Consider the following 230,686-nt stretch of genomic DNA (forward strand, 5'->3'; position numbering starts at 1 on the left):
TCTGGAATGACGATACGTGCGGTATCGGTGCCCAGCTGTTTCGCTTTTTCAACCGATTGCTTGGCAATCGCTTCTGTCATTTTCACCAAATCTTTAACGGTTCCGTTGGTTTCGGTTGTACGTGTGATCGGTGTTTTGGTCAGATTTGTGCCGTCAACACCATTCACATCCACGACAATCTGCTCTTGCTTGGTTGTTGGTGCAGGGGTTGACGTTACTGGTGTAGAAGTGGATGATCCACCCCCAGTGTTGTTGCCCGGGTTAGGTGTGGAGCCGCCATTGCTGCTGTCACCATTAGCTGTAAAGACAATTTTCACGGCACGCCCTGGCAACTGATCACTGATCGCTTTATATCGCACCCATACGGTCTTGTCTCCACTCAAATCCAATTTCTGAATGGACGCAAGATCAATCCAGCTTAATTTGCCATCGAAGGAAATTTCCATCGTGTCGTTCAAACCCGTAATTTTGTTGTTAATGTCATCCCCTTGAATCTTGGGAGCGGTAAAGAATCGATTGATTACATACTGAAGATTTCCAATATCCTCATAGCTGTCTTGTTCATTAAGTACCCACTCAGCTAATTCCATTCGTACTTCAGGGCTGAGCTCTACTCTTTTGGATAGATCGAGGGCACCTGTACGATCAAATTTATATTTGTTAAAGAAGGCTTCACCCTCAAGCTGATCGTTCATCGCTTTATCCAGCCATTGATTCATTAGAGGCGTAGAGTTAGATTCTCCAAAGGAAGTATAAGGCATCGAGAAAAGGCTAAGCACAATATCCGGATTTACGATATCTCCTGCAAATTCCCCTTCCAGTCTTTCAAAGGCAATTGCATGCAGGTAGTTGTATGAAAAAACACCTTTATCTACTTTACTGCGCTCCAGATACTTTTGACCAATGCTGCGGAGTCCATATGTCTGTTGATCATTAAAATGAAGAGTACCATTTACCAACTGTTGAGCCAGCAGATCAAGCTTGGTTTTCAGTGTACTTAGTTGATTTTGCTCCCATACGGACTGGGCCAAGTACCCGAGTTCAATCATATATTGAACCTGACCTTTGTTATCAAAATCATTCTTCACGTTCTTGATCAGGAAGTCTGCAATGAATTTTCTAACCTCCAAGGACACCGCACCATACCCTTCAGGGAAAGTAATGCCCAGATCAGGGTCTTCCATCGCTGTACGCATAGCTGCTGTACTTCCACTTTTCTTCGCAGCATTCAAGACAGACAAAGCATCTGTACCGTTATCATCTGTGAAGAATTTGTCAAAAGCAGCCTGGATTTGAACAAATGTTGCGTATCCTCCAGATGGACGTTCCGCTATCATATGATTGGCAAGTTTCTGCCAATCTTCATTTGTCTCTAATTCGTTTATCTTACTCACATCAAGAGGAAAGTTGTTAATTGGTTCTTGTGATGAATTTGCATTATGTTCTTCTACCTTCTCCTGAAGGTCCTGTAGCTTTTCCAGCACGAACATCATTTCATCGGTCGACTGTCCTGTACTGTTAATTGAAGGAGTATCCTGTACCGCGCTATCGATATAAGACAGTACTCCCTTCACAGCATTATTTCTTTTTGATCTCAGGCCCAAGATATCTGCTGTCATTTCTTTTTCAATGTTTGAAAATTGAAGGTATGTCTCAATATTTTTATAAAACATGCTTTCAGCAGCAGGGTAATCAAAATAAAGCTTACGGTCAAACTGATTCAAATACAGCGCATCCAATGAGGATATAGCATTTTGCCCACCGTATGCACGAATAAACTCCAATGCTTTTTGTGCTGACTGAACTAAAAACTGAACTTGTCCCTTATTTGCATATCCATCACTTGTCGGCGGATCTAAATTAAGCATATATATGACGATTGCCTTCTGATCCTCTGTTGAAAGCTGTTCAAAATCAGGCGTAGTTATGAAATTTTTATCGCTCAGCAATTCGATTGCTTCCTCGATGAAGTCTTCCGCGTTGCCTTGATCCGCTGCCTTCTTCAATTGGTTATACTTGGTGAGCCCTGGTTCAAAAAAGGCATCAAATGCTTTTTGAACGTCGGATACCGTTTCATAACCATCATCCTTGTGATCAAGCATCCATTGAGCGAGTTCATTTCTAGCTTCTTCATTCTGAAGCGTAGACATCTTGTCCATATTAAATACAAATGGTCGGACACCTTCGGTCTGCCCCACTTGTAGAAGGAACATCATATATATTCCATAAAGCGAGTCGATCGCCCCATTCATACTGTCGAGGTCAGTTGCTTTATTTATCTCTATATACTCATCAAGTTTTTCATGCATCATTTTGAGCTGACTATTATGGTAGATCGTAGCGCCACTATTCTTGAAAACAATATTGTATAGCAGTATATTATCAAGAAACATTGTCCGATCCGCACCTGTCAGCTGCATGTAACGAGATGCATCTTGTGTCCATTCCGTTTTGTCGACACCTGAGAAGTAGGAATTCCACTTCCCTAGCGAACTGTATACCTGATCCATTTTTTCGCCTAATGCATCAATCTCAAATTGTCCGGGTATTACACTGAGATTATAAATCAGTTTAAATGCATATACAGCGTGATTATCACTCTCATATTGCACATCTGATGGAATCAGCATAATCATATCTCTGGCAATCTCATTCTTTTGATCTTCGCTTAATGCTGCGTAACCTTCAGGCAGTTCTAACAGTTCTCCTTCTTCGAGCACATTACGAACATTAGCTATTTTTTCGCCCGGGTTGGAATCATCATATCCTTGTCTCTCCATGTTTATAAGTTCGAATGGGTAAGATCGGGCGCTCACCACACCTCCAGGACTTACAATCTGAAGCAACATCACCGCCACCAACAAAAAACTTACTATCTTTCTGAACAAGGCTTCGCTCTCCTCTCATTTCATGTTTGATTCTTGTGCCTATATCTTTGGACCTAGTTTAGAACACAACAATAAACAGAATCTAAACAGGAAATGATAATAAAAGGAAAAAAATCCACTCCATAGTTGAAAACAGAGTGGATTTCTTCATATTTTTCGTCAAAATTCATCATTTCAAAAAAATTTTCAAGTGAATTCCTTGTTAATGGTCCGTCCTTGCCTGATACTCCCTTAGTCTCCCCTCATACACCAGCTTCAGCCGCTCGCATTGGCGAAAATCATCCGGGGTCACAAGCGCGGGCAGCTTGTTCCACAGCTTGATGCCGGAGCGCTGCAAAATTTCGGCGACAAACTGGGAACAAAAATAAGAGTTGCTGAATTCCACCGGTTCCTTGAGGGTAATGCCAATGACACCTAGCAGATTGTACATATATTTCTGACGGCTGCGAATGAAAATATGCAGCACACGCTTCATTTTTTCCACTTCACGCTCTGATACCTGAAGCTCATATATCACACATGTCGTGTTCGGATATTTGCTATATGTACCTGTCTGGATATCCTCCTTCACAAACCCGCCGTTCAGCGGATTGCTCGGATGCTTGCGGCCAAAGCTGTACAGCTCCGTTAATTCCCGGTCGAATGAGATTGATGCATGATTATACGGTGCTCGGGTATAGCTCTGAATTACTCTTGTAAACAACGTCCCCGTGTTGGTCAGCAAAATATATATTGAACGTTCATCCGTCATTCCATATTTCCCCTTATCATTTTGGCACTGTTCCTTCATAATAACATAGGTACCCTATAATGGAATCTTACTTCAACCAAGCAGGTGATCCTTCGACATGAACAGCTCCCTATTTACACTAACCCTGATCTTTGCTGCCTTACTTGTTATTCATATCGTATACAAAATCATTGCCAGGCTTCAGCCGGACAAGGATTATTCGGGCATTGGCTACAAGATCAAAACCTGGTGGGGCATGCTTGTAATTTTCTGCCTGGCCACTTTATTTAACCCGATCGTTTCCCTGATCTCCCTTATGGTGCTTACGTTCTTTTCCCTTAAAGAATATTTCTCCATGATTCGCAACACACGCAAAGCGGACCGCCGCCTGTTTCTATGGGCATATCTCGCGATTCCGGTTCAGTTTTACTGGATTTACATCGGATGGTATGGCATGTTTATCATATTCATTCCGCTCTATGTGTTTCTTGTCCTGCCGCTGCCGCGTTTGATTAACAAAGGCACTGTCGGCTTCCTTCGCAGTGTCAGCTCCACGCAGTGGGGACTGATGCTGATGGTATTCGGATTAAGCCATCTGGCTTATTTTCCGTTTGCTACACCGGAATATGGATCGAAGCTTGTGCTTTTCCTCGTTGTATTAACACAGCTGAATGATGTGGTGCATTATCTGGTATCTCTGTATCTTGGCAAACGAAAAGTAGTGCCCACCGCCAATCCATTTATTACTTGGGAAGGGTTCGTGTGTGCATTTGTAGTGACAACAGCTACTTCCTATTTCATTCATCCGTACCTGACACCTTTTAATTGGGAATTCTCGCTGTTCATTGCGGCACTAATAAGCCTCGCAGGCTTCTTCGGCAGTCTGACGGTATCGGTACTGAAGCGTGATCTGCTGATCGGAGACGACACCAAGTTCGATGCGCTCAAAAAAAGCTATCTCAGCCGGGTGGATAGTCTCACCTACACCTCCCCGGTGATGTTCCATGTCGTTCGATATTTCTTTGATTTTATGTAGAAACAGCAGGCTCACAAGGTTGGAAAAAGGCCAGGAATCATATCCCCGGCCTTTTTCCCTTTTGCTTTTTTAATTCAGCAGTGCGTATTTGCTCTTTACTTGCTGCCATGACGTTACTTCTGCGCTGCCGCTTCAATATCGGCATAGGCCCAATGTGTGGCAGGCACATCATTAAAGGATGGTTCAGCTTCCCCGGTCAGCGGTGTGCGCTTGAACAATACGTTCAGCACTTTAACCGCTTCGGCACGAGTCAGCTTGCCTTCCGGCTTGAACGTACCATCCTGGTAACCTGCCATGAGCCCCGCAGACTGCACATATGCAATTGCGTCGGCTGCCCACAGATCAGCAGGTACGTCGGTAAAGGCTGCTGATGCAGCAGTGCTAGTTGCAGGTGTTGCTGATGCCGTTTCCGTCGCTCCTGCATTCGCCTCTTGCTTTTGCAACCAGCGATAGGCGATCGTTGCCATCTGCGCACGTGTGATTGAACCTTCTGGCCCAAACACGGAGCTGCTCAAGCCATTCATGATACCTGCAGCCTGCGCTTCTTCAATTTCTTTCGCTGCCCAGTGTGTTGCGGCTACATCCGCAAAGCTTGCCGCTGTTGAAGACGCCGTTGCTGCCTCACCCGATAGATTACGAGCAAGCATCGCTGCCATCTGAGCACGTGTTACGAATGCATCTGGACGGAAGTCTGCTCCGAAACCTTGAATGTACGGATGGTTTGCTGTTTGAGCAGCGTTCAGCCCGTCTACAGATACCAGTGTAAATGTACTGAACTTCGTTACCGTAAACTCAATAGCCTCACTGCTATCTGTCAGCTTCACCAGTTTTCCTCGCACCAGTTCCTTCGTACCATCGCTGTGTTCAATGTACACAGCCAGGTTACTCAAAGCTTGCTGACGAGCAGCAGTCTCTGTTGGCAAGCTGTTCCCCAGCGGCAACGTGAGTGTGACTTCACGACCCTGCATATTCGTTTCGATCTCTACTGGGCGGGCCAGCACCCGTACGTTTGCGTTCGGTGCCGCTTGCTGAATGATCTGTTCTTTCTTCGCACGGTCCTCTATTTCCTTACGCTCGGATTCCTTTTTCAGCGGAACGATGCGGAAGTACAATTCCTGATCGAATCCGGCAATGGACTTCGCAGGTACAGAAATAACTGCATTCGCTGTTGAAATCTCCAGCTTGAGCGAGCCGTCGCTCAGCTCTTTGACGGCTGTTTTCGGAACTTCAACCCGCGTCTCGGACACAGCATCCTTCGTATCTGGAATGACGATGCGTGCCGTATCGGTGCCCAGCTGTTTTGCTTTTTCAACCGATTGCTTGGCAATCATATCTGTCATTTTCACCAAATCTTTAACGACACCATTGGCTTCGGTTGTACGTGTGATCGGTGTTTTGGTCAGGTTTGTACCGTTCACCCCGTTCACATCCACGACAATCTGCTCTTGCTTGGTTGTTGCCACAGGGGTGGATGACCCGCCCCCACCACTAACACTTCCTGTAGAAGAACCAGGGGTAGTCGGGTCACTCGGTGGAGCGAAGAAAGCGTTAAATGCCTTCTGAATTTCTTCATAGCTTGTATACCCGCCGACTGGTTTCTTGGCTATCATCCATTTCGCAAGCTGCTCTCGCTTGGTTTCATTTTCTGTAATCGTATCCAGCTTGCTAAAATCGAGAGGGAACTTTTCGTAAGGTTTTAATTCCTCTGACGAATTCTGATATCCGTAGATCATTTGCAGTGCCCCCAGCATTTCCTCGGGGGTAGCAGGCTCATTAATAGGCGGATACTGTAAAAGCAACATGAGATAACCGACATAAGCATCCTTCATTGCAAAATCATCGTCTTGAGAGAAACGCTGTGCAATATACGAGATTAATTGCTTGTCCACGCTGGAAAGCTTGGCATACTTCTGGCTCACGATTTGTACGCCGCCAGTATCTGGATATGAGATGTACTGATTAGCTTGACTAACAAGACTATAGAAGCTGATCAAATGCTGTTGAAATAATAGCGGGTCTGTTTGCAACGCCGCCATAACCCCTTCGAAACCCATTTTCAGCGCATATTGCACTTCTGCCTTGGATTGATAATCATAGTCCGAAGGTATAAATGTCATGACAATCTGGGCAACAATTTCCTGTTCTTCCGACTGAAGGCTTTCGAACCCCTCCGGAAGGTCTAGCCATTCGGACTGCTTGATTAATCGAAGAACTGTCTTCAGATTCTGTTCACTCTTGGCTGTGTTTAGTTCTTTGAGTGGATCTTTTACCGGATTAAAAAAGGCATCAAATGTTTCTTGTATCGCTTGGTAGTCTGCATAACCCGTTTCTGGACGGTGGTCTATCATCCATTGAGCAAGTTCTTGTTCAGTTTCATATTCAATGGGGTCCATCTTATCCAAATCGAGCGAAAATGTGGTCATCTTCTCTATTGTATCAGGATCATTGTTGTAATCCGTTGACTCCTTCTGGATTAATCGAAGATCTATCAGTACGTTATGCATATCTCCTGAATCAATTACACGGTTAATAGAGGAATATGTGGACAAAATGGCATCCAGTTGCTCTCGAATTTTATGAGAGGGGAGGCCGTCGCGCTTCGCATAAAACATGATACGATAAGCGAAAATTTGTTTTTCCACTGATGACAGATTTATATACTTTTCTCCCAGCTCATATAAAGCCTGGATACTTTCGTCCGTATTTGCACCGAATACCTGAGGTAAATAAGCTAAATTCTCGAAATAGGCCGTGATGTTTTGCTCAACAGTCAATAAATCGTTTGAATCAAAAAGGCTTCTTGGCTCTATAGCTATATCCAGTGCATATTGAATCTGACTTTTGCTCACATAACCTGTCGAACCGTTTATCAGAGTAACAAATTCGGCCACAGATTGCTTTTCATCGTCACTCCAGAGATTAAAACCTTGAGGAAGCAAGATTCCCAAGTTGGGGTTCTGGAGCACAGCCAACACGCCTGAAATATCTCCCTTACTTTTAGCCAGGTTCAATGCATCAAGCGGGCTTGTTTCCTTATTCTCTGTAAAAGTTAATACCGTGTGCTGACTGGCGGGTTCACTGTTAGTTGCCTTCACCCGTACCCATACCGATACATCGCCATTGAAGCTTGGTGGCTCTGTGGTATCGTAATCCAGCCAGTTAGCACCTTCGTTTTCACTATATTCCATGGTGGCATCCGCACCCTTTATGACATTCGCTTCATCATCTGCCGTCACTGATGGCGCTGGGGCTGGGGCCGGGGCTGAGAGAGTGCTTACTTCCTTCATTGAATAAGCAGCATCATCGTCATCATTAGAAGAAATTTCATACCCCACAACGATGTTAAAATAATATTTGGTATCTGGTGTTAAATTGGTGACGACATAAGAAGAACCCTCGGTGTTATAAACGAATCTTCCGTTTTTTCTAATGTTTGATAACGTATCAATATTGGGTTGATCGGATACGTAAATACTATAACTAATATCATTGCCATAAGGGTTAACATTGGACCCGATGAGAGCTTCCGTCCAACTTAACTTAATTTTATTCGCTTCGGCTTGTACAGTGATTTTACCATCTCCTACATTCAGCCCTGTTGATGCTGCATGTACTGAAGTTACCGCAAAAACCTGCATTACCAAAACAAACACAAGTAACATACTAATCGACTTGCGAACCTGTTTACTCATAACTACCCCCTCAGAATATTAAAAACCTATCAATCCTATTTGATATCATCATTCTATTACTTGGGTCTTAACAAACACTGAACATTGGAGCGAGCAGTAAAAGTGGATTCACTCTTCTTGAGCTTTTATTTTCTTGAAGCCTTGTAAAATACAAAAAAAGATCGACAGCAGGTTCAGCAAGGCTGGCCTTATGTCGATCTTCACCTAACTTATAATTGAACTATCTTTGCGCTTATTTTATGAGCCACAGTGTCAAAAGTTGGAGTGCTCATGACACTACTTCAAATGAATTTCCTTCTCGGACATCAGTATGTTGCCCTTTTCATTGGTAAATACAAATATGGCCTTTCCGCGTTCACCCTTCATCTCGTCTGAATAGATAAAACCGGAATACTGCCCGTCACCACTTAAATAAAAACCGTCCTCCCCGTTCTTGCCATGCTCAATGGCTTCCTCCAGAGAGTTTACAATCGTGACCGTGTTGGAGGTCCAGCGCATCTCCGTTAAGGAGTAACCCTTCGGTACCTGCTTGATTGCAAAATCAAAGCTGTTGCCCTTCATCGGCTTATTAGACTGGTCAATGACAATCCGGATTTCATCCGAGGATGCCTCGGCTTCAGACTGTGTCCTGATCTTGCCTTCTTGACCTTCGGCACTGTTCTCGTTTGTTTTGTTCTTGGCCTCTGCATTCGGTACAGCCGTCTGTCCCGCTTCCTCAATCGGTTGTTTGGACTGCGGGTAGGCATGCTCTTGAACAGACTCTTTATTATTTTTAGCACCACATGCACTAACGACAAGGACTACACACAATACGGCTGTGTATAACACCATTCTGTTAAGCATTTGATTCATACTCCACTCTTCTCCCTTCGTTCCTACGCATGCCTGAACATACATGACTTCGAATATGAACCCTATTCATCACTACACCATATCGTTCCTCATGAAGCTCCATATTATGTAAATGAGATCAAAAAATCAGGATGATACGGTTCATGTGAAGATCATGTATAAATAAGTATGCGTAAAAAGAAGAAGAGACTCACTAAAGCCACTGCTTATAGTTATCGTTGAAATTGTGGCAAAACCAGCACTTGTCCACTTTGAATGGTTCCCTGCTGTAACCGATTGGTGGCTTTCAGTGCTTCGACATATATCCGCGTATCCATCTGTTCCGGTTTGTGTTCAACCGCAATGCTCCATAACGTATCCCCTGAAGTTACGACAACCTTCTGATTCAGCAGAACGGGCTCATCCCCAGCCGACACAGTAAACACAACACCGCAACCCGCGATAAACACACTAATGGTAATCAGCATCTTGATTAAGGCTCCATGCGTCATCTGGTGCAAAGAATGGGACTTCACATAAGAAATACTTGATTTGGCAGGTAAGGACTGCCCGTGTTCGTGAATGCTTTTGTACGTGGAATATCTCATCTTTCATCGACCCCCGATCTTCATCTTCCTTGATTCGCTAATCCCAAGCTTGATTACCTATATCCATTTCGTTTAACAGCGCGAATTTTTTCTCTATTTCTACATGAACTAGGCAATTAATACTATCTTTTAATTATTTTTATAGGTCTATATTATCACTTGATTCTAAACAAATTCTGAACAATCTCTTTATTTTGAAATAAACCGCAGTGTACAGCAGAATTAATGCCTGATTTTCGGCGATGGTATCGGTTAACCTGACCTATAATAAGGGAAAGATTGTGATTCTAATGAAGTAAGGACGTGCAGTTGATGATCTCTGCGGAGCTGAAGAAACAATACTATACGGCGCTGGTCGCCAAAGATTCAGAATATGAAGGTTTGTTTTATGTCGGAGTCAAAACAACAGGGGTATTCTGTCGTCCTACCTGTCCAGCCCGGAAACCGAAGTTTGAGAACTGTGAATTTTACGAAACTGCGGAGCAGGCCTTGCTTGCATCCTTCCGTCCATGTCAACGCTGCCGCCCCTTGTCTCATCCCAACCACGTGTCGGATGTAGTACGCATGCTGGTAGAGGCTGTAGAGAAGGAGCCTGAGAAGCGCTGGAAGGCACAGGATTTCAGAGCATTGTCTATTGATGAATCAACAGCCCGCCGACAGTTCAAAAAAAGATTCGGCATGACCTTTGTTGCATATGCACGTGCGAGGCGAATGGGACTGGCTCTCAAGCATATTCGCTCGGGACGCACAGTCATTGATAGTCAGCTCTCCACCGGATATGAATCCAGCAGCGGATTCCGAGACGCCTTCTCACGAATCATGGGCGCTGCCCCGACCCAGATCGATGAAGAGCGGGTACTGAAGGCGGCCTGGATTGATACAAGACTTGGCCCAATGATGGCTGTCGCTGACGAACATGCGCTGTATCTGCTTGAATTCGTTGACCGCAGAGGACTGGAACGTGAGGTGGAACGTTTGCGCAAACGGACCCGCTCTGCTATCGTGCCTGGCACAACAGCGCCCATTCAATCCATTGAACGGGAATTAACGGAGTATTTCGACGGCCAAAGGACAACGTTCGACACAGCGTTGTTCTGTTTAGGAACACTATTTCAGAAGCGGGTATGGGATGCGTTACTGGCGATTCCAGCCGGGGAAACAAGGTCATACCAGGAGATTGCTAATGCCGTCGGGAAGCCGGGGGCATACCGGGCGGTAGCACAGGCGAATGGAGCCAATCAGCTGGCCATTGTAATTCCGTGCCATCGTGTCATTAATTCAAGCGGAGAGCTGGGCGGATACGGTGGAGGGCTGACACGCAAGGACTGGCTGCTCAAGCATGAGAAACAAAACAAAGATAGTTCATCATCCATTACGGAATAGTCCATAGCATCGCGAAACGTTGAGAATGAAAAGGAAGTGAATACAGATGAGCGTTGTAAAGAGCACGTTACGAGAGAAGGCAGAACAATTTCATCAATATCATGTAAAAGGAAATCCTCTCATCCTGGTTAATGTATGGGATGCGGGAAGTGCACAGACCATTCAATCTGCCGGGGCCGCGGCTATTGCTACGGGCAGCTGGTCCGTTGCTGCTGCACACGGGGAGCAGGATGGAGAAGCTTTGCCTTTCCCTTTGGTGCTGGCTAACCTGGCACGTATCACAAGCAGCATTGATCTGCCTGTAACGATCGATATAGAGGGAGGGTATGGCAGGTCTGTGTCAGAAGTGAAGCAAAATGTGATACTCGTTATTGAACATGGAGCGGTTGGCATCAATATTGAAGATCAACTGAATGCTGATGAAGGGATGTACAGTGTAGAAGAGCAAGTTCTGAGATTAGGGGCTGCCCGGGAAGCAGCAGAGCAGACAGGCATTCCGCTTTTTATCAATGCTCGAACCGATTTATTTCTACAGCATGCTGCCGAACAGCATAATGATGCGTTGGTTCACGAAGCACTCACAAGATCCAAGGCTTATGGAGAAGCTGGCGCAAGTGGTCTCTTCGTTCCAGGACTCCAGGATCAACGTCTGATTCAAGAACTGTGCGAACATTCGCCGCTTCCTGTCAACGTGATGGTAACCGCCCAGGAGCCTTCTCCCGGGCAGCTCGCCGCACTGGGCGTAGCACGGATAAGCTATGGACCCTATCCTTATCTGCAAGTGATGGAGCATCTGAGAGTGCTTGGACGCAGCATTTTAACAGCTCTATAGCAGGATAAGCTCATAAAGCTTCACCTCGCACACCCCGCCCAGGAGCAGAAGATGTTTCCCGCCTCCACCTGTGGTATAATCCCTCTACCTAACATTAACAGGAGGCAACTATGCTTAACGTTGAACAAAAGCTCGAAATTCTAGAGTCGTATCCCCAGCTGCAGCGCAAAGAGGTTTCCCTGGGACGTGTGAACTTCCACTACGAAGACAGCGCGTATGAGAAAAAGATTGTAGCACTCCATATTCATCCTAACGGTAATGGTTATATTTATGCAGGGCTGCTGCCGGAATACGAGACCGATGCCAAAGGCTTCGTTAATATTCGTGATTACTCCGAAGCGGAACTGCGTTCGTTGCTGGATGCAACTCTCAAGGCGATGTCCTACAACCCGGACGCACCAGCCCCAGCAGAATCATCAAAAGAAAAAACTGACATGCAGGGATCAGCAGCACCCAAACTCTCGACCGGCGGCGGAATCTGGATCGATGAGCACGGGAACACCCTTACGCTGAAATACGATAACGACATGTGGTGTGTGTATGCCGGCCACGATCTGGAGATGGCCTTCGAGTCCCGCAGCGAAGCTGGCGAATATCTTCAGGAGGAAGGCTTCAAACCACAGGCGCAGGCTTAACGAAAATAAAGCAAACACGAGGTGAGCAGAGGCTCCCTCGTGTTTTTTTACTTATATGCGCCCAGTTATGGATACACTGATGACGTGTGTTCATATTTGGCATATTTCAGATGAATCATGTTTATCACAAACCTTTGCGCTGCACCCTTAGCGTTTAAGCTCATGCTTGATCAATCCTTACTGCTTTTGCGCACCAACGGAGCATGCTTCATCATGGGATAGGTAGACAGAAGCAGCGCGCCACCGATTACACCCAGCACCGTGAATACGAGCATTCGATTTTGATAGGCAATCCAGAGCGTGAATTGTCTCATATCTCCAAATGCAACCACCAACGACATCACCAGGCCCAAGCCGAACAACAGAAACAGAAAGTTACGCATTCCCAGCCTGATCCAACACACCGTCATGAAAACGGACAAGCCAAGTACCAGAAAACCAAGCATCAGGTCCATCCATAGATATGGAAGCACAAGGTAACGGGAAGAGTAGAGCATCCCTGGTTGAAACAATGTAACCTCCAGCCATCCTGCGGTGTTCAGCAGATGAACGATCAAGTAGATTACATGTAGAATGACCATTGTACCTGCAACCATCCCGGCTCCCATGATATAAAAGGATTTCATAAATTGAATCCGTGTACTGCCCATACCAATGGCTACCGGATAGAGTGTGATCAGACCTGCTATCGCGAAGGTACAGATTCCTCCGTACATCGGCCCGAATAACTGCGAGGTATAGCTGACATGAAACAGAAAACCAATAGCCACATAGATGGCTGTCAGTCCAAGTGCAATCGAGGTAAAGATGGTCAGATACAAACGCATATCATCCCAGATCATTCGGTTGGTTCCTTTGATCGCATTCATACCTTCATCCCCTCCTGCTGCCGGGTCACGTGAACCAGATATTCCTGAAGTGATGCTTTTTCAATTGAAAGTCCGTACTGCTGAGCCTTGGCCTTCCAATCCTTCGAATACACGTCATCAATCATCACTTTGCTGTTCGTACCTAATCGGGCAGATTCAATAACCGTAGCACCTTGAACCGCCTCTTCAACATCTCGAAATAACCCTGTTAGAAGAACTCCACGCTCGCGCATCTGCTCCATAGGCTGATGAATGATTATGTTCCCTTGATGTACCACAATCAGACTCTCACATAATGGCTGTACCTCTTCGATATGATGTGTCGATATCAGAATGAGCCTTGGATTTTCTTCATAGGTTTCCAGAAGTGCTTCATAGAACAGTTTCCGTTTCTCTGCATCCAGCCCGTTGGTCGGCTCATCCATAATTGTCACACTCGCATGACTGCACAGTCCGAGTATGATCTGTGCCGCAGTCTTCATGCCCTTCGAAAATTTACTGATCTTCTGTTTGGAAGGCAGCTCGAAGGCCTCAATTAGCCGCTGGGCCAGCTGCTCATCCCACTGTGCATGAAAATACGAGCCGATGGTCAGCAGATCATGTATCGTCCAGTTTTTCCCGAGCGGATGATTCTCCTGAATATAACAGAGGTGCCCTTGTGCAGACAGATTATTGTACGGATTCTGACCCATCACCTGAATCGTTCCACGGTCAGGGCGATTGTGCCCGGCGAGCAGGCTCATCAGCGTTGTTTTGCCAGCCCCGTTTCTTCCCCAGATCGCCCCGATCACGGGTTCATGCTCTTGCAGAGTGATGTTGTTCAGAATAGGGGGTTTATTCTTTTGATAGCTGTAACATACCTGCTCCATATGAATCATAACTCACGCTCCTTATCCTTCTTGCCACGAATCAGATCAATGATCATGTCCTCATCCATACGTATGCGTCTTGCTTCCTCAAGTAAAGGTTTGATGTACTCTTCGTAAAAATGCTGTTTCCGCTCAACGAGCAGCGCTTCTCTCGCTCCCTTGGCCACAAACATGCCTACACCTCGCTGTTTATATATAATGCCTTTGTCTACCAACTCCTGCAGCCCCTTCCGTGCCGTGGCCGGATTAATATTGTAGAAACGGGATAGCTCATTCGTCGAGGGTACCTGTTCTTCCACCTTCAATCTGCCTTCCACAATATCATCCATGATCATCATGGCGATCTGATGAAAAATAGGCTGGGATTCATCCAAAGTCGATTTCATCTGTTTCCAACTTTCATTCGAATTAATAATTGGCGAGCCTTCATTCTGTATCTGCCATCTGTAATCAAACGGCATCACCTGCTTTACTTCTTCATTCCGTATGATCATCTAGTTAGTTAGTCGGTTAGTTACTCATGTAACTAACTATAGTATACAAAAACCATATTGTAAATAGGCCATACTTAATTCATCCATTTCTCCACACACATTCGATTGTATTGATTCAGCAGGGCATCGAGCACTACGGACTGTCTGATCACTTCAGGATGAAGCAAGCTCCCGTATTGCAAATGCACCTGATGCAGTTGTTGTCTCGCTTCTTCAATCTGTGATTTTAATTCCATACGATCCATAGTCCCCCCTCCTTTTGTCATATTTTAGATTATTATGCCAATCAATAGATTGATGGGGGTATGACAGATGTTTTTTATTGGTTGTTATTACACCTTGATCTGTTCATTGGCACACACAAAAAGAACGCATCTGCACGATGTCAGATACGCTCTGGCGGCTCAGGCTTATGTCCCTAAACCATGATCGAATGTTCGGTTAATTGGAGGGTTAGGGTTACCCTGAATCGGGGATGTTCCCAAGATGGGCGGGAAAACGCTCACCAGTATACTACAAGTAACTATCAGCAAAGCCAGCTTTTTCTTCATTGATTTTCTGCACCTCACCAATCAAGATTTTGTATTGCTGTATAGCTGTATCGGACGCATAATCCCTATATTGCTCAAATAGTCCGATACTTCTAAGCATACCTCGTCCATCGCTAATTTCAATAGAGAACTTCAAGCTATCCAGAACAAAATTCAAACCCTCCGCATAGCGGTTCTTCTTAAGATAGTACCTGCCTAACCCAGCCAAAAGACGGACATAACGATCATCCGTTACCTGCTTGCTAACCTTCCCAATCCTGTTGCTTTGCTCCTGATAAGCGAAATGTGGGGCGTACTCCTCTAACACCTCATCAATATCCATATCATAGCGATTGGCAGCCGTGACAATATCACATAATGCAGGAAATATCTCATTCTCTTTCGTTGAGATGTAGGCCAGATAATGGGGTAATATCTCAAATTGACCAGCCATTAATTGATATATATAACGATTCCCCTCTGCCCATTCCTGAAATTGCTGAATTACAACCAATTCTTCTTGATCAGGGTTCTTCACCCAACTCGAATCGGTGTATAATGCCACATATTTCAAGGCCATCTCATAGTTATCCAAATGGAAATAAGCACTGCCTGAGGCCAAATACGCATACATAACATAAAAAATAACAGGTCGCTTTGTTTCTTCCGCTTTTCTTCTTCCATTCAATTCATAGTGAATCGTGGCCTTTACTCGTAACTTCTCGGATAATTCCAGCACTTTACTCCATCTGTGAAGTGAGGCAAAAGCATTAATTAATTCATTCAATGCATCCAACTGATAGCGTTCATCCAGCCGGTCCACGTAATATTCAAACTGGGCGGCAATGATGACATTCCGCTGCTGGTCATTGGTCAGCCCCAGCTTAAAAAGGCGGTACTGACAAAGCGCAAGCCGCTCGGAATGCTGCATCTTCTCACTTTCGGCAATCGTTTCATATAAAAGAGTTGCAGGTTTCCTTTTGCCATCATGATAGAATTCCTCTGCCAATTCAAATAACAACGGGATATATGACAAATTATCCATCATCAAACGAACAACCTCTTCGATACAGTCCAGTTTATCCAGCTCAGCACATCGATGCAGGAAAGGCCCAAGTCTGCGCCAATCCGGTGTAGCATGCACAAAGCATTCATCAATATACAGCTCATAGAAATAACCTGCCTCAAGCTTCATAGCCATCGTAATACGATCCAGCTGCTGCATGGAGATCGGTCGGTTTTTATTCAAAATATTGCTGAGTGTGCCTGAATTAATTCCAGACAGCTCTGAAAAAAGACTGATCGACATCTGTTCACGCTTCAGATAACGTTCTAAATGATCGCGTATCGTGGTTGTCGGCTCCAATGGAACACCACCCTCCAAAATAAAAACACCAAAAACGAGATTGTCGGTATGCAAAAGTAATTATATGTAATTTGTGTGTGCTTTTCAATAAAATAATTTCAACTAATTTGTATTAATTACAATTTAATCCTTTAACATCATAAAAGTACGTACCCATATTTTATATCAAAAAGGGCTCCTCTTCAAAGCCCTAAAGTACGCACGAAAAAACACGAGCCGCCAGGGCTCGTGTCGAATGCAGTTTAAGGCAGCACATTTCCTGCCGCACGGTAGATTTCATACCATTCTGGACGAGTGAGATGAATTTCACTCGCTTTCACACAATCCAGCAGACGCCCAATGTTCATTGTGCCTGTCACCGGCTGCATCTTAGCCGGATGACGAAGCAGCCAGGCAATCGCAATCGTTGTGTTGCTAACATCATACTTTGCGGCAATTTCATCAATTTTGGCGTTCAGTTCCGGGAACTTCTCATTGCCCAGGAAAACACCCTCAAAGAAACCATACTGGAATGGTGACCATGGCTGAATCGTAATGTCGTGCAGACGGCAGTAGTCGAGAATGCTGCCATCGCGATTCACCGCAGCATCATTCTCCATATTCACGTTGATGCCGCTGTCGATCATCGTTGTATTGGTAATACTCATCTGCAGCTGGTTGGCTACCAGCGGCTGTTTCACGTATTTTTTCAGCAGTGCAATCTGGTTCGGGTTCTGGTTGGATACACCAAAGTGACGTACTTTCCCCTCACGCTCCAGTTGGTCGAAGGCTTCGGCAACTTCCTCCGGCTCAACGAGCGCATCCGGGCGGTGCAGCAACAACACGTCCAAATATTCCGTTCTAAGACGCTGCAAAATACCATCAACCGAATTCAGGATATGTTCTTTGGAGAAATCGAACATACCTTTGCGAATACCGCATTTGGATTGAAGAATCAAATTTTCACGAACTTGGGGATTCATCTGCACAGCGTCGGCAAAAATCTCCTCACATGTTCCTGTGCCATAAATATCGGCGTGATCAAAGAAATTTGCACCTGCTTCCATCGCAGAACGTACAAAATGCTCCGCGTCCTTACTATCCAATGAATTGATTCGCATACAACCTACAGCAACTACAGGCACATCGAGTGTGCTGCTGCCCAGCTTCATGGTTCTCAAGATGTTTCCCCTCCAGATTCAAAAATAGTTAAATGCATGTGACACAGATACATATATGCATGTCCATATGTCCATACCCGTCTTCCGTCTATGATTGTGACACATATATGCAATCGGTTTCAATAGATTTTCCCCAGAATTATATGGAGAAATGCTCTGTACTTGCGTTCGCTCTACGTTTCTTCAGGCACAATGACCTGAATATATTGCGGCAACACCCGAAGATGAATCGGCAAGGCCGGCCCTTCTTCGCCGTCTACATTGGTACGAATCATGTCTCCCGAGTGTACACGCACTTCTTTTGCCGTAAAATAATGCACGTCCTTATGATGCTTCAAATTGCCGAAGAACAATGACGTACCTAAGGTCACGCTGTTCAGCACGCCGATGTTACGAATCACAAAGCAGTGAATCAGCCCGTCATCCACCTCGGCATTGGGTGACATCTTCTCAAACCCGCCGACCGAGTTCGTCAGTGCCGCTACCAGTAAAGGTGCCTCTCCTTCCCATCGCTGTCCGTCATATTCGATGGTCATCACACTTGCGGGTGTGTTCACCAGATCCTTCAGCCCTTCCTTCATATAAGCAAAGGAGCCCAGCTTCGACTTCTCTTCTGATGATACGGAGAACAAAGCCTCTGCCAGCGAACCGGCAGCCACCACATTGGCAAAGAGCCGATCATTGACCATGCCAAGGTCTACAGATCGAATCCGTTCCGAGCGCAGCTGCTCAAGCGCTTCATCCGGGTCAAGAGATATATGTAATGCTCGTGCAAAATCATTGACCGTGCCTAGCGGAATGATCCCTAATGTTGGGCGGTGCTCCTGATCCATCATTCCGTTAATCGTTTCATGCAGTGTGCCATCTCCTCCGATAGAGACCACCAGATCACAGCCGCCCTTACAGGCATCCGCTCCGTACTTCGTAGCATCCCCTTCCCCTGACGTTTCATTAACCGATACAGCGTAGCCCCTCGATTCCAGAATGGTCTGCACCTGCGACACGTAATGCTCCGCCTTTTCTTGACCTGAAGACGGATTGCTGATAATCATCGCTTTTTTCATAGGCTCCCTCTCCCCCTCTGCATATGGCATCTGTACATGTATACCCGCTTTCCCGGGAGGTTGAATAGGCGGCTGAATATAATAGGTTTGATTGGCTGCAAATTTATGTTGAAAAAGTGCAGGGCTAAAGCCCGATCATATCGAATAAAAGTATATAGAGGTACTTGTTCATAAATGAGTTGTTCCTTTTTGCTCAAGATAGGTTAATAACTAGATGAGTTAAACTAAAGATTTTACACCATCCACTCCGATGACAGAACAACCTTCCAATCGCTGTTATCCCCAGATTTTTTGGATTCCCCTTTCCAAAGGGAAAAATCCGGTGATAAAGGCGACCGCTCCGCTTTTTCAGGTTTTTTCTGTCCTCTCCGTTCACGTGTAAATGAATAGTTCAACTTATACAGATGAATTAAACTATAGTCTTCAAGAAACTGCTGAGGCAGTTTTAGATATCGTTCGAATGCTGCGTTTTGAAAAGGTACGGTCTCCACTACTATGTACATGATTTGGAGGGAAGGCATGTAATGAGAAGATTCACGCTGTTTTTGCTCATCTGTATTCTAAGCATCAGCTCCGCAGGACAAGCGCTGGCCTATACCGTCTCTGATACGGAGGAGCATCTCGTCAAAGACCCGGCACTGGAGGAAGGACTGAAGCTGATATTAAATATTCCTGTGGGGGAGCCGCTGACTTCTGCCGCTCTGAAACAGCTGCGTGTAGTCGATCTGAGCAACGCAGGCATTCAAAGTCTGTCCGGGCTGGAACACGCTGTTAATTTGACCCATCTGCGCCTCTACGGTAATGAAATTTCGGACCTTACACCGCTGGAGCACCTCACCCAGCTAAGGGAGATCGACGTTCGCAACAATTACATAACATCGATCCAACCGCTGGCCGCACTGCAGCAGCTCGGGCGATTGTATGTCAGCAACAACTCTATCCGCTCTATTGACGTTGTGCGTTCATTCCCAAGATTACATACACTGCATGCCAGCGGTAACAAGATTGCCAGTCTCGATGCTTTGACAGAGCTGCATTCGCTGCAATGGCTGGAGATTGCGAACAATGTCATTACAGACCTTGCACCACTGGCGACTCAAACCAAGCTGGAGCAGTTAAATATAGCCAACAACCATATCGCTTTACTTGATGTTTTCACAGATATGCCTGATTCGTTGCGAGAGCTGAATGTGTCCAATAACCACATATCCCGTCTTAAACCGCTAAGCCACATGACACATCTGCGCACACTGGACATTTCGGGCAATCAGATTCAGCATCTGAACGATATTTCAGCACTGAAAGGCTTGAAGGAGCTGAATGCGGAATCCAATCAGATTTATGATCTGGAACCTCTGCGCACCTTCACCAGCCTGAGTGTACTCAAGCTGTCCAACAACCGGATATGGGACCTGACGCCGATCTCGGACTTATCGTTCACGCTCGAGAGTGAAGAACCACAGAGCATTGACAACATCTCTGCCTCCACTTCAGTGTCCGTAGGAACGCAGCAAGCGGCGGCGCCCGAGTCCTCCGGACTCACCGTTCAACATAATTATCTGGATGTGAGCAGCGGAAGCTATACGATGAGTCTGCTTAATCAGATGAATGTACGAGAGCAGAAGCGGACACCGCAGGGGCGTTTTCAGCGCCTGATCGAAGGCTCCACCACGGCATATGTGGGTGATGATGCCTATTCACTAGATGCCGCTCCTTTTATTAGCGAAGGCCGGACGTACGTGCCTCTCCGCTTTGTATCCGAGCATCTGAATGCTCGTGTGAATTGGGACAGCAGCACTAACGAAGCCACTATCGTCCATGACGATGGGACGATCCGCTGGAGTGTAGGAAGTAAGCAGGTTGCCGTCGGTGATGAGCTTGTCATGAATGATGCCCCGCTGTTGATGAAGGATGGCATTACCTATGTTCCGATCCGTTTTATCTCAGAGCAGCTTCATACCACGGTTGGATATATTGCCAGCAGTAAAACCATTCTGATCTTTGAAAATAAACCGGAGCCTGAGGATATGATGCCTTAGATGACACCGTAGTAAAGCAACACCAGAACAGCAGAGAGTAGCTAAGCTATAGATTTAGTTACTTCCGCCCATCTCACAACCCCGCCTGAACCCTCAGCGGGGTTTTCGGGTTTTGTCTTGGTGAGGAACAGGGTATATCACGCAGTATGCTCTCCAAAGCTCTTTTGGACCAGCATCAGCAGGTTAGATGGGTGTAGGGGGTTATTTTCCCATCTCATCTCACTCAGTCATTCCATCCATATCATCTTGGATTTGGGTAAATATTGCGCGGTTTAGCATATCTGCTTTTGCAACGCAAGTTGGTATACTGAACGTAATTACACGGTTACTGAGGAACAGATGAGGAGGAGCATCATATGACATATACGTTTAGAGGTTATTCCACGACCCCTGACAATCCATGGAACGAGTTATCTGCTGGACTCACAAGTGAAAGCGCTAACCTGAAGTTAACAGGCGAGCAGCATCAGCTTGTGGAAGGGTTTGGCGGCTGTTTTAACGAGCTGGGGTATCTCGCCTTGGCGCACTTGAGTGATGAGCAGCGTCACGAGGTATTTCATTCCCTCTTCCACCCGGAAGGAGAGCATCGGTTTACAATCTGCCGCCTGCCTATTGGCGCGAGTGATTATGCAGAGCAGTGGTATAGCCATAATGAGGTAGACGGAGATGTGGATATGGACCATTTTTCCATTGAACGAGATTTCAAATATCTCATCCCTTATATCAAGGAAGCTTTGCGTTATAACCCGGATCTTCAGCTCTTCGCGTCGCCATGGAGCCCGCCAACCTGGATGAAATTTCCGAAAGCCTACAACTACGGCACGTTGCGCTGGGAGAAGGAAATTTTGGAGGCATACGCCCTTTATTTTGTAAAGTTTGTTGAGGCGTACCGCGAAGCTGGCATTACTATTCATCAGGTGCATGTGCAGAATGAAGTGATCGCAGATCAGAAGTTCCCTTCCTGCATGTGGACAGGCGAGCAGCTGCGCGAATTCATCGCGGATTATCTGGGACCTGCCTTTGACAAACATGGTCTGGATACGGAAATTTGGCTTGGAACCATTAACGCTCCCGACCCATGGGAGGAACTGATGAAGAAGAAAACAACCGGCTTTGACGAGTACGCCGGACTGGTGCTCAGTGATCCGAAAGCTTACTCCTATATTAAAGGAGTCGGATATCAATGGGCAGGCAAACATGCCATTCAACGCACTGTGGCGAGTTATCCCGAGCTGCGCTACATGCAAACGGAGAACGAGTGCGGCGATGGCAGCAATTCCTGGAACTATGCCAAGCATGTATATAACCTGTACCAGCATTATTTCAGCAACGGTGTCAACGCCTACATCTACTGGAATATGGTGCTGGAGCCAAGGGGCCGCAGTACATGGGGCTGGGAGCAGAATTCCATGATCACGGTTGATCCAGAGAGCAAGAATGTCATTCGGAATCCGGAGTATTATGTAATGAAACATTTTGCCCATCATATCGTTAACGGTGCCCGTCGGCTAGGGCTTTCGGGAGCCTGGAGCGGCAAAGCAGTTGCTTTCCGCAACCCGGACAACAGTCTCGTTGTAGTTGTTAACAATCCGTTCCCGGATCGACGTGACCTTCACCTGAACCTTGCCGAAGGACAGACCATTCATGTGCAGCTGGAAGCCGATTCATTTAACAGCATGGTCATTACAGCAAATTAAACTGGCATGTGTAGATGAAGTCGTGCGTATGCGTTTATGGGTGATTTGCTGAGTGAATCTCGGAGTGATTTTCTTCATGATGACATGCATGCCAATACAGAAGAGCCTGTCCCACAAGATAATGGGACAGGCTTCTTTCGGGGATAAGGCTGTTGATTCATACTTCAGATCGAGATCAAGTGGTAGAGTTTCTTGAAGTCGTTTGAAGCCGCTGAATTGCATAAAGCCGTTGATGCGTTATGCTGTTGAAAACATCGATACTTTTGCTGGTATCATTAAAGTCATGGCAGGTGTTAAGCCTCGGTCGGTTTAAGGATTGTTTGCCATGTAGGATTTCAGCCACTGCATGGCAGGACGCTCTGTGCCGTTGCTTCTTACCAGGTGGGAACCACTAGTCCAAGTTTGGTTTTCGTTGTAACCCCACAGCGTAACACCTTTAACAGCCGGGTGCTTCCAGAGCACTGGGAATTTTTGTTGGTAACGTTGCAGCTGGGTATTGTCATCGCCAGTCATGTCCAGCTCGGATACATACACTGGAAGGCCAGTCGCTTGCAGTTTGTTCAGAACGGTGTTCATCGTGTTCACAGACACGTTGTCCATGTTGAAGTAGTGCGCTTGAATACCGATGCCATCAACAAGGCCTCTGTTTTTCAGCAAGTTGATAATCTGGATATATTGATCTGCTTTCGGAGGGTCACCGATGATGCCATATTCATTGATCAACAATTTGGAGTTAGGGAAGGCCTGTCTTGCTTGCTCGAATGACCAGATTACCCAATCCCAGCCCGTCTGTCCATCTCCACCAATGGCATTGCGGAAGGCTGGCTTCGCATGTAATGGCTCATTGACCACATCAACAAACTCTGCTTGAGAATAGCGCTGCCCGGCCGCTCTGATCCATTGGAGCACCTCTGCTCTCTGATCCGCAGCTGAAAGATTGTTAATCCAGTTAGGTGCCTGACTACCCCACACAAGCGTATGGAATTTGAAAGGGAAACCATTCTGTTTGGCATAGTTATAAGCCATATCCGCCTGGCCCCAGTTCATCACATTACGCGTGCCTTCTACAGCTCCCCACTTGGTGGAGTTCTCTGGCGTCACCTGATTCCAGTATGGACTGAAATTGGATGGAACCTGACCAGCAATAATGTTCCCCAGGAACTTGCTGCCCTTAGCGAGTCCGGCACTGACACTGCCCACCGCGACTGACGCAGCCAGCACACCTGCCAGAGCAAGCGTACCTACCGTCTTAAACCATTTGGACTTCAACATAATATTCCTCCTTGGCTTGGTTTATTTTTAAAGCGCTTACAAAAACATCATAATGGATAATTTTGGTTTTATACACAAATAAATCATACCATTTACTTTGAAAAATATACTTTTTTTTATTCTTGGTACTACACACAATTCATTCAGAGGGAACATAAACGTTACATGAGCGTTTACATTCCGTTGATGTTTCTCTAGTATGAAATGATACATATAAAATACACACACTACATAAGTCGAGCTATTTATTTACACCGGAACGGAGAGGACAGAAAAAACCTGAAGAAGCGAAGCGGTCGCCTTTATCACCAGATTTTCCCCTTGCAAAAAGGGAATCCAAAAAATCTGGGGATAACAGAGATTGGAAGGTTATTCTGTCATCGAAGTGTATAGGTAAATATCTTTGGTTCAACTTATGTACATCACAAGGGAGATTACACATGCGTACACATGGTTTGAAACGTTTCGCCAGTTGGTCTTTATCCATTCTCTTAGGCACATCACTTCTGCTCACACCGCTCGCTTCAGAAAGCGCTCACGCGGCTGAGGCAGATCAGGAAACCACCATTACTCTGCTGGGTACCTCTGACATTCACGGTCGGTTTATGCCATGGGACTATGCACTCGATGGGCCTAATCCGTCTGGCAGCATGACTCAGCTCTACACGATGGTGAAAAAAGTCCGCTCCGAAAATCCAAACATGATTCTGCTGGATGCCGGAGATATGATTCAGGATAACTCCGCCGAGCTGTTCAATGATCAGCCGCAGTCTCCTATGATGGTAGCGATGAATGAAATGAATTATGATGCCTGGGTTATGGGTAACCATGAGTTTAACTTTGGTCTGGACGTGCTGGAGAAGATTTCTTCCCAGTTCAAGGGCCAGGCGCTTGTCGGTAACATTTTCAAAGAAAACGGTGACCGTTACATGCCTGCATACACGATTATTGAGCGGGATGGAATCAAAGTAGGTGTCATTGGCATGAACACCCCGATGATTACCGAGTTTGAGAAAGGAACCAATCATCTGGATGGTGTAACCGTCAAGGACCCGGTCGAGGAGACCCGCAAAGCGATAGCAGAGCTGAAAGGCAAAGTGGACGTGATGGTTGGACTCATGCATATGGGGCTGGATAACGAGAATGGCAAACCGGGAACCGGGGTGACGGATATCGCCAAGGCCAATCCGGAGCTGGCTGCTATTTTTGCAGGACACATGCATCAACTAATTGAATCGCAGACGGTAAACGGGGTGCTGATCTCCGAGCCGAACAAATATGGTACACATCTGTCTCGCATCGACCTGAAATTTGCCAAAGAGGACGGCAAGATCGTGCTCAAGAGCAAGGAAGCCAAGGCACTCGCTGTCAAAAAAGCAGATGGCACGTATGAAATATCCGATCCTGCCTTGGAACAAACCTTACATCCATTTCACGAGTTCGCTCGTGCGGATGCCAACATTGAGGTAGCTGAGCTGAAAGGAACCAATCTGGTTCCCGCAGATGAGATTAAGGGCATTCCAGCGGTACAGATTCAGGAGACCCCCCTTTCCGACTTTTTCACAGAAGTCATGCTGCATTACAGTAAAGCCGATGTGGTTGCACATCAGATTGATAATGACAAGGCCAAGCTCGATGTAGGCCCGATCAAGAAAAAGGATATTGCGTTCAACTACCAGTACACTTTTGGTGAAGTGACCGTATATGAAGTGACCGGACGTGATCTGAAGGATTACATGGAATGGTCTGCGGGATACTTTAATTCTACACGCCCTGGAGACGTCACGATCAGTTTCGATCCGAAGCGCCGTGCCTCCAAGTACAGTACGGATGATTTCTTCGGCGGTGTAACCTATGAGATTGACCTGACCAAGCCGTATGGCAGCCGGATTACGAACCTGAAATATAGCAATGGTAAAGCCGTTCAGGCAGTGGACAACATCAAACTCGGTATGAATGCATACCGGATGGAAGCGTTGATTGCCAAAGGCGGGGCGCTCGAAGGACGTAAGTTCACACAGTTCTGGTCGTCCAAGGATGCTAAGGCGTTCGGTGAGATCCAAGGGACCATCCGCAACCTTTCGATTGCCTATCTGAAGGATGTCATGGAAGGAGTCTATGAGCCAAAGATTCAGCATAATTGGAAAATCACCGGCGTAGACCTGACTGCACCAGAACGTGCAGATGTTGTTGAGCTGATTAACGATGGTGTGATGTCCGTGCCAACAACGGAAGACGGCAAATATACGAACATTGCCTCCATTAATATTTTGGACGCTGTAACTGCGGATGAGATTGAAGCCCTGTCTTCCAAAGCCGGAGTCGATGCAGCGCAGTTCAAAGGTGTGAAAACAAAGGGCGCATTCTATCAGCAGCTGAACAAAGCTCGCAAAGCCGTAGCTAGCAAGCCCGGTGAAGGCAGCGAAGGCGGCAAAAACGAAGCAGCAGCTCCTGCACCGGAGAAACCGATGACTACAGCGAAGCCAAAGCCTGCACCAACACCGGGAGCATCGAAGCCGGATGGAGCTCAACCAGGCAAGCCATCAACGTCCACCGGAAACAGCAAGCCTGCTCCATCTGTCTCAAGCAAAACAGCAAGGGTAACAGCGGATTATCTGAACGTACGTGCTGACGCATCCTCCAAAGCCAAAGTGATTACTTCTGTACCGAAGGGTACGATGCTTGAAGTCATCAGCACAGACCATGCTTACGGATGGGTTAAAGTGAAGGTGGCTGGACGGACAGCATATGTATATGGCAAGTATGTGACCATTCTAAAATAATCACTACACTACTGAAATTCGGGGCGATGCATCCCATGTCATTATGGGGCGGCATCGCCCCTTTTTGATACGGACTATGATCCAGCCCACCACCCCCCACTACAAAGCATCAAGCCTTAATGCTACAAATCGTTTCACGTGGAACGTTGCGCACTGGGTAACTCGGCGCTGCTTAAAGTTTATTGGGTGACTCCTGGTTTGAAAGAATGCTGCGTGGAAGGCCTCAATTCCCCGCGCCTGGACTATCGTTCATATGGATTACGTTATAATACTTACGTTGAAAACGGTGGCTGAAACCACGTAGCTGAAACTGAACTGACCAGAGCAGATTGATTCGGATTACCCTGGTCCTGCAGTCAAAGTATCCGATAAAAGGATCAGACAATGGAAGCTGCAAACGGCATTACAATCAGATTGCTAATGGAATCACTAACGATCTCAGGAAACGCTATTTGGGCTATATTTTGCGTTTTTATTTTCTAACGAATTCAGGAAAGCTTATTCAATGAGATTCATATAAAAAATAGTGTTTATCGTGGATTTTCAGCGAAATAAGGTTTCTGGAGATCGTTACAATTATAGAAGCCCTTATATTCCCCAAATAAGCTCATCTGAAATCGTTACAATATACACGGTATCCGGATTGTGCTTCAAATTCGCGATTTCAGCCTTCATAAGTAGCAGTTAACCGATAAAAAGGGCGATTGATAGATCATCATTAGAGGTCTACGGATCTACCGATCTACGGATGCACCAATAAACCTGACACACGGATACACTGGTGGTGCACTCCTACACTAGCTAATACACAATATAGAGAATTGATATACCCCTGTAATGTGAAGCCTTTTTATTTACCACCCTTCATTACTTGCACATAGGGTATAATAAGGCGAGTATACGGTACATGTACGGAGCAATACTTATAAGTAAAATCATGGGGATGTGGTATAGGCCAACGTCACATGAGTACACTGTCCGCATCCCAAACTATAACGCAAAAGAGGTAAACGATGATTAAACCGCATTTTAAAGATTACGGACTGAGTGATGAAATCGTGAGAGCATTGGACAGTCTGGGCTATGAGCAGCCTACCGAGGTTCAGACACAGGTTATTCCTGTTGCACTGGAGAAGCAGGATCTGGTCGTTAAATCCCAGACGGGCAGTGGCAAAACAGCCGCATATGGCATCCCGCTCTGTGAGCTGGTTGACTGGAACGAAAATAAACCTCAGGCCTTGATTTTGACGCCTACACGAGAGCTGGCCTTGCAGGTCAATGAAGATATCACGAACATCGGACGTTTTAAACGCATTAAAGCAACCGCGCTGTACGGACAATCCCCTTTTCATATTCAGAAAGCCGAGCTGAAACAACGAACCCACGTTGCCGTTGGTACACCGGGCCGGGTTCTCGATCATATTGAACGGGGCACGCTGCCGCTGGAGCGCATAGCTTATCTGGTCATTGACGAAGCCGATGAGATGCTGAACATGGGCTTTATCGAGACGGTACAGGCCATAATCCAGGCGCTGCCGCAGGATCGCACAACGATGCTGTTCTCCGCAACGTTTCCGGAAGACGTAGCCAAGCTGTCCCGTCAGTATATGAACACCCCTGTAGAGATCGAGATCAAAGCCAGCGGACTCACCACAGCCACGATTGAGCATGCCGTGATTCATACATCGGAAGTGAATAAAACCGCTCTGTTGCAGGACTTGTTTATTATGGAGAACCCGGATAGCTGCATCGTATTCTGCCGTACACAGGAGAATGTGGATAAGCTGTTTCGGGTCATGGCTGACCTGGACTACCCGGTGGACCGTATTCATGGCGGTATGGAGCAGGATGAACGGATTGAAGTCATGAACGCCTTCAGGCGCGGACAATTCCGCTATCTGGTGGCAACCGATGTAGCCGCTCGAGGTATTGATATTACGAATATCACTCACGTGATCAACTATGATATCCCGCTGGAAAAAGAAAGCTACGTGCACCGTACAGGCCGTACGGGTCGCGCAGGGCAAACCGGCAGAGCCTTCACGCTGTTGACACCGAAGGACGGCAGACGTCTTGCCGAGATTGAAGCCTATATCGGATTTAAAATTCCTGTTGTGAAAGCTGCTTCTGAAGAAGAAGTAGATCGCCATAGGGAAGCCTTTGAGCAGCGGCTTCGAATTGTACCCGAACGCAAAAAGGACAAGCGTGAGCAGCTGAACCAGCAGATTATGAAGCTGAACTTCAACGGTGGCAAGAAGAAAAAGCTGCGGGCTGTTGATTTTGTAGGCACAATTGCCAAGATTGAAGGCGTCAGCGCAGACGATATCGGCATCATTACTATCCTGGATAACGTGACCGACGTAGAGATTCTGAACGGCAAAGGTCCACTCGTGCTGGAGGTTATGCAACATACGACGATCAAACGCATGCAGCTCAAGGTGCGCAAAGGCCGCAAATAACAATATCCCATCGCATAATCAAACCAAAGGTAGGTATGCCGCAATCTCAATACGAGGATAAATACACAAACTCTGGAGACAGATAGACAGATCATACCCAGTAGTGGAAGTACCTCATCATCCAGTTATAGAGCAAGGGATAACAGGTCTCCAGTGGCCCGTTATCCCTTGTCTGCTCTTTACGTTGAGAATCATTATCAATATAATATAAGAAATGCCCTCATGGTAGGAGGATGGTACAGATGACCCTTACACTAGACGATCACATCTATTGGTGGAATTATGCTTCAATCCAGGTCATGGATATTCGGCTTGCCGTGCTGGAGCCAGGAGAGAACCTGCAACGTTATCAACTCCCGGCACATGCATTTGTATATGTGCTGGATGGTCATGCCACATTACAGCTAGACCACAACGTGTATAATCTGAGACGATTCCATGTCCTTCAAGGAGGCCGGGGAGCTTTATTAAATATTACCGCAGAAGAGCGATTTGAATATTATTTAATTCTGTACAGAGCTATTCTAATGTTACCCGCTTCTCATCCTCTGAAGAAACGACCGCTGCCCGATAGTCCCTTCCTGCATCAGTGTGTGTTCCTCCCGGAATATCCCATTTCACTGCTGCGCAAGCTGGAAGATATGTACGAGCACTGGACGATACAGGACAGACTCCATCAGTTACAGGCACGAGCGCTGTTCTATTCGTTTGTTCACGCCCTTCTCTCACAGATGAAGCAGCAAGGTATCAACCCCGTCCCTCCTGATCTGCCAGCCCAAGTGATACATTATATGGAACAGCATTACATGGAACCCATCACGTTGCAATCTCTGGCAGACCTGTTCGATTGCAGCATCAGCTATCTGACCAAACTATTCAAATCTCGTGTAAAGGAAAGCCCCATCCGGCTTCTAGCAATTATTCGCATACAACAGGCTGCCCGAATGCTAACACACGCAGACACGCCACTTCAGGAGATCGCTGAACTCGTTGGATACCCGGATGCCCATACGTTGAGCCGCAGTTTCAAAAAAGTATATGGCGTAACTCCCACGCAGTACCGGGCAGTTATTGCTCAGAACGGAAGCTACATACCGGATTTGCCCAAGGTGCGTACCCGATCTGCCCTTGTTGCCACTGGAACCCAATGCTATAGTTTCATTGATTACGATTCTCATTTACATCCAAGCGGAGGTTTATCCATGGTTAAGACAAAACGATCATCATCCATCGCCACAGCGGCATTGCTCTTGTGCTTCACCCTGATTCTCTCGGCATGTGCCGGCGGATCAACAGCCACGAACAACGCTGGAACAGGAACGGCAACGGAAGCAGGAGTAACTCAGCAGAAACAGCCAGCATCGACCGATACTTCCACCCCAGCGACTCAGACCTATACAGATAGTAGAGGAACGATCACCATTCCCGCCCATCCGCAGCGAATTGTCGATCTGACGGGCAGTGCCATCGGTAATTTACTGGTGCTGGGTGTCAAGCCCGTAGCATCGACTTATGATGCCATGCAAAACCCTTATCATAAAGGCATGCTGGAAGGCATCGTCGATCTGGGAGAAGGCAGCAATGTGGAAGCCATACTGAATCTGGAACCCGATCTGATCATCGCGTATGACTATCTGGTGGACAACCAGTATGAAGCTTTGTCCCAAATTGCTCCTGTCGTGAGTCTGAAATATGGTGCGGCAAATCCCCAGGAATTATTGTTAGAATTCGGCAAGTTAACGGGCAAAGAGAAGGAAGCTCAAGCTTGGATAGACCAGTGGAATCAGAAAATTGCCAAAGTTAAACCACAGATTCAGGCGGTCGTAGGCGATCAGACCGTGTCCATCCTTCAGCCCTACTCCAAAGGAATCTATGCATGGGGTAACAAAGGTGCACGCGGCGGGGAGATTCTATATGGAGAATTTGGCTTGAAAGCTCCTCCTCTGATTCAGAAGGAACTAATTGACGGGGAAGGCACAGGTGCAAGCTTATCCTTGGAGCAACTACATGAATATGCGGGCGATTATGTTTTTACAAGCAACTGGGGCTGGGATGAAGGCAATCCTGATGTGGTCTATGAAAGCAATGTCTGGAAGGCGCTTCCTGCTGTCAAAAACAAACAGGTGTATTTCATCAACGCAGAAGGCTCATTCTATAATGACCCGATTTCTCTGGAGGCACAGCTGCAATTTATTGAGGAGAGCCTCCTGAACACATCCAAATAACTGCCAGCTAATAGCTGAGCATTCGCGCACCTAGCTCACCTAAATTAGCGTCTGCACCTGTTATACTCATAAGCAGGCACATTCATTGTGCGGATAACGCTGAATAAATCCCCTCCTCCATCACTATGGAATCGGAGGGGATTTTTTGTTGCCAAGTTAATGAATCATCATGTGATTTCACCTTTTTTTCTTACGTGCTACTCCAGAAGAACATCTGAGCATTCCCCTCAATTACAAATTGATTCATAGATCCGTTCTTCCCCAATCCCGCATACACTTCACATGTTATAGATGCGATCCACCGCTGGCATCAAGACACTGCCCGGTAACCCAGCGGCTGTCCGCCGAAGCAAGAAATGCAGCCACATCTGCGACATCCTCCGGCTCTCCCCAGCGGTTCAAGACAGACAAGCCTGCTGCATATGCCTGTCCTTGCGAGTTCGTGAGTGTTCCTGCATTCATCTCTGTATTAATAATGCCCGGCTGGATTGCATTGACCGTAATCTGGCGGCTTCCCAGCTCTTTCGCCAGCAGCTTCGTGAAGGTATCCACCGCTCCCTTCGTCATGCTATAGGCAAACACTCCTGGGGAAGCCACTCGTGTAACAAAAGAAGAAATATTGATGATTCGCCCTCCATCCCGCAGACGCGGAACTGCCTGCTGCGTTACAAACAGGGGAGCTTTTACATTTATGTTCATCACTTCGTTGAAGGAAGCCTCTGTCGTCTGCTCCAGATCGAGAATCTGCCCGATCCCTGCGTTATTTACCAGAATGTCCAGCCTGCTGTCCCGTCCATGCTTCTGAACAGCATCATCAACCTTGGCAAATAATGTATGAATGCCACCCAGCGTGCGTAAATCAGCTCCAATGGCTTGGGCCTGTCCGCCATGATCTGTAATATGCCGCACAACCTGCTCTGCTTCGGCTTGCCGCGTCCCGAAGTGCACAAGCACATACGCGCCCTCCTGTGCCAGACGGATTGCAATACTGCGTCCAATACCTCTGCTCGCTCCTGTGACCAGAGCCAATTGTCCTTCCAGTCTTCTGCATGTCTCGTTCATAACGTTATCCCCCTACTGAATTAAGTAGCACCCGTCACGGGTACAGGACAGTTATATCATGAGACGACATACACAATGTTGCTCTCATATTCGGCACGGACAATCCGATCAGCATATGTAGATCATATCCGTATATCCTCTGAGCGAAGCTGGAGCTCCCGCTGAATCCGATCGGCTTCAGTCACCTTAAAGACCACTGCGGGCGTATATCGCTGCGTTATGAGATCATAGGGCGATTCAGAATCTGACGCAGACTTCAGCTGGAACAATTGATAGAAATACAGACTGCTCGGTTGATGTGAGCTTCTATGTCTGGGTGGCACCTCATAGGTCAAGTAGGGGAATTGGGATAAATCCGGCGACGATTTTTTTGGAATAGCTTTGTCAGTATGGGCACCCTCAACTAGGCGGTTCCACCGGGGATCATCGTTCATATCCTCAAGCAGGTTATAACGGGTTGAAGGCATTTTTGTATTTTCAAGGATCAAAGGGGTTGCATCCACCGTATTCGTCCTCGCGTATCCATATACATATATCTCCTGGCCTCGCTCCAGACTTCCATCCGTTCGATACAAGCTGGCATAGAATAAAGCCTGCAGCGGAGAGGTTGTCAGCTCCAGCAGGTTCGTTGGCTGGCCCTCCTGATGACACCAGGCCAGTACATGCTCCTGTTCCCATATACCCGTTTCATCCGCCATATCGTGCATATAATCATTCACGACATCGACATAGTATTGCGGGTTATCGCGAAGTAATCGAGAGAAGGTGTGGCGCAATAAACGGGAATTCTGACAGGAAAAACGCCTGTTTTCTCCGCGAAAATAATAACCGTCCTTCCCGTAAGGAAGCCTCTCGATCGTTGATAAGTAGTCTTCTATTGAATTTACCTCACACCACAAGGGATTCATCATAACAACCAGCCCTCCCGCACCCTTTACCAGATTTTTTAAAATAAAACACGCTAACAGAAGTATACGGCATCCGATCTACCTTGGCTTCATTTCCGTTTCATTTGCATTCGGACCCTCGCTCTTGCTGCTCTTGCCTTCTGGCCTGCTGCTTTGTTCATCTCTCATCGAAATGTTCACTTGCCAAAGATTGTAAATCAATTACAATATAAATGAAAGCGCTATTATTTATTCCTATCATTGTGGAGGTGTACGTAATGGGGAAACGAAAGACGGTCTGGCTTCTGGTTTTCGCGCTCGCATTCACCTTGTACGGCCTGCATCCTGAACGAGCAGGTGCGGCTAGTGTGACAATTACCAATGGCACCGATTGGCTTGATACGGCAGGCAATCCCATTCACGCAAACAGCGGTAACATCCTGCAGGTTGGCTCCACGTATTATCTGTATGGCGAACATGCAGTAGGCGGCAAATTTGACAGCGTCAACGTCTACACCTCAACCGATTTGAAAAACTGGACCTTCAGCAATGCTATTCTGACCAAAGACTCCGCCACCGAATTGGCCTCCAGCAAGATTGAACGCCCCAAAGTGATCTATAATGCCTCAACCGGGCAATATGTGCTATGGGCACATTATGAGAATGGCACAGACTATAACCTCGGCCGCGTAGCGGTCGCGACAAGTAGTACACCCAACGGCAAATTCACGTATGAGGGCAGCTTCCGACCGCTCGATTATGAGTCTAGAGACATGACTGTTTTTGTGGACACAGACGGCACGGGTTATCTGGTTACAGCCTCCCGTAAAAATGGCGGGGCTAACGATACGATGGCTATTTTCAAAATGAATGCAAGCTATACGGGGATACAGTCATTTGAAGGATGGCTGTTCGAGAATGCCTACCGTGAAGCCCCAGCCGTTGTGAAAAAAGGAAACCGCTACTACCTCTTCACCTCTCAGGCTGCCGGCTGGTATCCAAATCAGGGTGCATACGCCACGGCCACATCCATGACCGGTCCTTGGACTGCACTCACGCCATATGGCAATCCATCTGCCTTTGGTACGCAGATTCATGATATCGCCACGATTCAGGGCAGCAGCACAACCTCCTATATTTATATGGCTGATCGCTGGAATCCGATGAATCTCGGTGAGCATAAGCACATCTGGCTGCCGCTCACGCTGAATGATGCAAATGGAACAGCTTCGCTGGAATGGTATACAACATGGAATATAGATGCAGCAACAGGCCAGATTACGCTGCCCGCACTCGTCAATCATGCCCAAGGCAAAGCGGCTTCGGCCAGCTCCACTGCGTCCGGGTCATCGCCTTCGCTCGTCAATGACGGAAATTATCAGACCTCATGGGTTGCTTCCTCCAATAGTTGGCCGGCATGGTGGCAGGTCGATTTTGGTGCACCAAAGACGATTACCGAGGTCGACATTTCTTGGTTTATGTATAAAGGCTCCGAGGGGTATTACAAATACAAGATCGAGATTAGCAATGATGGCGTGAACTACGCTGCGCTGGATCGCACCAACAATCTGACATATGGCTTTACCACGGATGCTGTGCATTTTACTGCCCGCTATGTACGGATCAATATGGTCAATGCTGTCTTGTGGAACAATCCCGGCAACTGGTACACCCCAACGCTGCATGAAGTCAAAATGCTGGGTCCATCTAACCCTGAAGCCACAAGCTACAGTCAGTTTGTTTCACACAACGTACCTGATCGTATGATCCGTCACGCCAATTATGTCGCTCGCATTGATGCCAATGTCTCCCCTGCGCTTGACGCTCAGTTCCGTGTTGTGCCAGGTCTCGCCAGCTCCAGCGGCATTTCATTAGAGTCCATCAACTATCCGGGTTATTTCCTGAAACGAAACACCAGCAACAAAATTGTACTCGAGGCCTTCGCCAACACCACGGCTTATAAAGGAGATGCCACGTTCCTCATTAGCCCTGGCTGGGCCGACAGCAGCAAAGTCTCCCTGCAATCCTTCAGCCAGCCCGGATATTACATCCGGCATTATGATTACGTACTGCAGTTGGATACGGTGAATGCCTCCAGCAGCACCACAGTGAAAGGTGATGCTACATTTGCACGCATGAATTTCTAGTGTGAATCTGTTTAAATCTTATCTGCACAGCCTTGATTCAGCATCTCCAAAGGCTCACCCTGCATCTGATGAGATTCAGGGTGAGCCTGATTCATGAGAGGGTGAACATCATGGAAATCCTGCACCCCATTCTTCTAACTCTCCACCGCATGATTTGAGAATTGAAAAACGAGCTTTGGCCCATCCTCACAGCCTGTTTCCGCAGTAATCTCTTCATACACCCCACGGGTGTAATTGGATACTGTCTTGCGCCAGAAATGCTGACCTACTTTGTTTTTCTCCGCTACATTGGTGAATAGCGCCCATTTGCCCCGAAACCTCTCAAAGATCGCTGCTGCCGCCTGCTCTGCAAGTCCCAACCCGCGGAACGGCTGTAGCAGGAAAAATTCATGCATGAAATAATCGATGTCCTGCCGGCAATAAGGCGGCGTGGCAACAAAGGCAAACCCCGCAGGCATACCCGATACCTTGATAAGAAAAGGATAGAGATGTTCCGGGTCTCCCCACCATATGTTTTGCACATCGTATTGATCCTGCAATGTCCTGTACTCTGAGCCGACTTCAAATATGCCATGCTCGTTCGGCCTGTGTTCTTCTTGTAATCCGTAATGACCGGACAGGTCGTGCAGGTATAACGGGTACATGTTTTTGATGATATAAGCCTGCTTCTGATCCGTTAGTTCAACTTGAATGTTCACTGGATTCACCCTTTCCGCTTAGCTTTGCAGCACCAAGCTGCTCCGCATTTGCAACACTCGCTCTTGGCTCTATTGTAAAGTGTGCTTCTATAGACGAATATGGAGCATTCTTTTGTTAATCATTTTCTACATGCCAAAAAGCCACATCCGATCGCTCGAATGTGGCTTGAATAGGAATCTTTTGTTCATCAGTTTTCACGGTTTTTCCTGCAGTACACAATCTTTTTGATGCTGTCGATGGATAAGCAAAACCGCGCTGCCAGCTGGTCAATTGTCTCACCCTGCGTATAACGGTTACACATCTCGCGGTTGCGTTCCTGTATCCACTCGCGGCTGCCGGAACGTTCTCCCCACTTGATACGTGCTTCCTTGGGCTTGGGAATATAGATCAATCCACCGGGAAACCGGCGCTGAATTTCCTTGATCAAAGCCTCCGGAAGGACGGCATCGGCATTTGTATATTTCACATTGCTCCACTCCTTAAATGATTTCTTTAAGGCAGCAGAGTCGTGCGAGAAACTTCAGACGTTACGTTATTACTCCAAGTCAATGATGGCGGTAAAATAATTCCGGCTCTATGCAAACAACCGCCGTTGTTCCTCACATGGACTCTGCACAGAGCAAGTGGTTAAACTTGTTATGAATCGACTCATGGTAGCCCCCCTTTCAAAATTATATGTTCTAGTTGGAATGTCGATTTCCTTTATTCTTGCCCGTACTGTTTTACACTTTGCTCCAGCATGCTGCGGACCTGCTCCTGCAATTCCGGGGGAGATATCACCTTCACCTCGGGTCCATAGGAAAGCAGTCTGCGTGCTGTAAAAGAAAACTCCGATCGCGGCACAAGCCCGCGCCACTCCTGATCAACCACCGCTCTGAACAACACATCCGATGCAGCCATTCTGGCCCCGAATGCTGTGAAGAGCAGCACGACCTCTTCGCCTGCTCGATCCTCTGTCTGCTTCAGCCATGCCTTCAACGCAGGCACCGAATCATCCGTCTGATCCAGCACGGTAAGCTCACGCATCCGGTCAACACGGTATAACAGTACACGATCTTTATTCCGTGCAGGCATGTACCAGTATCCTTGCTCATAATAAATGCCGAAGGGATAGACGTTTACCCTCTTCCATCCACTCTGGGCGTGATACATAAACGTAATGGCCCTCTTGTCGGAAGCGGCTGTTAATAGCTCTGATGTCAAGGCATTCACATGTTCGCCGGGATGCTGAATAAATGCAATGTGATCCCGCATGCTTGTGATCCGTTCCTGCACATCGGCAGGAAGTGTGGAGAAATACTGCTCGGCCAGATGCTCACGGACTGAACCGTATGGAAAATCCGGCACCTGCTCCAAATATTCAAGCATCATAAACAGCCCCAGCGCCTCCTGCTGACTCAGCTGTAAAGGCGGCAAAATGCGGTTGGGCAGCACCCGGTATCCACCGTTAGCACCCACCTCGGTGTACAGCGGGAAGCCAAGCGCCTGCAATGCATCCAGATCACGCTGAATGGTGCGTACCGACACCTCGAACCGCTCTGCCAGTTCACGTGCTGTGAACTTCTGTCTGGAATCCATGAGGCGCATCATTGCAAGCCTGCGTTGATTCATCCTATCCCCATCCTAACTACGCCAAACTTTGTCATAGATGGATTGTAACATAGCGAAACGTCCCATTCCATAATTATGTAAAATACAGCATGGCAAAATGACAAGTTTATGCCTTGAGCAAGCAGGCCTCTGCATCAGACATGTAGAAATATACGGCATCTAACACGTATGGTGGGAGCCGAATACAAAAATGAGTCACATCCTTATTTCGAAGCTATGTTTGAGATTTATAAAAATCAGGGACTGCCTGTAGGCTGGTCCAGGGGCGAGTCTGCCAGTGAGGGGCAATTTATCATCTATTCCCGCCCTTCAACTGCGGGCACATCCATATCAACTGCTGGTTGAGATTTCACTTGCGCCTCCATACACGAGATGATGACCGCAAGTTATGCTATAGAAAACATTTCGAAGGAGGCTTTCTGAATGAACAATCTGGAGCATACAGGTACTAAAATTGCGAAGCTTCGCCGATCCAGCGGCATGACCCAGGAAGAGTTAGGAAGGCATTTATCCATATCTGCACAGGCCGTGTCCAAGTGGGAGAACGGCGACTCCCTGCCGGATCTACCCTTAATTGTAAAGTTAGCCAATCTCTATGACTGCTCAACCGATTATCTATTAGGGCGAGAGGGTGGACTCACCTCATTGATCCCTCAAATCCGTGAGGCATTTCATCAGATGGAATTGACAGAACGTATTGGATTTCTTGAAAAAATGATTACCCTGGCCGAGGGACCTGTATCCACAACGCCAGTTCATTCGGAAGGGCACGCCTCCCTTGTACATATCCACCTTGGCCCGACAGGGCTGGGTCTTTGGGCAAAGGATCGCCTCGTGTGTATCGCCTCGCCAACCTTTCTTGAGGAAGCGGTTGAAACGTTAAGTACAGAAGCGGAGTTCCCATTCACCCTGCTATCGGATGAGGTACGGCATGTTTTGCTCATCCTGCTGCGAAATATAGATGATTTGAAGCCGTATTACGCAGTAGATGAAGAGACATTGCGTACACAGCTTCCGGCATCCGTCGATCTGGAGCGTGTTCTTACGGAATGCATTGAACTCGGATTCGTCGATCGTGTACGCGGTGGATATCGGCTGAATTTCAGAGCTGATCTTACAGTTCGCCTGCTTGCCATGATTCATCAGATGATCAACAAGCAGGGGTCCATGAATGTGACGGTAGGCAAGTAGATTTCAATAGAAAGCGATTATATTCAGGATTGAATTATTTTCCATATTGAGTTATGTTTTAGATAGCTTAGCGATAAGCGAGTTCCTTACACGAAGGGAGAGGTTTTTAATGGCAGCTACTACTACTATGGTTATGGTGGTTTGTTCTTAAAACTGAATAGTCGGCATTTCTGAAAAAGCGGGATAAATCCCGGCTTCTTTGTTATGCCATCCAAAGTAACCTTTCGTGAATATTGCTGTTTGAAGATACGATCAAGGTCGTATCTTTTTTGCGTCCTGATGCCGCAGAACAGCAGCTTCTTTAGAGGCTGCTTGTTTGCGGCATTTTTGCGTCCAAAAAACAACTTTAAAGGAGCTAAAACAATACAAATGATTAATTTGAAAGCCTATGGCTATATAGAAACAGAAGCGATTCCTGATGGATGGTTACCCGGCAGAATCACAGAGATTCAGCGGGAACGCTTTATGGTCATGACCGGGCAAGGCGAAGTCACCGCGGTACTGAAGGGCTCATTTTATCATCATGCAGCGCTGCGCGCAGAATTCCCGTGCGTTGGCGATTTTGTACTGCTGCACTACAGCGATGCAGGTGATTCCCTGATCGTTAAGGTGCTTCCCCGTCGTTCCAAGTTCTCGCGTGCAGATTATGCAGGTCACGCTGCCGGTTATGCCAAAACGATATTGGAGCAGGTTGTCGCATCCAATTTTGATACAGTCTTTATCTTGTCTTCACTAAACGGTGATCTGAGTGTGAATCGTATGCTTCGATACCTGACACAAGCCAGGCAGAGCGGTGGTACACCCGTCATTATTTTGACCAAAGCAGACCTGATTACAGATGTTCACCCCATGCTTGCCGAAGTGAAGAGACGTATCTCCGATGTACCTGTTCACGTCATCAGCAGCCACACCGGTATGGGGATGAGCGAGCTTCATCCTTATCTGACACCCGGGCAAACGGTTGTTTTCCTTGGGATGTCCGGTGTGGGAAAATCCTCCCTGCTGAACGCTTTAATGGAACAGGACGTTATGAAGGTTCAAGCTATTCGAGAGCAGGACAGCCGGGGGAGACATACCACAACCCATCGGCAGCTATTCATGCTTCCCTCCGGGGCAATGGTAATGGATACCCCTGGGATGCGGGAGCTGGGACTCTTTCATGCCGAGGAGGGCATTCGTGCGAGCTTTGCCGATGTTGAAGAGCTGTTTGCACAATGCCGATTCACCGATTGCTGCCATCAGACCGAGCCGGGATGTGCAGTCCTCGCCGCAATAAATGACGGTTCACTGCCAAGCGAACGTTGGGAGAGTTATGTTTCCCAGCAGCAGGAGAACAGGTTTGTGCAACATAGAACATGCTACCTCATCGACAAAAGAGCAAAAGACAAAACAAACGCCATGTGGAATAAACAAAAGAAGAAAAACGGGGGCTGGAAAAAATGAATAGAACAATGAACACGTTACATCAAGCGCTGTCTAACTACTTCAAGAAGGAGATTGTCGGAGCTGACACTTCTACCGTCAAACTGCATGGCGGAACTGTCGGCAATGTCAGTCTCGTAACGGGAACAGCCGAAACGGCTGATGGTCAAAAGCTGCCGTACCGGGTCGTGCTGAAAATTTCTTCTAAATGGGAGCGTTACAATGACCCGAACTCCTGGCGCCGCGAATATGATCTCTATCAATCTGAGCTCGAAATCACTTTCACGGACACCCTGCGCTGGCCTACCTGTTACCACGCTGAGATGAATGCCGAAGAAACGGAATTTCAGCTCTGGCTGGAATATATTGATGGCGTGTCCGGTTTGGAGCTGACCGGGGATATGTATGAGCAGACCGCACTGGAGCTGGGACGTTATCAAGGCAAGCTGTATGCGGAACAGCCGGAAGTGCTGCAGCGTCTGGATAATCTTAGCCAAGCTGATCTGATGAAAAATACGTATCTGCACTATCGTTCATGGCCTCTCGTCTATGATTACATCCGTTCCGAAGCTTGTGATTTCCCGCCTCATATACGGCAGATGCTTATAGACATTGATGAGAACTCGGACGCCATCTTCGCCCGGATTGAGCAGTTGCCTCTTGTGCTGAACCATCGGGATTTCTGGGTGACCAATATCTTCTATGCAGACGGGAAAATAAATCTTATCGACTGGGACACCTCAGGGTGGGGTTATTTCGGAGAAGATCTGGCCAGCCTGATTGCAGATGAAGCCGATATGGATCATATGGTGGAATATTACCAGCGCTGTGTGCCTGCATATTACAAAGGCTTTGCAGCTTATGCAGAGGCACCGCCATTGGAAGAGCACTGTGTGTATGAGATGATTCTGATCGTATTCGGATACAGGATGGTAGAGGGATATCTTCATGCCGATTCTGATGAGGAGAAGGAACAGCAGATCCGCACACTCCAGAAAATCTATGAAATAAAAGGCAGCCCGCTGCACGGATAAGTTTAATCCGCAGGCAGTGAGCCCATCTAAGCCTTAAGCCTGACTAACACTCCAACCCGTCATGACCATGTCATCGGCTTCCATCCTTAACATGTCTTATCTTGGACGACTTCATATAACTACGACATGTTTTGTCATAGTTAAGGTGTATGCTGTAGCTATCATAAGAAAGGGAGCGATGATCATGACGGCTTCAAAAACAATTTTATACATTGCTATTAGTCTGGATGGTTATATTGCACGCCTCGATGGCTCCGTAGATTGGCTGTTCGATGTCGAAGGGGATGGAGGAGATAACGGCTATGCCGCTTTCTATCAAACGATTGGAAGTGTCGTCATGGGGCGTTCCACATATGAGGAGGTACTGACCTTGTCCGAGGATTTCCCTTATGCGGATCGTCCGACATACGTGCTCTCCCGCTCGGAGCAGCCCCCTGCGCCACATGTGCAGTTCACAGCCGAGAGCCTGGAAACGCTCATTCCACGTCTGAAACAGACCTCGGAGGGAGATGTATGGATTGTCGGTGGGGGCTTGCTTGTTCAGTCGGTAATGGACGCACAGCTGCTGGATGAAATAGAGGTAGCCGTGATCCCGAAGGTGCTGGGTGAAGGCATCCCGTTATTCCCCAAAGGCACCGTACCTACGCTGCTGAAAATGATAAGCACCCAAACCCTTGGACAGATCGTATCCATTCGTTACGAGGTACAGCCCGACCAGGCAGCAGGTACACCAGCAGACGAATCTACTCGTTAGAAAAGAAACCAAAGACCGCGCGGCAATCTGCTGTGCGGTCTTTGTGTACAATGCATCGTCATGAAGCAGGGCTCCACGGGCTGGAAGCTGTGTGGTTGTCGGCTATGCTACTTGCATTCGTGTTTTAGCTTCGATTTATTTCAAAATCTTACGAATATACGCCGTCAGAACCTCTGCCGCCCTGCGATGGGATAGCTCACCCGGATGTGTCCTCGCCCCCATAGTCTCTTCCGTTGTATCCGGAAGCTGCAGGATCGAAACAAGGCGATCCCCGGTTTGCTTGCTATATCCGTCCACGGCACGATAAATAGCTGGAAGCAGGGAGGCCCCAAGCATGCCATAAGCCCAGACAATATGCGCTTGCGGGTTATTTTTTCGCAGCTTGGTCAGGAACTGCTGCACCGCTTGCTCGAACTTGGCAAGGTCCGCTTCATGATAGGTTCCATCCTCGTTCAAACGCTGCTTATACACCTGTCCGGTGACAGGATCGGTCCATGCCGGTGACTGGAATGCACCATCATCGTTGCTGCCCAGATTAACCACAACGACATCTGGCTGCCAGGTGCTGAAATCATGGGGTTCAAGCGCACCAAGCTGCTCGTTCCGTTCTCCGTTCAGCAGGCCGCAGACCTGTTCATAATACGCAGGTATATTGCCTTGCGGATTGTTATCCCAGCTGCTCAGTACTCCCCAGCCGCTTTGAGAGATCACACGATACTCTGCATTCAAAGCTTTGGCAGTCATATACGTATAATTGTGCAACGCACTGAACCACATCGGCACCCAGTCTTCCTCCGTCTTCGCACCGATTGCACCCTCGCCTGAAGTAATGCTATCGCCAATAAACTCGATTCGATATGGCTTCTCCTCAACAGGCAGCATTACACCATCCGTTCGCACCGCATGAAATTGTAAAAGACAGCCCGGGTCTGCACTCATCGCTTGTACATCCTTGATGATGCGCACATTTTTCACCGCATCAGGGTTCATACCGCGAAAAATACAGAGCCAGCCTCTGCCTGAGGTTAACATCTGCCGACTGACCGGAACACCGTTAACTACAACGCTGATCCAGGGCTCCAGGTGATCATATGCCGACTCGACCTCCACCCATAATTCAGCACCCTGAACGTTAAGTTCCACCGCACTTCCCGTCCAGAACAGAGTTACAGGGGTGCGATTAGCCGTTGTTCTGCCATGGATTTTGAGATGAGCAAGGTCTGTTATCGCAATGGTCTGTAACTCCTCATTGGTATGCTTAGTCATATGTATCCTCCTGTTCTGATTAACACGTTATATCCTCACCGAGCACTACTCCACCTAGACGCTGCGCCTCGATCCTGACACCCGCTATGTCACCCGGAACGGGGCATGCCCTGTCTCCGCATGCAGAAGCTGGGTTGGTTTACGCAAACGCGGGCTGCACCTCAGCTTGAATACGGCTCGCTTCCTGTCCTGTTCCACGCCCTCCAAAGACACATCAATCCAGAGCGGCACTAGCGGCACATGCCAGCAGAGCAGCTCCACCGCCTCTTCTACAGTGAAATGACGATGCGCCACATTCTCCGGGGCAAGCACCACCAGCCGCATCATCTCATCTGCTCCATTCAGGGATTTGTCCGGCTCGGGCACAGGTTCAATGAGCAGTTGAATGTCTTCATATTGCAGCTGATCCCGCGTTCGAATCTCTTCCAGTGCCTGCAGCAGATTTGTTCGGAAAATCCCTTTATCCATCCGGGTTATTCGCTCCATAGACAATGCCCTCCCTGGCAATTGATGCGTACGATGTCAGTTCTGATGAATCCATTCTAATATGTATTACGCACAACAGCAAAAATCCCCTGCAAGCAAGCCTTGTCCAAGAGCATTCATTCAGATGCACTCATTCAAGGCTCACCCGGAGGGGATAAATCCTGTGATCTGTTTAAGAATCAGCAGACAGCCCTAAGGATCACTGCGTTCATACTGTCCTGTTACAGCACCTTGCCCAGAAATGCCTTCGTCCGTTCATGCTGCGTATGTTGAAAAATAGCCTCCGGCGTGCCTTCCTCGACGATATAACCACCGTCCATGAAAATCACCCGATCTGCCACCTCGCGGGCAAAGCCCATCTCATGTGTTACCACAATCATCGTGATTCCCTCATGGGCGAGGTCTTTCATCACCTGCAGCACTTCACCGACCATCTCGGGGTCCAGTGCCGAGGTTGGTTCATCAAATAACATGACACTCGGGTTCATGGCGAGTGCACGGGCAATCGCTACACGCTGCTGCTGTCCGCCGGACAGCTGCTCAGGATAGGCATCTTTTTTCTGGGACAGACCGACCTTGCCGAGCAGCTCCATCGCCTTGCTCTCATTCTCGGCTTTGCTCAGCTTGCGGATATGCTTGGGTGCCAGCATGATATTCTCCAGCACCGTCAGATGAGGAAACAGGTTGAACTGCTGGAACACCATGCCCACATTGGTGCGCAGCTCGTCAATGTTCGTCTTGGGCGAGGTGACCTCCACTTCGCCAATGGTGATCTTGCCTGACGTGACTTCCTCCAGCAGGTTGAGGCAGCGCAAGAAGGTGCTTTTGCCAGAGCCCGAAGGGCCGATGACACATACCACCTCCTGCTCCCGGATCGTTGTGGAGATATCCTTCAGGACTTCATTGGCGCCAAATTGCTTTCTCAGATTCTCTACCGTAATCATCGGATTGCATACCTCCTTTCGATGAACCGGGAAGCCCGGGACAGAAGAACAATGATAATCAGATAAAAGATGCCGACAACACCCCAGATTTCAAATGCCCGGAAATTGGAGGAAATAATAATCTCCCCGGTCTGTGTCAGCTCTGCAATGCCTATGGCCGACAACAGCGATGTGTCCTTAATCGTAATGATGGACTGGTTCACAAACGTAGGAATCATACGCCGGGTTGCCTGCGGCAGCACCACCAGCCACATCGTCTTGAACCGGCTGAGGCCCAGTGATCTTGCGGCTTCATGCTGGCCTTTGCCTATGGACTCGATACCTGCCCGGAAAATCTCCGAGACATAAGCCCCGGCATTCAGACTTACTGCAATGATGCCTGCGGTCATGGCCGGGATTCGCATATCCAGGAACACGGGCAGACCGAAGTAGATGAAATATACCTGCACCAGAAGAGGTGTGCCGCGGATGATATCCACATAAAGCGAAGCCACCAGCCGCAGCAGCCGATTCAGGGAGGTGCTCATCAGCCCGGAGATCAGACCGATCACCATGGCAAAGATGAGCGAGATTACAACAATTTTCAACGTAACAACCGTTCCCTCTAACAGAAGAGGCAGTGCGTCCAGTATGACTTGCAATGAGGATTCCATCCGTATCACGTTCCCTTCTACTTCGCCGCTGATCCTAAATAAGTTTCGACAATTTTGTCGTATTCGCCGTTTTCCTGTAACTTCTTCAACCCATCGTTAATTTTTTTCTGCAATGTGGTATCCCCTTTGGCAACGGCAATGCCGTAGAAGTCTCCGTTCAAGCGATCACCGACAATTTTGAGCTTGGCATTCGGGTCAATCGCAATTTTGTACGAAATTACCGGAAAGTCCTCAAGTGTGGCGTCCGCGTTTTTGTTCGCTACTTCCTGATACATGGACGGACTGTCGTCAAAATATTTAATAGTTGCGCCATAGGTTTTGGCATATTCATCCGCAAGGTTGGCGCCAGATGTACCTTTTTTAATCGCAATCGTTTTGCCTTTCAAATCCTGAGGGCTCTTAATATCGTTGTTATCTTCATTCACAATTAAGGACAGTCCGGCTTGATAATACGGGTCCGAGAAATCGACCACTTTTTTGCGCTCATCCGTAATGCTGATGCCGGCAATGGCCCCATCCAATTGATTGGCTGTAATGGCCGGGATGATGCCCTTGAAATCCATCGGTTTGATCTCGACTTCAAAGCCTTCCTCTTTCGCAATTGCGTTCATGAGGTCAATGTCGATCCCTACATATTTTCCGTCCTTCTGAAACTCAAACGGGGGATATGTCGCATCGGTACCAAACGTATATTTCTCTACGGCCGATCCGCTTGCAGACTGGGCTTTACCGTCCTCACCCGATTTTGCTGCGCCGCAAGCACTTAGTGCCAATGCAAGAAATGCTGCCATTACGATAGATGCTGCCTTTTTCATGGAAAAACCCCTTTTCCGAATGTAATTGGGATCGACCGAATCGATCATTTGTATTTATGTACGTATTGTATTTCTACACCTACGAAAACTTACGCAATCCTACATAAAATATCTACAAACTATGTTAATTAAATTAACACAATGGTGTTTTTAGATAAAAATATGCACTATATCGTGAAAATTAGCATAGGTAAAACAATTTAATGTAATTTTATATAACACAAAAAAAGAATTCCCGAAAATACTGTTCGAGAATTCCCTTTTGTGATCGTTTTATGCTCCTTATCTTACTCTCTCTTGGTTGTCCTACTCAGGTTACCCGCATTTCAACCGTTCATTTTCTCTACGATTTCCATGTAAAATACCTGCAGGAACTTCTTAATGTTCACCTTGCTCTTGTCCGCTGCCTGCTCTTCTTCCATAGCCCTCATCTTCATGCGTACATCCTGAAAATCAAAATATAGCGGCGCATAATGCTCGAATTTAGGATTACTGTAATCTGTCAGTCCAATAGAAGCCATATTCGTCAGTGCCGTCAGAACCGTCCTGCGAATGCGCTGCTCCATCGCCTTGCATTCCTTCTCCACATCCTTGGCAGTCGGCTTGTACGCCCGGGCCACCGCTTCATAGGTTTCCTTCAGTGGCGGCAGCTCCGAAGCTTGCCTTTGCTCAATCGCATATTCCATCAAGGCCACTATATCTTTACTTCCACTCTCACCGATAATTCCGAGGTCCATCAGTATGCTGCGCGCTACCTCTCGTACGGTTCGGGTCTTCGCAGGAGCTGGAGCCTCGACCAGATTCAACCGGGCCATGGACTGTTTGACTTCCTGCACGTATCGTTCATACTTCCACTGCTCGTTCACCTTGTTCAGCACATGCTCTACTTCCACTCGATTGATGGGTTTATGAATGAAAAATTCGATCCCTTTCTGGTAGGCAGCCCCGACCATCTCTTTGTTTTCCACCTGGGAGATCATAATGAATTTGCCGCTATACCCGCTCTGCTTCAGCTTCGACACGGTTTCAATCCCGTCCTGATCAGGCATCAGCAGATCAATCAGCACAACATCCGGCTTGCGATCCATAACGATACGCTGTCCCTCCAGTCCGCCCTCAGCCATGCCGGCAAGCTCCCCGAATCCACAGGAATCAATGATATCCTGCAGCATGCTGCGACTCACCACATCATCATCCACGATTACGATCGAAAGTGTCATCGGCATCGGCCTCCTTCATTAGATTGACTCCGGGAATCATGACGCTGAATGTTGTCCCTTGCCCACCCGGAGCGGACTCCACCAGAATTCGTCCTTCCAGAGATTGAACGATATCACGTACATGCGACAGGCCAATCCCTGTGGCAGCAATGCCAACTTCATCAAACTTGGTCGTATAACCAGGCTCAAAAATCACCCCGCGCTTCGCCTCAGGTATGCCTTTTCCCGAATCAGTCACCACAAAATGCACTTCCGAGCCCTGTTCAAACACCCGTACCTGAATCAGACCCTCCTGCTCTATGGCCTCAACTGCATTAGCCAGCAGGTTATTCAGCACTGTGAGCAGTGGAATGTAATACGGCGATTCTCCTTCATACTGCTGTTCAATCTCAAACTTCACCTGCTTGTGCAGCATCTCGCTGTACTTCCGATTCGCCTTTCCTGCAAAATTCAGCACTTCCGACAGGCTCATATTCACGGTCTTCTCATTGTCATAGAGCTTCAGCAGTCCCGCCAGAATACGCTGGGAATCCTTCTTCACCTCATGAATCTGCTGTGCGATGCCCAGTGTACGCTGACTGTATTCGTTCATGTCCCGCTCCCGCAGATCACGATACAGCTCATAGCTGTTGGCCGTAATGCCTTCAATCGTGTCCATCGCTTTTTTCAGGTAGAACACCTCGCCGTACAACCCTGAATTCACACTCAGCATCTGCTCCATACGTTTCTCCTGCTCGGCATGCAAAAGCCTGATCTGCCTTACGGCAAAGCTGTTGTACAGCCCAATCACAAAGTAACTTCGCAGCCCGCCCACAACAAACAGATACAGCCATTCACGCATATAAAATATATTGCTCCCACTCAGCACACCCCGCACAAATAACTCCACCAGATTCGAGGAAAAATCCAGTCCGGTGATGATGCCTCCCAGCAGGAGCGGAGGAATCCCATGGAATCGGTGCTTGAGCCTGCTCAGCCCATAAGCAAATACCACATAATACAAGCCTGCTCCCAGATTATCCCGCATGCTCTCCAGCAATGATACAGTATGCACATGATGAATCAGATCAGCAGACTGAAACGCAAAGCTTGCCAGACCCGTCAGAATCCCTGTTTTGATATAAGACAAGTGGGGCATAATCATCAGCAAAAACAAAAAAATACTGACCCCGAGTCCGATCCGGAAATAATCCTCCCGAAAGGGATTAATCTTGAACTGCGCTCCTACAGCGGTAGCCAAAGCAACAGCTGCCATCTGCACATTTTCATTTTTGACCCAATTACGCATCGTCTTCTCCACCTACTATTACAGCGTTTCATAACGCACACCACCGAAACCGCGCTTCTGATGTTAAATATACTAACATATGAAAGAGGCATTAGAAATGATTAAAATCCAGGAAATCTGTTATTTAAGTGAGTTGAACTAAAAGTTTTACACAAACCACTCCGATGACAAAACAACCTTCCAATCACTGTTATCCCCAGATTTTTTTCGATTTCCTTTTTCTAAAAGGGAAAATCCGGTGATAAAGGTGACCGCTTCGCTTTTTCAGGTTTTTTCTGTCCTCTCCGTTCACGTGTAAATGAATAGTTCAGCTTATATAACACTCAGACAGCACAAAAAGGCTGGAAGTTTGACCTTCAACAGCCTGTGCCTTCGGTATGTCATGTCCTCAGGTTATCCGTATAATCGCTTGAACATACACCGAGCTAATTCACTTCCCCGTCTGGGATATCAAAGGAAACCATCGTACCCTCACCCAGCTCACTAACAATGGTTAATCCGCAACCATAGCGTTGAAGCAATCTGCGGTTTGTATTGGGGATGCCGATCCCGCCTTTGCTGTTCCACGAAGCTCCCTTCAGGGCAGCGACCTGCTCAGGCGACATGCCTTTGCCGTTATCCTTGACCTCAATCCGGGTGTAACCCTGTCCCCGGCTGATGGTCAAACAGATCGTTCCCCCGGCATGACGGCTTAACAAACCATGTTTGACTGCATTCTCCACCAGCGGCTGAATAGACAGAGGAGGCAAGCGCAGCTGGAGATCAGGCTCGATATCCAGAATGACAGACAGCCGATCTTCAAAACGGGTTTTCTCAATAAACAGGTATGCCTCCACAAGCTCCAGCTCGTAAGACAAATTCACCAGCTCCCCGGTATTCAGGTAGTTAAAGCTGATGCGTAGGTAAGAGGAGAAGGCTTCACCAAGCTTGCGCATATGCTCTGTATCTATATCACTAAGCACCATCAGTGAATTCAGCGTATTAAACAGAAAATGAGGCTGAATCTGCGCCTGCAAATAGGCCGCTTCCATACGCAGCCGATCCTGAATAGACTTGTTCAGCATCGTCAAAGCACGTATGCGATACTTGAGCTCCACCGCATCCACTGGCTTCGTAATATAATCATTGGCCCCCGACGCAAACCCGGTATATATGTCCGGCGGCTGACTTCGAGCCGTGAGCAGCAGCACGGGAAGCTCTGACATGGAATATTGCTCCCGCACCTTCCGAGTCAACTCGTATCCTGACATGTAAGGCATCATTACATCGGTAATCAATAAATCCCACTGACGTGTATTTAATAATTCAAGTGCTTCCTGCCCTGAACGAGCGGTGGTGATCAGGCAGGGCTCATTCGAAAGAATGCTGACCAGCACCTCCAGGTTAACCGGATCATCATCCACAGCGAGAATAAATGACTTGCCTTCCGGCAAAAGAGATGGCACATCCTCCGCAGCCGCGAATTCTGTGCGTTCTGAAGCAGCATGCTGTAATAAAAATGCGTTCAACGTCTCCTCTGTCATGTCGGCAGTATCTTGATCCCACCCGTTAGAATACTGTGATCCCAGCTGAGACGCAGCCTCAGGTGCAGCTGACTGAGCCAGCGGCAGATCAAAGCTGAACACTGAGCCTTCACCTGGCACAGAACGAATGGACAGTGAGCCGCCATGCAGCTCAACAAGCTGTTTGCAGATATTTAATCCGAGCCCGATGCCTTGACTATCCCGTTCATCATAAGAGCCCTGTTCATAGGGAAGGAAAATCCGTTCTTGCGTTGCCGCGTCCATGCCTGTACCTGTATCAGCAACATGAATGAGCGCATGACCATCACGAAGCTCGGCACTTACCGTAATGGTACCTTCGTCGGTATGTTTGAGCGCGTTATGCAGCAGATTATACATAATCTGTACAAGCCGTTTCTCATCCGCCAACACTTGAGGAAAGCTATCCTCAATATGCATCTGAAGCTGCACCTGTTTTCGTTCAACCATGTATTCCAGCATCGTCATGATGCCAGGTACAGCAGATTGTACAGATACAGCAGAGCACTGCAGTGTAATACGATGCTCCTTCAACCTAACAACATCCAGCAGATCGCCAAGCAGATGAGACATCCGCCGCCCAATGGTTATCAGCAGCTCCATGTCCTCGAGACTGCGAGCATCCAGTGTATTCTTCTCCCGGTTAACGACATTATGAGCAATGTTAATGATTCCGTGCAGCGGTGTTCGCAGTTCATGAGACGTGTTCGCCAGAAACTGATCTTTGATCTTGTCTCCCTTCTTCAGCTCCTGGTTCAGCTCCATATTCTCGCGTGCATTTCTGAAATATTTCTTGAACCAATAAGCTGAAAACCCCGTAATCGCAAACACGATATCGATGGGGTAATACACGGTTGTGCCGTTCGCTGAATCCTCCATAAAGCTCCAGAACAGATTGGAAATAATGCCACCTGCCGTTAGAAACAGGAAAATGATATCTCGATCCTCCTGCTTGCGGAAAATCATTGAACCGATAATATAAAGCAGCCACAGCCCGGTCACCAGGAAGAAAATGCTAATCATCTTGTAGTGAAGCATCATGTACAATATGTGGATCGGGATTGCAGAAATAACAATAATATAAGCACTAAGGACTGCTCCATACCACTGGAGCCATCGATGATTCCCCTTTATTCCGGCCAGCCTTTGAAACAGCAGTACGATACAGGCATTTTGCAGCAGTAAACAGATGAGCCGAATTTTGATCCCCCAGGTATAGTTGATCGGGAACCAGAGCATTAACACGTTGTCATGACCAGCTATTACTCCGATGCCAACAGATAAGGTCAGTATGCCAGCAACCAATAAGGAGCGCTCTTGCGGGTTAAAGGAATACAAGATGAAAGCATACATGCCATGCAGCAGCAGTACCAGAAAGATGGCCAATTGAAAACCGATGGAGTACCAATGAACATAATCAACCGCATCTTGAGAACCAAACCGGATTGACTTCGTGATGCCACCATTGTATGGACTATCATAATTAGCCACACGAACAAGCACTTCAATAACTGTCGTGCCCTCCTGATCAAAAACCGGCGTAAACGGGATATTATGTGGCACATAGTTGTGTGAATCTGCCGACACTTTACCTCTAACGGAAACCGTCTCTCCGTTGAGTTCAATTTCGGATGAACTGCTGATGCTTTTGAACCAGAAGGCTACCGGTTCCTGAAGCGGATCGATCAGAATACGTAATCGGTATGTAGCATAACCGAGTGAATCTCCCCCGTCTGGTTGGAGTACATCCCTCCAATCACCAGGCACCTGCACGATGCTGGCTTTTGCCTTCTCATCCTGATCTGCAAACTGCTGGCTCGTCAGCAGTTCATTCGGATACAGCTCCCATTCCCCGTTCAAATACATGACTGGCATCTGCTGCAGATCCACACCTCGCAAATCCATAACCCCATTCACAGCTTGATGCTCATCCACGGTTGGGAAGAACTGTGTCCACATCCACCGCATGCCAAACAGTGCCGCAAAAATAACGAGCATAATCCATATGTAATAGAAGCGCCTGAGCACTCCTCTGTTCTTTATGTTCATCTTGTATGTTGTCCTGCCTTCGTGATTCCTCGTTTCCAATCATTATACCATTGTTGAACCTCTTCACTAATCGGAATACCCAGTTCCTGCTCCATTCTGCTCGTTAACAGCCGGTATTGTTCTTCGACACCAAGTTTGTGATCCATCTCGTCGTATAGCTTCATGAGCATAAAATAGCTTTCTTCATCGTCAGGCAGCATCTGTTGAATCTGCTGTATGTTCTCGACTGCCCGATCCTTCTGGCCTTGCTTGAGATAATGCAGATTCAGCTGCCTCATATGGTACAGCCACAGATAACGTAATCTTTCGCGCTCAGGTTCGGCCCACATGTAGTCGTAACGCCCAAGATATGTGCCCTTGTACCGATAAACTGCCTGTTCATATGCCTCCACTGTTTCGGGCTTTACTTCTCTCCAGGCTTTCATCTCCCTCTCCCATTGCTCACTATCCAGCAGAGCATCTCCCAATACAAGCTTGTAACCAGCTTCAAGATGGGCACTATGAATGCTAATCATATCCATGCCGCAGGTCTTCAAGGTCTGACGTACATGATACATCGTCGTATAGAGCTGATGTGCCGTCTTTTCTTCTTCTGCCCCCGGCCACAGCAAATCCAGCAACGCACCGCGATATATCACCTGATTCCGATGATGCAGCAGATAAGCAAACAATTCCTGTGCTTTGCTGGTACGCCACTTGGCGACTTGCGGCTCCTTGCCCGGCAGTTTAAAGCTTATCTGATTAAAGCAACAGATTAAGGGAACTTCTGTATTCATCATTCGCTGCTCACGCCGCAGAGCGAGCTTCTCCCGCACACGCTGCAGCGTCTGATTGAGCCGTTCCTTCTGCACAGGTTTCATTACGTAGTCTAACGCTTGAAGTTCAAAGGCATGAACTGCATATTGATCGTAGCTTGTGACAAAAATAATTTCAGTCCCCGGCACGGCCTTCTGTATCTGCCGCCCCAGATCCATTCCATCTATTTCTGGCATGTGGATATCCAGAAAGACCACATCCGGCCGATGCAGCAGCACCCCTGCTGTCACCTCTGTCGGATTCATATAGCTGGCAACAATCTGAATGCCGCTAACTTCTTTCTCTAACAACTTTTGTAATCCGATCAATGCAAGACGTTCATCATCCACCAATATGACCTTCACAGGAGCTTCCTCCCCGACCCGGAGGTCTCAATTTTATTTTCACTATTATAGCATAGGCTTTTTCGAAATATGGTTCCTGTTTCCACTTTTTAATTTTCTACAATTTAATTGTATAATAGATATAATGACAGGCCAAAGACCTGTTCATAAAGAAAGGAAGATCACATATGTCAGATGTTAATCAAAGTTTTGGAAAAGCTCTTGTAAATGCCCTGATCGGAGAGCGGGGACATATTCGTATTGCCAAGGCTTTGCCCGATATTGATGCAGAGCTTGCGGGACGTACACATGAGGCGATGCCATATACCATCTATCAACTGGTGAAACATATGCACTACTGGCAGCAGTTCATGCTGGAGCACGTAGAGGGACGCAAACCGCAAATGCCAGCCAGTGTAAACGAGAGCTGGCCTACGGAAACAGGACCTCAGGATAATGATGCTTGGCAGGAGGATATCCGGGCCTTCCTGAGCGGCATTGATCTGGCAGTCTCGATTGCAGAGACAGCGCAGCTGAATGATGCACTGCCCCATTTCCCGGGTGAAACCAAAGGCGGATTACTGCGTAACATTGCTTCCCACAACTCCTATCATTTAGGTGAAATTGTACTGCTTCGCCGGTTCTACGGCGCATGGCCGCCTCCAGGCGGCGGATATCCTGCATAAACCGGCATATAAGTCGAGCAGGAAGAAAGTTTCTCACACCGGGGAAACTCGATAGATTAAGGTTTGCACGAAATGAGTGCAGGTTGTTACGGAGTGACACATAAATGTTATGCAAGCAAGAAGCCGCAAAGGATGTATCCCTTGCGGCTTCTTGCTTGCATAGTTATTTTTGTGACAAGCCCCTCGACAGGTTACCCGAGAACTACTCCGGTCGCATTAGCCCCTGAATAAAGGCCTCAAAGTTAGGTGCGAGCGGGGTAATGAGGCGCTCTGCCTTGTCTACATAGACCACCTCTGGTTCACCATCATTGCCAGAGGAACGGTAGTCCAGCATCACAACCCCTGCTTCCGATGGCGCCTTGGCAATGATTACACCAATTTCAGGATAACGATCACGCTCAATAACGACCCAGCTGCCCTCTGCACCGCACAGGGAATGACGCTTCTCGCGGCCAATGCCCAGTATCCCCTCAATTTCTACATATCCGGTTTCTCCAGATGCTTCGTTCGTCACAGGGAAAAAGCGGTTGTACGGAATACCGCCGTTATGTTCCTTCATCATCTCAATGTAAGAGGCTGGCAGGCGGAATACAAGCTGCTCCTCTACGGATTCAATCAAGCTGTCACTAGGTAAATCAGACACATACTGCTCCAATGCCAGCTCGCTGTCATTCCAGAATTCACCGGATACAGGTACTGGATCGGAAGAAACGACTGGTACCGATGCGATCGCCGCACGCGGCTCTTCAGCGCTTCCTTCTACCAACTCGCCATCCTGTTCCCCAGCTTCGAGGATACCCTCTTGCTCATCTTCATCCTGCTCGTCCCGGTTACGGATCCACTCCAGAAACTCCAGCGTGTCTTCATCCCCGGGCTCCAGCTCATCGGAGCGCTCGAACGCCTGCTCTGCCTTGTCATACTGCTCCAAATAATAGTAGGCCAGGCCAATTCGGTACTGCCACAGCGGATCATCCTCCCCCTCGTCCGCAACGGTCAGAAACTGCTCTACGGCTTCCTCATATCGTTCCAGATTGTTCAGTGCCCGACCCAAATGATTCACCAGCTCATAGTCTCTCTCTTCTGCCGGAATCTCCTGCACCGCATGTACAATCTTCTCGTATTCATCCTCTTCATGCCAAGCTTCCAGTTGCTCCAACAGCTCTTCGTTCATTATTGTGCCTCCGTTCTTTCATCTCATCATTATGTATTGAAAATTATACCACTATACAGAACTGCTTCTCCAGCGAAGAAGTAATCTGAAGCTTTGAGCAGTGAAAATAAAAAAGCAGCCCGACCATGTATAACACACCGTCAGACTGCCCTGATCCTATTTATTTTCGATATTACATGCAGTACTCTCTCTGATCTTTAATTCAACAGCTCCACACAATCATAAACCCATCCTGCACTTAACCAGTTCCCCAGATCGCTGGAGCCGCTGATGGGTGTAATGGTAATCGTATTGGCACCGTTATTCAGATCAGAAGCCGGAATGTTCCAGCTAAACGTAGTATTATTGCCCCGGTAGGTACCAATCGTGAAGCTGCGCGAGTTCGGCTGTGCGGAAGGAGAAGGATTGCTTAATGTTCGCCCGTTAACGGTTACACTCGGTCTGCCATTATTATAAGCGGCGGTAATGCCAATGTTCAGTACATGAGAGGAGGATGCCTGCGCAGCATTGAGATTGAATTGAATCGTTGTCGGTGAATTCTGACCCCGGAACTGAATAGCAGGGAAACGATTCGTTGCACTGCCCGGAGTGTACGTCACAGGTCCCCAGCTTGGATTGCGGCTGTCCGAAGGATGACGAATCGGAATTGTCTGCCCATTCAGGAATTCCCGCGGTGTCCCGTCCCAATTGCCAATACGCCAGATGCTGGAGGCCTTGCTTGGATCATTGGTGATTGTGCGAGTGTTCACGGTCGTTGTTTGCCCCGCATTGACGTTCACGTTTTCCGTGTATACGGCAAGTTCACCTTTATATACCGTCATGGTGTACGTGCCCGGAATCATGCTGTACTTGGCGGCTGCCCCGGTGGAAGAAGCATTCGTCCAATACTGGGCGTTGCTGTTGGCGAAACCAATCGTATAAGCATACCCTGTCTCCATGCCAGAAAGTCCGTTCAGAACTACATTGCCCCGGCTTGCTACCCAACCTTGCAAATTCAAGCCCGACATCCAGCTGAAATCCGGTACGGCAGGAGTTCCCCCCGTTGTGAATATGAGCGCATAAGGACCGTGCAGACCGAGACGCCAGTTCTCGGTTTGTGCATGTCCCGAGTTCATATAGTTGTAGACTTCTGTTTCAGAACCACTCTGGAACTGAATATCACAGAAGAAGGGACCGCCAGAGCTTTTCTCCCGATTGCCGTAAGCCATAAACACCCCCACTCCATTGCCGGTAACGCCTCGAACAGACAAGTCTTTAGCCTGATCATTGCCGTAATATTTGGATGCCGTCTGCCCATTCGCGAATCCAAACACATCCTGACTTTCGATTGCTCCGGTGTTGCCCCGATTGTTCGAATTCGCTGGAACACCCGTCAGAACACTTCCATTACCGCGGAAAATATAACGAAGCTCTCCGATAGACGGCTGTGCCGTAATGTGGGTAGCCATATAAATGATATTCTCACCGCCGCGCGAAGCGTAATAATGAGTCAGCGTGTTGGTGGACACGGTGATTAGCACTGTTGAGCCCGAGGGCGATTTATTCCATGTTACATTTGCGGAGGACCCCAAACCCGATCCAATATGTGAACCTCTATTACTGTTCAACTCGGTTCCATTCATCTTGGCCGAGATGATATCACCATTCGTTTTATTGACCACATACACCAGTCCCGATCCCGTATTTACCTCAATCCGGGAGCCATTGTCAGTAACCTGGATGGTGGCTGCATGGCTCGTGGAGGCAGGGAAAACAAAAACAGAGGCAGTCATGACAATGAACAGCAGCATACTCATTCCTTTTTTAAGAAAACGTCGAGTCACGTAACGATCCCTCCTAAATATCCAAATTATAAAGCGCTTACATTTTGATGTATACTCGAACTTTTCACGGTGATTTTCAATCTGTCTCTCACCCTCTTTCCACCTAAACTTCTAATCTAAACATCTTAAAATCACACCAATATAATACCATTATATTACATATTTTTACAACAACAATGTCATACTCAACTTTCTTATGGAAAGCCGTGCCTTGTTACTTGGTTTCCATTACGAGTTTATACTTATCAAAAATCCAACCATTCCGGATATGTTCAGCAGCCTTTTTGCTAATACGCACCGAAGGCTTTTGCAGGTACAGTGTACCTGACTCAGTCACCGAAAACCGCAGCAGTTTTGTTCTCGTTTTAATCTCGTTCGACAGTTCTTCGTACAATTGGTACGCCTGTGGCCGATGCTCCCGGATATCCTCATAGGTATAATCTGCTCCTTCGGCATCTTCTGTTTGAATCCGGATGTTTTTGGGGAGCGAAATCATGATGCATGGCAGCTCATCCACAGCCCACTGCTCATGATATGGGAAACCGAACCCTTCATTTCTGACGAATATGCCTGCTACATCCTGATCTAACGTAAGTACGATGGAGTATACGAAGTGTGGGAAGTAGTCGGCCGTTTTCTCAGCAGCTGCATAATAATCATAGAATCGTTGATATGCTTGAAGCACCTGATGCTTGTCATATGCGGTTTGGGCATAATTAGTTGAAACAAATGAGGCTTCCTGATCTTTAAACAGCTCGAAGAATTCACCCAATTCTTCTGGTGTGATCCAAAACTTTATTTTGTAAAATCCGCTATTATTCACTCGACTCATCTTCTCCCCACCCCTTATGTAGATTTACATGAATAACATCCCATATTTTACCACAATTCTAGAAAATAAAATAACCGAAACGGTTCGTATGTTCGAACCGCCTCGGCTGTGTTGATCGGATGATCAAATGATTAAATGTTATGTCGTGGCGAGATTACAATTACAGACCTGCAATCAAGGACTTGATGGTGCTGTCACTTTCCAATGCACGGATGATGATCGTTACCGCTTCAGCGCGAGTAGATTTGCCGTTAGGCCCAAACTCGGAAGCTGTCAATCCATTGACCAGCTTCGCGGAGGAAGCCAGTTCAATTGCTCCTGCTGCCCAGTTTTCGGATTTAACATCGCTAAATTTAGTTGGAGCATCCGTAGCCAGCGCATTCAGATTCAGAACACGGGCAATGATAGCAATCATCTCGGCACGAGTGATCGTTGCATTCGGCTTGAATGAGCCATCTGTGTATCCACCGATTACACCCTTATCTGCCAGAGCCCCGATATATCCGGCAGCCCAGTTAGAACCTGCATCTTTGAAGCTGTTTGCTGCTTTATTTTCACTAAGCCCAAAAGCACGTGCAATCATTGCTGTAAATTCAGCCCGTGTTACAGGAGCATTCGGCTTAAATGATCCATTCTCATAACCGTTAACGACACGCAGTTTAAGGGCAATGTTAATATTTTCGTTAGCCCAGTGGCTTGTGATATCACGAACTGCAAATTGTTGATTTTTCGTTGCAGCAATCGCTTCATTAAGAGTCTTCAGCACACTTTCTTGGCTAACTACACCCGACTTGAATGAATCAGTCCCTATTGCTGGTGGTGTAGTCGGTTGAGTTGTTGGCGGTGTCGTTGTACCTGGCAAAGGTTGTGTTCCTGTGGACGGTACAGATGGTGTTGTTGATGGTGCAGTTGATGAACCACCGCCACCAGTTCCCGGTGTTGTAGGTGTAGTTCCTGTGTTGGTGGTATCTGTGATAACTAAAGCAATACGATTGCTTTCATATACGACTTGTGTGCTATATTTTGATGGTAGTCCTTGGACTTTAACGGAGGAGAATTGACCCGTTCTTTGGTTTGCATCATGACTAACTAGTGTGAACGTGCCTGCTCCCGGCACATAACCGTTACCAAAATTAACATCTAGCTCCCCAGCCGCTTGAATCGCACCCTTCACATCAAGTACATCTGAAGCTGTCGCTACATTCAGTTCCAACACGCCTGTTGCTCCTTGAGTGAAGTTTCCTTCGATGTTCCACTTGCCGTATACACTTTCGGTAACTGTACCGCTGTTGTTTGTAACGCTACCTGTACCTAATGCCGAGGCCGTATCACCTTCTAAAGTACCGCCGTTAATTTCAGTACCACCGGAATACGTGTTGTTACCTCTTAATTTTAGAGTACCACTACCCTCTTTCGTCAATTTACCTGTACCGGAAATATCGTTTCTCCAAACATCCTGAGCATTGAATCCGCCTTTAGCTGCATCCATCGTTACTTTCACATCATGATTGAACGCACCGTAGCCATCTGCAGCAGCAAACAAGTTAAGACGTCCCCATCCTTCTGGATCATCCAATACCGGATAACCGGAAGCAATGGCTGTTGTCGCCAGTACGGCACGACGTTGCTCACTAGACAGGTATGGCTGTCTTGTTTCAAGCAGCACTTCTGCGCCTTTAGGTACAGCAGCAGGTTCGATCGTTGAATTAATCTGCGGGAATCCGTAAGTCAAACGTTGCGTATATTCGTCTTTATTTTTTTGGTAATCTGTAAAACGATCTTCCGCTGTTCCATTTTGTTTCAAAAGGATATCATGTGCCTGCTGGTAAGCATCTTGTTTCAACTGTTGATTTTCTGGATCATTTAAAGCGGAAGCTGCGAATGCCGTCGCCAGTACACGACCTCCCATCACGTCAAGCGGGGAGTGCATGCCGGCTACAATCCGGTCATCTCCCATCTCGGATGCACGTGTCAGCAGCTCTTGAAAGCGCTCAGGAACTGAATATGCCAGGGCAATCGCGGCGAGATAAGAGGCGTTTGTGTGTCCACTTGGGAATCCGCCATCATTGGACGGATTGTTACTTTGTACCGCAACCAGTGTAGGTACTATCACAGACTGATCCTTCCAACGGAAAGGTCTCATATATTGGTAGAATTTCTTTGCTTGTTGGGTTGAGGCATAATCTCCCCGCACTTTACCAACCAAATCGACCATTTTACCTAACTCCGAGTTGGAATCTCCACCCTTATTGGAATCATTCGTATCTGTAAATTTTGTTGTCAACGCTTCTTGCGGAATATACGTAATAGAAGTAACCGTTCCTGATTTCTCACGATATACATCTGTCAAAGCGCCCAGGCCCTCTGCAGCTCCATACGTCTGGTTTCTTCGATCTGTATAGTAAGCATCCTCCTCGTCCTTCGCGGTACGCGTTTTAGAACGATCTTCTACATAATCGATATTGTAATTCAGCACCTGTTCATTCAATTTCGTACCGTTATCCCAGGATGAGCCTGGTGTCCATAATTTAAGAAACTCGGAAAGAGTACCTATTGCCGGGTTGCCATCGAGAGTCATGCTTGCTCCCGTGTTATTTTTGTACGTGTCTACAAAATATCCCCATGCTGGTTGAGACGGCAATGGAATGGTTGTCTCATCCGATGCTGCGAGCACGTTGCTTGCGGCAAAGGTATTGGATAAAAGAACAACTCCCATCGCTGCGGCGAACAATCTCTTCTTGTTGCGTTTGATCACTTTCGTTTTCAAATTTGTCGACTCCCATCGTTTAATAGTTGGTCTCGGTTCGGTCTCAATGTAGCATTCGACCTGCAAAACCAGCAATAAAACAATTTCGTCATTGTATCAATTTCGACGCAATATCATAAATCCTCAACATTTTACACTAAGTTAATATAAATCGTGAACCTTGCTGAAATCGAGTAGTGTATAATTTGGGCCGGGAGGAATGCATGATGAAAAAATGGAGCTCCGCATGGGCTGGACTAGCCCTTTCCTATGGTTCAATCGTCATCGTAATTGTGCTGCTGATTTGCTCATTTTTCTATATCTATTTCTCACGTAGCTACAATGAAGAATTAAGAAATAAGAATCAACTGATTCTTGAAAATACAGCACGCACGATTGAAGGAACCGTATTAAAACGCGTGCAGCAGCTATATGTTGACCTGTCTCTGGATAAATCAGCAGACATTCGCCTTTTTGCAGACCAGGCCGATCGGAACGGTTTAAATCAGGTGCTGGATCTGCAGGAGCTGCTTAAAGCCAAAGTAGCTGCAAACACCGATATCGTGCAGGGCATTCATCTCTATTATCCGGCACGTAATATTATGCTTTCTTCTCTCTATGGGCTTCGTTATAACGCTGATCAGAGCGAGGGATCTGTTTATTATGCGGACTGGCTTCAGGAGATGCGCACCAGCAAACATAACAGTCTCTGGACGCCAGCACGCCAAATTCCAAAGGATATCTTCTCCACTCAAACGAGCGAGAATACCAGTGGCTTGTTTACGTATGCGCACAGCTACCCTTTCCGCTCTACAGGGGAAACCAGTGATGTCATCATTGCTATTGATGTAAAAGAAGATGCAGTAAATACGATTGTTGAAAATATGATGCCTTCCCGGTATCAGCATACCGTGATTGTGAACGCGGCTGGACATGCAGTCAGCAGGTTGCAGGAACAAAGCTCAGGCAAGGCCGATATATACGCAGCAAGCCTTGGGAAAGTGCTTGATCTGGGGCATGCCAAAGGCAGCTTTGATGAGACGATTGGCGATGCACCTTATGTTGTATCGTATCAGACGCTGCCCTCCACCGGGTGGACCATCTACAGTGCAACCCCGTCCAGCTACTATTATGAACAGTCCATACTGATCCAGAAGCTTATTCTCGGGATTTGTTTAGCCGCGCTGTGTATTGGACTGATCCTATCAGCAGTGCTTGTCCGGGCTAACTACAGTCCAATTAAACGTCTTGTTGGTCGGATCAAGGACCTTTCTGTTGGCACGCCAAACGAGGCAACGAATGAATTCCGCATGATCGATAACGCATTTCTTCATCTCAAAGATAAGGTGAATAACCTTGAAGAGACGATGATAGCGAACAGCCCGGCGGTTCGGCACAAAGCAGTGCTTAACCTTTTGCAGGGTAACCCGGAGCAACGCCCCTGGAAAGAGGAACGAGCCGCTCTCGGCATCGCCAGACTGTACGCTGATTACTGCTGTATGCTGATGAATACAGGAGCTCCTGTTGAGAAAGGCCCGGCCGCAACACCTGAAGCCATTGCCAGATTAATGCATGGACTGGAATGCCTCTCGCTGCAAGATAGCCGCCTGATTGTGGAAGAACTTCCCGACAAGAGACTTGCAGTTATTCTCTGTACCGATGCAGCTTCAGAAGCATTATTGGACAAGTTCTCACAGTTGCTTCTCGCGGAGACACGGCAGCAGCTGCAGCCGGATATTCAGCTGTCTACAGGTTGCTGGGTCAAGGACCTGAGAGAGATTCACCTAAGCTTCAACGAAGCACAGACACTCATGAAATATGCGTATTTCCGGCCTGAGCTGGCCATTCTGAAGGATCATTCCCTGCTTGAGCGGGAACACAGCCTGGAAGAAATCCCGCAGCATCTGCTTGCAAGGTTCAGAGACAAGCTTCAGAGCAGGCAGCTTGGCGAAGCCACTAACACCATAGAGCAGGTGATTGAACATATGCGGGCAGGGCAGTCTCCTGCCGATTATTGCCATTTCATCCTCTCCAATATGGTATTTATCTATTCTGATGTAGCCAAAAACGTGCGCTACAAACACACGCTGCAGTTCGGGCATCCCGACCTGTACCATGAGTATACAAATATGCATGATATTCTGGCCTATCGTAGATGGCTGACCGGATCCATTACTACATTTATGGAGGAAACCGAGAATCGTAACAGTGACCGGGCGATCTCGACCATTGAACTGGCGAAGCAATATATTGAGGACAACCTCTCCGAAGACCTCTCACTTGAGGCCGTTGGCAGCAAAGTATTCCTCAGCCCCAAATATTTGAGCAAGCTTTTCAAAGAAGAGGTGGGAATAACCTATACCGATTATGTAACATCCCGGCGGATGGAGCAGGCTAAGTTACTGATCGAAAATAACAACATGACGATAGACCGGGTTGCAAGCTCGGTCGGTTACGGAACAACGGCCTATTTTATTAAACGATTCAAGGAAATGTACGGCTGCACACCAGGCAGCTATGTACGCAGTCTTTCTTCCACAGCGATATCAGAGGCCAGATCATGAGCATAAGGAGGATGGGCAGCATGACAATGAAGGAACAGCAGCTGAAGGCTGCTTACCGCTATCGCATGTTCCTCACTACAGCACTGCTGACGATGATGGGTGTTATTCTCGGTGGATGTAATCTGCTGAGCGGACCCAGCGCCATCGTCGAATCGCAGGAAGGCAGCACGAGCACGGCATCCTCTCTTACGGAAAAAGCCAAATACCATATCTCCTGGACGATGCATCAGAATCTGCCTGTCCCGCAAGATGCCGAGATGTTGAAGCAGGTGGAAGAACAGTTTGGTGTACAGCTGGATATCTGGAATATGGAAAACAATAAATACGAGTCGCTTCTGGACATGAAGCTGGCTCAAGGCAGCATTCCTGACCTGTTTCGTATCCGGCAGCCGCAGGATCTATTGAAATACCAGCAGCAGGGGGTGCTGGCCGAGATTCCGGTAGAGACGCTGAATGAATATGCGCCGAATCTCATGCGTATCATTCATGAACAAGCCCCGGCCTACGAAAAGGCTGGAGTGATTAACGGTAAATATTACGGCATCCCTGTAATTAACCCTACCAACATTTATCGCACCCCTGTGGTGTATCGACAGGACTGGCTGGATAAGCTGGGCCTGCCTGTTCCGCAGACACTCGCGGAATTCGAGAAGGTTATCTATGCCTTTACCTTCAATGATCCGGATGGCAATGGCATTCAGGATACGTATGGCTTGTCCAGTGAAGGCATGAACGTGCTGTTCGGGGCCTTCGGTCAGATTGTTTTTGCCGATCAGTTGTACTTTGGAACGAAGAATGGTAAGAAAATGATCGGTGCGCTGGACCCCGAGATGAAGGAGGCGCTGGCCTATCTACGTAAATGGTACAAGGACGGCGTCATTGATCCTGAATTTGTGACAGGTGAGAATAAAGGCGGTTATAAACATCTGTCCCATGCATTCATCAACGGTAAAATCGGAATGACCTCGATGGGCAACTACTACCACTGGATTCAGGACGGAGATTATGAGGATTGGCGAGTTGATCGTGCAGGGCGTGTCGTGAAAAGTCCCGCGCAAGCTACGTTTAATGTCAAAGAGCTAATCGCCAAGTTTCCCGATGCACGGGTCGTATTGGGCAGGCCTTTTACAGGACCTCACGGACAACGCGGCTCCAAAGGGAATGATATGTTAATGAGCTTCACAGCAATTGGCGCTGATGCGGTCAAAGAACCGGGCAAGCTGGAGATGATTCTGCGCATTCTGGACGAGGTAAGTGCAAATCCGGATCCAGACAAAGCGGCAAGCATGTCCTACGGTGTGCAAAACAAACACTGGGTCTGGACGCCAACCGAGCCCCGAAACATCGTTATCATGCCGCCGTATGATACCATGTTCGGGTACCAGAATACGATTGGGGCCAATATCGGCATGACCGTTCCGCTGAAGGAGACGGGTGAACGGGAGCAATGGGCGGCTACACTGCATTTGGATCAGGACGGCATATACAATGCGCTGGAGGTCGCTACTCCCGCTCTGGCCAAGTATGGCGACGCGCTGATTCGTTTAAAAAACAAAGCCTATGTTGCTTTTATTACAGGTGAGCGACCGCTCGGTGAATTTGATGAGTTTGTGCAGGAATTCATGTCGGCAGGCGGCGCAGAAGTGGTGAAGGAAGCCAATGCGTTGAAGCAGTAGCAAGTGTGCGAAGAAGTGGCAGGTAGAGGTCGTAGATAATTGGGCAGGTCGATGGATAAATGACTTGGTGGGTAGTAGCAGGTTGGTGGATCGGTGGATCAATGGTTAAGTAGCGGATTGGTGGATGGTTGGGTGGGTGGTATTGGGGCGTGAATGGTTAGTCGGTGGTAGCAGGGCGGTGGATCGGGGGATGAATGGTTAGGTGGGGCATACAGAAGTAGTAGTGAATATGCGGCAGCCTTTGTAGGTTGTGCGGAAGGCGAAGGGGACTGATAACATATGAATGCGAGAAATACAGCAATCTAGTCTGGCGCGGCTTCTCCATATTCTAACGATCCCCAGAAACCTTATTTCGCTCAATTTCTCATGTTGAGAATTGTAACGATTCCTAGTGACGCTATTTCTGCCAAAACAGCTCTCGAACGCTGATTTTTCGCCCAAAATGCGCAAATAGCGTTTCCCAGAATCGTTAGATTTTCAAACAGACTAAAATACTGCAAATAGCGTCATCTGAGATCGTTAGCCGCTGCACTGTCGAACCACCACTGCTACGTAAACACTTCTACGCCTGAGTTTTGAAAATCACTGTACTGGACAAGAACGGACTCCACACTTGTGTTCATACTTGTTTCTGTACTTTTTTCATACTATGTCCATGCTTCCACCTATACTTTTGTCTACACTCGCGTCCGCACTTATATCCTCGTTCATGCCTATCCTTGTTGCGTCCTTGCCTATATCTAAACTTGATTCCGCGCGTGTTCGGCTATGGTATTTGCTCATCGTCAATCGCACCAAGTTACTAGGTAGAGCATTAGGTGCAGCTCAACAGCGTTTGGAACACCAGACTGTAAACCATTCCAATATGCTATTTAGACTTTTCACAAATGCCTAGCTTGTACGCCTACTTTACATGAATGCCCAGCCCCAAGGCTCTGCCGCTATGTACTTTCAAGCAAAAAAGAGCAGCCCTTTCAATTCGGCTGCCCTAACCTCTCTATGCTTGATTACACTTAAACTTTGTAATGGTCACATTCTATATACAAGCTATAAATTACCTCTCACTTACCGCGCGAATCATTTAAAGCCAACTAGGCTTTCTCCCTTACCCAGTTACTACAGTTACTACATTTACTGCACTTACCACAATACTGGAAATTGCTACAATCTTTACCCGCACCACGTGCAGCTCTTAGCACGCGGTGCCCTGCCTCATGACAAGGTGGTCAGCCACTTTCTATACGCTCTACACTTACTATACTTCTACTTCACATGCTCATGACCTTCAATCACAAAACAACAGCACTTTGCACCAATTCATTACATGCCGTACCGCTCAGGCCAGATATTCCGCCATAATTTGCTCGATATCATACGGCGTCACACCTTCATCGACCGCATAGATGGTATCGGCTTGTTCCTTCGTATCCACCAGCTCACCTCTCGCCTTGGCATGCAGCATGAACAAGTTATACAGATCGGGTTTGCGCAATGTTGTCATCGCTTTCCCCATCAGCACGATGCCTTTCTGATTCCCCTCTACGTTGTTGTTGTAGTCCGGGTATCTTTTCAGAGCCAGATCGGTCCAGATGATGGTGCGCTCCACCAAATCCAGAATGACAGGAATAGCAATCTGCGTATCTGCGGTAATATCAATTTTGTTCTCCACCGTGGATGGCTCATAGATTTCGCCCGAGCCGGGCTTCTTGCGCATCATCCAGCCTGCAAAACATTCCGGCAAGTTGCAATAGGGATGGCTGGTGAAGGAGAGAAGTGTTGTCACTACATATCGTCCGCCATAGTTCACAATGGAAGGCATATGCAAATCAATGAATTCACTCGCCCCGTAAGGCGCAGTCACGATATCCCCGCTGTGGACAGCCTTATATTTAACAGACCGCAGATTGGTATACGAGATATGTTCAACGTAATTCCAGTTCTTGTCGTACATCACCGCCGAAAGGTCAATGTCCACACGTCCCGTCGATGTACCATCCACCTCGCCCTCTTTCCACCAGCTGAAGAAACGAATGGTGTCACCTTCTCCCATCGGGATGCGGCTTCCTCGCACAATGGTTCGCAATGCTTTGCTTGCGGATCGTTGCGAAAAAGGAACCAGATAATGCTGCAGCCGTTCATCCACATACGTCTTTCCAAGTGGGGGGAATTCAGCAAATCGTGTGATCAACGCCTGCTCGCAGAGCTGCACCACTTCCTGACATACCGCCTCGCCCACCGTGGGCAGCTCATTCGGGATACCGAAAGCCTTCGCCACATTGCCTTTAGGGAAAAACACCCGCAAAGCGGCTTCTTCACTCCGCTTTGCAAAATGCTGTCTCACCTGTAACAACACGGGCGTGGATACTTTTGCGGCTACCTCGCCAAAGGCCAGCAATACATATTCTTCATCCTCCGTGATACGTAGCATATGATCCAGCTTGCGCGCGAACTCACCCGGGCGCTGGGACAACAGGTCGATCAGGCTCCAGATATTGCGGTACTGGAATGCCAGCTCCACGCTGCCATTGAAGGTGGTAAACGGCTTGTTGTTCCGCAGAATATCAAAAGCAGCCTGGGTGCGCGGATACCTGAGCTTGTATTCGGATGGATGCAGAATCTCACCCAGCCGAATCCAGCGCTCCTTGTAGCGCAGCATATCCTCCGTGATGGAGCCACATTGCTCCAGCACGCTGAGGAGCAGGCGGCGCTCACGGCGTTTGAACTTACGAAAAGGCGTGGCTGCTGCCAGACTGACGTCCCCCTCCGACCAGGATACCGCCAGTCGGAGCACATCGCTTGCCGTTTTAAAATAGGACCCGATCCGTTCCATACTCGCCAGCTCATACTTCAACAGCACGGCAACGACAAAACCGACATTCTCCTTAAAGGGAATCTCTGCAGGCAGTATAGCTTCAACGTCACTCGGATCAGCATGCTTGAGCACACGTTTGATATCTTTCTTGTCTGTATCAGAGATGGAGCCCTTCGCTTCGATCAACTGACGGATCAGCTTCAGGAACGCTGGCTTGTTGCCCAGTTCAATAACTTTCAGCCTGGTTTGCTCCAGTAAAGGAGACCGCACGCCAGCAGCCATGGCCGAAGGCTCGAAATCATCCAGCGTAAGATGCGTTAGATAATGAAAAACAGCATTCAAGTACAGGTCCGCTTCGTGCTCTTCCATGACCTGCTCGGGGAAGCCCGCGTACATCGGCTGGTACTTGACATGAGCACCTACCATAACTTTGAGGTCTTGAATCAATTGTTGAACCAATGCTTCAAACTGCTCCCGGGACAGTGTCCGCAAGGCCTGCAGCAGCTCACTCGAAAAGGTGAATCCGAGAGACTCTATATTTTTGAGCGCGGTCGCCAGCACTTGGTCAGGCAGTCGATGCTGCGGCTGTTCGTTCGGTTGAATCATCAGTTTTCTGGCTCTACGGACGTAAATGCTGTTCATTCTGATATTACTGTAATCCAGATTTTTATCGACATTGATATTCCAATGGTTTGTGTTACTGTTCATGATATTGTCGTTATTGTTGTTGTTCATGATCAAAGAGTCCAGGAAAGCCATATCCCTATTTAACATTTGGTGGTTAGCTTTTAGAAGGAAGGAATATGATAGCCTGGACGCCTCCTCTCTGAATTGAGATCTTCAGGAGAGCGGCGACCCTGGAATCTCCAATGATGTGTAGAAGGAAGGATCGCCATAGCCTGAAGGCCAAGGATTCGAAGCTCCGAAGTTCGCAACCCGAACCTTTGGTGAACTCATCATCTCAGATTTTGGATTCCATGAGCAGGGTGAAAGTATTACGACATGATTTATATGGAAGGAGTGCTTGAACAGTTGTCGAATAGGATTCAATACTTATTTTTGAAATGAGGTTATCAGAAAATGAAGCTCCACACTTTATATAGTGATTATATCCGTATTAGGTTCTCTCTCCCCTTGGAACCCGCACACAGGAATATGATGATGGCATTTGGTCAATATGAGGATGACAGTGCGGCGTTATTCTTTGCTGATCACCCGGATGAAACCTTCTCAGGCTGGATATCCGAATTACGCCCGAAAGACCCCTACTATGGATCAAAGCCGGACTGGAAGCCCGTTTTAGCCGAAAAGTATGAGCAACTAAATGTATATGATGAGATGATTCTGTACTACCTGTTATTTACGATCAACAGCACGCTGTCTGTTAACGTATACAACACCTATAGTGCCATGAACGATTTTATGAAAAACTATAGCTTTCTCCAGCTGTCCCATCTGCACGACATATCTCGTCTAGATGATGGAGAGAAGCAGCGGCTGCGTGATTTTTTCTTCTTTTTCTACCTCTACGCACACCCGGTTAATGATGAAACGTTACATGCCTGCTCATTCCATGCACAGCATTTGATACATACAAAGACTGGCATTCATCTCAAAGATTACTTTGCTGCTTATTATGATCACTACTCCAGTCATAGGAACAAATACGGCGAACAGATTGTCATCTCAGCCAAAGAGATCCATGCATGCAAACATCTTACCCTGGAGCTATTACAAGTCCTTGAAGGACGATCAAACAGGCTGGGCCTGCCCCTTGAGAAAGGTTTGGAACCGGTCATTCATCTCATCAATGATGTTGATAACATGCTGAAGCTGTATGCGGATGATCCCGCTGCGCTGTTCCAGATCATGAGAGACTTACTCGCAGGTAGCAATATGCACACAACTATTGAAACGAACGACAATGGTGAACCCAACAATAGTTTGATCAACGCTTTGCATGAGGACTCTTTGGAGAAACCGGTATCCTACCGTGATCACTGCTTTACCCTTTTGCTACAAAATTACGTTTCGTACGTACTGTTCTTTGATTTTGAAGAAATTCGGAGCGTTGTGCATGCTTTCCAAGACACCCCGGAGGAATGCAGCTTTATCCTTAGCAAAATGTTCACGGACACCATCTTCCTGCAGAGAATGTTGAGACAGCAGCAGATTGATCTGGCCCAGTACCCGGAGGTTACGCGGTTCTTCGATGAGGATGCCAGGCAGTGGTATCTGTAAATCAAAAATAAATACACTACCCAACGTTTTGCGCACAAGAAAAAGCCTTTGCTGACCCCAAACTTCAGCAAAGGCTTGTCTATTTTCCTTAATGAAGGCATTCATGTAAGCATCTTTTTTACTCATGTATTCTTGCTCTTCCATTCCCGATACCATGACTCCACTTCATGACCAGGTCGTACACCGGCATCTTGCTGTAATGCTGCTGCCAGTTGATTGTATTGAGCAATCACCGGATCTTTATTGCCTAACTGGTCGTACAGCTTCATTAAAGAAAGGCTGACTTCCTCCAGCATCGGATCAAACTGCTGCATCTGATGATACAACATCAGGGCCTCATTGGGATGACCCGATTCAATGTAATAATGCGCAAGCTTCAATGCATGATTCTGCCAAAGCGCATGCAAACGTTGACGTTCAAGCTCCGCCCATGCGTAGTCATCTTCACCAAAATATTTTCCTTCATATTGATCCGAAACATATCGATGTGCAGCGAGCGTCGATGGTGATAATGCAGACAATCGGTTAAGGCGGCTCTCCCACTCTTCCGCATCAATCCTGAATTCACCGGTTTCCAAAATATAACCAAATTGTTGATAGCGAACCGATATCCGGTCTTCACCCATGAATTCGTTCATCATTCCGCGTAAACGATGGATGCCACTGTGCAGATTGGTTATACCTTTCCTCTCATCCAATTCCGGCCACAACAGCTCAAGCAGTGTGTCCCGCTTGATCGGTTTATTGCGATGATGGAGCAAATACGCAAATAACTCTCTAATTTTGGTCGTTCTGAACTTCAAATGTTTGGGCGGCTCATTCGGATGCAGCTGCACCTGGAGCATGCCCATGCAGCGGATCACCATGCCTGCCTCTTCCTCGTTTTCTGCCATATTCAAGTGCGCAGGTACAGCTCTGCGTTGATACATCTTCATCGTTTTATCCAAACGGCTTCGCGTTACAGGCTTCATAATATAATCCAGCACTTCAAGGCCATAGGCCGTTAGTGCATGTTCGTTATATGCTGTTGTAAAAATAACTTCCGTCCTCGGGGAAACCTCGTGGATTCGTTCGGTTGCCTCAATTCCGTTCATTCCCGGCATATGAATGTCCATGAAAACCAGGTCAGGCAGATGCTGCTTGATTTGTTCTATCGCTTCTTCTGCCTTCAAAAAAGCACCGATGACCTCGCAATCCTCTCTCTCGACCAACAATTTATTTAACCTGCTAAGAGCGAGATTTTCATCATCTACCAAAATCACTCTCATATGCACAGCCCTCCGACTCGCTTGATCATCCTTTAATCTATAATTTTACCATAAACTCAATATTGAGAACGCTGCCAAATTGGTAATTCAGTTTAAAATTTCGGATCAAAAAAGCCCACGATTGAACATGACGAGGCAGGAGTTGGATGAAACGTGTCGAAAACTAACTCTGCTATGAAACCATTAACCCATTTGAAAATACCTAGATATGTCGTGTTGTCGCTTATATTTCTAACCGTTCTACTTAGCTTTCGCTGGATATGGTCTACCGCTTTTGCTATACCCGATCATCCAGAACCTGTTCGAGGGGTGTTGGACCTTCGCGGGTGGGATCTTGACGATGCTTCACCGATTTCGCTTGATGGAGAATGGGGGTTCACCCCTCATGCATTGATCTCTGGTGGAGAGGATACAAATACGTATTCAGTTATGGGTTCGGACACGTCTTCCACATGGATTCAAGTACCAGGCGACTGGCGTAATGCGTTACAATCACAATCTACTTCATCGTTCGGATATGGAACGTACCAGCTTCGCATACTGCTAGACCCTTCGGTGAGGGAAGTCTCTCTTTGGGCTCAGAAAATTCAGACTTCATCCATCATCGAGATCAACGGAACGATTGTGGCCAAATTCGGCCAACCTGCCAGCGATGCCGGAAGCTATCGACCGGAAAGGACGGCATTTGTAACGACTTATACCCCAGGCGAGTCAAGTGAACTCACTTTACTTGTGCAAACAGCCAATTTCGATGATCCGTTCAGCGGAGGCATCACACGTTCACTGTACTTTGGTTCTCCTGAAGCAATAGGCAGTGAGCGAAATTTATCCATTGATCTCCAGAAAATAACGTTCGCCTTACTGCTTCTGCACAGCCTGTATGCTTTTGTCATGTTTCTGTTTATCCGAAAGCAGCGGGCGCTGCTCACCTTTTCTTTATTAACACTGGTAACAGCCCTGACGGTTGTATCTGACCATGACAGCCTGTTGTTAACCTGGCTGCCCTTAAATTTCACCTGGATAGTTAAAGCGAAAGCGATATCCTATGCATCGTTTGCCCTTTTCCTTCTCATGTTGGCAAGAAGCTTCGCCAATCCCGTTCAAGGGCGTAAGCTCTTTCTCACTTATGCCAGCGTGGTGGGAGGATATCTATTATTTTTGCTGATTGCTCCCGTAACGCTAGTGTACCACGCACTTCGGACTCAGGTCCCTGACTTCCTGTATTTGTTTGCTATTGGCTGGTCTGTGTTCCTGTTCTTCAAAATGGCCGCTGCAAAACAAAGTGACGCAAGCTTTTTGCTGTTTGCAGCAATGAGCAGTTTTTCCAGTGTGCTATGGGGCATCGTGAATTCACACAATGAAATCACCAATGTATATTATCCGATTGATGTCATTGCAGCGATATTCGGCTTCGCAGCCTACTGGTTCAGGAAATATTTCCGCAATTCCACTGAAATTGAAGAACTGTATGAACAGCTCAAAGTGGAGGATCAGCAGAAGGATCAATTTCTGGTGAACACAGCGCATGAACTGCGGACTCCCCTGCATGGAATCATCAACATTGCCGAAAGTATTGCGGTACGCGAACAGCGTCAATCCGGAGCACAACATACAGAGGACATGAAGCTGTTAGTGAACATCGGAAGACAGATGTCACAATTGATTGATGACCTTCTGGATGTCATTCGTCTGCGGGAAAAACGCATCACACTGCAGAAAAAACCGATATCCCTCGCCTCTGTCATCTCCGGCGTCATTGGTATGTTCCGTTTTATGGCGGAAGGCAAACGAGTTCAGATCATCGTGGATACTCCTGAAGGATTACCGCTTATTCAGGCGGATGAGCGACGACTTGTTCAAATCCTGTACAATCTGCTGCATAATGCACTCAAATTCACAGATGAGGGTGCTATTACCGTATCGGTCAGAGCAGATAAAAACAGCGTCATCATGCAAGTATCGGATACAGGAACCGGAATCAGCGAAGAGTTACAAGCCCGGATATTCGAACCTTACGAGCAAGGCACAGCTCAAGCGCGTTTGAGTGGAGGCATTGGACTCGGCCTAAGTATCAGCAAACAGCTCACAGAGCTTCATGGCGGTGAACTCACCGTGCAGTCCGTGCTTGGACAAGGATCTGTTTTTCAAGTCTCGCTGCCGCGAGAAGATACATCCGACATATCCGATCAGGCGGAGCCGCCGCAATGGGGGACTCAATATTACGAGGAAGCTGCTGTGAGTGCGAGTGAACAACAGCATCCTGTCCTGCATGGGAAGACGACTGCCACTGTCACTGCCCGTATCCTCGCTGTCGACGATGATCCTGTGAACTTACGTGTGCTCATCTCAATGTTATCGAGTGAATCCTATGAAATACAATCTGCAACTTCAGCGTTAGAAGCGCTTGAGTTGTTGAATTCGCAATCCTGGGATTTATTAATTGCGGATGTGATGATGCCTCATATGTCCGGTTATGAACTGACAGAGAATGTACGTAAGCGTTACTCCGTATCCGAGCTTCCCATTCTGTTGTTAACGGCCCGCAACGAACCCGCTGATGTTTATGCCGGGTTCATGGCAGGTGCTACCGATTATGTGACCAAACCTGTTGATGCCGTGGAGCTGAGGCACCGCATCGGTTCATTGGTTGTGTTGAAGCAGTCCATTGATGAGAGACTGCGCATGGAAGCTGCTTATTTGCAGGCACAGATCCAGCCTCATTTCCTGTTCAACACACTCAATTCAATTATGATGCTCAGTGAGATCGACACAGATCGGATGCAGCGTCTGGGAGATGCTTTTATCGAATATTTGCAGACCAGCTTTCATTTTGTGAATTCGGAGAAAATGGTGGAGATCACCCATGAGATAGACCTTTCCAAAGCCTATCTCTACATTGAGAAGGAACGATTCGCGGAACGGCTCACCGTGGTCTGGGACATTCCGGAAGACATCGATGTGATGCTGCCTCCACTCACCATCCAGCCGTTGATTGAAAATGCTGTTCGCCATGGTGTCCTCAGCCAAGTGGAAGGTGGGACGGTGTGGATACGCATCGTCACCCAAACCGCCGGTACACTGATCGAGATTGAAGATAACGGCTCAGGCATGCAGCCGGAACAGATTGAACGAGCTTTGGCATGGCCTAAACCCAGTCCGTTAGAGCCTGGAGGCATTGGTTTAACCAACACCCATCGGCGCTTGAATCAGCTCTATGGCCAGGGTTTGACAATTGTCAGCTCTCCTGGACAAGGGACGAAGGTTTCCTTTTTTATTCCTGACCCACTAGACTCTGATTCGTTTTAAGCTGGAGCGCAAACAAACCACAAAAAGCTGAGCCTGGACTTGATCCGGACTCAGCTTTTTTTTAATTTCTTACTTAATTGCTTTTTCGCTTTATTTTCTCGCTTTAGGTTGCACTTTATCCATTACACATGCAGCGTCTGCTTCTCATCGGACAATCCCAGCGCCTTCGCTGTAGACTGGTTGATCTCACGCAGCAGCTCCACATTCTCTGCAAGGGAGATGCCGTAAGAAGGAATCATTTCTTTGATCTTTGGTTCCCATGCCTTCATATTTTGCGGGAAGCAGCGCTCCAGAATCTCCAGCATAACCTGAACGGCTGTCGATGCACCCGGGGATGCACCAAGCAGAGCAGCTATGGAGCCATCTGCCGCAGTAACGACCTCAGTTCCGAATTGCAGCGTGCCTTTTCCACCTTGAACGGTGTCCTTAATGACCTGAACACGCTGACCCGCCAGCACCATATCCCAATCCTCGCTTTTTGCGCTCGGCACGAAATCACGCAGCTCCTTCATACGCTGCTCCTTCGTTAGCATGAGCTGTTGAATGAGATACTTGGTCAAGGAAAGCTCCTTCACCCCTGCCGCCAGCATCGTTAACAGATTGTGCAGCTTCACCGAAGCGATAAGGTCTGCATTTGATCCGGTCTTGAGGAACTTAGGTGAGAAACCGGCAAATGGTCCAAACAGCAGTGACTTCTGGTTGTCGATATAACGTGTATCCAGATGCGGCACCGACATCGGCGGTGCACCTACCGAGGCTTTACCGTATACTTTGGCATGATGCTGCTCAACGACTTCCGGATTTTTGCACACCATGAAAATGCCGCTTACCGGGAAGCCCCCGATATGCTTGCCTTCCGGAATGCCCGATTTCTGCAGCAGATGCAGGCTTCCACCGCCCGCACCGATGAACACAAATTTCGCCCGGTGGCGCTCAACGGCTCCGCTCGTCAAATTTTTCACAGTCAATTCCCATGATTTATCGCTCTTGCGTTTCAAGCTTTTCACGCTATGTTTATAGTGGACTTCCACTTTTTGTTCCTGTAAATGTTTTAGCAGCATGCGCGTTAAAGCACCAAAGTTAACGTCCGTGCCGGAGTCAATTTTGGTTGCTGCAATCGGCTCGTTGCTTGTACGGTCTTTCATCATCAGCGGCATCCACTTCGACAGCTCTTCCCGGTTGTCCGAGAAATCCATGCCTGCGAACAGCGGATGGTTCGACAACGTGTCGTATCGTCTTTTCAGAAACTGTACATTGCTTTCTCCATGCACATAACTGAGATGGGGAATCGGCATAATGAAGTCCCTCGGGTTACGAATCAGACGACTGTTCACCAGATAGGACCAAAATTGCTTGGAAACCTGGAACTGCTCGTTCACCTTAATGGCTTTGCTAATATCTACGGTTTTGTCCGGCCGTTCAACAGTATAGTTAAGTTCGCACAGCGCAGCATGCCCCGTTCCGGCATTGTTCCACTCATTCGAGCTTTCTTCTCCTGCGGTGGCTAGCTTCTCAAAAACCTTAATATTCCAGTCTGGTGCCAATTCTTTCAGCAAAGTTCCCAAAGTTGCACTCATAATTCCGGCACCGATCAAGATTACATCTGTACTCGTTTGTCCCTGGCTCATGTTTACCGTCCTTATATCCTATATTTGCCAAAAGGATGTAAGCGTTATCGATTTGGCATTGGCTGCAAGCCCACTTTTCACGGGTTTACGCCTTGTCTGAATGAATATAACCTTGAACTAGTGTATCAATAATAGTGAGCAATTTAAATATGCAATTTCAAGATATTTGCTATTCCTTCAGTATACGCTAGTTTGCTGCGGTTCGTTAGCCCGGTTATAGGCCTGAAAGATTTATTTGTTCAAAGCAAAGAAGGAACTCCGTATATGTTGAAAAAAAGACCGAAAGAGCCGTATGCACAATCACTCTCGCATCACGGCTCTTATTATAGAAAGAAGTCAGCCCGCAGACGTATACAAGCTATGCCTTCAAAATATCGAGATGAGCTCCTTCGTATACGGATGGCGTTCCTCGGCGAACAACGTATCTGCACCAAAGCGGTCCACAATGCCTCCTGACTGCATGACCATGATTCGCTGACTCATCCGGTGCACCGCCGCCAGATCATGCGAGATGAACAGGTAGGACAAGCCGAGCGAAGTTCGCAGGTCAGTGAGGAGCTGCAGAATCGATCCCTGTGATATGACGTCCAGACTGGCTGTCGGCTCGTCCAGAATGACAACATCCGGCTCTATGCCGATGGCTCGCGCAATCGTAACACGCTGCCGCTGACCGCCGCTTAATTCATGCGGGTAGCGGCTCGCCAGTTCACTCGGAAGCTCTACCGCCTCTAGCAGCTGGCGGATGTAAGCTTCCTTTGATGTATAGGTGAAGTGAGCGAGCTTGGCGTCCCGGCCGAGCTGCTCATAAGGGTCGATCAGGGACGCACCGATGGTGAGCTTCGGATTCAGTGCGGCGGATGGATTCTGGAAAACGATCTGAATGCGGCGGCGGTGAGGACGCAACCGGCGTCCATCCAGCCGGGCAATGTCATGCCCCCCAAGCTGGATGGTGCCACAATCCGCATCCTCGATGCGCAGCAGACAGCGGGCCAGTGTGCTTTTGCCACAGCCACTCTCTCCGACAAGACCCAGGCATTCGCCATGGTTCAGGGTGAACGAGATATCGTTTATGGCTGGATGTTCCGCACCAGCATAGGTGCGAGCGAGCTGTTCCACACGCAACACAACTTGGCTGTCTTGGCTTCTCATTCTGCACCCACCTCCTTCAAACCGGACTTCAACTCATTACTCAGCACAGGAGCTGCTTCAATCAATTGGCGTGTATATTCATGCTGGGGATGATCCAGAATACGATGTTTGCCGCCTGATTCCACGATTCGCCCTTCTTTCATGATAGACAAGCGGTTCGCATATCGACGCACATGCCGCCAATCATGTGTTATGAACAGAATTGCACAGCCTGTCTCGGCCTGTTTGCGTGCGAGCAATTCAAGCACGCGATGCGCGGACATGCTATCCAGCGCGGTTGTGGCCTCGTCAGCAATCAGCAGACGCGGCGAGAGCATCAGCGAGGTCGCGATGGATGCACGCTGCAGCTGACCGCCGCTCAGCTGGAACGGATAGCGGCGAAGCAGCTCCGGGTGGAGTCCAACAGACTCCAGCGCTTCTGCGGCACGCTTTTTACGGACCGATGCCGATTTCTCCCCATGCACCTTCTGGTATTCATCAAAGTGTCCGCCAATGCTGCGGAACGGTGTGAACGCTCCCTGATAGTCTTGAAAAATATAGGATATGTCACGTCCACGCAGTGCACGCATCTCCTTCGGCTTCCATTCGAGCAGGTTGCTGCCCTCGAACAGCACATATCCAGACGTGCGCAGATTAGGCGGTAGCAGTTGGCCGATGGCCTGCGAGAGCAAACTTTTGCCACTGCCGCTCTGCCCGACGAGCGCCATGAATTCCCCTTCGCGGACGGCAAGGGACACGCTGTCCACAATCGTCCGCTCGCGGCTGAAGATGCTCAGTTCCTCGATGGAGAGAATCATGACTGCACCTCCTTTTTCACATCAAATCGGTCTCTCAGGTAGTCGCCCAGCATATTTGCCAGCAGCACAACCGATACAATTGCCAGCCCCGGGAAAACCATCAGCTCAGGTCTGGATTGGAAGTAAGGACGCGAGTCGTTCAGCATCGCTCCCCATTCGGGTGTTGGCGGCTGTGCGCCGAGTCCGATGTAGGATAAGGATGAGATCAGCAGAATGATTTTGCCGAGATCCAGACTCGCCAGCACCAGCACATGACCTGCAATATGCGGCAGCAGATGTTTGGTCATGATTCGAGCATCGGACAACCCGTTTGTCCGAGCCACACGGATGTAGTCCTTTTGCGACTCGGATAGAACTGTACTTCGAACCAGACGAGCGTAACTCACCCATTTCACGATAACAATCGCCAGCACCAGATTGCCGACCCCTGCTCCGAGCAGACCGCTCAGCACAATGGCGACAATGGTATCCGGAAAAGCAAGAAACGCATCTGCAATACGCATGAATAACTTGTCAATCCAACCGCGTTTGTAGCCTGCGATCAGGCCAAACGGAATGCCGATAATTAGTGCTGCGGCGAGCGCAAGCAGACTGTACCCGAGCGTCTGACTGCCGCCGAGAAGCAGACGTGTCAGTACATCACGGCCCAGATGGTCGGTGCCGAGCGGGTGAAACGCGCTCATCCCCTGCAGCCTGCCGCGCAAGTCGGTGAGGGTGGGATCATGTTTTAAATATACAAAGGCATATAGGGAGGCCACGATAACGAGCAGTGCAAACAGCATGCCGATGATGGCCTGCCAGTTATGCTTTTTTGTTTTGGCAGACGGCATATGCAGTGGCATTGTTTTCATCGGAGGGCCTCCTTTTCCTTCAGTTTCATCTCGGGATTTAAATAACGGTACGACAGATCAACTGCGGTATTCACCAGGAATACGATAAGGGCCATGATCAGGATATATCCCTGAATCAATGGATAATCGCGCTGGCGGATAGCATCGACAACCAGCTTGCCGATGCCCGGATAAGCAAACAGCACTTCAATGACCACAACGCCGCCAATCAGACTGCCCAGACTGACCCCAAATACCGTGATCACTGGCGGCAGACTATGCCTGAAGGCATGCAGGAAAAAGATACGCCCCTCCGATAACCCTCTGGCCCGGGCAGACCGTACGAACTCCTGACTTAGCGAGTCGAGCAGACTGGATCGCAGCAGACGCACATAAACGCTGGAGATGGCAAGTCCCAGCGTCAGTGATGGCAGTACTAGTGAGGTGAAGCCGTCCCGGCCCATCGTTGGTAAACCGCCGAATCGTACCCCGAACAGGTCAATCAGGATCAGACCCAGCCAGAAGCTGGGCACGGCTGCACCCACGATGGACAGGATGCGGCTGCCCTGATCGATCCAGCTGCCCCGATAGAGTGCGGACAGGGAACCGAGCGGGATGGCAATCATCAGCATGACCAGCAGTGCACCAAACGTTAGCTCCGCTGTTGCTGGCAGCGCACGCATAAGTGTCTGCATCACTGGCTGGCCTGTAGAGTAGGACACCCCAAAATCCATTTTCACAAAATCAAGCAGCCAGCGGCCAAACTGCACCGGAAGTGAGTCATTGAAGCCCATTTCCTCCCGCAGCGCTTCGACTTGCTCCTTGCTGACGGATAGTTCTTCAACGTTCAGGATGGTCAGTACCGGATCACCGGGAGCCAGCCGAACGAACAGAAAACCGACAAACATAATGAAAAGCAGAAATACAAATACCTCCAGAAACTTGCGAAGCAAAATGCGAAACATTACATCACATCCAGCTTGTTCGTAATCATGTAATATTCACTGCGTGTAGTAACCCAATTCTTCACCTTTTTACCGTTGTAAGCTACAATCGTAGCCGGATGCAGCACGAAGGAGTTCAGCACGTTGTCATGTACATAATTGGCTGCTTTTTCCGCCAGTTCCGCGCGTTTCTGCGGTTCAACCGTAAGATTGAGCTCGTCGATGATCTTGGTCAGGGCCGGGTCCTCCGATCCACTGAAGTTCAGCGCACCCTTAGGATGGTAGGTTGCATTCAGATAATAACCAGCATCCCCACGCGGAGCGGTCAGATTACTATAGGTGGCGATATCCCAATCCCGGTTGGAAGCCATATACTCTTCCGGCGTATCAATCTGGCGAATCTGCACATCAATGCCAATTTTCTTTGCATCGGACTGGAATACCTGGGCGATCAGTGGCAGATCAGCGCGTGACGAATAGGTGAGCAGTGTCAGCTTGAGTGGTTTGCCGTCTTTGCTCATTACACCGTTTTGCTGGGTGTAGCCGGCTTCACCAAGATATTTTACAGCGGTATCCAGGCCCGTTTCTTCTGCTGTATGTGTATATTTAGGCGCAAACGGCAGCGATGGCAGGAACGGGCCAATGGCAGGCTCACCATAACCGAGCAGAATCGTATCGACGATGCCTTTGCGGTCAATCAACGCATCCAGCGCACGGCGAACATTCACATCCTTGATGCTCTCCCGCTGCATATTCATCGTTAACTGATGCACGCGGAACGTGGATGTGGACTCGACTTCTAACCCGTCAATTGCTTTAAGGGATTCCATGCTTTCCACTTCCGGGCGGTAGACAACATCGACCTGTCCAGATTTCAGGGCAAGGGATCGCGCATTGGCATCTTCATTAAACGAAAACGTCACGGAATCCAGCGGCGAGGCCCCGTCCCAATATGTATCATATCGTTCGAGCTCCAGCTTGCTGCCTGGCGTAAAGGATGTCAGCTTGAACGGTCCTGTACCAATAGGCTTGTTCACGATGTCCGGTTCACTAACGTAAATAACCGCTGTGTTTGGGTTAACCAGCTCGGAGGCAAACTCCGGGAAAGGCTGGGTAGTCGTAATCTCAAGCTTGTTCCCATCTGCCTTGATCGTATCGATCTTCAGTGTGTTCTGGATGGCTACGTTCTCTTTCAGCGCCCGCTCCAGCGATGCTTTAACCGCTTCTCCCGTCATTGGTTTCCCATTCTGGAACGTCACATTGTCGCGCAGGTTGATTGTCCAGTGCTGACCATCTTTACTTTCCCAGCTCTCGGCAAGCCATGGGGCAACCGTCAGATTGTCCTCATCCAGACGCAGCAGCGTTTCCGTAATTCCCGCACGCAGCGGTACATAACTAGAATCCACATGCGGATCAAGTGAGCTGGTGGAGAAGTTATATAGGAAGTGAACGTTTTTCTCGGCTGTGTTATTCATGGTATCCTGCGCGGCAGGACTAGATGTGGATGTCTCACAAGCACTGAGCAGTACAGCTGTACTCAGGGCCAGGGAGATTAGCACCAGCAAAGGCTTCTTTTTCTTAAACAAGGTAATACCCCTTTCTCTTCAATATAAATATTAACCTTGACAATAATCGTAAAAATTACTATTTAAACAATGAATTTTATCTTATCGTAATGATTACGTTTTGACAAGAACATTTTGGTTGATTGAACTCAAAAAAATCCGTCTCTCCAATGAGAGCGGATTGGGTATGTTTTTTGTTTCATATGGAGTAGAAGGTCAGCATTCATCCTCTAATTGAGGCAGCACTTAATTTTCCTGCGGCCTGAGACAACTGTATTGAGTTCCTAAATGATAATGCAACTTTACGTCAATCAATAACAAAGGTACATTTTCCAATAATTCTATTTTTTACAGGAGACGCATCCTTGGCTGATCACCAATTTCTCTGCAATATGTTTTTGGACTATACCTGGGTAGCTGTTATTTCATCTGCATGAGTAATTAAGCGTTTTGGAGCGTACCTCTGAATATTGCTCGCAAACGTTTTGATCCACTTGACTCGTGGTTATTGGAGATAATTCAGTAATTTTAGTCCGCTCCGGCGCAGAACACAATTAGGTTGAGGAACAAATAATTCGAGAGTGCTTTCCAGTAAAAAACTCAAGTGGATACCCAATTTGGATTTGCATCGTATCCCGCATTTCTCACGAAAGAACTATTCGTCCCAGTATGTCCAAGGATCTTTTCTTGCGAGTTCTTTTCATCGAATCGCCCTCCGTAATAACTACTTCATCCTGTTTTTAATTTAAAGAAAGATGTATATGAATACAATCAACATTTCAATTAAAAGTAAATTTAGTAATTTTAAGAAATTCATTAAACAGAAAGACAAAATATAACGTCCATAAAATTCAAAATATAATAGTAAATAAGTATTATTTACAAATATTTATAATAAGGTATAAAATATATGTGTAATTTAATCAAAAGTACTGTTAAGGGAGGAGGTGGCTGTATTGAATTTTAAAAGACCTCTTGTTGCTTTGCTTTCTGCAGTTGCGTTAATAGTTATTCTCTCTGCATCAGTTTTTGGGGATAAATCTGATACAAACGAATCTGATGTTACCCAAAAAGCTCAGGAGTTATATCCAGTTAATGAGTCTGGACAAACTTACGGGAAATCTTTGGATCCATTAGTGGCACCTGATTTGGTCTTTGCGAAAGGTGTTGATGGTAAGACCGGTTATGTACTTTCATCAGATCTTATTGGTTCTGATCCTGCAACACCCGAAGAAGCAGTTAAAAGACAGTTGGAACAAGAACAAGGGAACCAACTAATACCGCTATATGACAAAGACGGTAAAACAGTTATTGGTCAATTTGAAATCACAACAACTGAATAAGACTTGCATCCTAGAGAATCTGCACAATTTACATTATTTGTATTTACCTGTATATATCACAATCAATTTTCTATCATCATACTAAATGAATGGAGAGATTCTTTTGAAAAACTTATTCTCTGGATTTTCTAGGGTGTTACTAGCAGTGAGTTTAGTTAGTTTATTTAACCTATCTCCTGCAAGTGCAGCAAACTCAGACAAACAAGAAGCTACTGTCAAAGGCTATACATATGTGTACTATTCTCAGTCTAGTGACTCTACTTCTCCTCCGTACTATGCATATACCACTATTGCTAGTAAATATAGTGACGAGAAGATCCCTGCTGGTTATATGGGTGCGCAAGCAAGGGTCTACGATTCGAACGACACGCTTAGAGCTTCTGGACAGACTGAATACTCCACCTCTGAACAGCTTGTTTTTACAGTTTCTACGGGCACTAGTACAAAAGGATCTTATTATAGCTATGGTCTTGTAAAAATGTACACCGGAAATGGATATACAACCAAATATGCTTATAAGTCACCTATCATCACCATTAAAAGTTTGAACTCCACTCCTACATATAAAGTAAACAAAAATGGCGAAACATATGGATCCGGTAACTTAGCGGCAACAATTGGTTATGAACCTGATCTTATTTTAGCGAAGAATGATGAAGGGATTGAAGGGTATGTTCGTGCCAAAGAGCTTTTCCCTGATTATAATTCTCCTGAGGAAGCTTTAGCCGCAGAAAATAATAATTTGAGTTCAATCAATCTTTATGATAAAGATGGCGAAACAATCTTAGGAAGTTTTCAGATCCAAGCTTCAGTTGAGAAATAAGATAACAAAGGTGAATTAACGAAAAAAGATCCACATTAATTTGTGGATTTTTTTTACTAATTTCGTATTTCTTCTAAAATTAAAAATCTCTCGTAATACTTACATGATCTACTTGTGTTGGAATATTTCCTATATAGGTGAAAATAATTAAAATTTCTAACGGGGCAAGATAAAAAATTGTTCAGAACCAAGACCATCATAAACCTCAACATATACTGGGTACTTGTGCATTTTGCTTGTTTTGCCCCAGATACTTAGAATATCTACTCGAATCAAGATATAGTCATAACTCCCCGAGATTCTTGCTATTCTCTCCGAGTCTTCAGAAAGGTTCTATTGCGGTATACATCGGCACTGCTCTTTTATACTCATTACATTATCAAATGAGATCATACTTTTATGTCCAGGTACTTTTGTTCGGGAAATATGGATTCCTTGAAGGCATGCATTGCACCATAAATCTAAAAAAACCTACTCTTGAACTCATGTCTCCTTTTACGTATTCACCTTCTCAAACCACACCCCGCTCCAGCATCCCGAACTCCACCCGGTTACGGCCCTTCTGCTTCGCCTGATACAGTGCCTTGTCTACCGCATCAAAGAGCTGGACCAGATACCCTTCGCCATCCTCGGGCACATGCTCATACGCAAAATCCTCAATGGACAAAATACCGATGCTGATCGTAATGGATACACTGCCGCTCTCATGGTTCACCGCCATACGGTTAGACTCGACAGCTTTCCTTACACGCTCCGCAATCTCAATCGCGAGGCCATGCTCGGTATGCGGCAGGTAGATCATGAATTCCTCTCCACCATAGCGGGTAAGAATATCCGTACTGCGCACAGAACCACGAACTGCTTCTGCGGTACGTACAAGCACTTCATCTCCAATCACATGACCATAATGATCATTGATCGCCTTGAAATGGTCGATATCCAGCAGCATCAAGGAAAAAGGCGTTTTATATTGCAGGTTGGTGAGCACTTCATGATTCAAATGCTGTGTCAGGTAGCGACGGTTATAACACTGTGTCAGACTGTCTGTAAGCACCAGCTCCTCCAGCTTGCGATTGGCCTCGGACAATTCATGGCGAATCCGGTCAAGCGCCTGATTGCGTTCTTGCAGCGTCTCGTTCTGCCGGTGCATCGTTCTGGCATAGAATCGCTCCTGAGATACATCCTGAAATGTGAGCAGATGTCCGATCGGAACCAGCGCAGCATCCACAATCGGAGACGATTGCACGATGAAATGGCGCGCCGCCTTCCCCTGCTCCATGACCACTTCGATCTTGGAGAATATATTTTTTTTCAACCGATATTCATTTAAAAACAGCTCTGCTTCTACCCGGTCCTCAATATGCACCCCGGCCAGAAATTCCTCCATATTCCACAAATCGCCCGCATACCGCTGAATAAAAGACTTGGAGGCCTTGTTCACCTCAACAATGACTTCGTTCTCATCCAGCACCAGGATGCCATACGGAATCGTATTAATGACGTCCTCATGGGCGATAGAGACGAGGTCGAAGACGTTGTACCTTTTGATCACATATACAAAGAACAGATCGGAAGAGAAAATCCCCAAAGACGTCAGGCCCGGAATAATCGGCAGCCAGCGGCTCAACAGCACATTCAGAACGGCATCCAGTGTTGCAAACATAGCCAGAACGAAAATTCCCCAGAGGGTGATCTTGACCTGTTTTTTAATCATTGAAGGCGTCTTGGACGAGAATACGGCCCGAAACATAATCACAAGCGAAACCAGGAAATAAGACACCAGAATACACATGACAACCCAGAACCATGGCCCATAAGCACGCTCAATGTATTCTCCCTTTAGCGGCATGACAAAATCATGCCAAGGATTCGCCACAACCCCGATCGCTCCAATCACAGCGGGCACAAACAGAAGAGCAAGCCTGGAATTGCTCAGCCTTTCTGCATACCCCGTAATAAAAAGCGTCAACAACAGCCAACCACTGCCTAGCAAAGAGACGGCGACAAACGCCAGCAAAACATAAAACAACTGCAGGTCCGGATTATCGGTTAACGTCACCGCAAACTGACAGAACGGCCACATCATCATCAAACCGTGAAACAAAAAATAAACTTTATGTAAATTGGTAATTCTAGCCGTAACAAACACATACACGCCCACACCGAACAATAGCACGAACAACGAAAGATCATACCACACTAATGGGTTCACGAATCTTCTCCTTCTTGGATGCGACAATCATTCCATGGTTAATCAGGAATCATTCCGACATGCTGCCAAACGTCGATACTTCAATAAAAATCTATCTAAATGGATAAATCTGCTGTGCTTCTATTTTTCTAATGGTTAAATTACCCATATCGTACCACACCCCTGATACGCTGAGTAGCCCATTGACTGGAAGCTCGACCAACCTCTGATTGAAATCACGATCTATTTTGCACTTTCATGAAGGATTTTGAAGGCTATAGGCCAGAAAAAACGCCCAGCTTCAACTGAGCGTCCTCCAGCGTGGAACGGGATAAGTGATCTATTTTATTGAAAAGATTCAAACAATTCGCGCAAGTAATCTCTCCGCCCATGCAAAATCCGATGTATAACAATCGTTTCACCAAGAAGTCGATAAAAAACGAGATAGGGTTCCGCAGTTATAAAACGATACCCTCTTGATATCAGGCTATATTCGTCTTCTTGCAGTACCGATCCCATATTAGGAAAGTCAGCAAGGTTACCAATGGAGTTATCAAGCTTCTGTAACATGTTTTCTGCGGCGGAAGCATTCTCATGTGATATATACGAAAAGATTTCGTCTAAGTCATCTACAGCAGCTGGAGAATAAATAATTTTACTTTTTGGCTTCATTTATTTTTCTCCGCATTCTAGCCATGACTTGGTCATGATCAAGCAGTTCTTGACCTTCAGCAACCTGTTTTTCCGCAACCAACAACTTGGATTGAAGCTTGTATCTAGCCTCCATTCTTCGGTATGCTTCATGGCTCATTACGACCAAGTCTGCTTCTCCGTTACGTGTCAGGACAACTGGTTCATCTAGCTCATGGCAAAATTTCGAAAAGCCATTATAATCTTGGCGAATTGTAGTAGAAGGCTTTATGTGCATAATCAAAACTCCTTCCTCTCATAACTTTATTCTGACTATATTATATCATTATAATATGTGAACTTTCTAATTCATTTTTTTCATAAAAATCCGTTTCTTCCTTATGACAGCGGCTCATTGTCCGAGAACAGATCCGGGTTTTCCTTCAGCATCTCCGTAAGCACCTCGGTTGTTCTGGCGGCATCACATACACTCGCAACCGCATCACCGAAGCTGCCTTTGTGCATGGCTCCTGCTTGAACCAGTACCTCATCTACTTTCCAGAAATGCTCTGACCAAGATAAACCGCAATGTCTGCGGGAGGGCACTGAAATCTGCCTTCCATCCGGCAAAACCGTATAAAGCATCTCATGATCATCGGTCATCCTGCCAGGAATATCGACCCATTCCTCAATACCATGGATAAACGTATTCCGTTTCAGGTCCACGCCTACCAGGAGAATTGTCGCTTTGCGATCGAGCAGCTTGCCCCATGCAGAACCACGTGCACACGGCGTATCGAAGAGATGATCGTCCTGTGTGAACGCCCGCGCATCTTTCCCTAAAGCGGCTACCGAGTGAGTCGGATGCCAGGAACGGATAACGTTAGCACGTTTGCGGAATAATTCCGGCAGAATGCCAACACAGCAGGAAGAAGTTTCCACGTGGAACATTGGGTTGTCTTTGTTAATGGTTGACCATGTATGTGTGGGCAGCACCAGCAGCCCGTCCTTCATATAGTCGCTCAGCGCATCCAGCACGGTACCTGCTCCGCCTTCCACATCGCCCATACTCTTCATGGAGGAATGCATCAGTAATGTGCCATGGCGATCTATGCCCAGCGCCTCCAGCTGAGCCGTAAGACTTTCATATGTATGTGTCATATTGAAATAAACCTCCTTAAAAATAGAACGATTTGCCGCAAAATAAACAAAGGACCGAGATTATCTCTCGGTCTCTGGATATGCATTTTTTATACGGCAAGTCACTGCTCGCGCCATGTCGTATATGACTGGCAAGCTTCATCTTGTTATAATCTGATCATACTTCAGGTACAACGGGATTACAACTATTTGATTACAACGTACTCCAGATTCACCAGCTTCGCATACGTGATGATCTGATCTGTCGTCAGGTTCAAGGATACAACGGTATGGTGTCCACCGCCGTTTTCGATCCAGGCTTTAACTCCGTCCTGGAAGTTCGGCTTCACTGTCCACAATACACGTGCAACTGGCAGATTTGGTGCTGGTACAGTTGGTTCGAAGGCGGATACTTCGTTAATCAGCAATTTGTAATGCGTACCGAAGTCTGCCATGGATACCACAACACCCTCACCGGCTTTACCGTCAAATACGAGACGAGCCGGGTCTTCACGATCGCCAATACCGAGTGGAGACACGATGATTCTTGGTTTCGTGCTGGCGAGTGTCGGGTCAACCTCAAGCATGTGCGATTGCAGAATCGCTTCTTGACCCGATGCCATTTCATATGTGTAATCTTCCATGAAGCCTGTGTTTTCATTGTGAGCCATAATTTTCAGCAAACGATCCAGTGCGGCTGTTTTCCAGTCCCCTTCACCCGCGAAACCGTAGCCTTGCGACATCAGGCGTTGTACCGCCAGACCCGGAAGCTGCTTCATGCCATGCAGGTCTTCAAAGTTGGTCGTAAAGGCTGTGTAACCGCCGTTATCCAAGAATTTTTTGATCGCAATTTCATAGCTAGCTTGCACACGTACGCTAGCTTCCCATGCTTCCTTGCTGTTGGTTCCATAATCGAACTCATACAGGTCTGCATATTCGGAGATCAGCGCATCGATTTCTTGCTCAGTTACCGCGTTCACGTACTCTACAAGATCACCGATGCCATAGTAATCTACCGTCCAGCCAAACTGGATTTGAGCTTCAACTTTATCCCCTTCGGTCACACCTACGTTACGCATGTTGTCGCCAAAACGAGCGACTTTGATATTAAAGCTCTCGTTGTACGCAACCGCCACGTCCATCCAGTCTGCAACCTGCTGCTGCACTTCCGGACGCTCCCAGTAGCCCACAACGATTTTATTTTGTTTTCTCAAGCGCGCATTAATGAAGCCATACTCACGGTCACCGTGCGCTGCTTGGTTCAGGTTCATGAAATCCATGTCAATTGTCGCCCATGGAATACTCTCGTTATATTGCGTTGCGAGGTGAAGAAGCGGCTTCTGCAGCAATTTGGTGCCGCGAATCCACATTTTTGCTGGCGAGAAGGTGTGCATCCAAGTGATTACACCCGCTACTTCGTCACGGTAGTTGACTTCTTTCATAATGCTGGTGATTTTGTCTGCCGTTACAGCCAGGTCTTGCAATACAAGCGGGTAAGGCAGTACGCCACTCGCGTTGAGGGCATCTGTAATTTTCTGTGCGTTTGCTTTAACCTCACCAAGTGCCTCTTCTCCGTACAAATGCTGGGAACCGACGACGAACCAAAACTCTTTTGCTGCTGTTGCTGACATGGAATCATCCTCATTTCATTAGATTATAGTTGGATAGGTTGGTTACACCTAGTCACTCCGATTGCAGTTGGATAGGTTGGTTACACCTAGTCACTCCGATTGCAGTACCATCTTTCGATCGCTGGTTATCCTCGGATTTCTCTACATTCCCCTCTAAAGGGGAAAATCCGATGATAAACGCGAACGCTTCGCTTCTACAGATTGGTTCTTCACTCTCCGTTAGTGGTGTAAAAAGGGTTATTCAACTTCGGGTTGGGCAGGGTGGTTACACCAGGTCACTACGCAGCCAGAACAATCTTCCGATCGCTGTCATCCCCAGATTTCTTTGAATCCCTTATATGAAGGGGAACTCCGGTGATAAAGGTGAACGCTTCGCTTCTACAGCTTTTTCTGTCTGCTCCGTTAATGGTGTAAATTTACTTCTGGCCGTAGTACGCGTCCTTGCCGTGTTTGCGCAGGTAGTGTTTATCCAGAATGCCTTGCGGCAGTTCTTTCGCAAAGTTGTTCAGCTGACGTGCGTACAGGTTCATTTTGCACACTTCCTCCAGTACGACGCTGTTCACCACGGCCGACTTGGCATCCTTGCCCCATGTAAATGGCGCATGACCATGCAGCAGCACAGCAGGAATCGCCATTACATCCAGTCCACGCTGTTCAAAGGTTTCAATGATCACACGTCCTGTCTCGGCTTCGTATCCACGATCGATCTCGTCCTGAGTCAGGAAGCGGGCACAAGGAACTGCCCCGTAGAACGTATCCGCATGTGTTGTACCCATGACAGGCACATCCAGACCTGCCTGTGCCCAGATGGTTGCCCATGTGGAGTGCGTATGCACAATACCGCCGATTTCCTTGTAGTGTTTATATAACACAGCGTGGGTTGCTGTGTCCGAGGAAGGTCTCATCTCCCCTTCAACCACATTGCCGTCGAGATCGACCACAACCATGTCGCTGGCTTTCATTTTGTCATAATCGACTCCGCTTGGTTTAATGACGAACAGACCGCTTTCCCGATCAATCGCGCTGACATTGCCCCAAGTGAATTTCACCAGTCCGTGCTTGGGCAGCTCCAGATTGGCCTCGTATACCTCTTGCTTCAGTTGCTCTAACATGTTCAGTTTCCTCCGTTCTCTACCAGATGCTCTACAGCGGCGTGCTCAATGGCAAGTCCGCTTCGGTAGCGTTCGATAAATGCTTCGAATCCCTTTACATCAGCTGCTTCCGGCGCCACTTCGACCCCTTCCACATCCTTGAACACCTTCTGCTCCAGGAAAACGTCCAACGTTTCTTGCTCACCTTTATTTTTCAGGTACGACGCGAGCAAAGCCATTCCCCATGCCCCGCCTTCCCCGGCGGTAGACATTACCGATACCGGAACGTTCATAGCCGCGGCCACAATTCGCTGTCCCACCACAGGGGTCTTGAACAGACCGCCATGCGCCAGAATGCTGTCGATCGCTACTTGCTCCTTCTCGGTCAGAATGTCCATGCCGATCTTGAGCGCGCCGAAGGCACTGAACAGATGAGTACGCATGAAATTCGCCAGGTTAAAATTGCTTTCCGGGGAGCGGACGAACAACGGACGTCCCTGCTCCAGTCCTGTAATATTTTCGCCGGAGTAGTATCCATAACTGAGCAATCCGCCCCCATCCGGGTCGGCCTCAAGTGCCTTGTTAAACAATACGCTGAACAGCTTGCCGGAATCGGCCTCCATGCCCATCGCCTGAGCGAATTCGCGGAACAATCCGATCCACGCATTCAGATCACTGGAGCAGTTATTGGCATGCACCATACCGACCGGACTGCCATCTGGCGTAGTCACCATATCAATCTCGGGATATACGCTGGACAGCTCTTTCTCCAGTACGATCATGGCAAATACCGATGTGCCCACCGAGATATTCCCTGTGCGTTTGCGTACACTGTTTGTCGCAACCATACCTGTTCCTGCGTCACCCTCTGGTGCACACAGTGGAATACCGGCAACCAGCTCTCCTGACGGGTCAAGCAGCTTCGCTCCAGCTTCCGTGAGTGAACCTGCATGATCGCCTGCGAGATATACTTTAGGCAGCAAATCCTCGACCTTCCACGGATAACCTTTGCCAGCGATATGCTCATCAAACTGCCGGATCATCGCCGGATGGTAGTTATGTGTTGTCTCATCAATCGGGAACATACCCGATGCATCGCCAATACCAATGGCCTTGTTGCCTGTAAGCAGCCAGTGGATATAACCCGCCAGCGTGGTCAGGTAATCAATACGGGATACATGCTCTTCTTCATTCAAAATGGCCTGATACAGATGCGCAATGCTCCAGCGCTCCGGAATGTTAAACTGCAGCAGCTCTGTCAGCTCGCGTGCAGCCGCACCCGTCGTTGAATTGCGCCATGTACGGAAAGGTACAAGCATCTTCCCTGCCTGATCCAGCGCAATATATCCGTGCATCATCGCCGAGAAGCCAATGGAGCCCACGGTTGTCAGCGAAGCGCCATACTTCTGCTGCACATCCTGCTTCAACTCACGATAAGCCGTTTGCAGCCCAGTGATGATATCCTCCTGATTGTACGTCCAGTACCCGTCCTTCAGCTGGTTCTCCCATTCATAACTGCCCGAGGCAATCGTTTCAAAATGCTCATCAATCAAGACCGCTTTAATACGCGTTGATCCAAGCTCAATTCCAAGCGAGGTCGCACCCTTGGCGATCGCCTCTTCCACATCCATCTGACTCGTCACTTCCGAATATCCCCTCTCTGGTCGCCATTTACGTCCTAAGAATGGCATCTAATCAGCTGCAAACTGTCACACAACACAGCTCTACTTACGTTCATGGCTATATTCTATTTCAGCATTCCAAGAATGCGCTTTCCTTTTCTGACAGCCTTAGTATATTTTTTGTACGTACATTTGTCAATGAAATATACAAGTTATACTCACAATAGATGGATATGATAAAATATGTGGTTACATCAATGAATTTTTGTAAATTCATACTGTATAAATGTTAGGTTTAATTCGACAAAGTGCATTCTGGTTGTACGTATCTTTTGGTAAAATGTACGGTTTTGCTTGCAAGTAAAACGAATCATGCTAGAATATGTACGTACAACTTGAACGTTTCATTCAGGAATACAGCAGCTCTCCGTATCGTTCTGCGACCAGAGTGCTTGCGCCGTACCCTTTTAGTTCAATATATATAGAAGATACAACGAAAGAAGTGGACCTTGTGAAGCCTAAATACCAAGTCATTATTGATGATATAAAAAGCCATATTCTATCTGGCACATACACCGTTGGTGAACAGATTCCTACGGAATCGGCATTGCAGGACAGCTACAATGTGAGCCGCCAGACGGTACGGAAGGCCATTTTGGAGCTGTCCAACGAAGGATTTTTACGCAGCGAAAAGGGATCGGGCACCTATGTCAGTCATCAGTACCGCTCGCGGACGGGCGGCAGCACTTCCAAAAAGACGATCGGTGTCATCACCACCTATATTTCGGATTACATCTTTCCATCCATTATTCGCGGCATCGAGCGTCGTCTGAATGAGGACAACTACTCTCTATTGCTCGCCAGTACCAACAACGATGTTGCACAAGAAAAAAAGGCACTTGAGATGATGCTGTCCTACGGTGTGGATGGTCTGATTGTTGAGCCGACGAAGAGTAATCTGTACAACCCGAATATTGCGTACTACCTTTCATTTAAGGAGCAGGATGTGCCGTTTGCGATGATTAATGCGTTCTATGAGGAACTCGAGGTACCCTTCTTCTGTCTGGATGATGTGCAGTCCAGTTATCTCGCGACCCGGGAGTTAGTCTCCAAAGGTCATACCCAGATTGGCATCATTGCCAAAATGGACGATCTGCAGGGCAAGTACCGAATGAAAGGGTACATTAAGGCACTGGGCGAAGCAAAACTGCGGTTCAGCCCTGAGCATGTGCTCTCATTTGATACCGCATCGAAGCCTGATCTGTCCGCGAATGTGACAGCCTATTTGCAGGAAAATCGGGATGCGCTCACCGCGATTGTCTGCTACAACGATGAGGTCGGGCTGGAAGTGGTGCATGCCTGTCGGCAGCTTGGCATTTTAATCCCGGAAGAACTGTCGATCATTGGTCAGGACAACTCCTACATTGCCAAAAACGCCAATATCCGTCTTACTACCCTCACTCACCCCCAGGAGCAGATGGGCAGTGACGCTGCCGATTGGGTGATCCGCAAGCTGCAGGGCAAGAAGGACCTGCCCAACCAAACCTACTATCAGCCTGAACTGGTGGAGGGTGAGACGGTGAAGGAGATGGAGATGGAGATCGAGTAAGCAAGTATTTTCATGATATACCTATACTCCTGCCCTTCCTTGCCCTTATTACTACTCTACACCGCAAGCACAGAAGATTTTGTGAGCCATTAGTAAGTGATATAATGAATGGGTTACGGAGTAACATATATCTTACGGATACCGTACAGATTCAAGTTTAGAGCAATACAATTCAGAATAAAAAGAGCTCAGGAGGTGATATCGTCATGGTTGAAACGAACGGCCTATCACAACCAGCGCATCTGTCACCTGTGGACTTGAACAGCATGCGTGCCAAAACCTTGGGAGATTATCTAAAATCACGACGCGCACGGCTTCAACCGGAGCAGGTAGGACTGGCCAAGACTTATAGGCAACGCCGGACACCTGGGTTACGCCGGGAAGAGGTTGCCATATTGGCAGGAGTTAGCGCAACATATTATACGTATCTGGAACAGGGTCGAGAGGTAGCCGTCTCTCGAGAAGTTATTGAGAGCATCGGCCGGGCTCTTCAGTTGTCTCCCGACGAGTACACCCATCTGCTCGGCCTATGGAATGGCAATGAACCTGGGATGGCGCCGCCAATTACCTCAGAGATCACTCAACCTTGGCAGGAGATTGTGAATCAGATGGCTTTTCCTGCGTTCATCACTAACGATCGTGCCGAACTGCTTGCCTGGAACACATCTGTCGACAAGTACCTACTGGACTTCACTTCACGTGTGCCAAAGCAACGTAACATGATATCCAGCCTGTTTACAGATCCTGAAATGCGCGCTCGAATTCTCAATTGGGAGGAGATGGCGGCACATTCTGTTGCCATATTCCGTACCTCATACGACAAATATGCACATGATCCGTGGTTTCCCCAGTTTGTAGACAATCTTTCCAAAGAAAGTCCTGAATTTGCATCGTTGTGGGAGCTGCACCGAGTAGAGGCAAAACGGGTTACGCGCGTATTCTACCAACTTCCTGACCAGGATCAAGTAAATATATACGATATTAAATCTCTATCCTTCACCCTGGATCATCCGGATCTGCATCTGTGCATCTATTCTCCAGTCAAGGGACAGGAACCTTAAATCTCCCTAATCTCTTCTCTTCCAAAATTCGATTTATCTACTCTTCATTACCACAGTAGTTCTATACAAGACAACCGAAATAATACCTCATCCTGGTACTGCCGTTACTAGTATAAGCATGCTGTGGTTGGGATCGAAACTGCGAATTAGAATAGGATCATGCCTTAAACATAACGATGAAGGTACAATATTCTCGAATTTGCAGAAAAGAGGGATGTAGGGATGGAATTTACTAATCGAATGATGAAACGGAAGTTAGGTTCACTTGGACTCGAAGTATCCGCACTGGGACTTGGCACTATGATGATGCCTGACAACGAGGATTCTATACGCACCATTCATGGCGCACTGGATCAAGGAATTACCTTGTTTGACACAGCTGATATATATGGGGAAAATTTCATGCCACAAGGACTGTTTGGAGGTAACGAGCAACTGGTGGGTCGAGCCCTGAAAGGCCGTCGTGATCAAGCCGTCCTGGCGACCAAATTCGGCATCGTATCTCCAACCATGAAAGTACTCGGGCACCCAGCGTATGTCAAAAAATCAATTGATTCCAGCCTGCTTCAACTGGGCACAGATTACATTGACCTGTACTATCAGCATCGCGTTGATCCGGATGTCCCCATTGAAGAAACAGTCGGCGCTATGGCTCAACTCGTACAGGAAGGTAAAGTCCGCTTCATTGGTCTTTCGGAAGCAACCGCGGATCAGATCCGGCGGGCACATGCCATTCATCCCATCACGGCGGTAGAAACAGAATACTCGCTCTGGAGTCGCGAAGTAGAGGATGAGGTGCTGCCTGTACTGGATGAACTGGGTATCGGTTTTGTACCCTATAGTCCCCTCGGACGCGGATTCCTGACCGGACAGATTCGGACGTTTGATGATCTGCCTGCGGATGATTACCGCCGCTTCTTCCCCCGTTTTCAAGGCGATAATTTCAATAAAAATCTAGAGGTTGTTCGTCTCATTGAACAGCTTGCCGCACGAAAAGGCTGCACTACGCCTCAACTCGCCCTAGCCTGGCTGCTGGCGCAGGGGGATCAGATCGTACCTATTCCCGGTACAAAACGTCTGGATCGGCTGCAGGAGAATCTTGGTGCATTGCAGGTAACGATCACACTAGAAGAACTGGCTGAGATTGAACAAATCTCTCCAAAAGGGTTTGCAGCAGGCGAGCGCTATCCTTCGTTCTCGTAAGTCAGAGTACAAAAGGAAGAAAAGGAAATAAGGCTGCCGAGGGGCAGCCTTATTTCCGCGTCCTTCAGCTGGGGCCTGCGGCCGGGAACGTCAGGATCACCGTCGTACCCTTTCCCTTCTCGCTCTGATACTTGATGGAACCACCAACCTTCTGCACAATGTTGAAGCAGATCATCAGGCCAAGTCCGGTTCCGTTCGTTTTGAGCGAGTAGAACGGCGTGCCCAGAGCCTTGACCTCTTCCTCTGTCATGCCGCAGCCTTGATCTATAATTTGGATCTCCACCGTTTTTTTCACACGTCTTGCGATCACATGCACCATGGCTCCCGTATCCGAGGCTTCAAGAGCGTTCTTGATCAGGTTAATGATGACCTGTTTGAACTCGATCGCATTCATGAAGATCGCACAGTCCTCTCCCGCCTGTATATCGATATGTTTGTTTGATAACATTGCATACGACCCCAGCAAACTCGCTACTCCATCGAGTACCTCCCGTACATCCACCCTCTCCACTTGCAGCAGCTCACGATTAGGTTTGGCAATGGACAGAAATTGAGAAGTAACCTGCTCCACCGTATTCAGTTCGTCTATCATTAGCGCAAACTTCGATCTATCCGAAGTGTCAAACGCCGGATTTTCGCGGTACAGCTGCAGGAACCCCCTTACCACCGTAACCGGATTCCGAATTTCATGAGCTACCGCTGCGGTCAGATGCGCAATCATTTTGAGCCGTTCCGATTGCTGAACCTGTTCCAGATATAATTCCTGCTTCCGTATACGATCAAAGGTCAGATAGAAAATCAGAAACAGGAGCAGCTGACTGGCTATAATATTAATCAGATTGCCAATCAAGTCTGTATGTATATAAGCGTACGTCGCTTCTTGCTTATGAATATAAAATGTTACGATTAACAGCAAGACCACATTCAGACTCAGAGAGATATAAAACAGCTTGAAGTCATAGAACAATATAGCAAGTGCCGGAAGCAGACAAATCATAATGTATGTGGACCACGTCTGAGGATAGGCTAACGCAAGTGTATAGAAATAGACAAACCCCAGCAATATAATGCTCAATCGAAAAGCAAACGTCTCATACCGGGGGTATATGATTAAACATACAGGTATAATTACAACGCATAATAAATGGATGACATAACTGGTTGTAACCGTCTCAAGTTCTGTTGTTGACAAGACTAAACCAGCTACCATTAGTGTGATCATCATAAACATAGATATGTAATACGTTTTGCGGTTCACTGGACTGTGCAATTCTTTCATGCATTCACCACCTTTGTTCATGAATGACTACATATATAGTATTGTAGCTTATTTCCTATATTCTCTTCCATGGATGTGAAATATTTTATTCTAAATCATGGAGCAACACAAACAGGCTACATGGACAATTAGTCCACATAGCCTGTTTATATAGATCAGTTCATTTACTTCAATTGCCAATCACACTCAGTAACGTTATTTATTTTACAAAACATGCTCGATGAAACGTTTAAACATGGCAGCAACTTCTGCTCGTGTAGCTACATTTTTCGGAGCAAAGGTTTCACCTGCACGACCGGTAACAATTCCAGTCTCCTGCATGTACAATGCAGCCTGCTCAGCCCACGCAGCAATGTCCAGAGCATCTGCATACGTCAGTTGTGCTTGGCTCAAAACGTTCGCATCAGACAGCTTCAAGAAATCAGCGAAGCGATAGATCATCGCGGCCAGCTCTTGTCTGGTCACTGTGCGGTTTGGCTCGAATTTACCGCCGCCAACCCCTTGAATAATTCCATTTTGAGAAGCCCAGTCAATGTAAGAACCATACCAGCTATCATACTGAGTATCCGTGAATATCCGTGTTCCTTGAGTCTCAAGCGGACCATAGCTGCGTTCGTACATCCGGCCAATAACAGTTGCCAGCATAGCTCGTGTCATGCCTGTATTTGGTGAAAATTGCTCTTTGCCTGTGCCCAGAAAAATCTCGCGCTCTGTCACGAACTGAATCGGAGATACACCCCAATGCCCGGCAATATCTGTAAACGTCTTGGGGTTAGGCTGTAATAACACGTTAGCCCATGACGGTGCAATGTACTTCATCGTTCCCGAATCGTCAGCAGCAAAACCGATGAACAGCTTCTGACCTTCTGAGGTGTAGTAATAAGGTAAACCAGCATTGGAAACGGTCTGAGTAGTATCACCTTGTTTTTGGGCAAAAACAACCTGAACGCTGTGTGCAGCCTTCACCTGGTTGAACGTATAGCTCGAAACAGCGCCAACACTCACGCCATCAATCAGGACATCTGCTACAATATAACCTTCTTGAGGTGTGAACAGGAATGTCTGCGAAGCACCTTGTGCCACACTTACTGTTCCATGAGGAGAGATCGTTCCACCTTGAGAGCCAGTCACGGTCACAGTGTAGCTAACCCCGTTTGATGCCGCTCCTCCAGCACTGCCACCGCTGCTTCCACCTGTATTCCCCCCCGTGTTGCCTCCATTGTTACTTCCATTGCTGTACGCAATCGCATACGTCGAGAAGTTTTGAGAGAAAATCGTCAGTTCTTTGCCTGTAGGATCAATCATGAACCCCTCTTGCGCTGCCATCGTTGTGGAATATGGCAGTTGGTTCAGTTTTGCAGCTGTACCTGCGTGATAACGATACAGCACCACATCACTTTTGCCTGTGAGGTCCACGGGAACGATGATTTTCAGCAGCTTGCCCAGCGTTGGAAGCGGTACTGTTGTATCGCTCTGAGTTACGCTATCGGTCAGCGTTTTAAACAAAGACATATCCAGATACATATCGATGACACGATTGCCTGCAATCGCTTGAATAGACGAAGCACCCACAGCAGTACCTGCCTCCTGCTTCTCTACCGTCAGCTTGAATTTCACAGCTCCACCCTGATCCACCTGACTCTTATCTTCTGCAGTGTACGAAGTTGGATCAGTAAACAGATCATTCAGCTTGTCTACCACCACACTAGGTGTATCTGTACCTTTCACCTCAAGTACTGTGTTCTTTTTGCCCTCTGGCAGAATAATATACTGATCTCCAAAATTAAAGTTGCCATCCTTCACAACGACGATCAAGGTAACCAATTGATCCCCTTTGTTGACCACAAGGTTATATGTGCCGTTCGGTACGCCCGTAACCATAAAGCTCCCGTTTGCATCTGTAACCGCTGTGCTGCCAAACTGCACATTTCCCTGCATGACTTTTACCTGTGCACCGGAAACGGCTGCAAACGGAGTTGCATCATTAATGACTGTACCCTCAATGCTATATACATGCTTCTCCCAGCGTGCGTAGAGCTTCGTATCCGCAGATACTTGCTCATTTGTCTGCCATGGCTTCGACAGAGCAGTATCCTTGTACCAGCCCACAAACGTGTACCCGTCACGCGTAGGCGGCTCAGGCATAGTCAAGATTCCCCCATGAAGCACCTCATCCTGTACATCATAAACATTGCGGTCACCATCGTTATAGTAGAAGGTGAACGTATTGGTCCACTTGGCATATAACTTGATTGTACCTTCTTCTCCAGAACCAATAATCGTCACAGGGTTACCTGAAAGGCTACTGTTTCTGTACCAGCCCGCAAACTTTGCACCACTCAGGGAAACATCTGTAGGCAATGTAAGTTCAACCTCAGGATGATACCCGTTCACATTACCACTTACAATGGTTCCGCCATTCAGAAAGAACTTAATGGCATACAGCGGTTTGATATACACACTGGTACTTGCTGATTTAAACGATGTGTCCGTAGCTTTTACACGAACCAAATACTGATCCGGAAAAAGCCCTGTAATCGTACTGCCTGTGATCTCATTCCAGATCTCCGAGTATTTATACTTGAATTCCATCGTGCTATTCACTTGCGTGATTGTACCGTCACTTCCGTTTAGTGTCGCTTCGTCGGTGTGTCCGATAGATGGCGCATCTGGTCTTGCCGGAATGTACAATTGCTGCGGGTCACTATCTTGCGTGCTGTCAGAAACACCTTGTTTCACAATAGACAACGTGGTGTTAAACCAGCTGTCATCAATGGCAATCTCACCGGATGAATCTGCGGTGATCATATTATTATTGATGAGGTAGATGGCGCCCGGAGTTAGACCTTTCAGGCTTTCATAGATATAGTTAATGCTTGCCTCCGGTTTAGACTCCTTCTGGAGTTCTTCCTCTTCGCTGTACTGCGCATACACCACGGTATCCTTGTTAAAAATGTAATCCGTTGTAATTTTCGTGCCGCCCGTTTTCGCTGTATACCAACCCTTGAAAGTTAACTCCTCATGACTTGCCGCAGGTAAAGATTCAAGCTTGCCTGAACCATTCGTTTGCAGACTTGCGGTATTTGTTTGACCGCTACCAGCATCAAACGTAATGTTACGTGGTGTCGTCAAATGATATCTGTACTCGGTATCCCCTGACATAGTGTGCTTCACGGTTGGATTAAGTTCAGTCACTACACCGTCCGTAACGAAGCCATCAATCAGCTTGGGGCTGCCGTCGTTGTAATAGTTTGACGTAAAGTATCCACCGGTAATACTCCAATATTCTGGGTCCAGCGTACTTCCACTCCAGATGAGCGCAGCTTCATTGTTGTATGTTCCAAGGTATCCACCAGATACGGTTACATATGCTCCACTCCCTGCATCCAATGCTTCAGAACCGGCTGCATCGAAATAACCGTAAACAACCCCTCCGCTCATCTCAAAATGAGCTCCTGCATCATGGACATATACACCTTGTCCTGCACCAATAATACCACCTGAGAGCAAATTAACTGTGCCGTTCTGCCCTACATTCAGACCAGATCCATTACTGCTGCTGTTCACATATTTGATGTAACCACTCTCTCCGGCAGAGGTATCCTGAATAATGAGTGTCCCAGCTTTACCGTATAAGGTTGAAGCTTCTTCCGTCTCCCCTGATACACCAGTAGCATCCCGGGTGATATTAAAGGCGTTCAAGTCCAGTGTTACACTTACTCCCGTTCGATCATACGTAATGTTGCTTCCTGTTGAAACGTTAGCAATCAATTGAATCGTTTGCCCGTCAGTTGCCTCATTTAAAGCCTCTGATACATCCCAATACTGCTTGTTCGTTGCTGTATTTACTGCAACATATTCCACAGGCTCCGCTTGGACTCTAGTCCCCCATTCACCAAACAAACTCAGCATCATCACCATAATCATGGATATGCTTAGCCACTTTTTCATCGTGTTCACGATTCCGTTGTTCCCCTCTCTGCTCTCTGAATTTGTCCATCATGTCTGATGCCCATTCTATAGTAGAGCACTCGCAAAACACTCGCAAAAAAAAGACAAAAATCTACATATTCTGCAGATCTCTGTCTTGGATACAGGTTGTGGTATGCTGCCAAGCTTAACTCTTTATTTACGTCCAGCTGAATGGATAATTCCAGGTTATTTATTTCACCGTTTTCTTGAGCTTCTGTACCTGACGTCTGTACGCTTCTCTCGTAATATCGGACCATATCCAGTCTTCGCCTTCAAGATATTCTCCACGATAAACGGCCAGCGCTTGTCTTCTCGCCTCTTCTGAAGCAGTTTGATCAAACTGACGCCGGGCTGTTTCAAACATTCTAAGATCCCAGTCCGCTTCTAACACCCGCAAGATATATCGATCATTGGCGTATTCAATCCTTAACTCGGTGCAGCCTGCATCCTTCAAGTTTTTACGCATGGCATATAACGAGGTTTGCAGGTATGCCAATGCCCGTTCAGGCTCATATTGCCCCCATTGGTCGTCACACAGCTTGTACTTGGACAGCCAGCACCCCTCATGCTGCAAAAAATAAGCGAGCAGCTCTCGTGACTTGGAGCGAGCCCATCTGATGGAAGTCTGACCTTGCTTTACTTCAAACGGTCCGAAACTGTGAATGGCCCATTTTCCTTGAATCGGCTGAGGCTTCTGAGCCGCTAGCTTAACCAGCTTGTCTACAGCCTTGCGAATCCGCTCCGGGCGAATCGGCTTGAGCAGGTAGTCAATAGCACTTACATCAAAAGCCTGTGCGGCATAATGATTGTAGGCGGTAATAAAAACAATCTCTGCTGTTATATTGTTGGAACCCAGCTGTTCTGCCAACTCAATTCCGCTCATTCCGGGCATTTCAATATCAAGGAAGATACAATCAGGTCTTAACATTGGAATCTCCTGCATCAACTGGAGAGGATCTGTATATGTGCCGATGATCTCAACGCGTTCATCGGTCTTGAGCAGTGAGGCTAACTCATTCAAGATAATGGGCTCATCATCCAGCAATATAGCTCTGATCATCGTCTGCCTTCCTCCCCGTGTTCAATGGTATTTGAAGTGTAACCGCTGTACCTTCACCCGTCTGACTCCAGATATGCATTCCAATACCATAATGTAAAATCAATCTTCGCTGAATATTCATCAGACCCACACCAGACCTTGTTCCCGGCTGGCCTAACAGCTTCTGCAGACGCTGCGGCTCAATGCCAACACCATTATCCTCTACTTTGATAAGTACTGTATCCTCTTCACGTCTAACCGTTAAACGCACAAAACCTCCTGCATTTCGAGTCATAATGCCGTGGCGAATCGCATTCTCCACCAAGGGCTGTATGATAAGCATAGGAACCTTCAACTCGATACTCTCATCAATGTCATACTGCATATCAAGTCTATCCTGAAACCGTTCCTTCTCAATAGATACATAAGCTCGCACTGTAGCAAGTTCATTCACAAGGGGGGTGAACTCATCACCAGAGTCAAAACTAAAGCTGCCTCTTAAATAATCAGACAGATCATAGAGAAGCCCCTTCGCCTTTACAGGGTCTACCGTGCTAAGTGCCGCGATGGTGCTTAGCGAGTTAAATAAAAAATGAGGTTTGATCTGGGCCTGCAGGAAGGAAAGCTCCGCAGATATCCGAATTCCCACCGATTCTTTAAGCTGTACCAACGTTTTCACCCTTGATTTTAGCTCTAGTGACTCAAATGGCTTCGTTAGGTAGTCATTAGCTCCCGCCTCGAATCCAATCTTCAAATCTTCAGGTCGCGCTCTTGCAGTCACCATAAGTACAGGCAGATCCAACGGTTGAAAGCGTCCGCGTATGGCGCGCAGCACTTCATACCCCGATATTTTCGGCATCATCACATCAAGAATGACCAGATCATACTGGGGCATTTGCTCTAACTTTGCCAGTGCCGACATGCCGTCAGGAACAGCTGTTACATCATATCCATCGTTGTCCAGAACATGGAATAGCGCAGCCAGACTCGCCGGATCATCATCCACGGCCAGAATAGAGTAGCTCTTTTCCGTTCTATGCCGCCTGGTCGTTAAAACGGAATTTTTATCTCTAGGAGCAAAGTTGGCTTCCGGCTGTTTCCCGTAAACCTTCTCCTTACGTTCTCTACTGACCGGAAGAGTAAATCGAAAGGTGCTTCCCTTGCCCTTCCTTGATTCAACCCATATCCTTCCTCCTTGGAGTTCAACCAGTGTCTGGGTTATGGATAGACCCAGTCCCGTGCCCCCAGCCTCTCGCGTTTCTGTAGAATCCAACTGTGTGAACGGCGTAAAGACATCCTCCAAACGCTCTTGGGGAATTCCGATCCCAGTGTCTTGCACCCATATCTCAATGTAATCCTGTTTAAGCACAGCCCCGGTTCGAATATGTCCCTGCTGAGTGAACTTCAACGCATTTCCTATCAAATTATAAAAAATCTGATAAAGACGCTCCTCATCTGCATATACTGCCGGCATCTCTATTGGAATCTGATTAACAAATTCAATAGATTTGCCGTCATTAAGCTGACTTATGACATACAAAGATGCATTAGCAACGGAATGAAGATCAATGGCTCGCACCTCCAGCTTCATGCCCCCGCTTCGCATACTGGAGATGTCCAGAATATCGTGGATGAGGCGATCCAATCTATGTGCTTCTGACAAAACCATCCGTAGATTGTGCTGCCGGGATGGATCTGCATGCACACTGTCGGTATGGTTATTCTCCAGTATCGAGTTAGTAATGTTAATGATGCCGTTGAGCGGTGTACGAAGTTCGTGGGATGTATTCGCCAGAAACTGATCCTTCATCCTGTCCAGCTTAATCAGTTCCTTGTATACCTGTTCACTCTGCAGATTCAGATAGACGATCAACAGTGAAAATGCCAGGGCAATCCATAACACGCTTAAACCAAAAAACATACTTTGCAGCACTCCTGCAATCAGCGGAGGCAGCGCAGCGAAGAGCAATGCCCGGAATTCCTGCAGAGATACTTGCTTTCGTTTCAAAATAACCAGTCCTACATAATAAAACAGATAGATATAACACAGTGCGGGCATGAGCAGAAAATATGGTCCCCGATGATAGACATGATCAGCATCCACGTAGAAAAGGTAATCCCCGAACAAGCTCCCCAGAGAGAGAAGCATATTCACAGCTATAGGCAAACAGATGACGATAGCTGTAGCCCTGCTCATGCCCTGCTGGTCATTCCGCCTAATGACGGCATCAAGATAAAATATCCACAATGCCTCCGGCACCGGATTCAGAATGTAAAACAGGCAGATCACAGCCGGAAGGAGCCAGCCGGAAGCGGCTGATTCTGAGCCTGTAAGCATGTTCAGCACCATCTCCAGCAATAACAGGCACATGTTCGATATCAACAGCGCGAGAAAAACATCTCGCAGCTCGGACCTTTCATGATTACGCCTGTACATATGTATGCAGATAATGAGCGCTATAATCAAACCTATGACAGAGGTCTGAACGTAGTACAGGAGCGGCATGCTGCTCCCCCTTTTCAGCACAAGTATTTTATTTAGATAGATTAAGTTAAAACGTGGATACAGACAAGAATTAAAAAAGAATAGCAGAAAAAATACCCCAGCTTGATGAGCTGAGGTATTACATTATAATTGAATGAAGTTGAATTATTGTAAAGAAATTAGAGCTTTGCTGAAAATGCTAATTGCTTATTAAGGCTTAACCACAGAGAGAAGTGATTCATTGCCCTCCGAAATAACCGTAACTTCTGGCGCAAATGTGGCATCCTGCACATGAAGAGTTTCTCCAAGCTCCATGCCGCTAATATCAAACTCCACCACCGCTGGCAGATGACGAGGCAAAGCCTCTACCTCTATTGCAGCCAACTGAATCTGTACGACCCCACCCTGTTTCGTACCCGCTGGTGTTCCATTGAACTTCACAGGAATCTTCGTGCGCAGCACCTCATCGGTCTGTACCTGTTGAAAATCAACGTGAATCAAATCCTTTGTAACCGGATCACGCTGCAGGTCCTCCAGCAATACGGTAAGTGCAGGTTTTCCTTCAAACTGCAGCTCAATGAATCCGGATGCACCTTGCTTCAACCACTTCTGGAATTGAATTGACGGAATGTGGATCATCTCATTTGCTGTGTTTCTACCAAAAACAATAGCTGGCAAACGACCAGACCTGCGTAAATTCCGAAGCCTGGACGGTTTTAGTTTGATGCGGGGCTCCGCCTGGATATAAGTAGTCATGCTATGTTCGCTCCTCTGTTTTCAATGATATTGGGTATTTTTTCCAACAACCACCGATCCCCTAAAGGGGCTAAAGAGAGAAACATAGCATCACCACCTCCACATTACACTGATTGGTTTTTCGAAATACATTAAATGTAAAAATCCCAAAATATACAGTAAGGCACTCTACTGGAAATAGTAGAATGCCCTTGGGATGCCTACAGCCTATCATAGAAACCTGTTTTTGTCGATTCAACTACCATGTGACGGACAAGATTTCTTCACTTAACAACCTGATATAAATGGTATATTATAGAATTGTAGCAAAATATAAGAAGAGAGGAGTTTACACTTTGAAAAAGACACTCTCCATGGTCATCGTCCTGAATCTGTTTCTTACCTTTGCTTTTGGCTTCAACGCTTCAGCTAACAATGAAAATCAAGAAAACCATTCGCAGGAGGAACGCATCACAGAGCAGGTGGTTCAGCCAGACAAGGAAATCATTACAGAACTGACTCAGACCCCCACAGCACTGGATTCTTCCCCGTTGGTGGAGCACCAGTTCAAAGCTGACGTCAACCTGAATAACAGAGCCGCCACTTCCAAAATGCAAAAAGAGCAAGGAATGTTGTCCGTGCCGCAATCAGTGAGCACTTCAGCGACAGCAGAAACCACAACTTACACTGGCTACATACAGGAGGAAGGAACCTCCGCCACCTTATACCCTGTCTATGTGCAACCCGGACATATTTTACAAGTACAAATGGACAATCCGGCCTCTGCACAGCTCGATTATGATCTTTATCTATATGAATTCGATATGTCTACCGGCAATTTGAATCCTAATCCGATTGATTACTCCATCTACGGAACGTATCTGATTAATGACGGGAATGGAGCGAGAACTTTATCTGAAAATGTAGGCACGAAGAACAGCACCTCCAGCGCCAAGGCTTATTTGATCGAAGCCTACAGCAAGGTCGGCGGCAGCATTAACGAGCCGTTCATTCTGACCGTCTCCACAAGCTCGACGTATGATGCCTATGAGACAGATGAGAATGCACTGCATGCCTATCCGCTCACGGTTGCTGTTGGCGGTTCTACACTCGCAACCCGCTCCATTAATTCGGAGATTGATCAGGATTGGTACAGAATCACCGTTCCTGAAAGCAGAAACTATGATGCTATGCGCATCACGCTGGATCAGGCCTCTACCACAAACGGATACAAAGCAGAGTTATACGGTGCGTTAAGCAACAATCGCATGGCCCTGATGCCTGTTGTGAACGGCAATGTGTCTCTCGGAACAGGCACTTATTATCTAAAGGTCTATACAACCGATACTTATTCAGATATCAACTATTCACTACATCTGCAGCCTGTATTACGTGCAGATAAAGTGGTGATCACAGGCTACAACTCCAACGGGGGACCCAATGATTACCCGACTTACGCCTATGGGCGTTACTATCGAATTACAGGGAACAGCTTCACGGTAACCGGTGTTGCCGCAACCTCCGATAACTACGCTGTAGCCAATGCAGAAGTCGAGGTCATCTGGATCAATGATGCCTGGTCCGAAAGCAGTAACAATCGCTATCGAAGCGCCAAGGTAATGACCAATAGCAGCGGGCAGTTCACTGCAACATTATCTCTTCCCCCTTCTGCCGGAAGCCTCAGTCAATACTTGCCAGGAGCGATAAGCTTTACGCATTATTTTGATCTTTGTGCTGTAGTCGCCAAGGTCACCGATCGTCCAAGCGCCAATGATTCAGATATCGTTTATCACTTTGCATACAGTATCTACGGCGGTTAGATCGAAACGAACAGAGCAACGAGCGGTTGAAGAAACCGTCCGTTGCTTATTTTTGTCCATATCTATTCAATTTATGGAATATTATTCCGATAACAAGAAGAGACAACGATGATGTGGACATGAAGTTTCGAAAATCATTTTACGAATAGGGGTGTTCATGAATGAAGGTTCAACATACAGCTCTGTTTGATCTCAAAGCATACACTCAATCCAAACCACCGACAGCGCGCGCAGATCAACCAACAATGGCCACGGGGAAATTCGACTTGTCCCATAACACAGATACCGTAGAGATCAGCACGACCTCCAGACAGCTGGCCTCGTCTGATATCGTGAATCATGCCGCACGCTACTTTGGCACCGTTCAGATCACTGAATCGCTGGAGCGATCCCTCCAGGATCAGTCTCCAGAGGTGAAGGAGGCGGTATACGGCATCATTCAGTCCAATTTTATTACCGATGTTCCAGAAGAAGACCACCGATCCGCTTTACTCGAGCTGGGCCTTGCACAAGCCAAATACATAGCCGATAACTACATGAAGGGCGATCAGGCAGCAGCATTCATGGATACGATCCGTCAGATCGGGTCCATCTCCACAACAAGAACGATCAACCCAGACACCAAACAAATCCAATACGACACTCCGCCGCAAAGGCCTGTAGGTGCACCAGAAGACTATGTTGATCTCAATTACATGATGCGTAAATTCCAGCCCGAAACCTACAACAAGCTTCAGGATGCCATAGTAAACGGGAAAGACTGGAGCCGCATTCTTACCGATTTTGCGAAGAAGGCTTCAACCAATCAGGATTGGTTGAAGGAATATCATGAAGCCGCCAATCAGCCCTCAGGCATTCTGCCTGCCCGGAACAGATTTGAGCATGTGGATACTTCTGGCTTGAGCTCGTTTGCCAGTTCAGTTCAGGATATCATCGCTCAGATGGATTCAACAAACAACATGTTTCTGACAGACAACTTACAAGCATTCATCCGTAAGCTCGGTTCACAAGCAAATGTGACCTAGCAGAAGCACAGTAGAATAAAGGCGCTGCTCACAATTGCTGGAGCAGCGCCTTTATAGTTCCCTCTCTAGCCATGCTGCATGGCTTAGACAGAAATTTTATTTTCCCCATATCCGGTGATCCTGCTATATCCGGCGACCACTCCAGAGACAAGCTTGCATTCACGTCAATGTCAGCACAATCCGATCACCGGAACGGGTAATTTTGTAGATTCCTTTTTGCATATCAATGCCGTAGTGTTTTTTCAGCAGCCATTTGGCGTTAAGGTCGGTCTCAACTACCACCAGGTAATCGTAATTACTCAGCAGATTGTCCATATTATCCTCATAGAACAGCACAATACCGTCAACATTCGGTGCGTACAGAAAATATCGGCCGACATATTGCATGTAATAACTGGTCACCTGCTGATCGCGGTCTGACCCATAGAACAGATATCGATTCATATCTTCTTTGCCGCCCGTATACCATCGATCTCCCGTCACCGCATGGACCTCGTAGGGCAATGTTTTGTCATAGGCTTTGGTAATCGAGATCATACCGTTATATTCCGACAAAAGCGTAGTAGCCGCGAGTGCCGTACAGGCGATAATGCCCTGCTGGTAGCGTCTCTTGGACTGCACTGACTTGAATGCCTGATAATCGGGCACCTCACCAATGCGATAATGAAATGTACGCTCGATGTCAATAGCAGCACAGAGCACCAATCCGCCGGCAAACAGCACAACAATACTTGAAGCGTAACGTTCGAACCCGGCCAGACGGATCGCTTCATCCAGTGGCATGGAGAACAGATACAGCGCCAGAATACCGGCATAATACAGGACAACCACCACATCCAGTGCAATTAATGCTTTCCACAGATTCCACTTCTTCTTCAACACCACATAGGCCACAATGGAGGCAGCAATCGCCGCGATCTGAAAGATAACAAGCCCCAGCACAGGTCTGGTCGTAATATCTACGCTGGATTTCAGGAAGAGCACCAGAATCTCCCACTTCTGCTCTGCCGTTTTGCCTGCTTTAAGCGCTGCGGAGGCCCCTTCAAATTTGTTGTTCACCCCGTGGAATACGGTTGCCATGCGCCAGCTCCAGCTAAAGTAGGGAAGCAGTGACCCGGCAATTGTGCCCAGTACAGCAAGACCCACCTTCCAGTTGAAGCGCTGCTTATGGGCAAGCCACATATATACGAGGAACATCAGACCGATGGCTGCAAAAATAATACCGGTGCTTTTGATGATCGTCAGCATGCCTGCAAGCGGAAGAATGATGATACAGGCACGGATGATATCATGACGATACTGATATACAGCCGAAATAATCGCCAAAGCGTAGATCGGAAGCAGGAAATCAACCAGCAAATTGGTGATGCGAATTGTCAGGTTGAAAAAAGATAAGGTAGACAAGCCAAATCCCAGAAAGGCATACAGCAGAAATCTTTTTTTCTCAGACACGATCCCGAACATCGCATAGAAACACGAGAAGATCAGCAGCCCCTGCGCCAGCAGCATGATCGGTTGAGTATGCCCCATAAAGCGGCAGATGTAATAGATAAATGATGAGGTGCCAAGCGGATAGTTTTTGAACTCAATCAGATCGGAATCCGGCGTCGGAAACGCATTGGTGCTGAGCATATCCTTCACGACAATCGCCCAGTGTGAGAAATTATCGTAGTGTGTCAGTTCGGTATGGAACAGGATAATCAGAAAGATGAAGACCCCGCTCAGAAAGCTTAGCTGAAATAAAGAAAAGGATAACGATCCTGCCCCCCGTTTGTTCTGGTACAAGGCTCGAATCACTCCGACTCTGAACAGCAGCAATCCCGCCACCAGTACAACAATACTGCCCGTAAACAGCTGCCCTGCCAACCCGGCGAAATAGACGATACAGGCAATGGCCGAGAACACAAATATCGGAATGAACTCCCACCGGATGGACATCACTTTACGGACAAACTGCATATAACCGATCATCGATACGATGAGTAAAATGCCCATCACAAGTTGAAGCAAAAACAGCATGTCTATCTCTCCTACCCCTCTTTGGTGAAACGCTCGGTTTGTGGACGAATCAAATCACTCAGCAGTTGATCAATCAATCCACGCCCCAGGATCTCGTCTATATTCTCTACGGAGAGAAGCACTTCACGTTTGTTCGCTGTTGTTTTTCCCGTATGTTTCAAGATCACTTCAATATTGCTGTCCGTATAAAAAGTAACCTCTGACCCTTCTGCTATGTTACCTTGCAGACCCGTCGCAGAGAAGAAACGATAGTTAAAGCTGCGCAATGTGCAGCTCGCATGGTTTGTGAACGTCACGGGAAGATGGAGGGAAAGCCGCGGCATCTTCCGCTGATCCGACTTCTGCCGTACAATCCGTTTTTTCACATTGCGCAGCATATCATCATACGCCGTATCCCACAGATTCATCTGCTCCGGCAGCGAGTGCTTCCGATCGTAGATCAGCTGCATATACTGGCGATTGTCCGTCTCACTAATCGGTTGAACCGTTGCTGAATAACGCCACCCGTCTCCATCTGCTTTGACATAAACGATCACAGCATCGAGATTCGCCTCATACCGTTCCGATTGGACGACCAGAGAGATCGTCTTCTGCTCGGGTAAATAGATCGGGTATGGCACATAGAAGGCAATGCCGTTCTCCGATAGATCAACGGTTTTCCCCTCATAACGCAGCGTACTGTCCGGATAACCGATCGTTACATTCTCTTGTGCTCGAATACGTTCGTTCTCCCTGTACGCCCGGCGTCCAATCATGAAGAACAGCGCGTAAAGCAAGGCAATCATATTGTGAACGAGCCAGAAAATGATAATGCTGCTGAAAAATAAGGCGATACCGTACTTGCCATTCACGTACCGGATAATGGCAGCGATCGATAGCAGAAGCAGAAAAATATGCGGCAGCGCATATTTCATTGAGACAATCCATTCGCGTCCAGTGGAACGACTTTTGTTCGTTACCTTGAATTTCCGCTCACGGATGCCGACCGTTTCCAGGATGACCGGCCAAATGAGATAAGGCATGAAGATCGTATCAATAACCTGACTCCAGCGCTGATTCCGTATGTTGCTGGACAGATAACGCATCGACAGGCTGTAGAAGAAATAGGATGGCAGCCAGAAGATCAGAATCTGCCAGAAGGTTGTGTCAACGATCTGAAAATCAAACAGTGCAAACAAAATCGGAGACAAAATAAAGATCAGCCGATTAAAAAACGACCACCAATACAAAAAGCTGCTTACATACGTTACCCTCGTCCAGAAAGGCAGCTTTCTGGAGAACGGTGCACGTGTGTTCTGCAAACTCTGAATAATGCCCCTTGCCCAGCGAATGCGCTGCTTGATCATGCTCGGAATCGTGGTTGTCGTCTGACCCGCAGCCTGTACCTCCTGCGTGGCATACGTAATATAACCTTCCTGCTGCAGACGTATGCTTGTCTCAAAATCCTCCGTGATCGTATTCAGCGGGAAACCGCCGATATCCACCATACCTTGCCGGGAGATCACAGTGTTACTGCCCGTATACGCAACCGCATTGGACGCATTGCGCAAAATGTTAACCTCACGCGAGAAGAAATCCTGCTCATTCGGGATCCCCTGCTCCGCATACAGATTAAACTGGAACAAATCCGGGTTATAGAAGCTTTGCGGTGTCTGTACCAGTCCAAGCTTGAAGGTCGGGTCCATCTCGTGCTCACGGCGGAGTCGCCATTCTCCATTTTCTTCAATAAAGGTGGATAGCAGGAAATACGGAACGGTTTTCATCAGAAACGTGTGCTGCGGGATCATGTCGGCATCAAAGGTAGCAATCAGCGGTGAAGACGTCTTGCTCAGCGCATTATTCAGGTTGCCTGATTTGGCATGCTTGTTGCCAGGGAACCCCAGATATCCTACACCAAACTGCTTCGCCAGTTCCTCCACTGCAGGTCTGGCACCATCATCACACAGGTAAATGTGTACCTTGGATTTGTCGGGGTAATCCATAAAGGTACAGGCGTTCACCGTTTTATATAAAAGATCGACAGGTTCGTTATGTGTGGCAATAAACACATCGACATGCGGATAATATTCATCCGGTATGACCGGGAAATCGAGCTGCGCCCGTTTCTTCTGCATCTTTTGAAAAAACAATTCAAATGTCGTGCCTACGGTGACCGTCTCTGCAATAATGAGCAGCATGCCAAATATAACATTTAGCACCCCTTCTCCCCAAGGGAGCGTGAAGAACGTACGCCAGATCAGATAGATCGTCATGAGAATCATCGTAATGATGAAAAAAACATTTTGCCTTTTCTCGTTTTGCACTACGCCTGCTTCCTCCTTGCTGCAAATACCCACCTCCGCTGCAGTTGAAAGCTTAACAGGAACAGAAGAACGTCACAGACAAACTTCGCCGCTTTCTCGTCAACCTGGAATAGGGTATGGAATAAATATACTCCTGTGCTCGAAAGTATAATAATAAGACCACACAGCGTCAGATAGCGCCATAGGCTGCCCCTGCTGTCTTCCTTGCGAAACACATAATGTCTGTTCAATACATAATTGACAACGATGGATATGACACGCGCAATCACGGTAGCGAGCAGAATTCGTAAATAATGCTGATCGCCCATCATTGGACGCAGCGAATCAATCAGAAACCAGGCAATGCCCAGATCGACCACCGAGCTGGCCACCGAGGATGAGATGAAACGAAAAAAGTTCGAGAACAGCACTCCCATCACCCGCGCACTATCCTGAATGGCTTTGAAGTGCGTGCCTGCGTTACCATTCTCATAGATGACTTGAATGGGTACGGTATGAATGGCGATACCTGACTGAATGCAGGAGATCAGCATTTGCAGTTCATATTCAAACCGCTTGCCGCGCACGTCCAGCATAAAGGACAGCAGCCCTGTGCCAAAGGCGCGAAGTCCCGTCTGAGTATCAGACAGTTTCTTACCATACAGCAGGGCAAAAATAAAGGAAGTCATCCGATTCCCAAACAACGACTTGGGCGGAATATCGCCTGCACTGAAATCCCGCACACCGAGCAGCAGATCATTCGGACGTCGTTTGGCTTCCTCTGCAATGCGATACACATCCTCCGCAGCATGCTGTCCATCCGAATCCGCCGTAACGACATAGTGAGCATCACCGTAATGCTGGGCAATATATCGGAAGCCCGTCTTAAGCGCCTCACCCTTTCCCCGATTCTCTTCATGATACAGGACAAAGCATCCATTATGTTCCAAATTTTCGAAGATGTGCTTGTAATTTTCCCCAGATCCATCATCCACGATTACCAATTTTGCAAAACCATATTTTTGTAACTGACGTACGTAGGATAAAAGTCTATCATCTGGTTCCAGAGATGGAATAAGGATGATCGTTTCGTCCTTTTCTTTAGCTATAATCATCCAAAATTAGCCCCAATTCGCCATATTTTGATCCAACATTTTCTACATTTTTGTATCGATATGTTCTATGAATATAGGAGAGTATACCACTGAAAAGGTAGACGGTAAACGAGAAAATTTGTAATCTACTGGTAAAAAAGACTTACAATTTTATACAATAAATATAGTCATAGCAGACTACAACGTACTAATAAATTAAACTTTGAGACACAAGCACAAAAAAACCACCTGTCAATTAGACAGGTGGTTCGTAGTTTCTGATTTAATATGTTAAGCTATGCTTGCCAATCATTAGAATTCTGTTCGCCTGCGAGATTACATCTATCCTCCATCAAGCCATTACGTTAGGATGATTAATTGTCTTGTCATCCCGACGTTTAACGGCCCATTTGTATACAAATGTAAGAATGAATCCGGTCAGTCCACAGATGGCCGCAATAACAAAAGCTCTCTGGTAACTGCCATCCGCGCTGTATACATTTCTCATAATCGATGGTCCGAAGTATCCAGCAAGTGCAAAGCCGATAAACATAATTCCGTAATTCACGCTGTTGTTTTTGGCCCCGAACTGGTCGGCGGTAAAGCCCGGGAATACGCCCATTAGTGCCCCAAAGCTTAGACCAATGATAGAAATCCCCATATAAAATGTGGCTACACTATTTTCTCCGGATAAATACAGCAGAATTAGCCCGGCTACAGATAACAGAGACGTAATGGCGAGCGTATTGATGCGGCCAATTTTGTCCGAGACATACCCTGCCAGAATCCGTCCCCCTGTATTAAACAGCGCCAGAACAGAAACGACGGTTGTTGCAGCTGCAGCCGATAATCCCACCATCTTCTGCGCGATAGGTGAGGCTTGAGAGACACACATCAGTCCCGCAAACGCCCCGCTAATGAGCAGCAAAATCATTACATAGAAGATCGGGCTTGCCAGCATGCCTCTCCAGTTCTTATCTTCTCTAAGCGCTTGGCTGACATGAGCAGTTTTGGGTGCCCAGCCTGTTGGAACAAAATCAGCCGGGCATTTCTCAATAAAGAACGAGGCTACACAGATAATGATCAGAAAGGCGGTTCCAATAATAAAGAAGGCAGAGGTTACACCTGAGTTGCTGATAAACATATTAGCAATCGGAGGAATGATGACTGAGCTTAAACCATAAGCAGCTGTTGTCACGCCCCCAACTAATCCACGTTTATCCGGGAAAAATTTGATCGAGTTGCTGATGGTGCAGCCATAGATCATACCTGTTCCGAGTCCAAGCACGATCCCGTAAGCAAATACCAGAAAACCTACAGACGTTGCGAAGCCGGATAGAATCATACCGCCCCCGAATAAAATACCGCCAACGAGAATGACTTTTTTGGGTCCGAATCGGTCATTAATCCAACCACCCGAGATCATCGTAATTGGCCCGACCGAATTACAAATGGTGAACACAATCGCCAAATCTCCTGGTGTTAATGTACGCCCGATGAGGCCACTTAAATAAGCTGCCATTGGAGCAGCAAATACACTCCATGCATAGATGGAGCCAATACATAGATTAATGAAGCAGCTTGCAATCAGAATAATCCATCTCTTTTTTGTCAGTTCCACTGAGATCGTATCTCCTCATGATTGTATTGTGTTGTTTTTTAATGTGAATTAATTCACTAACTTACACGATGAAGTGTAGCACAGCTTTACATCTGTAACTATGACATCACGTATATCTTTTATAGATATTTTTTGTAGTGGCGAAAGAGGAAAGAGCCTATTTTTTTGGACGAATGACCGCTTATGTAAAAAAAAGGTTTGATTTAGAATAGGATGAGAGCTCCAGACCCTTATCAAAGGCTGTGATGTCGATGGTACTACAACGGGACAAATGGCAGCAGTATCAAGCCCTCAGCAGCATACCTTTACTCATCGGACGGCTGCCAGAAACACAGTTATTAGAAAAAGATACGCTGCACCATATGCTTCAGCAGCATTCGAATGTTGTGCTGAAGCCCCGCGACGGACGTTATGGAAGAGATATTGTATTCATCCGTCGTCTGAAGACTGGTGACTATCAGATTCAAAATGAGAACAATGCCATTACGATGAAAAACACCGAAGAATTAGAGAAGTGGATTGATCAAACTGGCAAAAGTGACACGTATATCATCCAGCAGCATCTTTATTTGGCACGAATCCAGCAAAGACCGCTTGATCTTCGAATTATGGTTCAACGTAAAAAGAAGGCTTCTTCTGCATGGAAGGTAACCGGATCTTACGCCAAAGTTGCATCCCGTGGATATCTGGTCACCAATGTGACAAGTCGAATAATTCCCGCGCTTAAAGCGCTGCAATCAGCACGAATTGGCGGACGGAAGTTACTTCTCCAGGCTGAACGGACTGCTCTGCTGGGTGCCAAGGCTTTAGAGGTGCAGTTTCCTGATCTGAGACAGGTCGGTTTCGATATCGGAATTGATAATAAAGCTTGTATCTGGATTATTGAAGGCAACTATCGGCCAGACCTTCGCCCATTTAAACGTTTGAAAGATTCTTCGATGTATCGCCGGATATTGTGGTATCAAAAGCATTAAGTTGAAGCTTCAAAACACAGCAAGCGGCTCCCCATCGATCTGGAGAGTCGTCTCTTTCACAGCAGCAGGGGCAGCTTCTCGATAAAAAGTGAGATGTTATATAATGAGTAGTATAATTACATATTTAGGCATGTTAATTTTTATATTGAAACACGTATAGGAGAATTGATATGAAAATAATAGAAAGCCAGCAAATTCCGGCTGCACAACGAAATGATTTTTTTGCTGAACATTGGGGAAGTCCGAAGATGGTTATCTCAACAGGTGTCTATTACAGTGATATGCTGGACGGTTACGCAGTACTGAATGAACATGGAGAAATTAGAGGGTATATTACATACGTTATGCATGAAACACGATGTGAAGTGATCTCGCTGGACAGCCTAGACGAAAACCGTGGGATCGGTTCAGCCCTCTTGAGAAAAGTAGAGGATACTGCAAGGCAAGCAAATCGGTATCATACTCAACTAATCACCACAAATGATAACCTCCACGCTCTTCTTTTTTATCAAAAAAGAGGATACCAGATCATTCGTATCTATCCGGATGCGGTAACAAAAGCAAGAGCTATGAAACCAAGCATCCCTCTCATTTCGGATCAAGGTATCCCCATCAGGGACGAACTGCTTTTGCAAAAGTTGCTGATATCCAATACCTGATCATTCTAGTGATCAATGTGACCTTGATGTAGAAAGAAGCGGCCCCCCTTGGATTAATCTGGAGGGCCGCTTCTTGTGTTGTAGCTGTGAGAATCCATTTTCTGCTCTTTGGATATTCATTTATTTTCCATTCCCACTGTATGCCAATACCATTAACATTTTGGACGACGTCTGGCCGAACTTACTACACGCGTTACCCGAAACTGGTTCGGACCTACCTGTATGATAGCAAACTGGCTATAGGATGTTCCGGATGACGTATACGGTTCGGCTGCTATATTTCCGCTTGGCGTTCTTACTGTTGCTGTGATCCGAGTGACCAGACATACCCCACGTCCTGAAGCCTGCCATGTTTCTTCACGCTGTACACTGTATTGATCATTGCTGCAAAAGATGGACGCATACTCAACGGTTCCATACGCATTGTACGGAGTGGAGTTATAGATTCGAACCGGATCATAACCGCCTGCTGCTCTTCTCGTTCCCATTCTCAAAACCTCCTTTGTTTTGATAGTTTATTAGATGCAATAAAGTGATCTTGGTAAGGGATAGAAGCGCACAAGGCAGAAAAAGTGTGTTTGTCCAACAACAAAAACCTCTCCGAATTATGGAGAGGCTTCCTGTCGATGATGTCATAGTCTTCTCTGTTTTCACATTTAGAATTAATTCATCAATATTTTTGGTTGTTCATTGGCGGGCCCTACGATCGTGTTTCCGCCAAAACTGAGATGCTGACCATTCTTCTCTATGATAAAGCTGTTAAACGATCCATCTGCATTCATTGTGGCAATGACTATGGGAGCTCCTTTTTTAGTGAACGTCATTTGATCCTTATCCCATGCATTGGTTCCTCTTGCTCCCTTATATCCCTTCAAATCAAAATTGATCATCGTTTTTGCATCTTTCATTGCATTCTTCATTAATACATCCAACGTCAGCTTCTTGAGCTTTGCATCTTTTGCTTTTTCTTTCTTTTTGAATTCGTTGTAATTATCTATTCCTTCACCGTTACTTTGAACACTTGCCTGGAGTAGTTCCAGCGTTTGATCCTCAATTGCAAAGCTCACATCCATCGTTTTTGATTTATACATATATTGATACACATTCGGTTTGCCATCAAGGACAAACACACGATCCAGTTTTTCTCCTTTCTTAATTTTACCATTGGTAAGCTTGGATAATACTTGGACAGCCTGCTTTTGCACGCTTGCCGGGGCATCGTCAGGTGCATAATTTACGCCATGTACACTCCCGCTGTCTTCCGTATAAATTTGTTTATTTTGTTTGGCATTCGATGAGATTGTACCCACTCGGTAGATTGACTCTGAGATACTCACATATTTCGGCTCTTCCCCAGGGAACAGAGCTTCCCATGTTTCCTTCAGTTTGCTTTGATATTTTCCACCATTTAGATCTTCATAATTTACTGCGATTCCGATATTATCCAGTTTTCCATTCTTTTTATAAGTAATGATGTCATATTTGAAATTCTCTCTTTTAAAACCCACAAAACCTTCCATGGCCGTTCCCTGAATTAACGTATACGTATTTCCTGTCAATTCTTTAAGCTTATCCTGAGCCTTTTGCATAGGGGTTTGCTCTGATTTAGCACCCTGTTTAATGTTTAAATTTACGTTGTTATATGCATTAAATTGATTCGATGTATCGAATCCAAGCAAACTCCCTGATAATAAGGCTGCTCCGACGATAGGAAAAATTATTTTTTTGTTCATAAGAATAAACTCCTATATTTTTATTTACTTACCCACAGTTTTTAATGGAACGCTTCAGTCACATTGAAATAAATCTATGAAATCGGCAGTCATCACCTCCTTTCATTGCATTAATTAGTCCGTTCCTTTATCAGACAAATTCCTTAGATCAATTTCAATAGAATAGATTGTTCCTTTAGAGGTGAACAGCGCCGTCACGTCTGGAGAACTCGCTTTGGTGAACGTTAAGGTATCGAACCGGTATTCGAGCTTGGATACGTTATATTCAGCCAAGTCCACATTCATCCATGCTTTTGCTTGTTTCACGGCTTCCTCACGAATGCTGTCCAGCTCAATGGCTTTTGTTTTCTCAACCAAGTCACGATATTTATTTTTATCTTCCACTTTATTGAGTTGATCCGACAACGGAAAGGCTAAAACTCTTGTGATCTGATTCGTATTTTTTTGTACATCAATGAGGATAGAACCCTTTTCGGTGTTGTACACGAACTTATATACGGGGTTTTGATTGGGTCTCAGGACCATTCGACTCACTGACCGTTTACTCTGTTTAAAATCCCCAATTTTATTAAAAATGTGATCTGCTGCATCTTTTGCTGCATCTGGAACCTCGTTCTCTCCAATCGGTTGTGTCGCATAATACCAGTTACCTTCGTCAAATTGGATGGATCTGTTTTCGTTTCGTGCCTCTATGTGAAAGATGTCCTTCTCATATTCGAACATAAGCACATCATGTATTGCTTCTCCCTGGGGGAAAATCTCATTCCAAATCCTCTGCAGCTGGCTTTTGAACTCTTGATCCTCAATGTCATCGAAGCGAATCATACCCGAATGAAATTGTTTATTCCCATCCAAGCCTTTTACATAAAGTGTATTCGCCTTATCATTTGGATTTACTTTCATTTCTGTGGCAAACGGATTAATATATTCAAGCAATGATAACCGCTCTATGGTTTGAGCCATGACAGGAGTTAGAGACACACAAAAAGCAATCGATGCCGCTGCGATGACTCCCACTTTTCTCGTAAAGAATGGCTTTGGTTTTGACTCGCCTTTTGATTCAAGTTTTTCTACAATCTGTTGACTCATGCTGTGTTCTGGCGTTTCTGTATCGCGAATCATTTGCTCCAATTGGTGAACACTTATCGTTTTAGATGGATTTGGTGATCGACGCATTCACTGTTCCTCCTTCTTTAACTTCCTTCGTCTGCAGTTTTTTGCGAAGGCGTTCATACTTTTTGCGCACAGTGGCTGGCTTCATATTCATGATTTCACTAATCTCGTTAAAGTTATATCGATGAATTGCACGGAGAACGATTATATGTCTCTCTTCGGTAGTCAGTAAGTTCAGAAAATCCTTCAGTGTCGTTTGACCGTCTAATTGCTGACTCGGATTCTCAGGTTGATCATATTTGTAACGATCTATAAAACGAAACCACCTTTTTTTGCTCCTGATTTGATTCAGACTGTAATTGTAGGCAATTTTGTACAGCCAGGCCGAGAAAGTCATATTGGGACGATACTTATGTATCTTTTCATACACTTTAATAAATATTTCTTGCAGCGCATCCTCGGCTTCTTCCTTGTTTTTGAGAATATGATAACAATAGATATACATTGGTTTTTCAAAGATTCTTATAATAGAAGCAAAAGCTTCCTTATCACCAAGCTTAGTCCTTTCGACCAGCAACTCTATTTCTTCTGAGTTTGATTTAGCTTCTCTATAGTCTTTTTCCAAAAATCTTACCCCCTCCCGCCTACACTCTTAAAACACCAAAGCAGCTCATTTTGTGACAACAGCGTTAAAATAATATTTGGTAACATCATCGTGCCCGACCTATAAAGTTGTGTCTCCTGTCTTACAATAAAATATGAATATGCTCTAGATTATGAGGCTTCGCTGCAGCTGATATGCTTGAGCATCATTAGAAGAAAGCGATAATCTTGCTCTATCTAGTTTTCAGAGAATGTTAAGAGCTCCATGATATCTTTGAGATTATAATGCAGTGGAGAGGATGAATTGAACATGCATCAGAACCCGGGGGGCTCTTTTCGAAAGAAGGTAAAAAAACGGGGATGGATTCAAACGACAGCGATAATACTGGTCGTACTACAGCTGTTCGGTCTGTTCGGATTATCAGGCCGTTCCTGGGCCGATTCCGTTAGCTTTGCTGGAGGAAGCGGTACGCAAGATGATCCATGGTTAATTGCAACACCGGAACAGCTTGACAATATTCGGACACTTCAGTATCCCACCGACCATCCTGATTATTTCTATCATTATTACAAGCTGATTGCAGACATTGATCTGGATGTTGCCCCTTACAATCAAGGAGCAGGATGGACAGCGATCGGAACCAGTGGAGCACCCTTTACAGGAAGCTTTGATGGAGATGGACATATCATTTCCAATATGAAGATTAATCTTCAAGACGAAAGATATAAATTGCGTAACGGTTTATTCGGCGCAACGAAAGATGCCACGTTTCGAAATCTTGGACTAGAAAATAGTGTTGTGAGCTCAGGCTCGAATTTTGCTGGCAGCCTTATCGGTGAAGCGATTAGCAATACCAATATCATCCAGGTATATGCGATAGGTTCTGTTCGGGCAGATAATTCTGCAGGCGGACTGATCGGTCTGTTAAGCGGTCCTACAACTATAGAAGATAGTTATTTTATGGGTAGCGCAGAAGCAAGGGTAGGGGCAGGAGGGTTAGTCGGATCGACTTGGGGCGATCCTTTGCAAGTGAAACAATCCTATGCTGCAGCTGAAGTTAAAGCACAAGTTACTGTTACTGCTGGCGGCTTAATTGGCGATGATGGAGGTAAAGACGCAACTATCACATCATCGTACTACGATCAAGAAATTTCGGGCATAAGCGATACCGGGAAAGGTCAGCCTTTAATCTCTTGGTTGATGAGACAACAAGAAACTTATAGCGACTGGAGCTTCGCCAATCCTGGCATCTGGTCTATAGATGAGAATAAAAATGATGGTTATCCTTATCTGAGCTTCCAGCACTTTACGGACATTCCGACCACTTGGACGGACATCACCGGTAAGGCAGAATTAAGCAGACCGCTTGGGATTGCGATAGATAGCCTCAATAATCTGTATATCGCCAACTACCAAAGCAACAAAATAATGAAATATTCCAATGAAACAAAAGAGTGGACGGATATTACGGGTTTGGAAAGTTTTAATTATCCGACTGGCGTAGCCGTGGACAGTCTTGGAAATGTATATGTAGCAGATCGCGGGCATTATAAAATAAAAAAACTGCCGGTCGGCTCTTCTGAGTGGCTCGACATCACGGGGACGGAAAGTATAAATGCGAATGGAATAGCTGTCGATAACGCAGACAATTTATATGTTGCAGACGTTTATGGTAAAATAAAGAGTTTATTGAAAGGAGAAGAAAACTGGGTAGATATCACTGGTACAGAACCCTTCTCTACTCCATATGACATAGCCATTGACGGTAACGGTAGTATTTACGTGACAGATACAAGTACACATAAAATTAAAAAACGGTCACGTGGAGCAAGTGGGTGGATAGACATTACAACTAGAGGAAACTTTTCCAACCCGGCATCCGTAGCAGTGGATAATACAGGAACGGTGTATGTAGCCGACGCAAATACCAACAAAATCAAAAGATTGAAAAACGGTGCAGTACGATGGGAGAACATTACTGGATCGGAAAGCTTCCTTAACCCTTATGGCATGGCCACCGATCGTTTCAATAATGTATATGTGACAGATTTGGAGCATTCCAAACTTAAAAAATTATCCATGACACCTGCAGCAAGCCCATCTGGAGGGATCGTAACATCAGGTACAACCGTCACACTGACAATAGGTATTGATGGAGCAACCATCTATTACACAACTGACGGCACTGAACCAACGATCAATAATGGCACGATATACAGCAGTCCTATCCCTGTCACAGATGGTATGACCATTAAAGCCATTGCTATCAAAAAAGGCATGGAGGATAGCCAGGTAATATCGGAAACGTACACCTTCAAGCAACAGGCTGGAAAACCAACTGCTGATCCTGCTGGCGGTGCTGTAGCACCGGGCACTACGGTTAAGCTGACTTCGTCAACCGATGAAGCAACGATTTATTTTACAACCGATGGCACGACACCAAGCATGGACAATGGTACGGTGTATGTTGAACCGATTTCCGTTATGGACGACATGACCATTAAAGCGATGGCTGTAAAGCAAGGAATGGATGATAGCGAGGTTATGACTGAAAATTACACGATCACGCACCAGGCTGAGAAGCCGGCAGCTAGTCCTGCTGGCGGGGATGTAGCGGAAGGTACAACGGTAACGTTATCCTCGGCTACGATTGGAGCAATCGTCTATTATACAACGGATGGTACTATTCCAACTGAAGATAGTAGTAATAACTATGTTGAACCGATCCCCGTGACAGATGGCATGACTATTAAAGCGATCGCTGTCAAGCCAGGCTTGAAGGATAGCGAGGTTATGACGGAAACTTACACCATCACGCAACAGACCGGAAAGCCGACAGCCGATCCTGCTGGCAGCGCTGTAGCAGCAGGCACTACCGTTAAGCTGACTTCGTCAACCGATGAAGCAACGATTTATTTTACAACCGATGGCACGACACCAAGCATTGACAATGGTACGGTGTATGTTGAACCGATTTCCGTTATGGACGACATGACCATTAAAGCGATCGCTGTCAAGCCGGGTATGGAGGATAGCCAGGTGATGACGGAAAGTTACACCATCATGCAACAGGTCGGAAACCCCACTGCCGATCCTGCTGGCGGTGCTGTAGCACCGGGCACTACGGTTAAGCTGACCTCAACAACCGATGAAGCTACGATTTATTTTACAACCGATGGCTCGATACCAAGCATGGACAATGGTACGCTCTATAGCGGCCCCATCCCTGTCACAGATGGCATGACTATTAGAGCCATTGCTATCAAGCCGGGCATGGAGGATAGCCAGGTGATGTCGGAAAGTTACACCATCAAACAACCTAACGTAGAGCCTGGAGGGAATTCATCTGGCGGCACGGGATCTGGAGGATCTACAGGTGGAGCATCCAATTCACCTAGCACTCCAGCGAGTACCGTGGCTCCAAACAACAATCAGGGTTTCCCTATTCTAGTTGAAGGAAAGCAACAGGAGGGCATTGCATCAGCGTCCTCCACAAAAGAGAACGGAAAAACGTTGCTTACTGTGAAGGTAGATACAAGTAAACTGACAACACAGCTTGCCAAGACTGAAGACAAGCCGGTTATTGTCATCCCGGTAACATCAAAAGAAGATAACGTGTCCACCATGTTGACAGGAGATGCCATTAAACAGTTGGAGAACAAACAGGCTACTCTGGAAATTCGTACACCAGCAGCCAATTATAATTTGCCAGCCGCCGAAGTGCTTATCGACCAATTGGCTAAACAGTTAGGACAACAAGTGAAGCTTGCAGATATTACTCTTCATGTGGACATTGTAGCCAATGACTCTGACAAGTCCGCACTGATAAATAATGAAGCAAGCAAAAAAGGTTTTACTGTCGTCGCGCCTCCTGTTGATTTCACGGTTACTGCCTCGTACGATAACAAAACAATAGAGGTTAACAAGTTCGGCTCTTACGTTGTAAGGGAAATCGCTCTTCCAGACAGTGCCGATCTGAACAAAATCACGACTGCCGTGGTGATGGACGATAATGGAGCAATTCGTCATGTGCCAACGTACGTGACGACTCATGGCGGTAAGCATTACGCTGTTGTGAATAGCTTGACCAATAGCGCGTACTCACTCATCTGGCATCCAATAACCTTCTCTGATGTAGAGTCTCATTGGGCTAAAAATGCCGTGGACGATATGGCGTCCCGAATGATCGTTAATGGAGTGGATGCAGCCCATTTCAACCCGGACGCCGCCATTACACGCGCTGAGTTTGCTGCGATTATGGTACGTGCGCTAGGCTTGCCTGAACAGACAGGCAGTGCTCCGTTTAACGATGTATCTTCGAGCGATTGGTATGTCGGTGCTGTAGCTCGGGCTCAGCAATATGGGATCATTCAAGGCTATGCGGATGATATGTTCCACCCATCCCAGACGATCACCCGAGAAGAGGCTGTCGTTATTCTGGAGAGAGCAATGCGAATTACCGGCTTGGAGAACAAGGTTTCAGCGGCTGCGCCGGATAATGCGCCACCAGCATTTAAAGATGCTCAATACATTGCTTCATGGGCTAATAGCAGTATTGTTAAAGGTCTGCAAGCGGGTCTGATCACAGGTAGAGCAACTGGAGAATTCTCTCCAAAAGCTTCAATAACTAGAGCTGAGGTAGCTGTAATCATCCAGAGACTAATGACAAAGTCAGGACTGATCTAATCCCCTGTTCGATAGACTAACAAAAAACACATCCTAACCCGGCTGTTGCCGTTAAGGATGTGTTTTTAATTTTCCCTATAAGAATCCAGGTTTTTATAAGTGCAATCCGATCACATTTTAGTTTATGAAGCTTTCGCTGCAACTGCTTTTTCAATGAACGCTTTAGCATCATTCATCGAAAGACTTTGCTTAGGCTCCAGCATTTTTTTGTCTGTTGCCGTGAAGATGCCTTTATCAATCAGTTTAGCCATCGGTTTAACTGCATAAGAAGATACCTCTTTGTTATCTTCAAAAGCGGCCATAATCGTTGCCGCATTAGCCTCGGATGCCGGGCTGTTCACGAGTTTTGCCAAAATGGTTGCTGCCTCTTCCCGAGTAATATTACGCTCAGGATAGAAGTTGCCACCGTATCCTTGAATAAATCCGGCTTTGGAAGCTTCTGCAATGGCATCAGCATATGCAGCATTAGCAGCAACATCCTTGAATGCAGGTGCTGCAGATACGGCGTCAAGCTTCAACATATCCGCGAGTGCAGTGACAAATTCAGCACGAGAAATAGGTTCATTGTTTACTGGAGCCGGTGTTTCTGTTGGCTCTGTAGCTGCTGCCAGGTTTGTGATACGTCCTTCTTTTTTGGCTTGAATCTCGCCGCCTTTAAATGTATCTACGATGTACTTGTAGAACACATCCAGATCAATCGGGCCTGCCAGGGATGACTTCGCATCCAGCAGCACTTTGTAGTTATCTCCACCCGCAGCCATAAAGTTGTTGACTACAGCCGTGTATGATTTGTTTGGATCAACAGGGGTGCCGTCTTCCAAGCTCAAGCTTGTTACACGTTCAGCCACCGGTTTGCTGAAATCAGCAGTATATTTCAAACCGGCAATTTGCAATGTTTTGGTGTTCGGTGTGCCGTCTGCATTCGTGCCCCATTGCTGCTGCAGCAATGTTTTCACTTGTGCACCCGTCAGCTCCAGCTTCACCAGTGTGTTCCCGAAAGGCTGGATTTTAGCCAGGTCTGCAAAAGTCACATCCCCTTTTGGCAGGTCTGCACGGATACCGCCTGGATTCATAAACGCAAAGTCAGCCTTGCCTGCTTTATCTCCAAAGTCCGCTTGACGCATTGCATCTGCAATCAGATTGCCCAGTGGAGCTTCGTTATTGTAAGCATCTGTACGCAGTACAGATCCATCTGTTGTACCTACTGGCTTGGTCAGCTCCGGATGCTTGTCCAAAGATTTTTTAATAATAGCGAGTGTCTCAGGGTCTTGCTTCACACCTTCTTGGAACGTTGTTGTCACCGTAGCTGATTTCTCCGTTACATCCCCGGTAGCCGGGTCAATCATCAGCTTGATATCTTCAAATGCTGTACCATAGGAGTACGCTTGTACAATCAATTTTCCATTCACTTCACCGTTCGCCAGAGCGTGGTTATCACCAGCAACGATGACATCAACAGGAGAATCTGCTGGCAAAGCTTTCGCCAGATCAGCCGCTTCCCCGGTCGTTACACCTTCTTTGGTGGAAGCTGGATCATGTGCCAGAACGATGATCGTTTCTACACCTTGATCCTGCAATTCTTTAGCATATTTATTAACGGCAGTAACCTCTTCTTCAGCACTCAGGAAACGCACGCCTGCAGTACCTGATGGAGACACTTTGTTTGGCGTGGACTTGGTTACAAGTCCGATGAATCCGATTTTAACACCGCCGACTTCTTTAATGACATACGGTTTGATCAGGGGTTTGCCTGTGGACGTTTCAATTACGTTTGCATTCACATAATCGAATTTAGCCCCGGCATGGGTTACTTTGCCTTCTTTGGGATCAAGACCGCCGAAGATTTGTGCCTTCAATGCTGCAATCCCTTGGTCGAATTCGTGGTTACCCAGCGAGCCCACATCAAAGCCCATCATATTCATCCATTCCATTGTAGGCTCATCGCGGTCAAGGGATGAGACTGGAGCAGATGCGCCAACAGAGTCTCCGTTGTGGAACAGGATAGAGTGCTCATATTTCGCACGAGCTTCTTTGAGATAGGTTGCTAGAATTGGAGCCGATCCTGCCTTTTTGTCACCAACGATAGACGTTGTATCCAGCTGGCCGTGAAAGTCATTGATTCCAATCAAGTGTACCTCTACATCTTTGCCTGCGGCAGAAACCGAACCTGCTCCGCCAAATAATTGTGTGAGTAATAATGCAGTAGCAGCCACACGAATGGTGCTTTTCCCCAGAACTTTTTTCCAAGACATGAGTAACATAACCCCTCTCCAATTTCGAATCCTGAGATATTTTACCACAGTTCAATTCCCAAAAGTCATAGATTCTATAAAATTGGTGTAAAAATTTTAAAAAAAATGATAGACCTCTTGATATTGATATATATGTATTTTATATTTTCAAGTTGATATAATGGAATAAAATGTTATATATTCTAGCTTTTGATCTTCTATTAAAGGAGGTGACCCTAGAGCACTGTACATATGGTTTTCCCATTTGTGGCCCCTGGCGGATGTGTTGATTGCTCTTTCACCACTCCTAACCGAACGCTTTGCTGCATTACGCAATAGACCGTAAGCGTTTATTGTACTACGCATCTTGCTTCATTCATTCTAAGGAATATAGGAGTGTGTCCGATGAAAAAGTTGATTTTCTCCAAATCGTTTCGTGTTTTTATCGCCTGCTTGCTGATTCTTGCCTTTGCCGTACCTGCAACAGCTTCCGCAGGTTATCTTGGTGATAAACTCCTGATCGGCCAGAGTATGCAAAGAGGAGACTATCTGCTGTCCCAGGATGGTCGATTTAAAGCCATTTTTCAGGATGACGGAAATTTTGTAATCTATAAGAACGGTTCTGCGATCTGGAGCAGTAATACCAATAAGAACGGAATCACCACATTCACCTTTGAACAAGAGCGCGGGAAACCTGTTATCCATGGATATGGGTCAAAATGGCAGACGGTATATCAGTACGGCTATCGCTGGGGGCTCAATCCAGCCAACGGTAAATACGAATACTATTGGGGATACGGTTTTGATAACGTTCTCGTATTTGACGTCACTAAACAGGTAGATGCCTGGATTGCCAATACAGAAGCATGGATTCCAGGCCATCACGGAAGCACGCTGCCAGTAAATACACCAGGTGATACTCTCGTCATGCAAAGTGATGGTAACCTGGTGCTTTACAACAACACCCTCACCAACGAATATTATCCGAATAGCGGAATTCCTGTCTGGGCTTCTAATACGAACGGACGCTAATTTAAGCGACATAGTTATACCAGACAACTCCAATTCAAGCGGTAATGAACAACACAAAATGAGCCTTGGAATAAGCTGATAGCTTCCAAGGCTCATTACATACATCACACAGATCAGACCTGTCCCTATATTCCTGTTTTCCGTGCATCAGTGCAAGTGTGTTTCTATTGGTTACCTGCTTGCCCGCGAAGCTTCAGGAACACCTGATAGCTGCGCTCGGCACAGGACGATATAGACACGGGGTCGAACCCGACCAGATCGGCATAGAGCGTATCATGCAGCGGAGCAGTCCAAGACTCTGGCAGCTGTGCTGCACCGAGACGTGCACCCATGATTGAACCAACCGTGGCTCCATTACAATCTGTATCCATCCCGCCATAGACAGAGGTCACGACCGCTTTCTCAAAATCATTGCCTGCATACACCAGCGATGCTGCAACCAGCGCCGCATTGTTGTTCGTGTGCACGGCATCATAATGGCTGAACGTATCCCAGATTCGGCTAACCAGTTCCCGTTCACTGCGGGCCTGGAGGCCAATCTCCACACCTTGCAGCACATCTGCTGCCAGTCGGCTTGTTTGTGGAATTTCGCTCAGTCCAATTTCCACAATACGCTCACTGCTATTTTCAACAAACGCCGCTGCGATCATCGCAGCATTCAGCATCTCGCCATAAATGCCGTTCTTCACATGAGAGAAGGAAGCATCCCGCCACCCGAGTTCAGCAGCCAGCTCTGGCCGCCCGGCTACACCGTAGGCCAAGCCGTCAGCGCGAATGGCAGCGCCAATCCACTCACGGTATGGATTAAGGTGCATGCGTACACGCTCCTGACGCTGTGCCCAATCGGCAGGTTTATCCGATTTCAGATGCGAGGTCTCCTGGGCAAAATTCATATAGCTCTGTGTCTCAGCCGTACACACCTGACTGTATGTCAGGCGGCGATGCCACAGCTTGCCAATATCCCACGAATCCCAGTCCAGCCCCTTTTCCTCCAGCAGAAGAAGGCCCAGAAGGGTATAGCGGATATCATCGTCACTCTCCATAAAACGGATTTTCTCTCTTACACTCAAGGGACCCAGCTCCGTCAAGCTCAAGCCATATTCCTGCTCTGCGCTCGAATGCTCAGGGGTATAACCTTGAATCGGCCAAGCACCCGCTCCCTTGAACCACAGCTCAATATTCTCCCAACCCGGACGCCCGTCCTTGCCATATAGATAATCCGGGTGCTCCAGCGGCTTGCCGAGTGCACAACCGACACTTCGTCCGAGCCATGCTCCGTAGAACTTGTCCCGCCATACCTGCTCGCTCCAGTTCGCCTCAAGCACACGTGGTCCATCCGGGCGTAAACGGCGAATATCCTCAAGACTTGAAGGCTCTACATAAGGAAAATCAGCTGACACCTGAAGCTCCATGAGTTCCTGGTACAATAACATCAGCTTGCTCTCGTCATGCGCGGCTGCTTCCCACTTTTGCATAAAACCCTGTGTATCACAGCCCTCTTCGCCACGTTGAATGACCTCCAGGCGCACCGTCTCACGCAGGTCTGTCCAGCCAGCCATCCTAAGATTCTCCTTGAGACGCTTGTTGTACATATCGGGCGTCTAGAATCGCGAGTGCATCAAAGAGAAGACGAATAAAGGCATCACGGTCGACATCCATAAGCACGTTCACGTTGGGCTGCCGATCGGTCTTCGTCCGCAAGTCGCCCACCGTCATACCGCGTGTATATATTCCCTGCGTCTCAACCGTGACATCCAGCATTTTGCTCTGGAACAGCTGCGGCTGCAGCAGCCAGGCAATTGCGCACGGATCGTGCAGTGCATTGCCGTGATATCCCATCTTTTTGCCGAAAATAGAATAGAAGTCCAGCAGCTCTCCCACCAGAACAGAGACCGGTCCGCGTGTTTTCAAAGCCTCAATCTCATCATCGAAAATAGCCGCTTTATCCGTCACATCAAGCCCGCTCATTGTGATCGGAATACCCGATTCAAACACGATCTGAGCCGCTTCCGGGTCCACATAGATGTTAAACTCCGCAGTACGGGTCACATTCCCATAGGCAATGCCTCCACCCATCAATGAAATGCCGGCAATACGGGATTTCAGCTCAGGATAGGCACGAATCAATGTGGCAATATTGGTCAGCGGGCCAATCGGCACAAGGGTAACGGGCTCATCCGAAGCGAGCAGAATCTCGCGAATAAACTCAACCGCGCCCGTCTCTATGGGACGAAAACGGCTTGGCGGCAGCACAGGGCCATCCATTCCCGATTCCCCATGAGCCTCCTCACCCGTCACCAACGTGCCAAGCAGCGGCCCCTTTGCTCCCTTCGCTACCGGGATATCCGTGTCTACAAAGCTGAGTATTTTGAGCGCATTATTCGTAATTTTCTCTAATGTCTGATTCCCGCCTACGGTAGTAATGCCTTTGATCTGCAGCTGCTCCGGGTGGGCGAGCGCCAGCAGTATAGCGATAGCGTCGTCATGACCCGGATCACAGTCAATAATAATAGGTATCGTCATAAGTCTCTCCTCAGTTCGTTTTTTGGGCCAGCTTGCGCCGTTTTTTGCGTGTCTCGGCAATCGCATATACGATCAGGCCGACAACCGTAGCTACATATGGCAGTGTACCGATAAGCTCCGCGGGAATTTTAAGCACCTGCAGTGCATTGGCCAGTGCCTCCGCTCCCCCGAAGAGCAGTGAGGTCAAGGCTGTGCCTACCGTTGTACTGCGTCCCATAGACTCCGCTGCGATTGCAATCCAGCCACGTCCCGCAATCATATCTCTGGTGAATAGAGACAGATATCCCATCGACATATATGCCCCGCCCAGGCTGGCGAAGAATCCACTCAGCAGCAGCGCGGAGTACTGGATTTTCACAACACTGACACCAACGGATTGCGCTGCGTGCGGATTCTCACCGACTGAGCGAATCTGCAATCCGAGCGGAGTACGTTTTAACAGGTAATACACAGCAATGACAGCCAGTATGGATACATAGGTCAAAATATGATGTCCCGACAGGATCGGACCGAGCACCGGAATGTCCTGCAGCAGCGGAATATCTATGCTTGGCAGCACCTTGCTCGGCAATGACGTCGATGATCCTTTGTCACCACTCAGCAGGTAAAGCAGAAATACCGTTCCGCCTGATGCAAACATATTGATCGCCACACCGCCGAGAATAATATGGGTTTTGAATTTTAATGTGAAAAAAGCAAGCATCCCGGCAATCGCCGTACCCGATAACACTGCACCTAGCAATCCGATCCAGGCATTAGCCGTGTATGAGCTGACAACAACCCCCGCCAGTGCGGATACCAGCATAATACCCTCCATTCCGATGTTGATGATCCCTGCCCGATTGGAGATCAAGGCACCTAATGCCGCAAACAGGATTGGTGTCGTTACCCGCAGTACGGAGAATGCAAAGTCAGTCGTTAAAATAACGTTCAGCAGGCTATTCATGGAGCTTGGCCTCCTTCAGCAGCATGCGATTCTTCCAGAATTTCAGGAATTGCTCCGCAGAGATCAGCAAAATGATGACCGCTTGAATGATCGATATCATCTCGGACGGCACATCGGACAGACGTGCCATCAGATCGGCCCCGATTCGGATGTAGGCCAGGAAGAGCGCTGCTCCGATCACGGATAACGGATTATTCTTCGCCAGCATGGCAACCAGAGCGCCGTCCAGTCCATAGCCCGGCAGTGCGGTCCATTGGAAGCGATTATACATGCCCAGCACCTCGACCGAGCCACCCATACCCGCGATAAATCCTGCGATCAGATGCACCAGAATGATAACCTTCGCTGTCTTCATGCCGGAGTAACCTGCAAAATCACGGTTGGCTCCTGTCATTCGCAGCTCATATCCCCATTTGGTGTGATACATAAAATAATGAGCAGCAACAATCAATACCAGTACAATAATGAGTCCAGTATGCAGACGTGTTCCCGGCAGTATTTTCGCAAGCTGTGCAGTCTCGGCAAATTTATAGGATACATTGGAGAACGCCTTGGCATCTCTCAGATGATAATTGAGCAGGTACAAACCGATACCAAAAAAGATGCTGTTAAACATCAATGAGGTAACGAGCTCATTGGCATTCCACTTGGCTTTCAAATAACCCGGGATCGCGGAGAGAAGTGCACCGACAATAGACCCCGCCCCGATGGCCACGATCGGATGTATGATTCCATTCATGCTTAGATGAATCGCCAGCACTGCCGCCACGATCCCTGAAATGTAGAAGATCCCCTCTGCGCCCAGGTTAAACATGTTGGTTTTAAACAGAAGGGACACCGATAACCCTGTAAACATAAGAGGTATCGCCATTTCCACCACGTTGCCCATACGGCTTAACGTCGACAGCGGCTCAAACAGGAAGATACGAATCGTCTCCACAGGCTGGCTGCTGACGAGCGAAATAATAATAAATGCAATGGCGAGCGATATAAGAATAACGGCTGCTGTACGGTATACTTCAAAATACTTTAATCGCATCATGGAGATGCCTCCTCCTCATACTGCTCCTGCTGCCGGCGAATACCAAGCATGTAAAGGCCCAGCTCCTCTTCACTAACGCTGGAAGGTGAGTCCAGCCGTGCTGCAATTTCGCCTTCATACAGCACGAGCAGTGTGTCACTCATCTCCAGAATCTCATTCAAGTCTGCGGAGACAAGCACGATTGCACAGCCTGCATCCCGCAGCTCCAGCAGCTTCTGATGTATAAACTGCGCTGCTCCAATATCTACCCCGCGCGTAGGTTGTTCTGCAATGAGCAGTAACGGACCGGTGGAGCATTCACGTGCAACGACCACCTTCTGCATATTGCCACCAGATAACATGCCGATGGGCTGTGACGGGCCGGAGCACCGAACCTTGAATTCCTCGATCAGAGAACTCGCCAGCTTCTGAATGGATGACATACGCAGTAGCGGCCCTCTATTGAGCGACTTGGATCGATACTGGGTGGAGATCAGATTGTCCGCAATACTTGCCTCACCAGCGGCACCCTGCCGCATCCGATCCTCAGGAATATAAGAAACACCAAGACCGCGAATCTCACGGATACCTAGATTCTGAATATCTCTGCCCTTTACCTCGACCTTACCGCCCGCCAAACGACTCGTCAGACCTCCGGTCAGTGCTTCCACAAGCTGACTTTGCCCGTTGCCCTCTACACCCGCAATTCCGACGATTTCACCTGCACGAACGTTGAAGCTGATGTTCGACAGCAGTGACTTGCCTTCCGCATCGACTGCGCCCAGCTGTTGTACAGACAGAACAGGCTCTCCATAATTGTTCTGCGTTTTGTCATACTTGAGCACAACATCCCGTCCAACCATCAGCCTTGAGATTTCCTGCTCCGACACATCTGCAATGTTGAATACACCTTCTGTGCGTCCGCCCCGTAAAATGGTAATGCGATCGCAGATTTCCTTCACTTCCTTCAGCTTGTGCGATATAAAAACAATCGTATGACCCTTCTGCTTGAGCAGCTTCAGTTCCCGGAACAGCTCCTCCGTCTCCTGTGGCGTCAGCACAGCCGTAGGTTCATCCAGAATGAGTATTTCCGCACCGCGCAATAGCGCCTTCAGAATCTCGACCTTTTGCTTCATGCCAACGCTTAAATCCTCTACCTTGGCACGGGGATTAACGCTCAGGTTATATTTGCGGGCCGTTTCCTCTGTCATACGAACCGCTTCCGCGTAATGAATGCCGACTCCACGTCTTGGCTCCATGCCAAGCACCATATTCTCGGCAACGGTGAAGGAGGGAACAAGCATAAAGTGCTGATGCACCATACCAATTCCGAGCGCAATCGCTTCTTGCGGATTGCCCAGCTTGATCTGTTTTCCTTTTAACAAAATCTCGCCTTCACTCGGCTCCTCCATGCCAAACATCATCTTCATCAGCGTAGATTTGCCCGCACCGTTCTCTCCCGCGATGGCATGAATCTCTCCCTCCTGCAAGGAGAACTGTACATTTTGGTTAGCGACCACCCCATTGGGGTATACCTTCGTAATATTACGCATTTCCAACAGCGCGCCGGACATGGACAGACAACTCCTCTCTACTGGCAGTTTGCACAAAAAATGTACAGCGGAGAATGCAGCATATTGCATCACTACATCTCCCGGCTGTACAGCATTAATGTCAAATATCTCTCATTTATGAAAATGAAAAGCTTATGGCTTCACACTATTACGAATCGCTTCAATCTCGGACGTTTCCATGCCCATTGCATTGGATACGTTAATTTCTTTGTTTTCAAGCTTCTTCTTGATCTCTTCAACTTTAGCCTGCAGATCAGCAGGGAATACACTCTTATAGATGTCATTCTCTGCAATGCCTACTCCGTTCTCGACAAAGCCCATTACCTGACGTTTTCCTGTCCCCAGCTTGCCATCCTTAGCCTTGGTTACTGCTTCGAGAATGGCTGTGTCAATCTTTTTAATCGCGGAAGTAAGGATCAGGTTGGCTTTTTCAGGGTCTGTATCTTTCAACAGGGCAGCCTGGTCAGAGTCTACACCGATGGCATATCTGGATTTTTCCTTCGCGGCATCAAAGATACCCAGTCCTGTACCCCCTGCTACGTTGAAGATCACGTCAACTCCCGAGTTATATTGAATAAGCGAAAGCTCTTTACCTTTGGCCGGATTGACGAAATCACCCGCATAGGATACCGCAACCTTGATTTCAGGATCTACGTATTTTGCACCTTCAATGTAACCTACGAGGAAAGCGTTGATGCCCGGAATGTCCATGCCCCCCAGAAAACCGATGACGTTGTCCTTATTTGCATTTGGCATGTCCGATTGGGTAGCAAGTGCGGCAACAGCACCTGCCAGGAAGGATACTTCGTTGGTAGAATAGGACATATTATAAACATTGGCTGGAGCTTCCTCGATATCGGTATCATAGTTAATAAACGTTTTGTCAGGGTACTGCTCAGCAGTCGTATTGAACATCTCTGTAATCTCCGAGCCGCCAGATATAACAATGTTCCAGTCCTCGGCAGCAATATCGTTAAACGTTGGCTCCCACTTGGTTTTGTCTGTACCCATCTCAATGACCTTGGTCTGGGCACCAAGCTCCGACTTGACCATCTCCAGTCCGTGATTGGCAGCGTCAAAGAAGGATTTATCGCCCAAGGTACCTGGAATCAACAGCACAACCTTCAGTTGATCGGACTGTTCGCCGCCTGAGCCAGCTGTACCCGCTTCTCCTGTCGTCCCTTTCGTACTACCACATGCAGACAGCAGCAGTAACAAGGCGACCATACAAATTACGAATGCATTCTTTTTCATCTTCTTTACTCACACCCCTGTTTGTTGTTAAAATCATTGATAATCTGTAGTGCTTACAGCCTAGCTTTAATAAATTGGGAGCTTCACAACCTGATTTTGAATTGTAATGCGTTTTCTTTACAGCAATAACCGAACGTATAAACGTTTAATTTCGTTTAACATTCGTTTATGAGTATGATCATAACAAAATTCAGCGTTGATATTTATCTGATTTCGGTCACTTTTTTGTACGATTCGGCTAAATGTCGAAATTAGGGGGAAAGCAATAATGGATCAAGTTCTATATGTTGTCAGAGCCGAACATGCCAGGTTCACGCATATCATCCCTCATCACCACGAATGTTATGAGTTGATCTACTATTTTAAGGGAAATGGAACGTCCATGATTGGAGAGCACAGCTACCATTTTCAGGCTGGTACGTATGCGCTCATCTCTCCCCATCAGCAGCATGATGAGGATCACCGCGGGGATGCGGAGGTGCTTTTTGTTGGCTTTCAGACCGATCTGTCCGAGATTGGAGAGCTTCAGGGCATGCATCAGGATGACCGGGAGCACAGCATCCACAACTACATGCTGCAGCTGAACACCGAATATACAAGACGTGGTGAGGGTGCACAGGATTACCTGAACGACCGTCTGCATCATATGCTGCTTCACCTGCTGCATCGGGGCGGTAACAGTATGTATCCGCTGTTCTCCGGGGACCGGCTCCAGCATGTGCTTGCTTATATGAACGAGCATTTTACACAGCGGCTCTCCATTGAAATGCTGGCAGACATGTCGGGCTACAGCTACGACCGCTTCCGGCATCTGTTCAAGGAGAAATACGGGGCCTCCCCTTCCCGCTATATGCTCATCAAACGCCTAGATTACTCCAAGCACCTGTTAGCCAGCACACAGATGTCCATCTCAGACGTCTCCGCCGAGTCCGGTTTTGTGAATGATGCCCAGTTCTGCAACATGTTCAAACGAGAAACCGGCATAACGCCGCGCTCTTATCGCAAAAGCTTGCAGCTTAAAAGCAATTAAGCGCCACCGGAAGGCAAAAAAGCCGAATGCCCCCGCCAAGGGAACATTCGGCTTTCTTTATTTTAGACGACATGATGAGATTTGACCTCTCTTATTGAACTGCATTACCATTGGTGCTCTTGTTTTTTTGGCGTAAATCCTCGTTTTTCTCCGCGAAACGATCGTTGTGAGAGGAAACACCGGCCATCTTGGATTCGGTAGGGTCAATGTACAGCTTGGCACTGTTTACCGCATGGACTGCATCATTAAACGCGCCTGCGATCAATCGGATTTTACCCTCATTCGTAACAATATCCCCCGCTCCAAAAATGCCTGGAATGCTCGTACACATCTGAGGTGTAACCGTAATGCCCCACTCTTCCGAAGCTAATCCCCAATTCAGAATGGCCCCGCCAAAATTACGCTCAAACCCATGGTTGACAAGCACTTCATCCACATCAAGCCTTATCTCTTCCTGTGAATCCACATGCTGCAGTGTGACATAATCAATTTGATTATCCTGACCATGCAGGCGGGTAACGACATAGGGAACATAAGTGGTTGCTACCGATTTCATGCGGGTTACCGAGGATTCAAAAGCACTAAAGTCATCGCGTCTGTGAACGACATATACTTCCTTGGCCAGATCCGCAATTTCAATAGCCCAATCTACTGCTGAATCGCCTCCACCAGATATAAGCACACGCTTATCCTTGAACCGATTCAAGCTCGTAACCGTGTAATGAAGGTTGCTCAGTTCATAGCGATCTGCACCTTCCACGGTTAATTTCTGAATGCGCGTAATGCCCCTCCCGGTTGCAAGAATAATGGTTTTGGTATAATGCTTCTCTCCCGTGTTCGCCGTAAGAGTAAATATACCGTCATGCCCTTTATCCATGCCTACCACTTCTTGTCCATATACGATTGTCGGATCAAAGGTTGTGGCCTGTGTGATCAAGGAGTGAATGATGCTTTCGCATCGTACAGGCTCAATCCCGCCAACATCCCAGACCATCTTCTCCGGGTACGTTCGCATAAATCCACCAAGCTCATGCTTTGCTTCGATTATTTTTGTCCGCATCTCGCGCATTCCGCTATAGAATGCCGCATACATGCCCGCAGGGCCGCCGCCAATAATGATTACGTCATAGATATCACGCTTCATCTATTTCACCAACTTTTCTACGAGATAATCCATGAATAGCGGGTATCCGACCAGACCTTCACCATCTACAAAATCGGCAGTTTTGAGCGGGTACACCTGTCCTTTTTTCACGGCATTCATCCCCTGCCACAGCGGACTGCTCTCCAGATCCTTCATAGACTGCTCACTGCTGTAATTTTGCATCTGACGTTGTTCCACGAAAATATAATCCGCATCCAGCTCAGGCAGCACTTCCAGGGAGATTGGTGTGAACCAGTCATGATTATCCTTCAGTTTGGTTGGTATGTTCAGTCCTAGCTTATGGTATAACATATCGCTGCCAGGGCTGTCCTTTTCCTGGCCAAGCACGCGATATTGCTTCTGTTCTACACGAATGACGAGAATTTTGGCATCACCGATAGAATTGTGAAGTTTTTGTTTTGTGTCTCCGATCTTGTCAATGTATTTCTGGAGCGCAAGCTCCGCTTCCTTCTCTTTTCCAAAAAGCTTACCCAGTGCAGGAACGTATTCTTCAATCGTTATACCCGCATCAACCGCAACTGTGGGTGCTATCTTGCTTAGCGCCTCATACTTTTTGGCATCAATGGCTGCACCCTGCGCAATAATGAGATCGGGTGATTCCTCGATGAGTAGTTCAAAGTTATCCTCGTACTGTTCTACTTGAATCATTTTCACCTGATGTTCGTTGAACAGCTTCGGACGATATTCAGGCTCGATCTCTTTAACAAGCGTAACTGCGTTCGGGATGACACCGATTTCGATCATGTTTTCAGCATAACTGGGACTGAGAACCAGCATATTTTTAGGCTCCACCGGAATCGTGACCTCGCCGAAAGCATCTTTGACCACACGTGTTGCCGGCTCCCCTTTTGTTCCTGCCACACTGGCTTCCGTTCCACTCTCTTGAGTGGTGTTGGTGTTAGAGCAAGCTGTTAGAGCAAGTGCAGTTAATGTTAAAACAATATAAAGCATTGTTCTTCTGATTGTTCTCATTACAACTATAACCCCTTTTCTTTGATTTACAATGATAATGATTATCACTATCAAATTATAAGGAATAATGAGACAACCTACTATAGCGTAAAGTGCCCTAAACAGTGGATTATTGTGCTGTCGGCTCTACGCCGCTAGAGACTTACCTAACTGCCTAACATGGCTTGCTCAATCTGCTGCATAATCTTTCTTTTTCCAAATACACTGCAATTGTTAATCCATAGACCCGTATCCACATAGAAGACTCGATTGTTCGTTACAGCATCCAGAACCCCCCACTGCTCACTGCCCTGTAGATTCACCAGACTGAGGTCTGCACTGTAATAGTCCATGATGCGCTTCTCCACAAACAAATACGCAGGATTGGCTTCAGCTAATTGTTGTAATGAGCATATGTTGAAGCTTCTCTCGTTTGTCCGAAATGTCTCAGGTATGGGCAAGCCTAGCTCCTTATGTAACAGAATGGCCGTATCGCAGGAGGATTCACCGACATACCGATAACCCGACTCTTCTACGCGCAAATAAAGCACAGTGGGTTCACCCTTGATATGACTGTCGATTTTATCCTTTAGCGTGTCTACCCGCTCTTCTAACTCTTGAATAAGCTGGCTCGCCTGCTTCTGTCTGTTCAACAAATGCCCCAAGTAATGAATAAGCGAATTCAGATCTGGGGGCAGATTCGTGATTACGGGAGCTACAGCGCGCAGTTGTTGTTTCGTCTCCTCCGTTAAATGTTCACTAATAATTAAATCAGGCTGGATCTGCGCAATACGATCCGGTTGGAAAACATACTGAGGCATCTCGATCAGGCTCACACCATAATGCTTAAACATATCTTGCTGATACTTCGGCGTTAAGGAGCTTATCACCGTCACACCATGGGGAATTACACCTAAGCCGATGGCAATCTCAGCGTGTGCCGCCGAGAGAAAGCATATTCGATAATCTGCAATGGAGTGCATGAATTGTTTTGGCGCTTTGCCCACGAACCGCTTGAACTGTCGATTAAAATATTGGGCATCATCAAAGCCTGTTTTTTTGGCTACATTTTTAGATAAATCACCTGTAGTTAACAGCATTTCTTGCGCACGGAAAATACGATAACGAATCAAATATTCCATCGGAGTTTTGCCATATAACTGCATGAATTGCCTGGAATAATATGCAGGACTGTATCCGGCAATCGCCGCAAGCTCTTCTCGGTTGATCGACTGATTATACTTTTGCTGCATATGTACAAGAGTACGCGCCAGCCTCTCTTCCAGTGTGAATTCTTCCGGTCTCCGTTCTTCCTTTAACTCTTTGAGCAGGTTGTACAAAATAAATTGTTTCATCGTTACACTTAACTCATCGGCTGCTGCAGCTTTATGGAGTGCGATTCGCGTATCGCTCAAGACGGTTTCAGGTATTTTCTGCACAGCATACCCGGCCTGTGTATTTACACTGTACATGCAGGGTGTATTGGTTTGGATATCATACATTCGAAAGCTTATGAAGTAACCGGAAAAATCCATATGATATGTATCGGTCAGCTGGATAACTGAGCCTTTCTCCACAACGATTACATGGCCATAGACCATATGCTCTTCCCGCCCATTCATGGATAGTGTAGCTTGTCCATCCGTCACCAATAGAAGAGAGGTGTGCTCCAATTGCAGACGGGGATGTTCGCATAGTACGTTCATCAAATCCATAATATCGATGCATTGTGCTAACATGTCAGGGTGTATATCAAGCATGCGTGTACTCCTTCAGATCATTGTCCGTTGTGTATTTACGAGCCGCTATGACTCGTATGTGTCTAAGACCAACTTAACGAACAAAAAACGCCCTGTCTACTGGTTTGTTGTGAACCGCAGACAGGACGTGAAGTCTGAAAGTTTATTTTTGGAGTACGATGCCTAGAATGAATACGACCTACCAAGTAAGTTCAATATTGACAACTGCGACAACTTGTCGTATATTTTAACTGCGACATGTTGTCGTAGTTGTTACTAGAGGTGCATAACTGATGAAATACTTAGGAAGATTATCTGAAACTGAACTAGAAGTTATGGAGGTGATCTGGCAGAAGCAAGAAGCCGTAACAGTTACAACGCTATTGAGTAAATTCGCAGACAAAGATTGGAAAACATCAACTATGTCCACTATACTAAAACGTTTAATTGAAAAAGGCTTTTTGACCAAATCGATGGAAGGAAAGGTTAACTATTATGAAGCTACAATCACATTGGAACAATATAGACGATATGAAACTCAAAGCTTTCTAAATCGCCTATACAATGGAAAAGCAAAGAACTTCATTACAGCGCTGGTTAATGATGACGAGTTGAACCAAAAAGATATCGCAGAACTAAGGGAATGGTTCAAACACGAAAAAGGTGAACAATAATGAAGATATTATTAGCTCTTTTCGTGGCTTCTACTGTTGGCTCAATGATCTGGCTAATACAACACATTTTAAGGACTATAACAGAAAAATTTTTTTCGCAAACATGGCATTATTACACATCGCTTATTCCTGTTTTTTTCTTATTAGGGGGTACAGAAGTAACCCTTCATTTATTCTCTTATATAGAATCAATGGTATTAAACAATAAATTAGACCCCTTATCATATGCTCAATTGGAAAAAAATCCTTTTATAAACACAGTTAGTCCATTTTCGGAATACAGTCAAACCAAAATAGTTGTTCAAAGGTATATTGACTACCTTTATATTCTAGGCAATCAAAATTATATAGTGTTAGTTACATTGATAATTTGGTGCACAGGAGTGGTTATTTTTCTAGGAGTACACATAAAAAATTATTGGACATTCAAAAAATTAATTTTTCAAAAAAGCCCTTTATCTTATGAAAAAAATTCACATGGTATTCATTTCTTTGTAAGTCCCCATGCTTTAACTCCAATGGTTATTGGATTTATAAAACCTGTCATTGTTATGCCCACCACGAATCTTACTCCAAAAGAAAAAGCTTTGATTCTTTCTCATGAACTTGTTCATTTGAATCGTCGTGATTTGTTAGTAAAGCTGATTGTGCTACTTGCTAATTCGATTCATTGGTTTAATCCTATGGTTTACTTTCTCAAAAAGCAGACCATGATCTATTGTGAACTATCTTGTGACGAAAAGGTGGTTCAAAATTTAAATGTACGAGATCGCAGAATATACGGGGAAACTCTTTTATCTATGCTGGAATATGGTGTGATGAAGCGAAACCCGATAGGTGTAAGTCATTTTTATCATTCTAAAGAAAACATGAAAAGGAGATTGCGAAACCTGATGAATGTGAAAAAGAAAAAATCATCCATTGTACTATTGTCTGTCGCCACAAGCCTCTTACTAATCAGTAGTGGTGGGTTAGCTTCAAGCTATGCTAGCGCTGCAACAACCCCCTCCTCACAATATCTACTAAAAGGCGGAAGTAATGTAACCGTGAGAAGTAGTGATGGAACCTCTATTTCTTATGATCAACAGGGTAATATCATTCCTGAACCTCCCCGTGAACCAGAAAAGAAGATGACCACAGATCAAGTGATTGAACGTATTCGTCTCCACCTTGAGAATAACCTCAGTGTCCCTGAAGGGTACGTAACACAACTAAAACAACAGGGGAAGATAACTGAACTAGCTAAATTATTGGTTAATTTGACTGAAATTAAACTCGCGACTCAAGATGGAGTCACAACTGTTAGCGTGAAAGAAATACTCAAACCATAGATTGGAGTTGATATTGTTTGAAATTGTTAAAGACAAAATCTTTGTGCCTAATGGCTATTTTTTCCTTGTGCGTTGTTCAAACTACTCATGCAGCAGATAATTTTTTTTGGTCAGATATTGAACCTACTCCATCATGCAGCAGTAATACTAGAGATGGGTCAAAAAGTAGTTTAACTATTACTGATAAAAATAATGTAATTCATGAGTTCCCTACTTGCGAAGAAGCTACAAAAAAACATGTGAAAGTCTTAGTGAACGGAAAATATTTACACACAACAGCAGGAAGCGGGGGTGGGCCTTTTATTGAAGATGGCAGAACCATGATTCCATTACGTGCTATAGCAGATGCGTTTGATTTCGAGGTTACGTGGGACCAAAAGGAATCAAAAATACATTTAACTAAACCGGGACATCGTATTTCAATGCAGATTGGCAGTTCAGAGATGGTAGTTAATGATGATAAATTTCTAATTAGTGGAGCAACACCTCTAGTTCAGGAGAATGTGACATTTTTACCTGTTAGACAATTAGCTGAAGCACTGGGTTTAAAAGTGGAATGGAACGCTAAAAAACGTTTAGCTGCATTCTCACAAGAATAAAAACAGCAGCTGTCCGTGTAGAGTGCACCCCAAAGATTCCCTAGGGGTGCATTTTTTCAAGCTCAATTTCTGCATAAAAAAAGGTGACTGGGCCTGCCATTCATAACGAGCAGGATTCCAGTCACGCAATATAGTAAACACATCTAGCAGATGTTAGCTAGTACGACATTTCTCTCGAATATTATACAATTATTAATAACTCGTGAACGATCTCAATAATGCGATGGAAGAATATAACTCATTGGTACTTACTCGTGCGACATAACTTTCGCTAGGATATCTTGCCTTCATGCTAACTACATATCCTTCTGGGATATTAGCAGCCCAAGCGGTATCATCGCCCATGCCGTTAGTAAATGCAACATTAATTGTAGGCATCGTGGTCTGAGGAAGTGAAATTATATGAAGATTTACATAACTATGTGGAGCAACTGTATCGTAGAAACCAACGAGTGCCCCCTGATTACCATTAATATTTTTCGGAACAGTTATGTTAACCAGACCAGTATCATAATCAAATAACCCTACTTCACCCTGACCTGTTCTACTAGCTACTTGTTCTGGAGTCAGGAACGTAGTAATTTTAGTTCCTTTATCATCATAAGAGACTAACTCTCCGGTCGCTACATTGAGAACGTCAACATTTCTTCCCTCCTGCGAAAAATCAATTTCCACTTTCTCATTCGGTGTACGGTCTTGGACTTGGACTGGGGCAGCAAATACTGAGGTAGAGAATAGCATCACCATAGCTATAGCTAAAAGGACTGATTTTCCAAATCTCATTGATATTCCTCCCAAAGATAGATTGTTAATACTCAAATGGATTGTTAAATATTACAGGCCAAATAACAGTAATCGATTCACCTCACTTTCTGCTAAATTTATCGGCCACCCTATTAGCCAGAATTATGTAATGGATATTATTATTCATCTTGTAACTGGCGAGTTGCATAAGGTAGGCTGAAGAGATGTCAATTCAAGATGACTCATCTACTTATTAAACGATTGATAATAACAAAATATAACGATAATTATTTTAATAGTAATAGAAGACAAATCATAGTTTATATGCTAATATTTAGTATTAATGGATTCTAGTCATAAAGAAAACATATGAAAAGTGAGTGGTGTCAGGTGGAGCAATGGATGTATTTGCTACATAGCGATTTTGACAGCCTTGATGACTCATTACAAGAATGGATATATAAAGAATATAGTAAGCTAATTTATCAAGATATCTATTTTATGTTCCAAAATCATGAACTAGCCGAAGATGTTGTGCAAGATTCATTTTTAAAGGTCATTACAAAAGCTCCTTATCTGAAAGAAAACTCCAATATTAAAGCTTGGCTTCGCACTGTTGCACGGAACACAGCTTATGATCTATACAAGAAGGGCAAGAAATACTGTCACTTTACTCAGGCAAAAGTTGTTATAAATATCGACACTCATGGCTCAGTCTCTGACGTTGCTAATCTAGTAGAAAATCACATCCGAAACGAATTACTTTATGAAACGCTTAATGGATTGAATAAAAAGTACCGTACCTTTTTAATTCTTTTTTACATACAGAAAAAGTCCTATAGAGACATCGCAGATGCACAATGCATATCAGAGCAAGCAGTTGCACAACTTCTTTCCAGAGCCAGAAAAAAGTTATTCTACTCTTTTTCCAAGGTTTGGGATAAATAGACTCGACCAGTTCAATTCTCAATAATGAATATAATTCATCGTTAGATGAGGTTTATTATTTAAAAAGTATTTCTTTTTCAACTCCGGAAATTCATCTTGCAATAGTCGAGGCGATCTTCCCTTCAAATATTGCACGATTTTACTTGGTGCCAAACTCAGTGGACTGGATAACAACAGATGAATATGTTCCTTGCCCACACTTCCCTTGCAATTTTGCAATTCCTCTCGCTTCGCATCCTTGCCTGATCAGTTCACGTGTTCGTACTGCCAAGGGTCCTTTGAGTACCTTATATCGATTTTTCGTCACCCATATGGCATGGTACTTAAAACTGACAGAAACCGGCTACAGGGTGTTGTATTTCTGTACCCATTTTGGCGAAAATATATAGCGAACCAAAACCAAATGGATAATCGCCATCCTCTCGAATCAATGTATCAGGATAACCATCTTCTTCGACTTGGAAAAAGAATGATAGTGACTCTTTCTTGAGTGTTGCGAAATAATAGTCTTCATTTTGAATCAGTCTCGGATTACCGCCCACCTTAATCAAAAAGGGCTGCTCCATTGATATTTCGTCCTTGCTTCGTTGTCCGTTTGAAATAAAGTGTTTTATCAGATCCTTATGAGTAAAGGATTCCTGGGTGCTTTCTGCTGAAAGAGGATGTTCAATCACCTTGATTGGGCAATGAGGATAGATGTTATTTTCCAAATAGGTTTCACGATCCTTAGGGATAAAGATCGAAATCATGCACTCTGGTTTGAAGGGGTGGTTAAGGCTCAGATAAAAAGAATACTTTTGGTTACCTTCGTGGATGAGTTCTGACTGGGCGTCGAAAAACTCGGGTGCATTCCCGCCGATCCAGCCTGCTCTATGTTCATTGGTTAAGAAAGGTTTGGCATAATAAAGAACAGATTCTAATCTAGTCGTCAAAATATTCGCTTGATTCCCTATCGTCACTTTACAACTCCCTCTCCAAAATCTGATGTCCACTTGTTTTATTCGTACATAGCACTCATCTCCATTATAAAGAAGACTTGGCTTTAATCTACCTACATTCAACCTTAACGCTTTCTAGCAACTACCGCTAGCCGGCCATTTTCAGTCGAATATTCACATGTGGACAGTACAACAAGTTTATCACCATACTGAGCTGTGACACCTGTGTCATAAAGAGCGAGCTTTTTGATATTCTGAACATATGCATCGAACTCGGCGGACGTCTTTACATTCTCAATTTGATAGTATTTAAACACGTCATCTGATTTACGATACACTTTGGATAGAATAACAGCAACAATCTCATACTCATCCTTTTCGTAAAGCGTGCTGAACTCAAATGCAGCGTGCTCTTTATAGAAGCTTTCGCTCTTGTACTTCATTAGATCTTTAAACATCCAGCCACTTTTCATGTGATGCCCGTGAATCAGCAAAATATCTGAACCCCTGATCTGGCTATGTCTGTCCAAAAAAGGAAGTCCACCTTGAGTTTCCTTCCTATCAAAATCATGATCCAGATAATACTCCGCATCCTGTGGGTTTTGCATGACCGGGTACTCAATTCGAGTGCCGTTAATCTTCAGCCAGCCCACAATGTCCGAGTTCCGCTCGTAAAGGGCTTGAAATTCAGGGAGCATAACTTGATTATTCTTCTTATTGAACAAAAAAGAGGGGATTGCATCCCCTCCGTTTTTATTCGACCCTTCCTCCCACATGCTTGCCAACTCATCTATTTTCTGTTGCTCAGCATAATCTCGCAGCAGCGTTCTCGAAATCGCGATGAGGGAAAATACCAACACAAGGGAGGAAATGGCGATAAGAATTTTTTTAGTTTTACTCATGTTCTTACCGCCTTTCCAGTCATTAGATGTGCCTTTTCTTCTTGTTACCGAGCAAACAGAACGCGATCGTGATCAAGGACATCAGCGCCAAAATCATATAAAACATTGGCGATATACTGTTGTCTCCTGTTTTCGGAGCATCGTCCAACTCGCTGCTGGCGTTATCAGTAACTTGGTCACCGTTGTCTGTTCCACTGTTGCCAGTGTTGGTTTCGTTGTTACCATTGTTCGTTCCTGGGGTACCGTTATTGGTTCCATTGTTGCCGTTGTTGGTTCCTGGAGTACCGCTGTCGGTTCCTGGAATACCATTATCGGTCCCGCTGTTGCCAATGTTCGTTCCTGGAGTTCCGTTGTTGGTTCCTGGGATACCAGGGTCGGTTCCACTGTTGCCATTATTGGTTCCTGGAGTTCCGTTGTTGATTCCTGGGATACCAGGGTCGGTTCCACTGTTGCCATTGTTCGTTCCTGGAGTTCCGGTGTCGGTTCCACTGTTACCATTGCTGCCTCCGTTATTGCCTCCGCTGTTGCCGCCGGAGCCACCACCTGAACGGATCGGCTTCATTGGTACATCATATTTAACAATGTCAAAATCTACAGAAATCGTACCGCTAGTGTGCGTTTCGTATCCATCCTTCGTTACGACCAGATAGTAATCCGCTTCAGGGAACACCATGTATGCATAGAGTCCACTCACGTCACTATCCTGCTCTGGACTCTTGTTGTCGTGCGGCGGGAAATTCGGAACCGCTGGAAGCGTTACTTTTGTACCCGGAATGCGGCCTTTATCTCTATTCCGCTGCGTATCCGCATAATACAGTGTAACTTTGGCCCCTTCAATTTTCTTGCCCGTGCTCGCATTTCCTGTAGTTTCATCATAGACCGTACCGTAAGGGTCAACTAATTCCTCAGAGATATTCAACTCACCGTTAGCTTTCACGTCAAGTTGCGTCACTTTGAGGAGCAACTCCTCACCAGTCTCCACTTGATAACGAACTTCCATTGTGTATTTCTGTTCGCTTAAGCCTTCCACGGAGAAAGTTCCGTTGGAAGCCATTGGAAAAGCCTTAGGACGACCATTTTCCGTAATATAGTTACCGTCTCTGTCCTTCAGGTAGATATACATATGGCTGGTATGCAAGCTGTTAAATAGCTCTGTTGTTCCATCCATTTGTTTAAGCAGAATGATACCTACAGCCGTAATATCAGCTGGAACAGTCTCGTCTGTAAGACTGCTGTCCACATTCGCTTTTTGTGTGAATTTGACAGGTACATCTTTCCCGCCTACCCGATACAACTTCGTATATGTGATCGTGTAGTCCGTATCGGCTACGGCCGGGACCGAATATTCACCCTTCTCATTGGTCTCATTCTGAAGCTCTTCACCTGTCTTCAGATCGGTCACTGTGATGGATACATTCGGAATGACTTCTCCTGTATTGTTGTCACGCAGTACACCTTCCAGATAAGGGCGAGTATTTTTAAATTTAGCTTCAGCCGCTTTTTTCTCCGGAATCACACCCGTGCGAACAAAACGTTCAGGGTCTGTCACATAACCGTCTTTCGTATAATCATCCTGCGTTACCGTATACTCGAGAGATGACGGCAGTCCTTGCACAATAAGTGTCTGGCTATCGGTAAGCTCGAAGCTATCGCCGTTCTTGATCATGCCCTTGCTGCCATCGGACTTCTCATAGACGTAGGACTCATCTGATCCCTCACCAGTGAAGGTGACTGTGTACTTAAACAGCTTGCTCTTATCTTCGTCTTTGCCTTTCACTATATTGCTGATGAGTAGTCCGCCCTTCAAGACGCGCACGTTCGTGAATGGAGCTTCCTCATCCATGCCTTTCATCACTTCGGAATAATACCGTTCCTCAGGAGTAGTCATATATTCATCGGTTGTGTAATCTGTTTGGCTAACAGTGTATCTCAGATGTTTAGGCAGGCCTGAAATATCCAGTGTCTCTCCGTCCTTGAGGCGGAAGGTGTCGCCAGACTTGATTGTACCTGTACTATTATCCGACTTCATGTAGGAGTAACTCTCATCTCTGCCTGTATCCTCAAAATGGATGGTGTACTCGAATTCCTTCGTCTTATCGCCACCGTTGCCCATGACCGTATTACTGATGGTCAGCTTGTTGACGATTCGTTCGTTGATGAAGTCTGCTTTATGATCACCTTTGTTCACAATGGAGCCGGACAGTTCTCTCGTATCAGGTGTAGTTGTATAGCCATCAACGGTCGTATAATCATCCTCGGTCACGGTATAGGCCAGATTCGCAGGCAAAGCAGGAAGCATTACAGATTCCCCGTGCTTGAGGACGATCTTGTCTCCATTTTTGAGCGTTCCAGACGTATTATCCGATTTTTTATAGATATAGTCTCCGTCCTGACCTTCACCAGTAAAGGTCACGGTGTATACAAACTCTTTGTTCGGATCACTGCCGTTGCCTTCTACCTTATTGGTAATGGTCAGCTTGCCTTGAGCAGGAGTAGGCACAATCAGCGGTTGATCCGAGGTTACTTTTACTCCGTCTACCCAGAGTGGTTTGCCCGGTGTATTTCCTACATATACTTGATAAACCCTAGTCGTTGGCAACCAAGTATTTGTGTCAATATACGTTTCCTTCAGCTCATAGTAGCCTGGGTCAGGGAATAGCAGATTAAGTTTCCCTAAACTATCCGTTTTCCCTTTGGTAACTGTAGTTCCAGTATCTTTTTTATAGAGTGTAAATTCTACGTCTTTAAGCGGATTTCCATTCGGATCTACTTTTCTCAGAGGCAACAAGGCATTCGAGCTTGAACTACCTGCTACGTCTGAGCTGTCCAGTGTACTTTCGCTTCTGGCACTGACAGCACTCAGACTGTCATCGCCCTCCAGTTTTACCTCGTTGCCCATTTTGTCTCCGGCTTTCGCTGTAGAGGGATCAACTTCTGTCTGGTACACAAATTGGTAAAACTTATTAGGATCATTCATTTTGAATTTCAGAACGGTAGTTCTTCCTGCGCCTGGCGCAACCTCTACTTGAACTTCGCTATTAGGGTCGCTCAGGTCAAGAGCTTCACCTCGTTCCAGAGTACCACTGGCCGTTAGTTTAGCAGGATAGACGGCCATACTAGGTGATGTCAATACAAGCTTTCCGTTTTCTTCATAACGCAGGTTCATGCCTGCACCCAGGGTATCCTCCAGATAAACGCCCTGCTTCATGTTAAATGGCGGAGTATAGTTTACCGTCCATTCCAACACACCTGGAACAGGTTTAGTGACCGTCTTGCCCAGAGTCTGGATCGGAACGATAATCTTACGCTGTTCAGAGACAATCTTTTCTACTCCACCCCAAGACATATGGAGGTCAGCTTTGTTATATAACACTTGCTTGTCCGTGCCATTGGTCGTGTATTCGTTCAAATACTCCTCTAAAGCTTCGTTAGAAGGTCTTGCCTTCACCAAGATCACATAGGGACTTTCCAATTTAGAAAAAGTGAATGTTCCTACGTTGCCATTATGGGTGAAGGAGCTTATAACATGAGCACTAGTGCCTGGTTCAATAATAGTTTTGGCGTCGTTTCTCGTACCGTATTCTGTACCTGCACCGTTGTCGGAAAATCCTTTCCAAAGCTCATAATCTTTACCTTCAGCAAAAGGAACGAACTCCCAGCCTTCAGGCAAAGTGTCCACTAACTTCATATTGCTAATGACTCGATTACCGCCGTCCTTTGCCATTTCTTCTGTGTTATATCCAGGCATATTTACCCCTAGACGGAAGGTGACTGTCTTCGTTGTCCGGTCATAAGCAGATATTGTCCATGTCTCATTACTATCGTTTCTAATGTAACTATTAACATTATTTGGACTTACATTTTCAAGTGTACCATCTTCTTTCAATGGCTTCGATGCAAAGAGCATATCCTTATTCAGCATACGAAGGTGAAGATTGGCATTGTTTTGCGCTTGTATTACGTTTCCACCATCAATGAGCAAAGCGCGATTCGAGCTTGTTTTCCCCACGTTGATGTCCTGTCTAAAAAGGATGTCCGGGTTAGTCTCCAGTGCACGGAAGCTGAAGGATGCGGAATTTTCCGTATATCCATTCACCTTGATCAAATCTGCCACCACTTTACCGTCCACCGTTAAAGGGATCGCCTTCATGGTCAGATTGGCTGCACTCGTTTTCAGTGTTTCTGCCTTATACTGCTTCCAAAGCTGCGCGGAAGTTACATTTGCTTTGATCTTCGCAATGGTTTCTGCACTCACTTCACCAGTTACATCTACGGCGTTGTCCAAGACATCCAAATTACCACCATGTACGAGGACATCATATACCGCCGCATTCGGCAGAGCATATTGTGGAGCAAGGTTAACCGTCCATGTGATGCTGCCTTGGTTATAATCCTCTGTAGAAACAGCACCTGATTTTGTGAAATTATGCGCGCCGATGTTAACGATGGCCTCGTCCGTTACAGCTGCGGGTCTCGTACCCGCCTTCACATCGTTGTTCTGTATGCCATCTGATGTATCCAGATTCCAATTGGCACGAGGGTCGATTCTGAAACTGGAACCACTTATTACTTTGCTTTTAACAAATAAATCCACTTTACCGTTAATATTCCCAAAAGAATACACGCCGTTTGCATCTGGTGTAATGGGTGTTAATCCAGATTCGGTGCCATTCTCTTGCCATTCAGCCGATAAAAAGTCCAGCCCGGCAGGTAAAACATTGGTAATTGTAAAGTCCTTCAAACCTTTTTTGTTATATTGGTTAACCGTGACTTTCCAAAGAATGGTCTCACTCGCATGATCGTATGAGGCACTGGATTGAATCCAGTCGGGAGCAAAGGACATCTCCAGCCCAGCCTGTACCAGCATGCTATTTTCTTGTCTCAGTTCCACTTTACCAGTCATATCTCGGTAGCTACGCCCCAGATTGCTTGGTGGATTCCGATACTCATAATAATACGATTCCTTAGGAATCCAGGTTTTATATTCCACTTTTGGTTCCGGACCTGTTCCCGAAGGGAAAATGTAAGTCAGCGATCCGTCTGCTCCAACGACTGGGGTTGCGTTCTGATCGTTAACTTTGAAGGACCCCTCCACATAAATACCGCGTGAATTTCCAAAGCCTGTATTATATGCTGAAGGATTCGTATAAAATGTCTTCCCGTCTAATGGCAATTTGATCGTTTTATCAAACTGATCAGATGCAGATACGGTTGACTGCCAAGTAATCGCACCTTCAACGAATTGAGCCGGCTGAAGCCCGCGATAACTATACTGATCCCATCTGATCATTCCAGGCGAGGTTAACGTAATACCATACTCTGCTGTAACATTTGGATTCTCTAGTTGATATGTACTACCAAAGATGTTGACAGGCTTTTTATCGCCATAATCCAATCCCGTTACATCTGCATTAGCTGTCGTTTCGAAACTGAAGGTGATCCCTCGTCCAACACCATTGAAAAAGTTATCATCACCGTCAAAGACAACTCGAATGCTGTTTGGAGTAAAATAGGTCGTACCCAACTGTTTGGTGCCTGAGTCAGTCTGTGCATATAAGGGCCTCGTCGCTGTCGGAAGCACGACTTCCTTGAAGTAATCCTCTCTTTTCAGCTCAATCCAGTCACCCTTTTGGATGTATTTCTCAGGATCTGCATTCGTTGGATTGGAATCATCCCCATTGACGGGTACCTTGAGCCCTTCCGATTTGAGTGTAAATGGTTGCCGTCCCTGAATAATACCATTCAGATCAATGACCACATTCCCTTGCTTCAACTCCAGCGGAAAGGATTCATTGGATCCCATAAATACGGATGTTTTATCCATTGGGACTGCTGCAGCCATCATTATGGAATTGTCTGGTACATCGTACACTGCCTCAGATACTGAAGACGGTTTGTCCATACTCAGCGAGTCGGGCTCGCTAACCGCTCCCATTTCAGTATCGTTAGGCCCACTCTCTGCATATGCAGCAGTAGAAAACGTCACTGTCTGCAAAACAAGTATAATTGCCAGAAATAAGGACAATAACGGTTTACCTACATTGCGTCTTTGCTTCAATACGAGAATCTCCTCCATTTCTAAAATTTTTGGCGGAACCGAGAGACTTTTTCTCTCCCCCTACCTGCTTTTCTCCTTACGATAGGAAATCGATGAAAGATCTCATCAAATTTATATGGCATACCTGACCATTATAAATTAGAGGTCTAACCAAATTCTGACCACGGGTATATATGCCCTTTTAGACATGATTTGCACTGATTTGCTTCCATTTAATATGTGCTGCATTTTAGCGATAATATGGGTCACGAATCTTATGTGGAAGCAAAAAAAACGCCCTGTCTGCTGATTTAACAATCAGTAAACAAAGCGAAAATGGAGAACCGGAATATAATTTTTATTTCTAATTTCACATCATATTTAATCCCTGCACGATGTTGAATTGGTGTGCTATTCTATAAAATTTATTCAGGTATATACGGAAGATCCAGCATCTTGGGAACGTTGATCACATGTTTTTCCGTATATGTGCGGATACCCTCCGCGCCGTATTCACGTCCAATACCCGATTGCTTGAAGCCACCAAAAGGGTACCTAACATCAAGCCCCTGCACAGCAGCGGTATTGATCATCGTTGTTCCAGCTTCGAGCTCACGGGCCAGAGAGATGGCATCGTCTTCTTTTCCCCATACAGAACTCGTCAAACCATATATGCTTTCATTGTGTAATTTAACGACCTGCTCTTCATCGTCATATGGCAGAATCGGAACGGTAGGACCAAACTGTTCTTCCACCACAATCGGATCATTATAATCGCAATCTAATACAAGCGTAGGTTGCAGGTAGTAGCCTTGTTCAAACCGCTTTTGATCCAGGATTTGGCCGAGAGCAATGACCTTTGCCCCGCGCTTCTGTGCATCTTCAACCAAACCCTTCACGTACTCTCTCTGCTTCAGGTTATTGACGGGCCCAACCGTCGTATTTGGATCAAATGGATCACCAATTCGAATCCAACGATTGGCGGCCTCTATATATTTTTCCACAAATTCATTATAAATCGAACGGTGTACATATACGCGTTTGGCAATCATACAAATTTGGCCTGTCGTCAAGAAGTTAGAGATGACAATCCGGCGCATAGCTCGCTCATCATGAACATCAAAGCTTTCCAAAAAGATTGCTGCGTCATTCCCACCAAGCTCCAGTGTCATATCTTTAATCGTTTCGGAAGCGGCTTTGATAATATGCTTCGCTGTTGCTGTTCCACCTGTAAAGGCGATTTTAGTCACAAGCGGATGGCTTGTCAGTTCAACACCCACATCCGCATCACCATAAACGACATTGATTACACCAGCCGGGAACTCACTCGCAATGATCTCTGCCACCTTAGCCGCAGCCAGTGGTGCATATGGACTTGGTTTGAGCACAATCGTGTTGCCCGCAAGTAAAGCTGGAGCGATCTTGATTGTAGAGAGAGCAATCGGGTAATTCCATGGACTAATCGCTGCCACCACACCGATTGGATCATAGGATACAATCGTTTTACCATGGTCATGCTCGTGGATCTCTTCCGCCAGAACGGATTTAGCCTCATTACAAGCAAACTCCATCCACATCAGCGAAACAAAAATCTCACCATGCGCATCATACAGCGGCTTGCCGTGCTCTCTAGACAGCAATTGCACAATGTCATTCTCTGCTGCTCTAATGTTCTCTATCGCCTTGCGCATCCGAATAATGCGTTCATCGATCGAGGTCTGCTTCCATGTTTTAAAAGCTCCTGCAGCCGCTTCAATTGCCTCAACTGCTTGTTCTTTCGTCGTGACAGGGAAATAGCCTACGATTTCAGATGGATTAGCCGGATTTTCTTTTGCTAGCTGCGAAAGGGATTTTATATGTTGACCATCAATAAAGGCTTCAACTGTAACTGTCTCTTGATCTGGTTGAATCGTCATGAAATCCCCTCCGTTATTTAGATAAGATGAACTAATGATCGATTTTACACAAACCACTCCGATGACAGATTAATTCCAAACTTCCTCTGCAATTTCCCTAACATAACGAAGTTTCCGCCATTGTTGTTCTTCTGTTAAAATATTGCCTTCTTCTGTAGATGAAAAGCCGCATTGTGGACTCAAGCAAAGCTGATCAAGAGGAACATAGGTTGCCGCTTCCGCAATCCGGGCTTTGATCTGCTCTTTATTTTCTAGCTCGCCGGTTTTCGATGTAATTAAACCAAGTACGATTTTCAAATCTGTTCGATTCACATATTTTAATGGCTCGAAACTACCTGAGCGCTCATCGTCAAATTCTAAGAATAAGCCATCTACGTTCAAGCCTCCAAAAATAACCTCAGAAGCATAATCGTAACCACCCGTTGAGAAATAGTTGGATTTATAGTTACCACGACAAATATGCATTGTCACCACTAAATCTGTCGGTTTATGAGCCAAGGTTTCATTAATCATGCGCTGCATCGTTTTCAACTCTTCGGCCGGTTCCAAACCTTTAGCGCGCAGCTTATCATGACCAGCCTCTGAAAACAGATCTGCCCAAGCTGTATCATCTAATTGCAGGTAACGACATCCTGCATCATAGAAGGCTTGGATGGCTTTTTGATAGGCTGCAATTGTATCCTGAAGGAATTGCTCCCGGTCCGTATAGATGTTGGCGCCGTTTTCCAATCGATAAAGAAGCATATTCGGACTTGGAATAGTTTGTTTTGCCACGGCATCACCTGCATGCTTTTTCAAAAATTTAAAATGCTCCACAAAGGGATGTGTAGAGAAGTCAACTTTACCTACAACTCGAATTCCACCCTTGCGAGTCTGCATGTTATGGAATTGAGGTCCATCGATTTCCTCATACAGCTCTACGCCATCCAAGCCGCCCAGAAAATCAAAATGCCACCAGCTTCTGCGGAACTCACCATCCGTAATTGCGAATACACTGTTCTCCTTTTGTTTCTCAATCAATCGGATAATCTCTTGATCCTCTACAGCTTTAAGTTCCTCATATGTGATGTTGCCTGATTTATATTGTTCACGTGCCTGACTCAAGTTCGCAGGACGCAGGAAGCTTCCAACGTGATCATTACGAAATGGTATCATAGAAAAATCTCCTTCTAACTTTTAGTTTCCTGAGTATAGCATGATCGAATTGACTATATGTTATATGAAAAAAGCATGACTGGTCATAGCTTTTAGCAATAGCTAAAAGACCTCAAAAAGCAAAAATCCACAACCTCAGAGGGGTAGTGGATTTATAGAGTAGAGCGATATGCTTAATTCATCGTTCTTTAATAAAATGTACAGTTCTCAACTACTACGATTATAGCTGCTTGATAATTCCTTCCAGTTCATCGACCAAGCCTTTTGCACGTTCGAAATTGGTATCCTTCAAAGCCAACTCGATTTGCATTTCAACAGCCTTTTTCTTTTGTTCATTTTGCAGATAGTCTTTATTGAAATGACTTGCATAAATCATCTGTCTGAACTTACGCATACTCATTTTTCTAATCGTCTTGTCCTCAATGATGAGTACATAATCCATACCGTTAACGACTGAATAGAAATCATGCGAAACCATAAGGATTGCGCCCTGATATTCTTCGATGGCTTTCTCCAATGCGATCTGCGAATAGATGTCCAGATGGCTTGTCGGTTCGTCAAGCAGCAGCAAATCTGCATGAAACGCAGCAGCTTTAGCCAATTGAAGCATATTCTTTTCGCCGCCGGATAATGATTCGATCTTTTGATCCAGAATCTCACCTTCAAAGCCGTAGTTCAAAAGATAGGCTCTGATCTCATCATACGTTGCAAACCCGGCATCGATGAATTCATGGAGGATCGTATTTGTATCTTTTAGCGTTTCGCCTTGAAGCTGTGATAAATAAGCCACGTTGATATCTTCATTGATTTCAATGGATTCCTGATTGTTTTTGAAGATATCCCGGAGCAGCGTCGTTTTCCCCGTACCATTCGGGCCGATAATGGCCACTTTATCTGTCGACTTGATCTCAAAGTTCACATCACGCAAAAGCAGCTCATCAAAAGAAACGCTATAGTTATTAACCTTAATAACAATGCTGTCTTCCACTTTATGATTCAGACCAAATTGAATATTCGGCTGTTTGATATCGACAAATGGCGCTTTGATTCTGCGCGCTTCCAATCGTTCTTGAAATTTCACTCTCGCTTTTAACGCTCTTCCTCTGGAGGCTTCCGAATTAATCGTTGCGATCGCTCTGAGATTTTCGATGACACCATCGTATCTCTCGATCTCCTCCGCTTCAGCAACCGCAATCTCTTGCAGCTCAATCTTCGTCTGAAGCAATGAGAAATTGTACTCGATATATCGTCCGTCGAATTCCTGAAGTTCCATATTTTCAAGGTGGATAATTTTGTTGAAACAATGATTCAACAGATAGCGGTTATGCGTAACGACCAGAAGTATGCCTTTATGGGAGTTGATCAATTTTTTAAGCGCATTGAGGTTTTCAAAGTCCAGAAATACATCAGGTTCGTCCATGATCATCAGATCCGGACGGTGGAGCATTTCCTTCATCACTTGAATAAGCTTGAATTCCCCGCCGCTTAAGGACGATATGCTAGCATCCTTCAGCTTCATGAGATTGGCCAGACTCAGCTGTTTATGAATGGTACTTTCATAATCATCTCCGCCCATGGCATCCAGTGCGTCCATAGCTGATTGAACCTTTTCCAGCAGCGAATCCATATCCGACGCAGATTCCATTTCCGCATAGATCGCTGTGATTTCATCCTGAAGCTTGATAAACTCTTCTCCGATATATTCAAATACAGTTATATCTCTGGCGGGATCTACCTGCGAGAACTGACTCACATATCCGATTTTGCAATCAGGATCGATCTCCAGCTTCCCCTCAAACAAATGTCTGTCCGGCTCCATCAGAATTTCGATCAGCGTACTTTTGCCACTACCGCTTGTGCCGATAAAAGCACAGTGTTGGCCCTCTTCAAGCGTAAATGAAATGTTTTTATAAAGTTCCTTTTGCGGGAAAGAAAAAGATAGATGTTCAACGTTAATCATGGTGTTACCTTTCTTGGTATCTATAATGGTGATAATTGTTTGGAATTGTTGCAGAACGTAAGCTTGAGAATTCGATTCTCAGCGTAACACCGATTGAAGGCTAGTACAATTGGTTTGTATTTCTAAGGCATTCTATTTGTCAAAATAATCATCTGGCAAATCTAACTCTTTCAAGCAACCTGTAAATTTTTCTCTAAAATGATGTTGGTTCTTATATTCAGGCCACACCGCCTTGTAATAAGGCAATAACTTTTCATGAGGAATAAGTCCCCAATATGAAATTGTATTTTTCAAAGCTTCTTGTTTGTTGCTGCCGGCAAACATCTGTTCAATGACTTTCCAGCTCTCCTGCTTGTTAGGACAATTGCGTGTAGCATAGATTGCAGCAGCTTGTATATTTGAGTCGGTGTGGCACAGAAAAGGTGCAAAGTTTTGGAGTGTAATCGCGCCGGAGGATTCCAAAACATACCCCACATGACGTAACGTCTCCGCTTCGTGAACTCGGTCAAGACTTTGCAATATCAATTGTACAAATTCCGTTAAATCAACAGATTTACCATACCAGTTCAGAATGTTTAAAGCTTGTAATAACTCTTCGTTTCTTTCTGAACGCAACATTTCGAGGAGAAATCCTCTTCCCGCGTCAACAGAAGTTTTGCAAATTAACTGAATGGCTGTAGTACGATCATTTCCTCTTTGCTCCGCAACGCTGGTTAAGAAATCGATGGTTGGCTGCGAGATTTTTCTAAACTTGAACATTCCCTCAAGAGCTTTAGTTTTAATCTCTTCATCTGTAGCGTTTTGATAAACCTGCATCAACGCCTGTTCATCACCCGGCATTCGACTACCAAACCACGTGATATCATAATCCAGAATAATTTCGTCCAGCCAGCGCTCATACCAGTCCAGAAAGTGTTCTTCGTAGACAAAGAAAAAGGGATGATCCGGATGAAAATCTGAAGTGTAAACGACTTTCCCTCTATTCGTGCCTTCAAGTATGAGATACATATCGTATTCGCAGCCTTGTGTGCCAATGCACAACATACCGCCCAGCACCTGATCGCGGGCTGCTTCATATTCCAGATCGGAGATGTCCTCATCACTAATCAAGGGCTCGATAAGATGATTCCATTCCTCTTTTGTCATCTTGGGGTGCAAAACACATTTTGTAGTAAGTGCATGACTAGCCGTGTAAGAAGCTGCCTTCTCAATCGAATATATCCCGTAATACGGTCCGGCACCTCCATTTCCCACTTCCGTCAGAAACTGCGCATAAGGCTCCGGGAGTGTGACCTGGTTGTTTGCTTGCCACTGTGCAAGCTCTTTTGTGCTAAGCTTTTTATCAACCTTATACTGGTGTGAAGATGATCCAAACACCAAAAAAGCCGCATCTTTTTGCTTGGCTTGTTCGAGCTTGTATTTTATTCGATCCAGCTGCGTTTCTTTCTTCCGAAACAACATATTGAATTCCCCCAATTGGTTATAGCCGGGCTTCCTTCGTATGCTTATCCAGCAATTTCAGCAGATGTGGAAACCGGTATTCCCCATACATACTCTGTATGTGCTGGGCAGCGATGATCATGAAGTTCGATTCCTTCCCTATAAATCGTTTTAAACTGTAGATTTTTCCCATTATATCACATCGAAGATTTTGCACCGCGAGCTTACCTTATGAAGAGCAGCTAATGTTTATCTCGTCGATTAACCTCAATCGCAATGAACACCGGCAAACATATAGACCCTCGACTTCCAGTTGTTCCTACGTAGTGTTAAACTTGAACGAGAATTACCTATCTGTCCTAAAGGATACTACACAACACACTGTAAGCAGTTTATACTCCATACATAGTTAAGAAAGGAACCGCCATGAATCGTTCTCTGAAGCAACGGATGAAGTCATTGTTAGTACCTGTGATTCCCGGTGGAATCATGACGATTCTAATATTTTATTTGGATTACTTCCCATTCAAGCTTGTTGAAAAATTTATACTGCTTGCTGCCTTCGTCATTGTACCTCTCGTCATCTTGCTTTTGAAGTATGATGACAAGAATAAACAGCAGCGAACGGTCTATGCCGCTATAAAATGGCTTCAATTCCCCGCAGCGCTTCTTACGCTAATTTCGGTAATGAGCAGTACGAAGTGGGGATTAGAAGGCACGGCCATCCCAGGCATGCTTTCCCTAGGTTGGCTGCTGTTCACACTACTGCTTGGCATCTATGGCTTGACCACGATGGTGATGGCTAAAGGAAAAGCTGCGGAAATAGCCATTGGCGCGGGACTCGTTTATTTTTTTATCGGGGGCATCTGGTTTACCTTATATCAATATCAATTGGACCTCTTCAATGCTAGTGTCGCAACTCACGCGTTAAGCTCGGTTCACTTTCATTTTTCATCTGCGATCGTTCCGATTTTTATTGGTGCACTGGGACGGATCATGACGAAAAAAAGCTGGTATCCGTGGATCGTTGCTATTGATATTATCGGACCCCTAATGATTGCCATTGGTATGATTTTCTCCAAGCCAATCGAGTACGTTGGTGTCACTTTGTTCGCCTGTAATATTGTCGTTTATACAACTTATCTCCTTTCGTATTTGAGAAGAAATCCTTTACACAAGAAGGCAACCTTCTTCTTAGGTCTTTCCTGCTTAGCTTTTTATACGGTTATCGTGCTATCTATTTTGTATCCGTTACTGAAAAAAATATTTTCTTTGACCATTCTCGATTTCATTCCCATTTACGGAGCGCTGCATGCCTTTGGTTTTGTTTTATGTGGACTCATTGGTTGGGTGTACATGTTGGACTCTATTAAAAAACAACTTACCTGCGGGAATAGATGAGTGATCCTCTCTGTTGTGAGCAAAGAGTAAAATTAACATTAGCCAAATCCCGCATAAATTTTGATACCAAGACAAGTAGACGACTCCCCCCATAATGCCCTCGGAGGAAGTCGTCCTATAATAAAACCTATTTTGTAAACTTAATTGAAAATAGTAAGGTAACCTTCTAGTTTTCTACAATCTATTTATTTTTAAGACGAATCATATTAAAGACATATCTGTCGCTATCTACTGGACTACTCCACTTATTGTTTTGATAGATTTGCATTTGTGTTGATCCTGAACCATCAAGCATTATCGAATCAACTGCATTTAAGCCCATGTCATCCATAATACCTTTCATAAAGGGAACACTTCCTGATCCAGCAATGAGATAAGCATCATTATTCTTCCAAGCTAATACAGTACGTGCAATAGGTAGATAATAACCCACCTCACCCTTTATTGAGGATCCACCCCAGTTCTCTAAATTATAATCATTCCCTCCAATAATCATTTCAACTGTCCGCTTGGGATAATATTGATACACTTCATTAACATTCTTAACATAAAGATGCGTTGCACGAAGTGATCCATTCATATCTCGATAGAATACAGCCGTTTTTCTAGAGATTTCATTACCATTTACAGAAGTATTAGATAAATAGTTTTTCTTGAGTGTGCGACCCTGATAAGTTACCGATGAGTTCTCATCAACAGATGAGTATGCAATAGACGCCCCCTTTGTTGGTGGCTTTGTATAGCCATCACTTGCCTCAAAAAAGCCACCATTAACACCAACATAGCTAGTGTTTCTTACTGGACTTAATACAGTTTCCGTTTTAATGTTACTCAAAGAGGTTTTGATTACATGCTGTTCACCAATTGATGCAGGTATGTGTTTCCACGTGTAGTACTCATAATTTGCCAGATTTGATTCCTCCTAATTTATTCTCACTATGTAGGTAAAATGAGATTAAAAAAAACAACCGGATTTAAAAATAATTCCGGTTGTTTTTTAATCTTTGTTTGTTGTACGCTTCATACATAGAATTTCTATAATATAAAAAGCTATTGTTACAACAATAAAAGACCAATTATATTCTTTGAGTACCGTAGGTAGGAACATACAAATAATCGCTATGGCAACATAAATAATTGCGCGTAAAATTTGTTTAACTTCAAAAAACTCCATAAGTAAACTTGTTATTCCTAAAGATACAACAAAAGTAAAGTATAACCATAAGGTAGTTACAATAAAAATAAGGAAATTGTCCTGTTCAGAATAATTAATAGGGGAATCACCAGTCAAATTAGTCTCCGTAAAGAATAAGACGCCTGCAATAACAATGGAAATAATAAATATTGATATAAAAGGATGAATAATTATAGAAAATCGAGTTCTTTTCATTAGGATCAGCGCTCCTTATTGTAAACGATTTTTAAATTTACTATTAAAAAAACCCTTTTTCATTTAGATTTACATAAAAAATTAATCTTTAGTATAAAAAGAATACACTAATTAAATGAGCTATTCTACATCTCTGAAAGACATTCTTTATGAAATTATTATAACTTGACAATATTTATATATTGTAATAAAAAGATCAACTTTTTTAGAAATGAATTTTTATTTAAATCATACTTAAGAATACAACTTATGGAGTTATAAGATATGAATAAGGCTCAAATACACCTTTTATCCCTTCTAAGATCAAGCTTCAACGTAACAGGGAAACCTTCATTTCCTCATCATTGCAGAGACAGAAATTTAAGCGTAGGAAAAGGGGTCACCCATTCATCATCTATCGGTCACTCTGCGATTTAGGATGACATCATAACGCACTTGTACATAAAACATCTATATTCCTATCTCTCCTATTGTATATATTTTCTAGTATAATGACTTAATACAACAATATTTTAAAAAAATATCCTGCCTTCAGCTTGTAAGCAATTCTTACGACTTATATAAGGTAGGAAGAAGGAGCGTTGTTATGGAATATCATGTATCCATACATGGGAGTGATCACCACAAAGGAACAGCGGAGCAACCCCTTCGTACCATATCACGCGCTGCGGCTCATGCCATGGCTGGTGATACCGTTATTGTTCATGCGGGAGTATACAGGGAATGGGTCAACCCGGCTAATGGAGGAACAGCAGAGCATCGAATCATATATCGATCCGCAGGAGACGGGGAGGTCGTCATTACAGGAGCTGAACGGATTACCAACTGGAGTTCTGAAGGAGACAACGTTTGGAGCACAGAAGTGCTTAATTCCATCTTTTCCGTCCGTAACCCCTTTGAAGTGGAACTCAGTGGAGACTGGTTGTTTGACGGGCCCTTCCCGATTCATCTCGGCGATGTATATCTGGATGGCAAATCATTGTATGAGTGCAATAGTGTTGAAAGCGTTCTCAATCCTGAGGTTTGGTCCGAAGCCAAGTATCCCAAGGATTCATTGTTGAAATGGTATGCAGAAGTGGGTTCTACGACAACAAAAATCTGGGCTAATTTTGGCGGAAAAGACCCTCGAAAAGAAAATGTAGAAATTAACGTCCGTCCTTATTGCTTCTGGCCTGAGAAACCGGGAATCAATTTTATAACCGTAAGTGGCTTCACGCTTCGTCAAGCCTCGCCTCAATGGGCGCCGCCTACGGACTACCAAGAAGGTTTGATCGGACCTCACTGGAGCAAGGGCTGGATTATTGAAAACAATATAATCAGCGAATCTAAATGCGTTGGTATAAGCCTGGGCACCGAAATTGGTACAGGTCACAGCGAATCTTTGGAGAAGCAAAGTAAAGGCGGAACTCAACGTGAGCAGGAGGTTATTTTACGAGCATTACGCTCCGGTTGGCATAAGGATAACGTCGGCAGTCATATCGTTCGAGGTAATGTGATTCATGATTGTGAGCAGGCAGGTATTGTGGGCCATATGGGAGCTGCCTTCAGCCGCATTGTTCAGAACCGTATTTACAACATTCATCACAAACGGCTCAGACACGGTGCCGAAGTAGCGGGAATCAAGCTGCATGCGTCCCTGGATACTCAAATTAGCGAAAATACAATCTATAGCTGCTACCGTGCACTTTGGCTTGACTGGCAGGCACAGGGCACCCGTATCAGCCGTAATGTATTTTTTGACAACCTTTCTGAAGACCTCTTCGTTGAGGTTTGCCACGGTCCTTATATGGTCGATCATAATCTATTTCTCTCTCCTATGAATTTCAGAAATATGGCCCAGGGCGGGGCATTTGCTCATAATTTATTTGCAGGCAGATTTGTAGTTCGTTCCGAGATTACCCGTATCACGCCTTATCATTTCCCGCACGAGACGGCCATGGCCGGATATTCCAATATCACTGGAGGCGATGACAGGTACTACAACAATATCTTTTTGGGTGATAACGATGTGCATAAGGAACCTGTTCCTATTACCTTCTTTGAGCATCTTCCACTTAAACCAAGGGATGAGGTGGGGGAGGACGGAAAGACGGTCATGGACGGGGTTCCAGACAATTCTATTTGTTATCTGCATGCTGTGGGACTGGGCGGCTACGATCAACATCCTGATGTAAAAGATAAGAAATGGTGGGAATATACCAAAGAGGAGCTTCTTGAGCTTGGCGATGCCGCGAAGGATTTCTTTATAGGCAATGCCGTTCTTCCGGTAGCTATGGGTGGAAATGTATATCTTAACCATGCAGTTCCAAGCCGTCACGAATCAGATGCCAAGATATATACACAGAAGGGTATAAACGTTGAGATTGATGCTGCACTAGGTAGGGTCCACATTCAGATCAATGAGTCCGAATTGCTTCGAGGAACCCATACAATGTTGGTGACTACGGACCTGCTTGGAAAAACGTATCACGCCAATATGAAGTATGAGGAACCAGACAGCACTCCATATCATTTTGACTCCGACTTTTTCGGAACAAAGAGACCCGATGCGAATGTCACACCTGGTCCGTTTGAATTAACCGAAAATGGCAGGATTGATTTTAAAATTTAGTTATTATCGAGGATCCAGTCACTCTAGGTGATTGGATCTTTATTTGTGTGTAAAGCCTTTATTCCGCTAAATCGGGCTAAGTTGTCTCTGGTTCCCTAAGAGGAATACGATTCTAAACCTTATTTCTCCCCAATTCTTTTGACAAATAATGTGAGCGAGTGATAGATTCTAATTATACTAACTCTTTAATCTGGGTGGGCATATGAGAAAAAAATTACAAATTTACATTTCGTCTACTTACTATGATCTTATTGAGGAAAGACATACCGCTGTTGAAGCCGTACTTCAAGCCGGGCATATCCCTGCAGGAATCGAGCAATCTTTCAAGGAAAGTCCAATGAAAATTAGAAAGAGATGGATCGACGAGTCCGATGTATATGTTCTGATTCTCGGAGGGTTCTATGGTTTAACACTTCCTGATGAATCCAAGAGTTATATCCATTGGGAGTATGAGTATGCCGGAGAAGCGGGCAAACCTAGATTTGCTTTTGTTGTCACCGATGAAGCACTAAGACAAAAGCCATACGATTTCGCAGCAATTGAATACTATCGGGAGTTTCAAGAATTTAAGCAATCCGTCATGGAACAAATCCCGATCTATTATGTTGAGGATGTACGGCACATTAAAATGGTACTTCATGATCAATTGCCAGCGTATGCAGCGAGAGACGATTTGTATGGCTGGGTTTCTGGCAAGGATGTCCTGGACGTCCAAAAGCTGTTGGAAGAAAATGCGAGATTAAAGGCGGAGTTGGAGAAAAACAAATGAAAGAGGGGGCAAATCCTTATTAGAACGTTTCAGTTCAGGTTTACTCCCTGTTCGCCAATTGCTCCTGAGCAAGACGGATCATTTCCCTGACCATGGAACCGCCAATTTTGCCGCCGACATGGCCTGCTGATTCGGTTGTCAGTTGACCATTGTTTCCTGGGTACAGAGGCACGCCAAGCTCCTTCGCCACTTCGTATTTTACATCGTCTGGTTGATTCGGATTTACAGTATATCCTTCTCGCTTCATTACATCTGCTTTGAACGCTTGCATTCCCTGTTCGACCCCTGGCACCGCATACTTTCTCCTTTTTCTTGCCATCATAACAGCCCCCCTTGATGTTATTCCATAACATGCCCGGAAGCACAAAATTTCATCCCTATTCGCTTCAATGTATGAGTTGAATCATCATCACCTCTTGTTTCCTGATCAAAGAACGTTTGATTCATTTACTAAACACGTAGAAGCTGTTTTTGCTCTTCGCTAGAATCGCAATATCATCTGCGTATCACCTTTACGCCACGTTGCTCCATCTCCCGTCAAACTGATTCGGATTTTTGTAATATTTAGTCATAAAAAACTATATTATGCAATAAAAATCTTGACTGTTGTATGCAACTCCTATAAACTGATTCCCAAGCAGTTAATGAAATTTTTAACTTTAGTACTATTATAAGTTAATTTCAAACTGCTAGAGTTGTAGTAAAGAGAGAAATTACACAGGAAGGAGATTGGAGAAAAATGAGACAACTTACTTTAGGAAAATCAGGACCGCAGGTGAGCGCTCTATGTCTTGGTTGTCTAAACTTCGGTACGAAAGCCGACAAAAGCTTATCGTATCGACTACTGGATCAATATGTGGAGGCAGGAGGTAACTTTCTGGATACTTCCAACAATTATGCCTTTTGGAATGGAGCCGGAGTAGGCGGGCAAAGCGAGACCTTGCTGGGAGAATGGATGAAGGAGAAAAATAACCGAAATAGCATCTTTCTGGCAACCAAAGTTGGAGCGAACCCAACCATTCCCGGTGGCGGTTTTCCTGCTAAAGAGGGGTTATCCAAAAAGGCCATTCATAAAGCGGTCGATGAAAGCCTCAAGCGGCTGCAAACCGATTATATTGATTTGTATTATGCCCATATTGACGATATGGATGTCCCTCTGGAGGAAACGCTCGAGGCATTCAATCAATTAGTACAATCCGGCAAAGTAAGGGCCATCGGATGCAGTAACCACTACACCTGGCGGCTTGAAGAAGCAAGAAGTATTAGTCAATCCCACGGTTTTGCTCCCTATCAATGTATTCAGCAGAGATATAGCTATTTGCGCCCTAGACCAGGCGCAGACTTCGATGTACAGATTAGCGTTTCGGAGGAAATGCTCAAATATATTGAGACCCATGAGGAAATCGCTTTACTTGCCTATTCGCCTCTGTTGAGCGGTGCGTACAGCCGCCAGGATCGTCCGATTCCTGTGCAATATACTGGCCCAGATGCTGAGGCAAGAATTGCCGTTTTACAAGAAATCTCCAAAGAAACGGGCGCAACGCATAATCAGGTTGTCCTAGCTTGGATGCTGAATAACTCCCCGGTTACCCTGCCAGTAATTGCAGCAAGCTCAACGGAACAGCTTCAGGAGAACCTGCAGGCACTTAATGTAACGCTTACTCAGGAACAGATTAAAAGGTTAAATGAAGCAACCTATTAAAATATTAGCTGATTAAATTTGAATTGTGAGAGGTGTCCCCTATGAATAGGGAAAAAATAATCCGCTCCGTTCCCATACTGGGATCAGCTAGTGCTCCTTTGCAGAAGTCCAAGAGGATAAAGCCTCTTTTACGTTTATTGAGAGTGCACCATTGGACTAAGAATGCATTTGTTTTCTCAGGTTTACTGTTATCTTTCAACCATCTATCCATCCAAATGATCCAATTGACGCTGGTACAATTCTTGCTATTTTGCGGCATCTCCAGTTCTGTTTATATTCTGAATGATATGGTAGACATCGAGAAAGATCGACGACACCCGGTTAAGAAATTCCGTCCTTTAGCCTCAGGTGATATAAAAGTCTCTCATGCCCTAACGATTTTAATTTTATTATGTCCCTGCGTTTTAGTTCTCTCTTTCCTTGTAAACAGTATCTTCGGAGCTATTATCCTGATCTATTTCATTCTCAATGTTAGTTATTCATTTAAGCTGAAAGAGTTTGTCATTATTGATGTGCTGATCATCTCCATAGGATTCGTGCTTAGATCTTTATCTGGTTGTTTGACCACTGGCGACAAAATCCCTGTCTGGTTTTTATTAAGCGTAGCGTTTCTCACTTTATTTCTAGGGTTTAACAAGCGAAAGAAGGAAATCCTTACCTTATCAGGTCAGACACAAAATACACGCAAAATTCTTAGCGAATATTCCATTGGTCTGATTAACGAGATGCTCCCCATGCTAACCTCATGTACAGTCGTAGCCTACGCTTGTTTTTCTATTTTTGAAGCCAACTCTAGATACATGATTGCAACGCTCCCCATCGCTGTATACGGCATATTTCGATATCAGTATTTGTTGAGTAAAACAGATCTCGGAGAACGCCCTGAGATGATTGTGCTCAGAGACAGACCCATTCGTTTTGCCGTACTGCTGTGGGTCATTGTCTACATCTCTTTGCAAAGCAATCTATTCATTTAAACGTTAGGCCAAATTGAGTGTGGATAGGATAAATTAAAATGAATAAAAACCCAACTTTTCGAAAACGTATTCGTGAAAGGTCCTCGGATATTTTGAACAACCGCAATATAAGAAATTTCCTGGGCAACTTGGGGATTGTATTTATTTTTAGAATGTTATCCGCTGTATTAAATGTAGTTGGTTTAGTCATGGCCGCCAGAAAACTGGGTGTCGTTGCTCTTGGGGATATTTCCATGATCCAGAGTATTGCTTACTTTCTAATTATCCCTATGGTATTCGGAATTCATATTTCAATTATTAAGTACCTTCCAGAAAGCGATAAAGAACAGGAACGACAAATTATCGGATCAGCTGTTATTTGCAATGGGGTTCTGGCGGGCTTGTTTGTTGTCGTCTTTTTAAAACTCAGTGAAGCCTTTTCTATTATTGCTCATATTTCCGAGACGCAATGGGTTCTTAGCATCGCTTTAGCTGTGGTCATTAACTTTGCCACCATTTCCGAATCCATTCTGCGGGCAAAAAACAAATTTTTTCTGCTCAGCATCGGCAAATTGATTGGAACAGCCGTGTTTTTTGTGATCGTACTGGCAAGTTATTTCAGATCGGATAGTTTTAATTTTTTCATCCTTGCTCTTATCGTGAATTTCATCATATTCACTCTTATCGCCTGGATCTTTTCTCGGGATTTCAAGTTATCCTTTTCCCTGAAAACTGCCAAACACCTCTATCGTTACGGCGGGATCACGATGGTCAGCGTGTCTTTTTCCACAATACTGTTTTCCAGTGATTTATTTATCGTAAACTACTTTTGCTCCAGCTATGACGTGGGTATGTACTCCGTATATCAAGTGAATGTGAGAAACTTTTTTAATCTACTGTTCCATGAGGTATTTGCCATTGTATTTCTACCCGCAATTGCCCTATTGGAGAAAAGCAAGGTGTATACTCGCATTCTCAGTATGCTTACCTGGCTGCTACCTTTAGCTATCGTTGGAAATGCTCTCTTATGTATCACTCTAATTCTCTTGTATGGTAAAGACTATCCACTGAATTGGCTATATGTAGCCATTGTTTCAATCAGTACTGGCTTCCATTTTATTTATTGGATATTCCATTCCGTATTTTCGGTGGAAGGTAAAAGAGGAGCCTTATTGTGTCTGATCACGCTAGGTATTCCCCTACCGGTTCTAATCCTCATCTCTGTACTCCTCACCAAGTTCTATGGAATACTTGGAACCATGCTCGCGACTCTGGTTATTCAGTTGGTATTAATCGGAACTTTCACTTTTGTTATCAAAACCCAGTATCTAAACCGAAAAATCAAATCAGTTGCAGTGGTGGAATCCTGACCTCAGGCTCATCATTTCAGATGAAGGAGGATGGCGGCCTATGAAAGCAAGCATCATTATTCCTACCAAGGACAAGCTAACCCGGCTAAGGTTAACCTTGCAGGGGTTAGAGGGTCAGATTGATAACGAGGTGGAAGTTATTATCGTATTTGATGGGTGCCACCCGGATATGATTGCTGAGTTTCAACGAATTCAATTCTCGTATATCCCCATTTACCTAATATGTAAACAAAATGTAGGAAGAGCTGTAGCCAGGAATCTTGGAATTGAGAAAGCCACAGGAGAACTGGTCATCTTCCTCGATGATGATCGGGTTCCTGGCCCTGATTTTGTGCAAAGGCATATAGATGGGCATAACATCCCTTGTATTGTATTAGGTGAACGCAAAGATTCACTTGTCACTGAAGAGGAAATCGCACAGTTGTTTGATACCGGAACCCCTGCTGACAAGCTATCCTTTTTACAGTCCAAGGTAGTGGAACAGGGGCTAGAGAAGCAGTTGCCCATTAAACCAACAGGTAAACTCAACTGGCTGACCTTCTTTACCGGCAATGTTTCCGTTCCCAGACAAGCACTGCAAGACGCTGGGCTCTTTGATGAAAATTTTAAGGGATGGGGCCATGAGGATCTGGATTTAGGCATTCGCTTATCCCGAGAAGGGCTCGTCTTTAAAAAGGACACCAGCATCGTCAGTTATCATCTACTTCACGACAGCAACTTCAATGTTGCAGAAAGGACTAGGCAATCCTTAGTGAATTTAAGATATATGCTGAATAAATACAAATACCGCCTGCCCTTTTGGATATTGTTGATCTTTTATATTAAACAGAAGCTATTAGGATTAAGCATCCACAGGCAAGTTGTAAGAAGTAAACCGGCCAACGAACATGTGAAAGGATGATCTTACTTGGATACCTTACCTTTAGTTTCCGTGGTAATCCCTAACTACAACTATTCCAAAACGCTGCCCAAATGTCTTGATTCACTAATGAACCAATCCTATAAATCGATTGAAATCATTTTTGTTGATGATGGCAGTACTGACAACTCGGTGGAAATTGCCTCCGCCTATCCGTGCCGTATCATTCAGACGAAGAACAATGGGGTTTCCGCAGCCAGGAACACCGGAGTAGCCAATGCGCTGGGCGAAATTGTTTTTTTTCTGGACAGTGATGTAGCGCTATTTCCCGATGCCATTGAAAATACCGTTCTGGAATTCCAAAAAGATCCCTCGCTCGGTTCTGTCTGCGGTATTTACGCCAAAGAGGCACTTTTCAACGACAGTCTGGTAGAGGAATACCGAACGCTTCAAGGTTATTACTGGAGAATCAGCTCTGAAGGTTATGTGACCGCTGGTTTTTTCTCGCTGGGAGCCGTGAAGAAATCTGTCTTTAATGAGCTGGGCGGATTCTATGAGAATTTGAACAATTCCGAAGATATCGAATTCGGGCACCGTTTGAACCTGAACTATAAGCTGCTGCTGACTCGCAAAGTGATGGGCAACCACGATGATGAACATGAATTGCGCCAGTTGGCCAGAAAAATGCATGAACGAGCAAGACAGCGGGTTCCTTTTTACTTCCACCGGAAGAAGTTTACCAAAGGTTTTGAAACACCGCTGAGAGGAATCGGGATGTTATTTGTGGGAATGAGCAATGTACTATTGCCCTTCTCCTTCTTCAGTCCATTATTTTTGTTACTATTCCTTGGTTGTCTGCTATTATTTATTGTTTCTGATTTTGGACAATATACTTTCGTGCTGAAAGAAAAAGGTTTCTTCTTCACTCTTTTCTTTATAGGTACCCATTGGATCATTACAAGTGTATGCTTCTGGGGTTTCGTGAGGGGCTTTCTGGAATTTTTTACGAGCAGAAAATTCCGGCTTAAATACAAGTATGGAGAGTGATCCTATGAAACAAAAAGTGTTAATTACGGGAAACAGCGGTGTACTGGGAATCAATCTGGTCGATTATCTTCACAAACATTACAGCGATGATTATGAACTGGTTCTATTTGATATTCAGCACCCTGCTGAGCATGTTGCGGCTTTTACAACGATCACCGGAGACATTCGTGATAAAAACAAGGTACGAGAGATCATCAAAGATATAGATATAGTGCTTCATTGCGCTTCAGCCTCCCCCAGCTTCGAGGATGAGGAAATATTGGACATTATTATTAACGGTACAGATAATCTATTAGAAAATTCTTTTGAAGTGGGCAATGTACAACGATTTGTCTATATCTCTTCTACTTCTGTCTATGGAGTGGCTGATAAATCACCAATTCTGGAGACAGATAAGGTGAGCCCTTATGACCCCTACAATAAAGGTAAAATCATTGCCGAGCAGCATTGCGCAAGCTGGCGCGACCAGGGTAAATGCGTCCCGATCCTGCGTCCCAGATCATTTTTGGGTCCTCATCGTCTGGGAACCTTCGCTATTCTGTATGAGTGGGCCAGTGAAGGAAGGAACTTTCCTATGCTTGGGAATGGAAAGAACCGTTATCAATTATTGGATGTTGAAGACCTCTGCCAGGCCATATACATGGCTATGTCTGGTGACAGGGACAAAGTTAATGACCTCTTCAATATTGGAGCTGCGGAGTTCTCCTCCATTAGAGAGGACTACCAGTCTGTATTAACGGAAGCGGGCTATGGCAAACGTATTATTTGCCTCCCCGCACTCCCTATGACCATTGCCCTTTCCATTCTGGAAAAACTTAAAGTGTCCCCGTTTTACAAGCGACTGTATAAGAAACTGAACAAGCCCTATTACGTTTCTATAGATAAAGCCATCAACCAGTTAGGGTATCAACCGAAATTCTCTAACAAAGACTCCCTCATACGGAATTATTACTGGTATTTGGAGGATCGGAAGAAAAACCCGGATGCAGCCACGGGGCTTGGCAACAATACACTGTGGAAACAGGGTGCCATTAAATATGCGAAGTATTTTTTCTGAGTTTCGTTGGAAACATATTGTAGCTTTTGGCTCCATTCTCGTTGTACTTATCTGCGATAGGTTTATAGCGGGGCAGCTCCCGTGGTGGAATGTAGCTGCTAGCGTTCCACCTTTTTCTATATTACTGCTTCCCTGCTGTATTGCACTGCTAGCCATAAAGGCTAAGCGAAAGTTAATCATAATCGGCTGTTCCCTGATTGTTATGCTCTTGCTTATCCCCCGGGCGGACATTAACTTCCATGCCTTGAGGTTATCCGACACAGCCCTTGGATCAGACCAAGCTTCAATTCAAGTTATGAATTGGAATACTGAATTCTGGGATCAATCCGAGCCGCCAGGTCAGATGTATCGTTTTTTACAGGAGAGTAACCAGGACATTTATATTCTTGAAGAATATGAATATTTACAGGAAAAGCCCGTTTGGAAACCTTATTTAATTGATAAACATCAGGAGCTTCAGGCACAATTTCCCGATTATCACGTGGTAACGAAGGATCAATTCGCCATTGTTAGCAAATATCCAGTGACTCAGCAAACATTATCCCCGACCAAGCAGGTGCTTTGGCTGACCTTCTTGATTGATAACAAACCTTTTCATGTGGTGAGCGTTCATCTGGAGCCCCAGGTTGATCTGGGACACAGCATTATCTCACGAGAATTCTGGAACTTCGTCAACTTACGACACCATTCCCGGAACGAGGGGTTAGATGAAATCGAAGACTTTATCAGGCAAGCAGGGGACGAACCACTGATCGTTACTGGTGACTTCAACACGACGCTGTTGATGGGCAGCCTTGATCCGTTAAGAGACCAATTAGAGGATGCTGTCAAATATTCAAAACAGCTGTTCCCTACCACCTGGGAAACCAAGGGGTACTTCGGCTGGCGTATCGACCATTTCTTATACAACAAGCACGTGGAAATCCAGTCCTACCAGGCCGTTGCCCAATTGGAGCTATCTGACCATAAGGCCCTGAAGGTAAAGCTGCGGCTTAAGTAGCCTCAGCTGTAGAAACACTCAAAAAAAGGGATCTCGAAACAAGATTTACTGCCGTGCTTCAGTTCTTGTCTGAAAATTATCAGAAATAATTCTAGCGATCGGATGGCTTTCGCTTTCCCATAATCTGCTGAATTAAGCCGCCATAGACCGAAGTACAAAGGAGCGACTCTCCAATAACCGGAGATTCGCTCCTTTGTTAAATGCCTTACTCACACATGATTTCCAACCAAAGTCACGGAGCAGACTTTTTTACAGAAAGTGACTTAGGAAAACCAAGGATAGTGAAAAAGGACTCATCAAAAACCGTACGACCGGCCTCTAGCGATATAACATCTTCCCAACCACTGAGCAAGCTATAAGAGCCTCGACAGGTATGCTGAGCCTAATGAACCCCGCTTGCAACGGACTTAGACCTTCAACCATTTGAAGTCGTTAAGTTACTATAAACTGAACACCTAACTGTCCTAACAGACCGACTAAAGCTGTAAATCGGATTCTCGGTTGATTCGCTAGGGACATTAATATTTGAGATTATTAGGTCGCCCATTGGGAGAGCCGAACGTCGTGATCCTGAGCGTCATGCCGAGTGAGAGCAGAAAGTTCATCGTCGAGTTGGCCGAGCCATTTTACGTCCAACTCAAAGACCCTTTCCTAATGCCCAAGCAACGAATCGCCATGAACGGACATGATAAGGACTACATGGAACCGCCCTCCCATCCTGCAACTTCAAAACGATATACTAATAAACTACAATTCCATCCATTTAATACATGTTGGACGAGTTTTCGTCTTGAAAAATTCTGTGCACGCATCAGTCATTTGTTTAACTGTAATAACCATTGTACTTGCTAAAACTACTTCTGCGCCATGAACATTCTCGTAAAAGGTAACCGTTTCGTCCCTAATATTGTCATCACCGTAAGAAGCAAAAGTTCCCTTTTGTTCAGAATCTAAAAAATACAACACACAATAATCATCCCGAACAAAAGCACATAATTGAGGGACACCACTTTCTTCAAAGGTAAAAATAAACTGATTGGCATTAAATGCTGGACGATTTCGAATAAACTCAACTACCTGCGATTCTGTATTTATTACAATTTCTCCATTAAAATCATTAGCATACATTTGTAAGACCTACTTTCAGTAACATAAAAAAGGATTTTCTCACCTATACAGTTCTTGAGGTACTTAAGTTAAGAAGTGTCTGAAAGCCCTACTTATTTTTCCTCATTTCCAATTTTTCGCCCTACTTATGATACGGTTCACCGCGATTAATCTTCACTGCGCGATAAATCTGCTCCACCAGCACCAGCCGCATGAGCTGATGCGGCAGGGTCATGCGCCCGAAGCTCAAGCGCTGCTTCGCGCGGCGCAGCACCTCATCGGAGAGCCCATGGCTCCCTCCGATGACAAACACGACATGGCTCGTCCCATACGTGCCGAGCTTGTCGATCTCCGTAGCCAGCTCCTCGGAACTCCAGAGCTGGCCATCCAGTGCGAGCGCGACGACGTGCGCCTCGCTCTTCACATGCGCGAGAATGCGTTCGCCCTCGCGCTCTTTTACCGCCCGTACCTCAGCTTCGCTCAGGGTATCGGGCGCTTTCTCGTCTGCGACCTCGATCATATGAAACTTGATGTACGGGGCGAGACGCTTGGCATATTCCTGAATGCCCAGCGTTAAATATTTTTCCTTCAATTTGCCTACGCCTATAATTTGAATCAACATATGATCATTCCTCCTGAGTCGTCGTTCTTGCACACAAGCTGTCTATACACCAGATGCTTCAATTGCATCATTCATTTCCTAGCACGCGTTGCCATGTTCCATGATAATATGGTCAGCCTATACAAGAGCTGCTCCAGATTATCTCCACAGCATGCTACTTATTCCTCGTACGATATGTAAGGTTCATGAGAATCACCTTTTCTGTACCCATTTGCTTCCATCACGCGGCGCCATGCATCATGACAAGATTGCTCAACCACAACTTTTGCATTCATTAGCGTATCTTCTTTCGCAGCACCCTGGAGCATCTCCCAAACTTACCTGCAGCGAGCAGCCCCGTTTCCTCAAACTTCAATCCCCTTCATTAGCTACTTCTTTACCTCGCCACACTCCCTATTCCCGATACGTCATCAACCGCTCTCCCCGAGCATCCAGCCAAGTTGTTGCTCCAGCCCCAGCTCTCCAGATTCTAACGATTCCCACAAACCCTATTCAGCCCAAATCGCCCACATTTAAAATCTAACGATCTCAGCTGACGCTATTTCACCCAAATACAGCTTTTTATAGTCCATTTCAGACGAATTCTTCAAAATAACGCCTCTACGATTCGTTAGATTTTCAAACACACTCATTTCACCCAAATAAGGCTTCTCAGAATCGTTACAATCCACACCGTTCACAGACACCACGAATCTTCCCAAGCCATTTACACTTATGCCCCATCTGCACCCGTCAACACCTGCATCCACATCTCACCTACATCTACACCTGCACCTGCAACTACACCTGCACCTTAAGCGTCAACTCGCACTTCCGCACCCCAGTATGCTCTCTTCACTAACCCATGCTCCAGCCCACTCTCTCGCCAACACACCCCGCCACAGCCGCTCGCTCCCCACAAATGCAAAAAGAGCGCTCAACACGCTCTCTCTCCACCTTGCTGTGATGTTCATACCGGATCGAACCAAGTCTAACGCCAGAAGCACTACAGCTGCTACACCATGCACAACAACATCTTATAGCAGCATCGGATAGCACTCCCGGCGGCCTGATCTACAGTACGCTAAACGACCAGGAATTCCGCATGCTGATCGCACTCGGCGCATTTGGCAGGCGGGTCCCAATCGGCAAATTCCGTCTCCTTCAGATCCACGATATCCGGAGCGTCCTCATATTCATCTACAAACATGTCGATGGCAATGTCCACGTGTTCTTTGCATACAACGTACATCCGTCAAGCATCCTTTCTGTCACCAGCTATGTTCCCGATTCACAACCGCTTATCCTACAGGATAGCCACTTCTCAGTTCTATCACACCTGCCGCGGAAAAGAAACCCCTACATCGCTTATCTGCGCAAAAACTTGCCATTCTTGAACTGACAAGGCTCTTCCAGCTCTAGCACAACAATCTTTCCCGTATGATAAAAAAGCATTCCCTCAACTATACCTCAACTCCAGTACCCCTGCAGGAATGCCCTATCTTAACTCTTTCTCCCACCCTACTCCAACCCCGACTGTGCCTTCGTAAGCAGTTTCCCGCTTTGAAAAGCAATCACGGCATTGGCACCATTGCCACCTGTGCCTTTATAGTTATACACGACCATGTTCTCCGCTTCACTTAGCGCCTCACCTTCGCCGCCGAGAATTTCGATGACCTCTTCCACGGACATGCCAACCTCCAGCTTCTCATACTGGGCAAATGTAATCAGCACCCCATCCCCTTTTCCTGCGGAGCCGTTATTGCCTGCGCTGGCCGGTGTCTGACCGTTCACACCTTGTCCAACAGCTGCCCCAGCTGCATCAAGTTCTGTCAGTTTTTTCTCCAACGCAGCAATTTTCTGGGCCTGTTCATCACTTTTAATTCCCTGTTCGGTGAGCTTTTTCTCCAGCCCCGCGATTTTGTCCTGCAGCGCACTCGTATCTACAGGTGTGGCCGGAGTACCTTCCGATCCACATGCGGACAGGATCAGCATGGATAAGGCCAAACTGGTTCCGCCAAGTACCTTTTTCTTCAACAGATTCATCTTGAATCCCTCCATTTTCAGATTAGCCAGCCGATTCTCACGTTATACAGCTGTTATTTGAATCAACGATCTATGTAAACACATTGACAATAGTTTACCATACAGGCTAACAAATGTATCTGCGCCTTTGGCTCCGGGACTTCCTGATTAGAAGCACCCAAGCATTCAACAAAATTTACATATTAACACGCTGACAACCTCGTCTCTATCCTCAATCTCATTTTATTGTTCATCCGTTCACAACACCCTGCCTTACTGGTATGCACCCCACGCCAAACAAAGACTCGTTTCTAAAAATACACCCGTTCGCCCTCGTACCCGCCCCTGTGCAGCATCAATATAAAAAGAGTGGTCAGAATTTCTGATCACTCTCTCTATGAATAACTCTTTCCGTATTGCCTTTAACTAAATCATCGCTTCAGCCAAGCCAACACAACAGCCCATTCCACAAAGCAATGTGAGAATCACCGTCATAACCGCCTCAGAGCCTTACTCCGGCTTATCCGTCAGCTTCACGGATACTTTCTCTGCTTTACCGTCCCGATAGAACGAGACCTCTAACGTATCACCGATCTTTTTCTTATCGTACAGGAATTTTCGCAGATCAAGCGTAGAGGTAATTTTTTGCCCGTCAAATTCCGTAATGACATCATTCAGCTTCAAACCTGCCTCGGATGCCGGGCCGGAAGCCTCCAGCACAACTACACCACTGTCCACGTGCGATGGCAGCTTCAGGTCTTTACGCTGTTCATCATCCAGTGGAGCATATGGATTGCTCAGATCAACGGTGTATACCCCCAGATAAGGACGGGACACTTTGCCGTTCAGAAGCAATGAATCCACCGTTTTCATCACTTCATTCATCGGAATCGCAAAGCCCAGACCCTCAACGCCTGTATCCGAGATTTTCATCGTATTGATGCCTACGACTTTCCCGTCCAGATCAACCAAAGCTCCGCCGCTGTTGCCTTCGTTAATCGCAGCATCCGTCTGAATAACATTTTGCTCCCAGTCGTACACACCGTCCTGGTTGATCGATACGGGCAGAATACGATCCGTATAACTCACGATTCCGGAGGTCAGCGTACCGCCGAGACCCAGCGGATTACCGATAGCCAGCACCGTCTGTCCACGCTGCAGCTTGCTGGAATCACCGATTTTCGCCGCTGCACCCAGTCCTTTATCCTCTGTCGACAATACCGCGATATCGCTCACCCGGTCCTTGCCCACCAGTTTGGCTTTATGTGTTTCCCCGTCCACGGTCACGATCTCCAGATCACTGGCGCCCTCCACAACATGGTGATTGGTCATAATGTAGGCTTTGCCATCTTCTTTTTTGAAAATAACCCCGGAGCCCAGCGCGGAATCATCCATGGACAGGCTGCTGCCTGTTTTATGATTCACGATGCTGACCACCGAAGGACGCACCTCTGCTGCAGCCGTGATAATGCGGTCGTAAGGATCAGCCGCCTGTGTTGTCTGTGCCACCCCAGCGCCTTGACCGGCAGCATTGGCTAAAGGCAGCTGTGCCGAGGGCTGGCTAATAAAGCTGAACAACGTAACCGTCACGATGGAGCTGATCACCGAACTGATGACCGCCACCTTGACGGTCGAACTGATTTCCGAGCGTGACCTGCGCGGATTGCTCCAGCGATCACGAGTGCGTCGTCCGCCTCCCGGACGGATAATCTGAAGTTTGCCTTTCTGTTCAGGTTCGGCGCGTCTTGATACCTTGGTTGAATAAAAATCATCTCCAAACAATCCCATCGTGATCCTCTCCCCTTCGTTGTCACGCATCAAGACCCTGACTGCCGCCCAGTTATTACATGAAAAAAGAGAAGACTCCCCCTGTTCCCCATGCTTTTTTTGCATTTTCACAAAATGGTCCTGTACTTCGCCTCATCCCGGAATCATGCCGGGCACGAGCGTTTATATACAACAGAATGACATTCCATCCTGTATGCTCTATCAATCATGCTCTCGCATGCTGCTGCGAGATTCGAGATTCCATTTCATACGCAAAACAGCCAAAATCACAATGCTCCTTATTATACTAAACACTTTAAATCCCGAAAAGTTGCATAATTACGTAAATAAACGTAAATTCTCGCCAATAACTCACTTAACAATAAAGGTCCATAGTATTTATCACCACAAAACCGGGTTCCCTAAGCGTACTTTTTGCTAAATGATCAAACTTTTTCATTTGCCGTTCATATTTTTCATTTCCATTCATCATCAGAACAACCGTCCGAACATTACTGTTTTAGCATACACACCCTGCCCGGAGAATGTTAGCGGCAAAAAGAGGAATGTTTTCCACCAAGCCTGACTACAATAATAGTAAAAGAACAATTCAGAGCTTCATAGAACGAAGGAGGATTCCACAATGGAACGCACGCGAACACTCACTGCTATGGACGAAGTGCATATGGCGGCCAAGCTGGCCGATCTCAAAGAAGAGCATTATCGCAATACACTGGCGCTCAGCACCATCATTGAATTGCTTATAGATAAAGGCATCCTGACCCGTGAGGAAGTGGAGCGCAAAGCCGCCGAACTGGACAGCTTTATGGCTCACCCACCCTATCCCATGGTGTAGGACGATCATAATACGTATCACAGAGCTTGAACTCATGATCCCGATAAAAACAGCCCCGGCTTTCCATCGCATCACGCACCGACATTTTCGCCAAGTCCATCATATTGTGATCCCGGCTGAGATGTGCCAGATACGTGCGCTTGATGCGTCCGTTCATCAGTTCACTAAGCGCCGCACCTGCGGCTTCATTCGACAAATGCCCGATGTCACTTAGAATCCGGCGCTTGGTGTTCCACGGATACCGTCCCATGCGCAGCAATTCGACATCATGATTCGCCTCCAGCACGAGCACATCCGAGTCGGAGATCGCATCGCGAACCTTGTCACTCATATAACCGAGGTCTGTCGCCACGGACAGCTTCTCGCTTCCATCATCGAACGTGTAACCTACCGGTTCAGCCGCGTCATGCGAAATGCCGAAGGATTCCACGCGCAGCGAGCCAAAATCATGCTTTTCACCCGTTTCAAATATCCGCCGGTTCTCCTCGGGAATGGCTCCGACTGACTTTTCCAATGCCGCCCACGTATTCGTGTTTGCATAGATCGGTAAATTATATTTCCGAGATATCGCGCCTAGTCCTTTAATATGGTCCGAATGTTCATGTGTTACCAGAATGCCGTCCAGTTCCGTCCCCGAAATCTCCCGTTCCAGAAACAGTGCCTCCAGGCGCTTCGCGCTGAGACCCGCATCAATCATGAGTGAGGTGCCCCCATGCTGAATGACCGTGGCATTACCTGTCGAACCGCTGGATAACACCGTAAAATATATCCCCATAACGCATTACTCCCCTGGTTTGTCTGACTTGGGACTGAATACATCCCCGCTGATGCCCTGCACGTACAACACTTCGCCACTTTCCAGCACGAACCGCCACGCCGGCATCGCTACCTGTATATCTGAGTTGAACAACTGGCCGTAGTAGCCCAGCTGTATATCTTTCACAATTGCATCGTTTGGCAAAAAGTTTTCGATCAGCGTTCCCAGCGCCTTCGACGCCGGAAGCACCTGCTGATCACTCTCCTCGGCGGTCGTAATCCGCACAGGAGTCTGATGATATCCCGTGATTTTCTGATCGCTGTAGAACAGCTCCAGACTCACGTTAAAGAGCGGCCACTTGCCGTCCACGAGCGGGTGGAGCACAAATGCCCCATCCTCCGCCATCAGCTGGTCCAGCCGATACGTGCCGATTTGCGGAATCTCCGCCTGCAGCGCATCCGCCAGCTCGCTTGGCGAGAAAATCAGCTTGCTGTCCACCGGCTGCTCCAGCTCTACTTCAATACCCGACTTGTCCTCTTCGATAAACTCATAGGACAGCTTCGGCAGCTTCGGTGTCTCGTTTGGAATTGGTGCCAGCACCTGGATACCCTTCTCTTCCATAGCCCGCTGCGTATTATCCGCGAGCGAGGTGAAGTCCAGATTGGCCCCTGCCGTCTCCCGCGCATCCATCCAGATCTGATACCCCAGCACCAGATTCAGCAGCAGAAAAGCATAGATTAATACATTTTTCGCGCGTCCCCAATCCAGAACCTTCACCTCCTCTTTTGGTTTGATCCCTGTTCAACCAATCCACACAACGCTGCACTCCAGGCTAACGATTCGTAGGAGCCTTATTTGCCCCATTTTTCGCTCGGTTTAATTCTAGCGATTCAGAGAAGCCTTATTTCGCGATTCCTCACATGTTTTCACCGTTTTTAGCCCATTTCTACCGAAATAGCGTCACCAGGAATCGTTAGATTGCCCAACTCCCGAAAATCCGGCATTTAGCGTCTCTGTGATTCGTTAGAATTTAGCCCAGCGCGGACGAGTACCCTAGATTACTCCAACAGCCTGCAACGTCTGAAGCAGCCTCATCTACTCTTCATGTCATGCTCCTGAATAACAGCTAGGATACCGTTGTTTCCTCGCCGTTTCCGAACCGGATCACCCAGACCGGGATCAGCCGCAGGCCGTCCTCCATTGCTGATGTGCGATAGGCCGGGTACACGTCCACAACTTTGCGATTTTCGCCAGCTACCTTTCGGATCAAATTTTTGAGCTTGTCCCCGCCAGGCAGCTTGATCGACTTCTTCGTTTCCGCACCCTCGTTCAAATATTCCAAAGATCGCTCATAACTCGACACCGTCTCCTGCTGCATTTCCATATTGATCGTGCCGAAGCGAAACTGCATGGAATCCATGATTGGAAAACTGCCATAATACTGCTGGAACTGCAGCTGCGTTTTATTGTCCGTTGACCTCAGCATCATGCGGGAACGCCCTTTCCAGCCGCCATGCTGGTTTACAAAATCAACCGCCGACAGCGCATCCTTGGACGCATCACTCTGTCCCGCAGGCGGTGCCGCCGGGTCCGTATAGCTGATCCAGCGCTGAAACTGTTTCACTTGCAGACTGCGTTTGCTGTCGGTATAAATCTCTGACCCGTCCTTTTCCCGAATATTCCGGGTCATGCTTGGATCAAAGAACAAACTGCGCTGCATCTGCTCCACCGTGAACTGGCCTGTCGGCACATCGGCCTCAATTGCATCCAGTGCCTGTGCAGGAATATAATACCCGCCTTCCATCAGCGTGTACGGTGTCCAGCTCGTACCAAAATCGACATGCTGCTGCACATCCTGCACCGTCAGGTCTGCCTGCGTGGCCTCATAGACCACATCGCCCTTGGCACTGAAGAACAGCGCATGTGCCTTCGTATCATTCGGGGTTGTATATATAGCAATACGATTGATCGTCTCTCCCTGAAAAAGAGTATCCGTACCCAGACGCATCACCCGCTGCAGCAAAGCAACGGGCATGCCCTCTTTGAAGGATAACTCAAACCCCGGGCTTTCCTTGCGAATCTGATCCCAATGGACCGACTGTACATTGCGGCGCTGGAAATCCTCGAATGTCCTGCCTTTTAACCTGGAATAGATGAGCTGATAGAACGTGTTACCAGGGTAAAACACGGTATGTTTGTCCTGACCCATATGAATAATCATCTGATCCGGGAAAATTAATTCCTCAATGCTGCGCTCCTGGCCCATATTTTCCGTCTTCACATAGTTTGTTTCCGAGGTTACAATCGAATCGCCACCTCCGGGCAAACGATAGATCAGGAAGTAGCTTTGCACCAGACTGGCTACAACCAGAGCAGCGAGCACCAGAGATTTAATCCGTTCCTTCAAGGTGCTCACCCCCTTTATCACGCATTGGCAGTGTAAAAGTTACCGTTGTGCCAACGTCAACCACGGATTCCAGTGAGATGCTGCCGTCATGGGCCTTTACAATTTCCCGGGCAATGGACAGTCCGAGCCCGGTGCCGCCCATGCTGCGAGAACGTGCTTTATCTACACGATAGAAGCGCTCGAATATGCGATCCAGATCCCGCTGTGGAATACCCATGCCTGTATCCGATACGGAGATTGCCAGCGTATGCTCATCACTGCGCCGGGCAGCGATCGTAATCGTGCCGCCCTCGAGCGTATATTTCAGCGCATTGGATACGACATTATCCAGGACCTGATCAATCTGATCACGGTCCAGCGGTACGGGTGGGATATCATGTTCCACAGACAGCACAGACTGAATGTCCTTCTGATGCATCTGGAAGGAGAAACGATCGGTCACTTCCTCCAGCATCTCCAAAATATCAATCGGCTGCTTGCGCAGCAGTGCTTCCTTCGAATCCAGCCTGGACAAGTGCAGCAGGTCCGTTACCAGACGAATCATCCGTTCCGTCTCATTCTGAATGACGCCGACAAAACGTCCGGCAAGCTGCGGATCTTCCAAGGCCCCATCATCCAGCGCTTCAGCGTAACTCTTGATCGTAGTCAGCGGTGTACGCAGCTCATGTGATACATTCGCCACGAATTCACGCCGCGACGCCTCGAGCTCCTCCTGCTCCGTTACATCCTGCAGCACCGCAATGGTACCCGTGATTCCAAGCTCACGCCGATGAACGGGAGTAAACGTCATGCGAATCACCACCGGCTCCTCCTGACCTGCCGGAGCAATCTGGAGCAGCGTAGAACCAGTAAAACCGCTCGCCAGAGCTTCCGCATCCTCTGGATCAATGCCGAGCAGAACGGCGAAATGCCTGCCTTCAATGTCGGATGGGCGCATGCCAAGAATGCTGCTGGCACGGCGATTCACCAGAATCACTTTGCCGAACTCATCGGTCGCAACAACCCCATCACTCATGTTGGTCAGAATGGAGGTCAGCTTTTCCTTCTCCTCTTCGTTCTGAGAGAGTGCGTCCCGCAATCTGCTTGTCATATAATTGAACGCACGGCTAAGCTGACCAATCTCGTCTGTGCCAAATACCGGTGTCTGCTGATCAAAATTCCCCTCAGCCACCGCCGTTGCCCGCCTCGTTACTTCCTTGATCGGCTGCGTAATTGTATGAGACAGAATGACCCCCAGCACCGCGGTTAATACCAGAGCAATCAGAATGCCGGAGATGAAAATTTTGTTGATGCCCTCCATCGTCGCGTACAGCTCGTTCATCGAAGCGGCGATGTAGACCGCTCCAATGATTTTGCCTCCGGATAATACCGGCTTGGCCACAACCTTTTTGCGAACATTATCCTCATCTACGATATATTCCTCATTGTCCCGAATGCCCTGCAGCGCACGGCTGACAACGGTCTGGGTATTTTTGCGCCCGATATAGTCGGAATGTGAACTTAGCGAGGTGGTAAGCACCTTGCCGCTGGCATCCAGCACCTGAATCTCCGCACCGTTAATGTTGAACAGGTTGTTCACCAGCACCCGCAGATTCTCCGTTTTGTCCTCGCCAGCCTCCGCTTCTCCACCAGCCATCGTCTCACCTACGAGAACGGATAGCATCTCCGCCCGGGCCTGCAAATCCTCCGTGAAGTTGCTGGTAAGCGAGTTCTTCATCGCACTGACAAAATAAACGCCGATCAATTGCATCGCAATCAGAATCAGCAGCACATAGATAATAATCAATTTCGCCTGAATCGTTCGAAAGAACGAAAATCCCGCGAATCGGCCCATTATATCCCCACGCTTTTGGCACTGCGCACGAGATAACCAAGCCCCCGGCGAGTCAGAATCGTTTCCGGCTTGCTTGGATTTTCTTCAATCTTCTCCCGCAGCCTGCGGATGGTCACATCCACCGTACGTACGTCACCAAAATATTCGTATCCCCATACAGCCTGCAGCAGATGCTCCCGTGTCATCACCTTGCCGGAATGCTTGGCCATATAATATAACAGCTCATATTCCCGATGCGTCAGATCAAGCGGCTCCCCGCCCTTGTAAGCCGTATACATATCCATATCAAAAGCCAGATCAAACAGCCGCAGCACCTGTTTTCCTGATTCCTCCGGCGTTTCTACAATCGCTGTTGGCTTATGCTGTCTGCGCATCTGGGCCTTAACCCTTGCAAGCAGCTCCCTAGTACTAAAAGGTTTGGTGACATAATCATCGGCACCCAGTTCCAGACCGAGCACTTTGTCGATCTCCCCGTCTTTGGCTGTCAGCATAATAATCGGCATCTCCAGATGGGCCCGTACCTCGCGGCACACATCCATCCCGTCCTTGCCCGGAAGCATCAGATCCAGAAGCATCAGATCGGGCTTTTCGGATAACGCCAGTTCTACCGCACGAATACCATCAAATGCGCAGATAACCTCGTAACCCTCTTTTTCCAGATTAAACTTCAGAATGTCTGCGATGGGCTGCTCGTCGTCCACTACCAAAATCTTTCCCTGCATCGGCTGAATTCACCCCTATATCCTGCTTGATCCGCCCACTGGCGCTGTCTCTCTGATCTATTTTGATAGTCCATAAATCCATATCGTGTTTGTTGACTATAGTCAACGATCTATACTCTAGTTTAACATACCTGAGGCACGGTCACATCCTGCTCGGGCCCTTGGAAGCCGTTTCCTTTAAAATATTTCACACCAAAAAACAAGGCCAGCTGTACAGCCAACCTTGTTCCCATGTCAGCATCACATATGCGATGCCTTTGCTTTATAATTAATTCAGATATGTCATCGGGTTTTCGGCACTGCCGTTTTTGATAATCTCGAAATGCAGATGTGTTCCCGTGGAACGCCCTGTATTTCCCATTACACCGATGCTGTCACCTTTCTCAACCACTTGGCCAACGTTCACACCAATGCTGTCCAAGTGACCATATAGTGTTTCGTATCCGTTACGATGGTTAATAATGATGACATTACCATAACCGTTCTTCTGTCCTGCAAAAGTAACTACACCCTCATCCGCAGATTTGACATCACGGTTACCGACCAGATCGACACCTTTATGCTGACGGCCCCAACGTTGCCCATAGCTGCTGCTCATCGTTGCATTGGATACAGGCCATGCAAATTGTCCTGTGCCCTCACCAACAACCTTGGTTCCCTTGAGCACAACCTCCGTCACAGCTGTTTTGATCACTTCTTGACCCAGCCATTCTTCCCGAACCACTTCACCATTCTCTTTGGTGATGCGATACTGCATGTTTTTCAGTCCGCTTTGGCCTGGACGAACAACTTTGGTCGTTCCCGCCTTCAGCTCGGCACTTTTACGCACCTCAACCTGCGGTTTCACTTCGATCTGCTCCACCACTTGCTCCACCGATTTAACCGTAATTGCCGGCTTCGGTACAGTCAGCGTTAACTCTTGTCCGATTTGGAGAGAAGTCTCCTTGATCCCCGGGTTATTTTGGCGAATCTCTTTTTGTGTAATATCATAACGTGCCGCAATGGAAGAGATCGTATCTCCTTCATGAACGACATAAGTTACAGGCGCGTCTTTACCAACGGTTAACGCCTTAACCGCCTCCGACACATCCCATATTTTATTCGGATCAGCCTTCACCGCATCCGTAGTGACATCTTCCTTAATGTCTACCGATTTTAACGTTGTGCTTGGGCCTTTATCCTTCTTGGAAGAATTCGCCGATACCGACTTGGTCTTCAGGGAGCTTCGCACAGCCGATGCCGGTATGTATTTGCTCTGTACCTGCTGCAGAATCGCGTCTGCCGTTTCCTGATCCTTCACAATACCGATGACTTCACCGTTGACCTTGAGCTCTACACCTTTAGCATAAGCCGTTAACATTTGCCCCAGCTTATCCAAGGTTTCCTCACTGTTTACTTCCGGCTTGTAGGCTCGTACCGACTCCGTTGTAATCCCGTCTGTATTCAGCACCATCTGCGCATCCGGATATTTACCCTGATATTCTTCGGTTTTCTCGGCAAACAGCTGCTGCAGCTGTGCTTCACTCGCGATTGCACCAATCTCCTGACCTTTAACCAAGACCTTGTAATATGGCACAGTATTGGAAGCCACGTATTGTTTGGCACCGAATCCAACGGATGCGGCAATCAAAATACCACAAGCTGTTGTAATGATCCATTTACGCGGCGCCAGCATTCTTTTCTTATTTGAACTGAAGTTGGACATGCTCATGTTGTTTTTGTCTTCGGCCGTCCGGTGCTCCCCGGATTGTTCGTGTACCCGGTTTTTGCCCGGTTGGCGTATGCCTCTGAAACCTTTCATGATTCTCTCCTTTTCAGCACTTCTTTGTTCGTTTTCTGGTCAGACATCACCTGCGAATTAGTCATGCGCAAGCGAGTCCAATAATATGAGTTAATTATACGATTCTGTAAAAACAGGACTTTAGCTGTGCTTGTAAAAGTGTCAAAATTTTAACCTTTTATCACACCCGTATACTTTAACACAGGTTTTACAATCATTTCAACTCCTATCCTCACATCATAAAGCCGCGCCACGTCTCGTTTTCCTGAAATACCCATCTATTTGATCGTTTGTTCCATCACCCATTATGCCTCAACCTCGGATCTACTATGTACTTTTTGTCTCAATCTAGGACTAGGTTCTAAGACCTATGTAATCAGTTTGAAATTTTTCATGTAAACACAAAGAATCCCCCACCAGAGACACTCTGATGAGGGATCATACTACGGCTATATAAGTTGAACTAAAGATTTTACACCATCCACTCCGATGACAGAATAACCTTCCAATCGCTGTTATCCCCAGATTTTTTCGATTCCCTTCTCCAAAGGGAAAAATCCGGTGATAAAGGCGAAGCTTATGCTTCCGATGTAGCTTTCTTACAGAAAGCTTTTAGCTCCGCTTTTTCAGGTTTTTTCTGTCCTCTCCGTTCACGTGTAAATTAATAGTTTAACTATATAAATTCTATAGTTTATTATTAACCCTTAATCGCCTACAGCTTGACGGCCTCTATAATGAACCTCTTCTGCTTCATATCCCAGAATCCATGCTGCTCGATTTCCATATGAATCTGCCATAAAGGCTCGCGGAATCGCTCCGCCGTAAAGTCAGGCACCTGCCACGGAATGGTTTTCAAATAATACACCAATGCCCCGATATCATAAATGCGCTGCACAGGTGCTGCCTCCATCTGTTTCCGAATATGAAATCCGTAATCCAATAACTGCTGCACTGCGAAATCCAGTTCCCAGCCCGCATATTCCGTCGGCATAGGAACACCTAACCGATCATTGATCTCCCGGCCATCCGACCAGCCTACCTGCTGTGTCAGAAATACACCGCCTTGAGCTAATACGCGCCGCACTTCCCGTGGATCATAAGATTCATGCCGGTTAATAACAAGGTCAAACTTTCCATCTGCAAAAGGCAGCTGTGCATCATCTGTTACAGGAAACACCTTCACACCTAAAGGCTGCAATCGTTCTTGAGCAACCGCTATGTTTGGCAGATATCCTTCCGTTGCACAGGAATATGCTGGCAGAGGGGCTAAATTGCATAACAGCTCTCCACCACCTGTACCCATATCCAACAGTCGTTTCGCATTCTGTATATGCCTGCGCGCGATCGTGCCATAGGACCAAGGCAATACGCCGCTCTGCAGCCGTCCACTTCCTGTAATATAACTGAAATCCCAGCCTAAAAAGGGCTGGCTCGCTTCCGTTAATCCTGATTCGAATCGTTCCGTTATCTCTGCAAGCTTCTCAGCAGATATATTCGCTGTAATTTTCGTTGTATCCGATGAATTCATGTTCATTAGTCCTCCCGTATTCGGTATTCATGCTTTCCTTGAGGTACAAGCGTACCACCTGATCTGAAGGAGGCATGAGTGGAGGGCCACGAATCCAAAGACAAGCGATCTGCCAGGCACATTGTGACGGTTGTTATATATCGTGCTCCTTGCTCAGCTTCATATCTTTTTCCTCCTGAACATAATAATTCAATTATAGAAAAAAGATTTGGGCAAGTCTATCCAATAGATGTACGATCCTTTGCCTATTCCTTGGTCAGACTAGCTTTTACACAGGGTATATGTCTCTTAGCTGTATAACTACTTCTCTCTCCCTCTGCCTTTATTCCGATTGCAGCACTTCCATCAGGCTGTCGTACTCCTCGCTTGTCAGGTACTTGGAGATCACCTGCTCAATCTCCCGCAGCTCCTGCTCTGTCAGCCCACCCTCCATTGCACCCGAGATCTGCTGCATTTCCTTCTGCGGCAGCTTGTTCATAAGCAAAGTGAAGATACGCTCCTTTTCTGCCGCAGGCAGCTTGTTTTTAGCGCCTGTAATATCATCGGGTGACACAACAATATCATCATCGCCCTCGCCCGCTGCCGTACCTGAATTGCGGTCTGTTTGAGCTGCGCCCTCACTTGAACTCTCGGGGGTTGATTCCTTGCCTGCATCCACATCTGCAGAATCGTTCTTTGTCCCGTTGGCGTTGCCCATGACTGAGATCGAATTCTCCGGGGCCTGTTCCTCCTCCGCTCCAGCGGGCTGATCCGCAGGTGTATTCCCCGTCTTCTCTCCCTCGGTGGATGAATTGGATTTACTACCTGTTGCCCCCTGAAACATCCCCAGAAGACCCGTGGGCTGCCCTTCCCACTGTATATTAAAACTGGCAAGCAATGACTTGGCATACGATTGTACAATTAGTCCTGTCGTCAACAGGGTCAGGGAACTGACCAGCAATACGATAAGTACAATTTTGACAAACCATAACAGCAACTTCATATCTGTTTCTCTCCCTCCAACGATACTTCCCTTGATCCAGGTGGATTGTGGGATATACGATTGATATACTGTTAGCCAGTATTGACGAAAATCTCGGGATTATATCCGATACAGACACAAAAAAACCTCCAGCCACCGCTATTTCTAGCAGCAGCTGAAGGTGATGATCTCAACAGCATGTTGATTTAAACATAGATTGGCAGAACTTGATTCGTTTGCTCACGATTGCGACCTACAGAGAAAATTGCGATTGGAATACCTGTCAACTCAGCTACACGTTTCACATAGTTCTGCGTATTCGCTGGCAGATCCTCCAGCTTCTTCGCTCCCGTAATGTCCTCGCTCCAGCCTGGCATTTCTTCGTATACTGCTTCACATTCTGCCAGCATCTTCAGGCTTGCCGGATAGTGAGTGATGACTTCACCGCGGAATTTGTAGCCTGTGCAGATTTTCACTGTATCCAGACCTGTCATAACGTCCAGCGAATTCAGGGACAGACCTGTAATGCCGCTCACACGACGAGCGTGACGAACAACAACACTGTCAAACCAGCCTACACGGCGCGGACGTCCAGTTACGGTTCCGTACTCATGACCTGTCTCACGAATCTGGTCCCCAATCGCATCATGCAATTCTGTAGGGAACGGGCCGTCACCTACACGTGTTGTATATGCTTTGGCTACGCCAATGACTTGCTGAATACGCGCCGGACCAACGCCGGAACCGATACATACGCCGCCTGCAGACGGGTTGGATGAAGTCACATAAGGATACGTACCTTGGTCAAGGTCCAGCATTACACCTTGTGCGCCTTCAAACAATACCTTTTTGTTCTCATCAATGGAATCGTTCAGTACCACAGATGTATCCCGTACGTAAGGACGAAGAATCTCTGCATAGCCGAGGTAATCCTTCAGAATTTCTTCAACATCTACCGGCGTACCGTTGTACACTTGCTCGATAACACGATTTTTTTCTTTTACCAGATGACGCAGCTTCAGTTCGAATTCTTCTGCATCCATCAGGTCCACCATACGAATACCGATCCGCGCGGATTTGTCCATGTAACAAGGGCCAATCCCTTTACCTGTTGTACCGATTTTGTTCGGGCCTTTGCTCTCTTCCTCCAGTGCATCCAGAACCATGTGGTAAGGCAGGATGATATGCGCGCGTTCACTGATGGACAGGTTTTTCGTTGTAAAGCCATTATCATGAATATAATTAATTTCTTCAATAAGTGCCTTCGGGTTGATAACCATACCGTTACCAATCACACATGCTTTGTCTGTGTAAAAGATACCCGATGGAATCATCGTCAATTTATATTTTTTGTTGTCGATCAGGATTGTATGGCCCGCATTGTTACCGCCTTGATAACGAGCGACCACATCAGCGCTTTCAGCCAAATAATCCGTGATTTTACCTTTTCCTTCGTCTCCCCATTGCGTTCCCACTACAACTACCGTTGACATAGTTAACATACCTCCGTGGGTGCCTTGCGCACCTTTGTATTGGTCTGTCCGTCCTCTATCCCGGCAGGCATGTTACGCAATAAACCGACTGAGAAGCGTGCTAACGGACAGTAAAAATGTCCTTCCTTTACATTGAAGGGAAGGTTTGCACTGCTTTAACGCAGCAGTATTAGTGTAACAGTCCGCTTTTTCAAAGTCAAATGAAATGGCGAACAATTATATATGGCACTTGCTTAATGTTCGGAATTATGACCGTATTTCACAGTAAAAAACCGATGAATACAGTCTTGTTCACCTTGACTGTATTCATCGGTACTTTTACATTTGCTATTCATTCACGCTATATATGGTATAAATCCTGGTATTCAACCGTGATATTCTCCTATTACTGGGTTGTACCGGATAGCCTGTGTACCCCTGTTCAGCGTAATCACAGTCTATCCTTTACATCGCGAAGGCGTCATTATGTGCCCGCTCGTAATTGACGAATTTATTAAAGTTTTTGAGGAAGACCAGTTCCACCGTGCCTACCGGACCGTTACGCTGTTTGGCAATAATGATCTCGATAATATTTTTTTTCTCGGTTTCCTGGTTGTAATAGTCATCCCGGTACAGGAAGGCTACGATATCAGCATCTTGCTCGATCGAACCCGATTCCCGCAAGTCACTCATCATTGGACGTTTATCCTGACGCTGCTCTACACCCCGGCTGAGCTGGGACAGCGCGATAACGGGAACTTCCAGCTCCCGGCCAATCTGCTTCAGTGTACGTGAAATCTCGGATACCTCTTGCTGACGGTTCTCCCCGGCTTTGCCCCGTCCACTGATCAGTTGCAGGTAGTCGATCAAGATCATGCCAAGACCCTTTTCTTTCTTGAGACGACGGCATTTGGCACGAATATCGGCTACCGTAATACCTGGCGTATCATCAATGAAAATGTTGGCCTCGTTCAGAGCTGCAATTCCCATCGTCAGCTTCTGCCAATCCTCATCACCCTTGAATTCCCCTGTACGAAGAACTCCTGCGTCCAGATTGGCTTCCGCACAGATCATCCGTTGTACGAGCTGTGCAGCTGACATCTCCAGACTGAAGATAGCTACGGTTTCTTGCGCCCGAATGCCTACATTCTGAGCGATATTCAAAGCAAAGGCTGTTTTACCTACGGATGGACGCGCCGCGACAATAATCAAGTCACTGCGCTGAAATCCTGCTGTCATCTTGTCCAGATCGATGAAGCCCGATGGAATCCCGGTTGTCGTTCCACGGTTCTGATGCAGCGTTTCAACTTTATCGAAAACTTCCATCAGCACGTCCTGAATAGCAATAAAACCACTGCTGGAACGTCTGTTGGAAATTTCAAGAATGCGGCGCTCCGCCTCACCAAGCATAGCTGCTACATCTTCTCCGCCTGTGTACCCTTCACTCACAATCTGTGTTGCAGTACGAATCAAACGACGCAGCATCGATTTCTCCTCGATAATCTGCGCATAATAATCCACGTTGGCTGCCGTAGGCACACCGTGAGCGAGCTTGGCCAGGTAACTGACACCGCCAATGTCCTCCAGCTCGCCTTTATCCTTCAGACGTGAAGTCAGCGTAACAAGGTCAATCGGTTGATTTTCCTCACCCAGCTGAATCATCGCTTCATAGATCAATTGATGGGGCTTGTCGTAGAAATCCTCGGTTTGCACCCGTTCCATCGCTGTAATCAGAGCTTCGCCCTGAAGCAGGATTGCACCCAGCACAGCCTGTTCGGCCTCCAGGTTCTGCGGGGGAATCCGGTCGAATAACATTTCGCCGCCCATTTTACTCCTCCGTTACCTGAACCTTTAAGGTTGCCTTCACTTCAGGATGAACCTTAACGGTCACTTGTGTTACACCAAGCGTACGAATCGGCTCTTCCAGCTCAATTTTACGTTTATCCACTTTCAGGCCTTTTTTGGATAAAGCTTCTGCGATCTGTTTGCTCGTAATTGCGCCGAACAGACGACCACCCTCACCAGCTTTTGCTTTTAGCTCCGTCACTTCTGCTTCCAGCTTCTTCGCCAGAACCTCTGCTTCGGCTTTTTCTTCCTGTTTGCGTCTTTCTTCCGCAGCATTCTGGTTATCCAGTGTTTTCATGTTACCTTCAGTAGCCAGACGTACAATTCCCCGTGGCAGCAGGAAGTTCTGTGCGTATCCTTCAGATACTTCCTTCACTTGCCCTTTCTTGCCTTGACCCTTCATATCTTTTATAAAAATGACTTTCATTCGAACAACCCCTCTTCCTTTTCGATTTCAGCCAGGACGTTCATCAGCCGTTTCTCCGCTTCTCCCAGCGTTCCTTCAAGCTGCACAGCCGCATTGGTCAAATGGCCGCCGCCGCCAAGCCGTTCCATAACCACTTGAACGTTCATACGGCCCAGTGACCTCGCACTGATGCCAATCAGTCCATCCGGACGCTCACTTATAACAAATGATGCGACTACGTCCTTCATATTAAGCAATGTGTCCGCCACCTGGGCGATCATCATCTGTGAAATTTTGTTGCCAGGTCTAGTGACCGCTAGCGCAATATTCCCATATACCATTTTAGCATGCTTTATGATTTCTGCCTTAGCAATATATTCTGACAGATCCTCTTTCATCAGCTTCTGCACCATAATTGTGTCTGCACCGCTGCGACGAAGGAAACCCGCGGCTTCAAAAGTCCGGGAGCCTGTGTGCAGTGCAAAATGCTTTGTATCAAGCGTTATGCCGGCCAGAAGGGCTGTTGCTTCAAGTGGAGTAAACTGCACCTTCTCATGAATATACTGAAGAAGCTCGGTTACAAGTTCCGCCGCGGATGAAGCATATGGCTCCAAATAGATCAGTACCGCATCATTAATAAACTCTTCCCCCCGGCGATGATGATCCACCACCACGACACGCGTTGCAGTCTGGACCAGTTTGGGCTCCATCGTCATGGAGGCCTTATGGGTATCTACAACAACTAATAGCGTGTGCTCCGTCATCAGCTGGGTGGCCTGCTCCGGTGAGACAATTGCTTTAGACAGCTTCTCATCCTTGTTCACCTGCTCCATCAGCCGTTCAATGGAGGGATTCACGCCATCCAGCACGATCCGGGCCTCAACGTTATACAGACTTGCAGCCTTCCATACCCCGATGGATGCGCCAATGGCGTCCATATCCGGCATCTTGTGCCCCATGATCAGCACGCGGTCGCTTTCCTGCATCAGGTCACGCAGCGCATGAGCAATTACCCTCGCTCTGACCCGGGTACGTTTCTCCACTGCATTTGATTTTCCGCCGTAAAAAGATAAACGCTGCCCCGCCTTCACAGCCGCCTGATCGCCACCTCGCCCAAGGGCCATATCCAGACTGGACTGCGCAAGCTCTCCCAGCTCACTGATGCTGTCCGAGCCAAATGCAAGTCCAACGCTGAGCGTCATCGGCACCTTCAGATCAGCTGTCATCTCCCGAACCTCATCCAGAATGACAAACCTGCTCTGCTCCAGCTCCTGCAGAGATTTATGATTGAGCATCATCAGATAACGATCTGATGAAAGGCGGCGAAGATATACTTCGTACCGCTTCGCCCAAGCTGTTATCTCGCTGGTGACTCTGGCAATGAGAGCTGTACGCTGCTGATCATCCATGCCCTGAGCAGCCTCGTCCAGATTGTCCAGAATAAGAATACCCAGCGCAATACGTTCATTCTCATATTTATCCCGAAGGATAGCCAGTTCTGTAATCTCGTACACATACACGTACCGCTCCTGCGGGTTATGAATTACACCGTAATAGCGATCATCCAGCTGGAATTCATCATGAAACTCCTTGGATGAAGGCTCTTTTGATGCTTCCTTCTTCTCCTTCGGTTGAGGGAGATTCGGAAACAGATTAGGCATAGAGCTGCCCACCAATGTTTTCTCATGAAACATCTCTGCAACAAAGCGGTTATGCCACTCTACCGTACGATCCTCGCTATACAGCACAATTCCGAACGGAAGCATGCTAACCGCCTCGCCCTCCATTCGTTTAATACGAATGGTCAGGCCGTTAATATAATCGTTCAGTTCCCGGCGGAATGCCATTTCTGCCTTAATCATGACGATTCCCAGCACCGAAGCCAGTATCAGACTAATCAAACCAAGCGTCCAGTTATAGATCGTAACGAACATCACAAGCAGCAGCAGCAGTATGAACGCCCATACGGTATAATAGCCGTGCCAGCGTTTCTTTAGAAATTTAGGCATGACTCATCACCCTATCGTTTTGATTTCGATATTGCCTCACGGAGCGGAAACGCCAGATCAATAATTCCGACAATGCGAAGCGGACCAATGAAGAAGACCGCTGCTCCCAGTAAATACGGAATAACCGGGTTCCATCTTTTCAGATGTGAGAGGAAGAAGAAAAAGCCGATCGCCTGAATCATAAAGCCAAGGTTGATGAGCGGTGACATATTCATCGCTATCATCTTCCAATACGTTCCATCACTTTGTCTGGAGATTACTTCGATAATCAGTGCCAGGAAGTAATACCAGATCAACGAACGTGGCATACGCCACTCTCTTGCGGGTGGAAGCTTGGGCACATTCATGCCCATCACGTTAAGAACAGGACGCGCAATAACATGTGTTATAAAGGCCATGACCATCGAGGTCACCACTAATGCAAATGGAATCATTAACTGTGTCTGCTTGGCCACATCTTCTGTCATCTCGGGTGTCCACACAAATCCATTAATCATCTGACTGGATGAATTGGTAAGCGGTTCAATCGTGAGCTGTACCACATCTTTAATGTACGTAGACAGGTCGAACTGGAATATGAGACTGCCGATCAATAACAACAGCAGATACTCTGCCAGCATCGTACCGCCACCAGCCATTAAAGTGAACAGCGCTGACTTTTGCTTCTTATACGCATTGCCCATGGCGATTGCCGGAAGTATAAAGACCAACATAAATAACAGATAAATCGGATGCACCACTACCAATACAATAGCAACGGGCAGGAGATGCCATATAAACGATTTTACAGATAATGAAGCATACAAAATAACTCCTGGAATGATCATGAAGAAAATGGAGAGCACCGATAACGGAGTAAGCAGCGATAGCAGCAAAAGCAACATTGCCGCACTCCAGACAGCTGTTTTAAAGCTAAATTTCAACAAATTCACCTCTTACGCATATGATCTTCGAGCGCGGAAATATCCTGATACCAGTCTTCAAGCTGGTGACCTTCCTGTTTATGCTTTTTCAACTTCTCAACAAGCAGTGCATCCAGGTCTTTAAACGGAATACCGAGCCTTCGGCCCAATATGTAGCTGCTCATCATCAAGCTGGCAAGACTATCTCCGATTCGAATCGTGCTGCCTTCCCACAATGCTTTGAATAATCGGGATACCTGATCAAGTACTTCGGTTTTTAGCCATTCAATCACTTTAGCCCTTTTGGCTACATCCAGTTCTTTAGGCATTTGGCGAAAGTCACTCTCCCCGAAAAAGCTTTATTCTCGATTATAGCATAAAAAGGGGGCCCGCAAAATTACCCCAAAAAGCGGAGAAATTCTCCAAAACTCAATGTCAGGTACGATGCGGAGCCCCGTACATCTTATTCATATATATTAGTAATAATCGCTGTGATTATCCCTACGGGCCCATTCTTTTTGAAAAGAATCCAACTTATTTAGCCTTAACGGACTCCTTGGCCACAATACCTTCACAATATTCGATAATCTGACTACGTCTCACAATCCCGATAAAACGCTCCATATCATCCACGACCGGCACAAAGTTCTGTACTTTGGCCAGATTAATCAGATCCTCCATATTTGCATCAATGGACACCGGCTTTATATCAAGCCTTAGCGGAACGTCTTTGAGCAAAAACTTTGAAGCGTTTTCAAAGGTTATCTTTCCCTCGGCATTTTTCATATACCACAGAAGATCACCTTCCGTAACCGTACCAATATACTTGCCTTCCTTATTTAAAATAGGCACTGCTGTGAATCGATGATATTCCATCCGTTCCAGCGTTTGCCGCAGCGTAGAGTCCGACGTCACACATGTAACCTCTTGTTTGGGTAGCAAAAAAAATGCGATGTTCATACCCCTGCGTATCCTCCTTGTGTATTTCTCGTTCAACTGGCTCGCTCAACTTATATTATACGTTATAGAACGACAGATGTTCCAAAAGGATGGAAATCTAACATATTGAAGCGCCCCACACAAAGAAAAAAACAGCAGCCCGCTCGTTAAACGTACTGCTGATTGCTGTGCAAGATACACCCTCTGTATGGAATTCATTATTCGATCTTCTGCCGGTCGGGAATCATGACTTCACCGGCTGGGGTCGATTGATCCATCCAGTTTTTAATCAGCTCTTTGGCATATTGAACATCTTTCTCATCAGCACGACCATAATAAATACCGTTTTTACGCATACCTTCGCTCAAAATCGTGAAGCTGGAAACCTGCGGTTTATCCTGTGTCAGCACCTGCTTCGCCAGATCAATAATAAAGGTTGGCTGCATGTCCGTCTGGAAATTATCACCCATGATCTGGAACAGCTCAGGGATCTTTGCAATCTGGCTCAGATTCAACATTTTGTTTGCAAAAGCATTCAGGAAAATTTGCTGCCGATTCGTACGGTTAAAATCACTGTCTTCACGGTATCTCACATAATAAAGGGCTTCCTGACCGTCATAGATCGGTTTGCCGCCTTTAATTGTGAACTGCTCATGATTCGGATCTTTGTTCACGATATCCTGATCAATGGGCAGTGAAATACCACCGAGTGCATCGACAACCTTTTTGATTCCCTGAAAATTGATCGTTGCATAGTAACCTACATCTGCATCAAGGAACTTTTCCACCGTATTGATGGACATATTCTCCCCACCGAAGGCGTAAGCATGCGCGATTTTGTCGTAATCATCCGTCCCGTCCTTGTCTGCATCCCTTCCAACAATCTGAACATAGGTGTCGCGAGGAATGGATACCAGCAGCACTCGAGACTCCTTAGGCCTTACAACGGCGTAGATGACTGCGTCGGAACGTCCACGGGACTTCTCATAGTCACGTTTATCCGAGCCCAGAAGTAATACAGAGAATGGCTCTTTGCGATACACTGTTGGATCCGGTGTATTATTGCCTTCCTGTGGCACGTAAGAATGGGTCAGTTGTGCTTCTACCGTGTCCGCAAGGAACAGATCAAATGCAGCAACCGCGAGCTGCTGACGAAATACATAACCGCCAATGAGCAAAACAACAAGTGAAATCAGTGTTATATATAGGCCTTTGCGACTTTTCTTCTTCTTTTCTTTAGTTCTGCTTTTCATTCATCGATTCCTTCTTCACTCTCAAAATTGAAAATCATTACTACACATTAAACGTTCAATACGTCTGGTGACACGCAGTTCTCCGAACTTTTCTATCTTTCGCCCCGGAGCAGTGCTGATGCTCGTTCTATTGTAATCATTCCTGCACAATGAAAAGTTACAATCGGGTTAAATTAAAAAGAACAGCACTCCCCTTTTCGGTTACAAAAGGTTCAACTGTTCTTCTTTATGCTTCATAGCTTTCTCTTCATTTACAAAGATTGCAAAGGCTCATTTTTCATCTGCCGCTTCTCTTTCTGACGAAGATGTCCGGTAACAAGAGCTACAACCAAGGTAAGCACGCTAAAAATAACTGCAGACCAGAATAGCCCGTTGTACCCCTGGCCTGTCGTTTGATGTACTGCCTGAAGAAGTGCTTCCCTTATATTGGCATCTGGAATCCTGGATAATCCAGTCATCAGGCTGGAAACGTCATTTTCCGATGCCCCGCCTGAAGCATATTGCTCCAGCATGGCTGGTGGAACCTCGATGCCTCTTGATGCAAGACCAGCTTGAATATTAGAACCGAGATTGGAGAACGAACGTGCCAGAAATCCGGCGAAAATCGTTGGCGCAATCGCCATCGCCATCTGGCGGAACAGAGAGCTTGTAGCCACCGCAATGCCTTTGTTGTTTTCGCCCGCCTGTTCCGTAACAAGAACATTGACCGGCGCACCCAGCATCATACCGAAACCAATCCCGACAAGGGTGCTCGCAATAACAAACTGCCATATATGCTCTACCCACAGCGGAAACAACAGAAAACCGATCGCAGAAAGTAGTCCTGCTGCGGATAACGTCCATATTGGGCCTTTGCGGTCCACAAGGTAGCCACCGCCTCCAGCTCCAATCCCCGAAGCCAAAGCAAGAGGGGTAAACCAGTACCCGGAAGCCGTGCTGGATACGCCCAGATATTGCTCTACAAAACCTGGAATGAAAATAACCGAGGCCAGAATGGCTCCCGAGAAAAAAGCAATAAGCAACGTCCAGCGAAAGGACGCAATGCCAAGCAGTTGTGTGGAAACGACCGGTTCACGGTCTGATCCCTCCAGCCTTTTTTCCATATAATAAAAAACAACCAATACGACCACTCCGGCCAAAAAGAAGCCATAGAACATTGGCGAAGCCATGCTTTGAAGCATGTTCACGCCGTTCAGATTACTGAAGCTGTACATCAGACTCAGCACGCCCAGGCTCAAGACTGCAATACCGCTCCAATCGACAGCTGCACGGCTCAGCTCCTGCTCCTCCTGAATATATTTGAATCCAGCAAGGAACAGCAATATAGCAATCGGTACGTTAATGAGGAACAACCAGTGCCAATTCCCGGTTACATCAAGAATAAACGCGCCGATGTTCGGCCCGAGGATCGCTGCGATACCGTTCATACCTCCGAGAAGCCCAAGTGCAGTTCCTTGTCGCTGGGCCGGAAATTTACTAAGCACATAGGAGCTGGCAATGATGAATATCCCGCCGCCGCCAAGTGCCTGAATGACCCGGGCAATCAGGAAAAAGGTAAACGAAGTGCTCAATGCGACAAGAAGCGATCCGATACCGAATAAAGCAACCTCAATCAGAAACAGCTTCTTACGCCCGAATCGATCCGACAGCTTGCCCGCTATCGGTACGCTGATCGCAAGCCCTAGTGTGTAAAGTGTAATCGTCCAGGCTCCCCATGTAGGCGAGACGCCAAACGAAGCATTCAACGTGGTTAGCGACGAAGTAATAATTCCGTTATCGAGTGCCGCCATAAATACACCCACTGCAAACAGAATCAACGGCCATTTCATTTCTTTTTGCATCCTTTGGTTACCTCCCGTTCTGATCTTTTGTTCTGCCTTCGTACCAACCGAATAATACTTATATATAAACTGGAATGAACATTAATGACTCATTGGTCATTTTAAAATAAACCTTATCCTTATGTCAATTCATGAATATCGTAGCCAAATATATTTATAAAAAAAGCTGCACCCCGATTCACATCGAATCAGAGTACAGCCTCACCCTTGTTTCACCTTTTGTATTAGGAAGTAAACCCGGGTCATGGATACTTACTTCTTTAAAACCTTTCCTTTACCGGCTACTGCATTAGATGGCGGTTCAGAAATTTCTCCATAGCACGGTACAGATCAAGCTGATTCTCCACATTAGCAAAGCCATGCCCTTCATTTGTTTTTAACATATAAGGCACATCAACCCCGCGTTTGCGCAACGCTTCCACAATCTGATCGGACTCCGCCTGTTTGACACGGGGATCATTCGCACCTTGAGCAACAAACAGCGGTGCCTTCATCTGATCCACATGGAATAGTGGTGAGATCGCTGTGAGCAGCTCTTTATCTTTCACCGGATCACCTACACGCTCATAAAACATGTTACGCCCGGACTCCCAATAAGGGGGCAACGAGTCAAGCAGTGTAAAGATATTGGATGGACCTACATAACTGATCCCGGCAGCATAGACGTCAGGGGTGAAGGCCAAGCCTGCCAGTGCCGCATATCCTCCGTACGATCCACCGTAGATCGCTACTCGCTTCGGATCAACCGTACCCTCTTTGACCAGCCAGTTTACACCATCCGTAAGGTCATCCTGCATCGCTTTGCCCCACTGTTTGTTGCCTGCATCCAAAAACTTCTTGCCATATCCGGTAGAGCCACGGAAGTTTACCTGAAGCACCGCATACCCGCGACTTGCCAGGAACTGCACCTGCGGACTATACCCCCATGAATCCCGAGCCCAAGGCCCTCCATGCGGGATAACGACGAGCGGAAGCTCAGAAGCCTGTGCTTCCGGTGGAAGCGTGAGATACCCATGGAGATCCAGACCGTCACGAGATTTATACGTAACAGGCTTCATATCTGCCATTTTCGATTCATCAATCCATGGAGCTGTGTCTGCCAGTTTATCCAGCTTGCCTGTCTTTGAATCATAAAAATAATACGTGCCCATCGCCTTGTCATTATAGGAGATGAACAATACCTGTCCATCATTGCTTGTGTTTAAAATGTTAACCTCTTTGCCTGGAACCTTGGCCTTGATATCCTGCACTAATGTCTTAAATGTATCATCAAAGAACTCATAATTCATTTTGTCCGTCTCATATACTGCGGCAAGAATCTTGCCTTTTTCCTTGGAAGGAACAATATTGGTCACATCCACATCTTTATTTTCATAAAGAGTTTTGTTCACCTTTTTTGTTGCCGGGCTATATTCCACGATAGCCATCTTGTCCTGATCGATATTGGATACCGCATACAGGTTTTTATTGTCGCTTGTGAACATGAACGGAGCAAAGGTATCTCCCAGCTTCGTTGTGAGCAGAGGCTGGAACGGCTGGTTCTCGGTTTCACGATACATCAGGGAAGATACATTGCCATCACTCGATATGGCTACACGAATTTTGCCTTCATTATCCGTCATCCAGTCTGAAATATCGCCCGGATTCTCGGCAGCGAGCACTGCTTCTCCTGTATTAATATTAATCCGGTATACATCGAAAATTCTCGGATCACGCTTGTTCATACCCACCAAAATCTCATCAGGTATATTCTCCAAAGAATCGATCAGCACCGCTCTTGTGTTTGAATATGGCGTCAGATCCTTGCTTTCTTTTCCAGTAATATCCGTCACATACAGGTGATAGTTCTCATCTCCAGCAGCATCTTTGAAATAAAGAAGCTTCTCATTGGTTGCCCATGCGAATCCGGCAATACTGCGGTCCGTTTCACTAGTAATCCGTACAGGCTTATCCTGTCCGTTCCCTTTAACGACAATATTCATCCGATTGTTCCACGGTTCCATGTAAGCCAGATTTTTTCCATCAGGCGACATTTGGAAACCTGCCTGAGCTGGCTGTTTGAAGAAGTCCTCCAGAGGTGTGAGCCCTTCTTTCTTCACATCAAGTCCGAGCGCAAGATACAGAGCATTCGCAAATTCGCCATGCGTTACAGCCTGTTTGGCGTTAAATGTGCTACCCTCGATAATAAAATGCTGTTTCATCCGAATGGCATCTGTCGCATGTACGGCCGGAATCTGATCTGCATCGCTGTAAACGACCTGTATACCGTTATCCTTCAGTTCAAAAGCTCTGGTGAACAAGGATGCCATCTGTGCTCGTGTCAGCGGAGCGGCCGGTGCGTATCCCTTCACCTTACCTTGAATTAGACCACCTTGCTTCAGTGCATAAATTGCTGGAGCAGCCACATCATTCGATTGTACATCTGCAAATCCTGTAAGCGATGCTGGCGTATCCAATTCAAGTACACGCTGCAGGATGATTGCTGCTTCTGCACGTGTAATTGGCGCTGCACTGTCACTCATTCCATCCGTGGTGCCATCTATGTATCCCAGTTGCTGAAGAGTCTGTGTTGCCTTGGAAACGATAGATTCCGAGACAGCCGCCGTAGGCTTGACAGCCTCTGCCGCTTGCACCGCAGGCTGAATTAAGGCGATGGACATCGCCATCGACAGCGTCAGTGCATATACTTTTTTGCTAAACCTGTTCAAATAATTACCCCCTTAGAATTGAAATATAATATTGTCATGGAATAAATCACACCTAATTTTACCATGTTTAACTATTTGATAACAATGTTTCCTTCTCTTAACATCTAACATCGTTAGTTGACTTTTGTACTTGAGAAACCGTAATTTAGCAGCTTACGCGTCTCAACAAACCGCGCTTCCCGTGTATCAGTTCCAAAAACAACTGATATTAGCCGCTTGCCATCCCGCTCAGCCGTTCCTACGAAATGATATCCACTATCCTTATCGTAACCGGTCTTCAAACCATCATTCCCATCATAGGCATACACTCCGCCGATTGAAGATAACATCCAGTTGGTATTGCTCATATAGATGCCTTTCTGATGCATGGATACCTGCATTTGACTGGAGACTTTAAGAATCTCGGGATGATGATTAAGCAAATATTTTGCCAGCTTACAAGCATCTATGGCAGTCATTAACGTTTGTCCCTGTACATCCTGCGGACGATTGGGACCCAGCATAGCTTCACTTAAACCGGTGGAGTTGGTAAAGTGAGTATCTCCTGATAATCCGATCTCTGCGGCCCTCTGATTCATGCGCTGTACAAACTGATGCTCTGAGCCGCTAATATGCTCTGCCAGTGCAACAGCTGCGTCATTGGCAGAATAGACGGTAACGACCTGAAACAGCTCCTGAACGGTGAAGCGATCTCCCTGTTTCAGCGCAAGCTGATTACCACCAACCGAACTGGCGTATCGGCTGACATTCACCGGATCATCCCAGCGAATATCTCCATTTGCCACCGATTCCATAATAAGCAGCTCCGTCATGAGCTTGCTGACACCAGCTGGTGCAATCTCCTCGGAGCCGTTGTAGTTCATCAGAATCTGTTCTGAATTCATGTCCATCAGGACAGCAGATTCTGCCTTGATGCCAGGCTTGCCCACCAGCATGTCCGGTTTTACGCCCAAATATATAATAATGAGTAAACTGAACAGCATTCCTGCCCGTTTCCACCATTTTTTCATCGTATTATCACCTCTTACTTATATAGACGAAGCAAAGAGGCATTTTGTCTGCACTTTTTTGAAAAAAAGTTAAATTTTTTTTATTTTTTGGTTACAAAAAAAACATGGACCCCAAACACCCCATGCCAGAGTGTCGGAATCCATGTTTTTCAACAGTTACAATTACTCAGCTACGACTGGTTTATCTGCGTTTACAGCCAGGTCATTCAGGTAAATACCTGTTCCATCACCAATCGCATAATTCATTACACGTTTGTTTACTGGAGCTACAACGGCACGATACAACGTAGGGAATACTGGAACTTCATCCACCATGTATTGTTGCCATTCATTATAGATTTCTTTACGTTTCTCTACATCGAATGCTTCGGCAGAGACACCACGTGCCAGCAATTTATCATTTTCTTCGCTAGAGAAACGTGAGAAGTTATACAGTGCATCACGCCCATAGAGACCCGCTGGGTCTACGTCAATACCAACACCCCAAGCCGCTTGATACACATCGACATTCGGATCGTCTTTACCAGTGTTACCTACACGATCATAGAAGTTGTTAAACTCGATCATTTCCAGATTTACTTTCAAACCGATCGCTGCCCAAGATTGAACATAGTAACGTGCGAGTGGCTCAGCCGTGTCGCCACCAGTCATGGAAATAAAGTTGATTTCCAGTGGTGATCCATCAGGTTTTGTACGGAATTCTCCGTCCATTTTGTAGCCTGCTTCGTCAAGCAATTTTTTTGCAGCTTCCGGATCATATTTCACACCTGGATTGCTGGAATCATGGAATTCAGGGTGAGAAGGTGGAATTAGTGTTGTTGCGTTCCAGCGAAGACCATTATAGAAACGTTTACCTACTTGGTCATTATCTACAGCCAACCACATCGCTTTACGCAGATTTTTATCTGCCATTTTAGCGTCTGGATTGGTTACAACTTTACCATTCTCCGCATCCCAAGTTCCCAGTTTGAAGCCGATGTACGTATATGCACGATCCACCGCACCCAGGAATTCGACATTGGACATATTGGCATTATCTTTATACTGATCTGTCGGGAAAGCATCTACCAGATCTACACCACCAGACTTCAGCTCTTGAACAACCGTTGTCGGGTTGATTACTTTCAATGTCACTTTGTCCAGTTTTGGAGTTCCACGCCAGTAATCTTCGTTCTTAACGAAAGTTACAGACTCACCAGGGGTGATGGTCTCAACTTTGAATGGACCAAAGCCAATTGGCTTTTCACGTACTTCTTTGGAAGAAGACATTTTCGCAACATCCATATTACCGAAGATGTGTTTAGCGAGTGGATATGTCCACAAGCCGCCTGTCAGCAGGGATGGTGTTGCTTCTTTATACGTTATGCTGATTTTTTTGTCGCTCAGCACTTTAATACCAGAGATTGTTTTTGCTTTTCCAGCATGGAATTCATCCATACCTACAACGCTTGTAAACTTAGAATCATAACGTGGACCATCATAGCCCTTACTACCGATGACTTCATAAGCAAACTGTAGGTCTTCAGCCGTTACCGGCTTGCCATCATGCCAGTTTACATTGTCACGAATCGTGAGTGTAAAGGTTTTGCCATCCTCAGAAGTCTCATATGTTGCTGCACCATCATTAGTGTAGACATAGTTTTTGTCCCAAGTTAGCAAACCTTCATCAAACCATTGCAAAACCTGTGCATCAGGGTTACCGGAATAGAAGTTAAAGTTCAATGTACCTTCAAAAGCTGTATCGGATACGAGACCAAAAGTCAGTGATCCGCCTTCAATCGCTGTACCTTCATTTGTTTTAACATTGCTGAAATCTTCAATGGAGTATACACCCTCTTCATTTGCAGGTTTTTCCTCCGTCTTTCCTTCTTCTGTTTTTGTACCCGGTGCAGGTGTTGCTGCCTCTTTTTCGGAGCACGCCGCAAGCGCCAATACAAAGACCAGCATCATCGTGAAAAATAGTGCTCGTGAAAATAATCCCTTTTTCATGAACCTTTCCTCCCTTTTTTTAACCTCTTCTTTGTCTTGCATCCGTCGCACGCTTCAACGCCTGTCCGACATTATTTATACTCAACATCAATACCAGAATTAGTAGTGATGCAGGTAGCCATATCCACCATCTGTATTCCAGCGTTTGCGGATTACGTGCATAACTTACGAGTGTTCCCAGACTGGGTGTGCTTTCTGGAAAACCAAATCCCAGGAAAGACAGCCCGGATTCAAGACCAATATTGGACGCCAGGTTCAACGTCATCGTAACGATAATGATTGAACTCAGGTTGGGAAGAAGCTGAGATACAATAATTTTAAAGTGAGATGATCCCAATGTTTTGGAGGCTTTAATATACTCCAGCTCGCCCTCTTGAAGTGCTTTGGAACGAATCAGCCTGGCAATCCCCATCCATAGGAAGGCGGTCATAATTAGTGAGAATGAAACGATATTATACTTTGGTACAGCCGTTACAAAAGCAATAACCATCATCAGGAACGGCAGAATCATGAAAAAGTCCACCACACGCATAAACATATTATCAATCATGCCACCGAAATATCCCGAAAGCACACCAACCAGAATCCCGATGAATCCGGTCATCAACGTAACCAGAATCCCGATAGTTAAAGAGTTTCTTGTCCCAATTACAAGTTGACCAAATACATCCCGGCCACCATAATCTGTTCCAAGCCAGTACTGTGCTGACGGTGGCTCATAGAGTGCAAATAGATCTACTTTAACAATCTCATCCTGATCCAGGATCATGGAAGTTCCATATACAAGGACGACAACCAATCCTAGAAAAATGAGCGAAACCAAGGCTACTTTATCCCTAACCAACTCTCGCCATAATATCCTCCAGCTTGAGGGGCTTTTGTCCGTTTTCTGTGAAGTTATAACAACATCATTGGCACTGCTCATCTGTTTTCACCCCGAAATCTTCAAGTTCTTACTTAATGCGAATACGCGGATCGACCAACCCCAGAATAATATCAGACAGCAACGATCCTAGAATTGTAGCAACCCCATATAACAATACAAGTGCTGTAACAACACTGAAATCCCGTAATGAGATGGAATTCAGGAACAACTGCCCCATACCCGGATAGCTGAATATACTTTCGATAAAGATGGTCCCGCCAATCAGTCCCGTGATCTCGTAACCGAAAAATGCAGCAATCGGCAGCAGGGAGTTTCGCAAAATATGTCTGTTGTAGATTCGGGCTTCCGAAGCACCCTTTGCTCTTGCCGTAAGCACAAATTCCTTGTGTTTGATATCAATGATCTCACTGCGCAAATATTGTACCGTGGATACGGTAGAGATTAATGCCATCGATAGCGCCGGCAGAAGTAAATGGTGAATTTTGCTTATGACATAATCGAAAGTGCCTGGTGTGAGACCCGGTGCCACACTTCCTCCAGTCGGGAACCAGCCAAAACGGAAGCCGAAGATCCAGACCATAACCAGAGCGAATATAAACAGCGGTGCTGCAAAGCCCAGGTACGTGTAACCTGTAATCAAACGGTCAGACCATGTGTCGTTGTAACGTCCGCTGATAATTCCGAGCGGGATCGCAATAAGATACGTAAGAATGAGTGTTGCCAAAGCAAGCCAGAACGTATTGGCAATCCGTTGACCAATGAGGTCGGTTACTGGCATTTTGAAACGGAAGGATTGTCCGAAGTCACCCATGGCCGCATGACTGATCCAGTCCCAATACTGTACATACCAGGGGTTGTTTAGCCCCAGTCGTTCACGCTGTTCATCCAGCGCTTTCGGGTCAACGCTCGGGTCGAGCAGTCCCGTCAATGCGTCCCCTGGCATGGCTTTGGCCATCAGGAAGACAAGAATGCTAAGCAAAATTATTTGAGGAATCATAATAAATATTCGGCGTACTATAGTTTTCCACATATGGCCTTCAACCTTTCTGAGGTAGAGCTACCCGGTGAGTATCGGAAATGGATTGGAGCGAATAAGCAAGCCCTTCCTCATCGAAGAAATTGCGGTATGAGTTTTCATACTCGGATTTGATCTGTTGTCGGAAAGCATTCATTTCCTCACGTTTGGTCGGGTCCATATCCGGAATGGCTGCGATAAGACGTTTGGTGTAAATATGCTGGGGATTTTCAAAAATATCATCTGTTGTCCCTTGTTCCACATATCGACCTTTATACATAATTCCAATCTGGTTGCACATATGGCGTATAATGCCCAGATCGTGACTGATGAACAGATAAGTCAGATTGAGTTCCTTCTGGATCTCCTGCATGAAATTAAGCACCTGGGCCTGTACAGATACATCCAGAGCCGATACAGGCTCGTCAGCAATAATCAGTTTTGGCTTGAGTGCGATAGCACGAGCAATTCCAATCCGTTGACGCTGCCCTCCTGAGAACTCATGCGGGTATTTATGGATCGATTCAGGACTAAGCCCGACCTTTTCCAGTAGACTAGCAACCTGCCTCTTCTCCTCAGCTACCGTTAGACGCTCATAGTTACGGAGAGGCTCGGCAATGATGTCTAGAACTCTTTTCTTCGGGTTAAGCGAAGAATACGGATCCTGGAATATCATCTGCACATCCCGCTGAAGCTGCCGATCCTTGCGTCGTTCTCTGGTTAGATCCTTACCGTTAAATAAAATTTTCCCAGCCGTTACATGGTTCAGGCCAATCACAGCTCTGCCTGTTGTGGTTTTGCCTGAGCCTGATTCGCCTACAAGCCCGTAGGTCTGACCCTCTTCAATGGAAAAACTGACATCGTCAACGGCCTTGACGCTACCAATCTCCCGTTTAAGTAATCCTCCGCGAATCGGAAAGTGTATTTTGAGTCCTTCTACTTCGAGTAGTGCCATTATGTTATTCCTCCTCCGCTTGATCAGGGAAATGAAAATGCTGATAGCAGGTACACCTTACTAAGTGACCTGGTGCAATTTCATGCATTTTCGGGTTGTCTTCGTGAGCTGATTCGCTGATCCAAGGAATACGCGCCTTGAAGCGGCAGCCTTGTCGAGGAAGATTTTTGAGAGAAGGCACAATACCTTGAATGACATGCAGCCTGGATTTTTCTTCGTTAATTGTAGGAATAGAGTTCAGCAATGAGCGTGTATACGGATGCTTCGCGTTGGTCATAAGTGTTACGATATCCGCAATTTCAACGATCTCACCTGCATACATTACAGCAACCCGATCTGCCATCTCGGCTACAACACCAAGATCATGGGTGATAAGTATAATGCCAGCATTAATCTCATTCTTGAGCTCGCGAATCAATTCAAGAATTTGCAGCTGAATCGTAACGTCAAGTGCTGTTGTCGGTTCATCAGCAATCAGCAGCTCCGGTTTATTCGCAATCGCAATCGCGATGACAATACGCTGTCTCATGCCACCAGATAATTCATGGGGATACTGTTTGTATATTTGTTCGGGACGAGGAATCCCTACTTGGTTCAATAAGTGAATAACCTTATCTTTCTTTTCTTTCAAAGACAGCTTAGGTTGATGAAGCGTAAGAATCTCTTCAATCTGTTCACCTATGATCATGAGAGGATTTAATGCGGATAGAGGGTCCTGGAAAATCATTGCCATTTCTTTCCCCCGCAGTTTATTCAACTGATTGGGAGGAAGATTAGCGATATCTTGTCCTTTGTAGAGAATTTGGCCTTCAATTTTAGCTTTGTTATGCAGCCCCATCAGCGAGAATGCAAAAGCACTTTTTCCCGAGCCTGATTCACCTACAATAGCCAGCACTTCATTTTTCTTAACTTTCAGGTTAACGTGGTCAACTGCTGCATAATAGTTATCTTCAATTCTGAATGATGTTGTAAGATCTCTGACTTCCAATAGCTCATTATTCAAATCAATCACCCTAACCCCGTAAATTCCGCAGACTGTATTCGTGAGTAAATGAATGCATCTACTGTATATTTCCATGTTCTTCAATAAAATGAACAAAAGTGTATACAAAATACCTTATCGTAAACAGAATCAAGATCATAAGTTTCAATTTAAACCATTGGTCAATTAATGTTGATAATTCCTAGCGGAATTATAATTACAAATAATTACTGTAATCATACGTGTAATTTTAGTTAACGTCAATCATTATTTTGTGTTTTTTGGAATAAATGTTTTCTTTACTACAGTTCTGGGTATTAGTTTTAACTAAAAGGTATCTATATCGGGGTTTAATAAGGCTTAATCGTTTATGTGGGACCATTTTTCGTTGAAAAGGGGCTAGGTATTACAAGATTTTCATGAGCCATATATAACATATCTATAACGTGAAATTGTAATTTTCATGATATTTTCACATCAAAAAGAAAAACGATGTAAATTTCATGTCATATATAGGAGGATTTTGTCGATTAAGAGAAGAATATATTTAAGTAACCGAAAAGCGCTGAATTATTGTGTCTATGCAACATTTGCAAGAAAAACGTAAAAATCTAGTTATTCTAGTATAGTTTTATTTATTTGTTGCTGTAAAGAGTTAATTGTCACTTTTGAACATTTATTTTACAAAAGAAAGAAAAAAGTCCTACGATAAGCAGGACTTTTATAATAATTATTCATATTAATGAATATATAATATATCTATTATGGTTCAGCTGGAGGCCTTTTGCCGCGCTTCAAATCACGAATGCTTAAACCAAAGTCCATCTGCAAATGAGGATAGTCCGGGAAGTCTGTCCAGTCCCCTCCCCACGTAAAACCCATATCTTTGGCCAAATCTACAACCTCCATCCAGTCTGCCTTGCCATTGCTGTTATCATCACGCTCCATGTCCCACACGATGTCTCCTTCGGGAGTTCTCAAGGCAAAATCGATGGCAAGTCCATAGTTATGATATGACTCCCCTCCTCTTGCATTGGTAACGATATTTCCTGATGCTGATCGTCCCTGAGCAAAAAGTGCATCCTGTTCAGCCACACTTCTGTATCCATGGGTAATTACAATATTTATGCCACGTCTGGCAGCCATACGAACCAGTACACCCTCATTCCCCGCCACCACTGGATGTAATCCCGTAATAGGTATTGGTTCGGGTATCGTCTGATCCGGCCATAACTCACCAAATTCCCCTTTTTGCTGTAACCATACAAATACAATAGATATAAACAACGTTGCGATGATCCAGTTTCTCAAACTTTTCCTTCTTCGTATTCTTTCCTTACGCTGTATTGAATTCATATACTCTCCCGATGTTATTCTGACTATATCTCCAGTCAAAGGCTATATAATGAGGGTCTTTTTTTCTCATCCATACAGGTTAAACTCTATTATAATTCATCTCGCCTTTGAAAGCTTCTTTTGCAAAAATACATGATTATACGTTTTCATTTTCTCCATTTTTCATAGGTGTTCTCTCTCCTGTATATGTTTATGCACACAACAAAAAGAGCAGCCGGCTATAAGCCGACTGCTCTGTATGCAAACTGAGTAGAGACTACTCAGTTGTGTATGGCAGCAATGCGATTTGACGGGAGCGTTTGATTGCAATCGTCAGCATGCGTTGATATTTAGCGCTAGTACCTGTTACACGGCGTGGCAAAATTTTTCCACGTTCGCTGATAAATTTACGAAGCAAGTCCGTATCTTTATAGTCGATGTGAGTGATTTTGTTCGCTGTGAAGAAGCACACTTTACGACGTTTGTTACGACCACCACGACGTGCCGGTCTTTTATCGTCTCCGCCTTCTCTTTGCTTGAAGCCCATGCTTTTCAGTCCTTTCCTATCATGTAACCCATATCTCTTGATGAGTATCGGCTCACGTTAAAATGGCAAATCATCATCCGATATATCAATCGGTTTTCCGTCATCGGAAAAAGGATCCTGATTGTTGCTACGCGCAGCATTATTGTTGCTGGCACGTCCGCCGCCGCCTCCATAAGAAGGCTCTTCACGCATAGGTTGTCCCCCGCCGCCACCGCCTTCACGGTTAGCTGACTCCAAGAAACGAACATTATCGGCAATGACTTCGGTTACGTATACACGTTTACCTTCGTTATTTTCGTAGTTCCGTACTTGAATGCGTCCTTCGACTGCAGCCAGACGACCTTTACGCAAATAGTTTGCACAGGTCTCAGCAAGCTGTCTCCAGGTTACGACCGGAATAAAATCTGCTTCCCGCTCTCCCCCTTGACTTGTAAACGGTCTGTCTACGGCCAAAGTAAATTGTGTCACGGCTACTCCTGCTGGAGTATAACGCAACTCAGGGTCCCGGGTTAACCGGCCGATCAGAATGACACGGTTCAACAATGTAATCCCCTCCTTCTGAGCGTATTGGTGCGATAATCACGAGTTACTGTCTTAAGCAGACTTAACGTCGTTAGTAATGAGATAACGAATTACTTCGTCGGAAATTTTCATGAGACGCTCAAGCTCAGTAACTACTGCTGGTTCAGCAGTGAAGTGTACCAGAACATAAACACCATCACGGAATTTCTTGATCTCATACGCAAGACGGCGTTTACCCATAACGTCGTGAGCAGTAACCTCACCACCGCCGTTGGAGATGATGCCTTGGAATTTATCGACTGTAGCTTGAACAACTTCTTGCTCAACGTCAGGACGAATAATGTACATCACTTCATATTTGCGCATAATTTTCACCTCCTTATGGACTCTGGCCCTCAATCCAGGTTGAGAGCAAGGAACGAGCACAAACTCGAACTATATTAATATAACAAATCCACAGACGAAATGCAAGCAAACGTTCCCTGTACAGACTGGTACATAATCACCAACATGATCAAGCCATGACTTGAACACACTATAGAAGCAACACTGATCTCATTTTGTGAGGAGGCTGCTTGATATGGGTGAACGAACCGAATTTGAACCGGGAGATAAAGCACCGAACGATGGAGAGTACACGGAAGTCGGAGAGAAAAGTTTTCATACGGAAATTAACAATCCCAAGCGAGTTACGTTGAAGAAAGGCGAAGCTTTTCCGGAAACCAGCAACCATAACCGTAAGTGGAAAAAGCTGACCAAGGCTCGGGTGCACTAAAATATTTTAAGTTCATGTATATAAAAAACCAATATGCACATAATACAATCAGGCGGTACACAAGAGAGGTGTGGTTCCGTTGGACAACGAAGCCGATTTTTCGCTGTTGGAGATGCATCACGTAATATAAGAAGCATATGGGTGTGTAAGACTCGTCTGAAGCACGCGTATTGCAGCAAGCAGTACAGCCAGCGTTTCTGTCGTTACGACCGATTGTGATCTGACTAAACATGTACCGCCGGATAGAGAGCCCTTCGGGGCTCTTTGTTTTTCTTCCATAAAAAAGATACAAAAAAGACTTTCCTATTGGAAAGCCCTTTGCATTTTTCTATTTAAATCTCCATTTCGTGGAGTTTACGTACTACAATCGTTTCGATTAACAAAAACGTGAAGTGGCGGAAAGGGTGGGATTCGAACCCACGCACGCTGTGACACGCCTAGCTGATTTCGAGTCAGCCCCCTTGGGCCTCTTGGGTACCTTTCCGCAGCAAAATTGATTATATCATGCTTGCAAGAGGAAAGCAATACCTACGCCACACCTGCATGTAAACGTTATTTTCGAGTCTACAAGTTCCACTTATTACGTGTGCAGATATCGCAAATTGGAACTTAGAAAGATGATTCGCTTGTGTACCAGACCTCAGGATTCCGCGTTTTCTTCTGCGGCACGCAACACCTTTTTCATATTTTTCTCGAACTTGGCTCTGGGAATCAGCACACTGTGCTTGCAGCCCACACATTTGATCCGTATATCCATGCCCATGCGGATGATCTCCATCTCATTGCTGCCACAGGGGTGCTGCTTTTTCATCTGTACAATATCTCCAAGCTGAAAACTTTTACGCTCCACCTGCACCATCTCCCTCATCTTTATCGAGCGTTGCTGCCTGCTCCAATGCTGCCTGCTTGCTTCTTTCATGATACTCCAAAATTTTCTTCACATCACCCTGAATCTGACGTTCCACCGAAGCTCTCGAATTAGGCATGCATTCAGATACAATACGGATAACATATTCCGACGTTGACATGGACTGTATACCTAACACATCAGGAACCTTCACGATATTCAGATTACGCTCCTCGATGCCAGCCAGTGACTGCTTCACCAAGTGAACAGACTCATCCAGCGTCAGATCAGCCTTCATCGGGATATCCACCACCGCCAAGGAGTTGGACATAGAATAATTGGTCACACTCGCAATCGTACCGTTCGGAATAATGTGAACTTCCCCCTGCCAGCTTACAAGTTTGGTTGTTCTTAGTCCAATAACCTCAACCGTACCCTTATACGATCCCGTCTGGATGACGTCTCCTACTGCAAATTGATCTTCTAATATAATGAAAAATCCGGTGATAACGTCCTTCACTAGACCCTGAGCACCGAAACCAATGGCAAGCCCAAGCACACCTGCACTGGCCAACAGCGGGCCAACCTGGACATCAATCTCCGATAACAGTAACAGAATCATAATGAAATTACATGTTATGGAGGTCGCATTTTTTAACAGCTCTCCAATAGTTACGAACCTGCGGGGATTCACACGAATTTTGCCTTCCTGTTTACGAGCCATGGAACGATCAATAATCCGGTATACCACTTTAATCACGATACGCGTAATAATAAAAATAATCAGGATACGGATCGAGCTGAACATGATGTTAAGCCACATATCCGCATCCGAAATTTTGTCCCACACTTTATCCGTCCAGCGAATGGCGTTATTTACAACTTGATTGGTAGAATTCTCTTCAGGGCTCGCAGCTAAGTAAATAGGTAAGCTCATCTGATCCCTCCTCTACATCGGTATGTTATCATAGCTGTCTTCCGTCTTGAAATAGAGACCGCGAATCTCCACAAACTCGTCCCGAATAATCTTCTGTACCCGTGACAGGTCCTCTTTGGGAAATTGAATACACAGAGCGCAACCTGCGGTAATCTCTTTAGGGGTCGGAAACAAGTCAATCTCAATCTCGGCAAACTCCAGCAGCATCTCTGCACGCAGCGCCTGCTGTGTCGAGTCAAAAGCAATCAGCATCCAATCATCGATCCATTCGTCCATGTTCTGCTCCTTTCAAGCTGCGGGCAGTTCTCGGCCCAAAAGCAAAAAGCTTGTCCTTGCGAAGTATAAAACACTCTACCTTTCCATATACTGTTACTACTATTCCAAGGGAAAGGATAGATCCTATGAACCCTGCTTCTCGTTCCTTTTCGTCACAAGATATGACCAGTTTGAAAATACCCCACACCGATCCAGGCGTGCATTCTGCTATTGTACATCGTTTGATGTTTCATCTCTACAAAGCTCATTCTCTGCAAAATGTAGTCATCGTCTGTATCGGCACAGACCGCTCTACCGGCGACTGCCTTGGCCCCTTGGTGGGCACATCACTCGCCAAATGGGACAGCCCTCTGTTTCATCTGTATGGCACGCTTGATGAACCCGTACATGCGGTTAATTTACAGGATACACTCCACAAGATTTATCAAACCCATCACAATCCATATGTGATCGGCATTGATGCTTGTCTGGGTCAATCCTCCAGTGTAGGTTGTATTCAGGTCGTAGACGGCCCTCTCAAGCCTGGCGCAGGAGTAAATAAAGAATTACCGCCGGTCGGCGATATCCATCTGACAGGTATCGTTAACGTCGGCGGTTTTATGGAATACTTTGTACTTCAGAATACACGGCTTAGTCTCGTTATGCGCATGTCTGAAATTATATCCAGCAGTCTCTATTCAGCCATTCGGGAATGGCATACCCGGTCTACTCTGCTTGCTGTGCCAGAATAATTGCTTCCTTCTCCTCTGGGGAAAGTGTATACGATGACTCTCCCCCTTTTAGAGGTTTTGCATATACATATGAACCGTCTCGATTGAATAATCCCGTGAGAATCATACCATCCTGACTGTCATTAATCATGGCTATAGAGAAGCTCAGGTCGCTGCCACGCTCTCCGTACGCGTTATACCTTTTCACGCCGACCTTGCCCTGTATGCGGGCCAGCTTCTGCAATGCTTCCTGCAGCTGATTCGTCTGCAGCTTGTGTTCATCCTCGATGCTGTCCATCTGGATTTTCAGATTAATCAGCAGGGACTCCAGGTCCTCCACACCACTGCCAGCCATCATGGCTTCATATTTACGTTTGAATTTCCGTAACCTTGCCCCTTGAGCAATACTTACAATTAATAGAATCAACGTAAGTAATGCCAATCCGCCAATAATCCATAACAGCTGTTCCAGAATCAGCTCATTTAATTCAGCCATGTAAGTGCAACTACCCCTCTATGTTTTTGATCAGATTCACGTCTGTCCGCTTGCCTTCGCTTTTATTATAGATCAACCTGATAAACAAAGATTTAATCATATTTTTCCAAATAAAATATATCAATGTTCATATTTTTTCTGCCTTTTAGTTCCCCTTGGTGAGCTCTATTACCGCCCGAATCAGCTGATCCGCCTCATCCTGAGTCGAATTGTATCCCACACTGGCTCGAACAGCTCCAGTTCCCGTTGTACCCGCAGATTCATGTGCCAGTGGTGTGCAATGGAAGCCTGAGCGTACCGCTATACCATAGTTCCGATCCAGTCGGAATGCCAGTTGAGCAGCATCATATCCTTCCACTATAAAGGATACTAATCCTGTTCGCGGTTGTCCAATTTCAGGGCCTAACATCCGAATACCTTTAATAGAAGCAAGTCCTTCCATAATATGCTGTGTCAGCTCCCATTCATGCTGATAAATCTTAGCAGGTGTCATAGCGAGAACATGCTTCACTCCAGCTCCTAATCCAGCAATGCCTACCGTATTCGGAGTACCTGCCTCATATCGATCAGGACGCACTTTAGGCTGCTCCAGTGCTTCAGACTGACTACCTGTTCCCCCATGCAGCAACGGCTTTACATCCAGCTCAGGAGCAATGTATAAACCACCTGTTCCCTGCGGTCCCAGCAGTCCCTTATGTCCGGGAAAAGCAAGCATATCAATGCCAAGCTGCCCCACATCTATAGGCAGTATTCCAGCACTTTGAGCAGCATCAACAAGAAATATTGCCCGATGCTTATGACATAGCTCTGCAATCTCGCCAACAGGCAAAATACTGCCTAGAAGATTGGAGCTATGTGTACAAACGACCAGACGGGTGTTTTTCCGAAACATACGTTCCATCTTTTTCAGATCCATTACACCTGACGCGTCCACAGGTACATAATCAACCTCTATTTTACCTTGCATGCGCAAAAACTCCAACGGTCGTCTAACCGAATTATGTTCTGCCATAGTGGCAATCACATGATCACCTTGCTGAAGGGAGCCTTGAATTGCAAGATTAAGCGCCTCCGTTGTATTGGAACCAAATGCAATATCATTCGGATTGTTGACAGCAAAAAGTCTCGCGATTTCTTTCCTTGTTTCAAACAATACTCTGCTGGCCTGCACAGCCATGCGATGGCTCCCTCTTCCCGGGTTCGCCCCGGCGAACTCCAGCGCGTGCATCATCGCCTCACCCACAGCTGGTGGTTTGGGCCACGAAGTTGCTGCATGATCGAGATATATCATCTTCTCCATTTTCTAACCACCTCTGCTCCTAAGGGTGCCATGCTGAATTCACGCAAACAAAGAATGACATATCGCTTCTCCAGAACACAGAGTCGATATGTCATGACATGAGTAGCTCTGCATGTTGTAACGAACCACCCAAGCTGCTATTGCAACAATTCCAATAACCGCTCGAGATCCTGCTTGCTGTAGTAGTTGAGCTCTATTTTACCTTTATCTTTTTGACCATGTTTTATTTTCACCGTCGTTTTAAATCGTTCACGCAGTGATTCTTCCAAGGTATCAATAAAGGGATCCTTCTTTTTTAATTTGTTCTTGGTCCTTGCTTCACCTGTCTTAGAACGATCCAGCTGCTGTACAGCCTCTTCAAGCTCACGCACACTCCACTGCTGGTCAATTGACTGTTTGGCCAGTTGCTTGACCAGGCTTTCATCCTTAACACCTACAATGGCACGTGCATGGCCCATCGATAATGTTCCACGTGAAACATGCTCCTTAACTTCCTCCGGTAAAGACAGCAACCGCAAAAAGTTAGCAATATGAGAACGTGATTTGCCTACCTTCACAGAAAGCTCTTCTTGAGTTAATGAGAATTGATCCATCAGCCCTTGATAGGCTACCGCTACTTCCATTGCATTCAGGTTTTCCCGCTGCAGGTTCTCAATCAGGGCAATCTCCATAACCTGCTGATCATTAAAAGTACGAACTACAGCCGGAACAGTTGCATTCCCACAATACTGTGATGCTCTGAACCTGCGCTCGCCTGCTATAATCTCATATCCTCGAAGCACAGGTCGAACGATGATCGGTTGAATCACACCATGTTGCCGAATGGATTCGGCCAGTTCATGAATGGCTTCCTCATCAAATGCTTTACGCGGCTGATAAGGGTTAGCCCGCAGTTGGCTAATCGGGATTTCTACGACTTTATCGTCGTCATTAATTGAAAGCGAAGGAATGAGGGCATCCAGTCCTTTTCCAAGCCGCTTACTCATAAGAAATCACTTCCTTTGCGAGCTCTAAATACACTTCCGCTCCCCGGGATCGGGGATCATACGTAATAATAGACTGCCCGTGTGATGGTGCTTCACTAAGCCGTACATTACGCGGAATAATTGTCTGATACACTTTTTGCTGAAAATACTTCTTCACTTCTTCTATAACCTGAATACCGAGATTCGTTCGAGCATCAAACATCGTCAACAACACACCCTCAATCTGAAGGGAAGTATTCAGATGTTTCTGCACCAGGCGAACCGTGTTAAGCAGCTGGCTCAGTCCTTCCAACGCATAGTATTCACATTGAATAGGGATAATCACCGAATCAGAGGCGGTTAAGGAGTTAATTGTCAGCATACCCAGCGACGGAGGACAATCAATCAAAATATAATCGTAATTGCTTTTCACTTGTGCAAGTGCCTTTTTCAACCGAACTTCTCGCGATATGGTGGATACCAGTTCGATCTCGGCTCCGGCAAGTTGGATCGTTGCAGGTATGATATGAAGTCCATCAATTTGTGTCTCCGCGATCGCTTCCTGAGTCGGCACATCATTAATAAGAACGTCATATATACAATTCGCCACGTCTGCTTTATTAATTCCGACTCCGCTCGTTGTATTCCCTTGGGGGTCTATATCCACAAGCAGTACCTTCTTCCCAAGTGAAGCAAGTCCTGCACCCAAGTTAACCGATGTCGTTGTTTTCCCCACACCGCCCTTTTGATTTGCTACGGCCATAATCTTAGACAATACCTTCACCTCAAATAAAATAGGAGTCTTTTCTAGTAGGTTGTGAGTTACAGTTAACAATAAGCAGGTGGCCATCGTGCGCACGAATAACAACTACCGTTTTAACAAAACGATTGTTCATCTTCACGTCATACACCATCTGAACTGTTTAGACAGAAAAAGCGGCCCATTGCCGCCTTAGAAGCTTCAATTATTTGCGTTTAGGGATATGAATAACGATCTCGTAGTGATCCTCATGATCAGCTTCTTTAGTTTTAATATCCATACCTGAACCAGTCACCATATCAATGGATTGACGAATCGTATTAAGCGCCAGCCTTACATCCTTGGTGAATGATATACGTTTGGACTTTTTGATCTTGGAAGCTTCTTTGTAAAAAGCAACTCGTGCCTCCGTCTGCTTCACATTCAATTCCTTGTCGATAATCTCGCCCAGCAACTTCAGCTGCAGTTCTTCGGTATCAAGGGACAATAGCGCCCTAGCATGTCGTTCCGAAATTTTGCGCTCCATCAAGGCTGTTTTTACACCTTCTGGAAGCTGCAGCAATCGAATTTTGTTGGCGATCGTAGACTGGCTTTTACCCAGACGCTGCGCCAGACTCTCCTGTGTCAGATGATGCAGATCAATCAATTTCTGATAGGCAACCGCTTCCTCAATGGAGGTCAAACCTTCACGCTGCAAGTTCTCGATCAAAGCAATGGATGCGGCCTGAGAATCATTAAACTCACGCACAATAGCCGGGATATGCTCTAAACCCAGCTTACGAACAGCACGCCAGCGCCGTTCTCCGGCGATAATCTCATAAGAGCCATTTCGAACACGCACAACAATCGGTTGAATGACGCCATGAGTTTTGATCGTTTGCAACAGCTCATCAATTTTATCATCATCAAAAATAGTACGGGGTTGATATGGACTGCTCACAATTTCATTAACAGGGACCTGTTTAACTTCATCTCCGTTATTGCGATCCGCCAAACCAAACAACTTCGAGAATTGTTCTTTCATTCCGTAGATTACCACCTAGTTTCGTAATAGCTCCCGCGTGCACAGCAGGTGCTTCTTATTCCATAAGCGAGAATTCACATTCAACTTCCTGAAATAAGTTATGCCATTATTATCACTTACTCTTACTAATATGAATTGCTTATCATTATATCTATATGAACTAATCTATGATCACTGATTATGCAGGATCGGATAATTCTATTCTATCATCTTTTTCTCCATAATCCTATGTTTACCTATTCTTTAAAGCCAGCAAATTTTCCTGCTTTACTTTGATCATTGTGGGAAAATAGATACCTACTTTTATGATAAAAATAAAACAAAAGAGGATGTTTCACGTGAAACATCCTCCCTGCTTTACCATCTTCTATTTTAACTAATCTAGTTATAATCCATCGTGTCCATACTTGCTTACACCAGCGGCGTTTTAAGTGGTGTCCCTGGTTTGCGAGGATACTTATGCGGCGTCTTATCAAACTTCTGAATCAAAATGATATGACGCTCTGATTCCTCTACAGGCAGCTGAAACGGATGCACTGCCTTTACCCGGCCTTTCAGCTGGTTAAAGCTGAACTCTGCCTCCTTCATTTCATCGCGTGGGTCTCCACCCTTCATCGCGGCAAACATACCGCTCTTACGCACAAAAGGAAGACAAAATTCATTCAGTACCGCCAGCTTGGCTACGGCGCGTGCCGTAACCAGATCATAGCTGTCCCGATATCCTTCCTTGCGGCCCAGCTCCTCGGCACGGCCATGGATCAACTCTACCTGTTCAAGACCAAGTGTATCCACCACATGCTGCAGGAAGCCAATGCGTTTATTTAATGAATCAATGATTGTAAGCTGGAGATGAGGAAAACAAATCTTTAGTGGAAGTCCAGGGAATCCTGCTCCCGAGCCAATATCAGCCAGCTTGTTTACCTTCGTCATATCCGTATAAAATGCCAGCGATACTGAATCATAGAAATGTTTTGTGTATACCTGCTCACGATCTGTGATACCAGTCAGGTTCATTTTTTCGTTCCAGGAAACAAGCTCTTTATAATATAATTCGAACTGTTCCAACTGGAGTTCTCCGATTTCCAAGCCATGCTTTTTCAAGCGCCGCTGCAGCTGCTGTTGAATATCGTCCATTATTGTCCCCTTGCTGCGGTAACGCGGTTATAATGCTCCAGATATACAAGCAGGATGGAAATATCCGCAGGCGTAACGCCCGCAATACGAGATGCCTGACCAATGGAGATTGGACGGATCTTCGCAAGCTTCTGCTTGGCTTCCATCGCAAGACCATGAATTTCATCATATACGATCGTGTCCGGAATTTTCTTTTTCTCCATTTTCAGCAAACGTTCCACGTGGATCAATTGCTTCTCAATATAACCGGCATATTTAATTTGAATCTCAACCTGCTCCTTCATGTCAGCCGTCAGTTCCACCTCGGAAGGGGAAATTTGCTCAATCCAGTCATAACCAATCTCTGGACGACGCATTAGATTCAGCAGCGTGCTGCCATCCTGAATTGGTGTCGAGCCGATCTCTTCCAGCTTCGCATTGACGTCAACAGGGCGGACCTTGGCCTCTTTGAGACGATTGATCTCCTGCTCTACTTTCGCTTTTTTGTCCAGGAAAGCCGCATAACGCTCCTCCGTAATCAAGCCAATATCATGACCGATTTCGGTGAGACGCATATCCGCATTGTCATGACGGAGCAGCAAGCGATACTCGGCACGAGAGGTTAACAAGCGGTACGGCTCATTTGTTCCTTTGGTAACGAGATCATCAATGAGAACACCAATGTAACCTTGAGAGCGGTCAAGCACAATCGCTTCTTTGCCCTGCACTTTCCGTGCCGCATTAATACCTGCCATAATCCCTTGTCCCGCTGCTTCTTCATAACCGGATGTACCATTAATCTGACCCGCAGTGAACAGGCCTGGAAGGCGCTTCGTTTCTAGTGATGGCCACAATTGGGTTGGCACCATCGCATCATATTCAATCGCGTAACCGTTACGCATCATTTCTACTTTTTCCATACCAGGTATAGATCGAAGAACGGCGAGCTGTACATCCTCTGGCAAACTTGTAGACAAGCCCTGAACGTAATACTCGGACGTATTTTTACCTTCTGGCTCAAGGAAAATCTGATGCTTCGGCTTATCGCTGAAACGTACGATTTTATCCTCAATGGATGGGCAGTAACGTGGCCCTGTTCCTTCAATTACACCAGAGAACATCGGAGCACGATGCAGATTATCATTAATAATCTGATGTGTCTCTACAGATGTATATGTCAGCCAGCAAGGCAGCTGCTCGTTGTCCGAAGATTTTGTCTCATAGGAAAAGAACTTCGGCTCATCATCACCCGGCTGGATTTCGGTTTTGCTAAAATCAATCGTATCCTTATGCACACGTGGTGGTGTACCCGTTTTGAAACGGACAAGCTCGAAGCCCAGCTCACGCAGATGCTCCGACAATTTAAGGGAGGGCTGCTGATTGTTTGGTCCGCTCTCATACATCAGTTCTCCCATAATCACTTTACCGCGCAGGTATGTGCCTGTAGTCAGCACTACCGCTTTGGCACGATATTCTGTACCCGTTTGAGTAACCACTCCGACACACTGACCATCTTCCACGATCAGACGGTCCACCATCCCCTGACGCATCGTCAGATTAGGCTCCTTCTCCATCGTTTCCTTCATCGTATGCTGGTAAGAAAATTTATCAGCCTGTGCACGCAGCGCATGAACAGCAGGACCTTTCCCCGTATTCAGCATCCGCATCTGAATGAAGGTTTTGTCGATATTCCGCCCCATTTCTCCACCAAGTGCATCAATCTCACGTACGACGTGCCCTTTAGCCGGTCCCCCAATAGATGGGTTACAAGGCATAAAAGCCACCATGTCGAGGTTGATCGTAATCATCAGCGTTTTGGAACCCATGCGGGCTGCTGCAAGAGCTGATTCTACCCCGGCATGCCCTGCTCCAACGACAATGACATCATAACTGCCGCCATCAAAAGCCATGTGTAATTACCTCCTTATTTCACTGCTATCTATATGAAACCAACACTTCCTGGCAACAACATCATTCCATCCTTTGACAACGGTCAGAGATTGTACCTTCCCATCATACACGACCCTTTCAATGAACAGGTGGTATAATGATTTACTTTCCTAGACAGAACTGGGAGAAAATCTGATCAATTAAGGCATCATGCGCTGTATCTCCCACGATTTCTCCAAGCTGCTCCCACGCCAGACGAACATCAATCTGGATCATATCAATAGGAACAAACTGATCTGCAGCCTCATAAGCATCCACCAGCGATTGCTTTGCCTTTTTGAGCAGCGCAATGTGACGAACATTGCTGACATAGGTCAAATCTGCAGATTCCAGCTTGCCACTGAAGAATAACGTGGAGATGGCATCCTCCAATCGATCGACACCCAGATCATCCTTCACCGACATCGGAACAAGCCGCTCCTCAGGAATATAACGGAGCAGCACGTCACGGTCAATCTGTGGCGTTAAGTCCATTTTATTCATAATGATAATTGATTGTCTACCGCGGATTTGTTCCAGCAGCTCAATCTCATCCTGATGAAGGGGCTCTGCCGCATTGACAACCATCAATATCAAATCTGCATCGTTAACAGCGGAACGGGAACGCTCCACACCAATTTTCTCAACAACGTCCATCGTCTCCCGAATACCAGCTGTATCAAGAAGCTTTAACGGAATATTGTTAATCGTAATGAACTCTTCAATGACATCGCGTGTCGTGCCTGGAATATCTGTAACAATGGCCCGATTATCCTGTGCTAGTGTATTCATTAATGAAGATTTACCCACGTTAGGACGTCCAACGATCGCTGTAGTAATGCCTTCACGCAATATTTTTCCCTGCTCAGCCGTGGTGAGCAATTTATCAATCTCACCCATAACCTGGCTGGATTTTTCTTTAATAAATTCGGATGTTAATGACTCCACATCATGCTCAGGATAATCGATATTTACTTCGATTTGGGCAAGCGTCTCAACCAATGTATGTCTCAGATCGCGCAGCTTGGAGGACAGCTTGCCTTCGACCTGTTTCAATGCTACCGAGAAGGCTCGGTCCGATTTCGAACGAATAAGGTCCATTACACCTTCCGCCTGAGACAAGTCGATCCGTCCATTTAGGAATGCACGTTTCGTGAATTCACCAGGCTCAGCGAGTCGGATATTAAGCTGCAGAAGGAGGTCCATCACCCGTTTAACTGATACGACTCCGCCATGCGCACTAATCTCGACAACATCCTCTGTTGTAAATGAACGAGGCGCACGCATCACGGTTACCAGCACCTCTTCGATCTTCTCCCCGCTCGCAGGCTCTATAATATGACCGTAATGAACCGTATGGCTTTCTGCTTGGGTCAAAGGAATTTTGCTGCGAAAAATCTTTTCCGTCTCTGCCACCGCATCTGGACCGCTGACGCGAATAACAGCAATACCGGCTTCACCGACCGCTGTAGATATGGCAGTAATCGTATCGCTAATCATTGTGATCTCTCCCTACTTTCTATATTGAAGTTGTCATCCAGCCCATTCCGGAGAATGCCAACATATATTCAACTCTATTAGTACATTACCTTATCTCATATGCTTCGGTACGAAAAAAGCAATGGCTTCTGCACCGGGCAGGAAGCCATTGCGTCTTCAATTGCGTGTTATTTCAACGTAATAACCACACGCCGATTAGGCTCCTCGCCCTTACTTAACGTCTTAATCTGCGGGTGATTTTGCAGTTTGGCATGAATTACTTTCCGTTCGAGTGGAGGCATCGGCTCAAGTACAACTTCCTTGCCTGTACGAATGGCTTGTCCAGCCAATCGCTCAGCAAGATCCTCAAGCGTTTTGCGCCGGCGCTGGCGGAAGTTTTCCGCATCGAGCACGATGCGCACGAAGTTTTCCGAGTAACGGTTGGCTACGATATTGGTCAGATATTGAAGAGCATCCAGCGTCTGTCCACGTCTACCGATAATCATGCCCAGGTCTTCCCCGGATATATTAAAGATATGACCATCACGCTGTTTTTTGATATGCACTTCCACATCCAGCCCCATACCTGCCGCAACCTCTTTCAAAAACGCAGCCGCTTCTTCATAGGGATTATGGACTGCTACACCCTCAAGTAACGCATCGATCTCGGGTTCAGGTGTGGCTGGTTTGATCGGCTGCTCGGAAGCAGCTTCGGGCACAGGCAGCAGTTTGACTTCAACCTTGGCAGCCTTTACCCCGAACAAACCCAGGAATCCTTTTGACGGCTGCTCTAACACTTGTATCTCGACCTTGTCCCGGCTCACGCCAAGCTCAGCCAATCCTTGGTTTACAGCATCTTCAACGGTTTTTCCTGACGTAATGACTGTGGTCATTTCGATTTTTTGGCCCCTTTCGACCCTTTCCCAGAGACAGTGGCTCTGCCGCCGTTTTTGCGTTTAGCTCCGCTTTTGGAAGAGCTGTTCTGCTTCACGTTGACCTCGGCCACAACTTTATCATTATTCCGGTAAAGGAAATAGTTTTGCACGATGGTGTAGATATTACTGTAGAACCAGTAAAGCGGCAACGCTGACGGGAACTGATACGACATCACGAAAATCAGGATCGGATACACCCACAGCATGAACTGCATCGGTCCAATTTGCTGTGTAGGATTCATGCGCATCATCATCCACGTTTGGATGAATGTTGTGATGGCAGCCAGCACTGGCAAAATAAACAGGTGATCCGGCGCTCCAAGCTGAAGCCACAGGAAGTCGTGGGTTCTCAGACTGGAGTTTCCGTAAATGGAGTTATAAAGTGCGATGTAAATCGGCATCTGAATCAGAAGTGGCAAACAACCCGCCATCGGATTGACTTTGTTCTCCTGAAACAATTTCATCGTTTCTTGCTGAACTTTCTCAGGTGTATCTTTATACTTGGCTTGAATCTCCTTCAGCTGCGGCTGAATCGCCTGCATCGCTTTGGAGCTGCGAACCTGCTTCAACGTTAATGGCAGTATCAATGTCCTTACAATTAGCACCATCACAAGTACGGCAAATCCATATTCACCGTTAAACCAGTTGGCGAATGTATCCAGCGCCAGTGAGAACCAGTACACTACATTGGCTTGCCAGAATGAATCACTATTCTTCAAATCTTCCGTTGTAACCCCTGCACCTTGCGGAGTACAACCGGCGAGTACAGTGACCATTGCAATGACTGCAATGAGGAGAATCCACTTCCCCTTAGATGTCTTCAATCGCGACACTTCATAACCCCTCTCTTAACCATTCCATTCCACCGTAAATCATACCATAATTAGGAGGACAAATAAACCGAAGCTTACCGCTTGCACGACTTCAGCAGAGAGGCTTTACGCAGCACATGGAGCAGACTTTTTTCCATCTCCTTGTAAGGCATATCAAGTGCACCTTTGCGGACGATGAATATCAGGTCCATCTGCGTAACAATCTCTTGCTCATGGTGACGTACAATTTCCTTGATCATGCGCCGCATCCGGTTACGCACGACAGCGTTTCCGATTTTTTTGCTGCATGATACGCCCACCCGGAATTGCTCCGTATCTTTACGGCGGCATCCATACACCACAAACTGATGATTGGCAAACGATTTTCCATAGCGATATACGCGGCTAAAGTCCGCCCGGTTTCGCAGACGCAATCTTTTATACACGGCGCTTCTCCTTGCTGTCCCCCATCCACGTTATTGACGGAGGCATCATTACTGATTTAGTATAGGCTTTCTTGAACGACGGTAAACCGCCCAGGCGACAAATATATATTAAGGTAAGTTTCCAACCAAAGGGAAACAAAATCCAGGTGTAAAACTCTCATTTAAGAAAAAAAAGACCACCTCGGTGGTCTTCACATGCATTAAGCACTCAGGACTTTACGGCCTTTCAGGCGACGTGCAGCCAAAACTTTACGGCCGTTTTTCGTGCTCATTCTTTTCCGGAAACCATGAACTTTTTTACGTTTGCTAACGTTCGGTTTGAATGTAGGTCTCAATGTATTGCACCTCCTTACAAGGAAATACTTATGTGATGAATCATTTTCATCTTCACAGAAAACACCTTTATATATTTAACCACGTTCAATTGGAAAAGTCAACTGAAATGCACCGCCTTGCTCCCTCTTTTTCATACGCTTTCCAGCATTTAAAACTTGTCTTAATCCAGCCCGCTCTTTTGCCTACTATTCATTAGACCAAACCAAGGCCAAAAGTTATCCCCAGCAAGAACTGATAACCGCCGTGTTAAGCCTCTTTCAGGTTATCCACACCTCTCGCGAAGCACTCATTATTTTTCTCCCTGTTTAAAGTTATTCACATGTGGATAAAGAATATTTAGTTCAAAATTGCTAAACAGTATCGGTTTGTATCCGCTTTAAAGATAAGGTTTACAAGTTTTTAAGAAAGGTGTAGGATAAAAAAACATCTTGTATACAAGTATACTTATTGCTTTTTTCGGCGGCGGCCTCACCATGTGTTATGATAAGTAACTGTACGAATTACTTAATTTTAGGAGCGTTAGCCATATGCAGTTTCCATCTTCCTGGCTTCAAGGAGCATCCCGCGGTGAGGCCATAGCATGCGAATTAAGGCTGAGAATTATTAGCGGAACCCTTCGGCCTGGAGAAATTTTGTCGGAAAATCGAATTGCTGCTGATTTCGACAGCAGCCGGTCGCCTGTTCGCGAAGCGCTGAGAACGTTGTCTAATGAAGGTCTGATTCGCCTTGAACGGATGGGTGTTGTGATCCTGGGCTTGAATATGAAGGATGTCGAGGAGCTGTACGATGTTCGCTTTCTCATTGAAAGCTTTGTGCAGCAGAGACTGGCTGCCGAAGTACCCCCATCATTGATAACGAAGCTACGCAACATTATCGACAAAATGCAGCTTGCCGGCAAGCACCATGATGCTGTCGAATTTGCCTATCAGGATCTTACGTTTCATGAGACCATTATTGAAGCGGCCGGACATACCCGCATTTCGCATTTGTGGAAGAGCATCAGATATGTCGTGATGACGGTCATGCTGCTGACCACACGCCGGGTATTCGCTCAAGGCGAGGGCAAAGTAAGCGCTGTAGTGGAGAAGCATCGATCGCTTGCAGCAGCACTGGAATCAGGCGATAAACTTCTGATCCAGACTGGAGTTCGCACCTATTTCAAAGACTCGGGTCAAACGTTGCACGAAAGCTTTGAATTTTAATGGAGCTTCTCAGCAAGCAGCTTTGATAAGGAGAACTCGCAATCAATCCGCCGTGAATGATTGCAAGTAACTTGTCGACAAGTATACAAAATGCGATATTTTTACTTTTTAGGGCATGATAATCTCTGCATGATTTTTAATCGTACTGCTTCAAGCAGATAGCTGTTATGTGTCGTTACGACGATTTGTAAGCGTTTGTTTATAACTCAGACAAAGGAGTAATCTCACCATGAGCACTATTTTCGGACTATCCCATAATACGACACTGCTGGTCTGGACGTTGATCGTCATCATCTTCCTGATTCTGTTAATCTCTAAATATAAATGGAACCCGTTCATTACCCTGCTATTATCTGCATTGATGCTTGGTTTATTAACGGGAATGAAACCTGCGGATGTTATATCCTCCATTACAGGAGGTCTTGGCGGTACATTAGGCACAATTGCCATCGTCATTGGACTCGGCACCATGCTTGGTAAGATGATGGCCGAATCCGGCGGAGCCGAGCAGATTGCTACGACCCTGGTGGACCGTTTCGGTGTGAAACGCGTGCACTGGGCGATGATGATTGTTGGTTTTATTGTTGGCATTCCCGTTTTCTTTGAAGTTGGGGTCATTCTCATGATTCCGATCATTTTCACCGTGGCCCGCAAAACGAACATGTCCCTGCTTCAGATCGGAATTCCTATTCTGGCTGGTCTCTCAACTGTACACGGGCTTGTTCCGCCGCATCCGGCCCCTATGATTGCAATCGAAGCCTTTAACGCGGATCTGGGGAAAACGATTCTCTACTCCCTGCTGGTCGGTATTCCTACAGCGATTATTGCTGGACCTGTTTTCGGTAAATTTATCGGCAAAAGAATTCATACCGAACCGCCAGCGGAGCTCGCTGAGCAGTTCTCAGCCAAGAAGAACAGCAATCTGCCCGGATTTGGCATTACCCTGTTCACTATTTTGCTTCCCGTCATTCTCATGCTCATCGGCTCTGTCGCAAATATCGTTGATCCTGAAGCAACAAACGGCTTTACCGTTTTCAGTGAATTTATTGGTAATGAAATTATTGCCTTGCTAATCGCTGTTGTCTTTGCCCTCTTTTCACTCGGCTTTGCGCGCGGATTCAGCAAACATGATATATCCCGTTTCACCAGCGAATGCCTGGCACCCACTGCAACGATTATTCTCATCATCGGCGGCGGCGGCGCATTCAAGCAGGTGCTGATCAATAGCGGCGTGGGCAATGCCATTGCCGAATTCGCCACACATGCCAACATCAATGTCATTCTGTTCGCCTGGCTTGTAGCTGCCCTCATTCGCGTTGCTACCGGTTCAGCTACGGTTGCTATGACTACAGCGGCAGGTATTGTAGCCCCCGTGCTTACGCTGACACCTGGAGCCAATATTGAGCTGGTTGTACTTGCTACGGGCGCAGGCTCTCTCGTCCTGTCCCATGTCAATGATGCAGGCTTCTGGATGATCAAGGAATTCTTTAATATGAGCGTTGCTCAAACACTCAAAACGTGGACCGTTATGGAAACACTACTCTCCGTTGTTGGACTGCTCTTTATTTTGCTGCTGAGCACAGTGGTGTAAAATTAAAATATACGTGTAAATCTGTTTGACTGCAGTTCTCCTGCAGTCCTTTCTTCAACAATAGGTTCTCAGTTCTTTAAGAAAGAGGGATCTCTCAATGACGAACTATATGATTGGAATGGATATCGGCACTACCAGTACCAAATCCGTGTTATTCACAGAGCAAGGCGAGGTGATTACGACCTCCACTCAGGAGTATCCACTCTACACTCCTGCACCGGATGTTGCGGAACAGGACCCCGAAGAGATCGTGCAGGCAGCTATTCGCTCGGTACGCGGCGTGATGAGCGAGAGCCAGATTTCGGCTGATCAGGTTCTCTTCGTATCC

General features: G+C 46.2%; 181 protein-coding genes, 1 tRNA gene and 1 pseudogene (1 of these 183 cut by a window edge). 51 read left to right on the forward strand and 132 right to left on the reverse strand.

What is annotated here, in order from left to right; genetic code table 11:
* A pseudogene (locus IEW26_RS21945) lies at nucleotides 1-2,888 on the reverse strand (hypothetical protein); the annotation flags it as partial.
* Nucleotides 2,889-3,090: 202 nt separating this feature from the next.
* Nucleotides 3,091-3,639 (reverse strand): hypothetical protein, encoded by a 549-nt coding sequence (locus IEW26_RS21950; protein WP_188593903.1) that lies wholly within the window; start codon nucleotides 3,637-3,639, stop codon nucleotides 3,091-3,093.
* 97 nt (nucleotides 3,640-3,736) lie between these two features.
* Between IEW26_RS21950 and IEW26_RS21955 the strand changes: the two genes are divergently transcribed.
* Nucleotides 3,737-4,654 carry a phosphatidate cytidylyltransferase gene (locus IEW26_RS21955; RefSeq protein WP_188593904.1) on the forward strand — a complete coding sequence of 306 codons (918 nt, stop codon included), beginning with the start codon at nucleotides 3,737-3,739 and terminating at the stop codon, nucleotides 4,652-4,654.
* A 113-nt stretch (nucleotides 4,655-4,767) separates the two neighbouring features.
* Here the strand turns inward: IEW26_RS21955 and IEW26_RS21960 are convergent, their stop codons facing one another.
* The 3 genes from IEW26_RS21960 to IEW26_RS21970 form a co-directional block, all read right to left on the reverse strand.
* Nucleotides 4,768-8,346 (reverse strand): DUF4073 domain-containing protein, encoded by a 3,579-nt coding sequence (locus IEW26_RS21960; RefSeq protein WP_188593905.1) that lies wholly within the window; start codon nucleotides 8,344-8,346, stop codon nucleotides 4,768-4,770.
* Between the two features lie 276 nt (nucleotides 8,347-8,622).
* The gene (locus tag IEW26_RS21965) at nucleotides 8,623-9,198 is read right to left on the reverse strand and encodes a hypothetical protein (protein WP_188593906.1); all 576 of its coding nucleotides are present in this window, start codon (nucleotides 9,196-9,198) and stop codon (nucleotides 8,623-8,625) included.
* Nucleotides 9,199-9,410: 212 nt separating this feature from the next.
* Nucleotides 9,411-9,785, reverse strand: coding sequence for a LysM peptidoglycan-binding domain-containing protein (locus IEW26_RS21970; protein WP_110897041.1), 375 nt, complete (start codon nucleotides 9,783-9,785; stop codon nucleotides 9,411-9,413).
* 312 nt (nucleotides 9,786-10,097) lie between these two features.
* Between IEW26_RS21970 and IEW26_RS21975 the strand changes: the two genes are divergently transcribed.
* The 3 genes from IEW26_RS21975 (at nucleotide 10,098) to IEW26_RS21985 (ending at nucleotide 12,635) form a co-directional block, all read left to right on the forward strand.
* Nucleotides 10,098-11,168, forward strand: coding sequence for a bifunctional transcriptional activator/DNA repair enzyme AdaA (locus tag IEW26_RS21975; RefSeq protein ID WP_188594037.1), 1,071 nt, complete (start codon nucleotides 10,098-10,100; stop codon nucleotides 11,166-11,168).
* Nucleotides 11,169-11,214: 46 nt separating this feature from the next.
* A complete protein-coding gene (locus tag IEW26_RS21980) occupies nucleotides 11,215-12,000 on the forward strand; it encodes an isocitrate lyase/PEP mutase family protein (protein WP_188593907.1) in 786 nt (261 codons plus the stop codon).
* Nucleotides 12,001-12,110: 110 nt separating this feature from the next.
* Complete coding sequence (locus IEW26_RS21985; RefSeq protein WP_188593908.1) at nucleotides 12,111-12,635, forward strand: hypothetical protein; 525 nt, start codon at nucleotides 12,111-12,113, stop codon at nucleotides 12,633-12,635.
* A gap of 170 nt (nucleotides 12,636-12,805) precedes the next feature.
* Here the strand turns inward: IEW26_RS21985 and IEW26_RS21990 are convergent, their stop codons facing one another.
* The 7 genes from IEW26_RS21990 to IEW26_RS22020 all read right to left on the reverse strand — a co-directional run bounded on the left by IEW26_RS21990 (nucleotide 12,806) and on the right by IEW26_RS22020 (nucleotide 18,987).
* A complete protein-coding gene (locus tag IEW26_RS21990; protein ID WP_188593909.1) occupies nucleotides 12,806-13,504 on the reverse strand; it encodes a hypothetical protein in 699 nt (232 codons plus the stop codon).
* On the reverse strand, nucleotides 13,501-14,382 hold the full coding sequence (locus IEW26_RS21995; protein ID WP_188593910.1) for an ATP-binding cassette domain-containing protein: 882 nt from the start codon (nucleotides 14,380-14,382) through the stop codon (nucleotides 13,501-13,503). The genes IEW26_RS21990 and IEW26_RS21995 overlap by 4 nt, the downstream gene beginning before the upstream one ends.
* A complete protein-coding gene (locus tag IEW26_RS22000) occupies nucleotides 14,379-14,759 on the reverse strand; it encodes a GntR family transcriptional regulator (RefSeq protein ID WP_145405216.1) in 381 nt (126 codons plus the stop codon). Before IEW26_RS22000 ends, IEW26_RS21995 begins: the two co-directional genes overlap by 4 nt.
* Nucleotides 14,760-14,941: 182 nt before the next feature.
* Complete coding sequence (locus tag IEW26_RS22005) at nucleotides 14,942-15,112, reverse strand: aspartyl-phosphate phosphatase Spo0E family protein (protein ID WP_111272079.1); 171 nt, start codon at nucleotides 15,110-15,112, stop codon at nucleotides 14,942-14,944.
* A gap of 268 nt (nucleotides 15,113-15,380) precedes the next feature.
* Nucleotides 15,381-16,763, reverse strand: coding sequence for a helix-turn-helix domain-containing protein (locus IEW26_RS22010; protein ID WP_145404962.1), 1,383 nt, complete (start codon nucleotides 16,761-16,763; stop codon nucleotides 15,381-15,383).
* Between the two features lie 242 nt (nucleotides 16,764-17,005).
* A complete protein-coding gene (locus IEW26_RS22015; protein WP_184180681.1) occupies nucleotides 17,006-17,923 on the reverse strand; it encodes an aldo/keto reductase in 918 nt (305 codons plus the stop codon).
* A 173-nt stretch (nucleotides 17,924-18,096) separates the two neighbouring features.
* Nucleotides 18,097-18,987 carry a diacylglycerol/lipid kinase family protein gene (locus IEW26_RS22020; RefSeq protein WP_188593911.1) on the reverse strand — a complete coding sequence of 297 codons (891 nt, stop codon included), beginning with the start codon at nucleotides 18,985-18,987 and terminating at the stop codon, nucleotides 18,097-18,099.
* A gap of 524 nt (nucleotides 18,988-19,511) precedes the next feature.
* Here IEW26_RS22020 and IEW26_RS22025 point away from each other — a divergent pair.
* Together IEW26_RS22025 and IEW26_RS22030 are read left to right on the forward strand one after the other, a co-directional pair.
* A complete protein-coding gene (locus IEW26_RS22025; RefSeq protein WP_188593912.1) occupies nucleotides 19,512-21,026 on the forward strand; it encodes a leucine-rich repeat domain-containing protein in 1,515 nt (504 codons plus the stop codon).
* Between the two features lie 356 nt (nucleotides 21,027-21,382).
* Entirely contained in the window at nucleotides 21,383-22,723 is a 1,341-nt protein-coding gene (locus IEW26_RS22030) for a glycoside hydrolase family 30 protein (protein WP_188593913.1), read from the forward strand.
* A 309-nt stretch (nucleotides 22,724-23,032) separates the two neighbouring features.
* On the opposite strand, the gene IEW26_RS22035 is transcribed toward IEW26_RS22030, so the two are convergent.
* Nucleotides 23,033-23,995: an endo-1,4-beta-xylanase gene (locus IEW26_RS22035; RefSeq protein WP_188593914.1), complete on the reverse strand. Its 963-nt coding sequence runs from the start codon at nucleotides 23,993-23,995 to the stop codon at nucleotides 23,033-23,035.
* A gap of 440 nt (nucleotides 23,996-24,435) precedes the next feature.
* Here IEW26_RS22035 and IEW26_RS22040 point away from each other — a divergent pair, with 440 nt between their 5' ends.
* The 3 genes from IEW26_RS22040 (at nucleotide 24,436) to IEW26_RS22050 (ending at nucleotide 31,462) form a co-directional block, all read left to right on the forward strand.
* Complete coding sequence (locus IEW26_RS22040; RefSeq protein ID WP_188593915.1) at nucleotides 24,436-26,778, forward strand: 5'-nucleotidase C-terminal domain-containing protein; 2,343 nt, start codon at nucleotides 24,436-24,438, stop codon at nucleotides 26,776-26,778.
* Between the two features lie 1,013 nt (nucleotides 26,779-27,791).
* Nucleotides 27,792-29,237, forward strand: a complete 1,446-nt coding sequence (locus tag IEW26_RS22045; protein WP_188593916.1) for a DEAD/DEAH box helicase — start codon at nucleotides 27,792-27,794, stop codon at nucleotides 29,235-29,237.
* A gap of 242 nt (nucleotides 29,238-29,479) precedes the next feature.
* On the forward strand, nucleotides 29,480-31,462 hold the full coding sequence (locus tag IEW26_RS22050; RefSeq protein WP_188593917.1) for an AraC family transcriptional regulator: 1,983 nt from the start codon (nucleotides 29,480-29,482) through the stop codon (nucleotides 31,460-31,462).
* A gap of 285 nt (nucleotides 31,463-31,747) precedes the next feature.
* Here IEW26_RS22050 and IEW26_RS22055 read toward each other — a convergent pair whose 3' ends face one another.
* Together IEW26_RS22055 and IEW26_RS22060 are read right to left on the reverse strand one after the other, a co-directional pair.
* Complete coding sequence (locus IEW26_RS22055; RefSeq protein WP_188593918.1) at nucleotides 31,748-32,524, reverse strand: SDR family oxidoreductase; 777 nt, start codon at nucleotides 32,522-32,524, stop codon at nucleotides 31,748-31,750.
* A 122-nt stretch (nucleotides 32,525-32,646) separates the two neighbouring features.
* Nucleotides 32,647-33,435, reverse strand: coding sequence for an FRG domain-containing protein (locus IEW26_RS22060; protein WP_188593919.1), 789 nt, complete (start codon nucleotides 33,433-33,435; stop codon nucleotides 32,647-32,649).
* A 254-nt stretch (nucleotides 33,436-33,689) separates the two neighbouring features.
* On the opposite strand from IEW26_RS22060, the gene IEW26_RS22065 reads away from it, so the two are divergent.
* Nucleotides 33,690-35,558 (forward strand): AbfB domain-containing protein, encoded by a 1,869-nt coding sequence (locus tag IEW26_RS22065; RefSeq protein WP_188593920.1) that lies wholly within the window; start codon nucleotides 33,690-33,692, stop codon nucleotides 35,556-35,558.
* A 134-nt stretch (nucleotides 35,559-35,692) separates the two neighbouring features.
* Here the strand turns inward: IEW26_RS22065 and IEW26_RS22070 are convergent, their stop codons facing one another.
* The 3 genes from IEW26_RS22070 to IEW26_RS22080 form a co-directional block, all read right to left on the reverse strand.
* Nucleotides 35,693-36,256 carry a GNAT family N-acetyltransferase gene (locus tag IEW26_RS22070; RefSeq protein WP_188593921.1) on the reverse strand — a complete coding sequence of 188 codons (564 nt, stop codon included), beginning with the start codon at nucleotides 36,254-36,256 and terminating at the stop codon, nucleotides 35,693-35,695.
* Between the two features lie 188 nt (nucleotides 36,257-36,444).
* Nucleotides 36,445-36,723, reverse strand: a complete 279-nt coding sequence (locus IEW26_RS22075; RefSeq protein WP_111272059.1) for a CD3324 family protein — start codon at nucleotides 36,721-36,723, stop codon at nucleotides 36,445-36,447.
* 236 nt (nucleotides 36,724-36,959) lie between these two features.
* Complete coding sequence (locus tag IEW26_RS22080; protein WP_188593922.1) at nucleotides 36,960-37,868, reverse strand: helix-turn-helix transcriptional regulator; 909 nt, start codon at nucleotides 37,866-37,868, stop codon at nucleotides 36,960-36,962.
* A gap of 423 nt (nucleotides 37,869-38,291) precedes the next feature.
* Here IEW26_RS22080 and IEW26_RS22085 point away from each other — a divergent pair, with 423 nt between their 5' ends.
* The 4 genes from IEW26_RS22085 to IEW26_RS22100 all read left to right on the forward strand — a co-directional run bounded on the left by IEW26_RS22085 (nucleotide 38,292) and on the right by IEW26_RS22100 (nucleotide 42,269).
* Nucleotides 38,292-39,059, forward strand: coding sequence for a helix-turn-helix domain-containing protein (locus IEW26_RS22085; protein ID WP_188593923.1), 768 nt, complete (start codon nucleotides 38,292-38,294; stop codon nucleotides 39,057-39,059).
* Between the two features lie 369 nt (nucleotides 39,060-39,428).
* Nucleotides 39,429-40,502: a ribosome small subunit-dependent GTPase A gene (gene rsgA, locus IEW26_RS22090; RefSeq protein WP_188593924.1), complete on the forward strand. Its 1,074-nt coding sequence runs from the start codon at nucleotides 39,429-39,431 to the stop codon at nucleotides 40,500-40,502.
* Nucleotides 40,499-41,515, forward strand: coding sequence for a phosphotransferase (locus tag IEW26_RS22095; RefSeq protein WP_188593925.1), 1,017 nt, complete (start codon nucleotides 40,499-40,501; stop codon nucleotides 41,513-41,515). Before rsgA ends, IEW26_RS22095 begins: the two co-directional genes overlap by 4 nt.
* Nucleotides 41,516-41,693: 178 nt before the next feature.
* Nucleotides 41,694-42,269, forward strand: coding sequence for a dihydrofolate reductase family protein (locus IEW26_RS22100; RefSeq protein WP_145405003.1), 576 nt, complete (start codon nucleotides 41,694-41,696; stop codon nucleotides 42,267-42,269).
* A 135-nt stretch (nucleotides 42,270-42,404) separates the two neighbouring features.
* On the opposite strand, the gene IEW26_RS22105 is transcribed toward IEW26_RS22100, so the two are convergent.
* The 9 genes from IEW26_RS22105 to IEW26_RS22145 form a co-directional block, all read right to left on the reverse strand.
* Nucleotides 42,405-43,535: an SGNH/GDSL hydrolase family protein gene (locus IEW26_RS22105; protein ID WP_188593926.1), complete on the reverse strand. Its 1,131-nt coding sequence runs from the start codon at nucleotides 43,533-43,535 to the stop codon at nucleotides 42,405-42,407.
* An 84-nt stretch (nucleotides 43,536-43,619) separates the two neighbouring features.
* The gene (locus tag IEW26_RS22110) at nucleotides 43,620-44,021 is read right to left on the reverse strand and encodes a hypothetical protein (protein ID WP_188594047.1); all 402 of its coding nucleotides are present in this window, start codon (nucleotides 44,019-44,021) and stop codon (nucleotides 43,620-43,622) included.
* A 221-nt stretch (nucleotides 44,022-44,242) separates the two neighbouring features.
* On the reverse strand, nucleotides 44,243-44,965 hold the full coding sequence (locus IEW26_RS22115; protein ID WP_188593927.1) for an amino acid ABC transporter ATP-binding protein: 723 nt from the start codon (nucleotides 44,963-44,965) through the stop codon (nucleotides 44,243-44,245).
* Nucleotides 44,962-45,618: an amino acid ABC transporter permease gene (locus IEW26_RS22120; protein WP_188593928.1), complete on the reverse strand. Its 657-nt coding sequence runs from the start codon at nucleotides 45,616-45,618 to the stop codon at nucleotides 44,962-44,964. Before IEW26_RS22120 ends, IEW26_RS22115 begins: the two co-directional genes overlap by 4 nt.
* A gap of 17 nt (nucleotides 45,619-45,635) precedes the next feature.
* Nucleotides 45,636-46,433 carry a transporter substrate-binding domain-containing protein gene (locus IEW26_RS22125; protein WP_188593929.1) on the reverse strand — a complete coding sequence of 266 codons (798 nt, stop codon included), beginning with the start codon at nucleotides 46,431-46,433 and terminating at the stop codon, nucleotides 45,636-45,638.
* A gap of 326 nt (nucleotides 46,434-46,759) precedes the next feature.
* Complete coding sequence (locus tag IEW26_RS22130; protein WP_188593930.1) at nucleotides 46,760-47,653, reverse strand: response regulator; 894 nt, start codon at nucleotides 47,651-47,653, stop codon at nucleotides 46,760-46,762.
* Nucleotides 47,625-48,941 carry a sensor histidine kinase gene (locus IEW26_RS22135; protein WP_188593931.1) on the reverse strand — a complete coding sequence of 439 codons (1,317 nt, stop codon included), beginning with the start codon at nucleotides 48,939-48,941 and terminating at the stop codon, nucleotides 47,625-47,627. Before IEW26_RS22135 ends, IEW26_RS22130 begins: the two co-directional genes overlap by 29 nt.
* Nucleotides 48,942-49,366: 425 nt before the next feature.
* On the reverse strand, nucleotides 49,367-52,531 hold the full coding sequence (locus tag IEW26_RS22140; protein ID WP_188593932.1) for a hybrid sensor histidine kinase/response regulator: 3,165 nt from the start codon (nucleotides 52,529-52,531) through the stop codon (nucleotides 49,367-49,369).
* Nucleotides 52,528-53,691, reverse strand: a complete 1,164-nt coding sequence (locus IEW26_RS22145; RefSeq protein WP_188593933.1) for a response regulator — start codon at nucleotides 53,689-53,691, stop codon at nucleotides 52,528-52,530. The genes IEW26_RS22140 and IEW26_RS22145 overlap by 4 nt, the downstream gene beginning before the upstream one ends.
* Nucleotides 53,692-53,858: 167 nt before the next feature.
* Here IEW26_RS22145 and IEW26_RS22150 point away from each other — a divergent pair, with 167 nt between their 5' ends.
* A complete protein-coding gene (locus IEW26_RS22150) occupies nucleotides 53,859-54,356 on the forward strand; it encodes a DinB family protein (RefSeq protein ID WP_188593934.1) in 498 nt (165 codons plus the stop codon).
* 202 nt (nucleotides 54,357-54,558) lie between these two features.
* Here the strand turns inward: IEW26_RS22150 and IEW26_RS22155 are convergent, their stop codons facing one another.
* From IEW26_RS22155 to IEW26_RS22170, 4 genes are all read right to left on the reverse strand, one after another.
* Entirely contained in the window at nucleotides 54,559-55,527 is a 969-nt protein-coding gene (locus IEW26_RS22155) for an SMI1/KNR4 family protein (RefSeq protein ID WP_188593935.1), read from the reverse strand.
* Nucleotides 55,528-55,724: 197 nt separating this feature from the next.
* Nucleotides 55,725-57,350, reverse strand: coding sequence for a rhamnogalacturonan lyase B N-terminal domain-containing protein (locus IEW26_RS22160; protein WP_188593936.1), 1,626 nt, complete (start codon nucleotides 57,348-57,350; stop codon nucleotides 55,725-55,727).
* 214 nt (nucleotides 57,351-57,564) lie between these two features.
* Nucleotides 57,565-58,182, reverse strand: a complete 618-nt coding sequence (locus IEW26_RS22165; RefSeq protein WP_188593937.1) for a hypothetical protein — start codon at nucleotides 58,180-58,182, stop codon at nucleotides 57,565-57,567.
* A gap of 160 nt (nucleotides 58,183-58,342) precedes the next feature.
* A complete protein-coding gene (locus IEW26_RS22170; RefSeq protein ID WP_373288532.1) occupies nucleotides 58,343-60,934 on the reverse strand; it encodes an S-layer homology domain-containing protein in 2,592 nt (863 codons plus the stop codon).
* Nucleotides 60,935-61,152: 218 nt separating this feature from the next.
* Here IEW26_RS22170 and IEW26_RS22175 point away from each other — a divergent pair, with 218 nt between their 5' ends.
* On the forward strand, nucleotides 61,153-63,492 hold the full coding sequence (locus IEW26_RS22175) for an AraC family transcriptional regulator (protein WP_229729975.1): 2,340 nt from the start codon (nucleotides 61,153-61,155) through the stop codon (nucleotides 63,490-63,492).
* Between the two features lie 20 nt (nucleotides 63,493-63,512).
* Complete coding sequence (locus tag IEW26_RS22180; RefSeq protein ID WP_229729976.1) at nucleotides 63,513-65,168, forward strand: extracellular solute-binding protein; 1,656 nt, start codon at nucleotides 63,513-63,515, stop codon at nucleotides 65,166-65,168.
* A 1,336-nt stretch (nucleotides 65,169-66,504) separates the two neighbouring features.
* Here IEW26_RS22180 and IEW26_RS22185 read toward each other — a convergent pair.
* Nucleotides 66,505-68,586 carry a TerD family protein gene (locus IEW26_RS22185; protein WP_373288533.1) on the reverse strand — a complete coding sequence of 694 codons (2,082 nt, stop codon included), beginning with the start codon at nucleotides 68,584-68,586 and terminating at the stop codon, nucleotides 66,505-66,507.
* A gap of 555 nt (nucleotides 68,587-69,141) precedes the next feature.
* Here IEW26_RS22185 and IEW26_RS22190 point away from each other — a divergent pair.
* Nucleotides 69,142-70,221 (forward strand): hypothetical protein, encoded by a 1,080-nt coding sequence (locus tag IEW26_RS22190; RefSeq protein ID WP_229729977.1) that lies wholly within the window; start codon nucleotides 69,142-69,144, stop codon nucleotides 70,219-70,221.
* Between the two features lie 122 nt (nucleotides 70,222-70,343).
* Here the strand turns inward: IEW26_RS22190 and IEW26_RS22195 are convergent, their stop codons facing one another.
* Entirely contained in the window at nucleotides 70,344-71,489 is a 1,146-nt protein-coding gene (locus IEW26_RS22195; RefSeq protein ID WP_188593940.1) for a response regulator, read from the reverse strand.
* Between the two features lie 153 nt (nucleotides 71,490-71,642).
* On the opposite strand from IEW26_RS22195, the gene IEW26_RS22200 reads away from it, so the two are divergent.
* The gene (locus IEW26_RS22200) at nucleotides 71,643-74,795 is read left to right on the forward strand and encodes a hybrid sensor histidine kinase/response regulator (protein WP_308423557.1); all 3,153 of its coding nucleotides are present in this window, start codon (nucleotides 71,643-71,645) and stop codon (nucleotides 74,793-74,795) included.
* Between the two features lie 122 nt (nucleotides 74,796-74,917).
* Here IEW26_RS22200 and IEW26_RS22205 read toward each other — a convergent pair whose 3' ends face one another.
* The 6 genes from IEW26_RS22205 to nikA form a co-directional block, all read right to left on the reverse strand.
* On the reverse strand, nucleotides 74,918-76,423 hold the full coding sequence (locus tag IEW26_RS22205) for a malate:quinone oxidoreductase (RefSeq protein ID WP_188593941.1): 1,506 nt from the start codon (nucleotides 76,421-76,423) through the stop codon (nucleotides 74,918-74,920).
* 366 nt (nucleotides 76,424-76,789) lie between these two features.
* Nucleotides 76,790-77,572, reverse strand: a complete 783-nt coding sequence (locus IEW26_RS22210) for an ABC transporter ATP-binding protein (protein WP_188593942.1) — start codon at nucleotides 77,570-77,572, stop codon at nucleotides 76,790-76,792.
* Complete coding sequence (locus IEW26_RS22215) at nucleotides 77,569-78,369, reverse strand: ABC transporter ATP-binding protein (protein ID WP_188593943.1); 801 nt, start codon at nucleotides 78,367-78,369, stop codon at nucleotides 77,569-77,571. Before IEW26_RS22215 ends, IEW26_RS22210 begins: the two co-directional genes overlap by 4 nt.
* The gene (gene nikC / locus IEW26_RS22220; protein ID WP_188593944.1) at nucleotides 78,366-79,220 is read right to left on the reverse strand and encodes a nickel transporter permease; all 855 of its coding nucleotides are present in this window, start codon (nucleotides 79,218-79,220) and stop codon (nucleotides 78,366-78,368) included. Before nikC ends, IEW26_RS22215 begins: the two co-directional genes overlap by 4 nt.
* Nucleotides 79,217-80,164, reverse strand: a complete 948-nt coding sequence (gene nikB / locus IEW26_RS22225; protein WP_188593945.1) for a nickel ABC transporter permease — start codon at nucleotides 80,162-80,164, stop codon at nucleotides 79,217-79,219. Before nikB ends, nikC begins: the two co-directional genes overlap by 4 nt.
* Nucleotides 80,164-81,729 (reverse strand): nickel ABC transporter substrate-binding protein, encoded by a 1,566-nt coding sequence (gene nikA, locus IEW26_RS22230; RefSeq protein ID WP_188593946.1) that lies wholly within the window; start codon nucleotides 81,727-81,729, stop codon nucleotides 80,164-80,166. The genes nikB and nikA overlap by 1 nt, the downstream gene beginning before the upstream one ends.
* A gap of 935 nt (nucleotides 81,730-82,664) precedes the next feature.
* Here nikA and IEW26_RS22235 point away from each other — a divergent pair.
* Nucleotides 82,665-83,051, forward strand: coding sequence for a hypothetical protein (locus IEW26_RS22235; RefSeq protein WP_188593947.1), 387 nt, complete (start codon nucleotides 82,665-82,667; stop codon nucleotides 83,049-83,051).
* Between the two features lie 103 nt (nucleotides 83,052-83,154).
* Entirely contained in the window at nucleotides 83,155-83,874 is a 720-nt protein-coding gene (locus IEW26_RS22240; protein WP_188593948.1) for a hypothetical protein, read from the forward strand.
* Nucleotides 83,875-84,385: 511 nt separating this feature from the next.
* Here IEW26_RS22240 and IEW26_RS22245 read toward each other — a convergent pair.
* From IEW26_RS22245 to IEW26_RS22275, 7 genes are all read right to left on the reverse strand, one after another.
* Nucleotides 84,386-86,086, reverse strand: a complete 1,701-nt coding sequence (locus tag IEW26_RS22245) for a histidine kinase N-terminal 7TM domain-containing diguanylate cyclase (RefSeq protein ID WP_188593949.1) — start codon at nucleotides 86,084-86,086, stop codon at nucleotides 84,386-84,388.
* A 324-nt stretch (nucleotides 86,087-86,410) separates the two neighbouring features.
* On the reverse strand, nucleotides 86,411-86,737 hold the full coding sequence (locus IEW26_RS22250; protein ID WP_188593950.1) for a type II toxin-antitoxin system RelE/ParE family toxin: 327 nt from the start codon (nucleotides 86,735-86,737) through the stop codon (nucleotides 86,411-86,413).
* Entirely contained in the window at nucleotides 86,721-86,993 is a 273-nt protein-coding gene (locus IEW26_RS22255; RefSeq protein ID WP_188593951.1) for a type II toxin-antitoxin system Phd/YefM family antitoxin, read from the reverse strand. The genes IEW26_RS22250 and IEW26_RS22255 overlap by 17 nt, the downstream gene beginning before the upstream one ends.
* 101 nt (nucleotides 86,994-87,094) lie before the next feature.
* Entirely contained in the window at nucleotides 87,095-87,856 is a 762-nt protein-coding gene (locus IEW26_RS22260; protein ID WP_188593952.1) for an AAC(3) family N-acetyltransferase, read from the reverse strand.
* Nucleotides 87,857-88,041: 185 nt separating this feature from the next.
* The gene (gene araA, locus IEW26_RS22265) at nucleotides 88,042-89,466 is read right to left on the reverse strand and encodes an L-arabinose isomerase (RefSeq protein WP_188593953.1); all 1,425 of its coding nucleotides are present in this window, start codon (nucleotides 89,464-89,466) and stop codon (nucleotides 88,042-88,044) included.
* A gap of 416 nt (nucleotides 89,467-89,882) precedes the next feature.
* The gene (locus IEW26_RS22270) at nucleotides 89,883-90,578 is read right to left on the reverse strand and encodes an L-ribulose-5-phosphate 4-epimerase (RefSeq protein ID WP_145405064.1); all 696 of its coding nucleotides are present in this window, start codon (nucleotides 90,576-90,578) and stop codon (nucleotides 89,883-89,885) included.
* A gap of 2 nt (nucleotides 90,579-90,580) precedes the next feature.
* Nucleotides 90,581-92,188 carry a xylulokinase gene (locus IEW26_RS22275; RefSeq protein WP_188594042.1) on the reverse strand — a complete coding sequence of 536 codons (1,608 nt, stop codon included), beginning with the start codon at nucleotides 92,186-92,188 and terminating at the stop codon, nucleotides 90,581-90,583.
* Nucleotides 92,189-92,690: 502 nt separating this feature from the next.
* Between IEW26_RS22275 and IEW26_RS22280 the strand changes: the two genes are divergently transcribed.
* The 3 genes from IEW26_RS22280 to IEW26_RS22290 all read left to right on the forward strand — a co-directional run bounded on the left by IEW26_RS22280 (nucleotide 92,691) and on the right by IEW26_RS22290 (nucleotide 96,052).
* The gene (locus tag IEW26_RS22280; RefSeq protein ID WP_188594043.1) at nucleotides 92,691-93,788 is read left to right on the forward strand and encodes a GntR family transcriptional regulator; all 1,098 of its coding nucleotides are present in this window, start codon (nucleotides 92,691-92,693) and stop codon (nucleotides 93,786-93,788) included.
* Between the two features lie 206 nt (nucleotides 93,789-93,994).
* Nucleotides 93,995-94,849, forward strand: a complete 855-nt coding sequence (locus IEW26_RS22285) for a helix-turn-helix transcriptional regulator (protein ID WP_188593954.1) — start codon at nucleotides 93,995-93,997, stop codon at nucleotides 94,847-94,849.
* Between the two features lie 240 nt (nucleotides 94,850-95,089).
* A complete protein-coding gene (locus IEW26_RS22290; protein ID WP_188594044.1) occupies nucleotides 95,090-96,052 on the forward strand; it encodes an aldo/keto reductase in 963 nt (320 codons plus the stop codon).
* A 64-nt stretch (nucleotides 96,053-96,116) separates the two neighbouring features.
* Here IEW26_RS22290 and IEW26_RS22295 read toward each other — a convergent pair whose 3' ends face one another.
* The 5 genes from IEW26_RS22295 to IEW26_RS22315 form a co-directional block, all read right to left on the reverse strand.
* The gene (locus tag IEW26_RS22295) at nucleotides 96,117-97,331 is read right to left on the reverse strand and encodes an ATP-binding protein (protein WP_188593955.1); all 1,215 of its coding nucleotides are present in this window, start codon (nucleotides 97,329-97,331) and stop codon (nucleotides 96,117-96,119) included.
* A 204-nt stretch (nucleotides 97,332-97,535) separates the two neighbouring features.
* Nucleotides 97,536-101,282, reverse strand: coding sequence for an InlB B-repeat-containing protein (locus IEW26_RS22300; protein ID WP_188593956.1), 3,747 nt, complete (start codon nucleotides 101,280-101,282; stop codon nucleotides 97,536-97,538).
* A 211-nt stretch (nucleotides 101,283-101,493) separates the two neighbouring features.
* Nucleotides 101,494-102,363, reverse strand: coding sequence for a response regulator (locus tag IEW26_RS22305; RefSeq protein WP_188593957.1), 870 nt, complete (start codon nucleotides 102,361-102,363; stop codon nucleotides 101,494-101,496).
* On the reverse strand, nucleotides 102,338-104,848 hold the full coding sequence (locus tag IEW26_RS22310) for an ATP-binding protein (RefSeq protein ID WP_229729978.1): 2,511 nt from the start codon (nucleotides 104,846-104,848) through the stop codon (nucleotides 102,338-102,340). The genes IEW26_RS22305 and IEW26_RS22310 overlap by 26 nt, the downstream gene beginning before the upstream one ends.
* A gap of 189 nt (nucleotides 104,849-105,037) precedes the next feature.
* Nucleotides 105,038-105,583, reverse strand: a complete 546-nt coding sequence (locus tag IEW26_RS22315; RefSeq protein ID WP_188593959.1) for a 50S ribosomal protein L25 — start codon at nucleotides 105,581-105,583, stop codon at nucleotides 105,038-105,040.
* 335 nt (nucleotides 105,584-105,918) lie between these two features.
* Between IEW26_RS22315 and IEW26_RS22320 the strand changes: the two genes are divergently transcribed.
* A complete protein-coding gene (locus tag IEW26_RS22320; RefSeq protein ID WP_229729979.1) occupies nucleotides 105,919-107,382 on the forward strand; it encodes a hypothetical protein in 1,464 nt (487 codons plus the stop codon).
* Nucleotides 107,383-107,543: 161 nt separating this feature from the next.
* Complete coding sequence (locus IEW26_RS22325; protein ID WP_188593961.1) at nucleotides 107,544-108,407, forward strand: hypothetical protein; 864 nt, start codon at nucleotides 107,544-107,546, stop codon at nucleotides 108,405-108,407.
* A gap of 159 nt (nucleotides 108,408-108,566) precedes the next feature.
* Here IEW26_RS22325 and IEW26_RS22330 read toward each other — a convergent pair whose 3' ends face one another.
* The 4 genes from IEW26_RS22330 to IEW26_RS22345 all read right to left on the reverse strand — a co-directional run bounded on the left by IEW26_RS22330 (nucleotide 108,567) and on the right by IEW26_RS22345 (nucleotide 115,423).
* Nucleotides 108,567-110,426, reverse strand: coding sequence for a hypothetical protein (locus tag IEW26_RS22330; protein ID WP_188593962.1), 1,860 nt, complete (start codon nucleotides 110,424-110,426; stop codon nucleotides 108,567-108,569).
* A gap of 11 nt (nucleotides 110,427-110,437) precedes the next feature.
* A complete protein-coding gene (locus IEW26_RS22335; protein ID WP_188593963.1) occupies nucleotides 110,438-112,729 on the reverse strand; it encodes a glycosyltransferase family 2 protein in 2,292 nt (763 codons plus the stop codon).
* Nucleotides 112,729-113,823, reverse strand: coding sequence for a GtrA family protein (locus tag IEW26_RS22340; RefSeq protein ID WP_188593964.1), 1,095 nt, complete (start codon nucleotides 113,821-113,823; stop codon nucleotides 112,729-112,731). Before IEW26_RS22340 ends, IEW26_RS22335 begins: the two co-directional genes overlap by 1 nt.
* 331 nt (nucleotides 113,824-114,154) lie before the next feature.
* Entirely contained in the window at nucleotides 114,155-115,423 is a 1,269-nt protein-coding gene (locus tag IEW26_RS22345; protein WP_188593965.1) for an L-lactate MFS transporter, read from the reverse strand.
* Between the two features lie 251 nt (nucleotides 115,424-115,674).
* Between IEW26_RS22345 and IEW26_RS22350 the strand changes: the two genes are divergently transcribed.
* Nucleotides 115,675-116,397: a YheC/YheD family protein gene (locus IEW26_RS22350; RefSeq protein WP_188593966.1), complete on the forward strand. Its 723-nt coding sequence runs from the start codon at nucleotides 115,675-115,677 to the stop codon at nucleotides 116,395-116,397.
* 170 nt (nucleotides 116,398-116,567) lie between these two features.
* A complete protein-coding gene (locus IEW26_RS22355; RefSeq protein WP_188593967.1) occupies nucleotides 116,568-117,056 on the forward strand; it encodes a GNAT family N-acetyltransferase in 489 nt (162 codons plus the stop codon).
* Nucleotides 117,057-117,208: 152 nt separating this feature from the next.
* Here IEW26_RS22355 and IEW26_RS22360 read toward each other — a convergent pair whose 3' ends face one another.
* From IEW26_RS22360 to IEW26_RS22375, 4 genes are all read right to left on the reverse strand, one after another.
* Nucleotides 117,209-117,544, reverse strand: a complete 336-nt coding sequence (locus IEW26_RS22360) for a hypothetical protein (protein ID WP_111271847.1) — start codon at nucleotides 117,542-117,544, stop codon at nucleotides 117,209-117,211.
* Between the two features lie 174 nt (nucleotides 117,545-117,718).
* Nucleotides 117,719-118,789, reverse strand: a complete 1,071-nt coding sequence (locus IEW26_RS22365) for a hypothetical protein (RefSeq protein WP_188593968.1) — start codon at nucleotides 118,787-118,789, stop codon at nucleotides 117,719-117,721.
* A 114-nt stretch (nucleotides 118,790-118,903) separates the two neighbouring features.
* Nucleotides 118,904-119,965, reverse strand: coding sequence for a hypothetical protein (locus IEW26_RS22370; RefSeq protein WP_188593969.1), 1,062 nt, complete (start codon nucleotides 119,963-119,965; stop codon nucleotides 118,904-118,906).
* On the reverse strand, nucleotides 119,940-120,527 hold the full coding sequence (locus tag IEW26_RS22375; RefSeq protein ID WP_188593970.1) for an RNA polymerase sigma factor: 588 nt from the start codon (nucleotides 120,525-120,527) through the stop codon (nucleotides 119,940-119,942). The genes IEW26_RS22370 and IEW26_RS22375 overlap by 26 nt, the downstream gene beginning before the upstream one ends.
* Nucleotides 120,528-120,815: 288 nt before the next feature.
* Between IEW26_RS22375 and IEW26_RS22380 the strand changes: the two genes are divergently transcribed.
* Entirely contained in the window at nucleotides 120,816-125,192 is a 4,377-nt protein-coding gene (locus tag IEW26_RS22380; protein WP_188593971.1) for a chitobiase/beta-hexosaminidase C-terminal domain-containing protein, read from the forward strand.
* Between the two features lie 122 nt (nucleotides 125,193-125,314).
* Here IEW26_RS22380 and IEW26_RS22385 read toward each other — a convergent pair whose 3' ends face one another.
* Nucleotides 125,315-127,444, reverse strand: coding sequence for a 5'-nucleotidase C-terminal domain-containing protein (locus tag IEW26_RS22385; protein WP_188593972.1), 2,130 nt, complete (start codon nucleotides 127,442-127,444; stop codon nucleotides 125,315-125,317).
* A 384-nt stretch (nucleotides 127,445-127,828) separates the two neighbouring features.
* Between IEW26_RS22385 and IEW26_RS22390 the strand changes: the two genes are divergently transcribed.
* A complete protein-coding gene (locus tag IEW26_RS22390; RefSeq protein ID WP_188593973.1) occupies nucleotides 127,829-128,455 on the forward strand; it encodes a hypothetical protein in 627 nt (208 codons plus the stop codon).
* A 164-nt stretch (nucleotides 128,456-128,619) separates the two neighbouring features.
* Here the strand turns inward: IEW26_RS22390 and IEW26_RS22395 are convergent, their stop codons facing one another.
* From IEW26_RS22395 to IEW26_RS22420, 6 genes are all read right to left on the reverse strand, one after another.
* Nucleotides 128,620-130,014, reverse strand: a complete 1,395-nt coding sequence (locus IEW26_RS22395; protein WP_188593974.1) for an ADP-ribosylglycohydrolase family protein — start codon at nucleotides 130,012-130,014, stop codon at nucleotides 128,620-128,622.
* Between the two features lies 1 nt (nucleotide 130,015).
* The gene (locus IEW26_RS22400; protein ID WP_188593975.1) at nucleotides 130,016-130,978 is read right to left on the reverse strand and encodes a nucleoside hydrolase; all 963 of its coding nucleotides are present in this window, start codon (nucleotides 130,976-130,978) and stop codon (nucleotides 130,016-130,018) included.
* Between the two features lie 10 nt (nucleotides 130,979-130,988).
* Nucleotides 130,989-131,924 (reverse strand): ABC transporter permease, encoded by a 936-nt coding sequence (locus IEW26_RS22405; protein WP_188593976.1) that lies wholly within the window; start codon nucleotides 131,922-131,924, stop codon nucleotides 130,989-130,991.
* Entirely contained in the window at nucleotides 131,917-132,966 is a 1,050-nt protein-coding gene (locus tag IEW26_RS22410) for an ABC transporter permease (RefSeq protein ID WP_188593977.1), read from the reverse strand. Before IEW26_RS22410 ends, IEW26_RS22405 begins: the two co-directional genes overlap by 8 nt.
* Complete coding sequence (locus IEW26_RS22415) at nucleotides 132,963-134,519, reverse strand: ABC transporter ATP-binding protein (protein ID WP_188593978.1); 1,557 nt, start codon at nucleotides 134,517-134,519, stop codon at nucleotides 132,963-132,965. Before IEW26_RS22415 ends, IEW26_RS22410 begins: the two co-directional genes overlap by 4 nt.
* A 132-nt stretch (nucleotides 134,520-134,651) precedes the next feature.
* On the reverse strand, nucleotides 134,652-135,773 hold the full coding sequence (locus tag IEW26_RS22420; RefSeq protein ID WP_188593979.1) for a BMP family ABC transporter substrate-binding protein: 1,122 nt from the start codon (nucleotides 135,771-135,773) through the stop codon (nucleotides 134,652-134,654).
* Between the two features lie 268 nt (nucleotides 135,774-136,041).
* Here IEW26_RS22420 and IEW26_RS22425 point away from each other — a divergent pair, with 268 nt between their 5' ends.
* Entirely contained in the window at nucleotides 136,042-136,803 is a 762-nt protein-coding gene (locus IEW26_RS22425) for an AraC family transcriptional regulator (RefSeq protein WP_111269790.1), read from the forward strand.
* Between the two features lie 91 nt (nucleotides 136,804-136,894).
* On the opposite strand, the gene IEW26_RS22430 is transcribed toward IEW26_RS22425, so the two are convergent.
* From IEW26_RS22430 to IEW26_RS22440, 3 genes are all read right to left on the reverse strand, one after another.
* Nucleotides 136,895-137,947, reverse strand: coding sequence for an NAD(P)/FAD-dependent oxidoreductase (locus IEW26_RS22430; RefSeq protein ID WP_188593980.1), 1,053 nt, complete (start codon nucleotides 137,945-137,947; stop codon nucleotides 136,895-136,897).
* Nucleotides 137,948-138,940 (reverse strand): ABC transporter substrate-binding protein, encoded by a 993-nt coding sequence (locus tag IEW26_RS22435; RefSeq protein WP_188593981.1) that lies wholly within the window; start codon nucleotides 138,938-138,940, stop codon nucleotides 137,948-137,950.
* A gap of 146 nt (nucleotides 138,941-139,086) precedes the next feature.
* The gene (locus tag IEW26_RS22440) at nucleotides 139,087-140,679 is read right to left on the reverse strand and encodes an ABC transporter substrate-binding protein (protein WP_229729980.1); all 1,593 of its coding nucleotides are present in this window, start codon (nucleotides 140,677-140,679) and stop codon (nucleotides 139,087-139,089) included.
* 272 nt (nucleotides 140,680-140,951) lie between these two features.
* On the opposite strand from IEW26_RS22440, the gene IEW26_RS22445 reads away from it, so the two are divergent.
* Genes IEW26_RS22445 through IEW26_RS22455 form a run of 3 tightly spaced genes read left to right on the forward strand, consistent with a single transcriptional unit; the run spans nucleotide 140,952 to nucleotide 143,262 of the window.
* Complete coding sequence (locus tag IEW26_RS22445) at nucleotides 140,952-141,332, forward strand: BlaI/MecI/CopY family transcriptional regulator (RefSeq protein WP_188593983.1); 381 nt, start codon at nucleotides 140,952-140,954, stop codon at nucleotides 141,330-141,332.
* Nucleotides 141,332-142,663: a M56 family metallopeptidase gene (locus IEW26_RS22450; RefSeq protein ID WP_188593984.1), complete on the forward strand. Its 1,332-nt coding sequence runs from the start codon at nucleotides 141,332-141,334 to the stop codon at nucleotides 142,661-142,663. Before IEW26_RS22445 ends, IEW26_RS22450 begins: the two co-directional genes overlap by 1 nt.
* A gap of 17 nt (nucleotides 142,664-142,680) precedes the next feature.
* Nucleotides 142,681-143,262: a stalk domain-containing protein gene (locus IEW26_RS22455; protein WP_188593985.1), complete on the forward strand. Its 582-nt coding sequence runs from the start codon at nucleotides 142,681-142,683 to the stop codon at nucleotides 143,260-143,262.
* A gap of 192 nt (nucleotides 143,263-143,454) precedes the next feature.
* On the opposite strand, the gene IEW26_RS22460 is transcribed toward IEW26_RS22455, so the two are convergent.
* Complete coding sequence (locus IEW26_RS22460; RefSeq protein ID WP_188593986.1) at nucleotides 143,455-144,045, reverse strand: hypothetical protein; 591 nt, start codon at nucleotides 144,043-144,045, stop codon at nucleotides 143,455-143,457.
* Between the two features lie 351 nt (nucleotides 144,046-144,396).
* Here IEW26_RS22460 and IEW26_RS22465 point away from each other — a divergent pair, with 351 nt between their 5' ends.
* Nucleotides 144,397-144,954: an RNA polymerase sigma factor gene (locus IEW26_RS22465; RefSeq protein ID WP_188594045.1), complete on the forward strand. Its 558-nt coding sequence runs from the start codon at nucleotides 144,397-144,399 to the stop codon at nucleotides 144,952-144,954.
* Nucleotides 144,955-144,972: 18 nt separating this feature from the next.
* On the opposite strand, the gene IEW26_RS30800 is transcribed toward IEW26_RS22465, so the two are convergent.
* The 9 genes from IEW26_RS30800 to IEW26_RS22505 form a co-directional block, all read right to left on the reverse strand.
* Entirely contained in the window at nucleotides 144,973-145,152 is a 180-nt protein-coding gene (locus tag IEW26_RS30800) for a transposase (protein ID WP_373288527.1), read from the reverse strand.
* On the reverse strand, nucleotides 145,094-145,261 hold the full coding sequence (locus IEW26_RS30805; RefSeq protein WP_373288528.1) for a hypothetical protein: 168 nt from the start codon (nucleotides 145,259-145,261) through the stop codon (nucleotides 145,094-145,096). The genes IEW26_RS30800 and IEW26_RS30805 overlap by 59 nt, the downstream gene beginning before the upstream one ends.
* A gap of 16 nt (nucleotides 145,262-145,277) precedes the next feature.
* On the reverse strand, nucleotides 145,278-145,913 hold the full coding sequence (locus IEW26_RS22475; RefSeq protein ID WP_188593987.1) for a hypothetical protein: 636 nt from the start codon (nucleotides 145,911-145,913) through the stop codon (nucleotides 145,278-145,280).
* A gap of 104 nt (nucleotides 145,914-146,017) precedes the next feature.
* On the reverse strand, nucleotides 146,018-146,794 hold the full coding sequence (locus IEW26_RS22480) for a class B sortase (protein ID WP_188593988.1): 777 nt from the start codon (nucleotides 146,792-146,794) through the stop codon (nucleotides 146,018-146,020).
* 22 nt (nucleotides 146,795-146,816) lie between these two features.
* The gene (locus IEW26_RS22485; protein ID WP_188593989.1) at nucleotides 146,817-152,852 is read right to left on the reverse strand and encodes a DUF7601 domain-containing protein; all 6,036 of its coding nucleotides are present in this window, start codon (nucleotides 152,850-152,852) and stop codon (nucleotides 146,817-146,819) included.
* A gap of 404 nt (nucleotides 152,853-153,256) precedes the next feature.
* Nucleotides 153,257-154,747, reverse strand: a complete 1,491-nt coding sequence (locus IEW26_RS22490) for an aldehyde dehydrogenase family protein (RefSeq protein ID WP_188593990.1) — start codon at nucleotides 154,745-154,747, stop codon at nucleotides 153,257-153,259.
* A gap of 69 nt (nucleotides 154,748-154,816) precedes the next feature.
* The gene (locus IEW26_RS22495) at nucleotides 154,817-155,902 is read right to left on the reverse strand and encodes a 5-methyltetrahydropteroyltriglutamate--homocysteine S-methyltransferase (RefSeq protein ID WP_188593991.1); all 1,086 of its coding nucleotides are present in this window, start codon (nucleotides 155,900-155,902) and stop codon (nucleotides 154,817-154,819) included.
* A 220-nt stretch (nucleotides 155,903-156,122) separates the two neighbouring features.
* Nucleotides 156,123-157,862, reverse strand: coding sequence for an ABC-F family ATP-binding cassette domain-containing protein (locus IEW26_RS22500; protein ID WP_188593992.1), 1,740 nt, complete (start codon nucleotides 157,860-157,862; stop codon nucleotides 156,123-156,125).
* A gap of 132 nt (nucleotides 157,863-157,994) precedes the next feature.
* The gene (locus IEW26_RS22505) at nucleotides 157,995-159,323 is read right to left on the reverse strand and encodes an SMI1/KNR4 family protein (RefSeq protein ID WP_188593993.1); all 1,329 of its coding nucleotides are present in this window, start codon (nucleotides 159,321-159,323) and stop codon (nucleotides 157,995-157,997) included.
* A 405-nt stretch (nucleotides 159,324-159,728) separates the two neighbouring features.
* Here IEW26_RS22505 and IEW26_RS22510 point away from each other — a divergent pair, with 405 nt between their 5' ends.
* A complete protein-coding gene (locus IEW26_RS22510; protein ID WP_188593994.1) occupies nucleotides 159,729-160,703 on the forward strand; it encodes a YndJ family transporter in 975 nt (324 codons plus the stop codon).
* Nucleotides 160,704-160,884: 181 nt separating this feature from the next.
* Here the strand turns inward: IEW26_RS22510 and IEW26_RS22515 are convergent, their stop codons facing one another.
* Both IEW26_RS22515 and IEW26_RS22520 read right to left on the reverse strand, forming a co-directional pair.
* Nucleotides 160,885-161,538: a phosphodiester glycosidase family protein gene (locus IEW26_RS22515; RefSeq protein WP_188593995.1), complete on the reverse strand. Its 654-nt coding sequence runs from the start codon at nucleotides 161,536-161,538 to the stop codon at nucleotides 160,885-160,887.
* 162 nt (nucleotides 161,539-161,700) lie between these two features.
* Nucleotides 161,701-162,093: a hypothetical protein gene (locus IEW26_RS22520; RefSeq protein ID WP_188593996.1), complete on the reverse strand. Its 393-nt coding sequence runs from the start codon at nucleotides 162,091-162,093 to the stop codon at nucleotides 161,701-161,703.
* 586 nt (nucleotides 162,094-162,679) lie between these two features.
* Between IEW26_RS22520 and IEW26_RS22525 the strand changes: the two genes are divergently transcribed.
* On the forward strand, nucleotides 162,680-164,704 hold the full coding sequence (locus IEW26_RS22525) for a right-handed parallel beta-helix repeat-containing protein (RefSeq protein WP_188593997.1): 2,025 nt from the start codon (nucleotides 162,680-162,682) through the stop codon (nucleotides 164,702-164,704).
* 202 nt (nucleotides 164,705-164,906) lie between these two features.
* Nucleotides 164,907-165,473: a DUF4062 domain-containing protein gene (locus IEW26_RS22530; RefSeq protein ID WP_188593998.1), complete on the forward strand. Its 567-nt coding sequence runs from the start codon at nucleotides 164,907-164,909 to the stop codon at nucleotides 165,471-165,473.
* 40 nt (nucleotides 165,474-165,513) lie between these two features.
* Here IEW26_RS22530 and IEW26_RS22535 read toward each other — a convergent pair whose 3' ends face one another.
* The gene (locus IEW26_RS22535; RefSeq protein WP_188593999.1) at nucleotides 165,514-165,795 is read right to left on the reverse strand and encodes an alpha/beta-type small acid-soluble spore protein; all 282 of its coding nucleotides are present in this window, start codon (nucleotides 165,793-165,795) and stop codon (nucleotides 165,514-165,516) included.
* Nucleotides 165,796-166,212: 417 nt separating this feature from the next.
* Between IEW26_RS22535 and IEW26_RS22540 the strand changes: the two genes are divergently transcribed.
* The 7 genes from IEW26_RS22540 to IEW26_RS22570 are packed head-to-tail and all read left to right on the forward strand — an operon-like array spanning nucleotide 166,213 to nucleotide 173,464.
* Nucleotides 166,213-167,175 (forward strand): aldo/keto reductase, encoded by a 963-nt coding sequence (locus IEW26_RS22540; protein ID WP_188594000.1) that lies wholly within the window; start codon nucleotides 166,213-166,215, stop codon nucleotides 167,173-167,175.
* A 41-nt stretch (nucleotides 167,176-167,216) separates the two neighbouring features.
* The gene (locus IEW26_RS22545; RefSeq protein ID WP_145405138.1) at nucleotides 167,217-168,152 is read left to right on the forward strand and encodes a decaprenyl-phosphate phosphoribosyltransferase; all 936 of its coding nucleotides are present in this window, start codon (nucleotides 167,217-167,219) and stop codon (nucleotides 168,150-168,152) included.
* A 38-nt stretch (nucleotides 168,153-168,190) separates the two neighbouring features.
* Nucleotides 168,191-169,501 (forward strand): oligosaccharide flippase family protein, encoded by a 1,311-nt coding sequence (locus tag IEW26_RS22550; RefSeq protein ID WP_188594001.1) that lies wholly within the window; start codon nucleotides 168,191-168,193, stop codon nucleotides 169,499-169,501.
* Between the two features lie 40 nt (nucleotides 169,502-169,541).
* A complete protein-coding gene (locus tag IEW26_RS22555; protein ID WP_188594002.1) occupies nucleotides 169,542-170,402 on the forward strand; it encodes a glycosyltransferase family 2 protein in 861 nt (286 codons plus the stop codon).
* A 6-nt stretch (nucleotides 170,403-170,408) separates the two neighbouring features.
* Entirely contained in the window at nucleotides 170,409-171,407 is a 999-nt protein-coding gene (locus IEW26_RS22560) for a glycosyltransferase family 2 protein (RefSeq protein WP_188594003.1), read from the forward strand.
* 4 nt (nucleotides 171,408-171,411) lie between these two features.
* A complete protein-coding gene (locus tag IEW26_RS22565) occupies nucleotides 171,412-172,464 on the forward strand; it encodes an NAD-dependent epimerase/dehydratase family protein (RefSeq protein ID WP_111269821.1) in 1,053 nt (350 codons plus the stop codon).
* The gene (locus IEW26_RS22570) at nucleotides 172,445-173,464 is read left to right on the forward strand and encodes an endonuclease/exonuclease/phosphatase family protein (protein ID WP_188594004.1); all 1,020 of its coding nucleotides are present in this window, start codon (nucleotides 172,445-172,447) and stop codon (nucleotides 173,462-173,464) included. The genes IEW26_RS22565 and IEW26_RS22570 overlap by 20 nt, the downstream gene beginning before the upstream one ends.
* A gap of 747 nt (nucleotides 173,465-174,211) precedes the next feature.
* On the opposite strand, the gene IEW26_RS22575 is transcribed toward IEW26_RS22570, so the two are convergent.
* From IEW26_RS22575 to IEW26_RS22595, 6 genes are all read right to left on the reverse strand, one after another.
* On the reverse strand, nucleotides 174,212-174,592 hold the full coding sequence (locus IEW26_RS22575) for an Imm1 family immunity protein (protein WP_188594005.1): 381 nt from the start codon (nucleotides 174,590-174,592) through the stop codon (nucleotides 174,212-174,214).
* Nucleotides 174,593-174,713: 121 nt separating this feature from the next.
* A complete protein-coding gene (gene rlmH, locus IEW26_RS22580; protein WP_188594006.1) occupies nucleotides 174,714-175,193 on the reverse strand; it encodes a 23S rRNA (pseudouridine(1915)-N(3))-methyltransferase RlmH in 480 nt (159 codons plus the stop codon).
* 800 nt (nucleotides 175,194-175,993) lie between these two features.
* Nucleotides 175,994-176,116: a hypothetical protein gene (locus IEW26_RS30585; RefSeq protein WP_268237071.1), complete on the reverse strand. Its 123-nt coding sequence runs from the start codon at nucleotides 176,114-176,116 to the stop codon at nucleotides 175,994-175,996.
* A gap of 140 nt (nucleotides 176,117-176,256) precedes the next feature.
* On the reverse strand, nucleotides 176,257-176,424 hold the full coding sequence (locus IEW26_RS22585; RefSeq protein WP_090923561.1) for a CxxH/CxxC protein: 168 nt from the start codon (nucleotides 176,422-176,424) through the stop codon (nucleotides 176,257-176,259).
* A gap of 269 nt (nucleotides 176,425-176,693) precedes the next feature.
* Entirely contained in the window at nucleotides 176,694-177,218 is a 525-nt protein-coding gene (locus IEW26_RS30430) for a hypothetical protein (protein ID WP_229729981.1), read from the reverse strand.
* A 489-nt stretch (nucleotides 177,219-177,707) separates the two neighbouring features.
* Nucleotides 177,708-178,985, reverse strand: coding sequence for a S1C family serine protease (locus IEW26_RS22595; RefSeq protein ID WP_188594007.1), 1,278 nt, complete (start codon nucleotides 178,983-178,985; stop codon nucleotides 177,708-177,710).
* A 622-nt stretch (nucleotides 178,986-179,607) separates the two neighbouring features.
* Between IEW26_RS22595 and IEW26_RS22600 the strand changes: the two genes are divergently transcribed.
* The gene (locus IEW26_RS22600) at nucleotides 179,608-179,820 is read left to right on the forward strand and encodes a hypothetical protein (RefSeq protein ID WP_090923564.1); all 213 of its coding nucleotides are present in this window, start codon (nucleotides 179,608-179,610) and stop codon (nucleotides 179,818-179,820) included.
* Here IEW26_RS22600 and IEW26_RS22605 read toward each other — a convergent pair.
* From IEW26_RS22605 to rpsF, 28 genes are all read right to left on the reverse strand, one after another.
* On the reverse strand, nucleotides 179,789-180,595 hold the full coding sequence (locus IEW26_RS22605) for an MBL fold metallo-hydrolase (RefSeq protein ID WP_111269826.1): 807 nt from the start codon (nucleotides 180,593-180,595) through the stop codon (nucleotides 179,789-179,791). The genes IEW26_RS22600 and IEW26_RS22605 overlap by 32 nt on opposite strands.
* A 6-nt stretch (nucleotides 180,596-180,601) precedes the next feature.
* Entirely contained in the window at nucleotides 180,602-181,345 is a 744-nt protein-coding gene (gene yycI, locus IEW26_RS22610; protein ID WP_145405233.1) for a two-component system regulatory protein YycI, read from the reverse strand.
* 358 nt (nucleotides 181,346-181,703) lie between these two features.
* Complete coding sequence (locus IEW26_RS22615) at nucleotides 181,704-182,984, reverse strand: YycH family regulatory protein (protein ID WP_188594008.1); 1,281 nt, start codon at nucleotides 182,982-182,984, stop codon at nucleotides 181,704-181,706.
* The gene (gene walK / locus IEW26_RS22620) at nucleotides 182,968-184,818 is read right to left on the reverse strand and encodes a cell wall metabolism sensor histidine kinase WalK (RefSeq protein ID WP_188594009.1); all 1,851 of its coding nucleotides are present in this window, start codon (nucleotides 184,816-184,818) and stop codon (nucleotides 182,968-182,970) included. The genes IEW26_RS22615 and walK overlap by 17 nt, the downstream gene beginning before the upstream one ends.
* The gene (gene yycF / locus IEW26_RS22625; protein WP_188594010.1) at nucleotides 184,818-185,540 is read right to left on the reverse strand and encodes a response regulator YycF; all 723 of its coding nucleotides are present in this window, start codon (nucleotides 185,538-185,540) and stop codon (nucleotides 184,818-184,820) included. The genes walK and yycF overlap by 1 nt, the downstream gene beginning before the upstream one ends.
* A gap of 268 nt (nucleotides 185,541-185,808) precedes the next feature.
* The gene (locus IEW26_RS22630; protein ID WP_188594011.1) at nucleotides 185,809-187,341 is read right to left on the reverse strand and encodes a peptidoglycan DD-metalloendopeptidase family protein; all 1,533 of its coding nucleotides are present in this window, start codon (nucleotides 187,339-187,341) and stop codon (nucleotides 185,809-185,811) included.
* A gap of 691 nt (nucleotides 187,342-188,032) precedes the next feature.
* The gene (locus tag IEW26_RS22635) at nucleotides 188,033-188,848 is read right to left on the reverse strand and encodes a class I SAM-dependent methyltransferase (RefSeq protein WP_188594012.1); all 816 of its coding nucleotides are present in this window, start codon (nucleotides 188,846-188,848) and stop codon (nucleotides 188,033-188,035) included.
* A gap of 322 nt (nucleotides 188,849-189,170) precedes the next feature.
* On the reverse strand, nucleotides 189,171-189,830 hold the full coding sequence (locus IEW26_RS22640; protein WP_188594013.1) for a hypothetical protein: 660 nt from the start codon (nucleotides 189,828-189,830) through the stop codon (nucleotides 189,171-189,173).
* A 185-nt stretch (nucleotides 189,831-190,015) separates the two neighbouring features.
* Nucleotides 190,016-191,302, reverse strand: a complete 1,287-nt coding sequence (locus IEW26_RS22645) for an adenylosuccinate synthase (RefSeq protein ID WP_145405165.1) — start codon at nucleotides 191,300-191,302, stop codon at nucleotides 190,016-190,018.
* Nucleotides 191,303-191,746: 444 nt separating this feature from the next.
* Nucleotides 191,747-193,108 carry a replicative DNA helicase gene (gene dnaB / locus IEW26_RS22650; protein ID WP_111269834.1) on the reverse strand — a complete coding sequence of 454 codons (1,362 nt, stop codon included), beginning with the start codon at nucleotides 193,106-193,108 and terminating at the stop codon, nucleotides 191,747-191,749.
* Nucleotide 193,109: 1 nt separating this feature from the next.
* Nucleotides 193,110-193,553 carry a 50S ribosomal protein L9 gene (gene rplI, locus IEW26_RS22655; protein ID WP_110896928.1) on the reverse strand — a complete coding sequence of 148 codons (444 nt, stop codon included), beginning with the start codon at nucleotides 193,551-193,553 and terminating at the stop codon, nucleotides 193,110-193,112.
* Nucleotides 193,550-195,541 carry a DHH family phosphoesterase gene (locus IEW26_RS22660; protein WP_188594014.1) on the reverse strand — a complete coding sequence of 664 codons (1,992 nt, stop codon included), beginning with the start codon at nucleotides 195,539-195,541 and terminating at the stop codon, nucleotides 193,550-193,552. The genes rplI and IEW26_RS22660 overlap by 4 nt, the downstream gene beginning before the upstream one ends.
* An 11-nt stretch (nucleotides 195,542-195,552) precedes the next feature.
* Nucleotides 195,553-196,464 carry a DUF2232 domain-containing protein gene (locus IEW26_RS22665; RefSeq protein ID WP_188594015.1) on the reverse strand — a complete coding sequence of 304 codons (912 nt, stop codon included), beginning with the start codon at nucleotides 196,462-196,464 and terminating at the stop codon, nucleotides 195,553-195,555.
* Nucleotides 196,465-196,469: 5 nt separating this feature from the next.
* Entirely contained in the window at nucleotides 196,470-196,772 is a 303-nt protein-coding gene (locus IEW26_RS22670) for a MazG-like family protein (RefSeq protein WP_090923575.1), read from the reverse strand.
* Nucleotides 196,773-196,977: 205 nt separating this feature from the next.
* Nucleotides 196,978-197,403, reverse strand: a complete 426-nt coding sequence (locus IEW26_RS22675; RefSeq protein WP_111269836.1) for a CBS domain-containing protein — start codon at nucleotides 197,401-197,403, stop codon at nucleotides 196,978-196,980.
* A 197-nt stretch (nucleotides 197,404-197,600) separates the two neighbouring features.
* A complete protein-coding gene (locus tag IEW26_RS22680) occupies nucleotides 197,601-198,635 on the reverse strand; it encodes an LCP family protein (RefSeq protein WP_111269837.1) in 1,035 nt (344 codons plus the stop codon).
* Between the two features lie 251 nt (nucleotides 198,636-198,886).
* On the reverse strand, nucleotides 198,887-200,476 hold the full coding sequence (locus IEW26_RS22685; RefSeq protein ID WP_145405171.1) for an MFS transporter: 1,590 nt from the start codon (nucleotides 200,474-200,476) through the stop codon (nucleotides 198,887-198,889).
* A 281-nt stretch (nucleotides 200,477-200,757) separates the two neighbouring features.
* Nucleotides 200,758-203,184, reverse strand: a complete 2,427-nt coding sequence (locus IEW26_RS22690; RefSeq protein ID WP_188594016.1) for a S9 family peptidase — start codon at nucleotides 203,182-203,184, stop codon at nucleotides 200,758-200,760.
* 113 nt (nucleotides 203,185-203,297) lie between these two features.
* On the reverse strand, nucleotides 203,298-204,194 hold the full coding sequence (locus IEW26_RS22695; RefSeq protein ID WP_188594017.1) for a D-alanyl-D-alanine carboxypeptidase family protein: 897 nt from the start codon (nucleotides 204,192-204,194) through the stop codon (nucleotides 203,298-203,300).
* Nucleotides 204,195-204,356: 162 nt separating this feature from the next.
* Complete coding sequence (locus tag IEW26_RS22700) at nucleotides 204,357-206,183, reverse strand: oligopeptide ABC transporter substrate-binding protein (RefSeq protein WP_188594018.1); 1,827 nt, start codon at nucleotides 206,181-206,183, stop codon at nucleotides 204,357-204,359.
* 19 nt (nucleotides 206,184-206,202) lie between these two features.
* Nucleotides 206,203-207,108 carry an ABC transporter permease gene (locus tag IEW26_RS22705; protein ID WP_188594019.1) on the reverse strand — a complete coding sequence of 302 codons (906 nt, stop codon included), beginning with the start codon at nucleotides 207,106-207,108 and terminating at the stop codon, nucleotides 206,203-206,205.
* Nucleotides 207,109-207,136: 28 nt separating this feature from the next.
* The gene (opp4B, locus tag IEW26_RS22710) at nucleotides 207,137-208,099 is read right to left on the reverse strand and encodes an oligopeptide ABC transporter permease (protein WP_188594020.1); all 963 of its coding nucleotides are present in this window, start codon (nucleotides 208,097-208,099) and stop codon (nucleotides 207,137-207,139) included.
* A gap of 7 nt (nucleotides 208,100-208,106) precedes the next feature.
* On the reverse strand, nucleotides 208,107-209,039 hold the full coding sequence (locus tag IEW26_RS22715) for an ABC transporter ATP-binding protein (protein WP_145405178.1): 933 nt from the start codon (nucleotides 209,037-209,039) through the stop codon (nucleotides 208,107-208,109).
* Nucleotides 209,040-209,043: 4 nt separating this feature from the next.
* A complete protein-coding gene (locus IEW26_RS22720) occupies nucleotides 209,044-210,042 on the reverse strand; it encodes an ABC transporter ATP-binding protein (protein ID WP_188594021.1) in 999 nt (332 codons plus the stop codon).
* 741 nt (nucleotides 210,043-210,783) lie between these two features.
* Nucleotides 210,784-211,377, reverse strand: a complete 594-nt coding sequence (locus IEW26_RS22725; RefSeq protein ID WP_188594022.1) for a M15 family metallopeptidase — start codon at nucleotides 211,375-211,377, stop codon at nucleotides 210,784-210,786.
* A gap of 256 nt (nucleotides 211,378-211,633) precedes the next feature.
* Nucleotides 211,634-211,903, reverse strand: a complete 270-nt coding sequence (rpsR, locus tag IEW26_RS22730; RefSeq protein ID WP_090923587.1) for a 30S ribosomal protein S18 — start codon at nucleotides 211,901-211,903, stop codon at nucleotides 211,634-211,636.
* A gap of 57 nt (nucleotides 211,904-211,960) precedes the next feature.
* Nucleotides 211,961-212,446: a single-stranded DNA-binding protein gene (gene ssb, locus IEW26_RS22735; protein WP_090923588.1), complete on the reverse strand. Its 486-nt coding sequence runs from the start codon at nucleotides 212,444-212,446 to the stop codon at nucleotides 211,961-211,963.
* 51 nt (nucleotides 212,447-212,497) lie between these two features.
* Nucleotides 212,498-212,791: a 30S ribosomal protein S6 gene (gene rpsF, locus IEW26_RS22740; RefSeq protein ID WP_024629534.1), complete on the reverse strand. Its 294-nt coding sequence runs from the start codon at nucleotides 212,789-212,791 to the stop codon at nucleotides 212,498-212,500.
* Between the two features lie 214 nt (nucleotides 212,792-213,005).
* On the opposite strand from rpsF, the gene IEW26_RS22745 reads away from it, so the two are divergent.
* Nucleotides 213,006-213,200, forward strand: coding sequence for a YjzC family protein (locus IEW26_RS22745; protein WP_145405184.1), 195 nt, complete (start codon nucleotides 213,006-213,008; stop codon nucleotides 213,198-213,200).
* 393 nt (nucleotides 213,201-213,593) lie between these two features.
* Here the strand turns inward: IEW26_RS22745 and IEW26_RS22755 are convergent.
* The 4 genes from IEW26_RS22755 to IEW26_RS22770 all read right to left on the reverse strand — a co-directional run bounded on the left by IEW26_RS22755 (nucleotide 213,594) and on the right by IEW26_RS22770 (nucleotide 215,260).
* Nucleotides 213,594-213,684, reverse strand: a tRNA-Ser gene (locus IEW26_RS22755).
* 156 nt (nucleotides 213,685-213,840) lie between these two features.
* A complete protein-coding gene (locus IEW26_RS22760; protein ID WP_111269848.1) occupies nucleotides 213,841-214,050 on the reverse strand; it encodes a DUF951 domain-containing protein in 210 nt (69 codons plus the stop codon).
* Nucleotides 214,040-214,984: a mechanosensitive ion channel family protein gene (locus tag IEW26_RS22765; RefSeq protein WP_188594024.1), complete on the reverse strand. Its 945-nt coding sequence runs from the start codon at nucleotides 214,982-214,984 to the stop codon at nucleotides 214,040-214,042. The genes IEW26_RS22760 and IEW26_RS22765 overlap by 11 nt, the downstream gene beginning before the upstream one ends.
* Before the next feature lie 12 nt (nucleotides 214,985-214,996).
* On the reverse strand, nucleotides 214,997-215,260 hold the full coding sequence (locus tag IEW26_RS22770) for a putative Se/S carrier protein (RefSeq protein ID WP_184191356.1): 264 nt from the start codon (nucleotides 215,258-215,260) through the stop codon (nucleotides 214,997-214,999).
* Nucleotides 215,261-215,385: 125 nt separating this feature from the next.
* Between IEW26_RS22770 and yyaC the strand changes: the two genes are divergently transcribed.
* Nucleotides 215,386-215,991 carry a spore protease YyaC gene (yyaC, locus tag IEW26_RS22775; RefSeq protein WP_188594025.1) on the forward strand — a complete coding sequence of 202 codons (606 nt, stop codon included), beginning with the start codon at nucleotides 215,386-215,388 and terminating at the stop codon, nucleotides 215,989-215,991.
* Here yyaC and IEW26_RS22780 read toward each other — a convergent pair.
* From IEW26_RS22780 to rpmH, 12 genes are all read right to left on the reverse strand, one after another.
* Nucleotides 215,966-216,466 (reverse strand): DUF4446 family protein, encoded by a 501-nt coding sequence (locus IEW26_RS22780; RefSeq protein WP_111269851.1) that lies wholly within the window; start codon nucleotides 216,464-216,466, stop codon nucleotides 215,966-215,968. The genes yyaC and IEW26_RS22780 overlap by 26 nt on opposite strands.
* A 145-nt stretch (nucleotides 216,467-216,611) precedes the next feature.
* Entirely contained in the window at nucleotides 216,612-217,766 is a 1,155-nt protein-coding gene (locus IEW26_RS22785) for an aminotransferase class V-fold PLP-dependent enzyme (protein ID WP_188594026.1), read from the reverse strand.
* 137 nt (nucleotides 217,767-217,903) lie between these two features.
* Nucleotides 217,904-218,752: a ParB/RepB/Spo0J family partition protein gene (locus IEW26_RS22790; RefSeq protein ID WP_188594027.1), complete on the reverse strand. Its 849-nt coding sequence runs from the start codon at nucleotides 218,750-218,752 to the stop codon at nucleotides 217,904-217,906.
* Nucleotides 218,745-219,506 carry a ParA family protein gene (locus IEW26_RS22795; protein ID WP_111269854.1) on the reverse strand — a complete coding sequence of 254 codons (762 nt, stop codon included), beginning with the start codon at nucleotides 219,504-219,506 and terminating at the stop codon, nucleotides 218,745-218,747. The genes IEW26_RS22790 and IEW26_RS22795 overlap by 8 nt, the downstream gene beginning before the upstream one ends.
* Before the next feature lie 190 nt (nucleotides 219,507-219,696).
* Nucleotides 219,697-220,515, reverse strand: coding sequence for a nucleoid occlusion protein (gene noc, locus IEW26_RS22800; RefSeq protein WP_111269855.1), 819 nt, complete (start codon nucleotides 220,513-220,515; stop codon nucleotides 219,697-219,699).
* 411 nt (nucleotides 220,516-220,926) lie between these two features.
* Entirely contained in the window at nucleotides 220,927-221,649 is a 723-nt protein-coding gene (rsmG, locus tag IEW26_RS22805) for a 16S rRNA (guanine(527)-N(7))-methyltransferase RsmG (protein ID WP_111269856.1), read from the reverse strand.
* Nucleotides 221,649-223,538 (reverse strand): tRNA uridine-5-carboxymethylaminomethyl(34) synthesis enzyme MnmG, encoded by a 1,890-nt coding sequence (mnmG, locus tag IEW26_RS22810; RefSeq protein WP_111269857.1) that lies wholly within the window; start codon nucleotides 223,536-223,538, stop codon nucleotides 221,649-221,651. Before mnmG ends, rsmG begins: the two co-directional genes overlap by 1 nt.
* A gap of 142 nt (nucleotides 223,539-223,680) precedes the next feature.
* The gene (gene mnmE / locus IEW26_RS22815) at nucleotides 223,681-225,057 is read right to left on the reverse strand and encodes a tRNA uridine-5-carboxymethylaminomethyl(34) synthesis GTPase MnmE (RefSeq protein WP_188594028.1); all 1,377 of its coding nucleotides are present in this window, start codon (nucleotides 225,055-225,057) and stop codon (nucleotides 223,681-223,683) included.
* 167 nt (nucleotides 225,058-225,224) lie between these two features.
* Entirely contained in the window at nucleotides 225,225-225,929 is a 705-nt protein-coding gene (jag, locus tag IEW26_RS22820; RefSeq protein ID WP_188594029.1) for an RNA-binding cell elongation regulator Jag/EloR, read from the reverse strand.
* Nucleotides 225,926-226,804, reverse strand: coding sequence for a YidC/Oxa1 family membrane protein insertase (locus IEW26_RS22825; RefSeq protein WP_111269860.1), 879 nt, complete (start codon nucleotides 226,802-226,804; stop codon nucleotides 225,926-225,928). The genes jag and IEW26_RS22825 overlap by 4 nt, the downstream gene beginning before the upstream one ends.
* Before the next feature lie 74 nt (nucleotides 226,805-226,878).
* On the reverse strand, nucleotides 226,879-227,229 hold the full coding sequence (gene rnpA / locus IEW26_RS22830) for a ribonuclease P protein component (RefSeq protein WP_111269861.1): 351 nt from the start codon (nucleotides 227,227-227,229) through the stop codon (nucleotides 226,879-226,881).
* A 200-nt stretch (nucleotides 227,230-227,429) separates the two neighbouring features.
* Nucleotides 227,430-227,564 carry a 50S ribosomal protein L34 gene (gene rpmH / locus IEW26_RS22835; RefSeq protein ID WP_019914530.1) on the reverse strand — a complete coding sequence of 45 codons (135 nt, stop codon included), beginning with the start codon at nucleotides 227,562-227,564 and terminating at the stop codon, nucleotides 227,430-227,432.
* Nucleotides 227,565-228,092: 528 nt separating this feature from the next.
* On the opposite strand from rpmH, the gene IEW26_RS22840 reads away from it, so the two are divergent.
* The 3 genes from IEW26_RS22840 to gntK all read left to right on the forward strand — a co-directional run.
* Complete coding sequence (locus IEW26_RS22840) at nucleotides 228,093-228,767, forward strand: GntR family transcriptional regulator (RefSeq protein WP_188594030.1); 675 nt, start codon at nucleotides 228,093-228,095, stop codon at nucleotides 228,765-228,767.
* A 229-nt stretch (nucleotides 228,768-228,996) separates the two neighbouring features.
* Nucleotides 228,997-230,358, forward strand: coding sequence for a GntT/GntP/DsdX family permease (locus IEW26_RS22845; RefSeq protein WP_188594031.1), 1,362 nt, complete (start codon nucleotides 228,997-228,999; stop codon nucleotides 230,356-230,358).
* 97 nt (nucleotides 230,359-230,455) lie between these two features.
* On the forward strand, nucleotides 230,456-230,686 hold the 5' end (the start) of the coding sequence (gene gntK / locus IEW26_RS22850) for a gluconokinase (protein ID WP_188594032.1). It continues 1,317 nt past the right edge of the window; only the first 231 of its 1,548 coding nucleotides appear in the window; the start codon lies at nucleotides 230,456-230,458; its stop codon lies off the right edge, out of view.

This window comes from Paenibacillus silvae (assembly GCF_014639235.1).
GTDB classification, from domain to species: domain Bacteria; phylum Bacillota; class Bacilli; order Paenibacillales; family Paenibacillaceae; genus Paenibacillus; species Paenibacillus silvae.

Bases quoted from the DNA above. Each gene is read 5' to 3' on its own strand.
- IEW26_RS21950 (WP_188593903.1), bottom strand. From the start codon at position 3,639: ATGACGGATGAACGTTCAATATATATTTTGCTGACCAACACGGGGACG.
- IEW26_RS21955 (WP_188593904.1), top strand. From the start codon at position 3,737: ATGAACAGCTCCCTATTTACACTAACCCTGATCTTTGCTGCCTTACTT.
- IEW26_RS21960 (WP_188593905.1), bottom strand. From the start codon at position 8,346: ATGAGTAAACAGGTTCGCAAGTCGATTAGTATGTTACTTGTGTTTGTT.
- IEW26_RS21965 (WP_188593906.1), bottom strand. From the start codon at position 9,198: ATGAATCAAATGCTTAACAGAATGGTGTTATACACAGCCGTATTGTGT.
- IEW26_RS21970 (WP_110897041.1), bottom strand. From the start codon at position 9,785: ATGAGATATTCCACGTACAAAAGCATTCACGAACACGGGCAGTCCTTA.
- IEW26_RS21975 (WP_188594037.1), top strand. From the start codon at position 10,098: ATGATCTCTGCGGAGCTGAAGAAACAATACTATACGGCGCTGGTCGCC.
- IEW26_RS21980 (WP_188593907.1), top strand. From the start codon at position 11,215: ATGAGCGTTGTAAAGAGCACGTTACGAGAGAAGGCAGAACAATTTCAT.
- IEW26_RS21985 (WP_188593908.1), top strand. From the start codon at position 12,111: ATGCTTAACGTTGAACAAAAGCTCGAAATTCTAGAGTCGTATCCCCAG.
- IEW26_RS21990 (WP_188593909.1), bottom strand. From the start codon at position 13,504: ATGAATGCGATCAAAGGAACCAACCGAATGATCTGGGATGATATGCGT.
- IEW26_RS21995 (WP_188593910.1), bottom strand. From the start codon at position 14,382: ATGATTCATATGGAGCAGGTATGTTACAGCTATCAAAAGAATAAACCC.
- IEW26_RS22000 (WP_145405216.1), bottom strand. From the start codon at position 14,759: ATGAAATCGACTTTGGATGAATCCCAGCCTATTTTTCATCAGATCGCC.
- IEW26_RS22005 (WP_111272079.1), bottom strand. From the start codon at position 15,112: ATGGATCGTATGGAATTAAAATCACAGATTGAAGAAGCGAGACAACAA.
- IEW26_RS22020 (WP_188593911.1), bottom strand. From the start codon at position 18,987: ATGAAAAAAGCGATGATTATCAGCAATCCGTCTTCAGGTCAAGAAAAG.
- IEW26_RS22025 (WP_188593912.1), top strand. From the start codon at position 19,512: ATGAGAAGATTCACGCTGTTTTTGCTCATCTGTATTCTAAGCATCAGC.
- IEW26_RS22030 (WP_188593913.1), top strand. From the start codon at position 21,383: ATGACATATACGTTTAGAGGTTATTCCACGACCCCTGACAATCCATGG.
- IEW26_RS22035 (WP_188593914.1), bottom strand. From the start codon at position 23,995: ATGTTGAAGTCCAAATGGTTTAAGACGGTAGGTACGCTTGCTCTGGCA.
- IEW26_RS22040 (WP_188593915.1), top strand. From the start codon at position 24,436: ATGCGTACACATGGTTTGAAACGTTTCGCCAGTTGGTCTTTATCCATT.
- IEW26_RS22045 (WP_188593916.1), top strand. From the start codon at position 27,792: ATGATTAAACCGCATTTTAAAGATTACGGACTGAGTGATGAAATCGTG.
- IEW26_RS22050 (WP_188593917.1), top strand. From the start codon at position 29,480: ATGACCCTTACACTAGACGATCACATCTATTGGTGGAATTATGCTTCA.
- IEW26_RS22055 (WP_188593918.1), bottom strand. From the start codon at position 32,524: ATGAACGAGACATGCAGAAGACTGGAAGGACAATTGGCTCTGGTCACA.
- IEW26_RS22060 (WP_188593919.1), bottom strand. From the start codon at position 33,435: ATGATGAATCCCTTGTGGTGTGAGGTAAATTCAATAGAAGACTACTTA.
- IEW26_RS22065 (WP_188593920.1), top strand. From the start codon at position 33,690: ATGGGGAAACGAAAGACGGTCTGGCTTCTGGTTTTCGCGCTCGCATTC.
- IEW26_RS22080 (WP_188593922.1), bottom strand. From the start codon at position 37,868: ATGAATCAACGCAGGCTTGCAATGATGCGCCTCATGGATTCCAGACAG.
- IEW26_RS22085 (WP_188593923.1), top strand. From the start codon at position 38,292: ATGAACAATCTGGAGCATACAGGTACTAAAATTGCGAAGCTTCGCCGA.
- rsgA (WP_188593924.1), top strand. From the start codon at position 39,429: ATGATTAATTTGAAAGCCTATGGCTATATAGAAACAGAAGCGATTCCT.
- IEW26_RS22095 (WP_188593925.1), top strand. From the start codon at position 40,499: ATGAATAGAACAATGAACACGTTACATCAAGCGCTGTCTAACTACTTC.
- IEW26_RS22100 (WP_145405003.1), top strand. From the start codon at position 41,694: ATGATCATGACGGCTTCAAAAACAATTTTATACATTGCTATTAGTCTG.
- IEW26_RS22105 (WP_188593926.1), bottom strand. From the start codon at position 43,535: ATGACTAAGCATACCAATGAGGAGTTACAGACCATTGCGATAACAGAC.
- IEW26_RS22110 (WP_188594047.1), bottom strand. From the start codon at position 44,021: ATGGAGCGAATAACCCGGATGGATAAAGGGATTTTCCGAACAAATCTG.
- IEW26_RS22115 (WP_188593927.1), bottom strand. From the start codon at position 44,965: ATGATTACGGTAGAGAATCTGAGAAAGCAATTTGGCGCCAATGAAGTC.
- IEW26_RS22120 (WP_188593928.1), bottom strand. From the start codon at position 45,618: ATGGAATCCTCATTGCAAGTCATACTGGACGCACTGCCTCTTCTGTTA.
- IEW26_RS22125 (WP_188593929.1), bottom strand. From the start codon at position 46,433: ATGAAAAAGGCAGCATCTATCGTAATGGCAGCATTTCTTGCATTGGCA.
- IEW26_RS22130 (WP_188593930.1), bottom strand. From the start codon at position 47,653: ATGACACTTTCGATCGTAATCGTGGATGATGATGTGGTGAGTCGCAGC.
- IEW26_RS22135 (WP_188593931.1), bottom strand. From the start codon at position 48,941: ATGCGTAATTGGGTCAAAAATGAAAATGTGCAGATGGCAGCTGTTGCT.
- IEW26_RS22140 (WP_188593932.1), bottom strand. From the start codon at position 52,531: ATGAACATAAAGAACAGAGGAGTGCTCAGGCGCTTCTATTACATATGG.
- IEW26_RS22150 (WP_188593934.1), top strand. From the start codon at position 53,859: ATGTCAGATGTTAATCAAAGTTTTGGAAAAGCTCTTGTAAATGCCCTG.
- IEW26_RS22155 (WP_188593935.1), bottom strand. From the start codon at position 55,527: ATGAACGAAGAGCTGTTGGAGCAACTGGAAGCTTGGCATGAAGAGGAT.
- IEW26_RS22165 (WP_188593937.1), bottom strand. From the start codon at position 58,182: ATGAGTCGAGTGAATAATAGCGGATTTTACAAAATAAAGTTTTGGATC.
- IEW26_RS22175 (WP_229729975.1), top strand. From the start codon at position 61,153: ATGATGAAAAAATGGAGCTCCGCATGGGCTGGACTAGCCCTTTCCTAT.
- IEW26_RS22180 (WP_229729976.1), top strand. From the start codon at position 63,513: ATGACAATGAAGGAACAGCAGCTGAAGGCTGCTTACCGCTATCGCATG.
- IEW26_RS22185 (WP_373288533.1), bottom strand. From the start codon at position 68,586: ATGATTCAACCGAACGAACAGCCGCAGCATCGACTGCCTGACCAAGTG.
- IEW26_RS22190 (WP_229729977.1), top strand. From the start codon at position 69,142: ATGGCATTTGGTCAATATGAGGATGACAGTGCGGCGTTATTCTTTGCT.
- IEW26_RS22195 (WP_188593940.1), bottom strand. From the start codon at position 71,489: ATGAGAGTGATTTTGGTAGATGATGAAAATCTCGCTCTTAGCAGGTTA.
- IEW26_RS22205 (WP_188593941.1), bottom strand. From the start codon at position 76,423: ATGAGCCAGGGACAAACGAGTACAGATGTAATCTTGATCGGTGCCGGA.
- IEW26_RS22210 (WP_188593942.1), bottom strand. From the start codon at position 77,572: ATGAGAAGCCAAGACAGCCAAGTTGTGTTGCGTGTGGAACAGCTCGCT.
- IEW26_RS22215 (WP_188593943.1), bottom strand. From the start codon at position 78,369: ATGATTCTCTCCATCGAGGAACTGAGCATCTTCAGCCGCGAGCGGACG.
- nikC (WP_188593944.1), bottom strand. From the start codon at position 79,220: ATGAAAACAATGCCACTGCATATGCCGTCTGCCAAAACAAAAAAGCAT.
- nikB (WP_188593945.1), bottom strand. From the start codon at position 80,164: ATGTTTCGCATTTTGCTTCGCAAGTTTCTGGAGGTATTTGTATTTCTG.
- IEW26_RS22250 (WP_188593950.1), bottom strand. From the start codon at position 86,737: ATGAAGCCAAAAAGTAAAATTATTTATTCTCCAGCTGCTGTAGATGAC.
- IEW26_RS22255 (WP_188593951.1), bottom strand. From the start codon at position 86,993: ATGCACATAAAGCCTTCTACTACAATTCGCCAAGATTATAATGGCTTT.
- IEW26_RS22260 (WP_188593952.1), bottom strand. From the start codon at position 87,856: ATGACACATACATATGAAAGTCTTACGGCTCAGCTGGAGGCGCTGGGC.
- araA (WP_188593953.1), bottom strand. From the start codon at position 89,466: ATGTCAGCAACAGCAGCAAAAGAGTTTTGGTTCGTCGTCGGTTCCCAG.
- IEW26_RS22270 (WP_145405064.1), bottom strand. From the start codon at position 90,578: ATGTTAGAGCAACTGAAGCAAGAGGTATACGAGGCCAATCTGGAGCTG.
- IEW26_RS22275 (WP_188594042.1), bottom strand. From the start codon at position 92,188: ATGGATGTGGAAGAGGCGATCGCCAAGGGTGCGACCTCGCTTGGAATT.
- IEW26_RS22285 (WP_188593954.1), top strand. From the start codon at position 93,995: ATGGTTGAAACGAACGGCCTATCACAACCAGCGCATCTGTCACCTGTG.
- IEW26_RS22290 (WP_188594044.1), top strand. From the start codon at position 95,090: ATGATGAAACGGAAGTTAGGTTCACTTGGACTCGAAGTATCCGCACTG.
- IEW26_RS22295 (WP_188593955.1), bottom strand. From the start codon at position 97,331: ATGAAAGAATTGCACAGTCCAGTGAACCGCAAAACGTATTACATATCT.
- IEW26_RS22300 (WP_188593956.1), bottom strand. From the start codon at position 101,282: ATGAAAAAGTGGCTAAGCATATCCATGATTATGGTGATGATGCTGAGT.
- IEW26_RS22305 (WP_188593957.1), bottom strand. From the start codon at position 102,363: ATGATCAGAGCTATATTGCTGGATGATGAGCCCATTATCTTGAATGAG.
- IEW26_RS22310 (WP_229729978.1), bottom strand. From the start codon at position 104,848: ATGCCGCTCCTGTACTACGTTCAGACCTCTGTCATAGGTTTGATTATA.
- IEW26_RS22315 (WP_188593959.1), bottom strand. From the start codon at position 105,583: ATGACTACTTATATCCAGGCGGAGCCCCGCATCAAACTAAAACCGTCC.
- IEW26_RS22325 (WP_188593961.1), top strand. From the start codon at position 107,544: ATGAAGGTTCAACATACAGCTCTGTTTGATCTCAAAGCATACACTCAA.
- IEW26_RS22330 (WP_188593962.1), bottom strand. From the start codon at position 110,426: ATGCTGTTTTTGCTTCAACTTGTGATGGGCATTTTACTCATCGTATCG.
- IEW26_RS22340 (WP_188593964.1), bottom strand. From the start codon at position 113,823: ATGATTATAGCTAAAGAAAAGGACGAAACGATCATCCTTATTCCATCT.
- IEW26_RS22350 (WP_188593966.1), top strand. From the start codon at position 115,675: ATGGTACTACAACGGGACAAATGGCAGCAGTATCAAGCCCTCAGCAGC.
- IEW26_RS22355 (WP_188593967.1), top strand. From the start codon at position 116,568: ATGAAAATAATAGAAAGCCAGCAAATTCCGGCTGCACAACGAAATGAT.
- IEW26_RS22360 (WP_111271847.1), bottom strand. From the start codon at position 117,544: ATGGGAACGAGAAGAGCAGCAGGCGGTTATGATCCGGTTCGAATCTAT.
- IEW26_RS22365 (WP_188593968.1), bottom strand. From the start codon at position 118,789: ATGAACAAAAAAATAATTTTTCCTATCGTCGGAGCAGCCTTATTATCA.
- IEW26_RS22370 (WP_188593969.1), bottom strand. From the start codon at position 119,965: ATGCGTCGATCACCAAATCCATCTAAAACGATAAGTGTTCACCAATTG.
- IEW26_RS22380 (WP_188593971.1), top strand. From the start codon at position 120,816: ATGCATCAGAACCCGGGGGGCTCTTTTCGAAAGAAGGTAAAAAAACGG.
- IEW26_RS22385 (WP_188593972.1), bottom strand. From the start codon at position 127,444: ATGTCTTGGAAAAAAGTTCTGGGGAAAAGCACCATTCGTGTGGCTGCT.
- IEW26_RS22390 (WP_188593973.1), top strand. From the start codon at position 127,829: ATGAAAAAGTTGATTTTCTCCAAATCGTTTCGTGTTTTTATCGCCTGC.
- IEW26_RS22395 (WP_188593974.1), bottom strand. From the start codon at position 130,014: ATGGCTGGCTGGACAGACCTGCGTGAGACGGTGCGCCTGGAGGTCATT.
- IEW26_RS22400 (WP_188593975.1), bottom strand. From the start codon at position 130,978: ATGACGATACCTATTATTATTGACTGTGATCCGGGTCATGACGACGCT.
- IEW26_RS22405 (WP_188593976.1), bottom strand. From the start codon at position 131,924: ATGAATAGCCTGCTGAACGTTATTTTAACGACTGACTTTGCATTCTCC.
- IEW26_RS22410 (WP_188593977.1), bottom strand. From the start codon at position 132,966: ATGATGCGATTAAAGTATTTTGAAGTATACCGTACAGCAGCCGTTATT.
- IEW26_RS22415 (WP_188593978.1), bottom strand. From the start codon at position 134,519: ATGTCCGGCGCGCTGTTGGAAATGCGTAATATTACGAAGGTATACCCC.
- IEW26_RS22420 (WP_188593979.1), bottom strand. From the start codon at position 135,773: ATGAAAAAGAATGCATTCGTAATTTGTATGGTCGCCTTGTTACTGCTG.
- IEW26_RS22425 (WP_111269790.1), top strand. From the start codon at position 136,042: ATGGATCAAGTTCTATATGTTGTCAGAGCCGAACATGCCAGGTTCACG.
- IEW26_RS22430 (WP_188593980.1), bottom strand. From the start codon at position 137,947: ATGAAGCGTGATATCTATGACGTAATCATTATTGGCGGCGGCCCTGCG.
- IEW26_RS22435 (WP_188593981.1), bottom strand. From the start codon at position 138,940: ATGAGAACAATCAGAAGAACAATGCTTTATATTGTTTTAACATTAACT.
- IEW26_RS22440 (WP_229729980.1), bottom strand. From the start codon at position 140,679: ATGCTTGATATACACCCTGACATGTTAGCACAATGCATCGATATTATG.
- IEW26_RS22445 (WP_188593983.1), top strand. From the start codon at position 140,952: ATGAAATACTTAGGAAGATTATCTGAAACTGAACTAGAAGTTATGGAG.
- IEW26_RS22450 (WP_188593984.1), top strand. From the start codon at position 141,332: ATGAAGATATTATTAGCTCTTTTCGTGGCTTCTACTGTTGGCTCAATG.
- IEW26_RS22460 (WP_188593986.1), bottom strand. From the start codon at position 144,045: ATGAGATTTGGAAAATCAGTCCTTTTAGCTATAGCTATGGTGATGCTA.
- IEW26_RS22480 (WP_188593988.1), bottom strand. From the start codon at position 146,794: ATGAGTAAAACTAAAAAAATTCTTATCGCCATTTCCTCCCTTGTGTTG.
- IEW26_RS22490 (WP_188593990.1), bottom strand. From the start codon at position 154,747: ATGACGATTCAACCAGATCAAGAGACAGTTACAGTTGAAGCCTTTATT.
- IEW26_RS22495 (WP_188593991.1), bottom strand. From the start codon at position 155,902: ATGATACCATTTCGTAATGATCACGTTGGAAGCTTCCTGCGTCCTGCG.
- IEW26_RS22500 (WP_188593992.1), bottom strand. From the start codon at position 157,862: ATGATTAACGTTGAACATCTATCTTTTTCTTTCCCGCAAAAGGAACTT.
- IEW26_RS22505 (WP_188593993.1), bottom strand. From the start codon at position 159,323: ATGTTGTTTCGGAAGAAAGAAACGCAGCTGGATCGAATAAAATACAAG.
- IEW26_RS22510 (WP_188593994.1), top strand. From the start codon at position 159,729: ATGAATCGTTCTCTGAAGCAACGGATGAAGTCATTGTTAGTACCTGTG.
- IEW26_RS22520 (WP_188593996.1), bottom strand. From the start codon at position 162,093: ATGAAAAGAACTCGATTTTCTATAATTATTCATCCTTTTATATCAATA.
- IEW26_RS22525 (WP_188593997.1), top strand. From the start codon at position 162,680: ATGGAATATCATGTATCCATACATGGGAGTGATCACCACAAAGGAACA.
- IEW26_RS22530 (WP_188593998.1), top strand. From the start codon at position 164,907: ATGAGAAAAAAATTACAAATTTACATTTCGTCTACTTACTATGATCTT.
- IEW26_RS22535 (WP_188593999.1), bottom strand. From the start codon at position 165,795: ATGATGGCAAGAAAAAGGAGAAAGTATGCGGTGCCAGGGGTCGAACAG.
- IEW26_RS22540 (WP_188594000.1), top strand. From the start codon at position 166,213: ATGAGACAACTTACTTTAGGAAAATCAGGACCGCAGGTGAGCGCTCTA.
- IEW26_RS22545 (WP_145405138.1), top strand. From the start codon at position 167,217: ATGAATAGGGAAAAAATAATCCGCTCCGTTCCCATACTGGGATCAGCT.
- IEW26_RS22550 (WP_188594001.1), top strand. From the start codon at position 168,191: ATGAATAAAAACCCAACTTTTCGAAAACGTATTCGTGAAAGGTCCTCG.
- IEW26_RS22555 (WP_188594002.1), top strand. From the start codon at position 169,542: ATGAAAGCAAGCATCATTATTCCTACCAAGGACAAGCTAACCCGGCTA.
- IEW26_RS22565 (WP_111269821.1), top strand. From the start codon at position 171,412: ATGAAACAAAAAGTGTTAATTACGGGAAACAGCGGTGTACTGGGAATC.
- IEW26_RS22570 (WP_188594004.1), top strand. From the start codon at position 172,445: ATGCGAAGTATTTTTTCTGAGTTTCGTTGGAAACATATTGTAGCTTTT.
- IEW26_RS22575 (WP_188594005.1), bottom strand. From the start codon at position 174,592: ATGTATGCTAATGATTTTAATGGAGAAATTGTAATAAATACAGAATCG.
- rlmH (WP_188594006.1), bottom strand. From the start codon at position 175,193: ATGTTGATTCAAATTATAGGCGTAGGCAAATTGAAGGAAAAATATTTA.
- IEW26_RS22585 (WP_090923561.1), bottom strand. From the start codon at position 176,424: ATGTACGTTGTATGCAAAGAACACGTGGACATTGCCATCGACATGTTT.
- IEW26_RS30430 (WP_229729981.1), bottom strand. From the start codon at position 177,218: ATGAATCTGTTGAAGAAAAAGGTACTTGGCGGAACCAGTTTGGCCTTA.
- IEW26_RS22595 (WP_188594007.1), bottom strand. From the start codon at position 178,985: ATGGGATTGTTTGGAGATGATTTTTATTCAACCAAGGTATCAAGACGC.
- IEW26_RS22600 (WP_090923564.1), top strand. From the start codon at position 179,608: ATGGAACGCACGCGAACACTCACTGCTATGGACGAAGTGCATATGGCG.
- IEW26_RS22605 (WP_111269826.1), bottom strand. From the start codon at position 180,595: ATGGGGATATATTTTACGGTGTTATCCAGCGGTTCGACAGGTAATGCC.
- walK (WP_188594009.1), bottom strand. From the start codon at position 184,818: ATGGGCCGATTCGCGGGATTTTCGTTCTTTCGAACGATTCAGGCGAAA.
- yycF (WP_188594010.1), bottom strand. From the start codon at position 185,540: ATGCAGGGAAAGATTTTGGTAGTGGACGACGAGCAGCCCATCGCAGAC.
- IEW26_RS22630 (WP_188594011.1), bottom strand. From the start codon at position 187,341: ATGAAAGGTTTCAGAGGCATACGCCAACCGGGCAAAAACCGGGTACAC.
- IEW26_RS22635 (WP_188594012.1), bottom strand. From the start codon at position 188,848: ATGAATTCATCGGATACAACGAAAATTACAGCGAATATATCTGCTGAG.
- IEW26_RS22640 (WP_188594013.1), bottom strand. From the start codon at position 189,830: ATGAAGTTGCTGTTATGGTTTGTCAAAATTGTACTTATCGTATTGCTG.
- IEW26_RS22645 (WP_145405165.1), bottom strand. From the start codon at position 191,302: ATGTCAACGGTAGTTGTAGTGGGAACGCAATGGGGAGACGAAGGAAAA.
- dnaB (WP_111269834.1), bottom strand. From the start codon at position 193,108: ATGGGCGGCGAAATGTTATTCGACCGGATTCCCCCGCAGAACCTGGAG.
- rplI (WP_110896928.1), bottom strand. From the start codon at position 193,553: ATGAAAGTCATTTTTATAAAAGATATGAAGGGTCAAGGCAAGAAAGGG.
- IEW26_RS22660 (WP_188594014.1), bottom strand. From the start codon at position 195,541: ATGCCTAAATTTCTAAAGAAACGCTGGCACGGCTATTATACCGTATGG.
- IEW26_RS22670 (WP_090923575.1), bottom strand. From the start codon at position 196,772: ATGCCTAAAGAACTGGATGTAGCCAAAAGGGCTAAAGTGATTGAATGG.
- IEW26_RS22675 (WP_111269836.1), bottom strand. From the start codon at position 197,403: ATGAACATCGCATTTTTTTTGCTACCCAAACAAGAGGTTACATGTGTG.
- IEW26_RS22680 (WP_111269837.1), bottom strand. From the start codon at position 198,635: ATGAAAAGCAGAACTAAAGAAAAGAAGAAGAAAAGTCGCAAAGGCCTA.
- IEW26_RS22685 (WP_145405171.1), bottom strand. From the start codon at position 200,476: ATGCAAAAAGAAATGAAATGGCCGTTGATTCTGTTTGCAGTGGGTGTA.
- IEW26_RS22695 (WP_188594017.1), bottom strand. From the start codon at position 204,194: ATGAAAAAATGGTGGAAACGGGCAGGAATGCTGTTCAGTTTACTCATT.
- IEW26_RS22700 (WP_188594018.1), bottom strand. From the start codon at position 206,183: ATGAAAAAGGGATTATTTTCACGAGCACTATTTTTCACGATGATGCTG.
- IEW26_RS22705 (WP_188594019.1), bottom strand. From the start codon at position 207,108: ATGAGCAGTGCCAATGATGTTGTTATAACTTCACAGAAAACGGACAAA.
- opp4B (WP_188594020.1), bottom strand. From the start codon at position 208,099: ATGTGGAAAACTATAGTACGCCGAATATTTATTATGATTCCTCAAATA.
- IEW26_RS22715 (WP_145405178.1), bottom strand. From the start codon at position 209,039: ATGGCACTACTCGAAGTAGAAGGACTCAAAATACACTTTCCGATTCGC.
- IEW26_RS22725 (WP_188594022.1), bottom strand. From the start codon at position 211,377: ATGAATTCAATACAGCGTAAGGAAAGAATACGAAGAAGGAAAAGTTTG.
- rpsR (WP_090923587.1), bottom strand. From the start codon at position 211,903: ATGGGCTTCAAGCAAAGAGAAGGCGGAGACGATAAAAGACCGGCACGT.
- rpsF (WP_024629534.1), bottom strand. From the start codon at position 212,791: ATGCGCAAATATGAAGTGATGTACATTATTCGTCCTGACGTTGAGCAA.
- IEW26_RS22745 (WP_145405184.1), top strand. From the start codon at position 213,006: ATGGGTGAACGAACCGAATTTGAACCGGGAGATAAAGCACCGAACGAT.
- IEW26_RS22765 (WP_188594024.1), bottom strand. From the start codon at position 214,984: ATGAGCTTACCTATTTACTTAGCTGCGAGCCCTGAAGAGAATTCTACC.
- IEW26_RS22770 (WP_184191356.1), bottom strand. From the start codon at position 215,260: ATGGACGAATGGATCGATGATTGGATGCTGATTGCTTTTGACTCGACA.
- yyaC (WP_188594025.1), top strand. From the start codon at position 215,386: ATGAACCCTGCTTCTCGTTCCTTTTCGTCACAAGATATGACCAGTTTG.
- IEW26_RS22780 (WP_111269851.1), bottom strand. From the start codon at position 216,466: ATGGCTGAATTAAATGAGCTGATTCTGGAACAGCTGTTATGGATTATT.
- IEW26_RS22785 (WP_188594026.1), bottom strand. From the start codon at position 217,766: ATGGAGAAGATGATATATCTCGATCATGCAGCAACTTCGTGGCCCAAA.
- IEW26_RS22790 (WP_188594027.1), bottom strand. From the start codon at position 218,752: ATGAGTAAGCGGCTTGGAAAAGGACTGGATGCCCTCATTCCTTCGCTT.
- noc (WP_111269855.1), bottom strand. From the start codon at position 220,515: ATGAAAGAACAATTCTCGAAGTTGTTTGGTTTGGCGGATCGCAATAAC.
- rsmG (WP_111269856.1), bottom strand. From the start codon at position 221,649: ATGGACGATATTCAACAGCAGCTGCAGCGGCGCTTGAAAAAGCATGGC.
- mnmG (WP_111269857.1), bottom strand. From the start codon at position 223,538: ATGGCTTTTGATGGCGGCAGTTATGATGTCATTGTCGTTGGAGCAGGG.
- mnmE (WP_188594028.1), bottom strand. From the start codon at position 225,057: ATGATTAGCGATACGATTACTGCCATATCTACAGCGGTCGGTGAAGCC.
- jag (WP_188594029.1), bottom strand. From the start codon at position 225,929: ATGACCACAGTCATTACGTCAGGAAAAACCGTTGAAGATGCTGTAAAC.
- IEW26_RS22840 (WP_188594030.1), top strand. From the start codon at position 228,093: ATGCAGTTTCCATCTTCCTGGCTTCAAGGAGCATCCCGCGGTGAGGCC.
- IEW26_RS22845 (WP_188594031.1), top strand. From the start codon at position 228,997: ATGAGCACTATTTTCGGACTATCCCATAATACGACACTGCTGGTCTGG.